Source organism: Bradyrhizobium sp. JR4.1, from assembly GCF_040548605.1.
Lineage (GTDB): Bacteria > Pseudomonadota > Alphaproteobacteria > Rhizobiales > Xanthobacteraceae > Bradyrhizobium > Bradyrhizobium canariense.
Genome location: NZ_JBEPRY010000007.1, coordinates 1 through 229230, shown reverse-complemented (window position 1 = coordinate 229230; position 229230 = coordinate 1). Strand labels below are relative to the sequence as shown.

At 63.8% G+C, this 229230-nt stretch carries 210 protein-coding genes and 1 tRNA gene (1 of these 211 only partly in view); 132 read left to right on the top strand and 79 right to left on the bottom strand.

Going from position 1 to position 229230, the window contains the following annotated elements; genetic code table 11:
- Positions 1-196: the 3' end of a response regulator gene (locus ABIB90_RS17620; protein WP_354161099.1), read on the top strand. 479 nt of this gene lie to the left of the window's left edge; only the last 196 of its 675 coding nucleotides appear in the window; the start codon falls outside the window, past its left edge; it ends in the stop codon at positions 194-196.
- Between the two features lies 1 nt (position 197).
- Positions 198-1607, top strand: coding sequence for a sensor histidine kinase (locus ABIB90_RS17615; RefSeq protein ID WP_007592580.1), 1410 nt, complete (start codon positions 198-200; stop codon positions 1605-1607).
- 165 nt (positions 1608-1772) lie between these two features.
- Here the strand turns inward: ABIB90_RS17615 and ABIB90_RS17610 are convergent, their stop codons facing one another.
- On the bottom strand, positions 1773-3074 hold the full coding sequence (locus tag ABIB90_RS17610) for a M20/M25/M40 family metallo-hydrolase (protein WP_354201169.1): 1302 nt from the start codon (positions 3072-3074) through the stop codon (positions 1773-1775).
- Positions 3075-3353: 279 nt separating this feature from the next.
- Here ABIB90_RS17610 and ABIB90_RS17605 point away from each other — a divergent pair, with 279 nt between their 5' ends.
- Positions 3354-4442, top strand: a complete 1089-nt coding sequence (locus ABIB90_RS17605) for a TRAP transporter substrate-binding protein (protein ID WP_354161106.1) — start codon at positions 3354-3356, stop codon at positions 4440-4442.
- 77 nt (positions 4443-4519) lie between these two features.
- Here the strand turns inward: ABIB90_RS17605 and ABIB90_RS17600 are convergent, their stop codons facing one another.
- The 5 genes from ABIB90_RS17600 to ABIB90_RS17580 all read right to left on the bottom strand — a co-directional run bounded on the left by ABIB90_RS17600 (position 4520) and on the right by ABIB90_RS17580 (position 9423).
- On the bottom strand, positions 4520-6175 hold the full coding sequence (locus ABIB90_RS17600; RefSeq protein ID WP_354161109.1) for a TRAP transporter large permease: 1656 nt from the start codon (positions 6173-6175) through the stop codon (positions 4520-4522).
- 27 nt (positions 6176-6202) lie between these two features.
- On the bottom strand, positions 6203-6784 hold the full coding sequence (locus ABIB90_RS17595) for a TRAP transporter small permease subunit (protein ID WP_354161112.1): 582 nt from the start codon (positions 6782-6784) through the stop codon (positions 6203-6205).
- Positions 6785-6953: 169 nt separating this feature from the next.
- Positions 6954-7988, bottom strand: coding sequence for a GTP 3',8-cyclase MoaA (gene moaA, locus ABIB90_RS17590; protein WP_354161115.1), 1035 nt, complete (start codon positions 7986-7988; stop codon positions 6954-6956).
- A gap of 108 nt (positions 7989-8096) precedes the next feature.
- Positions 8097-8597, bottom strand: coding sequence for a hypothetical protein (locus ABIB90_RS17585; RefSeq protein WP_354161118.1), 501 nt, complete (start codon positions 8595-8597; stop codon positions 8097-8099).
- A gap of 136 nt (positions 8598-8733) precedes the next feature.
- Complete coding sequence (locus ABIB90_RS17580) at positions 8734-9423, bottom strand: HAD-IA family hydrolase (protein WP_354127838.1); 690 nt, start codon at positions 9421-9423, stop codon at positions 8734-8736.
- 175 nt (positions 9424-9598) lie between these two features.
- Here ABIB90_RS17580 and rpiA point away from each other — a divergent pair, with 175 nt between their 5' ends.
- From rpiA to gor, 3 genes are read left to right on the top strand one after another with little or no spacing between them, the layout of a single operon-like run.
- The gene (gene rpiA, locus ABIB90_RS17575) at positions 9599-10312 is read left to right on the top strand and encodes a ribose-5-phosphate isomerase RpiA (protein ID WP_219682536.1); all 714 of its coding nucleotides are present in this window, start codon (positions 9599-9601) and stop codon (positions 10310-10312) included.
- Between the two features lie 2 nt (positions 10313-10314).
- Positions 10315-10833 carry a DUF2059 domain-containing protein gene (locus tag ABIB90_RS17570; protein ID WP_354161122.1) on the top strand — a complete coding sequence of 173 codons (519 nt, stop codon included), beginning with the start codon at positions 10315-10317 and terminating at the stop codon, positions 10831-10833.
- A 55-nt stretch (positions 10834-10888) separates the two neighbouring features.
- A complete protein-coding gene (gene gor / locus ABIB90_RS17565; protein ID WP_354161125.1) occupies positions 10889-12277 on the top strand; it encodes a glutathione-disulfide reductase in 1389 nt (462 codons plus the stop codon).
- Positions 12278-12286: 9 nt separating this feature from the next.
- Here the strand turns inward: gor and ABIB90_RS17560 are convergent, their stop codons facing one another.
- The 7 genes from ABIB90_RS17560 to ABIB90_RS17530 form a co-directional block, all read right to left on the bottom strand.
- Positions 12287-13426, bottom strand: coding sequence for a hypothetical protein (locus tag ABIB90_RS17560; protein WP_354161128.1), 1140 nt, complete (start codon positions 13424-13426; stop codon positions 12287-12289).
- Positions 13427-14013: 587 nt separating this feature from the next.
- Positions 14014-15237, bottom strand: coding sequence for a carboxylate-amine ligase (locus ABIB90_RS17555; protein WP_354161131.1), 1224 nt, complete (start codon positions 15235-15237; stop codon positions 14014-14016).
- A 21-nt stretch (positions 15238-15258) separates the two neighbouring features.
- Entirely contained in the window at positions 15259-16086 is an 828-nt protein-coding gene (locus ABIB90_RS17550; RefSeq protein ID WP_354161134.1) for a class II glutamine amidotransferase, read from the bottom strand.
- 92 nt (positions 16087-16178) lie between these two features.
- Positions 16179-16805 (bottom strand): FMN-binding negative transcriptional regulator, encoded by a 627-nt coding sequence (locus ABIB90_RS17545; protein WP_354161137.1) that lies wholly within the window; start codon positions 16803-16805, stop codon positions 16179-16181.
- Positions 16806-16879: 74 nt separating this feature from the next.
- Entirely contained in the window at positions 16880-18346 is a 1467-nt protein-coding gene (pdxR, locus tag ABIB90_RS17540) for a MocR-like pyridoxine biosynthesis transcription factor PdxR (RefSeq protein ID WP_354161140.1), read from the bottom strand.
- Positions 18347-18396: 50 nt separating this feature from the next.
- Positions 18397-18993: a redoxin domain-containing protein gene (locus ABIB90_RS17535; RefSeq protein WP_354161143.1), complete on the bottom strand. Its 597-nt coding sequence runs from the start codon at positions 18991-18993 to the stop codon at positions 18397-18399.
- A gap of 15 nt (positions 18994-19008) precedes the next feature.
- Complete coding sequence (locus ABIB90_RS17530) at positions 19009-20763, bottom strand: MOSC domain-containing protein (RefSeq protein WP_354201168.1); 1755 nt, start codon at positions 20761-20763, stop codon at positions 19009-19011.
- Between the two features lie 165 nt (positions 20764-20928).
- Between ABIB90_RS17530 and ABIB90_RS17525 the strand changes: the two genes are divergently transcribed.
- The 5 genes from ABIB90_RS17525 to ABIB90_RS17505 all read left to right on the top strand — a co-directional run bounded on the left by ABIB90_RS17525 (position 20929) and on the right by ABIB90_RS17505 (position 23674).
- Positions 20929-21309 (top strand): nuclear transport factor 2 family protein, encoded by a 381-nt coding sequence (locus tag ABIB90_RS17525; protein ID WP_354161149.1) that lies wholly within the window; start codon positions 20929-20931, stop codon positions 21307-21309.
- 276 nt (positions 21310-21585) lie between these two features.
- Positions 21586-22059: a TerB family tellurite resistance protein gene (locus tag ABIB90_RS17520; RefSeq protein WP_354201167.1), complete on the top strand. Its 474-nt coding sequence runs from the start codon at positions 21586-21588 to the stop codon at positions 22057-22059.
- A 2-nt stretch (positions 22060-22061) separates the two neighbouring features.
- Positions 22062-22424, top strand: a complete 363-nt coding sequence (locus ABIB90_RS17515; RefSeq protein ID WP_354161155.1) for a hypothetical protein — start codon at positions 22062-22064, stop codon at positions 22422-22424.
- Complete coding sequence (locus ABIB90_RS17510) at positions 22421-23056, top strand: TerC family protein (RefSeq protein WP_007592545.1); 636 nt, start codon at positions 22421-22423, stop codon at positions 23054-23056. Before ABIB90_RS17515 ends, ABIB90_RS17510 begins: the two co-directional genes overlap by 4 nt.
- 33 nt (positions 23057-23089) lie before the next feature.
- Complete coding sequence (locus ABIB90_RS17505) at positions 23090-23674, top strand: TIGR00645 family protein (protein WP_354161158.1); 585 nt, start codon at positions 23090-23092, stop codon at positions 23672-23674.
- 38 nt (positions 23675-23712) lie between these two features.
- Here the strand turns inward: ABIB90_RS17505 and ABIB90_RS17500 are convergent, their stop codons facing one another.
- Together ABIB90_RS17500 and ABIB90_RS17495 are read right to left on the bottom strand one after the other, a co-directional pair.
- On the bottom strand, positions 23713-24660 hold the full coding sequence (locus ABIB90_RS17500; protein WP_354161161.1) for a helix-turn-helix domain-containing protein: 948 nt from the start codon (positions 24658-24660) through the stop codon (positions 23713-23715).
- A gap of 95 nt (positions 24661-24755) precedes the next feature.
- Positions 24756-25694: a LysR family transcriptional regulator gene (locus ABIB90_RS17495; RefSeq protein ID WP_007592541.1), complete on the bottom strand. Its 939-nt coding sequence runs from the start codon at positions 25692-25694 to the stop codon at positions 24756-24758.
- A 157-nt stretch (positions 25695-25851) separates the two neighbouring features.
- Here ABIB90_RS17495 and ABIB90_RS17490 point away from each other — a divergent pair, with 157 nt between their 5' ends.
- The gene (locus ABIB90_RS17490; RefSeq protein WP_354127846.1) at positions 25852-26427 is read left to right on the top strand and encodes a hypothetical protein; all 576 of its coding nucleotides are present in this window, start codon (positions 25852-25854) and stop codon (positions 26425-26427) included.
- A gap of 33 nt (positions 26428-26460) precedes the next feature.
- On the opposite strand, the gene ABIB90_RS17485 is transcribed toward ABIB90_RS17490, so the two are convergent.
- Positions 26461-27543 (bottom strand): substrate-binding domain-containing protein, encoded by a 1083-nt coding sequence (locus tag ABIB90_RS17485; RefSeq protein WP_354161165.1) that lies wholly within the window; start codon positions 27541-27543, stop codon positions 26461-26463.
- Positions 27544-27656: 113 nt separating this feature from the next.
- Here ABIB90_RS17485 and ABIB90_RS17480 point away from each other — a divergent pair, with 113 nt between their 5' ends.
- Together ABIB90_RS17480 and ABIB90_RS17475 are read left to right on the top strand one after the other, a co-directional pair.
- Positions 27657-29141 carry an aldehyde dehydrogenase family protein gene (locus ABIB90_RS17480; protein WP_354161168.1) on the top strand — a complete coding sequence of 495 codons (1485 nt, stop codon included), beginning with the start codon at positions 27657-27659 and terminating at the stop codon, positions 29139-29141.
- Positions 29142-29329: 188 nt separating this feature from the next.
- A complete protein-coding gene (locus ABIB90_RS17475; RefSeq protein ID WP_354161171.1) occupies positions 29330-29593 on the top strand; it encodes a hypothetical protein in 264 nt (87 codons plus the stop codon).
- Positions 29594-29723: 130 nt separating this feature from the next.
- Here ABIB90_RS17475 and ABIB90_RS17470 read toward each other — a convergent pair whose 3' ends face one another.
- A complete protein-coding gene (locus ABIB90_RS17470) occupies positions 29724-31481 on the bottom strand; it encodes an adenylate/guanylate cyclase domain-containing protein (RefSeq protein ID WP_354161174.1) in 1758 nt (585 codons plus the stop codon).
- Positions 31482-31668: 187 nt separating this feature from the next.
- A complete protein-coding gene (locus ABIB90_RS17465) occupies positions 31669-32565 on the bottom strand; it encodes an alpha/beta hydrolase family protein (RefSeq protein WP_354161177.1) in 897 nt (298 codons plus the stop codon).
- A gap of 181 nt (positions 32566-32746) precedes the next feature.
- On the opposite strand from ABIB90_RS17465, the gene ABIB90_RS17460 reads away from it, so the two are divergent.
- From ABIB90_RS17460 to ABIB90_RS17450, 3 genes are all read left to right on the top strand, one after another.
- Positions 32747-34135 (top strand): class II 3-deoxy-7-phosphoheptulonate synthase, encoded by a 1389-nt coding sequence (locus tag ABIB90_RS17460; protein ID WP_219682552.1) that lies wholly within the window; start codon positions 32747-32749, stop codon positions 34133-34135.
- A gap of 4 nt (positions 34136-34139) precedes the next feature.
- Positions 34140-34493: a diacylglycerol kinase gene (locus ABIB90_RS17455; RefSeq protein ID WP_354127850.1), complete on the top strand. Its 354-nt coding sequence runs from the start codon at positions 34140-34142 to the stop codon at positions 34491-34493.
- 98 nt (positions 34494-34591) lie between these two features.
- Positions 34592-36349 carry an NAD+ synthase gene (locus tag ABIB90_RS17450; protein WP_354161181.1) on the top strand — a complete coding sequence of 586 codons (1758 nt, stop codon included), beginning with the start codon at positions 34592-34594 and terminating at the stop codon, positions 36347-36349.
- Between the two features lie 166 nt (positions 36350-36515).
- On the opposite strand, the gene ABIB90_RS17445 is transcribed toward ABIB90_RS17450, so the two are convergent.
- Both ABIB90_RS17445 and ABIB90_RS17440 read right to left on the bottom strand, forming a co-directional pair.
- Positions 36516-37703, bottom strand: coding sequence for a DUF2865 domain-containing protein (locus tag ABIB90_RS17445; protein ID WP_035992901.1), 1188 nt, complete (start codon positions 37701-37703; stop codon positions 36516-36518).
- Positions 37704-37833: 130 nt separating this feature from the next.
- Complete coding sequence (locus ABIB90_RS17440; protein WP_354161184.1) at positions 37834-38139, bottom strand: hypothetical protein; 306 nt, start codon at positions 38137-38139, stop codon at positions 37834-37836.
- A gap of 293 nt (positions 38140-38432) precedes the next feature.
- Here ABIB90_RS17440 and cysS point away from each other — a divergent pair, with 293 nt between their 5' ends.
- From cysS to ABIB90_RS17420, 4 genes are all read left to right on the top strand, one after another.
- Positions 38433-39815, top strand: a complete 1383-nt coding sequence (gene cysS, locus ABIB90_RS17435; RefSeq protein WP_354161187.1) for a cysteine--tRNA ligase — start codon at positions 38433-38435, stop codon at positions 39813-39815.
- A gap of 115 nt (positions 39816-39930) precedes the next feature.
- Positions 39931-40440, top strand: coding sequence for a GNAT family N-acetyltransferase (locus ABIB90_RS17430; protein WP_354161190.1), 510 nt, complete (start codon positions 39931-39933; stop codon positions 40438-40440).
- The gene (cimA, locus tag ABIB90_RS17425; protein WP_007592513.1) at positions 40437-42035 is read left to right on the top strand and encodes a citramalate synthase; all 1599 of its coding nucleotides are present in this window, start codon (positions 40437-40439) and stop codon (positions 42033-42035) included. The genes ABIB90_RS17430 and cimA overlap by 4 nt, the downstream gene beginning before the upstream one ends.
- Positions 42036-42175: 140 nt before the next feature.
- Positions 42176-42550, top strand: a complete 375-nt coding sequence (locus tag ABIB90_RS17420; RefSeq protein WP_007592511.1) for a VOC family protein — start codon at positions 42176-42178, stop codon at positions 42548-42550.
- Here the strand turns inward: ABIB90_RS17420 and ABIB90_RS17415 are convergent.
- A complete protein-coding gene (locus ABIB90_RS17415; RefSeq protein ID WP_007592508.1) occupies positions 42547-43152 on the bottom strand; it encodes an LOG family protein in 606 nt (201 codons plus the stop codon). The genes ABIB90_RS17420 and ABIB90_RS17415 overlap by 4 nt on opposite strands.
- A 203-nt stretch (positions 43153-43355) precedes the next feature.
- On the opposite strand from ABIB90_RS17415, the gene ABIB90_RS17410 reads away from it, so the two are divergent.
- From ABIB90_RS17410 to ABIB90_RS17350, 13 genes are all read left to right on the top strand, one after another.
- Positions 43356-45311: an ABCB family ABC transporter ATP-binding protein/permease gene (locus ABIB90_RS17410; RefSeq protein WP_354127855.1), complete on the top strand. Its 1956-nt coding sequence runs from the start codon at positions 43356-43358 to the stop codon at positions 45309-45311.
- Positions 45312-45388: 77 nt separating this feature from the next.
- Entirely contained in the window at positions 45389-46093 is a 705-nt protein-coding gene (locus tag ABIB90_RS17405) for a phosphatidylserine decarboxylase (RefSeq protein ID WP_256375820.1), read from the top strand.
- 86 nt (positions 46094-46179) lie between these two features.
- Positions 46180-47061, top strand: a complete 882-nt coding sequence (locus tag ABIB90_RS17400; RefSeq protein ID WP_007592503.1) for a CDP-alcohol phosphatidyltransferase family protein — start codon at positions 46180-46182, stop codon at positions 47059-47061.
- 131 nt (positions 47062-47192) lie between these two features.
- Positions 47193-47912 (top strand): RraA family protein, encoded by a 720-nt coding sequence (locus ABIB90_RS17395; RefSeq protein ID WP_007592501.1) that lies wholly within the window; start codon positions 47193-47195, stop codon positions 47910-47912.
- Positions 47913-48269: 357 nt separating this feature from the next.
- Complete coding sequence (locus ABIB90_RS17390; protein ID WP_007592499.1) at positions 48270-49043, top strand: motility protein A; 774 nt, start codon at positions 48270-48272, stop codon at positions 49041-49043.
- Between the two features lie 23 nt (positions 49044-49066).
- On the top strand, positions 49067-49897 hold the full coding sequence (locus ABIB90_RS17385; RefSeq protein WP_007592497.1) for an OmpA/MotB family protein: 831 nt from the start codon (positions 49067-49069) through the stop codon (positions 49895-49897).
- Between the two features lie 273 nt (positions 49898-50170).
- Positions 50171-52069, top strand: a complete 1899-nt coding sequence (locus tag ABIB90_RS17380; RefSeq protein WP_354161198.1) for a potassium transporter Kup — start codon at positions 50171-50173, stop codon at positions 52067-52069.
- A 140-nt stretch (positions 52070-52209) separates the two neighbouring features.
- The gene (locus ABIB90_RS17375; RefSeq protein ID WP_354161201.1) at positions 52210-54138 is read left to right on the top strand and encodes a potassium transporter Kup; all 1929 of its coding nucleotides are present in this window, start codon (positions 52210-52212) and stop codon (positions 54136-54138) included.
- A 171-nt stretch (positions 54139-54309) separates the two neighbouring features.
- The gene (locus ABIB90_RS17370; protein ID WP_007592491.1) at positions 54310-54636 is read left to right on the top strand and encodes a rhodanese-like domain-containing protein; all 327 of its coding nucleotides are present in this window, start codon (positions 54310-54312) and stop codon (positions 54634-54636) included.
- An 8-nt stretch (positions 54637-54644) separates the two neighbouring features.
- Complete coding sequence (locus ABIB90_RS17365) at positions 54645-55823, top strand: aminotransferase (RefSeq protein WP_007592485.1); 1179 nt, start codon at positions 54645-54647, stop codon at positions 55821-55823.
- Between the two features lie 5 nt (positions 55824-55828).
- Positions 55829-56935, top strand: coding sequence for a polyamine ABC transporter substrate-binding protein (locus tag ABIB90_RS17360; protein WP_354161205.1), 1107 nt, complete (start codon positions 55829-55831; stop codon positions 56933-56935).
- A 717-nt stretch (positions 56936-57652) separates the two neighbouring features.
- Entirely contained in the window at positions 57653-58633 is a 981-nt protein-coding gene (locus ABIB90_RS17355) for a hypothetical protein (RefSeq protein WP_354161208.1), read from the top strand.
- 80 nt (positions 58634-58713) lie between these two features.
- Positions 58714-60846 (top strand): DNA/RNA non-specific endonuclease, encoded by a 2133-nt coding sequence (locus ABIB90_RS17350; protein WP_354127858.1) that lies wholly within the window; start codon positions 58714-58716, stop codon positions 60844-60846.
- Positions 60847-61087: 241 nt separating this feature from the next.
- On the opposite strand, the gene ABIB90_RS17345 is transcribed toward ABIB90_RS17350, so the two are convergent.
- From ABIB90_RS17345 to ABIB90_RS17320, 6 genes are all read right to left on the bottom strand, one after another.
- Positions 61088-62020 (bottom strand): lipid A biosynthesis lauroyl acyltransferase, encoded by a 933-nt coding sequence (locus ABIB90_RS17345; protein WP_219682562.1) that lies wholly within the window; start codon positions 62018-62020, stop codon positions 61088-61090.
- Positions 62021-62028: 8 nt separating this feature from the next.
- On the bottom strand, positions 62029-63306 hold the full coding sequence (locus tag ABIB90_RS17340; protein ID WP_007592479.1) for a beta-ketoacyl-ACP synthase: 1278 nt from the start codon (positions 63304-63306) through the stop codon (positions 62029-62031).
- A gap of 99 nt (positions 63307-63405) precedes the next feature.
- A complete protein-coding gene (locus tag ABIB90_RS17335; RefSeq protein WP_007592478.1) occupies positions 63406-64611 on the bottom strand; it encodes a beta-ketoacyl-ACP synthase in 1206 nt (401 codons plus the stop codon).
- Positions 64608-65078 (bottom strand): 3-hydroxyacyl-ACP dehydratase FabZ family protein, encoded by a 471-nt coding sequence (locus ABIB90_RS17330; protein WP_007592477.1) that lies wholly within the window; start codon positions 65076-65078, stop codon positions 64608-64610. Before ABIB90_RS17330 ends, ABIB90_RS17335 begins: the two co-directional genes overlap by 4 nt.
- A gap of 10 nt (positions 65079-65088) precedes the next feature.
- Positions 65089-65376, bottom strand: a complete 288-nt coding sequence (locus tag ABIB90_RS17325) for an acyl carrier protein (protein ID WP_007592476.1) — start codon at positions 65374-65376, stop codon at positions 65089-65091.
- A 214-nt stretch (positions 65377-65590) separates the two neighbouring features.
- On the bottom strand, positions 65591-65932 hold the full coding sequence (locus ABIB90_RS17320; RefSeq protein ID WP_007592473.1) for a hypothetical protein: 342 nt from the start codon (positions 65930-65932) through the stop codon (positions 65591-65593).
- Positions 65933-66202: 270 nt separating this feature from the next.
- Between ABIB90_RS17320 and ABIB90_RS17315 the strand changes: the two genes are divergently transcribed.
- Both ABIB90_RS17315 and ABIB90_RS17310 read left to right on the top strand, forming a co-directional pair.
- Positions 66203-66826 carry a ParB-like protein gene (locus ABIB90_RS17315; protein ID WP_211399711.1) on the top strand — a complete coding sequence of 208 codons (624 nt, stop codon included), beginning with the start codon at positions 66203-66205 and terminating at the stop codon, positions 66824-66826.
- Positions 66827-66976: 150 nt separating this feature from the next.
- Positions 66977-67120 carry a hypothetical protein gene (locus tag ABIB90_RS17310; RefSeq protein ID WP_354161218.1) on the top strand — a complete coding sequence of 48 codons (144 nt, stop codon included), beginning with the start codon at positions 66977-66979 and terminating at the stop codon, positions 67118-67120.
- 17 nt (positions 67121-67137) lie between these two features.
- Here ABIB90_RS17310 and ABIB90_RS17305 read toward each other — a convergent pair whose 3' ends face one another.
- The 3 genes from ABIB90_RS17305 to ABIB90_RS17295 all read right to left on the bottom strand — a co-directional run bounded on the left by ABIB90_RS17305 (position 67138) and on the right by ABIB90_RS17295 (position 70701).
- Entirely contained in the window at positions 67138-68079 is a 942-nt protein-coding gene (locus ABIB90_RS17305) for a hypothetical protein (protein WP_354161221.1), read from the bottom strand.
- A 200-nt stretch (positions 68080-68279) separates the two neighbouring features.
- Positions 68280-68858 carry a peroxidase-related enzyme gene (locus tag ABIB90_RS17300; protein ID WP_219682566.1) on the bottom strand — a complete coding sequence of 193 codons (579 nt, stop codon included), beginning with the start codon at positions 68856-68858 and terminating at the stop codon, positions 68280-68282.
- 103 nt (positions 68859-68961) lie between these two features.
- The gene (locus tag ABIB90_RS17295) at positions 68962-70701 is read right to left on the bottom strand and encodes an ATP-binding protein (protein ID WP_354127860.1); all 1740 of its coding nucleotides are present in this window, start codon (positions 70699-70701) and stop codon (positions 68962-68964) included.
- 438 nt (positions 70702-71139) lie between these two features.
- Between ABIB90_RS17295 and ABIB90_RS17290 the strand changes: the two genes are divergently transcribed.
- A complete protein-coding gene (locus ABIB90_RS17290; RefSeq protein ID WP_007592461.1) occupies positions 71140-72108 on the top strand; it encodes a catechol 2,3-dioxygenase in 969 nt (322 codons plus the stop codon).
- On the opposite strand, the gene ABIB90_RS17285 is transcribed toward ABIB90_RS17290, so the two are convergent.
- A complete protein-coding gene (locus ABIB90_RS17285) occupies positions 72105-75635 on the bottom strand; it encodes a molybdopterin cofactor-binding domain-containing protein (protein WP_354161226.1) in 3531 nt (1176 codons plus the stop codon). The two genes, ABIB90_RS17290 and ABIB90_RS17285, sit on opposite strands and share 4 nt — an antisense overlap.
- Positions 75635-76117: a (2Fe-2S)-binding protein gene (locus tag ABIB90_RS17280; protein ID WP_354161229.1), complete on the bottom strand. Its 483-nt coding sequence runs from the start codon at positions 76115-76117 to the stop codon at positions 75635-75637. Before ABIB90_RS17280 ends, ABIB90_RS17285 begins: the two co-directional genes overlap by 1 nt.
- Before the next feature lie 278 nt (positions 76118-76395).
- On the opposite strand from ABIB90_RS17280, the gene ABIB90_RS17275 reads away from it, so the two are divergent.
- The 9 genes from ABIB90_RS17275 to ABIB90_RS17235 all read left to right on the top strand — a co-directional run bounded on the left by ABIB90_RS17275 (position 76396) and on the right by ABIB90_RS17235 (position 85028).
- Positions 76396-77853 (top strand): 6-hydroxynicotinate reductase, encoded by a 1458-nt coding sequence (locus ABIB90_RS17275; RefSeq protein WP_354161232.1) that lies wholly within the window; start codon positions 76396-76398, stop codon positions 77851-77853.
- Positions 77850-78749 (top strand): UPF0280 family protein, encoded by a 900-nt coding sequence (locus ABIB90_RS17270; RefSeq protein WP_354161235.1) that lies wholly within the window; start codon positions 77850-77852, stop codon positions 78747-78749. Before ABIB90_RS17275 ends, ABIB90_RS17270 begins: the two co-directional genes overlap by 4 nt.
- 27 nt (positions 78750-78776) lie before the next feature.
- Positions 78777-79361, top strand: coding sequence for an amino acid synthesis family protein (locus tag ABIB90_RS17265; protein WP_354103794.1), 585 nt, complete (start codon positions 78777-78779; stop codon positions 79359-79361).
- Between the two features lie 25 nt (positions 79362-79386).
- Positions 79387-80589: an ABC transporter substrate-binding protein gene (locus ABIB90_RS17260; RefSeq protein WP_354161238.1), complete on the top strand. Its 1203-nt coding sequence runs from the start codon at positions 79387-79389 to the stop codon at positions 80587-80589.
- Positions 80590-80746: 157 nt separating this feature from the next.
- Entirely contained in the window at positions 80747-82636 is a 1890-nt protein-coding gene (locus tag ABIB90_RS17255; RefSeq protein ID WP_354161241.1) for an ABC transporter permease, read from the top strand.
- The gene (locus ABIB90_RS17250; protein WP_354161244.1) at positions 82633-83424 is read left to right on the top strand and encodes an ABC transporter ATP-binding protein; all 792 of its coding nucleotides are present in this window, start codon (positions 82633-82635) and stop codon (positions 83422-83424) included. Before ABIB90_RS17255 ends, ABIB90_RS17250 begins: the two co-directional genes overlap by 4 nt.
- Positions 83421-84125, top strand: a complete 705-nt coding sequence (locus ABIB90_RS17245; protein WP_007592446.1) for an ABC transporter ATP-binding protein — start codon at positions 83421-83423, stop codon at positions 84123-84125. Before ABIB90_RS17250 ends, ABIB90_RS17245 begins: the two co-directional genes overlap by 4 nt.
- A gap of 14 nt (positions 84126-84139) precedes the next feature.
- Positions 84140-84595 carry a MarR family winged helix-turn-helix transcriptional regulator gene (locus ABIB90_RS17240; protein ID WP_354161247.1) on the top strand — a complete coding sequence of 152 codons (456 nt, stop codon included), beginning with the start codon at positions 84140-84142 and terminating at the stop codon, positions 84593-84595.
- 43 nt (positions 84596-84638) lie between these two features.
- Positions 84639-85028: a hypothetical protein gene (locus ABIB90_RS17235; protein WP_354161250.1), complete on the top strand. Its 390-nt coding sequence runs from the start codon at positions 84639-84641 to the stop codon at positions 85026-85028.
- Positions 85029-85086: 58 nt separating this feature from the next.
- Here the strand turns inward: ABIB90_RS17235 and ABIB90_RS17230 are convergent, their stop codons facing one another.
- Positions 85087-86283, bottom strand: coding sequence for an amidohydrolase family protein (locus ABIB90_RS17230; protein WP_354161253.1), 1197 nt, complete (start codon positions 86281-86283; stop codon positions 85087-85089).
- A 156-nt stretch (positions 86284-86439) separates the two neighbouring features.
- Between ABIB90_RS17230 and ABIB90_RS17225 the strand changes: the two genes are divergently transcribed.
- The 8 genes from ABIB90_RS17225 (at position 86440) to ABIB90_RS17190 (ending at position 90305) form a co-directional block, all read left to right on the top strand.
- Positions 86440-87213: a ferredoxin--NADP reductase gene (locus tag ABIB90_RS17225; protein ID WP_354161255.1), complete on the top strand. Its 774-nt coding sequence runs from the start codon at positions 86440-86442 to the stop codon at positions 87211-87213.
- A 106-nt stretch (positions 87214-87319) separates the two neighbouring features.
- The gene (locus ABIB90_RS17220; protein WP_007592438.1) at positions 87320-87646 is read left to right on the top strand and encodes a hypothetical protein; all 327 of its coding nucleotides are present in this window, start codon (positions 87320-87322) and stop codon (positions 87644-87646) included.
- Between the two features lie 89 nt (positions 87647-87735).
- Positions 87736-88992 (top strand): cytochrome P450 family protein, encoded by a 1257-nt coding sequence (locus ABIB90_RS17215; protein ID WP_354161258.1) that lies wholly within the window; start codon positions 87736-87738, stop codon positions 88990-88992.
- A 133-nt stretch (positions 88993-89125) separates the two neighbouring features.
- The gene (locus ABIB90_RS17210) at positions 89126-89308 is read left to right on the top strand and encodes a hypothetical protein (RefSeq protein WP_007592434.1); all 183 of its coding nucleotides are present in this window, start codon (positions 89126-89128) and stop codon (positions 89306-89308) included.
- A gap of 9 nt (positions 89309-89317) precedes the next feature.
- Positions 89318-89518: a hypothetical protein gene (locus ABIB90_RS17205; RefSeq protein ID WP_007592432.1), complete on the top strand. Its 201-nt coding sequence runs from the start codon at positions 89318-89320 to the stop codon at positions 89516-89518.
- A 3-nt stretch (positions 89519-89521) separates the two neighbouring features.
- Positions 89522-89749: a hypothetical protein gene (locus tag ABIB90_RS17200; protein ID WP_219682579.1), complete on the top strand. Its 228-nt coding sequence runs from the start codon at positions 89522-89524 to the stop codon at positions 89747-89749.
- A gap of 15 nt (positions 89750-89764) precedes the next feature.
- Positions 89765-90028, top strand: a complete 264-nt coding sequence (locus ABIB90_RS17195; RefSeq protein ID WP_035992883.1) for a hypothetical protein — start codon at positions 89765-89767, stop codon at positions 90026-90028.
- A 34-nt stretch (positions 90029-90062) separates the two neighbouring features.
- Complete coding sequence (locus ABIB90_RS17190; protein WP_007592431.1) at positions 90063-90305, top strand: hypothetical protein; 243 nt, start codon at positions 90063-90065, stop codon at positions 90303-90305.
- 38 nt (positions 90306-90343) lie between these two features.
- Here ABIB90_RS17190 and ABIB90_RS17185 read toward each other — a convergent pair whose 3' ends face one another.
- Complete coding sequence (locus tag ABIB90_RS17185) at positions 90344-91594, bottom strand: DUF763 domain-containing protein (protein ID WP_354161264.1); 1251 nt, start codon at positions 91592-91594, stop codon at positions 90344-90346.
- 127 nt (positions 91595-91721) lie between these two features.
- Here ABIB90_RS17185 and ABIB90_RS17180 point away from each other — a divergent pair, with 127 nt between their 5' ends.
- Positions 91722-92870, top strand: a complete 1149-nt coding sequence (locus ABIB90_RS17180; protein WP_354161267.1) for a mechanosensitive ion channel family protein — start codon at positions 91722-91724, stop codon at positions 92868-92870.
- Positions 92871-92956: 86 nt separating this feature from the next.
- On the opposite strand, the gene ABIB90_RS17175 is transcribed toward ABIB90_RS17180, so the two are convergent.
- On the bottom strand, positions 92957-93937 hold the full coding sequence (locus tag ABIB90_RS17175; protein WP_354161270.1) for a tripartite tricarboxylate transporter substrate binding protein: 981 nt from the start codon (positions 93935-93937) through the stop codon (positions 92957-92959).
- Positions 93938-94052: 115 nt separating this feature from the next.
- Here ABIB90_RS17175 and ABIB90_RS17170 point away from each other — a divergent pair, with 115 nt between their 5' ends.
- The 7 genes from ABIB90_RS17170 (at position 94053) to ABIB90_RS17140 (ending at position 100284) form a co-directional block, all read left to right on the top strand.
- Positions 94053-94763: a TetR/AcrR family transcriptional regulator gene (locus tag ABIB90_RS17170; protein ID WP_354161273.1), complete on the top strand. Its 711-nt coding sequence runs from the start codon at positions 94053-94055 to the stop codon at positions 94761-94763.
- Between the two features lie 29 nt (positions 94764-94792).
- Positions 94793-95677 (top strand): amidohydrolase family protein, encoded by an 885-nt coding sequence (locus ABIB90_RS17165; RefSeq protein WP_354161276.1) that lies wholly within the window; start codon positions 94793-94795, stop codon positions 95675-95677.
- Complete coding sequence (dctA, locus tag ABIB90_RS17160) at positions 95674-96972, top strand: C4-dicarboxylate transporter DctA (RefSeq protein ID WP_354161279.1); 1299 nt, start codon at positions 95674-95676, stop codon at positions 96970-96972. Before ABIB90_RS17165 ends, dctA begins: the two co-directional genes overlap by 4 nt.
- A gap of 42 nt (positions 96973-97014) precedes the next feature.
- Positions 97015-97728 carry a PIG-L deacetylase family protein gene (locus ABIB90_RS17155; RefSeq protein ID WP_354161282.1) on the top strand — a complete coding sequence of 238 codons (714 nt, stop codon included), beginning with the start codon at positions 97015-97017 and terminating at the stop codon, positions 97726-97728.
- Complete coding sequence (locus ABIB90_RS17150; RefSeq protein ID WP_354161285.1) at positions 97725-98408, top strand: 4-carboxy-4-hydroxy-2-oxoadipate aldolase/oxaloacetate decarboxylase; 684 nt, start codon at positions 97725-97727, stop codon at positions 98406-98408. Before ABIB90_RS17155 ends, ABIB90_RS17150 begins: the two co-directional genes overlap by 4 nt.
- Before the next feature lie 83 nt (positions 98409-98491).
- The gene (locus ABIB90_RS17145) at positions 98492-99361 is read left to right on the top strand and encodes a substrate-binding domain-containing protein (RefSeq protein ID WP_354161288.1); all 870 of its coding nucleotides are present in this window, start codon (positions 98492-98494) and stop codon (positions 99359-99361) included.
- Positions 99361-100284: a DUF1932 domain-containing protein gene (locus ABIB90_RS17140; RefSeq protein ID WP_354161291.1), complete on the top strand. Its 924-nt coding sequence runs from the start codon at positions 99361-99363 to the stop codon at positions 100282-100284. The genes ABIB90_RS17145 and ABIB90_RS17140 overlap by 1 nt, the downstream gene beginning before the upstream one ends.
- Positions 100285-100296: 12 nt before the next feature.
- Here ABIB90_RS17140 and ABIB90_RS17135 read toward each other — a convergent pair whose 3' ends face one another.
- Together ABIB90_RS17135 and ABIB90_RS17130 are read right to left on the bottom strand one after the other, a co-directional pair.
- Positions 100297-100608 carry a hypothetical protein gene (locus ABIB90_RS17135; RefSeq protein ID WP_354161294.1) on the bottom strand — a complete coding sequence of 104 codons (312 nt, stop codon included), beginning with the start codon at positions 100606-100608 and terminating at the stop codon, positions 100297-100299.
- A 214-nt stretch (positions 100609-100822) separates the two neighbouring features.
- Positions 100823-102064, bottom strand: coding sequence for an amidohydrolase family protein (locus tag ABIB90_RS17130; protein ID WP_354161297.1), 1242 nt, complete (start codon positions 102062-102064; stop codon positions 100823-100825).
- 143 nt (positions 102065-102207) lie between these two features.
- Here ABIB90_RS17130 and ABIB90_RS17125 point away from each other — a divergent pair, with 143 nt between their 5' ends.
- Both ABIB90_RS17125 and ABIB90_RS17120 read left to right on the top strand, forming a co-directional pair.
- Positions 102208-102627 (top strand): nuclear transport factor 2 family protein, encoded by a 420-nt coding sequence (locus ABIB90_RS17125; RefSeq protein ID WP_354127875.1) that lies wholly within the window; start codon positions 102208-102210, stop codon positions 102625-102627.
- Between the two features lie 178 nt (positions 102628-102805).
- Positions 102806-103714: an amino acid ABC transporter substrate-binding protein gene (locus ABIB90_RS17120; RefSeq protein ID WP_354127876.1), complete on the top strand. Its 909-nt coding sequence runs from the start codon at positions 102806-102808 to the stop codon at positions 103712-103714.
- A 211-nt stretch (positions 103715-103925) separates the two neighbouring features.
- Here the strand turns inward: ABIB90_RS17120 and ABIB90_RS17115 are convergent, their stop codons facing one another.
- Together ABIB90_RS17115 and ABIB90_RS17110 are read right to left on the bottom strand one after the other, a co-directional pair.
- Positions 103926-105137, bottom strand: coding sequence for an acyl-CoA dehydrogenase family protein (locus ABIB90_RS17115; protein ID WP_354127877.1), 1212 nt, complete (start codon positions 105135-105137; stop codon positions 103926-103928).
- Positions 105138-105180: 43 nt separating this feature from the next.
- Entirely contained in the window at positions 105181-106806 is a 1626-nt protein-coding gene (locus ABIB90_RS17110) for a long-chain fatty acid--CoA ligase (protein WP_354161303.1), read from the bottom strand.
- A gap of 177 nt (positions 106807-106983) precedes the next feature.
- Here ABIB90_RS17110 and ABIB90_RS17105 point away from each other — a divergent pair, with 177 nt between their 5' ends.
- From ABIB90_RS17105 to ABIB90_RS17055, 11 genes are all read left to right on the top strand, one after another.
- A complete protein-coding gene (locus ABIB90_RS17105; protein ID WP_354161306.1) occupies positions 106984-108837 on the top strand; it encodes a flavin-containing monooxygenase in 1854 nt (617 codons plus the stop codon).
- A gap of 38 nt (positions 108838-108875) precedes the next feature.
- Positions 108876-109694 (top strand): lytic murein transglycosylase, encoded by an 819-nt coding sequence (locus ABIB90_RS17100; RefSeq protein WP_354161309.1) that lies wholly within the window; start codon positions 108876-108878, stop codon positions 109692-109694.
- A 196-nt stretch (positions 109695-109890) separates the two neighbouring features.
- Positions 109891-110112 (top strand): hypothetical protein, encoded by a 222-nt coding sequence (locus tag ABIB90_RS17095; RefSeq protein WP_007592399.1) that lies wholly within the window; start codon positions 109891-109893, stop codon positions 110110-110112.
- 12 nt (positions 110113-110124) lie between these two features.
- Complete coding sequence (locus ABIB90_RS17090; RefSeq protein ID WP_007592397.1) at positions 110125-110547, top strand: hypothetical protein; 423 nt, start codon at positions 110125-110127, stop codon at positions 110545-110547.
- A 381-nt stretch (positions 110548-110928) separates the two neighbouring features.
- Positions 110929-111375, top strand: a complete 447-nt coding sequence (locus ABIB90_RS17085; RefSeq protein WP_354161313.1) for a MaoC family dehydratase — start codon at positions 110929-110931, stop codon at positions 111373-111375.
- A gap of 93 nt (positions 111376-111468) precedes the next feature.
- Entirely contained in the window at positions 111469-111981 is a 513-nt protein-coding gene (locus ABIB90_RS17080; protein ID WP_354161316.1) for a hypothetical protein, read from the top strand.
- 320 nt (positions 111982-112301) lie between these two features.
- On the top strand, positions 112302-113459 hold the full coding sequence (locus tag ABIB90_RS17075; RefSeq protein ID WP_354161319.1) for a helix-turn-helix transcriptional regulator: 1158 nt from the start codon (positions 112302-112304) through the stop codon (positions 113457-113459).
- Between the two features lie 231 nt (positions 113460-113690).
- Complete coding sequence (locus tag ABIB90_RS17070) at positions 113691-114662, top strand: helix-turn-helix transcriptional regulator (RefSeq protein WP_007592387.1); 972 nt, start codon at positions 113691-113693, stop codon at positions 114660-114662.
- Positions 114663-114744: 82 nt separating this feature from the next.
- Positions 114745-114993: a DUF6894 family protein gene (locus ABIB90_RS17065; RefSeq protein ID WP_007592384.1), complete on the top strand. Its 249-nt coding sequence runs from the start codon at positions 114745-114747 to the stop codon at positions 114991-114993.
- 151 nt (positions 114994-115144) lie between these two features.
- A complete protein-coding gene (locus ABIB90_RS17060) occupies positions 115145-116263 on the top strand; it encodes a helix-turn-helix transcriptional regulator (protein WP_354161322.1) in 1119 nt (372 codons plus the stop codon).
- Between the two features lie 112 nt (positions 116264-116375).
- On the top strand, positions 116376-117494 hold the full coding sequence (locus ABIB90_RS17055; protein WP_219684631.1) for a helix-turn-helix transcriptional regulator: 1119 nt from the start codon (positions 116376-116378) through the stop codon (positions 117492-117494).
- Between the two features lie 242 nt (positions 117495-117736).
- Here the strand turns inward: ABIB90_RS17055 and ABIB90_RS17050 are convergent, their stop codons facing one another.
- A complete protein-coding gene (locus ABIB90_RS17050; RefSeq protein ID WP_219684632.1) occupies positions 117737-118000 on the bottom strand; it encodes a hypothetical protein in 264 nt (87 codons plus the stop codon).
- Positions 118001-118165: 165 nt separating this feature from the next.
- Here ABIB90_RS17050 and ABIB90_RS17045 point away from each other — a divergent pair, with 165 nt between their 5' ends.
- Positions 118166-118894, top strand: a complete 729-nt coding sequence (locus ABIB90_RS17045; RefSeq protein ID WP_354127889.1) for a sulfite exporter TauE/SafE family protein — start codon at positions 118166-118168, stop codon at positions 118892-118894.
- Here ABIB90_RS17045 and ABIB90_RS17040 read toward each other — a convergent pair.
- Positions 118891-122079, bottom strand: coding sequence for an efflux RND transporter permease subunit (locus tag ABIB90_RS17040; RefSeq protein WP_007592372.1), 3189 nt, complete (start codon positions 122077-122079; stop codon positions 118891-118893). The genes ABIB90_RS17045 and ABIB90_RS17040 overlap by 4 nt on opposite strands.
- 151 nt (positions 122080-122230) lie before the next feature.
- A complete protein-coding gene (locus tag ABIB90_RS17035; protein WP_354161327.1) occupies positions 122231-123472 on the bottom strand; it encodes an efflux RND transporter periplasmic adaptor subunit in 1242 nt (413 codons plus the stop codon).
- Positions 123473-123672: 200 nt separating this feature from the next.
- Here ABIB90_RS17035 and ABIB90_RS17030 point away from each other — a divergent pair, with 200 nt between their 5' ends.
- Entirely contained in the window at positions 123673-124278 is a 606-nt protein-coding gene (locus ABIB90_RS17030) for a TetR/AcrR family transcriptional regulator (protein ID WP_007592368.1), read from the top strand.
- A 21-nt stretch (positions 124279-124299) separates the two neighbouring features.
- Here the strand turns inward: ABIB90_RS17030 and ABIB90_RS17025 are convergent, their stop codons facing one another.
- Positions 124300-125790, bottom strand: a complete 1491-nt coding sequence (locus tag ABIB90_RS17025) for an amidase (RefSeq protein WP_502916971.1) — start codon at positions 125788-125790, stop codon at positions 124300-124302.
- 265 nt (positions 125791-126055) lie between these two features.
- Here ABIB90_RS17025 and rnz point away from each other — a divergent pair, with 265 nt between their 5' ends.
- Positions 126056-126958: a ribonuclease Z gene (gene rnz / locus ABIB90_RS17020; protein ID WP_219684637.1), complete on the top strand. Its 903-nt coding sequence runs from the start codon at positions 126056-126058 to the stop codon at positions 126956-126958.
- Between the two features lie 58 nt (positions 126959-127016).
- On the opposite strand, the gene ABIB90_RS17015 is transcribed toward rnz, so the two are convergent.
- Positions 127017-127090: transfer RNA gene (locus ABIB90_RS17015), tRNA-Gln, on the bottom strand.
- Positions 127091-127389: 299 nt separating this feature from the next.
- On the opposite strand from ABIB90_RS17015, the gene ABIB90_RS17010 reads away from it, so the two are divergent.
- The gene (locus tag ABIB90_RS17010) at positions 127390-127752 is read left to right on the top strand and encodes a DUF1428 domain-containing protein (protein ID WP_007592362.1); all 363 of its coding nucleotides are present in this window, start codon (positions 127390-127392) and stop codon (positions 127750-127752) included.
- 316 nt (positions 127753-128068) lie between these two features.
- Here the strand turns inward: ABIB90_RS17010 and ABIB90_RS17005 are convergent, their stop codons facing one another.
- From ABIB90_RS17005 to ABIB90_RS16995, 3 genes are all read right to left on the bottom strand, one after another.
- Positions 128069-128635, bottom strand: coding sequence for an invasion associated locus B family protein (locus ABIB90_RS17005; protein WP_354161335.1), 567 nt, complete (start codon positions 128633-128635; stop codon positions 128069-128071).
- Between the two features lie 66 nt (positions 128636-128701).
- On the bottom strand, positions 128702-131848 hold the full coding sequence (locus tag ABIB90_RS17000) for a multidrug efflux RND transporter permease subunit (RefSeq protein ID WP_007592357.1): 3147 nt from the start codon (positions 131846-131848) through the stop codon (positions 128702-128704).
- Positions 131845-133017, bottom strand: a complete 1173-nt coding sequence (locus ABIB90_RS16995; protein WP_354161339.1) for an efflux RND transporter periplasmic adaptor subunit — start codon at positions 133015-133017, stop codon at positions 131845-131847. The genes ABIB90_RS17000 and ABIB90_RS16995 overlap by 4 nt, the downstream gene beginning before the upstream one ends.
- A gap of 364 nt (positions 133018-133381) precedes the next feature.
- Between ABIB90_RS16995 and ABIB90_RS16990 the strand changes: the two genes are divergently transcribed.
- The 6 genes from ABIB90_RS16990 to ABIB90_RS16965 all read left to right on the top strand — a co-directional run bounded on the left by ABIB90_RS16990 (position 133382) and on the right by ABIB90_RS16965 (position 139286).
- The gene (locus tag ABIB90_RS16990) at positions 133382-133621 is read left to right on the top strand and encodes a hypothetical protein (RefSeq protein WP_007609012.1); all 240 of its coding nucleotides are present in this window, start codon (positions 133382-133384) and stop codon (positions 133619-133621) included.
- A 228-nt stretch (positions 133622-133849) separates the two neighbouring features.
- Positions 133850-136375 (top strand): TonB-dependent receptor, encoded by a 2526-nt coding sequence (locus tag ABIB90_RS16985; protein ID WP_354161344.1) that lies wholly within the window; start codon positions 133850-133852, stop codon positions 136373-136375.
- Between the two features lie 20 nt (positions 136376-136395).
- Positions 136396-137085, top strand: coding sequence for a Fe2+-dependent dioxygenase (locus ABIB90_RS16980; protein WP_354161347.1), 690 nt, complete (start codon positions 136396-136398; stop codon positions 137083-137085).
- Complete coding sequence (gene exbB / locus ABIB90_RS16975) at positions 137082-138002, top strand: tonB-system energizer ExbB (protein ID WP_354161350.1); 921 nt, start codon at positions 137082-137084, stop codon at positions 138000-138002. The genes ABIB90_RS16980 and exbB overlap by 4 nt, the downstream gene beginning before the upstream one ends.
- 3 nt (positions 138003-138005) lie before the next feature.
- Positions 138006-138461 (top strand): TonB system transport protein ExbD, encoded by a 456-nt coding sequence (gene exbD / locus ABIB90_RS16970; protein WP_354161353.1) that lies wholly within the window; start codon positions 138006-138008, stop codon positions 138459-138461.
- Between the two features lie 9 nt (positions 138462-138470).
- Positions 138471-139286 (top strand): energy transducer TonB, encoded by an 816-nt coding sequence (locus tag ABIB90_RS16965; protein WP_007592345.1) that lies wholly within the window; start codon positions 138471-138473, stop codon positions 139284-139286.
- Here ABIB90_RS16965 and ABIB90_RS16960 read toward each other — a convergent pair.
- The 7 genes from ABIB90_RS16960 to gntR all read right to left on the bottom strand — a co-directional run bounded on the left by ABIB90_RS16960 (position 139274) and on the right by gntR (position 145645).
- Positions 139274-139696, bottom strand: a complete 423-nt coding sequence (locus tag ABIB90_RS16960) for a hypothetical protein (protein ID WP_354161536.1) — start codon at positions 139694-139696, stop codon at positions 139274-139276. The two genes, ABIB90_RS16965 and ABIB90_RS16960, sit on opposite strands and share 13 nt — an antisense overlap.
- A gap of 63 nt (positions 139697-139759) precedes the next feature.
- Positions 139760-140440 (bottom strand): site-2 protease family protein, encoded by a 681-nt coding sequence (locus ABIB90_RS16955; RefSeq protein WP_354161356.1) that lies wholly within the window; start codon positions 140438-140440, stop codon positions 139760-139762.
- Positions 140441-140585: 145 nt separating this feature from the next.
- Entirely contained in the window at positions 140586-140978 is a 393-nt protein-coding gene (locus ABIB90_RS16950; RefSeq protein WP_211396363.1) for a GFA family protein, read from the bottom strand.
- A 7-nt stretch (positions 140979-140985) separates the two neighbouring features.
- On the bottom strand, positions 140986-141732 hold the full coding sequence (locus ABIB90_RS16945) for an SDR family NAD(P)-dependent oxidoreductase (RefSeq protein WP_354161360.1): 747 nt from the start codon (positions 141730-141732) through the stop codon (positions 140986-140988).
- Positions 141733-141748: 16 nt separating this feature from the next.
- Positions 141749-142480 (bottom strand): SDR family oxidoreductase, encoded by a 732-nt coding sequence (locus tag ABIB90_RS16940; protein ID WP_354161363.1) that lies wholly within the window; start codon positions 142478-142480, stop codon positions 141749-141751.
- A gap of 112 nt (positions 142481-142592) precedes the next feature.
- On the bottom strand, positions 142593-144422 hold the full coding sequence (locus tag ABIB90_RS16935; RefSeq protein ID WP_354161366.1) for an IlvD/Edd family dehydratase: 1830 nt from the start codon (positions 144420-144422) through the stop codon (positions 142593-142595).
- 122 nt (positions 144423-144544) lie between these two features.
- On the bottom strand, positions 144545-145645 hold the full coding sequence (gntR, locus tag ABIB90_RS16930; protein WP_007592329.1) for an HTH-type transcriptional regulator GntR: 1101 nt from the start codon (positions 145643-145645) through the stop codon (positions 144545-144547).
- A gap of 202 nt (positions 145646-145847) precedes the next feature.
- On the opposite strand from gntR, the gene ABIB90_RS16925 reads away from it, so the two are divergent.
- The 14 genes from ABIB90_RS16925 (at position 145848) to ABIB90_RS16860 (ending at position 158775) form a co-directional block, all read left to right on the top strand.
- Positions 145848-146909 (top strand): ABC transporter ATP-binding protein, encoded by a 1062-nt coding sequence (locus tag ABIB90_RS16925; protein ID WP_007592328.1) that lies wholly within the window; start codon positions 145848-145850, stop codon positions 146907-146909.
- A gap of 78 nt (positions 146910-146987) precedes the next feature.
- Positions 146988-148301: an ABC transporter substrate-binding protein gene (locus ABIB90_RS16920; RefSeq protein ID WP_354127903.1), complete on the top strand. Its 1314-nt coding sequence runs from the start codon at positions 146988-146990 to the stop codon at positions 148299-148301.
- Positions 148302-148367: 66 nt separating this feature from the next.
- Complete coding sequence (locus ABIB90_RS16915) at positions 148368-149315, top strand: carbohydrate ABC transporter permease (RefSeq protein WP_354161371.1); 948 nt, start codon at positions 148368-148370, stop codon at positions 149313-149315.
- A gap of 2 nt (positions 149316-149317) precedes the next feature.
- Complete coding sequence (locus ABIB90_RS16910) at positions 149318-150193, top strand: carbohydrate ABC transporter permease (protein WP_007592322.1); 876 nt, start codon at positions 149318-149320, stop codon at positions 150191-150193.
- Between the two features lie 79 nt (positions 150194-150272).
- On the top strand, positions 150273-151259 hold the full coding sequence (gene denD, locus ABIB90_RS16905; protein ID WP_354161374.1) for a D-erythronate dehydrogenase: 987 nt from the start codon (positions 150273-150275) through the stop codon (positions 151257-151259).
- Positions 151260-151282: 23 nt separating this feature from the next.
- Positions 151283-152251: a sugar kinase gene (locus tag ABIB90_RS16900; RefSeq protein WP_354161377.1), complete on the top strand. Its 969-nt coding sequence runs from the start codon at positions 151283-151285 to the stop codon at positions 152249-152251.
- Positions 152252-152264: 13 nt separating this feature from the next.
- Positions 152265-152915 (top strand): bifunctional 4-hydroxy-2-oxoglutarate aldolase/2-dehydro-3-deoxy-phosphogluconate aldolase, encoded by a 651-nt coding sequence (gene eda / locus ABIB90_RS16895; protein WP_007592316.1) that lies wholly within the window; start codon positions 152265-152267, stop codon positions 152913-152915.
- Positions 152916-152974: 59 nt separating this feature from the next.
- On the top strand, positions 152975-154144 hold the full coding sequence (locus ABIB90_RS16890) for an acetyl-CoA acetyltransferase (protein WP_027569542.1): 1170 nt from the start codon (positions 152975-152977) through the stop codon (positions 154142-154144).
- A gap of 129 nt (positions 154145-154273) precedes the next feature.
- The gene (locus ABIB90_RS16885) at positions 154274-154480 is read left to right on the top strand and encodes a hypothetical protein (RefSeq protein ID WP_027517389.1); all 207 of its coding nucleotides are present in this window, start codon (positions 154274-154276) and stop codon (positions 154478-154480) included.
- A gap of 121 nt (positions 154481-154601) precedes the next feature.
- On the top strand, positions 154602-155825 hold the full coding sequence (locus tag ABIB90_RS16880) for a CaiB/BaiF CoA transferase family protein (protein WP_354161382.1): 1224 nt from the start codon (positions 154602-154604) through the stop codon (positions 155823-155825).
- Positions 155822-156958 (top strand): thiolase family protein, encoded by a 1137-nt coding sequence (locus ABIB90_RS16875; protein ID WP_354161385.1) that lies wholly within the window; start codon positions 155822-155824, stop codon positions 156956-156958. The genes ABIB90_RS16880 and ABIB90_RS16875 overlap by 4 nt, the downstream gene beginning before the upstream one ends.
- Positions 156955-157314 carry a Zn-ribbon domain-containing OB-fold protein gene (locus ABIB90_RS16870; protein ID WP_354161388.1) on the top strand — a complete coding sequence of 120 codons (360 nt, stop codon included), beginning with the start codon at positions 156955-156957 and terminating at the stop codon, positions 157312-157314. The genes ABIB90_RS16875 and ABIB90_RS16870 overlap by 4 nt, the downstream gene beginning before the upstream one ends.
- 605 nt (positions 157315-157919) lie before the next feature.
- Positions 157920-158447, top strand: coding sequence for a carboxymuconolactone decarboxylase family protein (locus ABIB90_RS16865; RefSeq protein ID WP_007592305.1), 528 nt, complete (start codon positions 157920-157922; stop codon positions 158445-158447).
- 25 nt (positions 158448-158472) lie between these two features.
- On the top strand, positions 158473-158775 hold the full coding sequence (locus tag ABIB90_RS16860) for a nucleoside triphosphate pyrophosphohydrolase family protein (RefSeq protein WP_007592303.1): 303 nt from the start codon (positions 158473-158475) through the stop codon (positions 158773-158775).
- Positions 158776-158780: 5 nt separating this feature from the next.
- Here the strand turns inward: ABIB90_RS16860 and glsA are convergent, their stop codons facing one another.
- From glsA to ABIB90_RS16840, 4 genes are all read right to left on the bottom strand, one after another.
- The gene (gene glsA / locus ABIB90_RS16855; protein ID WP_354127905.1) at positions 158781-160628 is read right to left on the bottom strand and encodes a glutaminase A; all 1848 of its coding nucleotides are present in this window, start codon (positions 160626-160628) and stop codon (positions 158781-158783) included.
- Between the two features lie 22 nt (positions 160629-160650).
- Positions 160651-162726, bottom strand: a complete 2076-nt coding sequence (locus ABIB90_RS16850; RefSeq protein WP_354161393.1) for a TRAP transporter permease — start codon at positions 162724-162726, stop codon at positions 160651-160653.
- A gap of 233 nt (positions 162727-162959) precedes the next feature.
- Positions 162960-164126, bottom strand: coding sequence for a TAXI family TRAP transporter solute-binding subunit (locus ABIB90_RS16845; RefSeq protein ID WP_354127907.1), 1167 nt, complete (start codon positions 164124-164126; stop codon positions 162960-162962).
- Positions 164127-164293: 167 nt separating this feature from the next.
- Positions 164294-164515 carry an acyl-CoA carboxylase biotin carboxyl carrier protein subunit gene (locus tag ABIB90_RS16840; RefSeq protein ID WP_354161396.1) on the bottom strand — a complete coding sequence of 74 codons (222 nt, stop codon included), beginning with the start codon at positions 164513-164515 and terminating at the stop codon, positions 164294-164296.
- Positions 164516-164609: 94 nt separating this feature from the next.
- On the opposite strand from ABIB90_RS16840, the gene ABIB90_RS16835 reads away from it, so the two are divergent.
- The 5 genes from ABIB90_RS16835 (at position 164610) to ABIB90_RS16815 (ending at position 172678) form a co-directional block, all read left to right on the top strand.
- The gene (locus tag ABIB90_RS16835) at positions 164610-165584 is read left to right on the top strand and encodes an IclR family transcriptional regulator (protein WP_354161399.1); all 975 of its coding nucleotides are present in this window, start codon (positions 164610-164612) and stop codon (positions 165582-165584) included.
- A complete protein-coding gene (locus tag ABIB90_RS16830; protein ID WP_354161402.1) occupies positions 165514-167073 on the top strand; it encodes an acyl-CoA carboxylase subunit beta in 1560 nt (519 codons plus the stop codon). The genes ABIB90_RS16835 and ABIB90_RS16830 overlap by 71 nt, the downstream gene beginning before the upstream one ends.
- 422 nt (positions 167074-167495) lie before the next feature.
- Positions 167496-169193 carry a GMC family oxidoreductase gene (locus tag ABIB90_RS16825; protein WP_354161405.1) on the top strand — a complete coding sequence of 566 codons (1698 nt, stop codon included), beginning with the start codon at positions 167496-167498 and terminating at the stop codon, positions 169191-169193.
- Positions 169194-169457: 264 nt separating this feature from the next.
- On the top strand, positions 169458-170972 hold the full coding sequence (locus tag ABIB90_RS16820) for an ATPase domain-containing protein (protein WP_035992861.1): 1515 nt from the start codon (positions 169458-169460) through the stop codon (positions 170970-170972).
- Complete coding sequence (locus tag ABIB90_RS16815; RefSeq protein ID WP_354161408.1) at positions 170969-172678, top strand: response regulator; 1710 nt, start codon at positions 170969-170971, stop codon at positions 172676-172678. The genes ABIB90_RS16820 and ABIB90_RS16815 overlap by 4 nt, the downstream gene beginning before the upstream one ends.
- Before the next feature lie 1583 nt (positions 172679-174261).
- Here ABIB90_RS16815 and ABIB90_RS16810 read toward each other — a convergent pair.
- Complete coding sequence (locus tag ABIB90_RS16810; protein ID WP_354161411.1) at positions 174262-175437, bottom strand: patatin-like phospholipase family protein; 1176 nt, start codon at positions 175435-175437, stop codon at positions 174262-174264.
- Positions 175438-175692: 255 nt separating this feature from the next.
- On the opposite strand from ABIB90_RS16810, the gene ABIB90_RS16805 reads away from it, so the two are divergent.
- The 3 genes from ABIB90_RS16805 to ABIB90_RS16795 all read left to right on the top strand — a co-directional run bounded on the left by ABIB90_RS16805 (position 175693) and on the right by ABIB90_RS16795 (position 179024).
- The gene (locus ABIB90_RS16805) at positions 175693-176472 is read left to right on the top strand and encodes an acetoacetate decarboxylase (RefSeq protein WP_354161414.1); all 780 of its coding nucleotides are present in this window, start codon (positions 175693-175695) and stop codon (positions 176470-176472) included.
- Positions 176473-176581: 109 nt separating this feature from the next.
- Positions 176582-177598, top strand: coding sequence for a transporter (locus ABIB90_RS16800; RefSeq protein ID WP_354161417.1), 1017 nt, complete (start codon positions 176582-176584; stop codon positions 177596-177598).
- 22 nt (positions 177599-177620) lie between these two features.
- Positions 177621-179024, top strand: a complete 1404-nt coding sequence (locus ABIB90_RS16795; protein ID WP_354161420.1) for a carbohydrate porin — start codon at positions 177621-177623, stop codon at positions 179022-179024.
- On the opposite strand, the gene ABIB90_RS16790 is transcribed toward ABIB90_RS16795, so the two are convergent.
- The 3 genes from ABIB90_RS16790 to ABIB90_RS16780 form a co-directional block, all read right to left on the bottom strand.
- Entirely contained in the window at positions 179021-180316 is a 1296-nt protein-coding gene (locus ABIB90_RS16790; protein ID WP_354161423.1) for an MFS transporter, read from the bottom strand. The two genes, ABIB90_RS16795 and ABIB90_RS16790, sit on opposite strands and share 4 nt — an antisense overlap.
- 110 nt (positions 180317-180426) lie before the next feature.
- Positions 180427-181623 (bottom strand): acetyl-CoA C-acyltransferase, encoded by a 1197-nt coding sequence (locus tag ABIB90_RS16785; RefSeq protein ID WP_354127912.1) that lies wholly within the window; start codon positions 181621-181623, stop codon positions 180427-180429.
- Positions 181624-181888: 265 nt separating this feature from the next.
- Positions 181889-182659 carry an enoyl-CoA hydratase gene (locus tag ABIB90_RS16780; protein ID WP_354161426.1) on the bottom strand — a complete coding sequence of 257 codons (771 nt, stop codon included), beginning with the start codon at positions 182657-182659 and terminating at the stop codon, positions 181889-181891.
- Positions 182660-182807: 148 nt separating this feature from the next.
- Between ABIB90_RS16780 and ABIB90_RS16775 the strand changes: the two genes are divergently transcribed.
- Both ABIB90_RS16775 and ABIB90_RS16770 read left to right on the top strand, forming a co-directional pair.
- The gene (locus ABIB90_RS16775; protein ID WP_354161429.1) at positions 182808-183347 is read left to right on the top strand and encodes a PaaI family thioesterase; all 540 of its coding nucleotides are present in this window, start codon (positions 182808-182810) and stop codon (positions 183345-183347) included.
- A gap of 59 nt (positions 183348-183406) precedes the next feature.
- Positions 183407-184030: a TetR/AcrR family transcriptional regulator gene (locus tag ABIB90_RS16770; protein WP_354161432.1), complete on the top strand. Its 624-nt coding sequence runs from the start codon at positions 183407-183409 to the stop codon at positions 184028-184030.
- A 52-nt stretch (positions 184031-184082) separates the two neighbouring features.
- Here the strand turns inward: ABIB90_RS16770 and ABIB90_RS16765 are convergent, their stop codons facing one another.
- Complete coding sequence (locus ABIB90_RS16765) at positions 184083-184997, bottom strand: LysR family transcriptional regulator (protein ID WP_354161435.1); 915 nt, start codon at positions 184995-184997, stop codon at positions 184083-184085.
- 101 nt (positions 184998-185098) lie between these two features.
- Here ABIB90_RS16765 and ABIB90_RS16760 point away from each other — a divergent pair, with 101 nt between their 5' ends.
- The 8 genes from ABIB90_RS16760 (at position 185099) to ABIB90_RS16725 (ending at position 194474) form a co-directional block, all read left to right on the top strand.
- Positions 185099-186595 carry a CoA-acylating methylmalonate-semialdehyde dehydrogenase gene (locus ABIB90_RS16760; RefSeq protein WP_007592262.1) on the top strand — a complete coding sequence of 499 codons (1497 nt, stop codon included), beginning with the start codon at positions 185099-185101 and terminating at the stop codon, positions 186593-186595.
- 119 nt (positions 186596-186714) lie between these two features.
- A complete protein-coding gene (locus ABIB90_RS16755; protein ID WP_354161440.1) occupies positions 186715-187860 on the top strand; it encodes an isobutyryl-CoA dehydrogenase in 1146 nt (381 codons plus the stop codon).
- The gene (locus ABIB90_RS16750) at positions 187857-188924 is read left to right on the top strand and encodes an enoyl-CoA hydratase/isomerase family protein (RefSeq protein WP_219683316.1); all 1068 of its coding nucleotides are present in this window, start codon (positions 187857-187859) and stop codon (positions 188922-188924) included. Before ABIB90_RS16755 ends, ABIB90_RS16750 begins: the two co-directional genes overlap by 4 nt.
- A 30-nt stretch (positions 188925-188954) precedes the next feature.
- Complete coding sequence (gene mmsB, locus ABIB90_RS16745; protein ID WP_354161444.1) at positions 188955-189845, top strand: 3-hydroxyisobutyrate dehydrogenase; 891 nt, start codon at positions 188955-188957, stop codon at positions 189843-189845.
- Positions 189845-191563, top strand: a complete 1719-nt coding sequence (locus ABIB90_RS16740) for an AMP-binding protein (RefSeq protein ID WP_354161447.1) — start codon at positions 189845-189847, stop codon at positions 191561-191563. The genes mmsB and ABIB90_RS16740 overlap by 1 nt, the downstream gene beginning before the upstream one ends.
- Positions 191564-192043: a MaoC family dehydratase gene (locus ABIB90_RS16735; RefSeq protein ID WP_219683313.1), complete on the top strand. Its 480-nt coding sequence runs from the start codon at positions 191564-191566 to the stop codon at positions 192041-192043. It abuts the gene before it with no gap.
- Between the two features lie 290 nt (positions 192044-192333).
- Positions 192334-193251, top strand: coding sequence for an SDR family NAD(P)-dependent oxidoreductase (locus ABIB90_RS16730; protein ID WP_219683312.1), 918 nt, complete (start codon positions 192334-192336; stop codon positions 193249-193251).
- Positions 193248-194474, top strand: a complete 1227-nt coding sequence (locus ABIB90_RS16725; RefSeq protein ID WP_354161539.1) for a BaiN/RdsA family NAD(P)/FAD-dependent oxidoreductase — start codon at positions 193248-193250, stop codon at positions 194472-194474. The genes ABIB90_RS16730 and ABIB90_RS16725 overlap by 4 nt, the downstream gene beginning before the upstream one ends.
- 9 nt (positions 194475-194483) lie before the next feature.
- Here ABIB90_RS16725 and ABIB90_RS16720 read toward each other — a convergent pair whose 3' ends face one another.
- Positions 194484-195701, bottom strand: a complete 1218-nt coding sequence (locus tag ABIB90_RS16720; RefSeq protein WP_354161451.1) for an MFS transporter — start codon at positions 195699-195701, stop codon at positions 194484-194486.
- Positions 195702-195792: 91 nt separating this feature from the next.
- Between ABIB90_RS16720 and ABIB90_RS16715 the strand changes: the two genes are divergently transcribed.
- Positions 195793-196695, top strand: coding sequence for a LysR family transcriptional regulator (locus ABIB90_RS16715; protein ID WP_007592243.1), 903 nt, complete (start codon positions 195793-195795; stop codon positions 196693-196695).
- On the opposite strand, the gene ABIB90_RS16710 is transcribed toward ABIB90_RS16715, so the two are convergent.
- From ABIB90_RS16710 to ABIB90_RS16700, 3 genes are all read right to left on the bottom strand, one after another.
- Positions 196696-197775 (bottom strand): alanine racemase, encoded by a 1080-nt coding sequence (locus tag ABIB90_RS16710; RefSeq protein WP_354161455.1) that lies wholly within the window; start codon positions 197773-197775, stop codon positions 196696-196698.
- A 64-nt stretch (positions 197776-197839) separates the two neighbouring features.
- On the bottom strand, positions 197840-199645 hold the full coding sequence (locus ABIB90_RS16705) for an ABC-F family ATP-binding cassette domain-containing protein (protein ID WP_354161459.1): 1806 nt from the start codon (positions 199643-199645) through the stop codon (positions 197840-197842).
- A gap of 8 nt (positions 199646-199653) precedes the next feature.
- Positions 199654-200151 (bottom strand): YaiI/YqxD family protein, encoded by a 498-nt coding sequence (locus ABIB90_RS16700; RefSeq protein ID WP_007592237.1) that lies wholly within the window; start codon positions 200149-200151, stop codon positions 199654-199656.
- Positions 200152-200292: 141 nt separating this feature from the next.
- Here ABIB90_RS16700 and ABIB90_RS16695 point away from each other — a divergent pair, with 141 nt between their 5' ends.
- Positions 200293-201093: a hypothetical protein gene (locus ABIB90_RS16695; protein ID WP_354161463.1), complete on the top strand. Its 801-nt coding sequence runs from the start codon at positions 200293-200295 to the stop codon at positions 201091-201093.
- A gap of 179 nt (positions 201094-201272) precedes the next feature.
- Here ABIB90_RS16695 and ABIB90_RS16690 read toward each other — a convergent pair whose 3' ends face one another.
- Entirely contained in the window at positions 201273-203645 is a 2373-nt protein-coding gene (locus ABIB90_RS16690; protein ID WP_354161466.1) for a xanthine dehydrogenase family protein molybdopterin-binding subunit, read from the bottom strand.
- A 211-nt stretch (positions 203646-203856) separates the two neighbouring features.
- Here ABIB90_RS16690 and ABIB90_RS16685 point away from each other — a divergent pair, with 211 nt between their 5' ends.
- Both ABIB90_RS16685 and ABIB90_RS16680 read left to right on the top strand, forming a co-directional pair.
- Positions 203857-204924: a Ppx/GppA phosphatase family protein gene (locus tag ABIB90_RS16685; protein ID WP_354161469.1), complete on the top strand. Its 1068-nt coding sequence runs from the start codon at positions 203857-203859 to the stop codon at positions 204922-204924.
- 1 nt (position 204925) lies between these two features.
- Positions 204926-205612 (top strand): RlmE family RNA methyltransferase, encoded by a 687-nt coding sequence (locus ABIB90_RS16680; RefSeq protein WP_007592230.1) that lies wholly within the window; start codon positions 204926-204928, stop codon positions 205610-205612.
- Positions 205613-205716: 104 nt separating this feature from the next.
- Here the strand turns inward: ABIB90_RS16680 and ABIB90_RS16675 are convergent, their stop codons facing one another.
- Positions 205717-207207: an MFS transporter gene (locus ABIB90_RS16675; protein WP_354161472.1), complete on the bottom strand. Its 1491-nt coding sequence runs from the start codon at positions 207205-207207 to the stop codon at positions 205717-205719.
- 390 nt (positions 207208-207597) lie between these two features.
- Here ABIB90_RS16675 and guaB point away from each other — a divergent pair, with 390 nt between their 5' ends.
- From guaB to ABIB90_RS16660, 3 genes are all read left to right on the top strand, one after another.
- Complete coding sequence (guaB, locus tag ABIB90_RS16670) at positions 207598-209088, top strand: IMP dehydrogenase (RefSeq protein ID WP_007609139.1); 1491 nt, start codon at positions 207598-207600, stop codon at positions 209086-209088.
- A 255-nt stretch (positions 209089-209343) separates the two neighbouring features.
- Positions 209344-210366 (top strand): NADPH-dependent curcumin/dihydrocurcumin reductase, encoded by a 1023-nt coding sequence (curA, locus tag ABIB90_RS16665; RefSeq protein WP_354161477.1) that lies wholly within the window; start codon positions 209344-209346, stop codon positions 210364-210366.
- A gap of 151 nt (positions 210367-210517) precedes the next feature.
- The gene (locus ABIB90_RS16660; protein WP_354161479.1) at positions 210518-210808 is read left to right on the top strand and encodes a hypothetical protein; all 291 of its coding nucleotides are present in this window, start codon (positions 210518-210520) and stop codon (positions 210806-210808) included.
- Positions 210809-210824: 16 nt separating this feature from the next.
- Here the strand turns inward: ABIB90_RS16660 and ABIB90_RS16655 are convergent, their stop codons facing one another.
- Together ABIB90_RS16655 and ABIB90_RS16650 are read right to left on the bottom strand one after the other, a co-directional pair.
- Positions 210825-211667 (bottom strand): metallophosphoesterase family protein, encoded by an 843-nt coding sequence (locus ABIB90_RS16655; RefSeq protein ID WP_354161482.1) that lies wholly within the window; start codon positions 211665-211667, stop codon positions 210825-210827.
- A gap of 70 nt (positions 211668-211737) precedes the next feature.
- Positions 211738-212397 (bottom strand): acriflavin resistance protein, encoded by a 660-nt coding sequence (locus tag ABIB90_RS16650; protein WP_354161485.1) that lies wholly within the window; start codon positions 212395-212397, stop codon positions 211738-211740.
- Positions 212398-212565: 168 nt separating this feature from the next.
- Here ABIB90_RS16650 and ABIB90_RS16645 point away from each other — a divergent pair, with 168 nt between their 5' ends.
- Positions 212566-212988 carry an MAPEG family protein gene (locus tag ABIB90_RS16645; RefSeq protein ID WP_354161488.1) on the top strand — a complete coding sequence of 141 codons (423 nt, stop codon included), beginning with the start codon at positions 212566-212568 and terminating at the stop codon, positions 212986-212988.
- Positions 212989-213022: 34 nt separating this feature from the next.
- Positions 213023-214321 carry an RsmB/NOP family class I SAM-dependent RNA methyltransferase gene (locus ABIB90_RS16640; protein WP_354161491.1) on the top strand — a complete coding sequence of 433 codons (1299 nt, stop codon included), beginning with the start codon at positions 213023-213025 and terminating at the stop codon, positions 214319-214321.
- A gap of 125 nt (positions 214322-214446) precedes the next feature.
- Here the strand turns inward: ABIB90_RS16640 and ABIB90_RS16635 are convergent, their stop codons facing one another.
- The 3 genes from ABIB90_RS16635 to ABIB90_RS16625 all read right to left on the bottom strand — a co-directional run bounded on the left by ABIB90_RS16635 (position 214447) and on the right by ABIB90_RS16625 (position 215854).
- Positions 214447-214656 carry a cold-shock protein gene (locus tag ABIB90_RS16635; RefSeq protein ID WP_007592195.1) on the bottom strand — a complete coding sequence of 70 codons (210 nt, stop codon included), beginning with the start codon at positions 214654-214656 and terminating at the stop codon, positions 214447-214449.
- Positions 214657-214914: 258 nt separating this feature from the next.
- The gene (locus ABIB90_RS16630; RefSeq protein ID WP_354161495.1) at positions 214915-215247 is read right to left on the bottom strand and encodes a DHCW motif cupin fold protein; all 333 of its coding nucleotides are present in this window, start codon (positions 215245-215247) and stop codon (positions 214915-214917) included.
- 235 nt (positions 215248-215482) lie between these two features.
- The gene (locus ABIB90_RS16625; protein WP_354161498.1) at positions 215483-215854 is read right to left on the bottom strand and encodes a nuclear transport factor 2 family protein; all 372 of its coding nucleotides are present in this window, start codon (positions 215852-215854) and stop codon (positions 215483-215485) included.
- 146 nt (positions 215855-216000) lie between these two features.
- Here ABIB90_RS16625 and guaA point away from each other — a divergent pair, with 146 nt between their 5' ends.
- Positions 216001-217599, top strand: coding sequence for a glutamine-hydrolyzing GMP synthase (gene guaA, locus ABIB90_RS16620; protein WP_502916972.1), 1599 nt, complete (start codon positions 216001-216003; stop codon positions 217597-217599).
- 561 nt (positions 217600-218160) lie between these two features.
- Here the strand turns inward: guaA and copD are convergent.
- The 5 genes from copD to ABIB90_RS16595 form a co-directional block, all read right to left on the bottom strand.
- Positions 218161-219123, bottom strand: coding sequence for a copper homeostasis membrane protein CopD (gene copD, locus ABIB90_RS16615; protein ID WP_354161543.1), 963 nt, complete (start codon positions 219121-219123; stop codon positions 218161-218163).
- 17 nt (positions 219124-219140) lie between these two features.
- Positions 219141-219497 carry a copper resistance CopC family protein gene (locus ABIB90_RS16610; RefSeq protein WP_354161504.1) on the bottom strand — a complete coding sequence of 119 codons (357 nt, stop codon included), beginning with the start codon at positions 219495-219497 and terminating at the stop codon, positions 219141-219143.
- A 6-nt stretch (positions 219498-219503) separates the two neighbouring features.
- Entirely contained in the window at positions 219504-220502 is a 999-nt protein-coding gene (locus ABIB90_RS16605; protein ID WP_354161507.1) for a hypothetical protein, read from the bottom strand.
- A 52-nt stretch (positions 220503-220554) separates the two neighbouring features.
- Positions 220555-220872, bottom strand: coding sequence for a DUF2946 family protein (locus tag ABIB90_RS16600; RefSeq protein ID WP_502917980.1), 318 nt, complete (start codon positions 220870-220872; stop codon positions 220555-220557).
- 423 nt (positions 220873-221295) lie between these two features.
- On the bottom strand, positions 221296-221625 hold the full coding sequence (locus ABIB90_RS16595; RefSeq protein ID WP_354161513.1) for a hypothetical protein: 330 nt from the start codon (positions 221623-221625) through the stop codon (positions 221296-221298).
- A gap of 491 nt (positions 221626-222116) precedes the next feature.
- Here ABIB90_RS16595 and ABIB90_RS16590 point away from each other — a divergent pair, with 491 nt between their 5' ends.
- The 5 genes from ABIB90_RS16590 to ABIB90_RS16570 all read left to right on the top strand — a co-directional run bounded on the left by ABIB90_RS16590 (position 222117) and on the right by ABIB90_RS16570 (position 228392).
- A complete protein-coding gene (locus ABIB90_RS16590) occupies positions 222117-223247 on the top strand; it encodes an ABC transporter substrate-binding protein (protein ID WP_354161516.1) in 1131 nt (376 codons plus the stop codon).
- Positions 223248-223348: 101 nt separating this feature from the next.
- Positions 223349-224284 (top strand): ABC transporter permease, encoded by a 936-nt coding sequence (locus tag ABIB90_RS16585; RefSeq protein WP_502916973.1) that lies wholly within the window; start codon positions 223349-223351, stop codon positions 224282-224284.
- Complete coding sequence (locus ABIB90_RS16580) at positions 224278-225066, top strand: ABC transporter ATP-binding protein (RefSeq protein ID WP_354161519.1); 789 nt, start codon at positions 224278-224280, stop codon at positions 225064-225066. Before ABIB90_RS16585 ends, ABIB90_RS16580 begins: the two co-directional genes overlap by 7 nt.
- A 149-nt stretch (positions 225067-225215) precedes the next feature.
- Positions 225216-226016 (top strand): class I SAM-dependent methyltransferase, encoded by an 801-nt coding sequence (locus ABIB90_RS16575; RefSeq protein ID WP_354161522.1) that lies wholly within the window; start codon positions 225216-225218, stop codon positions 226014-226016.
- Positions 226017-227930: 1914 nt separating this feature from the next.
- Positions 227931-228392 carry a VanZ family protein gene (locus tag ABIB90_RS16570; RefSeq protein ID WP_354161525.1) on the top strand — a complete coding sequence of 154 codons (462 nt, stop codon included), beginning with the start codon at positions 227931-227933 and terminating at the stop codon, positions 228390-228392.
- Positions 228393-229230: the final 838 nt, after the last annotated feature.

Sequence of the window (229230 nt, the reverse complement as noted above, 5' to 3'; positions counted from 1 at the left end):
CCTGCTGCGCCGGCAGGGCAGGGTGGTGCCGAAGAAGAACGTCGAGGACCACATCTTCGGTCTCGACGGCGAAGTCGCCTCCAATGCGGTCGAGGTCTACGTCTCGCGGTTGCGCAAGCAGCTCGCCGAGCACGGCGCCAAGGTCGTGATCCACACCATCCGTGGCGTCGGCTATCTCATGGCCGAGGAGAAATAGCGTGGCCCGGATCGGATCTCACGCCGGATTCCGGGCCGGAATCCATGCGAGGTCGCCAACGTTCAAATCGCTGATCTGGCGCATCGTGTTCCTGCACATCGTGGCGGTCGCGGTGGTCGCGATCTTCCTGCCGCTGGTGCTGTTCTGGCTGCTCAATTCCGAGATCGACCAGTTGCATCGCGATGCCATGCGCGCGCAGGCCGAGGTGTTGGCCGAGCGCATCGTCGCCCAGCCCGACGGGCTGTTGACGTTCAACCTGCCGGACAGTCTCAAGGGCCTTTATTCGGAAGCCTATGGCCGCTACCAGTACGACATTCGCGATGCCGAGGGGAATCTCCTGTTCTCGTCGCGGCGCAAGACCGGCACTGCCACGGCCGCGCCTCCGCCGCTCTCCGAAACGATTTCCGGCGCCGGCGTCACTCGCATCATCGACGGCAAGGTGATGCGCATTCGCGTCGCGGAGGACCTCGCGCACCGCGACGTCATCATCGATGACATTGTCTCGAACTTCTTCCGGCGGGTCGGGTGGATCACGATTCCAATCCTGCTGGTCCTGCTCGCCATCGACATCATCATCTTTCGCCGCGCCGTCGCGCCGCTGTGGAAGGCCTCCGAGGAGGCAAGCAATATCGGCCCGGCGCGCACCGACATCCGCCTGCCGACGGAGCAGATTCCGCGCGAGATCATGCCGCTCGTCACCGCCGTCAACCAGGCGCTCGACCGCCTCGAGGACGGCTTTCGGGTGCAGCGGCAGTTCACCGCCGACGCCGCGCACCAATTGCGTACGCCGCTCGCGATATTGCGCACGCGCATCGAGACGCTCGGCGACGGCGCCGCAAGGCAGGCGCTGCATGCCGACATCGAGGGCATGAGCCGCATCGTCGCGCAGCTGCTGGAGATCGCCGAGCTCGACACGCTGGTGCTCGATCCCGGCGAGACCGCGGATTTGCGCGCGGTCTGCGCCGAGGTGGTCGGTTCGATCGCGCCGCTCGCGATCGCGCAGCACAAGGATATCGCGCTTAGGGGCAGCGAGGCGCCGGTGCTGATCCACGGCAATTCGGTGATGCTCCAGCGCGCGATCTTCAACCTTGCCGAAAACGCCATCAAGTTCACGGCAAAGGATACGTCGGTCGATGTCGATGTGAGCGAGAACGGTGCGGTGCGCGTGCGCGATTGCGGACCGGGAATTGCGGAAGCCGAGCGTGAATTGATCTTCCACCGCTTCTGGCGCGCCGACCGCCAGCGCAGCGACGGCGCCGGCCTCGGGCTCTCGATCGTGCGCGCGGTGGCGGATGATCACGCGGCGACGGTCGCGGTGGAGAATCTTCCGGGCGGCGGCGCGCAGTTCACGCTGCGGTTCAGGCTGGCGGAGAAGCGGGGCGACGTTGATTTGAACGCAGTGCGGCACTGACGCTGCACCCTCGCCCCTTGTGGGAGAGGGTGGCTCGCCGCGACAGCGGCGAGCCGGGTGAGGGGTCTCTCTCCGCGAGTCCGACTGCGAGTTGAATGCGCGGAGGCAACCCCTCATCCGGCGCTTCGCGCCACCTTCTCCCACAAGGGGAGAAGGAAGAGAGCGCTATTTCAGCTTGCCGGTGGACAGATCCATGATCATGCGCGTGGTCAGATAAAGGCGCGGCACGATGCTGTCGAGTTTGACATATTCGGCGTCGTTGGAATGCGCGCCGAAACCCGACAGGCCCATGCCTTCGACCACGGCTCCGCTGGTCTTCAGCGCGGCAAACGCGGCATCGGTGCCGCCGCCGGTCGCCTTCTCGTCGACCTTGAGGGGCAGTCCGATCTCCCCATAGATGGTCTTGCCGTGGGCCGCGACGCGGCGCGAGGCGTCGTTGGCCTCCAGCGGCGGGCGACGCACCTCGAATTTGAGCGCGACCTTGGAGTCGGGCAGCAGGTGATTTTTGATCTTCTCCTGAAGTGTTTTCTCCAGCTCGCCGAAATCGGCAACCTTGAGTGCGCGCGCATCGGCCTGGGCCGTGGCCTCCGCGGGGATGACGTTGCGGTTGGTACCGGCCTTGGAGACCGTCCAGTTTAGTTTCAGGCCCTGCTCCGGTTTGGACAGGTCCTTCATCTGCAGCAGCTGGTGCGAGAGTTCGTACAGCGCATTGACGCCGCCCTCGGGCCGCGAGCCTGCATGCGACGACTTGCCCTGCACCGTGAGATAGGCCGAGCCGATGCCGCTGGTGGCCAGCCGCAGCGTGCCGTCGGTGCCGCCGCCTTCAAACGAGAACACCACATCCTGATCCGCGGCGAAGCTGGTGATGGTGCTGCGCCAACCGGGCGATGAGATCTCCTCGTCGCCATTGGTGAGCACCGTCAGCGTGCCGTAATCCCGGAAGCTCAGCTTCTGCAGCAACGCTACGGTGTGAAGAATGAGCGCGACGCCCTGCTTGTCGTCGGCAATGCCGAGGCCGTAGGCCTTGTCGCCGTCGATGCGGAACGGTTGATCCTTCAGCATGCCCTTCAGGTACACGGTGTCCATGTGGGCGATCAGCATGATCTTCTTGCTGCCTGTGCCCTTGAATACGGCGTGTACGGCCGGGCCGATCTTCTCGGGTGTGTCGTCGAGGCGATAGACGTCGGTGGGCTGCAGGATCTCCACCGTGCCGCCGAGCTGCTTGAGCTGGCCGGCAACGCGCTCGGCGATCTGATTCAAGCCTTCGACATCCTTGCTGCCGGATTCGATGCTGACGAGATCGCGCAGCGTGTCGAGCAGCGGCTGCTGCTCCTTTTGCGCCAGCGCATGGACGTCGGCCACGACATTCGCACTGGGCTCCGCATGCGCCGGCATTGCCGCACATGCCAGCCAGAGCGACGCGATCAACGGAGCAACGAGCGATGGAGCAGGGTGGGATCGAGACATTCGTGGCGGCCCTAGGTTGGGGGGATGGCGCGGTATGCCCGTGTTTCCGGCGCTTGTCACGCGCCCGGGGCACCCGGCATGCCCGGCCGAGGCGGACGTGATGGGAAGGGCCAGGGCGCCGGCCGCCTAAGCCTAAAGTCGTAGGATCGGATGGCGTGGGAGCTGAGCATTTTTGTCCCTCACATCGTGAGGGATGGAAATCGGACGACACTTGTTCCATGCTGGCCCCCAAGCCTCGGCAAGAAGGCCCACCGTCACAATCCATCAGGGTAGGAAATCATGAAAAGACGAGATTTTATCAAGGTCACCGGGCTTGGTGCGGCGGGTGTCGCCACGCTCGCCGCTCCAGCGATCGCGCAGACGACGCCCGAGATCAAATGGCGCATGCCGACGAGCTGGCCGAAATCACTCGATACGCTCTATGGCGGCGCCGAGATGATGGCCAAGATGGTCGCGGAAGCGACCGACAACAAATTTCAGATTCAGACATTTGCCGGCGGCGAGATCGTGCCGGGCCTTCAGGTGCTCGATGCCGTGCAGAACGGCACCTGCGAAATCGGCCACACCGCGTCCTACTATTATTTCGGTAAGGACCCGACCTTTACTTTCGGCTCGGCTGTGCCGTTCGGACCGAACATGCGCATCAACCAGGCCTGGTACATGCTGGGCGGCGGCAGGGACATCCTCAACGAGTTCTACAAGAAGTACAACGTCGTCTCGCTGCTTGCTGGCAACACCGGCTGTCAGATGGGCGGCTGGTTTCGTAAGGAGGTCAAGACGCCTCAGGACTTCAACGGGTTGAAATTCCGCATCGGCGGCTTCGCCGGAAAAGTGATGGCCAAGCTCGGCGCGGTGCCACAGCAGATCGCCGGTGGCGACATTTATCCTGCGCTGGAGAAGGGCACCATCGACGCCGCCGAATGGGTCGGCCCCTATGACGACGAGAAGCTCGGCTTCGTCAAGGTCGCGCCGCATTATTACTTCCCGGGCTGGTGGGAAGGCGGGCCCATGCTGCTCGCCTTCGTCAACCAGGACAAATGGAACGCGCTGCCGAAGCACTATCAGAGCATCCTCGAGCAGGCGGGACACTACGCCAACAACTGGATGATGGCGAAGTATGACCAGTCCAATCCGCCGGCGTTGCGACGCTTGCTCGCGGCCGGCGCCAAGCTGCATCCGTTCTCGCCGGAGGTCATGCAAGCCTGCTTCAAGGCGGCAAAGGAGCTGCACACCGAAGTCTCGGCCAGCAACGCGGACTTCAAGAAGGTTTACGAATCGCTGACCGCGTTCTCGAACAACGGATATCAGTGGTTCCAGGTTGCCGAAGTCGGCTATGACAACTTCATGGCGCGCAACTCGCAGAGCTGATCGCAGAGCGCACGATCGGCCCAGACAAAAAACCCGGAGCGCAAGCTCCGGGTTCTTTTTTGCGGGTGGGCCGGGCGCTATTGCTTCGGCTGGCCGAAGTCGAGCGGCGGCAGATCGATCTGGGGAATCTCGATCTTGATGCTGTTGGGATCGACGGTGGACTGCACGCCCTTGTAGTGCATCACCATCGACGGGAACATGATCACCAGAAGCACCATGATCATCTGGATGACGACGAACGGCACCGCACCCCAATAGATCTGTCCCGTCGTGACCGGCTCCATGCGCTTGCCGGTCACGCGATCGGTATAACGTTCCTTCGGCGCGACCGAGCGCAAATAGAACAGCGCAAATCCGAACGGCGGATGCATGAACGACGTCTGCATGTTGACGCCGAGGATGACGCCGAACCAGATCAGGTCGATGCCGAGATGCTCGGCCGCGGGCCCGAGCAGCGGGATCACGATGAAGGCAAGCTCGAAGAAATCGAGGAAGAACGCCAGCACGAACACGAAGGCGTTGACGAAGATCAGGAACCCGATCTGGCCGCCGGGCAGGGAGGTCAGCAGGTGCTCGACCCAGACGTGACCGCTGACGCCGTAGAAAGTGAGCGAGAACACGCGCGCGCCGACCAGGATGAAGACGACGAACGCGGACAGCTTCGCCGTCGATTCGGTGGCCTGACGGATCAGGTCCCATGTCAGTCGCCGCTTCGCGGCTCCGAGAATGAGGGCGCCGGCTGCACCCATGGCGCCGCCTTCGGTGGGCGTCGCGACACCGATGAAGATCGTGCCCAGCACCAGGAAGATCAGGAACAGCGGCGGCACCATGACGAAGGTGGTCTGTTGCGCCATCTTCGAGAGGAAACGGAAGCCCGTCAGCTTGTCGATGGCCCAGTTCGCGATGGCGACGAAGAACGCGAAGAGGATGCCGAAGAACATGCTGAGCACGACGAAGTCGGCGCCGTGTGTCTCCGAATTCCGCATCATGAACCAGCCGAACACACAGCTCGCCAGGAACAGCACGCCGAGCGACTTCAGGCCGCGGTCGCCGCTCTCCTCGCGGAAGCCGATCGCTTCTTTGGGAAGACCCGGCGCCGCCTTCGGGAAAATCATGGTGACGAGGAACGCGTAACCCGCATAGAGGCCGGCGAGCACCAGGCCCGGAATGAACGCGCCCTCATACATGTCGCCGACCGACTTGCCGAGCTGGTCGGCCATCACGATCAGGACGAGCGAGGGCGGAATGATCTGCGCCAGCGTGCCGGAGGCCGCGATGATGCCGGTCGCCACGCGGCGGTCGTAGCCGTAACGCAGCATGATCGGCAGCGAGATCAGGCCCATCGAGATCACCGACGCCGCCACGACGCCGGTGGTCGCCGCAAGCAGCGCGCCGACGAACACCACCGCGTAGGCGAGGCCGCCGCGGATGGTGCCGAACAACTGACCGATGGTGTCGAGCAGATCCTCGGCCATGCCGGAGCGCTCGAGCACCAGTCCCATGAAGGTGAAGAAGGGAATGGCGAGCAGCGTGTCGTTGTTCATGACCCCGTAGACGCGCTCCGGCAGCGCCTGGAGAAAGTCCGGGTGGAATTGCCCGAGTTGAACGCCGATGATGGCGAAGAACAGGCCGACGGCGCCGAGCGAAAATGCCGCCGGGTAGCCGAGCAGCAGCACGACGACGAGCGTCGCGAACATGATAGGCGCCAGATTGGCGATAATAAACGCGGTCATGACTTCCCCCTAAACCGTCGCCAACGGCTACTTTTTTTCGATCGCTTCGACGAGGTGCTCGACCTCGGCCTCCAGTGCGGACACCTGCGACTCGTGTGGGTCCGGGATCATGCCGCGCATGATCGCAATTCGCTTGATCAGTTCGGAAATGCCTTGAACGAGCAGGAGGGCGAAGCCGATCATGATCAGCGCTTTTGCCGGCCATTGCGGCAGGCCGCCCGCATTGCCGGATTGCTCGTTGATCTGGAGCGAGCGCAGGAAGAACGGTACCCCGGTGACGATCATGACAATGGTCAGCGGGATCAGGAAGAAGATGTGGCCGATGATGTCGATGATGTTGCGAACCCGCTTCGGCATCATGCTGTTGAAGATGTCGATCCGGATGTGCTCGTTATCGAGCAGCGTCCACGACGAGCACAGCAGGAATACGATGCTGAAAAGCACCCATTGCAGCTCGAGCCACGAGTTGGAGGACGTGTCCAACGTCTTCCGAATGATCGCATTCAGCGCCGAGATGACGACGGCGAGCAGGATCAGCCAAGCCAGACGCTTGCCCGTCCAACGTGTGAACGCGTCAATTCCATTGCTCAGCTTCAGGAGCGCTTGCAAGATTGGTCCTCCCCGATTTGCCCCGGCCGTCTTGACTGCGCCGAGTGGCGCGTTGGCTTGTCTCGCCGCGCAGGCATGAGGCAGCCGCACCAAACCAGCGAGTTTGCCGCCAGTCAATCGGAAGTTTGTTGATAGTTAAGGGGAATAAGCCGCGGCCGGCCCGCCGATGCTAGCCGCCGGTGACGCTCATGTGCCTGGAGACGCTGGGGCGGTCGTGGCGGCGGTCGATGATGAAATCGTGGCCCTTGGGCTTCAGCCCAATGGCGCGGTCGATCGCATCCGCAAGCAGCGAATCGTCGTCCGATGCACGCAGAGGTTTGCGCAAATCGGAGGCATCCTCGTGGCCGAGGCAGGTGTGCAACGTTCCCGTGCAGGTGACGCGCACGCGGTTGCAGGATTCGCAGAAATTATGAGTCATCGGGGTGATGAAGCCGAGCTTGCCGCCGGTCTCGGCGACGCTGACATAGCGCGCCGGCCCGCCGGTGCTCTCGGCCAGATCGGTCAGCGTGAACTGCTGGGCGAGGCGCGCGCGCACCAGCGACAGCGGCAGGTATTGGTCGATTCGTCCGGATCCGATCTCGCCCATCGGCATGACCTCGATCAGCGTCAGCCCCATGCCCTTGCCGTGGGCCCAGCGCATCAGGTCGGGAAGCTCGTCCTCGTTGAGGTTCTTCAGCGCAACGGCATTGATCTTGACCGCGAGGCCCGCAGCGCGTGCCGCCTCGATACCTTCCAGCACTTTGTCGATCTCGCCCCACCGGGTGATCTCGCGAAACTTTTGTGGGTCGAGCGTGTCGAGCGAGACGTTGATGCGGCGGACGCCGCAATCGGCGAGTTCGCTCGCGTATTTCGCAAGCTGGGTGCCGTTGGTGGTCAGCGTCAGCTCGCCCAGCGCACCGCTCTCGAGATGCCGCGACAGCGAGCGCACCAATGTCATCACGTTGCGGCGGACCAGCGGTTCGCCGCCGGTGAGCCGCAGCTTCTTCACGCCCTTGGCAATGAAGGCCGAGCAGAGCCGGTCGAGTTCCTCCAGCGTCAGCAGGTCCGCCTTGGGCAGGAACGTCATGTCTTCCGACATGCAGTAGAAGCAGCGCAGGTCGCAGCGGTCGGTGACGGAGACGCGCAAATACGAAATGGTCCGTCCGAACGGATCGGTCATCGCGCTCGACAGCGCGGCGCGGGGGCTCGCGGAAAGTCCGTTCATACCAAATGCCTTGTCACTTGCGGCAACGCGAGCAGTTTTGCTTCAGCGGTGTCCTGGAAGCAATCTAAGCATCGAACGCGTCAGAGACAATTGGGGCGTTAGCGGAGGTCAGCGCTTGCCCGTGTTCGGATCGGGGAACGGCGAGCCCGCAGCCGGTGCGGCAGCAGCAGCCGGGGCGGTGGCGGGCGCCGCCGGTTTCGGCTTCTTCGGCCGGTGCGGCTTGCGGACCGGTTTCGGCGGAACGGCCGGCTGGAGCTCCGCGAAAACCGGGTTGGGGTCGGTGGTGACCGAGGCGGGCGTCGTGAAGTCGCCGGGGTTCTTGATGACGTTCACCGGCACGCTTACCGGCTGGTATTTCGGCAGCGCGAAAGCGACCGTGAAGGGGACGTCGGGGGCGGGAACCGATACGGAGCAGGGGGTCTTGCAGCCCTGTCCGAGCGAGGTCGTGGCGTCAGCACCCGCAGGATTGGATTCGAGCCGGACCTGGACGGTCGGCGGGGCCGATTTGAACATGTTCCAGGAAGTTGAAGACATCGAGGAGCAGCCGGCAAGGCTCGTTGCCCCGAGGACGCTCACTCCAGCTAATGCAAACGAGATGACACGACGCATGACATTCACCTAGTGCGGCGAACCGCCACACCCCGGACAAACTTAGGAGTGTCGTTCCGAGCGAGCAACCGGCGGGCCTCGCATAGTTAATAGATGGTTAACGCGGGATTTCTGCGGAATAATCAAGCTATCTCAGCTATTTGAGATCTGCCTGCGCAGTCATCAGGCTGCTGGCGGCTGCCGGCAGGTCGCGCATGTGATGGATCAGCCGGTCCGGCTTCAGCTCGGCGATCGGGACGTCCGTATAGCCGAAGCTGACCCCGATCACGGGAACTCCGGCGCGCCGGGCCACGCCGACATCGGGTCCGGCGTCGCCGACCATGATGCTGGCTTTGACCTCGCCGCCGGCCCGCGCCACCGTTTCGCGGAAAATGGTCGGATCGGGCTTTTGGACGCCAAAAGTGTCGGCGCCGCAGATCGCGGCGAAGCGTCGGCTCAGGTCGAGCTGGTCCAGCAGGCGCTTCGACAGCCATTCCAGCTTGTTGGTGCAGACCGCGAGACGATGGCCCTGGGCCGCAAAATGGTCGAGTGCGGCCTCCAGTCCCTCGAAGGGCCGGGATTCGACGGCGATATTGTCAGCGTAATAAGCGATGAAATCGGCCGTCATCCGGTCCATGTCGGCAACCGTGACGCTGCGGCCCTCGGCCTCCAGCCCCCGCTCGATCAGCTTGCGGGCGCCGGCGCCGATCATGTTGCGGGCCGAGGCCATCGGCACGGGCGGCAGCCCTTCGCGGTCGAGCACGTAATTGAGCGCGGTGATCAGGTCGGGCGCCGTATCCACAAGCGTGCCGTCGAGATCGAAGACGATGGTGTGGGGGGAGGTCATGGTCCAGCGCTACCGGCCCGGCCCCGCCCGCGCAAGGGCGGAAGCCATAAGATCACCTTATAAGGTGGGGCGGGAGGCCTGTTCCCCAGACCCTGTTCTCCGAGGGAAAACGAGGCTACACAGGCCGCCGCGAGCCTATAAGGCACGACACTCGTAATTCAGGGACGGCGCAAACGTGAATATGGACCAGTTGAAGCGGCAGGCTGCGGCGCGCGCCCTCGAGGACGTCCGTGACGGCATGCAGCTCGGGCTCGGCACCGGCTCGACCGCAAAACATTTCGTCGAGCTGCTCGGCGAGCGGGTCCGCGCTGGACTCAAAGTGATCGGCGTGCCGACCTCCGAGGCGACGCGCCTCGATGCAATCCGCTGCGGCGTGCCGCTGACCACGCTGGACGAGATCGACCATCTCGACATCACCGTCGACGGCGCCGACGAGATCGATCCCGAACTCAATCTGATCAAGGGCGGCGGCGGCGCGCTGTTGCGCGAGAAAATCGTGGCGGCCGCCTCGGATCGCATGATCGTGATTGCCGACGACACCAAATGGGTCCCGACACTTGGCCGCTTTCCGCTGCCGGTCGAAGTCATCCCGTTCGGGCTCGGCGCAACGCGGCGCGCGATCGAGAAGGCGTTTGCGGAATGCGGCGTTTCCGGGCAGATGGCGGTCCGCAACGGCAAGGACGGCCACGTTTTCGTCACCGATGGCGGCCACTGGATCGTCGATGCCCAGCTCGAAAAGATTGAGGATCCCGCCCGCCTTGCCACGGCGTTGAGCGCGATCCCCGGCGTCGTCGAGCATGGTTTGTTCATCGGCTTGGCCAGCTCGGCTGTTTTGGCGGGTGGCGAAGGAATTCGCGTGATTGAACGGCGAAAGCCGAAAGGAGACTAGGAATGAAGAGCGTTTTGAAATTGTTGCCGGTCGCGACTCTCGCTGTGGGACTGGCCCTCTCGGTCACCCCGGCCGGGGCCCAGCAGGCCGCGGCGCCGAAATCGTCGCCGGCCGCCGTCGCGGCCGCCAAGGAGATCCTGGCGATCAAGAACGCCAGTGCGATGTACGCCAACGCGGTGCCCGGCCTGGTCGAGAAGACCAAGATCGCGCTGATCCAGCAGAACCTGAACTACCAGAAGGACCTCACCGAGGTCGCCCAGATCGTCGCCCAGCAGCTCAAAGGCCGCGAGAGCGAAATCGGCGATGGCATGGCGCAGGTCTATGCCAGCGAGTTCACCGAGCAGGAGTTGAAGGATCTCGTCACCTTCTACAAGTCGCCGCTGGGCAAGAAGCTGATCGAGGCCGAGCCGCGCGCGATCGGGCTGAGCATGGCCTTCATGAACTCCTGGGCCCAGAACTTCTCCGAGACCGTGATGGGCAACTTCCGCGCCGAGATGCGCAAGCGTGGCAAGGAGATCTGACAGTTCCTATCTGATCAGAATCCGGATCATGTTCTGAAAGAGGTCGGAGTGGACAATGGCTGAATTCGACGTCGACCTCTTTGTCATCGGTGGCGGTTCGGGCGGCGTGCGTGCCGCCCGCATCGCGGCCGGCTACGGCGCCCGCGTCATGATCGCGGAAGAGTACCGCATGGGCGGGACCTGCGTGATCCGCGGCTGCGTACCGAAGAAGCTGTTCGTCATCGGCTCGCATTTCCGTCACGAGATCGAGGACGCCGCCGGCTTTGGCTGGACCGTTCCGCCTGCGACCTTCGACTGGCCGACGCTGATTGCCAACAAGGACAAGGAGATCGCGCGTCTGGAGGCGGCTTACACCGCCAATGTCGAGAAGTCAGGCGCGCAGATCGTCAAGAGCCGGGCGGTGATCGAGGACAAACACACGGTCCGCCTGCTCGAGAACGACCGGAAGATCACCGCAAAATACATTTTGATCGCCACCGGCGGCGCGCCCAATCACGGTGCTCCGATTCCCGGCATCGAGCACGTGATCTCCTCCAACGAGGCGTTTCACCTGACCAGGCTGCCGAAGCGGATCGTGATCCAGGGCGGCGGCTACATCGCGCTGGAGTTCGCCGGTATCTTCGCCGGCTTCGGCTCCGACGTCACAGTCATCTATCGCGGCGACAACATTCTTCGCGGGTTTGACGAGGATGTTCGCGCTCACGTCCGCGCCGAGATGGAGAAGCAGGGCATCACCATCCTCACCGGCTGCACGGTGACGAAGGTCGATCGGCACGGCGAGGAATTCACCACGCATCTGTCGAACGGATCGAGCCTTGCCTCCGACCAGGTGATGTTCGCGATCGGCCGCCATCCGGCGGTGGCCAATCTCGGCCTGGAGAAGGCCGGCGTCGCCATCAATCCGCGGAACGGCGGCATCGCCGTCGACCATTTCTCCAAGAGCTCGGTCGACAGCATCTATGCGATCGGCGACGTCACCCATCGCTTCAACCTGACGCCGGTCGCGATCCGCGAGGGCCATGCGTTCGCCGACACCGTGTTCGGCAAGCGCGAGGTGCAGGTGGATCACGCCAACATCCCGACGGCCGTGTTCTCGCAGCCGGAGGTCGGCACCGTCGGCCTCACCGAGACCGAGGCCCGCGCGCAATTCAGCCACGTCGACATTTACAAGACCACGTTCCGGCCCATCAAGGCGACGATGTCGGGCCGCGATACCCGCGTGCTGATGAAGCTCGTCGTCGACGGCGCCTCCGACCGCGTGCTAGGCTGTCACATCGTCGGCGATGCCGCGGCCGAGATCACTCAGGCGGTCGCGATTGCGGTGAAGATGAAGGCGACCAAGGCCGATTTCGATGCGACGATTGCGCTGCATCCGACCGCGGCCGAAGAGCTCGTCACCATGCGCACCCCGACCGCCCGCCACGTCCGCCAGGCGGCGGAGTAACCCCGGCGCTCAGCCGTAGAGGTACCCGACCGGCTTGCCCTCGGTGCGCAGAGGACGGATGTCCTTCTGCGTGATGATCTGACCGGCGAGGCCGTCGATCTCGTGTCTTTGCGTCGGCGTCCAGCTGCGGAGGTCGTTCATGCCTTTGAGAAGGCCGAGCCGAAGGACCTGCGTGTTCTCACCGATACCGACGAGGCTTGTGGCGTTCTTGCCTGCCGTCACCACGTCGCCGGCCGTGAGCTCAAAGGTCTCGCCAGTCTTGTTCCTGAATTCGGCCGTGCCGCGGATCACGCGGTAGATCACGACCTCGCCCTTGGCGAAACAGGTGGTGTCCGCCGCTGCCGACGTGCTCTTGGGCAACAGCGATTGGCCGCGCGGGTCGGTTGCGATGATGTGGCCGGCGACGAGATGACCGCTCGGCACTTCGATGCCGATGTCGCGCACATAGACCGGCATGGATGATTTGACCGGGCTGTCGGTGAGCGGCTTGAACAGCGCATCGAGCGCCAGCGGGTCCTGGAGCCAAAAGCCTGCGTCCGCAGGGCGATCATGCAGAGAGTGGCTCCACGCCACCCGTGGCGTCTCGTCTTCGTTGATCTGATCCGGGCCGACAATGGTCGGGTTTGGAAAGGTCGTCGGATCGGTGATGAAGGCTTCGAGGAATTTGCCGGAATAGCCCATGGAAATTGGATCCGGCGCCACCGTTTGTGGCGTCTTCAAATTCTCTTCGGTCGACAGTCCCGACCAAGTGTAGAACAGCTGGCGGTGCACGATCGCGCTTTGCAGCATCACCGCGCCGGGGCCGACATTGTAGAAGCGCCCGTCATAGTCGAAGGTGAACGCGCCCGAGGTGACCAGTACGAGCTGAAAGCCGCCCGGTGGCAGATGAAGATGGAAATCTGTCGGACCGGTGTCGGGCAGATAGATCGGCAGGTTGGTCGCGACCTCGTGCAGCAGGAAAGTTTCGTTGTTGGCGTGAAAGCCCTCGTTGGCGCGATTGTAGAGGGCCTGCGGCCGGTACGTCGCCTCGAACTTCGCATTCCGGTCGCGGTCGATCGCCACGAAATCCCGGTCGTTGAGGCGAAGGGGGGCGCCGTCCGGGCGGGTCAGGCCGGTGATTTTGAGATCGCCGGCGGCATGCACGTTCATGGCAGTCTCCGATTCTAGGCCGCTCACCCGGTCTCTCTCGGCGCACGCATCTTGCTGCTGCAATCAGGAGAGCAGGGGATCAGGCCTGATGCTGCCTTGCGAATTTTGGGCCAGTCGAGGAGCCAGGCGGCACGAAGGCTTCGCAACGAGCCGCCACGCGAAGAAAAATCGAGGTTGCACCTGAGGTTAGATGACACGCTTGACCAGCCTGCATGGCCGTGTTCGCGAAGTCTGCCAGCCCGGCGATGAGAGGTGTCTTGTCTATTTTGTCGGCATTCTGGCGCGGACGTGCAGCTGCGCCGATCAGGAGAAGTCGGCGGCCCGGTGTCCGAAGCCGTTCATTCGAAAGATCGACGGACGGTCCGCTCGGGCTTGCCGTACGGGCTGTCGGCCCACTTCGCCATGTCCGCCGCACGCGCCTCGATGAGCTCGCACCACAGGCAGCTGAGCTCCGCGCGCCCTTTGGCTGAGAGCATCGGAATGAGTCCATGGCCGCAGCCAGCGCAACATTTGATGCGATTCATGGTTCTCTCCGCCACCTTCCGAATTCAGGAGCGACATTGTTGCTCCCGAAGCTTGCGCGGGCGCTATGAGGGAGCAGCAACGCCTGCGGTCGAGACGCTCGTGCCCGAGATCGTCGCGTTTGCAATCCAGCGCGCCACCGCGGCGATGTCCGCATTGTCGCGGAAGGCGCGAAGCTGAAATTCCGCCGAGCTGCCGCGTTCGACGATGGTGCGACAGTGTTCGACCTCGGTGGCGCAGTTCAGCGCGGCCGCGTCCCCGGCGATGTCCTCGATCACGCGGGAGAGCAGCTCGGAGATCTCGACCGGCCCGTCCTTGGACGCAAAGATGCAATCGGTGCCGTAGCGCTGGGCGCGCCATTTGTTCTCCACCGCAATCGCGCGTTCGACCGCGGTGACCTCTTTCGAGAGATGAGGTCGGAGGTACAGATAGCGGGTGAGGCAGCGATAGAGCGAGGCAATGGCAACGGCGTCGTCGACGAAGGTGCAGGTGTCGGGCGCACGCAGCTCGAGGGTGGGGTGCTTCATCGAGGGGCGCATGGCCCACCAGATGTGGCTTTCATCGGGGATCACGCCGGAGCGCTGCAACGCGCCGACATATTCGTCGTATTCCTGGCGGCTCTCGAATAATTCGGGCAGGCCGGTGCGCGGCAGCTCGGAATAGGCGGCGAGCCGATAGCCCTTCAGCCCGGTCTTGTGTGAATTCCAGAATGGGGAGGAGGCCGACAGGGCGATGAACAAGGGCAGATGCGGCAGCGTCGCTCGCATCACCGCCATGCGCTTCTCGGGATCGGGCAACTGGACGTGCACGTGCATACCGCACATCAGGTTGCGGTGACCGATGCTGCGCAGATCCTCGATCATCTCCTCGTAGCGCGGCTTCGGGCTCGGCTGCGACATGCGCCAGACCGCGGTCGGATGCGTGCCGCAGGCCATGATCACGAAGCCGTATTGTGCTGCGACGTTTGCGACTTCGCGACGCAGGAAGCGAAGTTCTTCGCGCGCGTCGGCGACGTCGACATGAACGTTGGTGGCGACCTCGAGTTGCGACTGCAACATCTCCCGCATCGCCTGGCCGCCTGTCGACCAATTCGCAGATTCGAATAGCTCATTGGGGGTCTGGATCGCGACCTCCAGGCTGCGGCGATCGGCGAGGAAGTATTCCTCCTCAATACCGAACGAATATTCCGCAGCCTTGCCGCGTCCGCCGGCCGAGCGAATGACGAGGTGCTGCTTGCCTTCCGAGGAATCGAGTCGCAGCAGTTTCAAGACGTCTGACGCCAATGTCATCGTGCCACCCGACCAAGGTATTTACCCGCGGGCGATAATCCTTCTGGCAGGAGCGGGTTCCGCGTCGGCCTCACTGGAAATTGCAAGATCGAACGGAACAATTTTCGCGCTTTCGGACGCACGTGCGATCAGTGCGTGATTCGCGGGCACTTCCGTCCAGTCCGTTTCCTTGTCGAAAGGCTCGGACACGACGATGACCTGGCCGCCAGCCTCACGAAAATACAGTGTGTTGGCGGCATCGTTGACCGCAACCCGGAAGGCATAGAGATCCCGGCCGTTGGCGATGGCGCTGGTGAAGCGTAGCCGCTCCCGAAGCTCGCCTTCGTTGACGAGGCCGACAAGGGATCGCAGCACGCGATGCGTTGCGCCGAGCGGATCGGCGTCGAGACCCGCGCCCATCATGGCGAGAAATACGGCTTCCGAATCGGTCGTGCCTGTCCGCGAAGGATAGTAGGCGTCGGGGATCAGCGCCTCGACCTTGCGCCGCAGGCGATTCCAGCTGCCGACGAAACCGTTATGCATGAACATCCAGTGGCCGCAGGCAAAGGGATGACAGTTCTGCCGTGTCACCGCCGTGCCGGTGGCGGCGCGCACGTGGGCGAAGAAGAGGTGCGAGCGCAGATGTCGGCAGAGATAGCGGAGATTCTCGTCCGACCAGGCCGGGCGTGTTTCACGATAAAGCCCAGGCTCCGGATGCTCGCCGTACCAGCCGAGACCAAAACCGTCGCCATTCGAGCCGGCCGTCGACTGGAGCGAGCGGATGCTTTGCGCGATCAGCGAATGCTCGGGCTCGGTGACATAGGGCTCGAAAGACGTGGTCTCGCCACGGTATGCGATCCAGCGACACATGGGAATCCTGTCAGGAGATGCTTGCTGAAATGTATCAACGAACCTGACAGGAGGATGGTTCCCGACAGCGAGTGTCGGGAACCAAGTGGTCACTACACCGGCACCGGAATCAATGGAGCAACCTCGCGATCACCTGCGCTCTCGCTCAATGCGAGACCTTGCGCGACGCCGACCCGGTCGGCCTCGGGACGGTTCTGGCTCATCTTGCGCTTGCCTTCGAACCGCACGACGGGAATGCGCACGCCGACAATTCCACGCAATTGCGCGGCGATGAAATCCGCAGGGGCATCCGTCACGGCCCACGGCTTTGCACGCGATCCTTCGTGCCTGTTCGTGAGCCGCGTCACGACGTCGAGCAGGCGCTCGGGCTCCTGGAAGAATTCGACCGGGCCGTAGGCATGCACCGCGACGTAGTTCCAGGTCGGCACGACCTTTTCGGTCTCCTGCTTGGTCGCGTACCAGGACGGCGTCACATAGGCGTCGGGACCGCTGAAGATCGCCAGCGCATCTCCGATCGGCGGCAGTTTCCATTGCGGATTGGCTTTCGCCACATGTCCGTACAGCACGCCATGCTCGCCTTCGCTCTCATCGAGAAAGAGCGGCAGCGGTGTGGCGACCGGGCCTTCGGTGGTGGCCGTGACCAGACTGGCGAGGCGGGCGCCGCGAATGGTCGCCCGGATGCTCTCGATATCGTCCTTGAAGGCGGGAGGGATGTACATGGTCTATCTCCGGTGTTGGTCTGGAGATAGCCGGAATCTGGCCTATAATAAACTGCCAGTTATCGCCTATTTAATCAGTCCAGTTCGGCGACGGCCTGTGCGAGAAGCCTGCAGCCGCGCTCGATCTGTGACACCTCCAGTGCCGAATAGCCCATGACGAGGCCGACTGTCTTCCGCGGTCGGCGAGGTCCGACGAACAGTGCCGAGACGGGATAGATGCCGACGCCCTTTGCATGGGCCGCCTTGATCAACGCGTCCTCTCGCTTCTGTGGCAGGTTGTCGAACCACGCCACGATGTGCAGGCCGGCGGCCGTGCCCTCGATCCGGACGCGATCCCCGAACCGGCGGCGAAGCGCGTCGAGCAGCGTGCGCTGGCGTTCGGCGTTGCGCCGGCGCACGCGTCTGATGTGGCCGTCATAGGCGCCGCTTTCCAGCATCGACGCGAGTGCGTCCTGTTCGATCAGCGGCGTGTGCCGGTCCATGATCTGCTTGGCGGCGGCGAACAGGGATCGCAGGGCGCTGGGCACCACCAGATATCCAATCCGCAAGGTCGGCGACAGCGTCTTGGAGACGGTGCCGAGATAGATCACGTTGCCGCCGCCTTCCAGCGCATGCAGCGGCGGGATCGGCTTGGTGTCGTAGCGATACTCGCTGTCGTAATCGTCCTCGATCACGTAGGCGTCGTTTGTCCGGGCCCAGGCGAGCAATTGGTGCCGGCGTCCGATCGGCATGACGCCGCCGAGCGGATATTGATGCGACGGCGTGACATAGGCGAGGCGGGCTTCGACGCCATCGAGCCGCGCTGTCTCCAATCCATCCGCGTCGACGGGAATCGGGATCGTCTTGGCGCCCGTCGCCGCAAAAGTATGCCGCGCCATCTGATAGCCGGGATCCTCCATCACGAAGCGGTCGCCGGCATCGAGCAGCAGGCGCGCGCAGATGTCGAGGCCTTGCTGCGAGCCGTTGACGACGACGATCTGATCGACCTCGCAGCGGACGCTGCGCGACCGCCACAGATAGCCTTGGAGCGCGGTCCGCAGCCGCAGCGCGCCGCAGGGGTCATCATAGGCCAGCCGCTCGGGCTTGCGTGCCATCGCAGCAGTCACGGCCTTCTTCCATGCCACTACCGGGAAATCCGACGGCGCAAGCTCGCCATAGCGGAAGTTGGCGACGAGCCCGCGCGGCGGCTCGGTCCAGCGCGGCGGGTCTTGAAGCAACCGGTCCCCGAAAGCCGACAGCCGCACCTTCCGCGCCGACGGTCGCGACACTACGCGCGCGTGTCCTCGCTCGACGACGGCGCGAGCCACACGCGGCCGCGCGCCATGGCGTGTCTCGATGAAGCCTTCGGCGGCGAGCTGTTCGTAGCCGATCGTCACGGTCGAGCGTGCCACGCCCATCTCGCCGGCCAGCGCGCGGGAGGACGGCAGCAAACCGTCGATCCCGTACACCCGCGCCAGGATCTGATCTCTCAAGGCCTCGTAGATCTGGCGCGCGCCCATGCGGTCGGCACGGGGCGCGGGATTGGTCTTCATCTGGGTCATCCACATTCCAAGCCGGCATTCGCCCGAGCGGACGATGTCGGAATGTGGTTCTAATCCCGTTCGCCGAGAGTTTCGACGTAAGCCTTGCCGTAGGGATGAAAATGCTCCTTGCGGCCCTGGTCCCACAGTGCCCTAAGGCCGGGCGTCGTGATGTCCCAATCCGGCCGGCACTTCATGCCGACTGCCCTGAGGTCCTGGCGGAGCTCTTCGACGGTTGGACGGCCGAAGAACCAATAGCCGTTGTAGATCTTGTGAATGACGAGGCCGGGCTCGAGCACGATCACGTGCGGAATCATCGGATTGTGGACGGGGTCGGTGTATTCGGCGATGTCGAGATCCTTCTGAACGAGGCGCCGCGAATCCGAGAGGAAGGGCCAGTGCGCTCCGACGCCGCTGCGATATTCGCTGGTCTGGGTGATGTTGTCGGTCGTGATCGTGACCATCCGGCAATAGCCCACCTCCATCTCGCGATGGAGCTGGAGCAAGCCTTCGGCCTGGCGGCGATCCTTCGGACAGTATCCGCCGCGGCCGAGCACGAGCACCATGGGATCGCCCGCCTGCAGTTCGGAGAGCTTTCGGTGCTTGCCGGTGTGGTCGCTGAGCTCGTAATCCGGGAAGGTTACTCCCGGCATGATGTCAGGTCGCATTACGCTCTCCCAGTTTTACAGATCAATCACGACGTCGTTTCGGGGCCGTGCGCAGCAGATCAGGACATTGCCGTCCGCCGGCGGATCGAGCGGATCCGGCGCATAGTCGACCGTCCCCGCGATCAATCCGCTCTCGCAATTGTGGCACACGCCGGTCCGGCACGACCAGCGCACGGGGACGTCGCAAGCTTCGGCCAATTCCAGCAGGCTGGCATAGGCCGGTCCCCAGCACACGTTGAGGCCGCTGCGGGCGAACGAAACCATCGGGCCGGGGCCAGGAGCGCCGACCGGCGAGTGCGCTCGCTTCTGCGGGGAGGACGCTATGCCAGGCGTCAAGGATGGTCCGGCGCCGAACAATTCGGTGTGGATGCGATCCGGTGCGATGCCCAACGTGGTGAGGCCAGCTTTCAGATCGCTCATGAAAGCTGCCGGTCCGCACAGATAGAAATCGCCGTCGCGCGGCACGCTCAGGCTCTGGAGCAGGCGTGCGTCGAGATGTCCGACCGTATCGAACGCCACATTGAGACGATCGCCCGGGTCAGGCGCGCTGTAGCAGACGTGGCTATGGTGATGAGAGAGCCCACCTAGCAATTCGCGCGTCTCGGCGGCGAACGCATGTTCGCGGCCGTTGCGGGTGCCGTGCAGCCACCATACGTCCCGCGTCGTGCCTTCGGCGGCGAGAGCGTGGAGCATCGCGAGCACCGGGGTGACGCCGATACCGGCGCTCAGCAGGATGACAGGCCGGGCCCCCGGTCGTAGCGTGAAACTGCCGCGTGGTGCACCGAGCTGCACGGCAGCGCCGTCCACCAGCTCGTCGGCGATGTAACGGCTGGCGGCGCCGTGAACTTCGCGCTTGATGCTGATGCGATAGGACGCGGCATCGGCGCCGCTCGAGAGCGAATAGCTGCGCGTCATCGCCTGCGCACCGGAAGGTTCGAGCCTGATGACGACGAATTGACCGGGCAGGGCGGCCGCCACGGGATGCCCGTCGGCGGGTTCGAGGATCAGCGACGTCACGTTGCCGCTTTCGGCGATCTTGCGCGCCACGCGAAAGGAGCGCAATCCGCGCCAGGCCGGAGGAGGGCTCGCCGCCGGCCCAAGCCCGGCGTTTCCCGCGGTCTTGTTGTCCTTCTGCTCGAGCAGCGCCTCGAAGGAACGGTGCCAGCCGCGACTCAGCGCGGGGATCCGCAGCGCGCGCTCGAGGCGTTCGCGCGGATGCGGCGGCAGATAAAGCAGCGCATTGATCTCGGACACGCTCATGCGCTCGGGTCCCACGGCGATCTGCGTGATCTCGTCACCGGCCTCGACGTCGCCTTCCTCGATCACGCGAAAATAGAACCCGGGCCGGCCGTGCCTGACGAGCAGTGCGGCCATGTCCGGCTCGTCCATGCGAATGCCGAGCCGGTAGCAGGTGACGCGCGGCTGGGTCACTTCGAACAGCGCGGAGCCGATCCTGTAGCGGTCTCCGATGCACACGCTGGTGTCGGCGAGGCCCTCGACCGTAAAGTTCTCGCCGAACTGGCCATGAACGAGGTTCGATCGACCCAGATGCTCCTGCCAGTACCGGTAGGATTCCTCCTGATAGACGAATACGGCACGATGTTCGCCGCCATGCCCGGCCGTATCGCCCTGGCCGTCGCCATCGATGTTGAGCCGGCGCACCCTGCGCGGGCCTGCGACCTGCGCCTTCCAGATGCCGGTGTGGACGGTCCGACCCTGCCAGGCGACGTCGCGCGGCAGGCCGACATTGACCGAAAGCAGATTTGCCATTGCGTGTTCCCGATCTGACTGCGCGGTTCTGCCGTCATCCTTGCATTCGGATGGGGTTTTTGGCTCGTTAGTCGTTGTTAGACGTTGCGAGCAAGCCTTGCCACCGGCGGCCTTGAGGCCAATCTCAGATGGCATAACGAGAACACAGTCAAACGGGAGATCACGATGGATGATCAGGGTAAGCTGGCCGCGCTCCAGCGCCATTGGGACGCTTCGGACGCGAACGATTTCGAGGCCGAGCACGACATCTACCGCGAGGACGCGGTGCTCGACTATCCGCAATCCGGCGAGCGGATTCGCGGTCGCAGCAACATCCAGCAGAGCCGGTTCGTACAACCGAACAAGAAGCGCTTCACGGTTCGGCGCATCGTCGGCGGTAACGATCTCTGGGTGAGCGAATTCGTGCTGACCTATGACGGCGTGCCGTCCTACGTCGTGAGCATCATGGAATTCCGCGACGGCCTCGTGGCGCACGAGACGCAGTATTTCGGCGACAGGTTCGAGCCGTCACCCTCGCGGGCGCATCTTGTCGAGCGCGTGGGGTAACACGGGCTCGGTCGCAACACGGAACCCGATGCGGCGGCTGGTCGCAGTCGCGTCGTCTTGATTCCGACAGCCCCATCTTTATGTGTGAAACGAACAAGAATCCGGGCCCCTCTGGCGAGGACGCCGACGCTGTCGGCAAAACCTCGTGATGTCGGATGACCTGTCCCGCGCGAATGCGATGGATCGGCCGATCGTCGGGCCTTCTTGAGAGCCTCTCCGACCCAATCGTCCCCATCGCAGCTCCGTGCGGTCATTTCGCAAGATAAGGGAGCAACGATGTCCGACGCCAAGCATTCCAATCCGATCGAAATCGAAATCACCGAGCCGTCCAGCCTGAACGAGCAGGCTGCGGTGGCGCTTGTGATCGTCGGCGCGCTGGTTGCCGTTGCCGACCGGCAAGTTTCGCCGGTCGAACGCGACGAGGTTGTCCGGTTCATCCGGGATCGCAAGCTGGCACCGCACATATCGGACGACCGGCTCTACGCGATGTTCGACGAGCTTGCCGAACGTCTCGAGGAGCCGGATTTCGCCAATGTGGTGTTCGACAATTTGCGTCCGGTTTCGGACCTGCCGCTGTCGTCTCACCTCATGGAACTGTCGGAGCGCGTCGCGGCCGCGGACGAGGACGTGCATCCCCACGAAGTGCAGGCGATCAAGCTGTTGCGCCTGCTGACGCTGGTGCTGCCTCGTGCAAAGCAGGTGGCGCCCCGTGCAGTGCGCGCCGAACAGCGCATCGCCGCCGAGGAGTAAGCATGAGCGCAGTTTCGGACGAGGATAAGACAGGGACTGCTGGCGCTACCGGCCAGATGGCCGGCGGCGACCGGCGCCTCGACAAGCTCGTCCGTCGCCTGCCGCCGCGCATGGGCGACAGCGTCGCCTATCTGCTCAAGCCGTCCAGCCGCTGGGTGAGAATCCCTTCGGGCGCGCTGCTCATTGTCGGTGGTGTGCTCTCCTTCCTGCCGGTGCTCGGCGTCTGGATGCTCCCGCTCGGCCTCGCTTTGCTCGCGGAAGACGTGCCCGCGCTGCGATCCGCGCGCAGCAAGGTTTTGGATTGGGTCGAGCGGAAGAAGCCGCAATGGCTCGATCCGTCCGCACCGAAAAATGACCAATCATGACTGAATTCATCACCACCGAAGCGCTGACCGCGCTGCTTCAGGTCGTCCTGATCGACCTCGTGCTCGCCGGCGACAACGCCGTCGTCATCGGCCTTGCCGCAGCCGGCCTGCCGGCCGAGCAGCGCCGGCGCGCCATCGTCGTCGGCATCATCGCCGCGACCGCCCTGCGCATCGTCTTTGCCGGCGTCGCGACCCAGCTTCTGCAAGTGATCGGGCTGTTGCTCGCCGGCGGCGTGCTGCTGCTCTGGGTGTGCTGGAAGATGTGGCGGGAGCTGCGCGAGCAGTCCGCGCATGCGAACGAGCTCGCGTTCAGCCATGGTGGCAGCGGCGCTGCTCCTGCCTCCCGAAAGACCTTCAGGCAGGCGGCCGTGCAGATCGTCGCCGCCGACGTCTCGATGTCGCTCGACAACGTGCTCGCGGTCGCGGGCGCCGCGCGCGAGCATCCCTACATCCTCGCCTTCGGCCTGTTATTGTCGGTCGCGCTGATGGGCGTCGCCGCCGATTTGCTCGGCCGCGTGCTCCAGAAGCAGCGCTGGATCGGCTATGTCGGCCTCGCCATCATCGTTTACGTCGCCTTCGAGATGATCTATCGCGGCTCGCTCGAGCTCGCGCCTGTGATCGCGAGTCTCTGAGGCAGCGCGCCTGTCCATCATCCGGAGTGATCAATGACGTCCGAATCCAAAGCACCTTCGGTGGATACCGTGTCGGCGCCGCAAATCGGCCCGTTTGCCCAACTCATCTTTGGCTCGCGCTGGCTGCAGGTCCCGCTTTATGTCGGCCTGATCGTCGCGCAGGCCGTCTATGTGCTGCTGTTCCTGAAGGAGCTCTGGCACCTGGTCGTGCACTCGTTCGACGCCAGCGAGCAGCAGATCATGCTGGTCGTGCTCGGGCTGATCGACGTCGTGATGATTTCGAACCTGCTGGTGATGGTGATCGTCGGCGGTTACGAGACCTTCGTCTCGCGCCTGAACCTCAGCGGTCATCCGGACGAGCCGGAATGGCTGAGCCACGTCAACGCCAGCGTGCTCAAGATCAAGCTTGCGATGGCGATCATCGGCATCTCCTCGATCTCGCTGCTCAGGACCTTTATCGAGGCCGGCAATCTCGGCACGACGCGGAGCAATTTCACCGAGAGCGGCGTGATGTGGCAGGTGCTGATCCACCTGACCTTCATCATCTCCGCCATCGGCATTGCCTGGGTCGACCGCCTCAGCGAGGGCGGCCAGGGCAAGGGGCCCGGCCACGGCTGAGTGTGACAATACGGCCGCTCAAAGCCCGAAGGCTGCGCTCAGGGACGTCGGCTCCGCGCCAGCGTCTCGGAGGGCGTCTCGCCGAACGCCAATCTGTAGCCGCGCGAGAACTCACCAAGATGCCAGAAGCCGTTGCCGAGCGCTGCGGCCTTGACGCTCATGCCGCCGCCTCCGACCATGAGCTGGATGCGGGCGGACCACAGCCGCTTGAGACGCAGATAGTGGTGCAGGCTCACGCCGTGCACCGCGTGCGCGGCGGTCTGGAGCGTACGCACGGATACGCCGAGCGCAGAGGCCAGGTCGTCACTGTAGAGTGCCTTGCTGCCGGACCACATGACCATTTCATCGAGGCGCGCGATCAGCTTGCGGTGCTTGGCGAACGATCCGCGTCGCGCGGTCAGCCCGCCGGCCGGCGCCATGGCATCGTCGAGACAGGCGAGCAGCGTCTCCTGGATGGGTCGGTTGAGCGCCTCGAATTGCCGGGGATCGTTGCACGCCGAGGCGAGTGAGAACATCTCCAGGATAGCGGCGCGCAATCGCGCCATCGGATGGTCCTGCGCGCGAACATATGCGAGGCCCGTGTCGAAATCCGTCCAGCCGCGATGACGCATGTCCGAGTTGAAGCGCAGCATCAGGTAAGTGTTGGGATGATGCTCGATCGCGTCTACGGGGGTTTTGCCGCGCATGATCGCAATCGTTGAATTGTCGACCTCGCGGCCGTTGGAGGTGGAGTGAAACGTGAGGGGGACAACGAGGCCGACACCATTGTCCGTGCCGATCTCGGCCTCAAATCGCCGTGCAAAGGAGCGCTGGAGCACGAACAGCCCATCCTGGAGCGGCAGGATGGCGCGAGACAGCGAGAATTCGCGCGGGCGGAGCGGCGTGCTGATGCCGAGGCCGAGCACCTCGTTGGCGCGAAACTCGGCGAAATCCGAGAAGCGCTCGATGCCGAGGATTCGCGAAGGCTTCAGCCGAGCTAGCGGCATTTCGGGATCCTGGCGCGAGGGATGAGCCGCAAAATACAAACGGTATCAGATGGTCGACCGTCGGCCCTATCCCGGGAAACTACTGCGACGCTTCATCACGCAACCTGCGGATAGGCCGCGTTTTCCCGCCGCTCGCGCTCGCCCAGCTCGCGCACCAGCTCCTGGAGGAAGGATTCCGTGTGGGCGGGCAGGGTGCGCTCGGCGCGAACGTAGATGCCGAGATCTGACCACACCGGACTGCCGGCATTGTCGAGTGGCAGGAAGACGAGCCGGCTGTCGCGCGACAGCCTGTCGATGCCGAGCTGGGTCTGGAAGGCGACGCCGACGCCGCGCGCGGCGAGCTCGCGCATCAGGTCGATCGAGTTGGCCTGGATGGCAGGCTCCGGCGTCTCGGACAGCTGCGCGATCAGCGGCTGGAGCAGATGATAGATCGACAGCTCCGGCAGCGCGTGGATGACGGGAAAGGCGAGACATTGGGTTAGGGTGACCGTCTTGCGGCGCGCCAGTGGATGCTCGCGCGCGACGACGGCGCCGAGGCGAAACCGTTTCAAGGCGACCTGGCGCAGGTCCGGCGGATGGCGCAGCGCCATGGCGATGCCGATGTCGGCCTCGCCGCGGCTCAGGGCCTCCAGCACATCCGACGATCCCTTCACCTCGGTGGTGAAGCTGACGCGCCGGGCGCGGCCGCGATGTGAGGCGATCAGGTCCGGCAGCACCGATTCCGTGAGCGACTCGATGCAGGCAATGCTGACGGTGCCGTGCCAGGTCCCCGACAGGGACGCGACGTCCGAGCGGAAGCGGTCGAGGTCCTGGAGCACGTTCATGACGTGCCGGGCCAACATCTCGCCGACCGTCGTCAGCGTCAGGCCGCGCGCATTGCGCTCGAACAACGGTGACCCAACCTCCTGTTCGAGCTTGAGAATCTGGCGGCTTACGGCCGACGAGGCAACGTTCAGCAGGCGCGCCGCGGCCCGAATCGAACCGGTGCGGCGGACGGCGTGGAAGTACTGGATGGCCGGTGAGTGAAAGCGCATGGGATCCCCGGCCCACTATAGCTGTTGCCGAAACGGCATCAATATGTACGAAATTCTGTGCTTTTCGAGCACGCTCCTCCCACCTAGGTTCGCGCCCGGCTTGGCCGGTCCCGCCGGACCGTCATGCCATGCGCAACGAGGCGCCAGGGGATCCGGGGTGGACGAGAACATTGTTTGCGAGGTCGCGCCGGATACGCGTCTGGTCGATCGCCGTCGCGCGGCGGCCTATGTCGGCGTCACCGCCGGACGCTTCGAGCAGCTGGTGCGCGACAGCGTCGTGCCTGCACCTGTCATGGTGGACAACAAGCGGCGCTGGCCGCTCGCGTTGCTCGACGTCGCGAAGGACGCGGTTGTCAGCAGCAGCATGCCGTGCCTGCCGCAGGTAACGGTCGAGATTGCGCAGGACGCGCGTCCCTGCGAACGGGCCCCGGCACCGGCCTTGCACGAACTGCCGGACCAAAATTGGTTCGAGCAGCGCGCGCGGTTCGTTCAGCGCGTGCGCCGGTCGCTGCTGTCGGGCAACGAGATCCGTCTCTTGCGCGAGTTCAAGCTGCTCAGGCAGAACCAGATCAGCATGTTCGGCTATTACGGCAGCTTCGAAGCCCTGATGGTGCGCGGCTACATCGTCGAGCTCGCGCGAAAGCCGCCGTCGAGCCGTCCGCTGGTGACGTACCGGCTGACCGCGCAGGGCGAGCGGGTCCTGTCGGCGCTGAAGGACGAGCCGGCGATCTGACCGGCGCGGACAAGGCGACGGCATCGCTCGGCATCATCGCACGGCATGCAGCTCCAGAAACGCCTTCACGCCGGTGACGGTGCCGGTGTCCGACGGCACATAACCCGGCAGGGTGGCGACGGCCGCGCGAAAATCGGCGCCGCGGATGATCTCCAGGATGCGCTGCATCGGCCCGGTGTCCAGGAACGCGCGCTTGCAGACGAAGAAATAATCCTCGGTCAGGAGCCGGATGAAATCGAGGCCGAAATGCCGGGCGGCGGCTTCGACGCCGAAGCTCGCATCCGCCATGCCGCTGGCGACATAGGCTGCGACCGCGGCGTGGGTGAACTCGATCTGCTGCGCGCCGTTGATGCGGCTCTCGTCAATTCCGCTTGCCGCGAGCAGTTGGTCGAACAGGAGCCGCGTGCCGGAATCGTGGTCGCGGTTGACGAAGCGGACTTTTGGTCCGGTGAGATCATCAAGTGAAGCGATGCGCAGCGGATTGCCGCGCGCGACCATCAATCCCATTTCGCGTGTGACGAAGCTGATGATTCGATCCTCGCGCGGATCGAGCCATTCGCGCGCAGCCCTGATGCCCTGGGCGCGCAGCGCGCCGTGCGGCAGGTGCAGGCCGGAGAGATCGCAGGCGCCCTGCGCCAGCGAGACCAGCGAATGCTGGTTGCTGACATATCGCAGATCGACGCCGATGCCGGGCTCGCGGTCGAGGAATTCGCGCAGTTTTGCGACCGCAAAACCGTGGCTGGCATGTACGCGGATCACCGACGGGCGCTGCTCGAGGAACGGTTTGATCTCGCTCGCCAGTTCCTGCGCGAGGTTTTCAAGCTGAGGTCCGAGCCGGGCCTGCATGCGCTCGCCCGCCCACACCAGCCGCTCGCCAAACGGTGTGAGCTTTGAGCCCTTGCCGCGCTGGGTCTCGACCAGCGGTGTCCCGAAGAACTCCGACCATTGCTCGATCAGATTCCAGACATGGCGATAGGAGAGGTGCGCGTCCTTGGCCGCGCTGGTGATCTTCCCGGTCCTCCGGATTTCGTTGAGGACGCCGAGCATGATGATGGCTGTGCGCGGATTGCCCTCGCGGCGAAACCGCCATACGGCCTCGATCTCGATCTGAAGCATTGGTCCTCTTTATGAACTGGACTTCATATCAGGAGCGTCCATTTGCAAACCATATCATATTTACTCCGCTCGACAGACATCTAGTCTGGCATACCAGAACTGGAGGAAATATGATGTCTGTTGCATATGACTTTGCACATTTGCCGGCCACCGAGTTCATGTCCCGGCCACAGCATCTGCTGATCGACGGCCGCCGCGTCGCGGCGAGCTCCGGTCGCACCTTCAAGTCGCTCAATCCGGCCACCGGGCAGGTCATCGCCGTCGTCGCCGAAGGCAACGAGGCCGATGTCGAGCATGCGGTCGCCGCCGCGCGCCGGGCTTTCGAAGGCTCCTGGCGCACGATGCGGGCGTCCGAACGCGGCCAGATCCTGCTGCGCTGGGCTGACCTGCTCAAGGCCCACGCCGAGGAGATCATCGAACTCGAATCGATCGACGCCGGCAAGCCGATCTCCGCGACATCGCGGCAGGATTTTCCGGCCGCCGTCGACACGCTGATCTACTACGCCGGTTGGGCCGACAAGATCAGCGGCGACGTCGTGCCCGTGCGCGATGATGCCCTGACCTACACCGTGCGCGAGCCGGTCGGCGTGGTCGCGGCGATCGTGCCCTGGAATTTCCCGCTGATGATCGGGATGTGGAAGCTTGCGCCGGCGCTGGCCTGCGGCTGCACCATCGTGATGAAGCCGGCCGAGCTGACCTCGTTGTCGGCGCTACGCATCGCCGAGCTCGCGCTTGAAGCCGGCCTGCCGGCGGGCGTCTTCAACGTCGTCACTGGCCCCGGCCGCGTCGTCGGCGACGCGCTGGTCAATCACCCCGACGTCGACAAGGTCACCTTCACCGGCTCTCCCGGTGTCGGGCGGGGAATCATGAAGGGCGCCGCAAGCAACTTCAAGCGCGTCTCGCTCGAGCTGGGCGGCAAGTCGGCCAACGTTATTTTCGACGATGCCGATCTCGAAGCCGCATCGAAAGCTGCGGCTTCCGGCATCTTCTTCAATGCCGGCCAGGTCTGCTCGGCCGGCTCCCGCGTGCTGGTGCAGGAGAAGGCCTATGACGAAGTCGTCGAGCGACTGGCAGCGCGCGCAAAGTCGCTCAGGATCGGCGACCCGCTCGACCGCAAGACGACGCTCGGCCCCGTCATATCCGAGAAGCAGATGAAATCGGTCCTCGATTATGTTGATATCGGCCGGAAGGAGGGCGCGACCCTCGTCACCGGTGGCGAGAAGGTAGGCGATCGCGGCTACTTCATCAGCCCCGCGGTGTTCGCGAATGTCGCGCATGAGATGCGGATCTCGCAGGAAGAGATCTTTGGCCCCGTCGTCAGCGTCATCAAGTTCAAGGACGAGGCCGACGCTTTGCGGATTGCCAACGGCACGGCTTACAGCCTCGCCGCCGGCGTCTGGAGCCGCGACATCGGCAAGCTGCAGCGCTTCGCCAAGCGGGCGCGCGCGGGCACGGTCTGGATGAACACCTATGGCTACACCGACGTGCGCCTGCCCTGGGGCGGCGAGCGCGACTCCGGCCTCGGCCGCGAGCACGGCACCGCCGCGCTCGACAATTTCACCGAGCCCAAGGCTGTCTGGATGAATCTGGCCGTTTGATACCTCCCGAGCGGCCAAGCCTTGAGCCCGCCTGATCACCCGGTCCGGCGGGCTCTTTTTTCGAGATCGGTAAAATTGTCTGCATTCCGCTCAGCGGCGGCAAACCCTGCGGACAAGAACTATACGGCCATAAACCCCGGCTTTGGAACCGGCGTGCATCCTGCCTGCAACAGCGTGGGGCATCAGCAATGTCAGTTCTCAGGGAGGTCGTCGTCGCGGTCGCGGGAGTCTACGTACTTCTGTTCGCGTGCGACGCAATGTTCGGGATCGGCGAGGCGCGCTTCGACGATGCTTATTACAGCGCCAGCTTCTACGCGCCGCGGCCAAAGGAGTTTCGTTTCGCCGGCGATACGCCGCCGGCCGTCCGCGTCAGCGACGCCTTTGCGCAATTCGCGCCCGGCGAAGCCAAGCCGAACAAGCGCTATTCGTCGCTGACGACAATCATTCGCTAGGACGCATACTCGTCGTTCCGACTGCAACCGCGGCGGTTCGCGCCCAGGCCGGCGGCTTGCCGCTTGCGTCGGACCCCGCGCTACATCACCGACACGACGGGCCGTGAATGGAAATCGGTCAACTGCCTCTTCAATCCTCCCAACCGGCTTTACGAAGACCGTCCAACATGAGGGCGTGATCTTCTGGCCGAAACCACGGTGGCCGTTGACGGACCTGAAACTCGAAGGATGCCGATGAAATTGCGATTGCTTTCTGCAGCGCATCGTCGGCTTCAGCGGTTCGACCGAGTTGGCCGAGAGCTGCGGCAAGCCAGCGGTAGGGGGAGGGAAAATCGGGAAATGTTCGGATCGCGCGCTCCGCCGCCTCGACTGTGGCCGTGTAGTCCCGGCAAAAATAGTGAGCCAACGCGACCTGGTTCAAGCGATTCACCAGCGATGGGTCACGAGGGTCCAGCCGAATGCACGTCTCGAGGGCGACGAGGCCCTCTTTGGGACAGCCAGAATACGCGAGAATGACGCCCAGCGCTCCGTGAGCCGGTGCGAGATTCGGGCAGAGTGCCAGCGCACGCTCGGCCTGCGCACGTGCTCCGCCGTGATCGCCCCGAGCGTTGAGCGCCAGCCCCAGGCGTGAGTGGGCGTCTGCGTTGCCGCGATCCAGAGCGACCGCGCGTCGCGCCAATTCTTCTTCTTCGACTTGTGTTCCTTTCGACCGACTGAGCACGGTGGAGAGCCCGATATATCCGGACGCGAACATCGGATCGAGATCGATGGCCCGCTGAAAGAATTCTCCGGCAAGCGCATCATCCTCGGTACTCGCTTTGCCGAGATGCCACATCCCACGCTGGTAGGCACCCCAGGCATCAAGACTTGCGGGTGGCTTGCGCATTGCCCGCTGTTGCTCGGCGCCGGCAATGACCGGCGCAATGGCGATGGTCGTGGACTGCGCGATGTCATCCTGTACGGAGAAGATGTCGGCTATATCGCGGTCGTAGCGTTCCGCCCAGACATGATTGCCTGTCTCTGCTTCGACAAGCTGTGCGGTGACTCGGACGCGGTTGCCGGATTTTCGCAGGCCGCCCTCAAGCACATAGCGAACGCCCAGTTCGCGGCCGACTTGTTTTACGTCTACCGCGCGTCCCTTGAAGGAAAATGACGAATTGCGGGCGATGACGAACAGTGAGGAATATCGCGACAATGCCGTGATGACGTCCTCCGCGATTCCGTCCGCGAAGAACTCCTGGTCCGGATCGGGACTCATGTTCTGGAACGGCAGCACCGCGATGGACGGCTTGTCCGGAAGCGCCAGCGGTTGCGCAATTTCGGGCGCTTGTGCTGGCGTTGATGCTGCAGAGGAATTCGCATCGACAAGGAGGCGCCATGCATGCATCGGTTCGGCGATATTCTTGAGTGCTTGCAGACCCATATCGTTATAGACGACGTCTATCTTGCCGCGAATCTGCCGACGAGCATCGTCGGAGATACAGATGCCGCCGGGGTCGGCTATTCCTTCAAGGCGCGCGGCAATGTTGACGCCATCGCCGAAGATGTCGTTGTCATCGATGATGATGTCGCCGATGTGGATGCCGATCCGGAAATCGATCCTCATTGCCGCGGAGACGTCGGCGTTCTGCGCCGCCATTCTGCGCTGGACTTCGACCGCACTGCGCGCGGCGTCCACCGCACTCGCAAACTCGACCAGCATGCCGTCGCCGGTGGTCTTGACGATGCGGCCGCGATGCGCAGCGATCGTGGGGTCGACAACGATCCTTCGAGCCGCCTTCAGCCGGGCCAGCGTGCCTTCCTCGTCAGCGCCCATGAGACGGCTGTAACCGGCGACATCGGCAGCCAATACCGCTGCAAGTCGTCGTTCCACGCGCTCGCCGGTCAAAATGGCCTCTAATAAAATGGCCTCTAAAATAAGATATATGGCCCTGCGCATCAAAGCACGCAGAGCTGCTTTCGGCTAGCACCGACGTTCGTCCGGGGTCACAAGACGAAATGCCGGATCATCGTGCTCAGGTCTGCTTCACTCAGGGAAGGAGCATGTGTCGGTCCACGCCTTTCATGCTGTATTCTCATTCCCCCTGGATCCATTCCGCGACGCCACGCCACAGCGTGTCGCGATGGTCGGGGCGGAAGAAGCCGAAATGGCCGATCGCCTTGGCGCCGACGTCGGACGGCTTCACGTTGAGCACCTCCGGCTTGATCGCGGTGAATCCGCTCGCAAGCAACTCGACCGCGGGCTGCGTTGCCCAGGGATCGTCGGAGAAGCAGAGTGTGCGCAGCTCGCCCTTGAATCTGGCGAAATTCTCCAGCGCCGGCAGCTTTGAATCGAAGAGATAACGGGGGCTCGAAACCCACTCGGCCCATTGCAGGAAGACGCCCTTGGGTAAATCCTCACCGATGCCGGCCCAGCCCGGCGCGTAACCGAGCGCGTGGACGAGCGGCACACCGACAAGATTCATGAAAGCGAAGACGCGGTATTTTTCCGGCGATGTCATCAGCCGCCAGGTCGCCGCCTGCGAGGCCACGAACGCGGCGCGCGAGATGTCCGCGTTGTTGGCGATCAGCCCGAGCGCCTGGCCGCCAAAGGAGTGACCGACATAGGCTAAGGGCAGGGTGTTGTAGCGCTCCCGCATCCAGTGCACTGCGGCGGTGACGTCGAGCGCGGCCCAGTCCGACATCGAGGCCTTGAAGCCGACCAGCGATTTCGGCTGGTTGTAGCCGACCATCGCCGGCAGCCGGGAGTCGCCGATGCCGCGATAGTCGTAGGTCAGGACCGCGCAGCCGCGATGGGCGAGATAGGAGGCAAAGCCGCGATAGATTTTTCGCGGGACGGCAGTCGCCGAATTCACCAGCACGGCATGGCGTTTGGTGCCGCGCGGCAGAAATAGCGTGCCGGCCAGCGCATACCCGTCGGTCGCCGGGAAGCTGATCTCGTCGATGAAAACGTCGTCCAGTGCCACGCCCATGGGCAGAAGGTATCCTGCCGGTTTCCTCGCCGTTTCCCAGCAAATGCGAATTTGGCTTTCCCCGCAAGGCTTTGCAGTGCCAATTGGATTTACAACTGGCGGCCGGTGGCCAGCCTGTGTATAAGGCGACCCTCGCAACCCACAGATCAGGTTGTGCTTTTTGCTTCACGGAGAGATTGCGATGTCCGAGCGGTGGACGCCCGAATCCTGGCGCAGCAAGCCGGTGCTACAGGTGCCCGATTATCCCGACGCCAAGGCCCTGGCCGACGTCGAGGCGCAGCTTGCGACCTTTCCGCCGCTGGTATTCGCGGGCGAGGCGCGCAATCTGAAGAAGGCCTTAGCGCGGGTCGCGGCCGGTGAGGCCTTCCTGCTGCAGGGCGGCGACTGCGCCGAGAGCTTTGCCGAGCACGGTGCCAACAACATCCGCGACTTCTTTCGTGTGCTGCTCCAGATGGCGGTGGTGCTGACCTATGCCGGCGCCGTCCCGGTGGTGAAGGTCGGGCGCGTCGCCGGCCAGTTCGCAAAACCGCGCTCCTCGCCGATGGAGAAGATCGACGGTGTCGAGCTGCCGAGCTATCGCGGCGACATCGTCAACGACATCGCCTTCACCAAGCAAGCGCGCATCCCTGATCCGCAGCGCCAGCTGATGGCCTATCGCCAGTCGGCCGCGACGCTGAACCTGTTGCGCGCGTTCGCGACCGGCGGCTACGCCAATCTCGGCAGCGTGCATCAGTGGATGCTCGGCTTCCTCAAGGACTCGCCGCAGTCCCGCCGCTACAAGGAATTGGCCGACCGCATCTCCGATGCGCTCAACTTCATGCGCGCCTGCGGCCTCGATCTCGAGGCCCACCCCGAGCTGCGCGCCACCGATTTCTACACCAGCCACGAGGCCCTGCTGCTCGGCTACGAGCAGGCCATGACCCGCGTCGATTCCACTACCGGCGACTGGTACGCGACCTCGGGTCACATGATCTGGATCGGCGACCGCACCCGCCAACTCGACCACGGCCATATCGAATATTTCCGCGGCATCAAGAATCCGATCGGGCTCAAATGCGGCCCGTCGCTCAAGCCCGACGAACTGCTGAAGCTGATCGACGTGCTCAATCCCGACAACGAACCGGGCCGACTAACCCTGATCGGGCGGTTCGGCTCCGACAAGATCGGCGAGCACCTCCCGAACATGATCCGCGCCGTGAAGCGCGAGGGCAAAGTGGTGGTGTGGTCGTGCGATCCCATGCACGGCAACACCATCACCTCGACGTCAGGCTACAAGACGCGGCCCTTCGACCGCATTCTTTCCGAGGTGAAGTCGTTCTTCGCGATCCACGCCGCGGAAGGCACCCATGCCGGCGGCGTGCATCTGGAGATGACCGGCCAGGACGTCACCGAGTGCCTCGGCGGCGCCCGCGCGATCACCGACGAGGATCTCAACGACCGCTACCACACGGTCTGCGATCCCCGGCTCAACGCCGAGCAATCCATCGACATGGCTTTCCTGGTCGCAGAACTGCTCAAGCAGGAACGCGCTGGCAAGGTCAGGCCGATCCCGGTCGCAGCGGGGCTCTAAGACCTTGCTGCGGATCTGGAAGGCCACGATCAATTCCCGTAACGGTCTGGCCTTTGCGTTCCGCTCGGAGCAGGCGGTCCGCGAGGAAATCGTTGCGCTCCTCTTGTCGCTGCCGCTCGCGTGGTTCGTCGGCGCGACTGCGATGCGCGCGGTCGAGCTGATCTGCGCGGTCGCGTTCGTGCTGGTGGTCGAGCTGCTCAATACTGCGATCGAGAAGCTTGCCGACCGGCTGACCATGGATCACGACAAGCAGATCGGACGGGTCAAGGACATGGGTTCGGCCGCGGTCGGTCTTGCGCTCCTGATGGCCGGCGCATTCTGGATCATCGCCATCATCGAGCGATTGGGATTCCTCTAAAGCGCTAATCGCGCTTTAGGTTGTTGTTTTGAGCATGATCTTTTCGGAAAACCGCTTCACACTTTTCCGGATCATGCTCTGATCGGAGCGCGGTGGCCATGACCGAACGTCTCAATGCATTCGCGGTCACGCTCGCCCAGCTCAATCCCACCATGGGCGACATCGACGGCAATGCCGCGAAAGCGCGCGCGGCGCGCGTGCGGGCAGCCGCCGACGGCGCCGATCTCGTGCTGTTTCCGGAATTGTTCATCGCCGGTTACCCGCCGGAAGATCTGGTGCAGAAGCCTTCGTTTCAGGCCGCCTGCCGCGCTGCGATCGAAGCGCTGGCGCGCGAGACCGCCGATGGCGGGCCGGCGATGCTGATCGGCACGCCCTGGGTCGAGGAGGGCAGGCTCTACAATGCCTGTGCGCTGCTCGACGGCGGCCGTATCGCTGGCTTGCGCTTCAAATGCAATCTGCCGAACTACGGCGTGTTCGACGAGAAGCGGCTGTTTTCGCGCGGTCCCGCGGCCGGCCCCGTCACCGTGCGCGGCGTGCGCATCGGTGTGCCGATCTGCGAGGACATCTGGCTGGAGGAGTCCGAGAACTACGAGAACGTGGTCGAGACGCTGGCCGAGACCGGCGCGGAGATCATCCTTGTGCCGAACGGCTCGCCTTATGCCCGCGACAAGGCCGACGTGCGCTTGTCGGTCGCGGTCGCGCGCGTCACCGAGAGCGGTCTGCCGCTGGTCTATCTCAACCAGGTTTGCGGCCAGGACGAGCTGGTGTTCGACGGTGCTTCCTTCGCGCTCAACGGCGACCTTTCGCTCGCGGCGCAATTGCCGGCGTTCGCGGAGAGCATCACCACACTGCACTTCACGAGAAGCGGCGACGATTGGCGCTGCACCGGTCCGATCGCCGCGCAGCCCGAGGGCGACCACGCCGACTACGCGGCTTGCGTGCTGGGCTTACGCGACTACGTCGCCAAGAATGGCTTTCCCGGTGTGCTACTCGGCATTTCCGGCGGTATCGACTCTGCCCTCTGCGCGGCGATCGCGGTCGATGCACTCGGTGCCGATCAGGTGCACGGCGTGATGCTGCCTTATCGCTACACCGCGGCACACTCGATCGCGGACGCCGGCGAGCTCGCCGGCCATCTCGGTATCCGCTACGAGGTCCTGCCGATCGCGGAAGCGGTGAATGGGTTCGAGACCATCCTGTCCGGCATCTTCAAGAATCTGCCGCCCGATGTCACCGAGGAGAATCTCCAGGCCCGGACCCGCGGTACGCTGCTGATGGCGATCTCCAACAAGACCGGTCTGATGGTGGTGACCACCGGCAACAAGTCGGAGATGTCGGTCGGCTACGCCACGCTCTACGGCGACATGAATGGCGGCTTCAATCCGATCAAGGACATCTACAAGACGCAGGTGTTTCGGTTGGCAAGCTTGCGCAATTCGTGGAAGCCCGAGGGGGCGCTGGGGCCGGACGGCGAGGTGATCCCGCCCGACATCATCACGCGGCCGCCGACGGCGGAGTTGCGCGAGAACCAGACCGACCAGGATTCGTTGCCGGCTTACGACGTGCTCGACGCAATCCTGGAGCGTCTCATCGAGCGCGAAGAGCCGCTCGACACAATCATCGCCGCCGGCTTCGATCGCGAGACGGTCACCCGCATCGATCATCTCCTCAACGTCGCCGAATACAAGCGCCGCCAAGCCGCGCCCGGCGTCAAGGTCACAGCCAGGAATTTTGGCCGCGACCGCCGTTATCCCATCACCAACCGCTTTCGCGACAAAGGCGAGCAGCTCGCCGCCCCGGACGAGACGCTGGTGTCGCGTGGGAGCAATGCCTCGATCGACGCGTTCGAGGGGTAAGGCTGGCCGAAGGTCGTGGGATGGACGGTGTCGTCACGTACGACGCTGTCATCATCCGCGAAGGCGGATGATCCAGTACGCCGCGGCGGACGTTGTCGAAACCAACTGCCGCCGCGGAGTACTGGATGCCCGCCTTCGCGGGCATGACAGTTGAATTTGTGGCCGCCTACTTCTGCTGTTGCGGCAGGAAGCTTGGCCCGACCGAACGGATCGGCTTGTTCTCGGACGAGGTCGTAGCGGTGCCGGTTTCCGCCGGCGGCGTTGCTGCCGGCGCGCCAGCCGTCGTCGTCGCCGGCGCTGCGCCCTTCTTGGCATTCGCGGGCGTGCCCTTGTTGAGCTGCCGCTGCTGCATCTTCTTGGCGCTCTCCTCGGTGACGATGATGTCACCCTGCTGCTCGGCCGACGCCTTGTCGTCGGCGGATTTGAGCGCGTCCGCCCAGGTCTGGCCCGCGGCCTTGCAGGAGCAGGACGGGTTGAACTCGCTGCGGAATTTGAACGCGGTCGGCAGCGCCGTGTAGGGCTGGCCGCTGGTGGAGACCGCGGAGTTCATGTCCTCGCCGGGATTGCGATGGGTGTAGAGCACGGCTTCGGCGGCCGGGCACAGCGCCTTGCAGGTCTTCTCGTCGTCGGGGAAGCGCGCCGGCACGGTCGCAAACGAGACCGGGAAATACGCGCCGTCGCAGGTGCGCACGCACACGGTGCGATAGGTGCCTGATTGCGGGCCGAGATCGGACGGCGGCACACTTTGCGGATTGTTGGGGTTGTTGCCGCCGAACAGATTGCTCAGGAAGTTGCCGCCGCCTTGCGACTGCGCGGCGTTGGCATATTGCGGGCCGCAATTGTTCTGCGCCAGTGCTGCCAGCACCGAGCGGCGCTGGTTGTCGCGCTCGGGGCTGAAGCCGCCGGCGCCGCCGCGCAGGCGTTCGAGATTGCCGGTGATCTGGTCCAGATTGGCGCGCATCTGCTGGATCTGGGTGTTGACCGGACCGCATTGCGCGGACTGGCCGCTGAACAGCGAGAAGAAGCCGGAGGAATCGCAACCCATGCGCTTGGCCTGCATGGTGACGCGGTCGAGCTCGGCCTGCTGCTTGCTCTGCGATTCCTGATAGCGGCGGATCTGGTCTTCGCGCGCGGGATCACCGCCGTTGCCACGATCGAGACCGGCGAGCTGGCCTTCCAAGCGCGCGCACATCGGGTTGGGTCCGAGCCCGTTCTGGCCGGGCTGAGGCGGCGGTCCCGGCGGGCCGGCCTGTGCGGAGGCACCATTGGCGAGCACGACCGTGCTCAAGAGCACGGCGCAGGCAAGGATCGAGCGAGCACGGGAGAGAGACAAAAATTCAGGCATATCCGCCATTCTAGCGAGGTCACGGCCACGCGTGATGTGGGGGGCCGAAGCGCGCCCTCCCATAGCCGCTTCCTGCGGCATCGTCACGTCGTTTCAGAGGCCAGCGATTGGGCCTAAGGTACGCCAGTTCCGAGCGAATTCAGCGCTGGCAGGTGATTGCGACATATTCATCGCAATGGCCATGGGAGCAGTTTGCGCCGGATTTGGGGACAGAGCCGGTAATTTCGTCGGGATCGACCCGGCGATAGGCCGAAGCCTGGGCAAAATCGCGTGACTGGCAGTAGGTGCTGGCGACCTGCGCGCCGCATTTGTCGCTCTTGGCCAGGCACTGATCGACGCCGTAGCCGTCCGCCTGGTTGGGGATGATGAAGACGCGGGTCTCGGCGAGAGCGCTGGAAACGACAAGCATGGAGGCGCAAGAAATGAGCGCGAGCAATGATCGCATGAAAACACCGGAGGGCAAAAAATAGGAACTGCCAGTTCCAGAATGGGCTCAAATGGTTAAGGATATGAACCATCTATGCGCGGCGGCTGCGCATTGCGGAGATAAAGCGGCATTTTCGCGGCTCTCTTGACGCGGGGCCGCCTCATAGCCCATATGTTCCGTCATGAACGGTCTCCTCGTCATTTGCGCCATTTGCCGCGAGATTACGAGCTAGCGATTCGCTGGCTGGAGCCGTCTTTTCTCAAAACCATTGAGAGCACTGGACGCCCGGCCAACAGCCGACGGGTATCCTTATGGAATTGCGCCTTTACGATACGCTGAGCCGGGAAAAGCGCACCTTCGTGCCGCTCGATGCCAAGGACGTCCGCATGTATGTCTGCGGACCGACCGTCTATGACTTCGCCCATATCGGCAACGCCCGGCCGGTGATCGTGTTCGACGTGCTGTTCCGGCTGCTGCGCCATCTCTACGGTGAGGCGCACGTCAAATATGTCCGCAACATCACCGACGTGGACGACAAGATCAACGACCGCGCGGCGCGGGATTTCCCTGGCCTGCCGCTGAACGAGGCGATCCGGAAAGTCACGGAGCAGACCGGCAAACAGTTTCACGCCGACGTTGACGCGCTCGGCGCGCTGCGGCCGAGCGTCGAGCCGCGCGCGACCGAGCACATCGGCGAGATGCGCGAGATCATCGAGCGGCTGGTTGCCGGCGGCTTTGCCTATGTTGCGGAGGATCACGTCCTGTTCTCGCCGCAGGCGATGAACGCGGCGAATGCCGGGCTGCCGCGCTATGGCGCGCTGTCCAACCGTTCGCTGGACGAGATGGTCGCCGGCGCCCGCGTCGATGTCGCGCCTTACAAGAAGGGCAACACCGACTTCGTGCTGTGGAAGCCGTCCAAGCCCGGCGAGCCGTCATGGCCATCACCGGCCGGCGTCGCCGCGCAGGGGCGGCCGGGCTGGCACGTCGAGTGCTCGGCCATGGCCTGGAAGCATCTCGGCGAGCACTTCGACATCCATGGCGGCGGCATCGATCTCGTGTTTCCGCATCACGAGAACGAGGTCGCGCAGACCTGCTGCGCCTTCCACCGCGAGCGCATGGCTAACTACTGGATGCACAACGGCTTCCTGCAGGTCGAGAGTGAGAAGATGTCGAAGTCGCTCGGCAACTTCGTCACGATTCACGAGCTGCTCGCGGAATGGCCGGGCGAAGTGCTGCGCCTGAATATGCTCAAGACGCATTACCGCTCGCCGATCGACTGGACGACGAAGTCGCTGGAGGAGAGCGCCAGGACGCTCGACGACTGGTATCGGGTTGCGGCTGACGTCGTACCCGGCAAGCCCGCCCCGTCGGTGATCGAGCCGCTGCTCGACGACCTCAACACGCCGCTGGCCATCGCGGCGCTGCATGGCCTGCGCGGCAGCGACGTTGGTGCCCTCGCGGGTTCGTTGCGGCTGCTCGGCTTTCTCTCCGAGAGCGCCGCACAGTGGGAAGGGCGCAAGCAGCAGGCGAGCGGCGTCGATGCCAAGGAAGTCGAGCGGCTGATCTCGGAGCGGACGGCGGCGCGTGCGCGCAAAGACTTTGCGGAATCCGATCGTATCCGCGATCTGCTTGCCGCGATGGGCGTTGCGATCAAGGACTCCAAGGAAGGCACGACGTGGGAGGTCGCACGATGAAGCGGCCCGACACGCCTTTTCCGCGGCACTGGTTCTATTACATCGCGCTGAAAATCCTGCTGCTCGGCGCCGCCGTGGCGCTGGCACTGAAACTCTATGGGATGTGGTAAAGACGATGGCACAAGCACTCCCAAAGCCCGGCTTGCGGCCCTTCCTGCCGGAGGACGTGCCGGTTCTCGCCGCGATCTTCACCGCCAGCATCGAAGAGCTGACCGGCGACGACTATAGCGAAGCGCAGCAGCAAGCATGGATGGCGGCGGCGGAGGACGAAGAGTTCGGCAAGGGGCTCGCCTCCGACCTGACGCTGATCGCAACGCTGGAGGGATCACCGGTGGGCTTTGCCTCGCTGCGCGGCAAGGATCATATTCGCATGCTCTATGTGCATCCGGCGGTGGCCGGGCAGGGCCTGGCGACGATGCTCGTCGATGCGCTGGAAAAGCTTGCGGGCGGCCGCGGCGCCGACAAGCTGACGGTCGACGCCAGCGACAACGCCCAGGGCTTTTTCGCCAAGCGCGGCTATGTCGCCATGCAGCGCAACAGCATCACCGTCAACGACGAGTGGCTGGCCAACACCACCATGCAGAAGACGCTGGGCAGTGGACCCGCGACGGGAGCGCTGCAATGAGCAAGGAGCGTCTCTATCTGTTCGACACCACGCTGCGCGACGGTGCGCAGACCAATGGCGTCGATTTCACGCTGACCGACAAGCAAATCATTGCCCAGATGCTCGATGAACTCGGCATTGACTATGTCGAGGGCGGCTATCCCGGCGCCAATCCGACCGACACCGAGTTCTTCGGCACCAAGCCGAAGTTTTCGCATGCGCGCTTCACTGCGTTCGGCATGACACGTCGGGCGGGGCGCTCGGTCTCCAACGATCCCGGCGTGGCCGGGCTGCTTGAGGCAAAAGCCGACGTGATCTGCTTCGTGGCGAAGTCGTCGGCCTATCAGGTGCGCGTTGCGCTGGAGACGACGAAGGAGGAGAACCTCGCGTCGATCCGCGACAGCGTTGCGGCGGCGAAGGCCGCCGGCCGCGAGGTGATGCTCGACTGCGAGCATTTCTTCGACGGTTACAAGGAGGATTCCGGTTTCGCGCTCGCCTGCGCGAAAGCTGCCTATGACGCCGGCGCGCGCTGGGTGGTGCTGTGCGACACCAACGGCGGCACCATGCCCAACGAGATCGAAGCGATCGTTGCCGAGGTGACGAAGCACATCCCCGGCGATCATCTCGGTATCCACGCCCATAACGACACCGAGCAGGCGGTGGCGAATTCGCTCGCTGCGGTGCGCGCCGGCGCGCGGCAGATCCAGGGCACGCTGAACGGCCTCGGCGAGCGCTGCGGCAACGCCAATCTGTGCTCGCTGATCCCGACCTTGAAGCTGAAGGCCGAGTTTGCCGACGCCTTCGAGATCGGCGTCACGGCGGAGAAGCTCGCAACTCTGGTCAAGGTGTCGCGCACGCTTGACGACATGCTCAACCGCGTGCCGAACCGGCATGCAGCCTATGTCGGCGAGAGCGCGTTCGTCACCAAGACCGGCATCCATGCCTCCGCCGTGCTGAAGGATCCGCAGACCTACGAACACGTCCTGCCGGAACTGGTCGGCAATCACCGCAAGGTGCTGGTGTCCGACCAGGCCGGACGCTCCAATGTCATCGCCGAGCTCGACCGCGCCGGCATCGCCTACGAGAAGAGCGATCCGAAACTATCGCGGCTGGTCGAGGAGTTGAAGGAGCGGGAGGCGCAAGGCTACGCCTATGAATCCGCCAACGCCTCGTTCGAGCTGCTGGCGCGGCGCACGCTCGGCAAGGTGCCGCATTATTTCGAGGTCGAGCAGTTCGACGTCAATGTCGAGCAGCGTTACAATTCGCATGGCGAGCGCGTCACCGTGGCGCTGGCGGTGGTCAAGGTCAACGTCGCCGGCGAGCATCTGATCTCGGCGGCCGAAGGCAACGGTCCCGTCAACGCGCTCGACGTCGCGCTGCGCAAGGATCTCGGCAAGTACCAGAAATATATCGAAGGCCTGACGCTGATCGACTATCGCGTGCGTATCCTCAACGGCGGCACCGGCGCGGTCACGCGCGTCCTGATCGAGAGCGAGGACGAGAACGGCGACAGCTGGACCACGGTCGGCGTGTCCCCCAACATTATCGACGCCTCGTTCCAGGCGCTGATGGATTCGGTGATCTACAAGCTGGTGAAGTCGGGCGCGCCGGCGTAGGACCCACAATGGCTGTCATACCCCGCGAAAGCGGGGTATCCAGTACACCGTGGCTTCTCCGTAGCTCTCTGGTGTCTCGGAATACTGGATCGCTCGGTCAAGCCGGGCAATGACAGCTGGGGGTGAGGAGGGACCAAGGCATGATCGACCACATCTCCGTCGGCGTCAGCGATCTCGAACGTTCGGCGACATTTTACGAAGCAACGCTCGGGGCCCTCGGACTCACGCGCATCGTCACGCGGCCGCGGACGATCGGCTTTGGCAAGGCCTATCCCGAATTCTGGATCAATCTGCGCGAGGGCATGCCGCACGTGCCGCCGGAGAGCGGCGTGCATATCTGCCTGCGGGCCAAGACGACCGCCGAGGTCGATGCATTTCACGCCGCGGCGCTGTCCGCCGGCGTGTCCGACGGCTCGCCGGGTATCCGCCCGCACGATCGCGTGCGTTATTACGCAGCCTTCGTCCTCGACCCCGATGGTAACCGGATCGAGGCGGTGACGTTTCCTGCGGACTAGAGCTTGCGCGCCATTTCCGGGGCGATCTGCTTTTCCGCATCTTCGATCTGCGCTGCCGCCGATTTCAGCTTCGGCAAAATCTCTTCGATCCGATCGGCCTTGAGGATGTCGACCGAAAGCCCGGCGCGGATGAATTCCGTCTGGCGCATGTGCGACAGCAGCGAGAACAGCGGCTCCCAGAAATTATCGATGTTGGCCAGCAGCACCGGCTTGGCGTGACGTCCGAGCTGCTTCCAGGTCAATTGCTCGACCAGTTCCTCCAGCGTGCCGACGCCGCCCGGCAGCGCCACGAAGGCGTCGGAGCGTTCGAACATCAGCCGCTTGCGCTCGTGCATATCGGGGGTGACGATCATCTCCTGCACGCGCGTCAGCGCGTTTTCGCGCATCCGCAGGAAATCGGGGATGATGCCGGTGACAGTGCCGCCGTGATCGAGCACGGAGGTCGCGACCGAGCCCATCAGGCCGAGCGAGCCGCCGCCGTAGACGAGGCGGATGTTGTTCTCGGCGAGCGCCTTGCCGAACGCCTTGGCGCCTTCGGTGAAACGGGGATTGGTTCCTGGGCCGGAGCCGCAATAGACACAGACGGTTTTGATCGTGCTCATTGGTGCCATGATGCATTGCAGCGGAGAGGCGTCAAGCCCAATCGGTGATTCGGGACTTCCGGAAATCTACCGGTAAACGACGGCGAACAATCGAAGATTCGCCATCTGGCGGGGTGCATGGGCATCGGTAAGGCTCTATATGACAATCGAAAATCCTTAATAGCAACGCAGCCCGCATCCCACGGGCTTTTTCAGGCTTCTTGATGGACCAAGCTCAATTGCCCGCCGGCCCCAACGTTCCTGATCCCGCCGGGGGGCCGCTGGAGCGGGCCACGCTGATGGGCACGCTGGCGCATCTGTGGCCCTATATCTGGCCGGGCGACCGCTTCGACCTGAAGATGCGCGTGGTCTGGTCGATGGTGCTGCTGCTCGCCGCCAAGCTGATCACGCTGACGGTTCCTTTCAGCTTCAAATGGGCGACCGACGCGCTGACCGGCGCCAACACCGCGCCGGTTCAGGCCGACAATTGGCACCTCTGGGTGATCGCCTCGCCGCTGCTGCTGACCGCCAGCTATGGCGTGATGCGCATCGTGATGGCGGTGCTCACGCAATGGCGCGACGGTATTTTCGCGCGCGTTGCCATGCATGCGGTGCGCAAGCTCGCCACCATCACCTTTATCCACATGCACGAGCTGTCGCTGCGCTTCCACCTGGAGCGCAAGACCGGCGGCTTGACGCGCGTGCTCGAGCGCGGCCGCGAGGGCATCGAGGTCATCGTGCGCATGGTGATCCTGCAGCTGATCCCGACCATCGTCGAAGTCTCGCTGCTGATGGCCGTGCTGCTGTGGCAGTTCGATTGGCGCTACGTGCTCGCGACCCTCGTCACTGTCGCGGTCTACATGTACTACACCTACATCGCGACCGAGTGGCGGATCGGCATCCGCCGCAAGATGAACGATGCCGACACCGAGGCGAACACCAAGGCGATCGACTCGCTGCTCAACTACGAGACCGTCAAATATTTCAGCGCCGAGACCCGTGAGGCGCAGCGCTACGACCGATCGGTCGCGCGTTACGAGGAGTCGAGCGTCCAGGCTTACACTTCGCTTGCCGTGCTCAACACCGGACAAGCCGTGATCTTCACGCTGGGGCTGACCGCGACCATGCTGATGTGCGCGATCGGCGTGCGCAACGGCACCAACACGGTCGGCGATTTCGTGCTGGTCAACGCCATGATGATCCAGCTCTACCAGCCCTTGAATTTCATGGGCATGGTCTATCGCGAGATCAAGCAGGCGATCATCGACATCGAGAAGATGTTCAACGTGCTTGGACGCGAGGCCGAGATCAAGGACGCGCCGGGCGCGAAGCCGCTGGTGGTCTCCGCGGGCAATGTGCGTTTCGAGGACGTGCGCTTTGCCTATGAGCCGTCCCGTCCGATCCTCAAGGGCATCAGCTTCGAGGTGCCGGCCGGCAAGACGGTCGCGATCGTCGGCCCGTCAGGTGCGGGCAAGTCGACCATCTCGCGGCTTTTGTTTCGCCTCTATGACATTTCCGGCGGCAAGATCCTGATCGACGGCCAGGACATTCGCGAAGTCACGCAGGCGAGCTTGCGCGCGTCCATCGGCATGGTGCCGCAGGACACCGTGCTGTTCAACGACACCATCCGCTACAACATCCGCTACGGCCGTTGGGACGCCAGCGATGCCGAGGTCGAGCAGGCAGCGCAGCTGGCGCAGATCGATCACTTCATCCGCATGGCGCCGAAAGGCTACGAGACCCAGGTCGGCGAGCGCGGCCTGAAACTGTCAGGTGGTGAAAAACAACGGGTCGCGATCGCGCGCACCGTGTTGAAGGCGCCGCCGATCCTGGTGCTGGACGAGGCGACCTCCGCACTGGACACCCACACCGAGCACGAGATCCAGGGCGCACTCGAGCGCGTGGCCAAGAACCGCACCTCGCTGGTGATCGCCCATCGGCTCTCGACCATCGTCGGCGCCGACGAGATCATCGTGCTGGACCAGGGCCGCATCGCCGAGCGCGGCACCCACGCGAAACTGCTCGCGGAGGAGGGGCTTTACGCCAGCATGTGGAACAGGCAGCGCGAGGCCGAGGCGGCGCGCGAGAAACTGGCCAGGATGGCCGACCCTGACGAGGCGCCCAACCGGGAGCCACCGCCGGTCGCCGATGTCCTGACGACGCCTGCGGCGGCGGAGTGACCTTGTCTCAGGTCCCAACTCTGGCCTAAACAACACCACCGCGCGGGACGACCTGCGCCATCAACCCTGAGCGGCAGATAGCGATGTCCATTCTCGATTCGATCCAGCGTCAGATCCCGCCGATCCACAAGGAGGGTTATCCCTTCATCGGCGGCTTTGCGCTGGCAAGCCTCGTCCTGTTCTGGCTGTGGTCGCCTTTGGGGTGGATCGGCACCATCCTGACCGTGTGGTGCGCGCTGTTCTTCCGCGACCCCGTGCGTGTGACTCCTGTGCGCGAGGGGCTCGTGGTGTCGCCGGCCGACGGCCGCGTCTCGATGATCACCATGGCGCTGCCGCCGGCCGAGCTCGGGCTCGGCGACCGGCCACTGCCGCGCATCTCGGTGTTCATGAGCGTGTTCAACTGCCATGTGAACCGCAGCCCGATCACGGGCCGGGTGGACCGTATCGCCTACCGTCCCGGCCTGTTCATCAATGCCGAGCTGGACAAGGCGAGCGAGGACAATGAGCGCAACTCGCTGGCGATCACGACGCCGACGGCGCGGATCGGCGTGGTCCAGATCGCAGGGCTCGTCGCCAAGCGCATCGTCTGCTTCGTCAAAGAGGGGCAGGCAATCGGCGCCGGTGAGCGCTTCGGTCTGATCCGCTTCGGCTCGCGGCTCGACGTCTATCTGCCGCTGGGCACCAGGGCGCTGGTCTCGGAAGGCCAGACCGCGATCGCCGGCGAGACGATTCTGGCCGATCTCGCCGGAGACGACCCGAGCCGCGCCTACCGCTCCAATTAACCATTAAGTCGGCCCGAAGGGTCTTCCGCCGCAATGGCGGAGGGGAACGCGGCTTGCTATATCTCGCCCCAAGGTGAGGACGAGCCATGACGCCCTACGACTTCAAAGATCCTGATGTGCGCCGCCGGCGGTTCCGCCCGATCCCGGTGCGCATGCTGGTGCCCAACGTCATCACGCTGCTGGCGATCTGCGCCGGCCTGACCTCGATCCGGCTCTCGATCGAGGGGCGGATGTCGCTCGCGGTCTACGCCATCGTGTTTGCGGCGGCACTCGACGGCATCGACGGCCGCATCGCGCGCATGATCAAGGGGCAGTCCAAGTTCGGCGCCGAGCTCGACAGCCTCGCCGACTTCGTCAATTTCGGCGTGGCGCCCGGCCTGATGCTGTATTTCTGGCAGCTGCACGAACTCGGCAATGCCGGCTGGATCGCCGCCATGGTGTTCGCGATCTCCGGTGGCCTCCGCCTGGCGCGCTTCAATGCCACCATGGACGATCCCAACAAGCCGGCCTTCGCCGCCAATTTCTTCACCGGCGTGCCGGCGCCGGCGGGCGCGATCACGGTGCTGCTGCCGATCTATGTCGCGTTCCTCGATCTCGGCCGGCTGCCTGCGGCGGTGACGGCTGCCTATACGCTGCTGATCGCCTTCCTGATGGTGTCGCGCCTGCCGGTGTTCTCCGGCAAGACCAAGCGCATGCGCGTGCCGCCCGAACTGGTGCTGCCCGCGTTCGTCGCGGTGATCGTCTTCATCGCAATCCTGATCGCCTATCCCTGGCACGTGCTGTCGATCGGCACGGTGCTGTATCTGCTCGCTTTGCCGCTCGGCTACAAATCCTATCGCGACCAGGCGCGCGCGATGGAAGCCACGGCGCCGGCGGGAGGCGAGGTCTCGTCGCCGCCGTCGGCACCGACGCTGGCAAACCTGTCGGAGCCGCCGCGCGACGACGACCGGCCTGACCGGCTGCACTGAGCCACTTAAGCAGCAAGACTTGGATATCTGCCATGAGGTGCCCTGAGTTGGGTTGAGGCCCGATCTCGGCTATATCGCCTGGTGACGGCGGCACCGCGCCAACAGCGGCCGCCAATCTGGGAGAGAACGCCGTGACGAATATCGCGACCGGGCCGCTGCCCGCTTCCGTCCTCGAAGCGCTGGGCCGCTATGACACGCCGACGATCTGCAATGCCATGGAGATCGTGGCGCCCGAGCGCCGGCTGATCGGCTACACCACCAAGCCGCTGGTCTGCCCATTTCCCGATCTGCCGCCGATCGTCGGCTATGCCCGCACGGTCGCGATCCGCTCGGTGCTGAAAAACTCGCTACCGGCGGAAGAGCAGTCCAAGCGCCGCATCGACTATTACGAATATGTCGGTACCGGCCACGGTCCGCGCATCTCGGTGATCCAGGATATCGACGGTCCCGACGTCGGCTACGGCGCGTTCTGGGGCGAGGTGCAGAGCAACGTGCACAAGGCGCTCGGCTGCCTCGGCGTCATCACCGACGGTTCGATCCGCGACATCCCGCAATGGGCGCCGGGCTTCCAGGCACTGGCCGGCTCGATCGGCCCGTCGCATGCATGGGTGCATGCCGAGAGCTTTGGCGGCGAGGTGCGCGTTGCCGGCATGACCGTGAAGTCGGACGATCTGATCCACGCCGATCTGCACGGCGCCATCGTGATCCCGCACGACATCGCAGCAAAGTTGCCCGAGGCAGCCGAGCTCTGCGGCCGCCGCGAGACGCCGATCCTCGAGATCGCCCGCAGCCCCGACTTCTCGCTGGAGAAGCTGAAGGCCGCACTGAAGCGTTCGGCGGAGATCCACTAGCGGCGGGACCGGAACGATCTAAGGCTGCGACGTCGCTCGCTGGCTGCCCTGTTCCGTCAGGAACAAGGCGGCCTGATCCGGCTCGCCAAACACCGCGGCAGCGCAGCCGAGGACTTCGCGCGCGTCCCGCGTTGGGTGACGGTGCGGGGCCGCCGTATGGTTAGCAAAATATTGAAATCCGTGTCGGCAGTCGGCAAAAGCCGGCGCCTTTCAGCACGCTGCGGCCGCCAGGCGCGCCGGCTCAACTTAACCTTTACGCGTCTTTAATCGCGGCTCACTAGGGTTTCCGATGCGGTTCGGGGTTGGGCCGCGCCATCGGCCAGGACGGCCGTTGTTGCGTTCGCGTTGGAGTCTCCCATGGATATCATGACGAGCATCGGGCTCGTGGCGGGCATTGTCGTCATCGCGACGATGATGCTGCTGGGCGGCGATCTCCACATGTTCATTTCCGAGCATGCGATGATCATCATCTTCGGCGGCTCGACGGCTGCGACCATGATCCGCTTTCCGCTCTCGACGCTGATCCACGGCCTGCCGCTCGGCGCCAAGTTTGCCTTCACGATGAGCCGTCTGTCAGCGCATGATCTGGTCGACGAACTCGCCCGCATCGCCGAGATCGCCCGCAAGCAGGGGCCGGTGGGTTTGGAAAAGGTCGAGACCGACGAGCCGTTCCTCGCCAAGGGCATCCGCTACGTCGCCGACGGCTACGACCTCGATTTCATTCGCGACAATCTCGAGCGCGACCGCGACAATTTCCTGATGCATCTGGACGAAGGCAGCAAGATCTACCGCGCCATCGGCGACTGCGCGCCTGCCTTCGGCATGGTCGGCACGCTGATCGGCATGGTGCAGATGTTCGCCAACATGACCGACCCGTCAAAGCTCGGGCCGTTCATGGCGACCGCGCTGCTCGCGACTCTCTACGGCGCGCTGGTCGCCAACCTGTTCTGTATCCCGATCGCGGACAAGCTGCATGGCAAGCTCCTGGACGAAGAGACCAACCGCACGCTGATCATCGACGGCATCCTGATGATCCGCGACTCCAAGAGCCCGACGCTGGTCCGCGAAATGCTGCTGGCCTATCTGCCCGAGAAGCACCGCCACGCCGAAGGCGAGCCGGTGCCGGCCTGAGGCCGCGCGTCGGGATTTGACACATGGCCAAGAAGAAGCGCGGCGATTCACACGGAGGCGGTCACGGCTGGTTCGTGACCTTCGCCGATCTGATGGGCCTGATGATGAGCTTCTTCGTGATGCTCGTCGCGTTCTCGACCCAGGATGCCAACAAGCTGAAGGTCGTCGCAGGCTCCATGCGCGACGCCTTCGGTGTCCAGACCGAAGCGCGCTATTCCGGCATCGTCGAGTCCGACGGGCTGCCGACCCGCCCTCGGCTGAAGAACGTCGATCACATTCAGCCCGAGGACTCCTCCAACACGCCGACGCCGGACCAGGAGGATCGTGACCGCACCTCGGGCGCGAAGATCAAGGTCGACCGGAATTTTGCACTGGCGGCGGCCTCGCTGCGCCAGGCGTTGCAGGACATGCCGGAACTGACCGAGATGTCCAAGCACATCATGTTCGAGGAGACCAAGCAGGGCCTCAACCTCGAGATCGTGGACCAGGACGGCCGCTCGATGTTCGCCGACGGCTCCAAGGTGCCCTATGACCGCACCCGTCGCCTGATCGAGAAGCTTGCTGTTCCGCTCAAGGCGACGCCGCTGCGCGTCTCCATCGCCGGCCATACCGCGGCTGGATTCGTGCCGACCCGCAGCGACTACGGCGCCTTCGACCTGTCGGCCGATCGCGCCAATGCCGTGCGTCAGATTCTCGAACGCGAGGGCTTGCCGGCCGCCCATGTCTTCGCCGTCGCCGGCAAGGCGGACACCCAGCCGCTGTTTCCGGACGATCCCTCGCTCGCGGCCAACCGGCGGGTGACCATCACCCTGATGCGCGAAGATCCGCCGCTGCCGCCGAATCTGAAGCCGTAGGGCGCATTCGAGCGAAGCGGGCCCTGTTTCGCGCGAAGAAAGCGCGACAAAACAAGGATGTAGAGCCAATTCCCGTTCAATCGGGAACGGAAAGGCTTTGGGCTCTTGTGCCACCATCTTACCTGAGGCATGTCGTCGCGTGGGCGACGACCGTTGCTGCGCCGTCACAGCATCCGTCCCGGCGCCTGCTATGGTGATGTGCCGATTGACAGGGGCGCCGGAACCGTCAAAAGGCGCCGGATCAATTCTCGGGCAGAAGCGTTCCAGTTTCATATGACGGCGAGCATCACATCGACCGAAGCTCAGGACGGGCCGGTCACCTCTGGTTTCTGGGGCCTGACGCTCGGGAGCATCGGCGTTGTCTTCGGCGACATCGGCACGTCGCCGCTCTACGCATTCCACGAGGCCGTCAGGGGTGCCGCCCATGGCCAGCCGGTCTCGCGGGTTATGGTGCTCGGCGTGCTCTCGCTGATCCTCTGGGCGCTGCTGATCGTCGTCACCGCCAAATACGTGCTGCTGCTGCTGCGCGCCGACAACAACGGGGAGGGCGGCACGCTTTCCCTCATGGCGCTCGGCCAGCGCGCGCTCGGGCGGCGGAGCTGGTTCCTGATGGCGCTCGGCGTGGTCGGCGCCTCCATGTTCATCGGCGATTCCATGATCACGCCGGCGATCTCGGTGTTGTCGGCGGTCGAGGGTCTGAAGCTCGCCACGCCCGCCTTCGAGCACTATGTGGTTCCCCTGACCGTGCTCATCCTGGCGCTGCTGTTCGCGGTCCAAAGCAAGGGGACGGCGCTGGTGGCCTCGGCCTTCGGGCCGGTGATGGTCGTCTGGTTCACCGTTCTTGCCGTGTTGGGCGTCGTTCACATCGCCGACGATCCGTCGGTGCTGGCAGCGATCAATCCCTATTACGCGCTGCAATTCCTGCTGTCGCACGGCACGATCGGCCTGGTGACATTGGGCGCGGTGTTCCTCGCGGTGACCGGCGGTGAGGCGCTCTACGCAGATCTGGGCCATTTCGGCCGCAAGCCGATCCAGTCAGCCTGGATGTTCTTCGTGCTGCCCTCGCTCCTGATCAACTATTTCGGGCAGGGCGCGCTGGTGCTGTCCGATCCCAGCGCGATCGAGCACTCTTTCTATCGCATGGTCCCCGAGCACTTCGTGCTGCCGCTGGTCGGGCTTGCGACCGCGGCGACGGTGATCGCGAGCCAAGCGGTGATCACAGGGGCCTATTCGCTGGTCTATCAGGCGGTGCAGCTCGGCCTCCTGCCGCGCTTCGAGGTGCGCTTCACCTCGGAAACCCACGCCGGCCAGATCTATCTGCCGCGTGTCAACCGGCTGCTCCTGATCGGTGTGATGCTGCTGGTGCTGTTGTTCCACACCCCCAGCAATCTGGCTTCGGCCTACGGTATTGCGGTCTCCACCACCATGGTTGCCGACGGCATCATGGGCTTCATCGTGATCTGGAAATTGTGGAACTGGCGCGCCGCGACGGCCGCAGCGGTGATCCTGCCCTTCGTCGTGGTCGACATAAGTTTCTTCAGCGCGAATCTTCTGAAGCTGCTTGAAGGCGCCTGGGTGCCGCTGCTGTTCGGCGCGATCATGGCCGGGACAATCTGGACCTGGCGGCGAGGATCCGCGATCCTGATCCAGAAAACGCGCCGCATCGAGGTGCCGCTGGACGATTTGATCCGGAGCCTGGAGAAGCGGCCGCCGCACATCGTCAAGGGCACCGCGGTGTTCCTGACCAGCGATCCCTCCTTCGTGCCGACCGCGCTGTTGCACAATCTCAAGCACAACAAGGTGCTGCACGAGCATAACGTGGTCCTGACCATCGAGACCGCGCATACGCCGCGGGTCGATCTGTCGGAGCGTTTCCGGATGGAGAAGATCAGCGACAAGTTCTTCAAGGTCCGCCTGCGCTTCGGCTACATGGAGCAGCCGAACGTGCCCAAGGCGCTCGCGATCGCGCGCAAGCAGGGCTGGCAGTTCGACATCATGTCGACCTCGTTCTTCGTGTCGCGGCGCTCGCTGAAGGCGTCGGCGCAGTCCGGCATGCCGCTTTGGCAGGACCATTTGTTCATCGCGCTGAGCCGGTCCGCCAACGACGCCACCGACTATTTCCAGATTCCCACGGGCCGGGTGGTTGAAGTCGGAACCCAGGTCACCATCTAAGCGGCGATTGGCAGAGACATGCCAAATTGCATACCTAAGCCCCAAAATCGGGCTAGGCTATGCCGGTAGCGCAGGCCTATAAGCCCCGCGCTCCCCGCCGTTGTGCAGTGAAGCATTTTTAGAGGCCATCAGGCTCTCCCATGACAAGTGATGTAGCGATTTCCGCCCCGGAAACGGCGGCGGCCAATGGGCATGGCGACGCCCACACCACCGCCGGTTTCGGTGCGCTGACACTCGGCAGCATCGGCGTCGTCTATGGCGATATCGGCACCAGCCCGCTCTACGCGTTCCGCGAGGCGGTGATGGCGGCGTCCGGCGCGGAGGGGGTGCCGACGCCGGCGGCCGTGCTCGGCGTGCTCTCCCTGATCCTGTGGGCGCTCATCATCGTGGTGACGCTCAAATACGTCGTGATCCTGCTCCGTGCCGACAACAACGGCGAGGGCGGCACGTTGGCGCTGATGGCGCTGGCCCAGCGCGCAGTCGGCACCCGCGGAACAACCATCGTCCTGCTCGGCATCATTTCCGGCGCCCTGTTCTATGGCGACGCCGTGATCACGCCGGCGCTCTCGGTGCTGTCGGCGATCGAAGGCATGAAGGACATCACCCTGCACTTCGAGCCCTACATCGTACCGCTGACCGTGATCATCCTGGTCGGTCTGTTTGCTGTGCAATCCCGCGGCACCGCTCGCGTCGCCGCCTTCTTCGGCCCCATCATGTGCGTCTGGTTCGCTGTGATCGCGATCGCGGCGATCCACCCGATCATCCAGCAGCCGCAGGTGCTGTTGGCGCTGAACCCGCTCTACGCGGTGTCGTTCATGCTCCACCACGGCATCATCGGATTCGTGACGCTGGGAGCGGTGTTCCTGGCAGTCACGGGCGCGGAGGCGCTCTATGCCGACCTCGGCCATTTCGGCAAGCGGCCGATCCAGACCGCCTGGCTGTTCATCGTGCTGCCGTCGCTGGCGCTGAACTATCTGGGGCAGGGTGCGCTCGTGCTCGGCGATCCCGGGGCGATCGTCAGCCCGTTCTTCCAGCTCTTTCCGCAAGGTTTTTTCCGCGGCTGCATGGTCGTGCTGGCGACCGCCGCAACTGTCATCGCGAGCCAGGCGGTCATCACCGGTGCCTATTCGCTGACGCGTCAGGCGATCCAGCTCGGTCTGTTGCCGCGCTTTGAAATTCGCCATACGTCTGAAGCCCATTCCGGCCAGATCTTCATCCCGCGCATCAACCAGCTCCTGCTGGTCGCGGTGGTCCTGCTGGTGCTCTTGTTCCGCTCCTCCAGCGCACTGGCCTCGGCCTACGGCATCTCCGTCACCGGGACCATGGTCGTCACGGCGATGATGGGCTTCGTGGTGATCTGGAAGGTATGGCGGTGGTCGCCGTTCACGGCTGCCACCCTGATCGCGCCGTTCCTGTTTCTCGACCTCACCTTCCTGGCCGCCAATCTGCTCAAGGTGTTCGAGGGCGGCTGGGTGCCGCTGGCGCTCGGCGCGCTCATGATCATCCTGATGTACACGTGGCGGCGCGGCAGCCGGCTGCTGTTCGAGAAGTCGCGCAAGCTCGAATTCCCGCTCGCCGACCTCGTGGCGATGCTGGAGAAGCGGCCGCCGCAGCGCGTGCCCGGCACCGCCGTGTTCCTGACCAGCGATCCCCTCAGCGCGCCCACGGCGCTGATGCATAGTCTGAAGCACTACAAGGTGCTGCACGAGAAGAACGTCATTCTCACCATCGAGACCGCGCAGACCCCGCGCATCGATCCGGCCGAGCGGGTGAAGCTGGAGCAGATCTCGCCGACCTTCTCCAAGGTGACGCTGAAGTTCGGCTTCATGGAATCGCCCAATGTGCCGAAGGCGCTGGCGATCGCCCGCAAGCTCGGCTGGCAGTTCGACATCATGTCGACCTCTTTCTTCCTGTCGCGGCGGGCGCTCAAGCCGGCCGCCCATTCCGGCATGCCGCGCTGGCAGGACCGGCTGTTCATCTCGCTCAGCCGTTCCGCCAACGACGCCACCGACTATTTCCAGATCCCCTCCGGCCGCGTTGTCGAGGTCGGCACCCAGGTCACCATCTGAAGCGACGATCTGATCCTCCATTTGAAGGTCGCGCTTCAAGTCGCTGCGATTTAGCTTTAACTTGCGCAAGGCAGCTCAAGCCTTTGTAGCGCTTGATTTTCACCGGCCGAGAGGCGAGGTTGCCGGCCGCCGGGATCGCCCCGGCAGCGGCCCGCGACGTTGGAGGATGATGTGGCAAATCAAGTACAGGATCTGACCCCGGACGAGGTCTCCAAGGGTGTCGCGGAGGGCCGCTATCTCCTCGTCGACGTGCGCGAGCCGAACGAGGTCGAGGCCGAAGCCTATCCTTTCGGCGTGGTCGTGCCGCTCTCGACCTTCGATCCCAAGGCGATCCCCGATCCCGAGGGTAAGGAGGTCGTGTTCGCCTGCCGTTCGGGCAAGCGTTCTGTGACGGCCTCGCTGGCGGCGCAGGCGGCAGGGCTGCCGTACGACAAGCATCTGGCCGGCGGCATGCTCGGCTGGAAGGCGGCGGGTCTTCCCAGCAAGGTCGGCGGCTGACCCCGCCGATGTCCAAGAGCTCGTCCCTCAACAAGGTCTTCGCGGACCTTCCGGTCACCATCTTCGAGGCGATGTCGCAGGCCGCGCGCGACAATGCCGCCATCAATCTCGGCCAGGGCTTTCCTGATGATCCCGGCCCCGAGGACATCCGCCGCGCCGCGGCCGAGGCTTCGCTGAACGGCTACAACCAGTACCCGTCGATGATGGGCCTGCCGGAGCTGCGCCAGGCGATCGCGACCCATTACGGCCACTGGCATGGTCTCGAGCTCGATCCGATGAGCGAGGTGATGGTGACCTCCGGCGGCACCGAGGCCCTGACTTCGGCCATCCTCGCCGTCGTCCAGCCCGGTGACGAGGTGGTGTGCTTCCAGCCGGTGTACGATTCCTACCTGCCGATCATCCGCCAGGCCGGCGGCATTCCGCGCCTGGTCCGGCTCGAGCCGCCGCATTGGCGGCTGAATGAGGACATGCTGAAAAGCGTCTTCAATTCAAAGACCAAAGCGGTGCTCTTCAACAACCCCCTGAATCCGTCCGCAGTGGTGTTTCCGCGCGAGGACCTCGAGCTGCTGGCGCGCTACTGCCAGGAGTTCGACGTCATCGCGATCTGCGACGAGGTCTGGGAGCACGTCACTTTCGACGAGCACAAGCACATCCCGCTGATCACCATCCCCGGCATGCGCGACCGCACCATCAAGGTCGGCTCTGCCGGCAAGATCTTCTCGCTGACGGGCTGGAAGATCGGCTTCGTCTGCGCCGCGCCGCCGCTGCTGCGCGTTGCCGCCAAGGTGCACCAGTTCCTGACCTTCACCACCGCGCCGAACCTCCAGGCCGCCGTCGCTTACGGGCTCGGCAAGCCGGACGAGTATTTCCTGTCGATGCGCAAGGACCTGGCGCGGAGCAGGGACCGTCTCGCCAAGGGGCTGGAGAGCCTCGGCTTCCCGGTGCTGAAGTCGCAGGGCACCTACTTCCTCACCGTCGACCTGTCCCCGCTCGGGCTGAACGAGAGCGACACCGAGTTCTGCTGGCGGATCGTGAAGGACTACAAGGTCGCGGCAATTCCGGTGTCGGCCTTCTACGAGCAGGACCCTGTGACCTCGGTGGTGCGCTTCTGCTTTGCCAAGAAGGACGAGACGCTCGACACCGCGCTGGAGCGGCTGTCGGACGCGGTGCGCGGGCGCAAGAGGTAGGAGAGATGACGAACGTCAGCCGCTTTGGTTTTGGCCTCGCGATCGCCGCCGCGCTGACGTTGCTCTCCGCCCCCGCAGGGGCCGAGGAGCGGGTCGTCAACTTCTACAATTGGTCGAACTACGTGGCGCCCGACGTCCTCGAGGCCTTCACCAAGGAGACCGGCATCAAGGTCGTCTACGACACTTTTGATGCCAACGAGACCCTGGAGACGCGCCTGATGGCCGGCAAATCCGGCTATGACGTCGTGGTGCCCACCGCCTATTTCCTCCAGCGCCAGATCAAGGCCAACATCTTCCAAAAGCTCGACAAGTCGAAGCTGCCGAACTTGGCCAATGCCTGGCCGGTGGTGACCGAACGTCTCGCGATCTACGACCCCGGCAATGTCTACGCCGCCAATTACATGTGGGGCACGACGGGCATCGGCTACAACGTCGCCAAGCTGAAGCAGATTCTCGGAGCGGATGCGAAGATCGACAGTTGGGACATCGTGTTCAAACCTGAGAACCTTGCCAAGTTCAAGGATTGCGGCGTGCACATGTTAGACTCCGCCGACGACATCTTTCCAGCGGCGTTGAACTATCTCGGGCTCGATCCGAACTCGACCAAGCAGGCCGACCTCGAAAAGGCCGCCGATGTCGTCGCCAAGGTGCGGCCCTCCGTGCGCAAGTTTCATTCGTCCGAATATTTAAGCGCGCTCGCCACCGGCGAGATCTGCTTCGTGGTCGGCTGGTCCGGCGACATCATGCAGGCCCGCGCCCGCGCTGCCGAAGCCAAAAGCGGCATCGAGATCGGCTACGCCATCCCGAAGGAGGGCGCGCAGATGTTCTTCGACAATCTCGCGATCCCCGCGGACGCCAGGAACGTTAGGGAGGCCTACGAGCTGATCAACTATCTCTACCGTCCGGACGTGGCCGCCAAGAATACGGACTTCCTGTCCTACGCCAACGGCAACCTCGCCAGCCAGAAGCTGGTCGACCCGAAGGTCCTGAACGACAGGAACATCTATCCGGACGAGGCGACGCTCGCAAAGCTGTTCGTGATCACGGCGCGTGATCCGGCGACCCAGCGGGTTATCAATCGGCTCTGGACCAGGGTGAAGACGGGAAGGTGAGACGCCGCGGTCGTGCTGGGATTAACCCGGCAAGTCATTTTCTGCAAAACAACCCCATCACAGTAGAATCGCGACTGGCGCGCCGCTGGCAGTGCCCAAGCCGTAGTGCGGCTTGGCTTAATCGACGCGCCGGCGCAATGACCCGAAGCAGCGCGCGTGCGGGCGCGAAATGAAGCGCGATGGAGGCCGAACGCGCGTGACGTCACAGGCTCCGGTCATTTGCCTCGTCGGCAAAACAGCGGCAAATTGCATCGTGGCCATCGGGCTTAGATAAGTGACGCGCTGGACGCGTAGCCGTCAGGTCGATCAATCGTTCGCAGCAACTTCTTGAATTTCTTGCCACTGGAACACAAGCACGGATCATAAACCTTCGTGTTCGCGGCAAGCTCGACCGCACTGCTGTCTCGGCGAAGCCCAGGGGTCATGCGCCGCTGTTTGCGCATACGCAAACCCCCGTCCAACGAAGGAGAAGTTTGTGCAAAGGAGCTTGCGTGCTCCGACGTCAATACCGAATTACCGTCTCATGGCCCCCACCGGATCGTTGAAAAAGCTCAACCTAGGCTAGACGGCACCTAGCCGAGGTGAAACAGTACGAGCTTTCAATCGTGGGGTGAATTTAACGTCGGGAGTTTGGGGGCTGCTTTGTTTAAGTGTGCATTTGTGCTGTCATCCGTTTTCTTGTCCGTGTTGTGTGGGGCTTGTACCCGAGCCGAGCTCGTGAACAAGGCCGATGCTTACGACGCGGCCATCTGGGACTCCAACAATAGGCAAATCCTGTTGAATGCCGTTCGTGCGAGCCAGCGCGCGCCTATGTCGTTCGTGGGGCTCGGCGATGTCTCCGCCAGTCCGGTGTTCTCAGGCAGCACCAACGGTACTTTCAATTTAAGCCCGAGTGCCCTCACAGGCTACTCTTTGAATCCTACCGTGTCCTATGGAGGAGGGTTCACGTCGTTCCAGATGAACAATCTGAACCATGTGCAGTTTGCGAGCACGATGCATCAGCCATTGAGCCGCAAGATCGTTGATTACTTCAATTCAGAGAAGTGGCCCGAAGAAGTCGTTCAGCGCATCCTTTTTCAGCGGGTTGAATTGACACCTGCAGAATATGCCAAGGCTCGCAGCATGAAGGACCTCAAATGCCGCGAGTCCGATCCGCGCACCATGGAAATATGCCGTCAAATTGCGGAAGATGAATATCTACAGGACCATTCCGAATTCAATTGTCCGCCGCCCCGCCTCTCGAAGGGACGCTACGAATTTGTCAACTCGGCACGTGAATTCTGCTCGATGAACCAGTTTCAGATTTTGCTGAGAACATACCGACTGTTGGGTTATGAATTCAAATCCACCTACATGCGGTCGGCAGAAGGCATTCTATATTTCTTGGGCGAACTCATCGCTGCGCAGAACTACTCGGCACAAGGTTATGAGCCGAAGGTCCTTCTCGGAGGCCCGGACGGACACCATCATCTGGTGAACTTGTTTGTCGTCAGGCGCGGCAACCCCGGACCACCGGTCGCGGCCGTACAAGTCAATTTCAACGGTGAAGACTTTTTCATACCGCGACCGCAGCTCGGCGCTCTTGATGAAGACCGATCGCTTCAGGTGCTTGATCTCGCCGCGACGGCGATCGTCTTGGCCACCCTCAAGGAAGACTTGCCGAAATCGAGCAATATCAACTTGGTCTCGGCACGGTAATCCAGCGCGCACTACGGTTCATTCGCTCTGATTGTCGCATAAATGAAACTTGCGACATCTAACCTGTCTTCGGAGGCGACATGTCTGAAATCGATAGAGCCCGCGACCGCAGATTAGAAGTCGTGCGCACTGCCGCCAAACGCTGGCAAGCCCGCACACAGAGCCGAACGTCCGATGCCGCTACGATCGCGCGTTCGGGGCCGGGCACGGCGGACAGTCCGATGCGGCAGGCGAGGTTTGCCGTACGGCAAGACCTTCTGGCGCATGCCGCCAATCTCCGCGAACGAGGCCGACTTCCAATCTTCATCGAGCGAAAAATTGGTCCGACACTCGACTTGATTTCGATGGCACCGAGCGAGGCGGCCCGCAAGGTTGGGCGACCCGTCGCTCGCATCGTCAGCTCTGTCGATCCAAGGGTCCAACCGGAGGGGTTTGCGTCGGGGTTCCTGGTCTCGCCGAGGCTGCTTTTGACGAACTGTCACGTGTTTCCAGATGCAGCCTCGTCTCACGGTACTGGCGCCAATTTCTTGCACGAGTTCGACGAGCATGGTCTCAAGGTGGGTGTGACGTTTGCGATCGATGCCAGCAGCTTCTTTGTCTGTGACAATCATCTTGATTTTGCCTTGGTCGGGGTTAGCCCCATCGCGAATACGGGTGAGCCGATCGAGAGCCTCGGAGCAATCCCGCTCTCGGAGGCAACGTCCAAAGTCCTCAAGGGCTACCCCATTGAGGTGATCCAGTATCCTGACGGCGGTGGCAAGCAATATGCCATCATGAACAACCGGCTGCTCGACGTTCTCGATGAAGGCTTCCTACATTACGAGACCGATACTTTGGAGGGATCATCAGGATCGCCGGCCTTCAGTGAGGCGTGGGAACTAGTTGCCCTTCACCACGCCGGGATACCTGAAATGCGGGGCGATGACATCGTCGCAACCGATGGCTCCGTCTGGACCGAAGATATGGGTGAAGACAAGGTTCATTGGGTCGCCAACGAGGGTATCCGCATCAGCTCAATCGTCCAGGCGTTGGGCAAGGTCAAATTGACCGATGCCAAACAGGCGAAAATCCTAAGCGATCTGCTCGCGGGCACGACGGACCCCGCCGATGATGTCAGTCAAATGCTGAGGGGAGCCGCTCCTACCAGTCTCTTTGCGGCAAGCTCTGGCGGCTCGGAAAACAACCAATTACTAACCCAAAGAGTGGCATTTGAGGAGAGAAGCATGTCCGGTACAAACATGAATTTTAGTGGCCCTGTCACCATCCATGTTTATGCGGAGCAAACGGCTCCGCCACAGCCGGGTGCGGAGTCCGCTGTCGCCGCCCTCGAAAAGACGTTGCGGTTCGATCCGAACTATGAGGATCGCGAGGGTTATCAAGAAGCATTCTTGGGTACTGACGTGGTCGTACCCGTTCCAGGAATCGTGGCCGCGCGGTCTGGCGAGATGTACAAGGAAAATGGTGAAATCCTAATTCTCAAATATCACCACTATAGCCTTGCGATGAATAAAGCTCGTCGGCTCCAGATGTGGTCGGCCGCAAACGTGGACTACAATCCCGATCTTCGAAAACAAAATGGTCGGGCATTTTTCGGAACCGACCGCTGGGTCGCCGATCCGCGGATACCCAACAAATTCCAAATTGCCGATCCAGATTTCTATAAGCCTGCCGGGCAGATCGATCGTGGACATATCGTTCGCCGCGAGGATAGCGCCTGGGGCGAAACCGCAAAAGAACTCGAGTTCTCGAACTCGGACACCTTTCATTGGACGAATTGCACGCCACAGCACCAGGCTTTCAATCGTGAGTCCCCCGGGTCGGCGTACGGCGGCATCAAGGGCCTGTGGGGCGGCTTCGAGGCCTATATTCAAAAGAGCCTGCAGCACGATGATACGAGGGCTTGCATCATCGCTGGGCCGATCCTCGCCGCCGATGATCCAACGGCGGACTTCGGCTCAGGACCGATCGCTTACCCTGTTCTGTTCTGGAAGGTTGTGGCGGTGGCCGCCAAGGACGCTGGAAGCCGATCGCGGCTCTTAACCTACGGCTTCCTTCTTAGTCAGAAGAACGTGGTCGACGATTTCGGCATCGAGTTTGCCCCCGGTCAGTATGCTCGGTATCAGCGGCCACTTGCCGAAATTGCCGAGCTTGCAGGTGTCACTTTTGATGAAAGACTTCTGGCCGCCGATGCCAAGGCACAAGCCGGAGCCTGATTGCGACCGACTGCGCGGCTGCGGCCCGGCACGACCTGGCTCAACGTCTCGCCGCCGATGAAGAACGCGCAAGTCCGATCTGTATCGCAGCCTGGGATCGCGTCGTTCAGGCCGAAGTCGGCGCGGAACTGCCGGAGCGGTGAGTTCTCCGTCATCCGGGATGGTGCGTCAGCACCAGACCCGGAATCTCGAGATTCCGGGTTCGATGCTTTCGCATCGTCCCGGAAAGACGATCGAGCGCCTACCGCCACCTTCGGTGCAGCCACAGCCACTGCTCGGGATGCTCGCGCACCCAGCCTTCCACCACGCTCGTGATCGCCTGGGTCGTGCCCTGGATGTCGATCTTGCCGTCGGCGTCGCGCACCGGCTGGACCTCTTCGGTGATCTCGGCGGTGAAGCGGCCGCCGGGCAGGCGGATGACGCGGACGCCGTGGATCGGGCATTCGACCTGGCGCAACAGGCGCGCCAGCATTGGATTGGCGCGGGTCTTGCGGCCGAAGAAGGTGACCTCGACGCCGCCAGTCAGATATTGGTCGATCAGCATCGCGACGTGCTTGCCGTCTTTGAGCGCCTGCGCGAGCCGCAGCGGCGCGTCGCGCCCCGCGGGGATCAGTGTGCCCATGTTGACCTGGCGCATCTCCTGGATGATGCGGTCGGCGGAGGCGATGTTCGGGCGGCGGTAGAGGATCGCCGCATCGAGCCCGTGTGCGACGGCGGCGAGCGCCGGCAATTCCCAATTGGCCAGATGCGCGGCGAAGATCAGCGCCGGCTTGCCGTCGTCGCGGATGCGGTCGAACAGCTCGATGCTGCGGTCGGGCAGTTCGATCCGGCTGTTGTCGGGATGATCGCGGTCATAATCCCAGACGTGGTCCATGTGGGCGAATTCGGCGCCGACGCGGCCGAGATTGTCCCAGACGCCCATCAGGATGGATTCGATTTCCTCGGGCGACTTGTCCGGAAAGGCGGCGGTGAGATTGGCGCGGCCGATGCGGTGCTCGCGAAGGCGCGGCCCGATCAGCCTGGTGGCGCGTGCGAAAAAGTCCGAGGTCTTGGCCGGATCGAAGTAACGCGTGGTGCGCAACATGCCGACGGTGGCAGCCCCGATCAGGCCTCCACCGATCGATTTGGCCGTCTGCCGCGCGCGCGCCTTCGTCCTCGCAGGAAGCAGCGCCATGCGTCCGGTCAGGCCGGTTCGCGGGTCAGGATCAGCGAGGCGTTCTGGCCGCCGAAGCCGAACGAGTTCGACATCACCGCGGTGACGCGGGCATCGCGTGCCTTGTTGCCGACGACGTCGAACAGGATCGTGGGATCCGGATTGTCGTAGTTGATCGTCGGCGGGATGCGCTGATGCTCCAGCGTGAGCAGCGAGAAGATCGCCTCGACCGCGCCGGCGGCCGAGATGGTGTGGCCGACCATCGACTTGTTGGAGGTAACCGGAATCTTCGACACGAGTTCGCCGAACACGGCCGATGTCGTATTGTATTCCATCTTGTCGTTCTCGGGCGTCGCGGTGCCGTGCGCGTTGATGTGGTCGATCTGGTCCGGCGTCATGCCGGCATCGGCCAGCGTCTTGTTCATGCAGCCGATGATCGGCTTGCCGTCGGGCGAGGAGCGGGTGCGATGGAAGGAGTCGGTGAGCTCGCCGCAGCCGGCGATCACGCCGAGGATTTTTGCGCCGCGCGCGGTGGCGGCTTCATAGCTTTCGAGCACCAGCGCACCTGCGCCTTCGGCCATGACAAAACCGTCGCGGTTCTTGGAGAAGGGACGGGAGGCCGCCTGCGGCGGGTCGTTCTGGGTCGACAGCGCCGAGAGCAGCGAGAAGCGCACGAGCGCCTCCGGATTCACGGTGCCGTCGGTCGCCACGCACAGCGCGGCATCGGTTTCGCCGCGGCGGATCGCCTCGACGCCGAGTTGGATCGAGGTCGCGCCCGAGGCGCAGGCCGTCGACAACGAGATCGGCGAGCCCTTAGTGCCGAAGGTCTCGGCGAGGTAGGCCGCGACCGAACCGAACATGAAGCGGTGGTGATAGGCGCTGTACTTGCCGCCGCCGGAGATGCGCAGCAGATCGTCGTAGTTGAAGTCGAGCTTACCGACGGCGCGGCCGAGCTCGCGGCGCTGCGGCCATTCGACTTCGACAGGTGCGACCGCAAGGAAGAGAGGACCCGGGAAATCCGCCTTGGCGCCGATGCCGGCCTGGTCCAGCGCCTCCTGCGTCACCAGTTCGGCCATCCGCTCGGACAGGGCGGTGGAGGAGAACGGATCGACGCTGACGAAATCCACCGTGCCGGCCATCGTGGTTTTCAGGCCGTCGACCGGAAAGCGCGTGATGGTGCGGATGCCCGATTCGCCGGCGACGAGCTTCGCCCAATTGTCGGTCTTGCCGTTGCCGAGCGAGGTCATGATGCCCATGCCGGTGACGACGACGACGGGACGCCCGAGTTTGTCGCGTGGTGCAGTCATGTCGATCCCCGCTTGAGCTGGAGCAAGATCCGAAAAAGCGTGAAGCGGTTTTTCGAGAAGATCATGCCCAAACAATAACCTGCCAAAGCGCAACGCGCTTCAGCTTACTGCCTCGACCAGCGCCATGCCTTCGCCGCGCCAGTGTCCGGCCCCCACCACCACAATCTGGGTGGGCGCTCCCTGCATTTCAATCTCGGTGCCCGTGGAATCGTTCGGCGGAAACAGGGCGCCGCGCGAGATCGACAGCGCGGCGAGCGCGATGCCGAGCGGGAATTGCGTCTCCATGGTGTGGCCGAACATCGTGCCGGTCGAGCGCACCGGGAACTCGGCGTGGCCCTTCAGGAAGCCGCGCTCTTCCGATGTCGCCGGCTCAGCGCCGGTCGCACCCGATATGATCGCGCCCTTGCCGTCGCGCTTCGGCAACTTTGCCCAAAGCTTCTCCAGCGTCGCGGCCATGTCGCCGGGGGTCTTGCGCCGGGCAAGGTCGGCAACGACGCTCGACAGCTTCGCGAATGGCTTTGCGCCGCGCGCTTCCGCATGCGCCTTCGACTCCAGCACCAGGAACGCGCCAGCGGAGCCGAGCGCGAAGCCGGCGTGGTCCTTGCGCGCCCACACGGGGGCGAACTTGTCCTTCAGATTGAAGTCGCCGAATTCGTAGAGGACCATCAGGTCCTTGCGCTCGCCATTGTGCGAGCCGCCGATCAACGCGATGTCGCTCTCGCCGGAGGCGATGCGCGACAATGCAATGCGGGCGGCATCGGCGCCGGCAACCTCTTCACCCATGAAGGTGCGCGAGGTGCCGCCAATGCCATGCACGATGGCGATATTGCCGGCGAGCAGGTTGGAGAGCTGGGCCAGGAACAGCGTCGGCCTGAGATCGCTCATCAGCCGCTCGTTGAGGAAGCCGGGCGCGTTGGCGCCCTTGGCCTCGGCCGTGAGCACGCCGGTGTCGACGTTGAGATCGCGCTCGCCGCCGCCGGCGGCGACCACCATGTCGATCTTCGACAGGATGTCCTTGTTGCCCTTGATCCCGGCGGAGTCGAGCGCAAGCCCGGCCGCATAGGTGCCGATGCGCTGCCAGGCTTCCATCTGGCGCTGGTCGCCCTTCTTCGGAATCTGGCTGTCGAAGGTAACAGGCATCAGGGGGTGCACGATGTAGGGCGCAAAGCCCTTCTCGTCGACATTGATGCGCTTCTCCTGAAGCGCGGCCCAGTTGGCGTCCAGGCCCTCGCCGAGCGAGGTGGCGAGGCCAATGCCGGTGATCCAGACTTCCGTCTGGGCGGGCTTCGAAGCAGTCTCGGTCATGGCGATACGGCCTGTTGCGGAAAGCCGACGCGTTTGGCGACCGCGTCCATGTGGGCGCGCATATCCGCATGGGGGAAGGGAATCTGCGTGAAGGTCAGCGTCGAATTCGCGCGCAGCTTGCCGCCGACCTTGATCTTGGCTTCGGTCACGGCGTAGCCCGAGCCCTGATGGGTCAGGCTCGCCTCGATGCTCATGAGATCGCCGGGGAAGACCGAGCCGCGGACCTTGGCCTCCTTGACGGCAGCCAGGATCGGCATGCGCTCGAATTTGAGCACGCCAAGCTGAAGCCAGCCCGAGGCCTGCGCCATCGATTCGATCAGGAGCACGCCGGGCATCAGGGGATAGCCCGGGAAGTGCCCCTCGAAGATGGTGCTTTCCATCGGGACCTGAGCCTCGACGACAATCGTCTTCGCGTCGACGTTGAGGTCGACGACGCGATCTATCATGTGAAAGTATTCGAGTTGCATGACCGCGCGCTTAGGCGCTCGCGCCCTTGGCCGCAACCAGTTCGTCGATGCGGGCACACAGGTTTTTCAGCACGAAGTACTGCTCGGTGGTCGCTTTGCCGTCGTTGACCTCCTGGGTCCACTTCTCCAGCGGCAGCTTGATACCGAACTGCTTGTCGATCGCGAACGCGATGTCCAGGAAATCGAGGCTGTCGATGCCGAGGTCATCGATGGCATGGCTATCCGGCGTGATCGTGTCGCGCGGGATGTCGCAGGTTTCAGCGATGATCGTAGCGACCTGATCGAATGTGGAGGACATCACTAAGCCTTTGATATTTTGCAGATATTTGTCAGATTGTCCAGAGTGGAACGGTGGGTGGGCATCGCGCCCCGATGACGCCCTCAACCCCCCTCTGGCCGGGTCGAAAGCCCGTATATCGGAGCGCCGCCCTGAGTTCAATGGAGCCGGCGGGTGTGGGGACAGGGCAGGGATGCCCGGCTGAGCCGTTTGTCTTGCTCGCCAGACGCCTTGCCTAGATGTGCGGCGTCGTGATCTTCACGCAGTCGCGGCGGCCCATCAGCACGCAATCCTGGGTCCGACGCAGGTCGGCGATGCTCACCGCGAGCCATATCCCGATCGCGGTCAGTGCGATGGTGAAGGCCAGCGCCGCGATGTTGGCGAGCATGCGATGGCGGAAATCGTCCGGTTCAGTGCGGGGCTGCTCGTAGCGCGACAGGTCGAGCGGCTCGGGCGCGACGCGCAATTGCTGCACGCTACCGTTGCCGCGGTAGCCCGTCGGGGAAGGCGAGGTGCGCGGCCTGAACTGGAGCACCCGGTGCTCGTCATCCGAGCTTATGGGCCGCTGGGTTGTCATGGTGCAGGGATCACTCCGAAGCAGCGATTTTTAGATAGCATACGTGGTGAACGCGTTGCAGAAAATCTTCTCAACGCGCACGTGCATTGCGCGTCCGCACTATCCTGCAGGGCTGCGAACGAAGGATCGTGGAACCGTGGTCGTTCCGGCATGCAGAGGGTGCGATGCAATAATACCCACCGAACCGAATGCATTTGCCGGCGCGATGCCCATGGCATAGTCCAGGGAACCTGACCACGCAGTTGCAACCATGTTAAAGGCCTTTCGACCATGACCAATACGCGCGAACCGAGAGTGCATCCGGTGTCGATCCTGTCGCTGCGGCCGACGCAGATGACCGTCGGAATGCGCGAGGTCAAGGAGAAGCGCAAGCGCTGGCGCGAGCACGACAAGAAGAAGCAGGCCGATCTGCTCGGCAAGCATATGATCCCCGTCGTGCACGGCCCCGACGAGCGCTATTACGTGATCGACCATCATCATCTCGGTCGCGCGCTGCACGACGAGGGCGTCAAGGAGGTGCTGGTCACCATCGTCGGCGACCTCAGGATGGTCGAGCGCGAAGCTTTCTGGGGCGTCATGGACAACAAGCGCTGGGTTTACCCCTACGACGCCAAGGGTGAACGGCGACCGTTCCGCGATTTGCCCAAATCCGTCGTCGATCTCAAGGATGATCCCTTCCGGAGCCTTGCCGGCGAGCTGCGCCGCATGGGCGGCTTCGCCAAGGACACCACGCCGTTCTCCGAATTCCTGTGGGCCGATTATCTGCGCCGAAAGCTGTCGCGCAAGGCTGTGGATGCCAATTTCGACAAGGCACTCGAGAAGGCGATGTCCTCAGCCAAGAGCAAGGATGCGATCTATCTGCCCGGCTGGTGTGGGCCAGCGGAGGATGATTAGACGCAACGCTCGCAGCAGTACGGCATGCAGCTGCGCAAACCTGATCTGATCACAGCCTCTTGAGCGAAACCATCTTCCGTCCGCGCGAAGCCGTGCTGAAACAAAACCGTGCCATCTGTTGGGGTTGTCGAGCTCTCATAGGAGGCCGAAATGCGCCGTCTGATTTTCGCCGTTGCCCTGCTCGTGGTCGCTTCAGCCGGGATATCGGCATCGTTCGCGGCAGTTCACCATGCCAAGACATTGACGTTTTCAGAGCGCTTTGCCCCGGCGCTCGAGTTGATGGCGAACCGCTAGGACAGATTCACGCCGGTTCAACCAGCAGCGTCGCGATCGATTTTGCGCAGCCGCACAAAGGCGGCCCAGGCCCGCGGATAATCCTTGTCCGTGGGATCGATCGTAAGAAGCGCGCGGCATGCTTCCTTGATCTCCTCAGGCGAAGGACGCTTGGCCGGAACGCCGGATGATTTGGCGTCCTCCCATCGACCCTCGATATCTTTCGCGAAAGCCAGGGCCTCGGCGCTCGTCCGCTTCTGGGTCGATTTCGCCAGCGGATGGTCCGACGGGAAATTCGGCCATGCGTTCGGCGGCTGGTCGACACGCCACGTCAGTTCATCTGCTTGTCGTGCCTCCACGCCCGAACTCGAATGCTGGGCTGCTGGCGCCCATCCTGCCCCTGCGGAGCCTGCCGAACCCGATGAGCCGGCCGATCTCCGCGCGACCGCCGAACCTGGCGCGACCGCCGCTGTCTGTCCGGCCAGCTGGCCAAGCTGTTGTTCCATCGTTCCGCCGCTGGACTTGGGGATGATTTTTTCGACGGTCTTGATCATCGACAGCGCTCCTGGCGATATCAGCGTGTTCTGGTCGGCAATTTTGTCGTCGGCCGCGTCTGGGCAGGGCCTGTAAGCAGAGCGCTGCGACGTCATCCGGCCGTCGTCGTCGATACGGGCAAAATCGATCGCGACAGTGTAAACGAACGCGGCCTCGACATACTGCCTCTCCTTATCCATCGCCTTTACGGAGCCGCATACGTATCTTGCCTTGTCTGCATCGATCGTTCGCAGGCCGTTGAAGTTAGCTGAATTCGGCGCAATGAGGACGCGTAAGACGGCAGCCCGCGCCTTGCCATGCTCCGATTCGAACATGCTCCATATCTCGTTCGCGTTGATGATCTCCGGCTGATAGTTCCAGGCGTATCCGGCCGCGAAGAATGCCGTGCCGATACAGGTCGCGACAACAAATGCCCGCACGTTCATGAGAAGCCCCCAACAGGCACGACTCATCCACGTCTCCGGTGACGGAAACTACGTAAGTTGTGCCAAAGCGTTTGTGCTAGTTGAGGGTGAGATTCTTAATAAAACGTATGCGATTGCGAAAACACAGAGTTCCCGTCAAACGGGAACTCATCCGCTGCATTTGTCGGCGACCCGGTCCTTACCGCGTTCGCTGCAGTCGGTCATTTCTTCGGCAGCCGTCCCATCAGATAGAATTCGTCATTCGGCCGCATGCCGGTGAAATTCGCCAGCCGGTTCGACAGTGCGAAGAAGGCTGAGATTGCGGCGATGTCCCAGATGTCGTCGTCGCTGAAGCCATGCGGCGCGAGCGCGGTGAAATCGTCCTCCGAAATCCGCTGCGCATCGGCCGAGACCTTCATCGCGAAGTCGAGCATCGCCTTTTGCCGCGGCGTGATGTCGGCCTTGCGGTAGTTCGTGGCGATCTGGTCCGCGATCAGCGGGTTCTTGGCGCGGATACGCAGGATCGCGCCATGCGCGATCACGCAATACTGGCACTGATTGGCCGCCGAGGTCGCGACCACGATCATCTCGCGTTCGGCTTTGGTGAGGCCGCCGTCCTTCTCCATCAGCGCGTCATGGTAGGCGAAGAAGGCGCGGAACTCGTCCGGGCGGTAGGCCAGCGTCAAGAACACGTTCGGCACGAAGCCGCTCTTCTCCTGCACGCCGAGGAGACGCGTGCGGATGTCGTCAGGGAGCGCATCGAGGGCGGGAGCGGGGAAGCGTTGCGCGGGCTTTGTCATGGGCATGGATTCCGGCTTGGGGCCGGCAACCATAGTCGATGCCGGTGCCATGCTCAACGTGACGCCGGGCTGGCAATGCCGGAGCTGGAAAACGAGCGTTGCTTTACCGCAGCGGCTTCTTCAGCAGCGAGAAGCGGTCCGGATCCAACCCCATCGACGGTTGCAGCATCGGGGCTTCGACGTTGGAGAGCGTCTTCGCGGGCGGCGCCGAGAACAACGGATCGTTCGGCACGTCGCGCTGCGAGGTGGCACCGCGCCAGCGCTCGAGCACGGCGCCGACGAAATGCATGTCGTGACCGGAGGTGACGGACGGCACGCTGCTGATGGTGGCTTCGCCGCGCGGCAATTGATGCGGCGGTACCTCCTTGAAGCGCAGCCGCGTCGGCAGTGCGACACCTTCGCCGAACGCCAGCACTTCGCGGGTACCGAGCGAGGGCACGAACGAGAGCAGGTTCGCGGCCGCATCCGACACCGCGGCGCGCAGCAGCGCCTGGTCGCGCTCGTTGGCAAGACGCATCGTGAACAGCGTGTTGCACTGGGAGATGATGGTGGCGTCGAGCTCGGCCGGACGCTGGGTGATGAGCCCGAGATAGACGCCGTATTTGCGGCCTTCCTTGGCGATGCGCGACACCGCCTTGCGGGTCGGCCCGAAGCCGACATTGCGATCGGCGGAGGCGTAGCGGTGAGCCTCTTCGCAGACGAACAGCATCGGCGAAACGCCGTCGCTCCACAGGCCGAAGTCGAAGGCCATGCGGCAGAGCACCGAGACGACGGAATCGATGACCTCGGCCGGGAAGCCGGCGAGCTGCATCACCGTCATCGGCTTGCCATTGGCCGGCAGGCGGAACAGATGGCTGATCACCTCGGCCATGGTGTCACCGCCGACATTGGCGTTGTCGAACATGAAGGCGTAGCGCGGGTCGTTGCGGACCGCCTCGATGCGGGAGATCAGCTTGTGATAGATGATGCGCGAGGAGCGGTTCTCGAGCTTGCCCATGCGCTCATCGATCAGCGACATCAGATCGACCAGGCGATAGGGCACCGGCGTATCGACGGTGTAGCCGATCTGTTTGGGATCGATGCGCTTCAGGCCGATGCGGTCGGCGTTCTGGTATTGGGTGTAGACGCCCTTGGCGAGCGGAATGACTTCTGCGAGGACGTCGAGCTCCTCAGGCACGCCGGCGCGGCCACCGAACAGCACGTCGACGATTTCCTCGAAATTGAACAGCCAGAACGGCAGTTTCAGATTGCGCGGGTTGAGCACCAGCGCGCGGTCGCCGAAGCAGCGGCCATATTCGTTGTGCACATCGAGCAGGAAGATGCGCAGGTTCGGGCGTGCCTTGAGAATCTCGTTGAGCAACAGCGACACGCCGGTCGATTTGCCGACACCGGTCGATCCCAGCACCGCAAAGTGCTTGGAGAGCATTTCCTCGATGTCGACATAGGCGACGACGGAGCTGTCCTGCTGGAGGAAGCCGACATTGATCTGGTCGGAACCGGTGGGCGCGTAGATCGTGCGCAGCTCCTGGCTCGTGATCAGATCGACCGAATCGCCGATGGTCGGATAGTTGGTGACGCCGCGCTGGAATTTGGCCTTGCCGGTCGCGTTGAGGATTTCGCCCAGCAGGTCGACCGAGGCGATGGCGATCAAATTGTCGTTGCTCGAGAGGTTCTCGCAGGACACCTCGGTGATCATGGCGACGATGACCGAGCTGGCGCAGCGGATGCTGACGAAGCGGCCGACAGTGGCCCGAACTTCCGAGACCGGCATCCGGCTTTCAGCCAGCAGCCCGACCCGGGCGAGCGACCCGCGAACCGAAATCACGCGTCCAAAGGATGTCACAATGAATGAACCTGGCAAGAGCAACGGGTTGCCCCGGACTATGCACGGCCGCCGCTGGACAAACGGTTAAACGGCAGGCGCCGGCGCTTCGTTAAATCCGCGACAATTCGGGTGCGAGGTTTGTTCCCAATGCAAACTTTCTGGCAGAAGCGGCCGTAAAATGCTGCTTTTTCCCGGCCGGCGGGCCTGGGAGTGCTTAAGGAAGATTTTACCATTCAGGCAGTCGGTCCGCCGGTCGGGGGACGAGTTGCCATCCTGGATGGCCCGTCATTCGCTCGGGGGCGATGTTTGATTTGTTGACGGGACCTAATCATTTGTACATTAGTACAAATGAACCGGCGACCCCGGTGCCGCCCGCCGGCGCGTGAGCGGATTACAGCCGGCGCCAGATCGCGGGATCCGGTCCAGCGGATCGGAAGCCACGCCTCGGAGGACACCATGCAGCCCGAACCGATCCTCGATCTCGCTCATCTCGGCCACATGGAGCTGTTGACGCCGAAGCCGGACGAGAGCCTGAAATTCTTCGTCGACGTCATGGGCATGACCGTCAGCGGACAAAAGGGCGAGTCGGTCTATTTGCGCGGCTGGGACGATTACGAGCGCTATTCGCTCAAACTGACGGCGTCGAAGACGTCAGGCATGGAGCACATGGCGTTGCGTGCGCGCAGCCAGCAGGCGCTGGAGCGCCGCGTTGCGGCGCTGAAAGGGTCCGGCTTCGACATCGGCTGGATCGACGGCGATATGGGGCAGGGGCCGACCTTCCGCTGCCGCGATCCCGATGGACACATCGTCGAGCTCTATTACGAGACCGAATGGTATCAGGCGCCACCCGAGCTGAAGCCCGCACTGAAGAACCAGGCGCAGCGCTTTCCCGCGCGTGGCGTCAACGTCCGGCGCCTCGACCACCTCAATTGCCTCGCCGTGGACATCAAGGCGAACCGCGAGTTCTTCGAGAATTATCTCGGCTGTCGGCTCACCGAGCAGATCGTGCTCAACGACGGCCGCGAAGCGGCGATGTGGCTGACGATGTCGAACAAGAGCTACGATTTCGCCTATTCGCTCGACCATTCCGGCACGCCCGGCCGCTTCCACCACGTCACCTACGCGCTCGACAGCCGCGAGGAGATCTTGCGCGCCGCCGACATCTTCCTGGAGAACGGCATCCACATCGAGACCGGGCCGCACAAGCACGCGATCCAGCAGACTTTCTTCCTCTATGTCTATGAGCCCGGCGGCAATCGCGTCGAAGTCGCCAATGCCGGCGCGCGCCTCATCCTCGCGCCCGACTGGAAGCCGATCGTGTGGACGGAAGAGGAGCGCAAGAAGGGGCAGGCCTGGGGCCTGAAGACGATTGAGTCGTTCCATACGCACGGCACGCCGCCGGTGGACGTGAAGAAGCACGCTTAATGTGCTGAGGTCCGGAGGCGCGTGACTGTCTCGCGCACGCCGGTCCATGCTGGCCTGTCCGGTGCGAACTGCTTGCGCAGGAACGTGACGAGTTCCTCGACCTGTGCGTCGCTCATGCTGTTCTTGAATGCCGGCATGTAGCCGAGATCGCTCGACACCGGCTCGGCGATGCCGTGCAGGATGATTTGAACGAGATTGTCCGATGTCGCGCTGTGCAGATTGCTGTTGAGCGCGAGCGAGGGGCGGCTGCCGAACAGCGGCAGGCCGCCGACCTCGTGGCAGACGGCGCAGGCGCCCTGATAGAGTCGCGCGCCGGCTGAGGACGGCATCGTGACTTGCGTTGAAGCTTCGAGCTTCAGAGCAATCGCATCCTGGGCTTTCCCGTCGGTCGCGGCGTCATTGAACGAGTTGAGATAGACGGCCATGGCGCGGATGTCCTGGTCGGGCAGGGCCGCGAGATCCCTGACGATCGGCGCCATCGGTCCGGCGGCGACGCCATGATATCGCGAGTGGCCGGTGCGCAAATAGGCGAAGAGCTCGTCCTCGCTCCATGGGATCGGCGCATGCGAGAGCGAGGTCAGCGGCGGCGCCTCCCAGCCTTCGGCAAAGCCGCCGGCGAGATAAGCGCCACGCTGCTCGGCGCCGAGTGCGTTGCGCGGCGAATGGCAGCCGCTGCAATGGCCGAGGCCCTCGACGAGATAAGCGCCGCGATTCCAGACCTCGGATTTGGCGGGATCAGGCTTGAACTCCCGCGTCTGGTGGAACAGCGCATTCCATCCGGCAAGTAGCGGGCGGAGGTTGAACGGGAAGGCGAGCGTATTCGCAGGCTGCGTCGCTCGCACCACTGGCTGTGCCATCAGATAGGCATAAAGCGCCTGCATGTCGGCATCGCCAGTCTTCGAAAAGTGCGTGTAGGGGAAGGCGGGATAGAGTTGCCGTCCGTCGCGATGCAGCCCGTCGCGCATCGCGCGCTCGAAGGCGGGATAGGACCAGGCGCCGATGCCGGTCTCGACGTCGGGCGTGATGTTGGTTGCGTAGATCGTGCCGAACGGCGTCTCCAGGGCGCGGCCACCGGCGTTGAGCGCACCGCCGATCATGGTGTGGCACTCCGCGCAATTGCCGAGTGCGGCCAGTTGTTGCCCGCGCGCGATCGTTGCGGCGGAATAGACAGATGCATCGGGTCGGGTGATCGGCGCGATGGCCCGGCCCGGCAAAAGAGCCGCACCGATGCCGATTGCCGCGGTGCAGACTGCCGCGATCGTCGCGAAGACGCCGGCGCGTTTCGCGAAGGGATTTTCCCAGAGACGGGCTGGCTGTGGCGTAGCGGGAGCGGGCAACGCCTGCGGCGTGGCTGGGGCGCCGCCGTGCAGCCCCTTGAGGATACGCTCGGGCGTGAACGGCGGCTCGCGAAAGCGCACGCCGGTGGCATCGAAGATCGCGTTCGCAATCGCAGCCGCACTTGGGACCGAGGCGGACTCGCCGACGCCGAGCGGCGGCTGGTCCGGCCGCGGCAGCAACAACACGTCGATCTTGGGCACGTCAGGGAAGGGGATGATCGGATAGGCACCCCATTCGCGCGCCGAGACTGCGCCGCGCTCGAACGAGACCTCCTCCATCAGCGCGCGGCTGGTGGACTGGATGACGTTGCCATGGATCTGGTGGCGCACGCCGTCCGGGTTGATCATCAATCCGGAGTCCTGCCCGGCGACCACGCGCGTCACGCTGACGTCGCCGGTGGCCTTGTTCACGGCAACGTCGGTGACCCAGGCCGACCACGCCGCGCCGTAGCCGGGGAATTTGCTGTGGACGTAGAGCGCATAGGCAAAGCCGCGCCCATGCACGATCTCGCCGTCTTTCTCTTCGCGCACCGGCCGCGGCGTCCAGCCCGCCCGCTCGGCGACCGCATGGACGAGATCGACGGCGCGCTGGTCCTTCAGGTAACGCAGGCGATATTCGATCGGATCGACGCCGGCCTCGGTCGCAGCTTCGTCGATATAGGATTCATGCGCAAAGGTGTTCGGCAGGGCCGAGACGCCGCGAAACCAGGACGCGCGCACGATCGGCGCCATGTCGTGTGCGACGACGCGCATGTGGCCGTAATCGTAAGGCGGGATCGCGGTCCGGTCGCCCATCTGGAGGACGTCCGGCTTCGGCGATATCCGCCCCGTCAGCAACAGCGCCAACGTCGGGGCGGCATTCGAGGGATAGCGCGTGGCGAGATCGTAGGCGGCGACGTCGCCCGCCGCGTCCAGGCCGCCATTGACGTCGATGAGCTGCGCGGCGCCCTTGGGCTCCCAGGCGTGCTCCTGCTCGCGCGTCAGCTGCACGCGCACGGGTCGGCCGACAGCGCGCGAAAGCAACAACGCGTCCGCGGTGACATCGTCGGCGCAGTTGCGGCCGTAGCAGCCGGCGGCCTCCAATCTGATGACCTCGATCTCGCTCTCGGGACGCTCGATCAGCAGCGACAGGTCTGCGCGCAGCACGTGCGGGTTCTGCGTGCCCGACCAGACGCGGATGTTGCCGTCCTGGAAGTCGGCGACCGCGCAGGACGGGCCGATCGAGGCATGCATCTGATAGGGCCAGAGGTAGGTGCGCCGCATCGGCTTGGCTGCGCCGGCAATGGCAGCGTCGACGTCGCCCTTGTCGATCAGCGTCCGCGGCGTCGATGGATTGGCGCGCAGCGCGTTCTCGACGTCGGCGAGATCGGTCAGTTCAGGCGTCGGTCGCCAGCTCACCGCAAGCTGCTCCGCCGCGCGGATCGCGTTCTCCTCGCGCTCCGCGACGACGCCGACGAAATCGCCAATCCGTACGACGGCCATGATGCCGGGAATGTCGCGCACCGAGGATTCGTCGACCGAAATCAGGCTGGTGCCGACGAACGGGCCGGCGTCGACCCCGGCATAGGGCGGGCGCACCACGCGGCCGTGCAGCATGCCGGATACGCGGATGTCGTGCACGAAGGTCAGCTCGCCCGTGGCTTTGGCCGGGAGGTCGATGCGGGGCATCGACTGGCCGACAATGGCGTAATCGTCGACCGGCTTGACAGCGACGTCGTCGGCAAGCTCGAGACGAATGGTCTCCCCGCTGATCAACTCGCCATAGCTGATGCTGCGATTGTCGTGCCCGCGCACGAGGCCGTCTTCGATCCTGAGATCGGCTGCCGGCAGCTCCAGGTGCTCGGCCGCACGTGCGATCAGGAAGTGTCGCGCCTGCGCGGCGGCTTTGCGCAGGGGAACGGCGGTAATCTGGATGGTCTCGCTCGCGATCGTCGCGCCCTGGTTCGGCACCGTTGCGGTGTCGCCGAGCACGACGACGACGCGGGCAAAGGACACATCCAACTCCTCGGCCACGATCTGGCCAAGCGCCGTGCGGATGCCGGTGCCGAGATCGACATGACCATTGTAGGCGCTGACCAAACCCTCCGCGGTAATGCGGACGAAGGTCTCGGAGGTGCACTCGTCCACCGTGCGGACGACGACGAGCGAGCCGGATTGCAGCTCAGCCCCGTTCGGATGCGGGGAGGCCATCAATCACCGGCCTCGGCGAGCTGGCCAGACGCACGCATCACGGCGCGAAGAATTTCGATATGCGTGCCGCAGCGACAGAGATTGTAGCGCAGCGCCGCCAGCGCCTCCTGCTCGGTGGGCCGCGGGTTGATCGCAAGCAGCGCCTTGGTGGTCATGATCATGCCATTGAGGCAATAGCCGCATTGCGCGGCCTGCTCGTCGATGAAGGCTTGCTGCACCAGATCCGGCTTGTCGCGGGTACCGAGCCCTTCGAGCGTCACGACGTCGCGACCGGCGCAGCCACTGATCGGAATGACGCAAGAGCGCGCCGCGGCGCCATCGATCAGGACAGTGCAGGTGCCGCATTCACCGAGGCCGCAACCGTATTTCGGACCGTTGAGCGCGAGATCGTTGCGCAGCACGTAGAGCAGCGGCGTGTCTCGCGCCGCAGTGATCTCGTGGATCCTGCCGTTCACGGTGATGCGGATCGGTGTCTGCGTCATCCTCGTTCCCAAGTCGACTTGTTGAGCGCCGCCAAAGCTTCGCGAATTCCAAGTCCGCTCAAAATCTACGTTGCGACGATACCGTTTGTACACAAACGTGCAAGCCGTGCATGCCGCAGTGCAGCGCGAATGCCTTCTTTGTGGACAGGGCGAGTAGGCAAATGAGGTTTTATGCGGCAGGCGTATGTTTTGCGCCGCACCGCCGCTTGACAGCCATCGGGAGGGCGCGCAACATCGTTCGTGTACAAATGATAACTGCACTGTCGGCTGGCTTTGACATGGTGACTGAACCTACGAGCGCCGCCATCGACAAGATCCGCTGCGATGCGTGTCCGGTGATGTGCTACATCAAGCCGGGCGCGGCGGGCGCCTGCGACCGCTATGCCAATCACGAGGGCAAGCTCGTCCGCGTCGATCCGCATGTGATCCTGGAGCGCACCGTGTCGCATGGCGGCAAGCTCGTTCCGTTCAGCCGCACCGAAGATTGGGACGGCAAGATCGTCCACGAGCCTTCCACCTTTGTAACGGCGATCGGCGCGGGGACGACCTATCCCGACTACAAGCCGGCGCCGTTCATCGTCTCGGCGGAGGTCGACGGCGTCGACATGGTGACTGTCGTCACCGAGGGCATCTTCTCCTATTGCGGCATCAAGGTGAAGATCGACACCGACCGCTATCTCGGGCCGGAGACGGCAACCGTCCGTGCACAAGGCGAGGCGGTCGGTCATGTCACCACCAGCGAATACGGTTCGCAGATGCTGTCGCTCGGCGGCGTGCATCATCTGACCGGCGGCTCCAAGAAGGAGGGCCGCGTCACCTGCGACACGCTGATGGATCTCGCAAATTGCAAGGCGGTCGAACTCACCATCGACGGTGGCGCGAGCGTGGTGGTGCAGGCCGGCCAGCCGCCGATCGTCAACGGCATGAAAGAAGAGCGCATGCGCGTCGGCTGCGGCTCGGCGACGATCGGCATGTTCGCCAAGCAATGGCACGGCAAGGTCGACGAGGTCGTCGTGGTCGACGACCATATCACCGGCGTGCTCTCGGAGCACCAGGCCGGCAAGCTGCTCGACATCGCCGATACCGGCATCAAGATGAAGGGGCGCCGCTCGACGCCCGGCCGCTATTTCCAGGTCGCCGATCCCGGCACGGGTTGGGGCGGCACCAATATCTCCGATCCGCTCGCAATCCTGGGACCGTTCGACGCGAAGGAGGCCAACCCTGGCCTCACCATGCTGATGGTCTCCACGACGGGCGAGCATTCGTCCTATTACGTGCTCGACGAAGCCTTGAAGCCGGTCGAGACCGAGATGCCGGATGACCTCAAGTTTTCGGTCGAGCGCATTCAGGAGAATTGCGAACCGGCGCTGTGTACGGTGCTGTTCATGGCGGGCGCCGGTGGTTCCTTGCGGGCGGGCGTGACGGACAATCCGGTGCGGCTGACGCGCTCGGTGAAGGACGCCCTGACGCGCGTCACCAGTGGCGGCGCGCCTGTTTATGTCTGGCCGGGCGGCGGCATTACCTACATGGTCGACGTGACGCAGATGCCGGCGGGGGCATTCGGTTACGTGCCGACGCCGGCGCTGGTCGCGCCGATCGAATTCACGATGAAGCTGTCGGACTATGCGGCGCTCGGCGGGCACATGGATTATGTGAAACCGCTCTCCGAAGTTCAGGGCGGCGAGGATGTCCGCCAATTGCCCTGGCAGAACCCGATTCCGGGGCCTCGGGCATGACAAGGCTCCCGCAAATCGCGTTGCTGTCTGATGGCCGGCGGCTGCATTTGCAGGATGGACCGATTGATTTGGTCGTCGAGGCGAGGGGGGCCGCCGACGCAGTGCGTGCGGCCTATGAGGCTGCGGCCCGGCGCTTCACGGGGTTGCTCGACGAGCTCTGCGCGGAACTGCCCGAACTGCGGGCGGCGGCTGAGCCGAAGCGGACATTGCTGGTTGGCGTCGTGGCGCGCCGCATGCACGCCGCGGTGGCGCCTTATGCCGCTGATGATTTCATTACGCCGATGGCGGCGGTTGCCGGCGGCGTGGCGGAGGAGATTCTCGGCGCAATGCTGAACGCTGCGGCGCTCGATCGGGCCTATGTCAACAATGGCGGCGACCTTGCTCTACATCTCGGCCAGGGCCGGCATTTTTCGGTCGGCCTGATGGACCGGCCCGATCGCGACGGCGTGATGCGGACGATCAGGGTGGACGCCGATGATTCCGTGCGCGGCATTGCGACCAGTGGACGGCACGGCCGCAGCTTTTCGCTTGGGATTGCCGATGCGGTGACCGTGTTGGCCGGAACGGCCTCGCAAGCCGATGCCGCCGCGACGATCATTGCGAATGCCGTCGATTTGCCGGGGCATCCGGCGATCATCCGAAAGCCAGCGTGCGAGCTTCAGCCCGACAGCGATCTCGGCGCGCGGCTCGTGACCCGCAACGTTGGTGGATTGTCGCAGAACGAGATCGCCACCGCGCTCGAATCTGGCGCGGAATGTGCACGGCAATTATTCGATCGCGGATTGATCGAGGGTGCCGTGTTGCAGCTTTGTGGTGATATGCTTGTCATCGGGACCAAGGATATTGAACGGCAACGATCGCGCCCGCTTGTACAAGAGAACGCGGTTCATGCCTGAACAGGGAAGCGGCTCGAGGAAAAAATCATGAGCGCGATCATCCGCAAGATCGTCACCGTTGTCGAAGAGACGCAGATGGAGATGGGCCGCCAGGTCTCGCCGCCGACGCGGCGTGCGGCGGCAATCGCCGTGATCGAGAACCCGTTTGCCGGAAAATATGTCGAGGATCTCTCGCCGCTGATCGCGATCGGCGAGGAGCTCGGCGAGCTGCTGTCGAAGCGCGCGGTGGCGGCGCTTGGCATCGACGGGTCCAAGGCGCAGAGCTATGGCAAGGCCGCGGCCGTCGGCGAGAACGGCGAGCTGGAGCATGCAGCCGCCATCCTTCACCCGAAAATGGGTGCGCCGGTGCGCAAAGTGCTAGGCAAGGGCGCTGCGCTGATCCCGTCGTCGAAGAAGCGCAGTGGACCCGGCACGACGCTGGACATTCCGTTGGGCCACAAGGATGCAGCCTTCGTGCGCAGTCATTTCGACGGCATGGAAGTGCAGATCAACGACGCGCCGCGCGCCAACGAGATCATGGTCGCGGTCGCCGTCACCGACAGCGGCCGTCCTTTGCCGCGCGTCGGCGGGCTGACCGTTGCGGAGATCAAGGGCGAAGACGGACTGCGTTAATCTTTTCAGAAAAGTGGAGGTTGGGATGCGAGCAAAGAACTATTTTGTCGGCGCGGCGTTCGCGCTGTTGGCAAGCGGCATGGCTCATTCGGCCCTGGCGGAAGACATCAAGATCGGCGAGATCAACAGCTACTCGCTGCTGCCGGCATTCACCGAGCCCTATCGCAAGGGCTGGCAGCTTGCGGTCGAAGAGATCAACGCAGCCGGCGGCATCAACGGCAAGAAGCTCATCGTCGTGTCCAAGGACGACGGCGGCAAGCCGGCGGATGCGCAGACCGCGGCCAACGAGCTGGTGTCGAGCGAGGGCGTGGCGATGCTGACGGGTACGTTCCTGTCGAACATCGGTCTTGCGGTCAGCGACTTCGCCAACCAGAAGAAGGTGTTCTTCCTGGCGGCCGAGCCGCTGACGGACGCCATCACCTGGTCGAAGGGCAACAAGTACACGTTCCGACTGCGCCCCTCCAATTACATGCAGGCGGCGATGCTGGTGGAAGCAGCCAGCAAGCTGCCGGCAAAGCGCTGGGCGACGATTGCGCCGAACTATGAATACGGCCAGTCCGCGGTCGCGGTGTTCAAGAAGCTGATGTCGGAGAAGCGGCCCGACATCCAGTGGGTCGACGAGCAGTGGCCGCCGCAGGGCAAGATCGACGCCGGCCCGGTGGTGCAGGCGGTTGCCGCGGCCAATCCCGAAGCGATCCTCAACGTCACCTTCGGCGCGGACCTCGTGAAGCTCGTGCGTGAAGGCAACACCCGCGGCCTGTTCAAGGGACGCGAGGTCGTCTCGTTCCTCACCGGCGAGCCCGAATATCTCGACCCGCTCAAGGAGGAGACGCCAGAGGGCTGGATCGTCACCGGCTATCCCTGGTACTCGATCAAGACGCCCGAGCATGATGCGTTCCTGAAGGCCTATCAGGCCAAGTACAACGACTATCCGCGCCTCGGCTCGATCGTCGGCTACCAGACCATCAAGTCGGCGGCGGCGATCCTGGCGAAGGCCAATTCGACCGATCCGGAGAAGCTGATCACTGCGGCGGAAGGGCTGTCGATGCCGTCGCCGCTGGGCGAGATCACCTTCCGCAAGATCGATCACCAGTCGACGCTCGGTGCCTATGTCGGCAAGACCGCGCTGAAGGACGGCAAGGGCGTGATGGTGGACTCGTCTTACAAGAAGGGCGCGGATTATCTGCCAAGTGATGCCGAAGTCGAGAAGCTGCGTCCGAAGGATTGATCTCCGCTGCCGTAGGGTGGGTTAGCCGGAGGCGTAACCCACCACGGTCTGTACCCGCAGAACCAGAAGAGGTGGGTTACGCTGCGCTAACCCACCCTACGAAGCTCTCTCTCCCCGCAAGCGGGGAGAGGTGATGCAACACTAACCCGGACCGCCGATGGCCTTTTATGTCGTACAGTTTCTGACCGGTCTCGCCAGCGCAGCGTCGCTGTTCCTGGTGGCGTCGGGCCTGTCGATCATCTTTGGCGTGACGCGGATCGTGAATTTCGCGCACGGCGCCTTCTACATGATCGGCGCCTATATCGCCTTCACGCTCACCGAGCGCCTATCGGGGACGTTCGGCTTCTGGGGCGGGATCGTCATCGCAGCGCTTGCCGTGGCAGTGATCGGTGTCATTGTCGAGATGGTGCTGCTCCGGCGCATCTATCACGCGCCCGAGCTGTTCCAGCTGCTCGCGACCTTCGGCCTGACCTTGATGGTCGAGGACCTCGTCGTCCTGATCTGGGGCCCAGACGATCTCGTCGGGCGCCGTGCACCCGGCTTCAAGGGGGCGATCGACTTCTTCGGCCAGAACATCCCGAGCTATGATTTGTTCCTGATCGTGCTCAGTCCGGTCGTGCTCGGCATCCTCTGGCTCCTGTTCCAGCGCACGCGCTGGGGCGTGCTGGTGCGCGCAGCGACGCAGGACCGCGACATGGTCGCAGCGCTCGGCGTCAATCAGAAATGGCTGTTCACGAGCGTGTTTGCGGTCGGCGTTTTCCTCGCCGCTCTCGGCGGTGCGCTCCAGATCCCACGCGATGCCGTGCATCATGCGATGGATTTGCGCATCATCGTCGAGGTCTTCGTTGTCGTGGTGATCGGAGGCCTCGGCAGCATCATCGGTGCTTTCGTCGCGGCGGTGCTGGTCTCCGAGCTCAACGCCTTCGGCATCCTGATCTTTCCCAAAATCTCCATCATCCTGGTGTTCCTGGTGATGGCGGCGGTGCTGATCGTGCGGCCCTGGGGCCTGTTCGGCAAACCAGAGGCCCCCGCGCGCAAGACGCCGGGTCTCACCGTCAATCCCTGGCGGCCGCTGACGTCGAATGAGCGGCTGGCTGCGCTTGCAGCGCTCGTCATCGCAGCGACGCTGCCGCTGTTCGCCGGCAACTATGCACTGACCGTCGGCTCGGAGATCGCGATCTCCGTGATCTTCGCCGTCAGCCTGCACTTCCTGATGTCGGTCGGCGGGCTCGCGTCCTTTGGCCACGCCGCCTATTTCGGCCTCGGCGCTTACGGCGTCGCTTTCCTCGCCAAGATGGCGGGGCTGCCGATGATCGTCTGCCTGTTGCTCGGGCCGCTGCTCGGCTGCATGGGCGCTGCCGTGTTCGGCTTCTTCGCGGTACAGCTCTCCGGCGTCTATTTTGCGATGCTGACGCTCGCGTTCGCGCAGATCGTCTGGTCGATCGCGTTCCAGTGGGTGAGTGTCACCGGTGGTGACAACGGCATCCTGGGCGTCTGGCCCTCGAGTTGGGCGGCGAGCCCATCGCATTTCTATTGGCTGTCGCTCGGCGTTGCCGCGCTCGTGACGATCGCGCTGCGGGCCATGGTGTTCTCGCCATTCGGCTATGCGCTGAGGGCGACGCGCGACTCGCTGCTGCGCAGCGAAGCGGTCGGCATCAACGCCAAGCGGATCCAGTGGACCGCCTTCGTGATCGCGGGCACGACCGCGGGCATCGGCGGCGCGCTGTTCGCCTACCTCAAGGGCAGCGTCTTCCCGGACAATCTCGGCATCTCGCTGTCGGTCGATGCGCTCGTCATGGTGCTGCTCGGCGGCGTCGAGACGGTGTCGGGCGCGGTGATCGGCGCCATCGTCTACAAGGCCTTGAACATCTGGCTGGTCAGCCAGACCGATCTGTCAAAACTCGTGCTCGGCGGTTTCATCGTTCTGATCGTCGTCGTCTTCCCCAAGGGCATCGTCGGCATGCTGGAGATGCTGGCGCAGCGCCGCAGGAAGACATCGCCTCCCGGGTCGCCCTTGCTTGCCAAGCCGATCGAGTCCGCCGAATGAGCGTCGCCCCACCACTTCTCGCGGTCGAAGGACTGACCAAATCCTATGGTGGCGTGCACGCCGTGCGCGGCGTCTCGTTCTCGCTGCGATCAGGCGAGATCCTGGCGCTGATCGGACCGAACGGCGCGGGCAAGAGCACTTGTTTCGATATGCTCAACGGACAGAACAAGCCTGACACCGGCCACGTCCGCCTGCTCGGCGAGGACACAACCGGCAGGAAGCCGCGCGAGATCTGGCGGATGGGCGTGGGCCGCACCTTCCAGATCACCGCGACCTTCGCGACCATGACGGTGCGCGAGAATGTGCAGGTCGCGCTGATCTCGCATGGCAAGCAGCTGTTCAATCTCTGGGGCTCGGCGCCGAACTTCGACTGTGGCGAGGCCGGGCGACTGCTCGAGCTGGTCGGCATGGGCGGCTATGCGGATCGCCCTTGCGGCGAGCTTGCCTATGGCGATCTCAAGCGGCTCGAGCTTGCCGTCGCGCTCGCCAACCAGCCAAAGCTGCTGCTGATGGACGAGCCGACCGCCGGCATGGCGCCGCGCGAGCGCGTCGATTTGATGCGGCTGACCGCGCAGATCGCCCGGGAAAAATCGATCGGCGTTCTCTTCACCGAGCACGACATGGACGTGGTGTTCGAGCACGCCGATCGCATCATCGTGCTCAACCGCGGCACGCTGATCGCCGAGGGCTCGCCGGCCGAGGTCCGCGGCAATCCGCAGGTGCAGGCGGTCTACCTTGGCGAAGGCCTGCTTTACGATGCCGGGCATCGCGAGGGAGCATCGGCATGAAGCTCACGGTGCAAGACCTCAATAGTCATTATGGCCCGGCCCATATCCTGTTCGACATCGGCTTCGAGGTCGGCGAGGGGGAAGTCGTGGCATTGCTCGGCCGCAATGGCGCCGGCAAGTCGACGACGTTCCGCTCGATCGTCGGGCTCGTCGCGCAGCGCTCAGGACGGATCATGTTCGAAGGCAAGGATGTCTCGGCGCGTCCAACGCATGAGATCGTGCGCGATGGGCTTGGTTACGTGCCGGAGGAGCGGCGTATCTTCACCGATCTGACGGTGGAAGAGAATCTGGAAGTCGGCCGCCAGCCGAAGCGCCCGAACGCGCCGCACTGGACCCGCGACAAGCTGTTTTCGCTGTTCCCCAACCTCGGCGAGATGAAAAATCGCCCGGGTGGCCGCATGAGCGGCGGCGAGCAGCAAATGCTCACCATCGCACGCACGCTGATGGGCAATCCGTCGCTGGTGCTGCTCGACGAGCCCTCGGAAGGCCTGTCGCCGAAGATCGTGGAGCAGATGGTTGAGGCCATCCTGACCATGAAGAAGGAGGGCGTCAGCATCGTCGTCTCCGAGCAGAATCTGCACTTTGCGCGGCTGATCTCCGATCGCGCCTATATCATCGAGCGCGGCCGCATCTGTTTCGGCGGCACCATGGCCGAGCTCGATGCGCGTCCGGATATCCGCGACGCACATTTGTCGTTGTAGGGGGCGGGGAGCGGATGGCGAGAAGCGTCGCGGCGAAGAAAAGCGTCAAACCGGCAAAGCCGGCTTACGTGCTCGACGAGCAGATTGGCTTCATCCTCCGCCAGGTCTGGCAGCGCCACAGCGCGATCTTCTCTCGCGAGATCGGCACCAATATCACGCCGACGCAATGGGCGGCGCTATCGAAGCTCGCCGAGGCCGGGCCATGCTCGCAGAACCAGCTTGGACGCCTGACGGCGATGGATGTGGCGACCATCAAGGGCGTGATCGATCGCTTGACGGCGCGCGGCCTCACCGAGACCAGCCAGGATCCCGAGGACGGGCGACGGCTTCTGGTCAGCCTGACGCGCGCGGGCCAGCAGCTGGCGGAAAAGGTCGCGCCGAATGCGCTCGCGATCACCCGGGAGACGCTGGCGCCGCTCGAGGCAAAGGAGCGCGAGATGCTGATGGCGCTGTTGAACAAGCTGCGGTGAGGCGCGACTAACCTCGATGAAGGTCTTGTCGAGGTTTTTCGGTATGAGAGCGGCGACCCGCTTTGCGATGGTTCTGAGTATGAGTGCGGTGCTGGCAGGCCAGTGTGCTCACGCCCTTGCGGCGCAAGCCTATGAGGGGTTCTGGGCGTCAACCAAAAAGGATTGCCGCGACCAGGACAGCGCCAACCGGATGAGCATCGAGGGCGGCAACCGTCTCTATTGGTACGAGACCAGGTGCCGCGCCAGCGAGATCACCGCTGACGGGAAGCTCAGCTGGAAAATGAAGCTCGCCTGCGAAGGCGAGGGCGAGAAATATCGCTCCAGTCCCAAAATTTCAGTCGCGGCGGATGGGCGGCTGATGATCGAGAACGGTCCGGTCGGGCAGGCCAAGCGGCAATTCTACGTTCGTTGCGAAATCCCAAAACAGCGCTGATCGCGTGATCAGCTTTTTCCCGAGGAGTTATGCGGAGCGGCGAGCCGCTCCGGCTGCGTCACTTCGCCACCACCTCCGGGACCCTGCCGGCCGGCGGGGTGTTGCGGCTGCGCTGGGTGCGCACGATACCGTCGATGATGGTCATGCCGATGCCGGGGAGGTCGCCGAGCTGGACGCTGTCCAAAATGTTCTTGCCGGCCGAATGCTGCGCCTTGTCCATAATGACGAAGTCGGCGGAACGGCCGACTTCGATCAGGCCGCAATCCAATTCGCGCATCCGCGCCGTGTTGCCGGTGGCCAGGCAAAACGCGACCTCTGCCGGCAGGTCGCCAAGCGAGGACAGCATCGACACCATGCGGAGAATGCCGAGCGGCTGCACGCCGGAGCCGGCCGGCGCGTCGGTGCCGAGGATGACGCGGTGCAGATCGCCCATCTCGCGCGCGATGCGCAACGTGAACAGCGCCGAGCGCTCATTGCCATTGTGCACCAACTCGAGGCCGCGCTTGCAGCCCTCGCAAATGCAGCGGATCTGGTCGTCGGGAAGCGCGGTGTGGCCGCCATTGATGTGGCCAACCACGTCCGTGTCGGCCTCCAGCACCACGTCCTTGTCGATCAATCCGGAGCCGGGGATCGAGGGACCGCCGGTGTGGATCGTGCTCTGGATGCCGTATTTGCGGGCCCAGCCGACCATTTTTCGCGCTGTGGGGCCGTCCTTGACGCCGCCCAGGCCCACTTCGCCGAGCAGCTTGACGCCGGCTGCGGCCAACTCCTTGAAGTCCTCCTCCACCATCTCGCACTCGATCACAGGCGCGCCGGCGTGAACCTTCACGCCGCCAGGCCGCAGATTCCAGAATGCGCGCTGGGCGAAGATTGCCATCGCCTTCAACCCGACGACGTCGCGCGGGCGGCCGGGCATGTGCACCTCGCCGGCGGAAATCATCGTGGTGACGCCGCCATGCAAATTGCTGTCGATCCAGCCGATCTGGTTCTGGCGCGGCGTCCAGTCGCCCGCAACTGGGTGGACATGGCTGTCGATCAGGCCGGGCGCCACCGTGGTGCCGTTGGCCTCGACGATGGTGGTCGCGCCTTCGGTGTTGAGGTCCTTGAAGCGGCCGATCGCGGTGATCTTGCCGTTCTCGGCGACGATGGTGTCGCCGTCCAGGATCGGCTTTTCCAGCGCGCCGGACAGGATCAGGCCGATATTGCGGATCACGAGCTTCGAGGGTCCGGGGGCCTGGGGTGCGTCATGCGCCATGGAATGGGTCCTTATCCTTAACTGCAACGCTTCCGATCTTGGGCAGCCTTGACCCCGGGATCAAGCCGGATTATTCATTAGTATACAAATGATCGTGTACAAACGACGCATAGCTGCCGCCTTGAAAACCGCCACGACGCGCCACGGAAGGGTGAGATGAGCAATTTCAATCAGGAAGCCGTTTTGAGCGTCCACCACTGGACCGACACGCTGTTCTCCTTCAAGACCACCCGCAGCCCGACCTTCCGCTTCCGCAACGGCGAATTCACCATGATCGGGCTCAAGGTCGGCGAGAAGCCGCTGCTGCGGGCCTATAGCGTCGCCAGCGCCAATTACGAGGACACGCTGGAGTTCTTCTCGATCAAGGTGCCGGACGGCCCGCTCACCTCACGGCTCCAGCATCTGAAGGAAGGCGACGAGATCATCGTCAGCCGCAAGGCCACCGGCACGCTGGTGATCGACAATCTGGAGGACGGCCGCAACCTCTACCTCATCGGTACCGGTACGGGCCTTGCGCCGTTCCTGAGCGTGATCAAGGACCCCGAGACCTACGAGCGGTTCGAGAAGGTCGTGCTGCTGCACGGTTGCCGGCACGTGAAGGAGCTCGCCTATGGCGAGATGATCACCGAGACGCTGCCCAAGGACGAGCTGATCGGCGAGTACATCCGCAACCAGTTGATCTACTATCCGACCGTGACGCGCGATCCCTTCCGCAATCGCGGCCGCATCACCGACCTCATCACCTCGGGCAAGCTGTTTTCCGATATCGGCCTGCCGGCCTTGGAAGCCGCCCACGATCGCGTCATGATCTGCGGCAGCCCGGCGCTGGTGGCGGATACCCGCGTACTCCTCGGCGAGCGGGGTCTTGTCGAGGGCAATCACGGCGACCCGGCCCAATTCGTGGTCGAAAAGGCCTTCGCCGAACGCTAGGCCCGGAATTTTCGCGCAATAAGACCGTATTTTCGCCGCCGGACGCCCGTTGCGGCGCCGATTCGGCGCGCGATACACTGTGGGAACGAATCAGCGGAGTTCCCACATGGTTGCGGACAGCGACAGCAACATCGCCTGGCACCGGGTTCAGTTGAAGAAGAACCGCGCCGAGCTGAAGGCGCTCGAGACCGCGCGCTTCACAATGGGCGAGATCGCGTCTTCGAAACGGAACGGCCAAACCCAGAAGGCGGTCGGGGAACTCAGGCGCAAGATCGCGCAATCCGAGCGCGCCATCGCCGATCACGACAAGCGCACGCGCCGTCCGCTCACCACCGACCTGCAAAGCCTCAGCAAGGGCAGCTGGAGCAATTGGGACGCCTACACCAACCAGCAGCAGCGCAAGATCAGCCCGCGTTCGCCGGGGCGGGGGTAGGCACCCAGCTCATCGCGCCGCTTCCGGCCCTTGCGGGCCGCCCTGTGCGCACCATCTGGTTGAGGTGGCACCAGCCACTCGGTGATCACATGGCACCACGCCTCGATTTCACTAGCGAGGCCTTCTTTCGCGATCCACCCAGGGCGATCGCGACGTTGCGCATGTCCGGTGCTGTTGTCGCGGTGCGATTTCCTCTCGTCGGCGATGTCTGGATCACCACGACCTATGAGGCCGCGGCGCAAGTCCTGAAGGAGGGCAGCAATTTCACGCTGCGCAAGGAGGATGGCGACGTCGCAGGTTTGCGCTGGTGGATGCCGAACTACGTTAGAACCATCGCCAACAACATGCTGACGATGGACGAGCCTGACCACACAAGGCTGCGCAGCATCGTGGACGAGGCGTTCCGCCGCCGCGCGATCGTCGCGATGGAGCCGCGGATCCGCGCCATCGCGGACGGTCTCGCCGACGAGCTGTTCCTGGCAGGAAGCCCGGCCGATCTCGTCCAGCGCTATGCCCGCATCCTGCCGCTCGCGGTGATCTCCGAGCTGCTTGGGTTGCCGTTGGCCGATCGCCCTCGCTTCATCGCCTGGGCCAATACGATGTCCTCGCTCACGAACGTCGCCAGCTTCTTCCGGCTGCTGTTCGCGTTCCGCAAGATGCGAGCCTACCTCGAACGGCAGCTTCAGATTGCGCGCGCGCGGGGCGGCGAGGGCCTGATCTCGGAGCTGGTCCAGGTCGAGCGCGAGGGCGGCCAGATCACGCCGGACGAAATGGTGTCGATGGTGTTCCTGCTGCTCGCGGCGGGCTCCGAGACCACCACGCATCTCATCAGCGGTTCCGTCTACGAGCTCCTCAGAAATCCTGGCGTCCGCGACTGGCTGGCACAGGACTGGAGCCGCGTCGGGCTTGCGGTGGAGGAATTCCTGCGCTTCGTGTCGCCGGTGCAGTTCTCCAAGCCGCGCTATGTGAGGCGGGATATCGAGCTCGCGGGCGTGCGTCTCAAGAAGGGCGATCGCGTCATGGTGATGCTCGCCGCGGCGAACATGGACCCGGCGGCGCATGATCGTCCCGACAGCCTCGATCTCGCGCGCAAGCCGAACCGTCACATGTCCTTCGGAACGGGAATCCATTTCTGCCTCGGTCATCAACTTGCCCGGATCGAGGCGGCGTCCGCCCTGGAGGCGTTGTTCGTGCGATGGCCGAAACTTGGCCTTGCTGTGGACGTGTCTCAGATCCACTGGCGCAAGCGACCGGGCATGCGCGCGATCGCGAACCTCCCTGTCGTGCCCGACGGCCACGGAGCAGCTGGATCGATGATGGTTCGTTCCCAGCCAGCGGCCTGCTGAGACTTACACGCTTGCGGAATTTCTCTGGACTCGTCGGTAGGAACGGCATGCCGTTGCTCTAGTTGTTTTTGCGACATCGAAAGCCGGATGAGTTCCTCCGGTCGATGTCGTGTCAACAACAGGAGACAGCATCATGACCGGCAAGATGCCACCTGTTCCGGCCGAGAACCAAAGCCCGAAGGGAACCGGCGACAGCAAGCAAGTGTCCTCGACTGCCCCGCACGGCCAGCAGCGTGCGCAAAATCCAGACCAGCAAGGGCAGCAGGGCAACATCAAGCAGAACACCACCAACCAAGGCTATCAGCAGGATCGCTGAGGAGGTGACATGTCGACATCCACCAAGACACCGAACAGCATCCGTCAGGGCGGACCTGGCGCTTCGCATGAGAATGCGAAGGCACCGCTCGAAGTGAAGAAGCCACCGGCGGACGACCCGCAGCGCAACCACAGCCGCGTCTCCGGCGGAGGTGGCGAGCACGATTCACACCACAGGCATGACGAGGCCGGAAAGGGCGGAGGCAGGTGAGGCATGACCAATAAGCAACCCAAACTCTACGCACCGACCGAAAAGGATCTGCACGAAAATCCCCTGATCGGCGGATCGAAGGGCGCAACGATGGCCGGTATCTCGCCTGAGGACCTCGAGGACGCCCTGGGCGAGAACACGATCGAAGGCGACGTCGAGAACGACGTGAACGCCACTGGCGGCATCGACAAGGACGTCGCGCGCAGTGGCACGCACCGACGAGACCGATAGCTCCGGAGGACGAGCATGCAAGGCAAGAAGACCCACGAGCAACAGGTTCGCATCCTCGAGCGCAAGCCGGATGTTCCAGACGCGCGAGAGCTTGACCAAGCCATCGGCCACAATCCGGAGGACACGGCCGTCCATCGCGCGCGACCCGAGGCGCGGCAGAGTGAATTTCCGGTGAGCCGGGGCGGCCTCAACCAGGAGAGCGACCACAACAAGCACAACGACACCGGCCAGAGCGGCCACAAGCCCCCGAAACCGACGCCGGCCCAGCAGAAGCACTGAGCCTCACGGGCGATCAAAGCAAGAGGAGAAAAAGATGCCAGGTGGTCATGGCAGCAAGACGCATTTCAGATCGGGCATGCACGGCAAGGGCGACGGCACCGGCGCCATGACGGACGTGTCCAAGGACAAGATCGGCGACAACATGGTCCTTTCGAACCGCGACAAGAAGCAGCATTCGGACATTCGCGGCATGGACGGCAAGTCGATCCAGACGGATCAATATCAGGATCACTCGGCCAACCGACTCGATGAGGAGCCGGGCAGCGACGAGACCTGAGAGCGGCGCTGCTTTCCGCTGAACTCGCGGACCGGTTTTCAGCCGGTCCGCTTTTTTGCCGGCCCGAGATCGCGCTCCCAGCCGAACACGGAGCGGCCGTCGAGATCGGGCGAGGCGGCACGCTCTCCGGCGATGAACGTATCGACGGATGGCCCGTGCGCGGTGCGCTCCAGCCGCCGCGCCTGGTCGTCGAGGCGCTTGATCGCCTGCATCTCTTCCTCGCGCCCGAGCTTTGCGTTCTGAATCGCTCCCTTCAGCACGCGAATGGTTTCGTCATAGACCTTGATTGGAACAGGGTAGGGATGCCGGTCCTTGCCGCCGTGGGCAAGCGAGAAGCGGGCGGGATCGTTGAAGCGGTAGGGCGCGCCGTGCACGACTTCGGCGACCATCGCCAGCGAACGCACCGTGCGCGCGCCAACGCCGGGCGTCAGCAGCAGCTCCGGAAAGTCGACCGGGCCGCGCTCGGCCGCGGCCGCGAGTGTGCCGTGCAGGCGGCGCGCGAACACATCTTTTGGCCGGACGTCGTGATGCGCGGGCATGATCAGGTGCGGCAGCATCGCCTGCGCGGGCTCTGGCGCAGTCCCGCTGAGCCGCTCGAATTCGGAAAGAATGCGATCGGGGCCGAGATCACTCAACAGTTCGAGCTGCGCGGAGCGCGAGATATCAGCGCGATGGTCGGTGAGGTTGACGATCTCGCCTTGCAGCGGCCCGTCGATCGCGCTGTGCGGTGAGTCGACAAAACTCTTCAGTGCCTCGGAATGCCAATGATAGCGGCGGGCCTGCCGCTTGTCGCCGTTCATGCCCTGCTGCACCACGGTCCATTTGGCGTCGGCGGTGACGAAGAATCCGTGCAGGTAGAGGTCAAAGCCGTCCTGGACCGCGGCGCTGTCAACCTTCGCAACGAGGCGACTCGCACGCGTGAGCATTGCGCCGTCGAAGCCGACGCGGTCGCCGAGCTGCATCAGTTCGTCCGGGGTCTTGCGCGAGTGCTGGCCGCGCCCGCCGCAGACGTAGATTCCGAGCTCATCCTGCAGCGGGCCCAAACCCCGCTTCAGCGCGCCAATCACCGACGTCGTGATGCCGGAGGAGTGCCAGTCCATTCCCATTACGGCGCCGAACGACTGGAACCAGAACGGGTGCGAGAGCCGCTGAAGGAATGCATCTCGTCCGTAGTGATGCACGATCGCCTGGGTGACGATCGCGCCGAGCGAAGACATGCGGGTGGCCAGCCAGGGTGGAACCCGGCCTGTGTGAAGGGGAAGATCGGCGCTGCCGGTCCGTCGAGTCATGATTGACCACAAATAGCGCAGTTCGGCGATGATTGCACCAGAGGGATGCTGCGTTGCACAGAGCGGGGGAGCGAACCACGCTGCGACGCGTTGAACGGCAAGCGCGAATGCAAATGCGGGGACTTTAATGAATCGGCAGACCCTTTTGGCCGACATCGACAGGATGTTCGGGTGGATACCGTCGTGGTTCATCGGCCTGTGTCTGGTCGTTGGCGCGATCCTGATGGCCCTGTCGATCTACCGTCTCGCGGTTTGGCTGTTCAACCGCGCGTTCGGAACCCGTCTCCCGCTCGTGACCGTGTTCATCGAGCGCACGGCGGGCCCTGCTCAGCTGGCCGTCTGTCTTGCCGCCGTGGCGTTGGTGCTGCCGCTCGCGCCGCTGGACGACGCCTTCCGCACGCCGCTGACGCGCCTGTTCGTCGTTGCTTTCATCGCGCTGATCGGCTGGATCTCGATCCGGATCGTGGATATGAGCGCGGCACGGTATCTCCTGAACTTTCGCGACGTCACCGAGAATTTCGTCGCGCGCAAGCACGTCACCCAGGTCCGCGTCTTCAAGCGCGTCACCGATATCATCATCGTCATCATCACGGTCTCGACGGCGCTGATGACATTCGACTCGGTCAGGCAATACGGCGTCAGCCTGTTCGCCTCCGCCGGAGCGGCCGGTATCATCGTCGGTCTTGCCGCCCGGCCGCTGCTGAGCAATCTGATCGCGGGCATGCAGATCGCGATCACACAGCCGATCCGCATCGAGGATGCCGTGATCATCGAGAACGAGTGGGGCTGGGTCGAGGACATCGCCTCGACCTATGTCGTGATCCGTCTGTGGGACTGGCGCCGCATGGTGGTGCCGCTGTCCTATTTCATCGAAAAACCATTCCAGAACTGGACCCGCGACACCGCGTCCCTGATCGGCGTGATCGCGCTCCACGTCGACTACCGCGCGGACGTTCCGCGGATCCGGCGCTGGCTGGAAGAAGCAGTGAAGGAGTCCAAGCTCTGGGACGGCGAGGTGGTCAATCTCCAGGTGATCGACGCGGATTCTCGCACCATCGAACTTCGCGCCCTCGTCAGCGCCAGGAACGCGCCGCAGTCCTGGGATTTGCGCTGCGAGATGAGGGAGAAGCTCATCGCCTTCATCCGCGACGAGATGCCGGAAGCGCTGCCGCGCGAGCGCGCGATCCTGATCCCGTCGGGGCGAGGCGACGATGACGCCGATTTCGTGCGGCGTCCCGCGCCGCCGGAGAAGAGGCGGGCGAGCGCACGCAATTGACCTACTCGCGCGCCGCCTTCGTCGCGCCGCGCAAGCCCGCTCGCTGCTGGATCGTGTCGAGCGCGTCGGTCCTCATGCGAAGCACCTCATTGCGCGCGGATGTCGGCGGCCTTCAGCACCGGCTCCCATTTGGTCGCCTCGGCATGCATGTAGGCGTCGAAATCCTTGGAGGAAGAGCCGACCGGGGCCGCGCCGATCTTGCCGAGCGTCGACAGTACGTTCGAGTCCTGCAACGCCGCCTTCAGATCGGTTTCGAGCTTCGCCACGATCTCCGGCGGCATTTTCGCGGGGCCAAGAACGCCCCACCAGACGGAGACGTCGTAACCCGGCACGCCCGACTCGGCGACAGTCGGAACATTGGGCAGCGCCTTCGAGCGTTCGGCCGAAGTCACCGCGAGCGCGCGCACCGGGCCGCCTTCGATCTGGCTGATGGCCTCCGCAAGTGGATTGATGCTGAGCGGGATGTCACCGGCGATTACGGCGGTCAGCGCGGGGGCGCCGCCCTTGTAGGGGATCGCAACGATCTTGGTGCCGGACATGTATTTCAATAGCTCACCGGCGAGATGCGCCGAGGTGCCGTTGCCCGACATGCCGTAGGAGAGCTTGTCAGGGTCCTTCTTCGCCGCAGCGAGGAGATCGCCGAGCGTCTTGTAGGGGCTGTCCTTGGCGACAACGATCGCGAGCGGTGAGGAGGCGACCTCGGCGATCGCGGTAAAATCCCTAAACGTGTCGTAGGGCACGCTCGGATAGATGAACTGATTGAGGGGATGACCGCTCGCGACCAGGATCAGCGTGTATCCGTCGGGGGCGGCTTGCGTCAGGGCCTGCGAGGCGACGATGCCGCCGGCGCCGGGACGGTTGTCGATCACCGGCTGCTGGCCCCAGGTTTTCGCCAATGCCTGTGCGAGCGTGCGCGCGAGCACGTCGACCGCGCCACCGGCGGCATAAGGGACAAGGATGTGAACCGGCTTGCTCGGATAGTTGTCGGCGGCCTCGGCGCCGCCGCCTCCCAGCAGCAGACCGGCACCCAGCATCAAGCTGCCGATCTTCTTGTTCAAACCCAGCATTTCCAGCACTCCTTGCGGGCGTCTGCGCGCGGACCGTCGGTCTTTCGAGCCGTCCGGACGCTGCCCACGGTTTTTGTTGACGAGACCTGATCTTTTGTACGATAGTACAAATCACATGATACGCAACCCCACCAGCAGGGAAACGGCCCGCAAGCCGAACATGCGCGAGGCTATCCTCGCCGCGGCCGAGGAGCTGTTCGCCACCAACGGCTTCAACGCCGTGTCGGTCCGCGATATCGCACAGGCCGCCGGCGCCAATCCCGGCAGCGTCACCTATCATTTCAAGACCAAGGACGGCCTGCTGCTGGAGATCTATCGGCGCCATTGCGGGCCAATGAATTTGCGCCGTTCCGAGCTGCTCGCGGCCGCCAAACGCGTGCGCGATCTCCAGGACCGGCTCGAAGCGGTGGTGCGGGCCTATGTCGTGCCGGCCTTCACCTCGGGCAGCGATCTTGCCGGGGGCGGAGCGCGGTTCACGCGGCTGCGCGCGGTGATGTCTGCGGAGGGCAATGAGGTCGCGCGGAAAATCATCGCGCAGACTTTTGACGACACCAGCCACGCCTTCATCGACGCGATCCACGAAAGCCTGCCGCACGTTCCGCGCACCGACATCGTCTGGCGCAGCCACTTCCTGCTCGGCGCGCTCTATTATTCGCTGGTGACGCCGGATCGCGTCTCGCGCCTGTCGCGCGGCGAGGCCGACGGCAGCGATGCCGCAAGCGCCATCGAGCAATTGGTGCAAGCCACCGTGGCCGCGTTCCAGGCGCCGGCGCTCGATCAGGCTGCACCGGCACGGCGACGACCGGTCGTCAGCAGCAAGACTTGAACACTCGGTCTCGTTCGGCGGTTTATCCGATGGCAATGATGTACACACCGACCATCCCGCCGCCCGATCCGAACACGCGCACGCCGAAGTTCAAGCTGCCGAAGCTGGCTTGCGATGCGCATTGCCACATCTTCGGGCCCGGCGCGACATACCCTTACGCGCCGGACCGTTCCTACACGCCGCCCGATGCGCCGCTCGCCGATTTCCGCGCGCTACATGCCAAGCTTGGCGTCGGACGTGCCGTCATCGTCAATGCCAGTGTGCACGGCACCGACAACACGGTGGCGCTCGACGCCATCGCGCAGAGCAACGGCGCCTATCGCGCGGTTGCCAATATCGATGACACCATCACGGAGCGCGGGCTCCGCGTGCTGCACGAGGGCGGCTTCCGCGGCTGCCGCTTCAATTTCGTCCGCCATCTCGGCGGCGTTCCCGACAAGCGTGTGTTCGACCGCATCGTCGCGATGGTCGCGCCGCTCGGCTGGCACATCGACCTGCATTTCGACGCGATCGATCTGCCTGAATATGCGGACATGCTGACAAGGCTGCCGCTGAGCTACACGATCGACCATATGGGACGGGTGAAGGCGTCCGAAGGGCTCGATCAGCTTCCGTTCAAGATCCTGATCGAGCTGATGCAGCGCGACGAGAAGTGTTGGGTCAAGATCTGCGGATCGGAGCGGGTGTCATCGGCCGGTCCGCCGTTCACCGACGCCGTGCCATTCGCGCGAAAGATCGTCGAGACCGCGCCCGACCGCGTCATCTGGGGCACCGATTGGCCACATCCCAACGTCAAGGCGATGCCGAACGACGGCGACCTCGTCGACCTGATCCCGCTGTTCGCGCTGGAGCCGGAGTATCAGCAGAAGATCCTCGTCGATAATCCAGCGCGCCTGTTCGAGTTCGACCAATGACGGCGCTGGCGATCGACAAGCCGCGCGGCCGCGCCTGGTGGAAGGAGCTCTGGATCCAGGTGCTCATCGCCATGGCCGCCGGCGTCGCGCTTGGGATCGTCAATCCCGAGGCGGGCGCCAGGATGCAGCCTTTGGGCGACGCCTTCATCAAGGCGATCCGGATGCTGATCGCACCGATCATCTTCTGCACGGTCGTCCATGGCATTGCCCATATGGCCGACATGGCGCGGGTGGGCCGCGTCGCGGTCAAGGCGATCGTCTATTTCGAGATCATGACCACGATTGCGCTGATCATTGGCCTTGTTGCGGTGAACTTGCTCAAGCCCGGCGTCGGCATGAACATCGATCCAGCCACCATCAATGCCAGCGCGATCGAACCCTATGTCAAGCAGACCGGCGTGATCGGCTTCGTGCCGTTCCTGATGAACATCGTGCCCGCGACGTTCATTGGCGCCTTTGCTGAGGGCAACATCCTCCAGGTGCTCTTCATCGCCGTACTGTGCGGATTTGCGCTGGTGCAGCTCGGCGAGCGCGCCGCGCCGCTGGTCTATCTCATCGACATCGCCGCCAAAATGGTATTCACCGTCGTCGGCTTCGTGATGTGGGCGGCGCCGATCGGCGCCTTTGGCGCCATCGCCTTCACGGTCGGCAAGTTCGGCGTCGGATCGCTGGCCTCCCTCGGCAAACTCCTCGGCGGCTTTTATCTCACCTGCGTGATCTTCATCGTCGTGGCGCTCGGTCCAGTCGCGCGGCTGTGCGGCTTCTCGCTGCTCAAGCTGATCCGCTACGTCTGGGAAGAGCTCTTGATCTGCATTGCCACGACATCGTCTGAGACGGTGCTGCCACGCATGCTGACCAAGCTGGAGAAGGCCGGCTGCGAGAAGAGCGTCGTTGGCCTGGTGATCCCGACCGGCTATTCCTTCAATCTCGACGGCACCTGCCTGTACCTGGCCGCCGCCTCGGTTTTCCTGGCGCAGGCGACCAACACGCCGCTCGGGCTCGCCGAGCAGATCGAGTTGCTTTTGATCCTGCTCGTGACCTCCAAGGGCGCGGCGGGAATCGCGGGCGCCGCCTTTGTCGTGCTGGCGGCAACGCTGTCCGCCACCGGCAGCATTCCGGTGACGAGCGTGGCGCTGGTGCTCGGCATCCATCGCTTAATGTCGCAGGGGTTGACGCCGACCAATCTGATCGGGAACGCGGTTGCGACGATCGCGATTGCCAAATGGGAAGGCGCGCTCGATGGCGACCGCCTCAGACGCGTGCTCGACGGCGAGGAACCCGCTGTCGCGGCTTGATGAACTTATGACGTTGACGAACAAAAGAGGGGAGTTTGTCCCATGAAAACAGGTCTCGTGATCACGGCCCATCCGGGCGATTTCGTCTGGCGCGCTGGAGGTGCCGTCGCGCTGCATGCGAAGAAGGGCTATCGCATGAAGATCGTCTGCTTGTCCTTCGGCGAGCGCGGCGAGAGCCAGTTCGCCTGGAAGGAGAAGGGCGCGACGCTGGAATCGGTCAAGGCCGGCCGCAAGGACGAGGCGGAGCGTGCTGCAAAACTGCTCGGCGCCGAGATCGAGTTCTTCGACTGCGGCGACTATCCGCTGAAGCTGACCGAGGCGCATTTCGACCGCATGGTCGACATCTACCGCGAGCTCAATCCGAGCTTCGTGCTGACGCATGCGCTGGAGGACCCCTATAATTTCGACCATCCGAACGCGGCGCATTTCGCGCAGGAAACCCGCGTGGTCGCGCAGGCCATGGGTCACAAGCCCGGAGCGCAGTACAAATATTCGGCGCCGCCGGTGTTCCTGTTCGAGCCGCACCAGCCGGAGCAATGCAATTACAAGCCGGACCTGCTTCTCAAGATCGACGAGGTCTGGAAGGAGAAGTACGAGGCGTTCCAGATCCTCGCTGCGCAGAAGCATCTCTGGGGCTATTACGAGCGCGTCGCGCTCAATCGTGGCATCCAGGGCAGCCGTAACACCGGCGTGCCGATGACCTATGGCGAGGCCTATCAGCGGCTGTTCCCGACGGTAGCGGAGGAGCTGGCATGAAGCCAGTCGTCGTTCGTAACATCAAGCGCGCCGATCCCGCCGCCGTGGCGGAGTACGGCGTCTCGACCGTGCACGAGGCCTATGGCCGGCTCGGCCTGATGAAGCCGTATCTGCGGCCAGTCTGGCCGGGCGCGGCGATCGCCGGTCCCGCCGTCACTGTGCTGGCGCAACCCGGCGACAACTGGATGATTCATGTCGCGGTCGAGCAGTGCAGGAAGGGCGACATTCTCGTCGTCGGCTGCACCACCGACAACACCGACGGCATGTTCGGCGAGCTGCTCGCAACCTCGCTGCAGGCGCGCGGCGTGCACGGGCTGATTATCGATGCCGGCTGCCGCGACGTCAAAGCGCTGCACGAGATGAAGTTTCCGGTGTGGTCGCGCGCGGTTTCGGCCAAGGGCACCGTGAAGGCCACGCTTGGCTCGGTCAATGTCCCCGTGGTCTGCGCCGGCGTCAACGTCGATCCCGGCGACATCGTCGTGGCCGATGACGACGGCGTCGTGGTCGTGCCGAAGCGCTACGCCGCCGAGGTCGCCGAGAAGGCGAAGAAGCGCAACGCCGACGAAGGCGGCAAGCGCAAGCGGCTGGCTTCGGGCGAGCTGGGCCTCGACATGTACAGCATGCGTGAGGCCTTGGCGAAAGCGGGGCTCGTTTACGTCGACGATCCCGAGGATGTCTGAGCGTAGTATTTTTTGAGCATGATCTATTCGGAAAACCGCTTCACACTTTTCCGGATCATGCTCTCGAGAAGCGGAGTGGGCCGATGGATCGTCTCAAGCTGAAGGCCGTGCTCGGCAGTCACCGCCATGTCGAGGCGGTGAAGAGCGGCGAGCTCCGCTCCGACCGCTTCGACCTCGACTTTATCGAATACACGCCGACCAACACTGCGTTCAAACCGATGGTGCGCGAGCAGGCCTTCGACGTCTGCGAGATGGCAATCGTCACCTATCTGATGGCGAAGGCGCATGGCAAGCCGCTGGTGCTGCTGCCTGCAGCCATGCTCGGCCGCTTTCAGCACTCCTACGCGCTCTATAATCCTGCGCGTGGAACGCTTGGGCCGTCCGATCTGGAAGGCAAGCGCATCGGCATCCGCTCCTTCACGACCACGACCGGAGCCTGGATCAGGGGCATCCTCGCCAACGACTACGGCGTCAACCTCGGCAAGATCCGCTGGGTCACCTTCGAGGATCCGCACGTCGCCGAATATGTCGACACCACCGAGCGCGCGCCGAAGGGCAAGAAGATCTTGCAGATGCTGCTCGACGGCGAGCTCGACGCCGTCCTCGGTGAGGCCTCGAGCGATCCGAAACTGAGGCCGCTGTTCCCCGATCCGGCCGCGGAAGCCGCCATATGGTACGCGCGCCGCGGCGTGGTCCCGGTCAACCATCTCGTGGTCGTGACCGAGCAGCTGGCGAAATCGCGTCCTGACGTGGTTTCGGGCGTCTATGATCTGCTCAAGCAAAACAAGGCGCAGGCGGGGCCTGCGGCAACGCCGGACCTTGTTCCGTTCGGAATCGAAGCGAACAGAAGGTCGCTGGAGCTGATCGTCGACTACGCGTTCCAGCAGGCGCTGATCCCGCGCCGCTATGCTGTCGAGGAGCTGTTCGACGCAACAACACGAGGACTGAACTGATGGCGGGCGATCCCAGGCGATGGCAGATCGGACTGGTCGGTTACGGCGAGGTCGGCAGGATCCTGGCCGAGGATTTGCGCCAGCAGGACATCACGGTCACAGCCTTTGACATCAAGCTCGGGGGCGAGCAGGGCGCACCGCTGATGGAGCATGCGGCGAAATTCGGTGTGGCGCTGGCGGCGTCTCACGCCGAGCTGGCCGCGAAGTCCGATTTCATCATCTCCGCGGTCACGGCGAGCCAGGCCGTCCCGGTGGCAGAGGCCTGCGCGGCCGCGATCAATCAAGGCACCTGGTTCCTGGATTTCAATTCGGCGTCTCCCGGCGCCAAGCAGTGCGCTGCCGCGCTGATCGATGGGGCCGCCGGACGTTATGTCGAGGGCGCGGTGATGACGTCGGTGCCGCCTTATCGCATCAAGGTGCCGTTGCTGCTCGGTGGTCCCGACGCCAGGGAACTCGAGCCGCTCTTGAACGCGATCGGTTTTGCGGCAAAGGTTGCGAGCGACAAGCTCGGGGTTTCCTCGGCGGTGAAGATGTGTCGCAGCATCATGATCAAGGGCCTGGAGGCCATGGTGATCGAGAGCTTCACCACCGCGCGCGCCTATGGCGTCGAGGATGCGGTACTGGCTTCGCTGGCGGAAACCTTTCCCACGATCGATTGGGAGAAGCAGGGCGCTTATTGCTTCCAGCGCGTGATCGAGCATGGCCGCCGCCGCGCCGAGGAAGTACGCGAGGTCGCCGAGACCGTGCGTGAAGCGGGGCTGACGCCGTGGTCCGCGCAGGGCACCGCCGAGCGGCAGGCCTGGGTGGCGGACCTCGCCGATGAGGGCCTGTTCGGAACGAAAGGCACCAAGGAGTTCGCCTGCAGCGCTGATTGGCGCACCGAGGCGGACCGAATCCTGGCGAAGATCAATCGCGAGAGCTAGGGTGGCTCCTGCTCAGGACTTTGCCGTGCGAGAGCCAGTGAGCTCGTCGCGGGCGCGTTCGATCAACGCCATCAGGTCTTCCGTCTTGCGGGCCAGCCGATCGTTCGCGGCTTCGGTCCGGAATTCTGCGCGGATCGATCGAATACACTTGTCGGCGGTATCGAGCGTCAGGAGCATGCGCGTCAGGTCATCCTGTGTCCGGACGCCCGCCAGATCGAGGTCCGACAGGACGTGCCCGATGCCGTCGAGCCGCTTCAGGGCGGCCTCGCTTGGCGTTCTCGTTCGAATGGAGTGAGTGTCGATGCTGCTGAATGCGCTGAACATGTCGATGCTTCCCCGTTGAATGCAGACTTCAGTGCAGGCCCTACTATTGGCCGGTACCGCGGGACTTGCAATGCGCGCAGCTATCGAGAATCAGCAAGAATCTACTATCCGGGAATCTACCGGATTTGGAATTGCGGAACGATCAGCGGTAACATCGAACGGAAGCTGCTCGGTAATAAGCTGCCCTTCAATGCAGATATGCATTGAGAGCGGATCAGGAACCAGGGCGAAATAGAGTGGGCCGTTGCCATGCAAAAGTCTGTCGGCCGCTCTTGAAGCCCATCACGATATCCGGCAGCTCGGCGATGGCGAAGCGGCTGTCTTGCGTGTCGAGCACAACGAGATCGGCCGGATTCCCAACCTCGATGCCGTAATCCCCGAGGTTCATCAGCCGCGCCGGCAGCTCGGTCACGAGATCAAGGCAGGTATCGAAGTCGTTGACCGAGGCATGCGCGACGTTGGCGTAGAAATTCGCCATTCGCAGCAGTGAGGCATCACCGAACGGCGTGAAGGGATTGAGCACGTTGTTGGTCGCGATCGAGCACAGCACGCCGTCGCCGGCGAGCTTGTGGACGAGCGTCAGCCCGCGTGGCACGTTGTGGGTCGCCTCGCGCCCCATCAAATAGAGATCGGTTGCCGGCAGCACGGTGACGGCTACGCCGGCCTTCTCCAGTTGCGCAGTGGCGGCCCTCAGCCGCTCCGGTGGCAGTGCGGAGAGCTTCGTCGCATGGCCGATTGCCACGCGGCCCCCGTAGTTGCGCCGCTCGGTCTGCCGGCAGACCTCGTCGAGGTGCCACCAGGAGGGATTGAGATCAAAATCGAGATGGAGATCGACGTCCACGTCGAACGCCTCGGCGAGGTCGAAGATGCGTGCGAGATGGGCGTTCGGATCGGTGTCCGTGTAAGGACAGCCGCCGATCACCGCGCCCCCATCGCGCAGCGCCTTGATCAGAAGCTCCTCGCTGCCGGGATCGTTGGTGAGGCCTTCCTGCGGAAAGACACAGAGCGACAGGTCGATCGCCCAGGCATAGTCACGCTTCAGCGCCTTCACCGCCTCGAATCCGCGCAAGCCGATGCGCGGATCGATCTCGACGTGGGTTCGCATGCGCGTGGTGCCGTGGACGATGGCACGTTCGAGCACCCGGGCGCCGCGCGCGTAGACGTCCTCGACCGAGAAATCCTTCTTCATCCCGGAGACGGCGCGGATCGCTTCGGAGACGCTGCCGTGATCATGCCCGCAGCGGCCGAGCAGGCAGGCCTTATCGAGGTGGATGTGGCTGTCGACGAAGCCGGGCAGGGCGAGACGCCCTCCGACATCGACCTCAACGGCCTCGCAGGCGAGCGTCGGTTCGATGGCGGTGATCCGGCCGCGCGTGACGCCGATGTCCATCGGGTCGGCGGCACCACGCAGCAAGGCGTTGCGAAAGATTAGGTCAAAGGCGGGTTGCGTTGTCATGGCTCTTGGGGAAGGAATTTAGTGCATTCGGCCGCGTTTGGCGGCTCCAGATTGTCGGCAGTGTAGCGACGGAAATGTTCAAAATATATGCACGTATTCCCCGAGAGCGGCGGTAGTATTCCGCAACCCCGGGAGAATGAGCCATGTCCGCTACCGCAAAAGCCGAAGCCGGTCCGTCGTCCGACGCCGAGATCGTTGAAGCCTATCTCACGGCGTCGATGATCCCCGATCCGGACGCCGCGGCGGCCTATATGGCGCCGGGCACGGTGATCACCTTTACCGGCGGGCGCGAGTTCGATCATCCGCGGGGCCCGACCGGGTTCAACGCCAAGCGCTACCGCTGGGTCAAGAAGAAGATGGATCGGTTCGACGTCTGCCCCGGCGACGGCGAGACCGTGGTCTATAGCGTCGGCACGCTCTACGGCGAATGGATGGATGGGACCGCGTTCGAGGGCAACCGCTACGTCGACCGCTTCGTGGTCCGGAATGGCCAGATCACCAAGATGGATGTCTGGAACGACAGCGCCGAGCGGATCCTGGTCCAGCGCGGTATCGATGCGTAAGCGCCATCCTGGCGCTTGAGCTGCCCTGACTCCACAGAGACAAACGGCCGGTCACCATATCGCAAGCCGCGATAGCTGATAGATGCAAGCTCGTGTGGCGGCTGTCGCGGGCCTGCGCTATCAAGGGAGCGATTGCTGCGCCCGGCATGGAGGCGCGAGCCTCCTCGAGGAGTTCCCAATGCGTTTACCCACTGTTGTCCTGGCCTTCACATGCCTTGCAACTGCCGCCTCCGCCGAAGACCTGTCGGGTACGCTTCAGAAAGTCAAAGAGACCAAGAAGATCACGCTGGGCTATCAGGAGGCCTCGGTCCCGTTCAGCTATCTCGATGGCAACCAGAAGCCGGTCGGCTTTGCCATGGATATCTGCCTCAGGATCGTGGATGCCGTGAAGAAACAGCTTGGTATGCCCGACATCGCCGTCGACACCATCGCCGTGACGTCGTCGAACCGGATTCCGCTGATGGTCAACGGGACGCTCGACCTGCATTGCTCGGCGACCACCAACAATGCCGATCGCCAGAAGCAGGTCGCCTTCACCAACACGCACTTTCTCAGCGCGACGCGATTTGCGGCCAAGAAAGCCGCGAAGATCAACACCATCGACGATCTCAAGGGCAAAGCGGTGACGGCGGTGGCTGGCTCGGTCAATTTGACGCAGCTCGCCAAGGTCAACACCGAGCGCAATCTCGGCATCAACGTGATGCCGGCCAAGGACCAGGCCGAGGCCTTCCTGTTGCTGGAAACCGACCGCGCCCAGGCCTACGCGCTCGACGACGTGCAGCTCGCGGTCGCGATCGCGCGCTCGAAGGAGCCGCAGCTGTTCATGATCAGCGAGGAGACGTTCTCGAAGCCCGAGCCTTACGGGATCATGCTGCGGCGGGAGGACGCGCCGTTCAAGGCGCTCGCCGACCGCGCCACCGCGGAGCTATACGCCAGCCAGGAGATCGAGGTCCTCTACAAGAAGTGGCTGGAATCGCCGACGCCGCCGAACGGCCTCAACTACAACGTCCCGATGTCGGGCGCCTTGCGCAACGCCTTCAAGAAGCCGAGCTCCAGCTTCGATCCGGATGTGTACGTGGTGAACTGAGGCGAGGGCGCCAAGGCGCTGGTTGCAATCGGCTGCTTGTCATTGTGCCCTCGCCCCTTGCGGGAGAGGGCATCTCCGCTGGTTGATGCACGCTCACTCGGGTGAGGGGTCTGTCTCCGCGGATAGATACCCCTCATCCGGCGCTTCGCGCCACCTTCTCCCGCAAGGGGAGAAGGGAAGATGGCACTGTGCTTCCGGCGAGTGCAGTGTTTTACGCGTTCGAATATTTCTTCAGCTCGAACCGCGCGATCTGGTTCCTGTGGACCTCGTCCGGGCCGTCGGCGAGACGCAGCAAGCGCGCGGTCGCGTAGGCCTGCGTCAATCCGAAATCGTTCGACGTGCCGCCGCCGCCATGGGCCTGGATCGCCCAGTCGATGATCTGGCAGGCCATGTTGGGCACAGCGACCTTGATCATCGCGATCTCGGCTTTCGCCACCTTGTTGCCGACGGTATCCATCGCGTGGGCGGCGTTGAGCGTCAGCAACCGGGCCTGCTCGATCATGATGCGGGCTTCAGCGATTCGCTCCTGCGTCACCGTCTGCTCGGAAACCGGCCTGCCGAAGGCGACGCGGCTGCGCACCCGGCGGCACATCTTCTCCAGTGTGCGCTCGGAGAGCCCGATCAGCCGCATGCAATGGTGGATGCGGCCGGGGCCGAGGCGTCCCTGCGCGATTTCGAAACCGCGGCCCTCGCCGAGCAGCATGTTCTCCTTGGGCACGCGCACATCGGTGAAGACGACCTCGGAGGCACGGTCGGGCACGCCGTAGAAGCCGAACACGGGCAGGGGACGCTTGACCTCGACGCCCGCTGTGTCCATCGGCACCAGGATCATGGATTGCTGCTTGTGGCGGTCCGCATTGTCAGGATCGGTCTTGCCCATGAAGATGCAGATCTTGCAGCGCGGGTCGGTCGCGTTGGTGGTGTACCATTTGCGGCCGTTGATGACGTAATGGTCGCCGTCGCGGACGATCGAGCTTTCGATGTTGGTCGCATCGGACGATGCGACGGCGGGCTCGGTCATGGCGAAGCAGGAGCGGATTTCGCCAGCGAGCAGCGGCTTCAGCCAGCGCTCCTTGTCGTTCTCCGTGCCATAGCGCTCCAGCACCTCCATGTTGCCGGTATCGGGCGCCGAACAGTTGAAGACTTCGGGCGCGAGATGCGAGCGGCCCATGACTTCGCAGAGCGGGGCATATTCGAGGTTGGTGAGGCCCGCACCGTAGCCGGAGTCCGGCAGGAACAGATTCCAGAGGCCTTCAGCGCGCGCCAGCGGCTTCAGCTCCTCGACGACCGGATAGACCTTCCAGGGGCCCAGCTCCTCCGCCTCGCGATAAAAACGTTCCTCGTTCGGATAGATGTGCCGGTCCATGAAACTTTCGAGCCTGCGCTTGAGCTCAACGATTTTGGGGGACATCGAGTAGAGCATCTTTGGTCTCCTCAATCGATGGACAGGCCGGTGCGCAATCGGCTCAGGCGACGCGATACTCTTTGAATTTCTCGCGCAGCGCGGATTTGAGCACCTTGCCGGTGCCGGTCATCGGGAACTCGTCCATGAACTCGACGGCGTCGGGCATCCACCAGCTCGCGATCTTGGGGCGCATGTGGTCGAGTAGCGTCTTGCCGTCGACGGTCGTGCCCTTCTTGCGGACGACGAGGAGCAGAGGCCGCTCCTGCCATTTCTCATGGTTGATCGCGACCACGGCGGCTTGCAGCACATCGGGGTGAGACAAGGCGACGTCCTCGAGCTGGATCGAGGAGATCCATTCGCCTCCGGACTTGATTACATCCTTGGAGCGGTCGGTCAGCGTGACGTGGCCCTGTGGGTCGATCACGGCCATGTCGCCGGTGATCAGCCAGCTGTCGCGGTCGAGGCCTTCGTCGAGTTTCATGTAGCCGGACGCAACCCACGGTCCCCGCGCGCGCAGATGGCCGACGCTCTTGCCGTCGCGCGGCAGCTCGTTGCCGCCGTCGTCGACGATGCGCAAGGCGGTGCCGAAACAGGCGCGGCCGGACACCTGGCGGCGGTCGAACCTCTCCTTGTCGTCGAGATGCTCGGAGCCCGGCCGCAGGCCAGGCATCGAGCAGCCCAAGGCTTCGGTCATGCCCCAGGCCTGGACGTAGTCGACGTCGTACTCGCGCTTGAGCTTCTCGACCATTGCGCGCGGCGGTGCCGAGCCTGACGACAATGTTGCACGAAGTGTCGAGAACCTGTTGCCGGTGCGCCCTAACCAGTCGAGCAGGATCAGCCAGAAGCTCGGCACGCCCGCGGACAGCGTCACCCTCTCGCCTTCGAGCAATTCGTAGAGCTTGTCCGGCTCGTAATTGCGGCCGGGCAGCACCAGCTTCGAGCCGGTATAGGGCGCGGTGAACGGCATGTTCCAACCGTTGCCGTGGAACAGCGGCGCCATCGGCATCATCACCTCGCGCACGCCTTCCAGGTGCCCGGGCAGGAAGTCGAAATTGCAGGAGACCATGGTCTGCAGGATCGCGGCGCGGTGCGAATAGATTACGCCCTTCGGATTGCCGGTGGTGCCGGAGGTGTAGCAGATCGTGGACGCCGACTTTTCGTCGAACTCCGGCCAGACGAAGCCGGCGTCGTGCTCGTTCTCCAGCAGGTCCTCGTAGCAATGGACGTTGGCAAGCCTGGTCTCCGGCATCCGCTCGCGCGAGGACATCACGACATAGGCTTCGATCGATGTGAGCTGCGGCGCGATTGCCTCCACGATCGGCAGCGTGGCGCGGTCGATGAACAGCAGGCGGTCCTCGGCGTGATTGACGATGTAGACGAGTTGTTCGGGAAACAGCCGCGGGTTGACGGTGTGCAACACGTAGCCCATGCCCGGCGCGGCATAGAACATCTCGAAGTGACGGTGCGTATTCCAGGCCAGCGTGCCGACCCTGTCGCCGGGCATCATGCCGAGCCTCTTGAGGGCCAATGCCATGCGCTTGATGCGCGGATGGGCGTCGGCATAGGTGTAGCGATGGATGTCGCCCTCGATCTCGCGGGCGACGACCTCGGCCTCGCCGTGATAATCGGCCGCATACTGGATCAGGCCGCTGATCAGGAGCGGCATGTCCATCATCAATCCCTGCATCGTCTCCTCCGGACCGCCATGTCGTTGCATGGCGTGCGCTTGTGATGTGCGCTTGAGGTTAGCGGAACGCCACGCGACGTTCACGTAAAAAGCGAGGGACGTGATTGCATGCGTCTCTTTTTCAGGGCTAAGTGATGCGAGCTGCCGGCGAAGCAGTTTCCGCCCCGGAGGAAATGAATGTCAGCGGAAAGACACAAGACCGGTGCAGCCGGCGAATCTACACTCGACATTGACGCACTCCGTGCGCGCTATCGCGACGAGCGCGATCGGCGCCTGCGCGCCGAAGGCAAGGCGCAATATGTCGAGATGACCGGCGAGTTCGGGCGCTATCTCGACGATCCCTGGGCCAATTCCGGATTCGCGCGCGAGGCCGTCAGCGAACAGAACGAGGTGCTCATCGTCGGCGGCGGCTTCGGCGGCCTTCTGTGTGGCGCGCGACTGCGCGAAGCCGGCATCGATGATTTCCGGGTCGTGGAAAAGGCCGCCGATTTCGGCGGCACCTGGTACTGGAATCGCTACCCTGGTGCGGCCTGCGATACCGAGAGCTACATTTACCTGCCGTTGCTGGAAGAGACCGGCTACATGCCGGTGCGCAAATATGCGCGAGCACCCGAGATCTACGAACATTCGCGCCGCATCGGCCGTCACTTCGGCCTCTATGAGCGCGCTCTGTTTCAGACCGTCATCACGCGCATGGAATGGCAGGAGTACGAGGCACGCTGGCTGGTCGAGACCGATCGCGGTGATTGCATCGGCGCGCGCTTCGTCATCCTCGCTGGCGGCCCGTTGAGCCGTCCGAAGCTGCCGGGTATTCCCGGCATCGAAAGCTTCAGAGGACACAGCTTCCACACCAGCCGCTGGGATTACGCCTACACCGGAGGCACGGCCGAAGGTGGTCTGACCGGTCTTGGCGACAAGCGCGTCGGGATCATTGGCACCGGCGCCACCGCCGTGCAATGCGTGCCGCATCTCGGCCGCTCGGCCAAGGAGCTCTACGTCTTCCAACGTACGCCGTCGGCGATCGGCGTGCGCGACGACCGCCCGACGGATCAGAGCTGGGCGCAGGGGCTCAGGCCTGGCTGGCAGCGCGAACGCATGGACAATTTCACCGCCGTGATCTCGGGCGAGCCATTCGAACAGGATCTGGTGCAGGACGGCTGGACCGGCCTGCTCGGCGAGATCCTGCTGGCGCCGCGCCGCCAGCCCCAGCCGGTGACCTCGATCGAGGAGGCGCTCAAGGTCATCGAGCAGGCTGATTATCGCAAGATGGAAGAGATCCGGGCGCGCGTCGATGCGATCGTCAAGGATGAGATGACTGCTTCGGCGTTAAAGCCCTGGTACAAGGCCTTCTGCAAGCGGCCGTGTTTCCACGACGAATATCTCGACACGTTCAATCGTCCCAATGTGCATCTCGTCGATACCAGGGGACAGGGCGTCGATCGCATCACCGAGAATGCCGTCGTGGTCGACGGCCACGCCTACGAACTCGACTGCCTGATCTATGCCAGCGGTTTCGAAGTCGGTACCGATTACGCCCGTCGTATGGGCTTCGAGATTTATGGACGCGATGGCACGCGCCTGTCCGAGCGCTGGCGCGACGGCATCAAGACGATGCATGGCTTCTACAGCCGCGGCTTCCCGAACTGCTTCCTGATCGTCATGGTGCAGGCCGGCCAGAGCGCCAACTTTCCGCACATCATCGACGAGCAGTCGCAGCACATCGCCTATGTGATCGCCGAGGCGCGCAAGCGCAAAGCGCGGACGCTGGAGCCGACGCTCGATGCCGAGAACGCCTGGGTCGAGGAGGTGGTCAAAGCCGCGCTCGGCCGCCAGACCTATCTCGCTGAATGCACGCCCGGCTACTACAACAATGAAGGCGTGTTCGATCCGATCGCGGCGAGAAACAGCCAGTATTGGCGCGGGCCGGTGGCATTCCTGCGGCTGCTCGACAAGTGGCGTAAGGAGGGCAATTTGGACGGACTGGAACTGTCGTATGATCACGCCATGGAGTCGGCGCCTTCGTCCGGGTAAGCTCGGGCATTGGATCGCGCCAGAGAGAGGACATCGAGATGATCAGGGGCAGAACTGTGGCGGGGGCGGTTTTTGGGGCGATGACGCTGCTCGGCTGCCTGGCGCCCGCCGCCCACGCCGCGCAATGCGGCAGCTCGTCGGCAGGCTTCGAGACCTGGAAGCGCGAGTTCAGTGCGGAAGCGCAGGGCAAGGGCATCGGCCAGACCGCGCTCGCGGCGCTGATGCAGACCAATTACGCGAGTGCCACCATCGCGGCCGACCGCGGCCAGCGCAGCTTCTCGCTGTCGCTCGACCAGTTCCTCGCCAAGCGCGGCGCCACCACCATCGTCGCCAAGGGGCGTCAGCTCAAGAACTCGCAGGCCGCCTTGTTCGCCTCGATCCAGCAGCGCTATGGCGTCCCGCCGGGGCCGCTGATCGCGATCTGGGGCATGGAGACCGGATTCGGCAGCCAGCGCGGCAACCAGAACATGCTCTCCTCGATTGCGACGCTCGCCTATGACTGCCGCCGTCCCGAATTCTTCACCGAGCAGCTCTATGCGGCGCTGAAGCTGATCGATCGCGGCACGCTGTCGGGGGCAACCCGCGGCTCGATGCACGGCGAAGTCGGTCAGACCCAGTTCATGCCCAAGAACATCCTGGCCTACGGCACCGGCAATCTCGAAGTTGCCGCCAATGCGCTGAACTCGACAGCGAATTTCCTGAAAGCCCATGGCTGGCGTGCCGGAGCGGGTTACCAGCCGGGCGAGCCGAATTTCGCCGCCATCGAAGCCTGGAATGCCGCCGGCGTTTATCAGAAGGCGATCGCCCTGATGGGACGGCAGATCGATGAGGGCGGAGGTACGGCCGCCTCGCGCTGACCAGAGCCCCGTTTCGAACGGGGCTCTGGCTCCTTGTTTTGGCGCGTTTTCCTTAGGCGAACCGGCATCCACTTCGCTTGGACACGCTCCTGCTCAGCAAGGCGTGATGCGCGGGCAAGAGAAAGTTGTTGCCAACTGGAACCGACGGCACGAGGTTTGCTTTGATCGAACAGGGCTGGGCATGAGGAGACTCAACATGGCAACCCAGATCGTGATGGACCAGACTGGCGACACGCGCCACGAGTTTGATCCTGGCAATGCCGAAGCGCTGGCTCGGGCCGAGCGGCGCTTTCGGGAGCTGACCGGAGCGGGCTTCACCGCCGCGCTGCGAACCGGACCTGGCGAAGTCACCCGGATCCGATCGTTTGACCCGACCGCGCAGGAAACGCTGTTCTATCCCCGCCTGGTCGGCGGTTGATCTGAGCTGCTCATGATCGCGGCAGTCTGGCTCCGCGCGCCGGCGCGTGCGCGTTTGCATGCGCTACGCGAACTCTATCGGCGCTTCTTCGGCGAGAACACGCCGGATGCCCGGGGTCGCCGGCTCCTGGCCGAATGGCTGTCACCGGCGCAGCGCGCGCAATTCGAGCAGTACCGGCATTTCGATGTCGTCGGCTGCGATACCGGCAAGACGTATCGCATCCATTATGGCACCGCCGCAAATGTCCATGAGATCGACGCGGCCGGAAATGCGACGATGGGGTGGTGCTTCGTCCCGTCAGGCTTTCTCGTCCCCGGCGACGTCATGCTCGCACAGAAGATCGCGCTCGAGACCGACGAAAGGGGAGCTCTCGCGCTCGCCAACAGGTTTCCGCCGGCAACACATTCGGAGCACTTCTACCGGCGGCCGTTCTAGGGTGGGCCTATCAGTGCCTATCAGTAATGTGTGGTGCGATAGGCATCTACCGCGTGCGCTGCAAAAACGCCGACGCTGCAAAGCGCAAGCAAGGCCGAGATCAGTTCGATCATAGCTCGTCCTCCTGCAGCGGTAGGGCGACGAGGTGCTGACAGCAGGAGTAATCCCAGATCAGGTCGAGGAAGAATTGCATGATGGCCGTCCCTGTATGATTTTGACAACTAGATAACCGGCCATCTGTTTCAGGCGTGTTTCGTCGCATCTGGAAACGGGTTTCTTGGGGGAGCCCCAGGCTGGTTTGTGCGCTGCGGAGCCGCTACATCCCGCTCTTGCTCAACCCTGTTAGCCGCGAGGCGGCGCATCACATTGCGAGGCGAAATCATGGCGCAGGTCGAGTGGTTCGACGATCTCACCATTGGAATGCAGTTCAAATCCCCCGAAGTTCACGTCACCGAGGCCGACATCAAGCGGTTCGCGGCCGAGTTCGATCCGCAGCCGATGCATCTCGACCATGAAGCCGCCAAGCGGACCCTGTTCAGGGGTCTCGCTGCCTCGGGATGGCACACCGCCGCGATTGCCATGAGCCTCGCGATCCAGACCCGCCCCTTCGGCCCGCATCCGCTGATCGGCGCCGGCGTCGACGGGCTGCGCTGGACCATCCCGGTACGGCCCGATGACCGCCTGCATCTGGTCGGGGAGGTCATCAGCCTCACGCCGTCGAAGTCGAAGCCGCAGGGCATCGCGCTGGTGAAATGGACCATGTTCAACCAGAACGGCGAGGAGGTTTACACCTTCACCCCGATCGCGATCGTGCCGCGGCGGGAGTAGGGCAGGGTCGGCGCCCTACGCAGCCGCCCGAAGCCCTTGCGGGTCACCGGCAGAGGTGGTCATCTCGGTCCGGGGAACACGCTGGAGGCTGACATGAAACGATCTCTTCTCGCCGCCGGGTTGCTGGCCGGCGCCTTGAGCGCAGTCGCTTTGACCGCAAGACCGGTGCAGGCGCAACAATCCAAAGTCGGCGACTGGACCATCGAGAAGCGCACGCAGGACGCACATTGCAATGCGAGCCGCGGCTACAAGGACAAGGAAGACGAGAACCGGGACTACGTCATCGTCATCACCTATTCCGAGAAGGCGATCGTCATCGTCATGATCTATGACGGCTGGGAGTGGGACAAGGCGGGCGAGATCCTCCGAGCCGATGTCGGAACCGATGACGCCGATATCATGAAGAAGGCCAAGTGGGAGGTCATGGACAAGACCACCGTGCGCGGCATTTTCGAATACGATCAGTCCATGATGGACCGGCTGTCCAGGGCCAAGCGTCTCTCGCTCGATTTCGAGGACGATGACGACGACAGCATCGAGATACAGGTGCCGCGTGCCGGTGAAGCGCTGGCGGCGCTGAAATTCTGCGAGGAGAATCGCAAGTAGGTTGCCGGGGCCGGATGCGAGGCCGGCGGGATCGGTGGCGAAAGGGTTCTGCAGCGCGACCGGCGCCTGACGCATCGCACACGTGACTCATCGCACACAGTCCGCGCGCTGTTCGCATTTATCCTAGTCTTTGGCGAAAACGTCCAAGCCGCATCCTGCGGTTGACGTTACGCAAGGACGATGTTCGATATTCCAGCATTTCGTTGCAACGTTTTCTCCGCGTCGAAGGCGGCGATTGACCGGCCCGTCTCCTCCGCCTGGCCCCGGATCGCGATCTCTCTCTCGCGCGCGAGCCATACGCAGATTGCATCGTCCGGCCGATGACAATCCTCCACGCAAATCGATTTTCGTCCCTCGTCGGCGAGATCTACGACGCGGCGGTCGATCCCGCGTTGCGCAGCGGGGTGCTGGAACAGGTTTCGCATTTCGTCGGCGGATGTGCCGCGACCATCCTGTCCAGGGACAGAGCCCGGCTCTCGATCGAGATCCACGAGCATTTTGGCACCGAATCCCGCTTCCGCCAGCTTTATCGCGACCGATATGTGGAGCTGGACCCTCTGCTGGATCGTCATCTCACGCTCGCGGCGGAGCAGACGATCGGCGTCGCCGACATCATGACTCAGGCGGATTTCCTGGCAACGAGCTTCTATCGCGAGTGGGTGGAACCACAAGGAGCGATTGACCTTGCAACCGTCGCGCTCGAGAAGTCGGAGACACGCACCACGATCCTGCAGGTGTTGCGCCACCGCTCGCGCGGACTCGTTGACGAGCCGATGCGCGAGCGCATGCGGCTGCTCGCTCCGCACCTCCAGCGTTCCAGAATCATGGGCCGGCAGATCAGGGCACGCTCGCATACCGTGGACGACCTTGCCGATGTCCTCGATGGGCTGAGCACGGCGATCTGCCTGCTCGACGCAGATGGCCGGGTCGTGCATGCCAACGCAGCATCCCGCGGGCTGTTCGCCGATGCCAGCCTGCTCGCAATGGTCGGTGACCGGATCGTGGCCCGCAACACCCAGACGGACAAAATATTCCGCGGCCTGTGCGAAATCGATGCGGGCAACGAAACTCGTTCCGCTGCCCGCCGTCAGATCGAGCTTGCGACATCAGTTGATGGGCAGCACTATCTGCTCCACGCTTTTCCCTTGAAGCGCGATCGCACTCCATCGCGAGATGCTGCAGCCACGGTGCTGTTCGTTCAGAAGGCATCGGCGGCGACATGGCTCGCAGCCGATGCGATCGCTGCGGCCTTCAGGCTGACACCGTCCGAATTGCGCGTATTGATGGCAATTATCGAGATTGGCGGCGTTCCCGACATTGCGGCAAAGCTCGGCATCGCCGAAACGACCGTGAAGACGCATCTCGGCCGCCTGTTCGAGAAGACTGGCGCCGGCAGGCAGGCCGACTTGGTCAAGATTGCCACCGGCTTTGCCGTTCCATTCGCGCATCGCACGAACGACGGTGACGATGCCTTGTGATTTATTTCACATGGTTCGCCGGCTATGTGCCGCAATCTCAATCCATTGTGATGAGCCAAGCTCCGGTGTCCTCCGAATGCAGGACGCGAGTCATTTGAGACTTTCGTATATCGCGTTCTAGAAAAGTGAAGAGCAGCGAGCGCCGGCGAAGAGATGCCGCGACAGCGTCGAACGCGAGTGTGAGGAAACGACAGCGCGCGGCCGGACCTGCTCGTCGGTTGGAGGATTGCAGTGACCCAGTTTGATTTTTCCGTTATCAATGTTTCAACGAACGAAATTCCCGAAAACGAGCGTATCCCGCTGCTTCGCGATTTCTACTGTCGCGGGGTGTTGAAGGCGGAGGTCGAGGTGAGGGAAGGAAAGCCGTTCGCGGCGAGCTTCACGTCCCACGTCTTGCCGGAAGCCCAATTGCTGATCGGAGGATTGTGCGGAGCGCGGATCATTCGCACCAAGCACCTGATTGCCGATGGCGATGATAGTCTGGCCCTGATCGTGAATCGATCCGGCGTGCTTGGGATATCCGAGCGAGGGCACGATCTGAGCCTCCGTGCCGGAGAGGCTGTCCTGACGAGCGCGGAGGACGTCACGACGTTCGAGCGATTGTCGCTGGGTAGCTGTTTCTCGCTGCGTGTGCCGAGACGCGTGCTGGCGCCGATGATCGTGGATGTCGATGACGCCGTGATGCGGGTCATGCCGGAGAGTTCAACGGGACTTCGGCTGCTGGTCGATTACGCGGTGACGCTGGTACGGGAGAAGGCATTCGCGATGCCCAATTTGCGCAAGCTCGGGGTCGGGCATCTGCACGATCTTCTGGCAATCGTCCTCGGTGCCACCAACGAGCCGCGGGAGCTGGCCGGGCGGCGCGGCGTCAAGGCGGCACGGCTGCAGAAGGCCAAAGTCTCCATCGCCAACAATTGCTGGCGGCAGGACTTGTCGGTGGCCACGGTTGCCCAGGAACTCGGCGTGACGCCGCGTTATCTCCAGCGCCTGTTCGAGGCCGACGGCAAGACGTTCTCGTCCTTCCTGATCGAACAACGCGTCAAGCGTGCGCATCGCATGTTGCGCGAACCCGGACACGCCGAGCGGACGGTCAGCTCGATCGCCTACGATGTCGGTTTCGGCGATCTCTCCTATTTCAACCGCTGCTTCCGGCGGACTTATGGCGCCACGCCCAGTGACGTCAGGAGCCGCGAGATGTCGTGAACGCGCGCGATTGAATGTCAGGTCAAATGCCGATTGGAGACGGCACGGGCGTGCGCCGCCCGCAGTTGGAGTGTTGTGTTGCATGCGCCGTTTTTTCTTTGATCTTATGCTCGGCAATATCGTGAAGATCGATCCGGGTGGCATGGTGTTCGAATGCCCCGAAGCGACATTCGTGGTAGCCAACGAGATGGCAAGCCACCTGTTCGTCTGGCGCGACGATTTGCGCGGCCGCGATGCCTGCATCCGGGTCAGAGACACCGACGGGCGCGAGATCTATCGCGCCGCCGTCTGGTCGGAGAATCTGGAGAAGGTCGGCTGGGACGAGGTGTGAGCGGCCCGGTGCGCTATCGCGACTCTGCATCAGTAGCACCCGAAACGGATATCCGTTCGTTGCCCGGCCGGCGCCTCCTCCGATCGGAGGATGCCGCATGCTGTGGTTGTGGTATGCTTGGTGATATTGATCACATAGGCCATTTATAGCTATGCACGGACCGCGGAAGCTGCCCGACCTCGTCGAGGCCATCTACGATGCCGGACTCGATCCTTCGCTGTGGAACAACGTCGTCACCGGCATCCGCGACTTCGTGGGCGGCCAGGCCTGCGGACTGTTTTCCAAGGATTCCATCAGCAAATTCGGCGTCACGCACTATTATTGCGGGGCGGACCCGCACTACATCAAGCTCTATTCCGAGACGCATTCGAAGTTCGATCCGCTGACGGTCCTGCCGCCGCACGGCCAGATCGTCAGCATTCCCGATCTCGTCAATTTCGATGAATACCGGGGCGGACGCTTTTACCAGGAATGGATGCAGCCGCAGGGTTGCAGCGATGCGGCCAACGTCGTGCTCGAGAATTCGAATGCGAGCTGCCCCGTGATGATGACGGTGCTGTCGGGCCGCCGGATGGTGGATCCGGTGATGAAGCACCGCCTCTCGCTGGTCGTGCCGCACGCCAGCCGTGCGTTGCTGATCAACCGCGCCATGACCTCGCAACTGACGTTGGCGACGGCGTTGGCGGAGGTCCTGGACAATCTTGCCTGCGGCATCTTCCTCCTCGATGGCTTCTGCCGGCTGGTACACGCGAATTCCGCGGGGCACGCCTTGCTTGCGGCCGACGATCTGGTTCGGTCCGTTGCCGGGCAACTGGTGACCAGCAGTGCGGAGGCCAATCAGACGCTGCGGGAAGCGTTCGCGGCCCGCAATGAAATTGCCCTGCTTGCCGCGAAGGGGCAGGCGTTTTCGCTGCTTTCGCCCTCGGGCGAGCGCTACGTCGCGCACATCCTGCCGCTCTCCTCGGTCCTGCGGCACGGCAGCGAGCGGGTGGTCGATGCCGTCGGTGCGCTGCTCCTGCGCAAGGTATCGCTCGGCGGACAGTCCTACGGCGAATTGATCGCGCGGACTTTCGACCTTACACCGGCCGAGCTGCGCGTCTTCCTGTCGATCGTCGAGGTTGGCGGCGTCCCGGAGACGGCAGTCGCGCTCGGTATCGCAGAAACGACGGCGAAGACGCATCTGCATCGCGTGTTCGCCAAGACGGGCGTTTCGCGTCAGGCCGATCTCGTCAAGCTCGCGGCAGGATTCTCCAATCCGCTGGTCAACTAGGCGGCTCATTGCGCCCTCAGGATTGAACCTTTCCCTCCCTCGCCAGACTCACAGGAGCCGCCGGGCATGAAGAACATGTCGCCATCTCCATGTGTCACTACTGGCTCTTCCGATGCCCCGACTTCCAAAACCGTCCGAGTTGATTGAGACTATCTATGACGCAGGTCTCCACCCGGAGTTGTGGAGCGAGGTCGTTGTCAAGCTCAATGCCTTCATCGGCAGCCAGGCCTGTGGTCTGATTTCGAAGGACCCGGTCAGCAAATCAGGCGCGACGCATTATTATTGCGGGGTCGATCCGCACTACATTCAGCTCTATGCGGAGACCTACTCCCGGTACGACCCGCTTGCTCGGCTTCCGCGCTATGGCGAGGTGCGCAACATCCCCGATCTCGTGGATTTCGACGAATATCGCCGCGGCCGCTTCTACCAGGAATGGCTGCGCCCCCAGGGCTGCGTCGACGTCGCCAACGTGGTGCTGGAGCAGTCGAAGTCGCCGTCTCCGATGCTGATGACCGTGATCCCGGGCAGGGAGATGCTCGATGCCGAGCAACGGGCGCGGATGCAGTTCCTGGCTCCGCATGCGAGCCGGGCGCTGTTGATCAACCGGGCGATCGAGCGGAAGCAGCAGCGCGCGATCGCGCTCGCCGACGTCGTGGACCAACTGAATGCCGGTGTCATCCTGCTCGATTCGACCTGTCATATCGTCCACAGCAATCCGGCCGCGGCGACGATCCTGGCCGTCGACGATGTCCTGCGGTCTGTCTCGGGCCGGCTGGTGGCAAGATCCTCCGCTGCTAATTCGGCCCTGCGCGATATTTTCCGTGACACAAGCGAGGTCGCGTTGGCGGCATCTTCGGGACGGAAAATTCCGCTGATGTCGCATGACGGTTCTTACTACGTCGCGCAAATCATCGCGCTGCCATCACTGCTGCGCGAGGGTAGGGCCGAGCGCAGTTCGGCCGTCGGAGCCTTGTTCATCTGGAAAGCGGAGCTCGACGGCCGCTCGTGTGCCGGTCTCATTGACCGCACCTTCGAACTCACGCCTGCGGAACTGAGGGTCTTGCAGTCGATCGTCGATGTCGGCGGCGTGCCGGAGACGGCGGTTGCGCTCGGTATCGCGGAGACGACGGTGAAGACGCATCTGCATCGCGTGTTCGCCAAGACCGGCGTTTCTCGTCAGGCCGATCTCGTCAAGCTCGCAGCTGGATTTTCCAATCTGCTCGTGCACTGAGACGCCTTCAAAAACACACGCGAGTCGCTGCAGCTCGCAATAGGTTCAATCAGAAGCATCATTAGAAAGTTATCGCACGTCGTTCGATCGAATGACGCGATTTTCCACGCGCTATTCTACTGAACATCACACGGTCTGTTGTTCGACGCGTCAGGCATTTGTGTGAAGCAACTCACTGTAGGCGGAAGTGGATCCCGTCAATCTCTCGAACAGGTTGAGAGGAGATTGTCATGCGAACGACGTCACCGGTTCTGACAGGCAGGTTCCGCGATATCGTCGCCCGCATAGGCGCGATACTCCGCGCGCAGCGGGAAATCGACGCGCAGCGCGTGTTGCAACGCTATCGCCACCTGCTGGACCAGCCGCACGAAGCGCCGTGTTTGAATGAAATTATTCCCGTCTCCCGTGAAGAGGATGCTTTTGAAAATGCCAACGGAGTTGATCCGCGCGAGCGCACGACCGGCCACCCCAAATTCGAACGTGCGTAACGTCAGCATCGTCGCCATTGCGCTGACCGCGGCGCTCGTTGCTCTCCAACTGGTCGGCCTCGCGATGCTGGAGCGATCTCATGCTTACGCGCATCCGTCGGCTCCACTCGAGCCGGCCGCTTGCACGGAGAGCGCCGATATCTCTGTCTCGCAAATTCCCTACGACTGACCGGAGGGCGGATTGTGCCTGATGTCACGACTCTGATGCTGCTCAGCGTTGCCGTGTTCGCCGGTGCCTTCGTCTCCGGGCTCTCGGGATTTGCCTTTTCCGCAGTGGCGGGCGCCATCCTGCTCCGGGTGTTTCAGCCGCTCGAAGCCGTGCCGCTGATGATGGCGTGCAGCATCGGCGTGCAGGCGACCAATCTGTGGGCGCTTCGGCGCAATATTCGCTGGGAAGGCAGTCTGCTGCTGATCGTCGGTGGCTTGATCGGCGTTCCCATCGCGGTATCGCTGCTCCAGAGCACTGATACGCATCTGCTCCGGCGCGGCTTCGGCATTATCGTTGCACTCTATGCGGCCTACATGCTGCTGCGGCCGACTCTGGTGACGGCCGGCGAGGCGGTCGGGCGGCACTGGGTCGCGTTGATCGGGTTCGGGGGAGGGCTGGTCGGCGGGCTGACCGCGATGCCCGGCGCGATCCCGACGATTTGGTGCGACATGCGCGGCATGCCCAAGAGCGAGCAGCGCGGCCTGGTGCAGCCGTTCATCGCCGCGATGCAGGTGTTCGCGATCGCGCTGCTGGTCGGACATCAGGACCTGTCGTCGAAAGTCTTCGTCGATCTCGCGGTCAGCCTGCCGGCGCTGTTCGCAGGCTCCGCGCTCGGCGTGATCGCCTTTCACCGAGTCAACGAGACGGTCTTTCGGAAGACCGTGCTCGTTCTGTTGTTGCTGTCGGGGATTTCCCTGATCTAGTGCCCGGCGCCCTGAACCGGTGCCGCGCTGATGTCGCTGCCGTGATGGACCAGCGGCTTCATGCCGGTAACGGTCCGCAGCAGCACATAGAACACCGGCGTCAGGAACAGGCCGAACACGGTGACGCCGATCATGCCGGAGAACACGGCAACGCCCATGGCGCGCCGCATCTCCGAGCCTGCACCGGTCGAGAGCACCAGCGGCAGCACGCCCATGATGAACGCCATCGACGTCATCAGGATTGGACGAAGCCGTAAGCGGCTCGCCTCGATCGCAGCCCGGATCGGCGTGCGTCCCGCAAATTCGAGCTCGCGCGCGAATTCGACGATCAGGATCGCGTTCTTGGCCGAGAGGCCCACCAGCACGATCAAGCCGATCTGGGTGAAGACGTTGTTGTCGCCCTTGGAGATCCAGACGCCGAACATCGCAGCCAGCAGGCCCATCGGCACGATCATGATGATCGAGAGCGGCAGGGTCAGGCTCTCATAGAGCGCGGCCAGCACCAAGAACACCAGGAGGATCGCCAGCGGGAACACCCACAGTCCGGAATTGCCGGCGATGAACTCCTGATAGGTCAAGTCGGTCCATTCGAAGGCAAAGCCGGGCGGCAGCGTCTCCGCCGCGATCCGCGTCGCGACCTCCTGCGCCTGACCGGAGGAGAAGCCGGGCGCAGCCGCCGCGTTGATGTCGGAGGACAGGAAGCCGTTGTAGCGGATCGCGCGCTCGGGACCTGCGCTCTGGCGAACGCTCAACAGCGCCGAGAGCGGCACCATGTCGCCCGAGGACGAGCGCACCTTCAACTGCCGGATGTCGTCGGCGCGGGCGCGGAACGGCGCGTCGGCCTGCACCCGGACCGAATAGGTGCGGCCAAACTTGTTGAAGTCGTTGACGTAGTAGGAGCCCAGGTAAATCTGCAGCGTGTTGAACACCTCCGTCACGGGCACGCCCAATTGGAGCGCCTTGGTGCGGTCGATGTCGGCGAACAGCTGGGGCACGTTGACCTGGAAGCTCGAGAACACGCCGGCGATCTCCGGCGCCTTCTGCATCGCCGCCATGAACGCCTTGGTCGCCTCGTTCAGCGCCTCATAGCCGAGACCGGCACGGTCCTCGATCTGCAGCTTGAAGCCGCCGATGGTGCCGAGGCCGTTGACCGGCGGCGGCGGGAACATGGCGATGAAGGCTTCCTGGATGCCGGCATATTTCTTGTTCAGCTCGGCCGCGAGCGCGGGGCCGCTGAGCGAAGGATCTTTGCGCTCGTCGAACGGCTTGAGCGTGGAGAACACGATGCCAGCATTGGAGGAGTTGGTGAAGCCGGCGATCGACAGGCCCGGAAAGGCGACCGAACTCTCGACACCGGGCTGGGTCAGCGCGATGTCGCTCATCTTGCGGATCACCTCTTCAGTGCGATCGAGCGCTGCACCGTCAGGCAGCCGCGAGAAGCCGACCAGATATTGCTTGTCCTGGCCCGGCACGAAGCCACTCGGCACCTGCTGGAACAGGAGCGCGGTCACGCCGACCAACACCACATAGAGCCCCATCACCGCAGCCTTGCCCGAGATCACCTTGGTGACGGTGCCGCTGTAATTCTCTGACGAGCGTGTGAACACCTTGTTGAATCCGCGGAAGAACCAGCCGAGGCCCTTTTCCATGATGATCGTCAGCCGGTCCTTAGGCTCATTGTGTCCCTTGAGCAGCAGCGCCGACAGCGCCGGCGACAGCGTCAGCGAATTGATGGCGGAGATCACGGTTGAGATCGCGATCGTCAGCGCGAACTGCTTGTAGAACTGCCCGGTGAGGCCGGAGATGAAGGCGAGGGGCACGAAGACCGCGATCAGCACCATCGCGATCGCGATGATCGGGCCGGAAACTTCACGCATCGCCTGATAGGTCGCATCGCGCGGCGACAGCCCGCCCTCGATATTGCGCTCGACGTTCTCGACCACGACGATGGCGTCGTCGACCACGATACCGATCGCGAGCACGAGCCCGAACAGGCTGAGCGCGTTGATCGAGAAGCCGAACACGTGCATCACCGCGAAAGTGCCGACGATCGATACCGGCACCGCGAGCAGGGGAATGATCGAAGCGCGCCAGGTCTGCAGGAACAGGATCACCACCAGCACCACCAGCGCGATCGCCTCCAGCAGCGTGTGGATGACGGCCTCGATCGAGGAGCGCACGAACTGGGTGGGATCGTAGACGATCTGGTAGGACACGCCTTCCGGCATGTTCTTCTTGATCTCGGCCATGGTGGCACGGACGTGATCGGAGATCTCCAGCGCGTTGGAACCGGGCGCCTGGAAGATCGGGATCGCCACCGCCTGCTTGTTGTCGAGCAGCGAGCGCAGGCCGTATTCGGACGCGCCGAGCTCGATGCGGGCGACGTCGCGCAAGCGCACGACTTCGCCACGCGTACCGGTCTTGACCACGATGTCGCCGAATTGCTCTTCGTTCGCGAGCCGCCCTTCCGCATTGACGGACAGCTGCAGGTCGATGCCCTTGACGTTCGGGGAGGAGCCGACCACGCCGGCAGCCGCCTCGACGTTCTGCGCCTGGATTGCCTTGACGATGTCGCTCGCAGTCAGTCCGTGTTCGGCGGCCTTCTGCGGATCGACCCAGACCCGCATCGAATAGTCGCCGGCGCCATAGAGCTGGACATCGCCGACGCCGTCGATCCGTGCAAGGCGGTCCTTGACGTTGAGCACGGCGTAATTGCGCAAATAGGTCATGTCGTAGCGCCCGTTGGGCGACAACAGATGCACGACCATGGTGAGGTCGGGCGACGACTTCTTGGTGATGATGCCGAGCTGGCGCACCACAGCGGGCAGGCGCGGCTCGGCCTGCTGCACGCGGTTCTGCACCAGCTGCGTCGCCTTATCGGGGTCGGTGCCGAGCCGGAACGTCACCGTCAGCGTCATCGCGCCGTCGGTGGTGGCCTGGCTCGACATGTAGAGCATGCCTTCGACGCCGTTGATCTGCTCCTCGATGGGAGTCGCCACCGTCTCGGCGATCACCTTGGGATTGGCGCCGGGATAGGTCGCGCGCACGAGGACGGAGGGCGGCACGACGTCGGGATATTCCGAGATCGGCATCGCGAACAGCGAGATCAGGCCGGCGAGGAAGATCAGGACCGACAAGACGCCGGCAAAAATCGGACGATCAATGAAGAACTTCGAGAGATTCATGGCTTTGCCCCTGCGCGAGAGACAGCTCTCCCGTCATTCCCGGGCGCGGGCAAAGCCCGCAAACCTGGAAATCCAGAAGTGATGTCTTGGTAGTTCAACCAATTCGACAATCCGGCTCGCGCTGGCCGCGCGTTCCGGCATGGCGGAGACGCTAACGCTGCACGACGTCCTGATTACTGTGGTTGGAGGCCTGCTGCGGCCCGCGCGCGCCCATTGCCGCGATCTCCGTCTTAAGCAGGGCGCCCGGGCGCACGCGCTGGAGGCCGTTAACGACGATGCGGTCGCCGGACTTCAGGCCCGCGGTGACGATGCGCAAGCCATCGACCGCGCCCCCGAGCGTGATCGGCCGATAGACCGCGCGGCTGTCGTCGCCGACCGCCATCACGAACTTCTTGTCCTGGTCGGTGCCGATCGCGCGCTCGTCGATCATGACCAGCGCCTGCTGCTTTGGCTGGCCCATGCGCACGCGGGCGAACTGACCGGGGATGAGACGCCCGTCCTCGTTTCTGAACACCGCGCGGACACGGATGGTGCCGCTCTGGCCGTTGACCTGGTTGTCGATGAGCTGGATGTGGCCCTTGGCCGAGAGGCCGCCTGAGGTCGTCATCTCCACCGGGATCTGGTCTAAATTGCCGCGCTTGCCGGAGGCATCTGCGATCGAGTTCAGCGCCCGCAGCACCACCTCCTCATCCGCATCGAACGACGCGTAGATCGGATTGACCGAGACCAGCGAGGTCAGCACGGGGGAGGCGGTGCCGGCGGCGACGAGATTGCCGACGGTGATCTCGATCTTGCCGACGCGGCCGTCCACGGGCGCGCGCACCTCGGTGTAGTCGAGATTGAGCTTTGCGGTCTGGAGCGTCGCCTCGGCCGCCTTCACGTTGGCGATGGCCTCGCGGTAGGCATTGTCGCGCTGGTCGTAGTCGCGCCGCGTCACCACGGCGTTGCCGACCAGCTGCGCGCCGCGCTCGAGCTCGCTCTGCGTGAACACCACGCGCGCTTTCGCCGCTTCGACCTGGGCGGCGGCCTTGTCGACCTCGGCCGCGTAAGGCGCCGGATCGATCTTGAACAGAACGTCACCGGCCTTCACCAGCGCGCCTTCGGTGAAGTTGGCCGACAGGATCGCGCCAGCCACGCGCGGGCGAAGCTCGACGCGTTGGATCGCCTCGAGCCGGCCGGAGAAATCGTCCCAGAGCACCGTCTGCTTTGGTTCGATCAGCGCGACAGTGACGGGGACGGCTTGCTCGGCCGCGGCGGTCGCGGTCGCCTGCGCGGCACGAAAGTAATGGCCGGTCGCGATCGAGCCGGCTACGACGAGAGCGCCCACGATGGCGACACCGCCGAGAAGGCGGCGGACACGGTCAGGGCGAGAGGTATTTTGGGAGGGGGGCATTTGCGCGCTCCAGATATGTAGTGTTCACTACAGATGTGGAGCTGGATACCGCAGCGCAAGATACTTATGTACCGTCCGCTAAGAAAATTGTAGCCGCTTACCGCAAGAGTTGGCAAGTGGAAGAGAAAATAAAGCGAGAACAAATAGATAGGATCAGGCGTTAGGTCAGGGACGACGCCGATTTCGAGGAGAACAGGCACATGGGCATGGGACGCCCCCGCGAATTCGACGCCGAGACGGCGTTGGATCAGGCGATGGAAGTGTTTTGGCGCCATGGCTATGAGGGTGCCACGATCGCTCAGTTGACCGAGGCTATGGGCATCAATCCGCCCAGCCTCTATGCCTGTTTCGGCAACAAGGAAGGGCTGCTGAAGGCCGCGCTCGACCGCTATACAAAACTGCGCAACGTCTGGATGGACGAGGTGGTGGCTGCGCCCACCGCCCGCGACGTCGCCGAACGGATGCTGATGGGCATCGCCGACAAGCAGACCGATCCGGCCAACCCGCCCGGCTGCCTGCTCGTGCAGGGCGGCATTGCGTGCGGCACCGGATCAGAGAGCGTCCCCTTCGAGCTCGCCGCCCGCCGCGCGGAGAACGAGGACCAGCTTCGCGACCGTTTCATCCGCGCCAAGGCCGAAGGCGATCTCAAGCCGACCTCGGATCCCGCGGCACTCGCGCGCTACGTCTCGGCCGTCTCGGTCGGCATGGGCGTGATGGCGTCCTCAGGCTCCGATCGCGAGGCATTGCAGCAGGTCGCGAGCGTGGCCGTGCAGGCGGTCGAGGCACAGTCGGCCGACAGAACTTAATCGCCCTCGATCAGCTCGCCATTACTTTGCAGCCAACAACGGCGGCGGGACGAAGCCGCCGAACGCGCGTTCGATCAGTCCGGCGAGCGCAATCGTCGTGCGATCCTCGAGATAAGGCCCGATGATCTGGACGCCGATTGGCAGGCCCGATGGCGTGCGCTCGATCGGAACGGCCGTTGCAGGCAGTCCGCAGGTCGAAGCGGGGTCTGCCCAGATGAAGCACGCATCGGCATAGGGATAGAGCTGTCCATCGATATCGAGTTGCCGCGCGTCGAACGGCTCGGACTGGTCCTGTGGAAAGGCCGGCACGGCGGCGGCCGGGTAGATCACTGCGTCGAAATCGCGGAACAGCTCCTGCCACCGTTGTTGCAGCCGCAAGCGCGTCGCATCGGTCGCGAGCCATTCGCGATGGATCATGCCCCAGCCGCGCGCGCGCTCGGCCTGCAGGCTGCGGTCGTCGGGCGAGAGTGCCGCGGCAACGCCTTGCGCCTCTGCGAAGGCGGCCGGTGTCAGGCGTGGACTTCGCGCCGCGTTCAACAGCTTCATGTAGAGCCGCGCGGATTCGGCGAGATCGGGCAGTGACGCACTCGAGCGCGCGACCCGTGCGCCTGATCGTTCGAGCCGTTCCGACAGCCGCCCGATGGCGGAACGCACGGCATCGCCCGTCGGCATCAACGGATGCGTATCGATCACGAGGATCCTGAAATCCCTGAGCTGGTCGTGTCGCGGGGCCGGCAGCGCAAGACGATAGCCGATCCCGTCGCGCGTCTCATCCGGCCCCGCGATCACGTCGAGCGCGAGTGCGAGATCCGAGGCGGTGCGCGTCATCGGCCCGACGACAGCCAGATCGCCCTGGCCAGGCACGGGCGGCGCCGGCGGCAGGTTGTATCCGCGCAGCGGGACCAGGCCGTGGCTCGGCTTGTGTCCGAACACACCGCAGAAATGTGCCGGCACCCGGATCGAGCCGCCGATATCCGAGCCGATTGAGAGCGGACCGAACCCTGCGGCCAGCGCCGCGCCCGATCCGCCTGAGGAGCCGCCGGGCGATCGGCCGAGATCCCACGGATTGTTCGTCGTCCCGTAGATCTCATTGTAGCTCTGAAAATCCCGCAGACCGATCGGGATATTGGTCTTGCCGATGATGACAGCACCCGCCGCCTTCAACCGCGAGACGACAAGGGCGTCCTCCGCCGGTTGGAAATCTTTGAAATGCGGAAAGCCCCATGTCGTCGGCAGGCCGGCGACGTTGAACGGTTCTTTCAACGTCACGGGGATGCCGAGCAATGGCTGCCGCTCGCCGCGGCCAAGCGCGGCATCGGCGGCGCGCGCGGCGTCTCGTGCGTGATCGAAATCGCGAACGATGACGGCATTGATCCGCCCGTCCAGCGCCTCGATGCGCGCGATCGTATGCTCGATCAACTCCGACGCAGAAATGTTGCGCGCGTGTAGGGCGCTCAGCAATGTGCTGATCGAACCATAGTCCCAGTCAGTGGCGGTCGATCCGGGCGGCATCACGATCTCCATTGTCTTGCATCGCCGCGTCGATGTCGCTCGGCTGCAAATCGATCCGAGTATCGAGCATGCAATTTGGCAGATGGGATGAGGAGGCCGCGCAACGGGAACCAGATCTGTCCGCCGGTCGGGGGCCGAAGGCGGCGCCCGGCCATCAGATCGCGGGATACGCACTTCTTGCCCCGCTCTATGCGCGATCGATGGGCTCTGTACGCGCTGCTACTCACGTGGCATTGGGGGCGGTGAAGCCTGGATACTGACGAGCATGTTCGCCCTGACATTCCTTGGGACCTCCGCCAGCGTTCCGTCGGCGGAGCGCAACCATCCGGCTCTCCTGGTGGGGGCGGCGGGCAAGCGCGTCCTCATCGATTGCGGCGAGGGTACGCAGCGCCAGTTGCTGCGCAGCGGCGCGGGCTTTCGACGGCTTGACCGCATCCTGCTGACGCATGCCCATCTCGATCACGTGCTCGGCATCCCCGGTCTCTTCTCGACGCTGGGGTTGCGCCAGCAATCGGACGTGATGACCGTCCATGGAGGGCAGGGCACGCTCGACATCGTCACCCGCATGCTTGCCGGCCTGTGGGGCGCGGGCAGGGCGCCGATCCCCGTGGAGTTCGCACCGCTAGCCGAAGGACAGGTTATCGACGCCGGCGACTTCACCATCGACTGCTTTCCGGTTCGCCACCGCGACACCGACAGCTTTGGTTTTTGCTTCCAGAGTCCCGCACGTCGCCATCTTGAGCGGGAGCGCCTCGCCGAACTCGGTGTTCCCGATGGGCCGCTACGTGGAGAACTGGCCGCGGGACGACCAGTCGTGATCGCCGGCCGTACGATCGATTCGGAAGACGTTCTGGGGCCGCCGAGCGGCGGCAGGAAGCTCGTGGTCATCGGCGACACCGAAACTACCGACGGGCTGTCCGAACATGTCGCCAACGCCGATCTGCTGGTGATCGAGGCGACCTTCCTCGATCGCGACGCCGCGACCGCACGGGACTATGGCCATCTCACCGCACGCGAGGCGGCTTCATTTGCTGCCGCGAACAACGTCGGGCAACTCGTGCTGAATCACATGTCGGGGCGTTATCGGGACGAAGAGATTTTGGCCGAAGCGACCATGATTTTTCCGAACACGCGGATCGCCGCCGACTTCGATCGCATCGTGATTTAGCGGCCGCTCAAATAGAGCGCAACCTCTGACGATCTGATTGTGAGCTGCCTATCTGGAGTGGCTGGGGAACTAGGATTCGAACCTAGACAAACAGAGTCAGAGTCTGTTGTGCTACCGTTACACCATTCCCCAACGGAATAGCCGAACAAATTCAATGACTTGTTGATTTGTCCGGCTGTGGCCGATGGCACTTATCGCGCAAATCACGGCTCAGGCGTGGGAGGGTTTCTACCCGCTCGGCTGTGGGCTGGCAAGCGCTGCGACGCAGGGTGTTTTGCGGTCCACTTGGGGCGTGCGGGCCGTGGGATCGCGGACTCCGGCGGCGCGCCCCGGCGGCGCGCGACCGTTTGCCTCATCCGAAAATCACGCTTCCTGGTCGGATCGTCAGGCGCCGCATCGTCCTTCGGACACACACACCAAGGAGATCCGTGATGCCCTATGTCGATGGTTTCGTGCTGGCCGTGCCGAAGGACAAGATCGAGGCTTACAAGGCGCTGGCGAAAACGGCCTGCGCGATCTGGATGGAGCACGGTGCGCTCGATTACGTCGAATGCATCGGCGACGACGTGCCCTATGGCGAGCTCACCTCGTTTCCGCGTGCCGTGATGGCGAAGGAGAACGAGATCGTGGTGTTTTCCTGGATCGTCTATCGCGACCGGGAGACTCGCGACGCCGTCAACAAGAAGGTGATGGCGGACCCGCGGCTGAAGTTGGACGGCATGCCGTTCGACGGCAAACGCATGATCTATGGCGGCTTCACGACGCTGCTGAGGGCGAGCGACCCCGTGTGGTGAGGGGGCTGACCAGGCCCACACGTCGGTGCTTGTCAATGCAGCCTCGTGGCAAGCCGTCACTTGCCGATATAGCCTTTACGTCAAGGCCGGCCATCTCGTGCACGACCTCAACATCGGCGGCAGTCATCAGATCGTCCGCTCGGAGCGCAAGATGCCGTCGGCCGCGACCGAGGCAGCCCGGTGTCGCATTGCGTGACGCCGTTCGAATTCGAAGGACGGCTCTCGCGCGTCACCGTCACCATGCACGACGACCAGAAGCTCGACGGCGACGCCGTCGGCAACGCGCAGATGGCGCGGCAGTGAACGCGCGAAAGAGCTACTTGATCTTGTCGTAGGCCGCCGCGAAATCGCCGAGCGGCATCGGGATCGCGATCGTTTCCTTGGCCATGTTCTGGAAGGAGACCTTGAGCTGTTTGCCCGACCGCAAGGTCGCAAGCAGGTCCGGTGCGATCGGCGTCGAGGCGTAGCAGCCGCGGTTCTCGCAGGTCTGGATTGGGAGATCGACCGTCTTGCCGTCGTCGACCTGGAGCTTGGCGCCGATGGGAAGGTTGAGGCCGAGCGGCAATTGCAGCAGCGCCACCGGTGTGCGGGTGTCGGGCGCGATGCGGATGTTGATCAGGACGATGGTCTGGCCGGTCTTGGTCAGGACCGCGTTCTGCTCCATCGCGCATTCGAGCGGTGCGTCGCGGCTGACGCTGGTGCAGCGCACGACCCAGCCGGGCTGCTGCGCCGGAGCGCCGTCAGCCTGCGGTTGCGCCGGAGCCGGCTGTGCCGCCGGGGCAGAGGGAGCCGCGTTCTTCTTGGCGCCTTGCTGGGCATGCGCGGCACCCGCCGACAACAGGACAGCGGCGATAAGGGCGACAAGTCTGGATTGCATGGGCATGGCAAAACCGCGTTGACGTGAAGCGAGAGCCTCGCTGTAACGTCGTGAGGCGCGCGGTGCAAGCTGCTACTCGGCAGCTTCCTTAACGGTGCCGTGCTCGACTGTCTCGTCGCCTTCGCCGTCACCCTTACGGCCCCAGCCCGAGAACCAGTTGTTGAGCTCGTCGAGATAGAGATAGACGACCGGGGTGGTGAACAGCGTCAGCGCCTGGCTGACGATCAGACCGCCGACCATGGCGTAGCCGAGCGGCTGGCGAATCTCGGCGCCGGTGCCGTGGCCGAGCATCAGTGGCACGCCGCCGAGCAGGGCAGCCATCGTTGTCATCATGATCGGACGGAAGCGCAACAGCGCCGCCTGCCGGATCGATTCCGCCGGTGTCTTGTGCTCGTCGCGCTCCGCAGCGATGGCGAAGTCCACCATCATGATGCCGTTCTTCTTCACGATGCCGATCAGCAGAATGACTCCGATCAAAGCAATGAGGCTGAACTCGAAGCCCGCCGCCATCAGGATCGCGAGCGCGCCGACACCGGCCGAGGGCAGGGTCGACAGAATCGTGATCGGATGGATGTAGCTCTCGTAGAGGATGCCGAGGATCAGATAGACCACGACCAGCGCAGCGAGGATGAGGAGCGGCACGGTGCCCAGCGACTGCTGGAACGCCTGTGCCGTGCCCTGGAAGCTCGAATTGAGCGTCGGCGGCGCGCCGAGATCGGCCATCGCCTTCTGCACGGCCTCCGTGGCCTGACCGAGCGCGACGCCCTGGGCGAGGTTGAAGCTGATCGTGATCGCCGGGAACTGGCCCTGGTGGCTGATCGAGAGCGGGCGGACCGGATCGGTGCTCCAGGTCGCAAATGTCGACAGCGGCACCTGGTCGCCGGTCAGCGGAGATTTCAGGTAGAGCTTGTTCAGGCTCTCGAGGCTGCCCTGCATCTCCGGCAGGATCTCGAGGATCACCTTGTAGGTGTTGAGCTGGGTAAAATACTGCGTGACCTGACGCTGTCCGAAGGCGTCGTACAGCGTGTCGTCGATCAGCTGCGGCTGGATTCCATAACGCGCTGCGGTATCACGATTGATCTTGAGCTGAACCGTGGTGCCCTGGGTTTGCTGGTCTGTCGCGACGTCGCGCAGTTGCGGCAAGGTCTGCATCTTGGCGAGGATCTTCGGCGCCCAGTCGTTGAGCTCGGTGAGATCGGCGTCCTGTAGAGTGAACTCGAACTGCGTACGCGTCGGGCGGCCGCCGAGCCGGACGTCCTGAGCCGCCTGCATGTAGAGGCGGGCGCCGGACACCTTCTCGAGCTTGGGACGCAGCCGGGCGATGATCTGCTGCGCGGAGGCTTCGCGCTCGTTGCGCGGCTTCAGCGTGATGAACATGTTGCCGTTGTTGCCGGCGCGGCCGCTGCCGCCGATGTTCATCGCGATGGATGCGATGTCGGGATCGTCCATCACGATCTTGCCGAGCTCGACCTGGCGGCGCTGCATCTCCGCGAACGAGATGTCCTGGGAGGCTTCCGAGGTCGCGGTGATCAGGCCGACGTCCTGTTGCGGGAAGAACCCTTTCGGGATCAGCACGAACAGATAGACCGACAGGGCGAGAGTCGCGAAGAAGATCGTGAGCGTGGTGCGGCGCCAGGCCAGGGCATGGTCGAGCACCCATTCGTAGCCGCGCAACATCGCATCGAAGCCGCGCTCGCTCCACTGGTAGAATTTGCCGTGGGTGACCTCGCCATGGGCGCGTAGGAAGCGTGAGGCCATCATCGGCGTCAGGGTCAGCGACACGAACATCGAGACGAAGATCGTCATCGCCAGCACGACGGCGAATTCGCGGAACAGGCGTCCGATGATCCCGCCCATCAGCAGCAGCGGAATCAGCACCGCAACCAGCGAGATGCTGATCGACACGATGGTGAAGCCGATTTCCTTCGAGCCCTTGAAGGCCGCCGCCATCGGCGATTCGCCTTCCTCGATGTAGCGCGTGATGTTCTCCAGCATCACGATGGCGTCGTCGACGACGAATCCGACCGCGATGGTGAGCGCCATCAGCGACAGATTGTCGAGCGAATAGCCGAACACCCACATCAGCGCGCAGGCGCCCAGCAGCGCTAGCGGCACCGTGATGGTGGGAATGACGGTCGCCCAGAAGCTGCGCAGGAAGATGAAGATGACCATGACCACCAGCGCAATGGTCAGCAGCAGCGTGAACTGGACGTCTTCGACCGCGGCGCGGATTGTCGTGGTGCGGTCGCTGATGACCTCGATCTTGATCGCGGGAGGGATCGCTGCGACGAGGCGAGGCAATGTCGCCTTGATCCGGTCGACGGTCTCGATGACGTTGGCGCCGGGCTGCTTGAACACCACCAGGAACACGCCGCGTTTGCCGTTGGCCCAGGCCGCCTGCTTGGCGTCCTCGGGGCCGCTGACCGCCTGGCCGATGTCGCGGATCCGCAACGGACCGCCGTTGCGATAGGCGATGATGACGTCGTTCCAGTCCTTGGACTGGGTCAGCTGGTCGTTGGCGTAGATCGTGTAGGCGCGTTTGTCGCCGTCGATGTTGCCCTTCGGACTGTCGACCGTGGTGATCGCGATCTGGCTGCGCACGTCCTCCATCGACAGGCCCTTGGCGACGAGTTTCGCCGGGTCGATCTGGATGCGGATAGACGGCTTCTGCTGGCCGCCGATGAAGACCTGCGCCACGCCGGAAAGCTGGCTGATCTGCTGGGCGAGCTGGGCATCGACCGCGTCGCTGACGCTGGTCAGCGGCATTGTCTCGGAGGTTGCCGACAACAGCAGGATCGGCGCGTCGGCCGGGTTGACCTTGCGGTAGGTCGGCGGCGAGGGCAGGTTCTTCGGCAGCTGACCGCTCGCGGCGTTGATGGCGCCCTGCACGTCGTTGGCGGCGCCGTCGATGCTGCGGTTGAGGTCGAACTGGATGGTGATCGACGCGGTGCCCAGATAGCTCGTCGAGGTCATCTGGGCGATGCCGGGAATCTGGGCGAATTGCCGTTCGAGCGGCTGGGCCACCGACGAGGCCATGGTCTCCGGGCTGCCGCCCGGCAGATTGGCGGTGATCTGGATGGTCGGGAAGTCCACCTGCGGCAGGGGCGCGACGGGCAGCAGGGGATAGGCGACGAGACCGACGAAGAGAATGCCGGCCATCAGCAGCGAGGTGCCGATGGGATAACGGATGAAAGGTGCCGAAATCCCGCCCGCGTTCATTCCCGTCGAACCTTGTTCTGGGCCGGATCCGTACTCGCCACGGCCGTGGAGACGAGGCTTCCCGGCTGGACCTTGAATTGGCCGCCGGTGATCACCTGCTGTCCGGGCGTGAGCCCTTCGTCGACGACCGAACGTCCGTCGATGGCGTAGCTGACCTTGATCTTGTGCACCTCAGCCTTGTTGTCCTGATTGACAGTATAAGCGTAGAGGCCGTTGGTGGAGTGCTGGACCGCGTCATCCGGGACAACGGTCGCATCCTTCAGGGTGCGCACCAGCAGGCGCGTCGACACCGATTGACCGGGCCAAAGCGCGTGGTCCTTGTTCTCGAACACCGCCTTGAGCCGGATCGTGCCGCTGCTCGTGTCGACCTGGTTGTTGATGACCGCGAGCTTGCCCTCGGCCAGCGTCTTCTTGCCGTCGGTGGTGAAGGCGATCACCCTGAGCGCGCCAGTTTTCTGGCCCTCGCTGATATAGGGCAACTGATCTTCCGGCGCGGTGAAGATCACCGAGATCGGCTCGACCTGCGAGATCGTGACGATGCCGGTCTGCGTCGAGGAATTGACGATGTTGCCGACGTCGACCTGGCGCAGGCCCGCGACGCCGGTGATCGGCGCCTTGACCTGGGTGTAGTCGAGCTGCGTCTGCGCGTTGGAGATCGAAGCTTCGTCGGCGGCGATCTGCGCGGTGAGCTGGGCGACCGTGGAGCGCTGGGTGTCGACCCGCTGTGCGGTGGCGAATTCGCCGAGTTTCATGGCGCGCTGGAGCTCGAGATTGGCGTTGGCCAGATTTGCCTCGTCCTGGGCCTTCTTGGCCTTGGCCTGGTCGAGCGTGGCCTGATAGGGGCGGGGATCGATCGAGGCGAGGAGCTCGCCCTCCTTGACGATCTGGCCTTCGGTGAAGGCGATCTTGTCGATCTGGCCGTCCACCCTGGTCCGGACTTGGACGGTGTTGAAGCCCGCAACCGTGCCGAGACCGGTCAGGTAAACCGGAAAGTCCACCTTCTGGACCGGCGAAACGCTCACGGGGACGGCGGGCGGGCGCTGCGGCCCCTTCTGTGCGGTCTGGGTTTTTCCGGCGTCGGGCGAGCCGAATTTCTGCCAAGCATAGTAACCCGCGGAGGCCACGGCCGCGACGATCAGAATCCAGAGGATCGGCCGGGACTTTTTCATTTCGTCTCGTGTCGGCTGGTATGCCCTTAGTTACGAATTTTGGGGCAATCATAGGGTTCCAGCGCGCTTGTATAATACACGCCAAGTTCCAGTGTAAACAGCACTATCGGCTGAGAATCCTAAACAATTGGAAAGCTTTGCACTGCTTAGGCAGCTCCGTGTCACTACGGTGTGCAGTGCTGCATTCCCCCGCGGCGAACGATCCGCGAGTAAATCTTGTGCAATGCTCGGAAGCGGTGTGCGCGGGATAGGGATGCGCTGCGCGGGGCGGCTCGCAAGAACGGTTCTAAGTCGCGCGGAGGCCGTTTCGGTTGTCAGGCAAACCGGCATCAGTCATATCGGCGCGCCACAACGGGAGCGCAGCATGGACGAACTGAACGGCAAGCTGATCGCGTGTCAGATCCTGATCACGGGACTGATCGCACGCGTCGCCAACGAGCAGCGTGATCCCTTGCGCTTTCTCACCGACTTCCGCGACGAGATCAGAGCCGTCGTCAACGGCGTCAACATCGCGGGCATGGACGACAGCGATCGCGTGCGCGCGGTGGCGCGGAAGACCGTCGACGAATTGTTCTCGCTGATGAAGCCGCCGAGCAGCGATTGAGGATGCGCGCGCGACCGCCGATCTCGCGGCATTTTCGTGCGCTCTTTAGAACCACTCCAATCGTGCTTTAGAACGATTTCAAACTGCAGTTTAGAATCGCTTTGATCTGGACTTATTCAAGCGTTCTCGCGGCTTGCTCGCATTGACCCGCAATTTTGCGGCCGATACCAACACTCCAATCGCTCATCGAAGTGAATGGGCGAACAGGAATATGGGGCGTGTTTGGTAATGGGGCAGGTGGTCGCACCGAAGTCGTTGCGTTCGGTCGCAGCATTCGATGAAAAGTTCACGAGCGTTTCCGGCAAAAAGGTCTCCGCTGTCGCGGGCCTGATCGCAGCAGCATCGGTGTCGAGCGGCGCGGAGGCGCAGCAGTCGAACCTGCCGCCGGTAACGGTCGATGCGCCGGTCGCGCGTCCGCGCCCGGTGGCTTCGAAGCCGACGGCGGACCAGGTCCGCGCGCGTAATGCGCTTCGCCGCGCCGCGCAGCGCCAGCAGGCGGCGCAGCAGACCGCTCCCACCACGCCGTCCGGCCCCGCCGACGCCAATCCGTATGCGGATCCGGCCGCGCCCTACAAGGTCGATCACGTGCAGGCCAGCGGCAAATTCCCGGAGAAGCTGGTCGATACGCCGAAATCCATCACGGTTCTCAGCAAGGAAGTGCTCGCGGACAAGAACGCCACGTCGCTGAAGCAGGCGATTCTGAGCACGGCCGGCGTGACGCTCGGTTCAGGCGAGGGCGGCAATGCGTTCGGAGACCGTTTTTTCATTCGCGGCTTCGATGCCCGCAACGACATCTTCATCGACGGCGTACGCGATTCCGGCGTGAGCGTTCGCGAGAACTTCTTCACCGAGCAGGTCGAGATCCTGCGTGGTCCCGGCTCGACCTTTTCCGGCCGCGGTATCGCTGGCGGTGCGATCAACATCGTCACTAAGCAGGCAAATTCGGACAAGAGCTTCTACAACATGGACACGACGTTTGGCACCGACCAGACCAAGCGTGTCACGCTCGACGTCAACCAGGTGATCAACCCGACGCTCGCCGTTCGCGCCGGCGGTCTGTTTCAGGACGCCAATGTTGCCGGTCGTGACTACGTTACCGACAACCGTAATGGCGCTTTCGTCGCAACGACGTGGAAGCCGACCGAGGCGATCAAGATCACCGGCAACTACATCCATACCGAGCTGACCGGGCGCCCAGATTTCGGCGTGCCCTATTACCGGCCGAGCACGACGTCGACCGCCGGCGGTCCGTTTCCGGACTTCGGCGTCAACCGCAACAATTGGTACGGCTTCGTCAATCGCGACTTCTTCCGGACCGGTCAGGACATCGGCACCCTCAACGCGGAAGTGCAGATCACCCCCGATCTGGTGGTCAGCAACAAATTGCGCGCTTCGCGGTCGAGCCAGAACTACATCGGGACGCTTGCTGAAGCGCCGAAGCTCGTCGGTCCGCCCTCGGCCTGGACACTGAGTGCAAATCCGCAGAGTCGCTTCCAGGTCACGGATGTGTTTGCCAACCAGACCGAGGCCACATACAAGTTCAACGACGATGCGGGCTTCAGGCACACATTGCTTGGCGGTGTCGAGTACGACCGCGAGAGATCGTCGATCGACAGCTATACCGGCCTCAGCTCGGAACTGACCACCGGTGTGCCGTTTAGCGGTAGCGGCTCGAAGACCGATGTCAGCGCATTCGCTCCGCAATATGCGAATCTTCCCTTCGGAATTCCGAGCCTCACCGGAACCCCTACCAAGATCGGCATCGACACCGTCAGCGGCTACGTCATGGATAGCGCGAACTATCGTGACTTCGTGATCCTCAATGGCGGCTTTCGCTATGATGACTACAGCGTCAAGACGTCGAAGGTCGGCACCGGTGGCCAGCAATCGGCGGAATTCCTGATCCCCAACTTCAATCTTGGCCTTACGCTCAAGCCTGCACCGAACGGCAGCGTCTATGTGGCGTACGCGACCTCGGCGAACCCTGTCGGCGCCGAGTTCGACGGCACCAGCACGGCCTATGGCGGCCTTAATCCAACCCTCGCCGGCGGCAACACGCAGATATTCGGTCCCGAGAAAAATAAGGCCATCGAACTCGGCACCAAATGGGAGCTGTTCGATCGTCATCTGCTTCTGACCGCGGCGCTGTTCCAGACCACGAAGGAGAATGCGCGCGAGTCGCAGAACGTCGGCAGTGCGGCCGCGGCTGCGCCCTTGGGATGCGTTTATCCGACTGGAACGACTGGCAACATATCGTGTATCACGGCGGGGGCAGCCTACCGCATCCGCGGGATTGATCTCGGCGTTGGCGGCAAGATCACCGACAAATGGAGCGTGTTCGGCGGCCTGGTGCTGATGCAGTCGGAAGTGACGAAGTCGCAAGCGCCGTCGGCTAACACGACGCTGTATCCGACCAATGTCGGGCTGCCGCTCGCCAACATTGCGCATCAGTCGTTCAGCATGCTGTCCAAATACCAGCTCACCGATGTCTGGGAGCTTGGCGGACAGGCAGTCTACCGCTCCGGGATCCGCGGCGGCACGTTGCTTGCGGCGAACCAGGGAACATCCATCCCGGGCTATTGGCGGTTTGACGCTTTTGCGGAAGCCAAGATCAACAAGAACTGGCAGGTCAAGCTGTTCGTCAACAACATCTTCGACAAACGCTACTACGACGCACTGTACCAGAGCGCTGCGCCCTTCGTGCTGGAAGCACCGGGTCGCGCCGCCTATCTGGTGATCTCGGCGCGCTACTGATGAAGCCATAACGAGGGGCCATGCTGACGTGCATAGACGGTGTCCTGAGCAAGGATGATGTGGCGGATTTCCGCCGCATCATGGACGCCAGCAATTGGGAAGACGGGCGCTCCACCGCGGGCTCGCAGTCGGCGATGGTCAAGCGCAACGAGCAATTGCCGCCGGACAGCGAGGTCGCGCGCAAGCTCGGCAACCGCATCATCTCGGCATTGACGTCGAACCCGCGCTTCATCGCGGCCGCGATCCCGCTCCAGATCTTCCCGCCGCTGTTCAACCGCTATGCAGCCAGCAGCGGCCACCATTTCGGCCTGCATGTCGACAATGCCATCCGCGGCGACCGCCTGACCGGCCTTCGCATCCGCACAGACCTCTCGGTGACGCTGTTCCTGGCCGAGCCGGAGGAGTACGACGGTGGCGAACTTGTGATCGAGGACAGCTACGGTTCGCACGAAGTCAAGTTGCAAGCCGGGGACTGCGTGCTCTATCCCTCGACCAGCCTCCATCTCGTGACCCCGGTGACCAGGGGAACGCGGGTTGCATCTTTCTTCTGGCTTCAGAGCATGATACGGGACGATCAAGCCCGGAGCATGATCTTTGACCTCGACACCGCGATACAGGCGCTGGTGGAACGGCTCGGGCGTGACGATCCCGAAACGGTCAAATTGACGGGTATCTATCACAACCTCATTCGCTACTGGGCCGAAGTATGAAGATCATGTCCTTCCAAGCAAGCCTTGCCGCAGCTCTGGTGCTGGCGGCCGCCTGGCTTGCATCCCCTGTTTCTGCCCAGACGCAAGCCGCGCCCGCGGCACCGGTCCAGTCGACGGCTCAGCCGTCCGCGCTCGGCCCGGCCCCGGTTGTTGCTCCGCCTGCGGCGCCCCAAGCTGCCGCGCCCGCGGCTGCAAAGTCTGATACCGCAGCCGGCATTGCGCCCGCCATGAAGGAATTGTCGCCCTGGGTGATGTTCATGTCGGCGGACATCATCGTGAAGGCGGTGATGATCGGGCTCGCTTTTGCATCGCTGATGACCTGGACGGTGCTGATCGCCAAGTCGATCGAATTGTCGATCGCCGCGACCAGGCTTCGTTCGGCGCTGAAGAGGATCGCAGAGGCGCGCTCGCTCGCGGAAGCGCAGATGGCGCTCGGCGCCAAGGGGGGCATCCTGCCGGCCTTCCTGGCTGCGGCGTTGCGCGAGGCGCGGATGTCGGCCGGCCTCTCCAGCGATACCGGTATCAAGGAGCGCGCGGCTTCGAGCTTCTCCGAGATCATGCGCGCGGAGGCGCGGCGCATCCGCGTCGGCATGGGCGTGCTCGCAACCATCGGCTCGACCTCGCCGTTCGTCGGTCTGTTCGGCACGGTGTGGGGCATCATGAACAGCTTCATCGGCATCTCGAAGTCGCAGACCACGAACCTCGCCGTCGTCGCGCCCGGTATCGCCGAGGCGCTGCTCGCCACCGCGATCGGTCTGGTCGCCGCCATTCCCGCCGTCATCATCTACAATTACTTCTCGCGCGTGACGAAGAGCTATCTCGAACTCGTCAGCCGTGCGTCGGGCGCGGCGGGGCGGTTGCTCTCGCGTGATCTCGACCGCAGCCACGGCAGCGTGCATTCGCGCGCGGCGGAGTGAACCATGGGCGTTTCGCTCGCAGACAATGATGACGACGACGATTTCGGCGAAACGCATGAGATCAACGTCACGCCGTTCATCGACGTCATCCTGGTGCTGCTGATCATTTTCATGGTCGCAGCGCCGCTCTCGACCGTCGACCTGCCGATCGATTTGCCGACGTCGAGTGCGACGCCGCAGAAGAAGCCGGATAAGCCAACCTATCTCAGCATCAAGCCCGATTTGACGCTTGCCATCGGGGAGAACCCGGTGCAGCGCGCCGAGTTGATCGGTACCCTCGACGGCCTGTCCGACATGAGCAAGGACAAGTATGTCTTCCTGCGCGCCGACCGCTCGGTGCCGTATGGCGAGTTGATGGGCGTCATGGAGCTGTTGCGCTCAGGCGGCTATTCGCGGGTGAAGCTGGTTGCGCTGGAAGGCGCTCCGGGGGCGCCTGCGGCAGGCGCCGCTCAGCCTTAGAGGCCCGCTATGTCGGACGAGTCCAGACCAGCCCGGACGCTTTGGATTTTGGCAGCTCTGGCGGCGCTCGCGCTGCATCTGGGCGGTGCCGCGCTTGCGCTGGCGCACCTGCGGGCCGATGACGGCGACGATGGCCTCGGCGCGGCCGGCGCGGAGTTCGCAGTCGAGATGGCCTCGCCGAAGGCGCCTGACACCGACCTTCCGCCGGGACCGGATAGCGAAGCGATGCAGGAGCAGCAGGCGCTTCCCGAGCAAAAGGCCGAGACCAAGGAAACCGAGCTTCCAAAGGATCAGTCGCAACAGGTCGACGATCCCGATCGGGTCGTCACCGAAAACATCTCGAAAAAGCCGCAGGACGAGGATCCGAAGATTGCGGCGGTCGAAACGCCCGCTGCGGAAGCTTCGCCGAAGTCCGTTGCGACGGCGCGGCAGACACTCGACGAGGACGCGCGCGAGGCCGAGAAGGCGCTGGCGCCTGTGCTCGGCATCGGCAAGGATATTTTGAAGCTGACAGCCGACTGGAATCGCAAGATCAGCGCGCATCTCACGGCCCACAAGGTCAACCCGGAGGGCAAGGAGCCCAACAATCAGAAGGTCAAGGTCAGCTTCGCGATCAATCGGCGGGGCAACGTGCTTTCAGTCGACGTTGTCGAGTCGTCCGGGGATGCAGCTTACGATGCGGCCGCGATCTCGATCGTCCGCAAGTCCGATCCGATCCCGCAGCCGCCTGCCAGCCTGACCGACGACCGGTTCGAGCGCACCGTCGACATCATCTTCACGCCGCCGGACGCAAAGAAAAAGAAGAAGACGGCTCAGCGCCAGTAGAGCCTGATCCCGACATAGACCACGACCAGGCAGGCGAAGATCAGGGCCACCGGGAGCGGCCGTTGCTGGTTTGTGCCCGCGGTCGCTGCCCCGAAGAAACCGGTCTTCTTCGGCTTCGGTTCTGGGCGGCGGAAAGCGGTAACATTGTCCGCAGCCGGTTCGGCCGCCCGAGGGCGGACGTCAGGCGGGGTTCCCGCGCCGCCCATCTCGGCATAGTAGGCCTTGTAGATGGCGCCGATGGTGGCCTCGGTAGCCTCACCCTCGTTCATTTGCGCCTGCAGGTTCTTGTAGCTCGCGAGGAACTCCTGCGCGCCCGGAGGCAGCGCGGACGACCCGTTGAGCTTGGCCATCATCTTCCAGGTGGCGAAATCGGCGCGGGCGCGGGTATCGGCGCGTCGCGCGATCAGCATATCGGCAGCTTTGACCAAGTCGGCCTCTGGCCCTTCGGCTTGTGTTCGGGTGTGGCTGTTCAACTAAGCATTGCCGGTCAGAAAGAGAACAGCCTGAATCACATAACCGGTCAACGTTCGCAGTATTGCTGAAATAACATCAAGATTTAGACCGAACTGCGAGCCCGCCAGCGGTAGCAGGATCAGCAAGCCGATCAGGATCAGCATCCCGAACGGCTCGAGCCGGGCCAGCGGCAGGGCGAGCGGCCGGGGCAGCAGCCCGACCGCGACGCGCCCGCCGTCGAGCGGCGGGATCGGCATCATGTTGAACACCGCTAGCACCGCGTTGATCAGCAGTGCGTTCTCGAGATTGTCGACGATCCATTGCGCCGAGTTGGCCGGAGCCAAGGGCAGGGCGTGCAGGGCAAGAGCTGCCGCCAGCGCCAGCAGGATGTTGGTGGCGGGCCCGGCCAGCGCCACCCACACCATGCCGAGCCTGGGGTTGTTGAGCTTGCGGAAATTCACGGGCACGGGCTTGGCATAGCCGAACAGGAACGGCGAATGCGCGAACAGCAGCATCGCCGGCAATATCAGCGTGCCGAACGGGTCGATGTGGCGGAGCGGGTTAAAGCTGACACGGCCGAGCTGCCATGCGGTATCGTCACCGAGACGATATGCGACGAAGGCGTGCGCAGCCTCGTGGAAGGTGATGGCGAGCACCAGCGGCAGCACCCACACCGAGAGGTCATACAAAGAAATGTTCACGGCTCGTCCGTCCCGGTTTGCCTGCGGTCTTGCAGCCGACCAGCCAACCGGTGCAGCAACGCTTCACCTCAACATAGGGTGGCCGGTTCCGAAATGCCACGCCGCAAATGATCGGCGCCCCGAACCTGCCGTGCACTTGTGCAATTCATGCAGGAATCGTCCCCGGATACTGCGTCAGCCCGTCGTCAAGCTTCAGCCAGGCGAGCTTCTCAGAGACCCAGATGTGCTCGGTCGGCGCGAAGGCGTTGCGATCGTCGAACGTCGTCAGTGCGACGCCCGCCAGCGTGCCGTTGCGTCGCCAGGAGAACAGCCGCGTGCCGCAGCGTTTGCAGAACACGCGGTCGATGTTCTCGGACGACGCATAGCGGGCGGTATCGCCCTCGACCGTCAGTGCGCGCTGGTCGAACTGCGCGCGGACGAAGTAGGGCGAGCCCATTGCCTTCTGGCACATGCGGCAATGGCAGATGCGAACGTTGAGCGGCTCACCTTCCGCCTTGAACCGCACCGCGCCGCACAGACATCCGCCCTCTCTGATCATGGCTGCCTCAATAGGTTGCCCGTCCACCCGAGATGTCGAACACGGCGCCGGTCGAGAACGCGCAGTCCTCGGATGCGAGCCAGCTCACCATGGCGGCCAGCTCTTCCACCAGCACAAAGCGGGCCTTCGGGATTTTCGACAGCATGAAGTCGATATGCTGCTGCGTCATCTGGTCGAAGATCGCGGTCTTCGCAGCCGCGGGCGTCACCGCATTGACGAGGATGTCGTGCGTGGCCAATTCCTTGCCGAGCGACTTCGTCAGCGCGATCAGACCGGCCTTGGACGCCGAATAGTGCGAGGCGTTCGGATTGCCTTCCTTGCCGGCGATCGAGGCGATGTTGATGATACGTCCGTATTTCTGCTTCAGCATCGCGGGCACGACCGCCTTGCAGCAGATGAAGGGGCCATCCAGGTTGATGCGTAGAACTTTGCGCCATTCCTCGAGATCGGTCTCCCAGACCGGCTTGTTGACCCCGGCAATGCCGGCATTGTTGACGAGGATGTCGATCTTGCCGAAGGCGGCAAGCGTCGCGTCGCGGGCCTGCTCGACGGCCGCGGTATCGGTGACGTCGACCTTGAAGACGCGGGCGTTGTCGCCGATTTCCTTTGCCGTCTTATCGGCCAGCGTGGCGTCGAAATCCCAGATCGCGACCTTGGCGCCGGAGGCGACGAAGCGCTGAACGATGGCGCGGCCGAAGCCTTGCGCACCGCCGGTGACGACGGCGACACGGTCGTTGAGATCGATCTTGTTCATGCCGGATGCCTTGGCGTCAGAGCATGTAGCCGCCGTCGACGACAAGGTCGACGCCGGTGGTGAAGGCGCTCTCGTCACTGCCGAGATAGACCGCCATGGACGCGATCTCGTCGGCGGTGCCGAGCCGACCCATCTTCTGGCGGGAGACGAACATCTCCTTGCCCTGCGGTCCTTGCGCCGCGGCGCGGTCGAGCATCGAAGGCGTCTCGACGGTGCCGGGGCAGATGCTGTTGCAGCGGATGCCCTTGGTGATGAAGTCGAGCGCGACCGCGCGCGTCAGCAGCGACACGGCCGCCTTCGAGGCGCTGTAGACGTAGCGGTTGGCCGGCGGCCGCAGCGCCGCGCAGGAGGAGATGTTGACGATGCTGCCGCCGCCGCCGGCGAGCATGTCCGGCAGGAAGGCCCTGATGGTCCGGTGCATCGACTTGACGTTGAGGTCGAACGAGAAATCAAAATCCTCTTCCGAGCATTCGAGGATGGTGCCGTGGTGCACGAAGCCGGCCGCGTTGAGCAGGATGTCGACCTTGCCGACACGCTTGGCGAAGGCGTTGACGTCGGCGGTGTTGCGGACGTCGAGCTTGGCGACCTCGGCGATGCCTTCCTTGGTCAGGCCCGCGATGCCGCTCTCGTTGATGTCGGTGGCGACGACGGTTGCGCCTTCACGCGCGAATGCGATGGCGCATGCGCGTCCGATGCCTGCCGCTGCAGCCGTGATGACGGCGCGCTTTCCCTTGAGGCGGTCTGCCATTTGTTGTTCTCCTCGATGCTCAGTGCCGTAGCCCGGATGAGCGCGCGAGCGCGATATCCGGGAGCGGATGTCCCGGGTGTCGCTTCGCTCACCCGAGCTACGTGTTCCTAACTCAGTGATTATCCCGCGCTACACCAAAGCTGCCGGCGACGTTCTGGTAGCGCGTGGCGAGCTCCATGCAGGCGCCGGTCGCGTGCTGGCCGACGGTGTTGCGATAAAGCTCCTGCCACGGCGTCTGGTTCGGCGGATGCTTGAAGCCGCCATTGGCCTTGAGCTCGGCGTGGCGCTTCTTCACCTCGTCGTCCGAGATGAGAATGTTGGCGCTGCCCTTGTTCAGATCGACGCGCACCTTGTCGCCGTTCCTGAGGATCGCGAGCCCGCCATTGGCGGCGGCTTCCGGCGAAGCATTGAGAATCGAAGGTGAGCCCGAGGTGCCTGACTGCCGGCCGTCGCCGATGCAGGGCAGGGACATGATGCCGCGCTTGATCAGCGCCGCAGGCGGCTGCATGTTCACGACCTCGGCGCCGCCGGGATAGCCGATCGGGCCGGTGCCGCGGATGAACAGCACGCAGCGCTCGTCGATCTCGAGCGAGGGATCGTCGATCCGCTCGTGATAGTCCTCAGGCCCCTCGAACACGACGGCGCGGCCCTCGAAGGCATTGAGATCGGTCGGATTGCTGAGGTAGCGATCGCGGAATTCCTTGGAGATCACGCTGGTCTTCATGATCGCGGAATCGAACAGATTGCCCTTCAGCACCAGGAAGCCGGCGTCCTTCACCAGCGGCTTGTCGTAAGCCCAGATCACGTCGTTGTCGGGCTTTGGTGCATTGGCGCAATTCTCGCCGATGCCGCGTCCGTTGACCGTGACCGCGTCCTCGTGGATGCGCTTGTGCTTCATCAACTCGCGCACCACGGCCGGCACGCCGCCGGCGCGGTGGAATTCCTCGCCGAGATAGAAGCCGGCCGGCTGCATGTTGACCAGCAGCGGCACGTCGTGGCCGACCTTCTGCCAGTCGTCGATGGAGAGCTCGACGCCGATGTGGCGCGCCAGCGCGTTGATGTGGATCGGCGCGTTGGTCGAGCCGCCGATCGCTGAATTGATCACGATGCAGTTTTCGAACGCCTTGCGGGTCAGGATGTCCGAGGGCTTGAGGTCTTCCCAGACCATGTCGACGATGCGTTTTCCCGTCTCGTAGGCGATCTGGCCGCGCTCGCGATAGGGGGCGGGGATCGCCGCACAGCCCGGAAGCGAGAAGCCGAGCGCTTCGGCAAGCCCGTTCATGGTGGAGGCGGTGCCCATGGTGTTGCAATGGCCGACCGAGGGCGCCGATGACGCCACGATTTCCATGAATTCTTCATAGTCGATCTCGCCAGCGGCGAGGCGCTCGCGCGATTTCCAGACGATGGTGCCGGAGCCGGTGCGCTCGCCATTGTGCCAGCCGTTCAGCATCGGCCCGCCCGACAGCACGATCGCGGGCAGGTTGACGGTGGCCGCCGCCATCATGCAGGCCGGCGTGGTCTTGTCGCAGCCGGTGGTCAGCACCACGCCGTCGAGCGGATAACCGTAGAGGATTTCGACGAGGCCGAGATAAGCGAGGTTGCGGTCGAGCGCCGCGGTCGGGCGCTTGCCGGTCTCCTGGATCGGATGCGTCGGGAATTCCATCGCGATGCCGCCGGCCTCGCGGATGCCTTCGCGAACGCGATGGGCAAGCTCGATATGGTGGCGGTTGCAAGGGGAGAGGTCGTTGCCGGTCTGCGCGATGCCGATGATCGGTTTGCCGGACTGGAGCTCGGTGCGGGTGAGACCATAGTTCAGATAGCGCTCCATATAGAGCGCGGTCATGCCCGGATTATGCGGATTGTTGAACCATTCCTGCGAGCGGAGGTGGCGGCGAGCGCCGTTGCCGGCGGGGGCATGCCCATTGGTTGGTTTTTTTGTCATTGGTTTCTCCTGCAATGCAAACGCACTGGCGTCCGTTTTATGGTATCGGCTTGTGCGATGCCCAACGGCGCGAGCGACGATTTGCCTGCCCGCTGGCGGGTCGTTTCCTCACAAATCCGATACTAGTCATGGCCGCTTGGTAACGCTACCATTTTGTTCGCAGCGCCTGTGCCTGAAGCGGCTGGCCGGTTGTCCGACCGCCGGGCCGACGAGCTTTGCCGCTCGATCACCTTGAAGCCGAGATCGAGCACCGGATGCTCCGGACGCCGTCCGTCGATCGCGTCGATCAGCATGCTGGCTGCCGTGTTCCCCATCTCGTAGCGGTTGGTGCGTACGCTCGTGAGAGTCGGAACGGCGGAGGCCATGAATTCGAGATCGTTGAAGCCGACGATCGCGATCTGTTCGGGGATGGCGATCTCGCGGCGCCTGCATTCGAACAGCACACCCAGCGCGAGGTCGTCATTGGCGCAGAACACCGCGTCCATGCCTGGCTCCCGCGCCAGGAGATCGGTGAACAGGGCGCCTCCGAGCGTCACCGAGGTCGGAGTCGCTGTCGTGACGACGAGGCGTTGCTCGAATAGTCCTGCGTCCTTCATGGCCGAGACGTATCCGTCGAGTCGCCGCTGTACCCGCGGATCCATCCGCGCGCCGACGAAGCCGATCTTGCGGTGACCTTGCGCGAACAGATGTGCAACCGCCGCACGGGCTGCGTCATAGTGCGAAAAGCCGATCATCATGTCGACCGGATGGGGCCCGATCTCCATGATTTGCACGATCGGGCAGTCGGCGGCATCGAGCATCGCGCGCGATTCCGTGGTCTGGTCGATGCCGGTGACGATCAGCCCGGCCGGCTTCTGCGCGAGAAACAGGCGCAGCAGCTTCTCCTCCTGGAGAATACTGTAGCGTGTGTTGGACAACTGGATCGAGTAACGGCTGTTTTCGGAGGCGTCGTAGATGCCGCGCAGCACGTCGGAGAACACATTATTGGTCAGTGACGGAATCAAGACACCGATCACCTCGGTGCGCTGCGAAGCCAACGCGCGCGCCGCCAGGTTCGGCACATAGCCGAGCTCCCTGGCCGCGCTCTCGACCCGTGTCCGTTTGGCGAGCGACAGCGCCTCGGGATTGCGGAAGAAGCGGGACGCTGTGATCGGGCTTACGCCGGCGAGCTCGGCGACTTCCGCCAGCCGGATTTTGCCTGACTTGGTGCGGTTTCGACCCATTTGCTGCTCTTAACACACTCACTGTGGCAAACAAAGGAACGTTGACAGCGCTACCAGCACGGACTAACCAAAGACAAATTGCCAAAACCGCACAAACTGCCGACAATGTCGCCCGCTAAGGTCGGGCTTCGTTCGGTGAAGTCTGAAAAAACAAGACGGTCGCGGCGCGAGATGCGTCGTGGACTTTCGAGGAGGGAGCTAGATGTCGTCTGTGCAAATCCGCGACGTGCGGAAATCGTTCGGCAATTTTGAAGTCCTGCACGGCGTTTCGATTCCGATCGAGGACGGCCAGTTCGTTGTCCTGGTTGGTCCCTCCGGCTGCGGCAAGTCGACGCTTCTGCGCATGCTTGCCGGTCTCGAGAACATCACCTCTGGCACGATCTCGATCGGCGACCGCGTCGTCAACAATGTCCAGCCCAAGGAGCGGGACATTGCGATGGTGTTCCAGAACTACGCGCTCTATCCGCACATGACGGTCGGCGAGAACATGGGCTTCTCGATGAAGCTGCGGGGCGAAAGCACCGAAGAGATCAACAAGCGCGTCAAGCGCGCCGCCGAGATCCTGGCACTGTCGCCGCTGCTCGAACGCTATCCGCGCCAGCTCTCCGGCGGCCAGCGCCAGCGCGTCGCCATGGGCCGCGCCATCGTGCGCGACCCGCAGGTCTTCCTGTTCGACGAGCCCTTGTCGAACCTCGACGCCAAGCTGCGCGTCGCGATGCGCACCGAGATCAAGGAGCTGCACCAGCGGCTGAAGACCACGACGGTCTACGTCACCCACGATCAGATCGAGGCCATGACCATGGCCGACAAGATCGTCGTCATGCATGACGGCATCGTCGAGCAGATGGGTACGCCGCTCGAGCTCTACGACAAGCCCGAGAACCAGTTCGTCGCCGGCTTTATCGGCTCGCCGTCCATGAACTTCCTGAAGGGGCATGTGCGCGTCAACGGCGTTGCGACCTTCGAGGGGCCGAATGGCGTGAAGCTGCCGCTCAGGAACGCGCCGGCGGCGTCCGACGGGCGTCCTGTCGTTTACGGCGTACGCCCAGAGCATTTCACCATCGCTGACGACGGCGCCGATGCCGAGATCGTCGTGGTCGAGCCGACCGGCTCGGAAACGCAGGTGTTTGCGAAGCTCGGTGGTGAGCAGGTCGTCGCGGTCTTCCGCGAACGTCACCAGTTCAACCCGGGTGACAAGGTCAAGCTGAAGCCCGATCCTTCCGTAATTCATCTGTTCGACGAGGCGACGGGCAAACGCGTGTAGCGACGCCGAAGAACTGCCCAAGCAGAACTGCCCAATAAAAGACGACCCAATACAAATATAAAATTTAGGGAGAGAACGATGAGCGATTTCGACAGGCGAAGTGTGCTTAAAGTCGGTCTGGGCGGCGCGGCGCTGCTGGCCGGCCCGGGCATCGTCCCGGTGCGCGCGGCGGAGTGGACCAACACGCCCGAGGCGAACGCCTCCATCCGCGTGCTGCGCTGGAAGCAGTTCATTCAGGCCGAGTTCGACAAATTCGCCGAGCAGACCAAGGCGTTTTCCGAGAAGACCGGCGTCAAGGTCAAGCTCGAGGCCGAGAGCTGGGAGGACATCCGCCCGAAAGCCGCGGTCGCCGCCAATGTCGGCGCCGGTCCCGACCTGATCATCGGCACGCTCGATGATCCCCACAAGTTCCCGGAAAAGCTGATCGACATGACTGACGTCGCCGACTATCTCGGCGCGCAATATGGCGGCTGGTATCCGGTTGCTGAACGCTACGGCAAGAAGGGCAACAGCTGGATCGCCATTCCGCAGGGCGCGACCGGCGGCTGCCTCAACTACCGCGTCAGTCACGTGAAGGCCGCCGGCTTCGATGAATTTCCCAAGGACACCGCCGGCTTCCTCAAGCTCTGCCAGGCGCTGAAGAAGAACAACACGCCGGCCGGCTTCGCGCTCGGCCACGCCACGGGTGACGCCAACGGTTGGTGCCAGTGGGCGCTGTGGGCCTTCGGCGGCAAGGTCGTCAACGAGAAGAACGAGGTCGTGATCGACTCGCCGGAGACGATCGCCGCGCTCGAATACGTCAAGCAGCTCTATGAGACCTTCATCCCCGGCGTGCTGTCGTGGAACGACTCGAACAACAACAAGGCGTTCCTCAACGGCGAGCTTAGCCTGACGCTGAACGGCATCTCGATCTGGACCGTCGGAAAGAACTCGACCGACCCGAAGCAGCAGGAGATCGCCAAGGACATGAACCACGCGCCGATGCCGATCGGGCCCGTGGGCGTGTCGACCGAGCAGCAGAACGTACTCGTCTATTACGGCTACAAGCACTCGAAGTATCCGAAGGCGGTCAAGGAATACATCAAGTTCATGATGGACAAGGCGAACTACGACGCCTGGGAGGTCTCTTCCAACGGCTACGTGTCGCCGCCGCTTCCGGCCTACAACGACAACCCGGTGTGGACGTCGGATCCGAAGATCACGCCGTATCGCGACTGCCTGAAGCGCTGCCGCGATAACGGCTATGCCGGCGATCTCGGCTATGCCTCAGCCGCCGTGATGGGCGACTTCGTCGTCGTCGACATGTTCGCCGAGGCGGCGTCGGGCTCCGTGACGCCGAAGGCGGCAGCCGCACGCGCAGCCGAGCGCGCCAAGCGCTACTACCAGGTCTGATCAGCTCCAATCTGCACGGCGTCCGGTTCGCCGGACGCCGCGACTTTTCGTCGAGGGGAATCCGACATGGCAGTTATGGCCGAGTCCACTGTCGCGCAGGCCAAGCGCAGCAGCCTGTGGACCAGAGCATTCGAGAGCCGGCATTTCCTCGGCGCGATGTTCATGGTGCCGGCGATCGCCATCCTCATTCTGTTTCTGGCTTACCCGCTGGCGCTCGGCTTCTGGCTCGGCATGACCGACACCAAGATCGGCGGTGCCGGGCGCTACATCGGCTTCCAGAATTTCGTCTCGCTCTCGAAGGACTCGGTGTTCTGGCTGTCGGTGTTCAACACCATCTTCTACACGGTCGCTGCCAGCGCGGTGAAATTCGCCATCGGTCTCTATTTGGCGCTGCTGCTGAACGAGCGGCTGCCGATGAAGTCGATGATCCGGGCAATCGTGCTGTTGCCCTTCGTCGTGCCCACGGTGCTCTCTGCGATCGCGTTCTGGTGGATCTATGACAGCCAGTTCTCGATCATCTCCTGGGTGTTGATCAAGGCCGGCCTGATCACACGCTATATCGATTTCCTTGGCGATCCCTGGAATGCGCGCTGGTCGGTGGTCGCCGCCAATATCTGGCGCGGCGTTCCTTTCGTGGCGATCACGCTGCTGGCGGGACTTCAGACCATCTCGCCCTCGCTCTATGAGGCCGCCAATCTCGACGGCGCCACCAATCTGCAGCGCTTCCGCCACATCACGCTGCCGATGCTGTCGCCGATCATCGCGGTCGTGATGACGTTCTCGGTGCTGATGACCTTCACGGACTTCCAGCTCATCTACACCATCACGCGGGGCGGGCCGATCAACTCCACCCATCTGATGGCGACGCTGTCGTTCCAGCGCGCCATCACCGGCGGCAATCTGGGCGAGGGCGCGGCGATCTCGAACGCGATGATTCCGTTCCTGGTCGCGGCGATCCTGCTCAGCTTTTTCGGGCTTCAGCGTTCCCGCTGGCAGCAGGGCGGGAGGGACTGACCATGACCACAGCGGACGACCAAAGCGTCGGAATGGACTATCTGGAAAGTTTTCCGCGGAAGTTTTTTCGCGTCTACCTTCCGCTCGGCCTGATCATCTTCTTCCTGCTATTCCCGTTCTACTGGATGGCGGTCGCGACGTTCAAGCCGGACGCGGAGATGTACGACTACGAAAAGTACAATCCGTTCTGGATCGTGCATCCGACGCTGGAGCACATCAAGAAGCTGTTCTTCGACACCGACTATCCGCTCTGGATGTGGAACACCGTGATCGTCTCGGTGTCCTCGACCTTCATCTCGCTGTTCGCCAGCGTCTGCGCCGCGTACGCGATCGAACGCCTGCGCTACAAGGGCTCGCGCTATGTCGGCCTTGCGATCTTCCTCGGCTATCTCGTGCCGCCCTCGATCCTGTTCATTCCGCTGGCGGCGATCGTGTTTCAGCTCGGGCTGTTCGACGGCAACCTGGCGCTGATCCTGACCTATCCGACCTTCCTGATCCCGTTCTGCACCTGGCTCCTGATGGGTTATTTCCGCACCATTCCCTATGAGCTGGAGGAGTGTGCGCTGATCGACGGGGCGACGCGGCTGCAGATTCTGATGAAGATCACGCTGCCGCTTTCGCTGCCGGGCGTGATCTCGGCGGGCATCTTCGCCTTCACGCTATCCTGGAACGAGTTCATCTACGCGCTGACCTTCATCTCGTCGTCCGAGAACAAGACGATCCCCGTCGGCGCGATCACCGAGCTCGTCAATGGCGACGTCTACCATTGGGGCGCGCTGATGGCGGCGGCCCTGACCGGCTCGGTTCCCGTAGTTATCCTTTATTCCTTCTTCGTGGAGTATTATGTGTCGGCGATGACCGGCGCCGTGAAGGAATGATCGCGGGGCCTGCCTTGAGAGCGCGCCAGGACGAATCGCCGAAATCGGCGCGTTCCGGCCAATAAAAAGGAGTAGGCTCTTGCACATTCTGGTTCTGGGCGCCGCCGGCATGGTCGGCCGCAAATTGTGCGAACGGTTGTTGCGCGACGGCCGGCTTGGCAAGAGCGACATCACCAAGCTGACCATGCATGACGTGGTCGAGCCGAAGGCGCCGGAAAAAGCCGGTTTTGCCATCGAGACGGTGTCGAGCGATTTCGCCATGCCGGGTGCGGCCGAAAAGCTGATCGCCGGCCGTCCGGACGTGATCTTTCATCTCGCCGCGATCGTCTCGGGCGAAGCCGAGCTCGATTTCGACAAGGGCTACCGCATCAATCTCGACGGCACGCGGATGCTGCTCGATGCCGTCAGGCTCGCAGGCGGCGGCTACAAGCCGCGCGTGGTCTTCACGTCCTCGATCGCGGTGTTCGGCGCGCCGTTCCCGGATGCGATCGGCGACGAGTTCTTCCACACGCCGCTTCTGAGCTACGGTACGCAGAAGGCGATTGGCGAACTGCTGCTGGCCGACTATTCCCGCCGCGGCTTCCTCGACGGCATCGGCATCCGCCTGCCGACCATCTGCATCAGGCCCGGCCTGCCCAACAAGGCGGCATCGGGCTTCTTCTCCAACATCCTGCGCGAGCCGCTGGCCGGCAAGGAAGCGGTCCTTCCCGTGTCCGAAGACGTCCGCCATTGGCATGCCACGCCGCGCTCAGCCGTCGGCTTCCTGCTGCATGCCGGCACCATGGACCTCGCCGCGGTGGGGCCGCGCCGCAATTTGACCATGCCGGGCCTGTCGGCGACGGTTGGCGAGCAGATCGCTGCGCTGAAACGCGTCGCCGGCGACAAGGTCGCCGCCCGCATCAAGCGGGAGCCAGATCCTTTCATCGTCGGCATCGTCGGCGGCTGGCCGCGCAACTTCAATGCAAAGCGGTCGCTCGAGCTCGGCTTCACCACCGCTGAGAAGACTTTCGACGACATCATCCGCATTCACATCGAAGACGAGCTCGGCGGCAATTTCGTCGCGTGATCTCTGACTGAGCGGGTAAAGTGATGGCGAGCGTTGCTTGCATCGGCGAATGCATGGTCGAGCTCCGGCAGGCCCAGGGTGGACAATCCGGCGGGCAGGGTGGCGGCCTCTACTCGCGTGGATTCGGCGGCGATACTCTCAACACGGCCGTGTACCTCGCGCGGCTCGAGGTCAAGGTCGACTATCTCACCGCGCTCGGCGACGATGCCCTGAGCGATGAGATGATCGCGGCCTGGACTGCGGAGGGCGTCGGCACGAGGCGCGTCGCGCGGCTGCCGGGCAAGCTGCCCGGCCTCTACATGATCCAGCTGGATGCGAAGGGCGAGCGCCAGTTCTTCCACTGGCGCGACAGTGCGGCGGCGCGCCAGCTGATGAATCTGCCGGAGACGGACGATCTCCTCAACTCCCTGATGAGCTACGACATCGTCTATCTCTCTGCGATCACGCTCTCGATCTACGACGCGGCCGGGCGCGAGCGCCTGTTCGCGGCGATCAAGCGTGCGCGCCTGCTCGGCACCCGCTTCGTGTTCGACACCAATTTCCGCGCGCGCGGATGGCCGGATCGCGATGTCGCGCGCGAGGTGTTTTCGGCTGCTTTCGCGGCTGCCGACATCGTGCTGACCTCGACCGAGGATCTGCTCGCTCTCTATCCCGGCGAGAGCCACGAGCAGTTGATGGCGCGCATCCCGAGCCCTGAGCTGGTGTTCCGGCTCGCCGAGCCGGTCAGCCTGCTGCGTTTTCCCGGGGGCCCCTACGAGGTCCGCGCCGAGCCCATGACCAAGCCCGTGGTCGACACCACCGCGGCCGGCGACAGCTTTGCGGCGGCCTATATCGCGGCACGGCTCGCCGGTTCCGACCCGGTCGAGGCCGCCCAGGCCGGGCACCGCCTCGCCAGCCTCGTGATCTGCTATTCCGGCGCCATCATTCCGGGTTATGCCATGCCACCGAAGAAACGGCACCGGCCGGCGACCACGCGTCAAGCGACCAAGTGAAACGAAAGCCAAGATGACCACGACTGCCCAACAGAACCACCTCGCCGCGCTGTTCAAGGCCGCGACCGTCATTCCCGTCCTCACCATCGAGCGTATCCAGGATGCTGTGCCGCTGGCGCGTGCGCTGGTCGCCGGCGGCGTCCGCACGCTGGAGGTGACCATGCGTACCCCCGTTGCGATCGAGGCGGCGAGGGCGATGATGGCCGAGGTGCCCGAGGCGATCGTCGGCATCGGCACGATTCTCAATCCGGCCGACTTCACGCGTGTCGAGAAGCTCGGTGTTGCGTTCGGCATCAGCCCCGGCTTGACCCCGGACCTGTTGAAGGCCGCCACCCATAGCTCCTTGCCGTTTGCGCCCGGTATCGCCACGGCGTCCGAGCTGATGATGGCGCTGTCCTACGGCTTCGACATCGCAAAATTTTTCCCGGCCGAGCAGGCTGGCGGCATCAAGGGGCTGCGCTCTCTGGGTGGGCCGTTCCCGAACGTGCGGTTCTGCCCGACCGGCGGGGTCGGCGAGGCCAATGCGGCAACCTGGCTCGCGGAGCCCAATGTGGTCGCGGTCGGCGGTTCCTGGCTGTGCCCGACGGCGGAGATCAGGGCCGGGAACTGGGCCGGCATAACTGCCATCTGCCAGCGCACCCTCCAGGCGCTTAAACCCGCGTGAAGTCTTGCCATCCCTGAGCTAAGACTTAGGTCAGCAAGAGACCGCCAGGGAGAAAGACCATGACCGCCAGCATCGTCGGATGGGCGCATACGCCGTTCGGCAAGTTCGACACCGAGACCGTGGAAAGCCTTGTGGTGAAGGTCGCCAATGAGGCGCTGGCGGATGCCGGCATTTCGGCTGGCGATGTCGACGAGATCGTGCTCGGCCATTTCAACGCCGGCTTCTCGCCGCAGGATTTTACCGCCTCGCTGGTGCTCCAGGCCGACCCGAAGCTGCGCTTCAAGCCGGCGACCCGGGTCGAGAACGCCTGCGCCACCGGCTCCGCCGCCGTCCATCAGGGCGTGCGCGCGATCGCGGCCGGCGCGGCCAGGATTGTTCTCGTTGTCGGCGTCGAACAGATGACGCGCACGCCGGGGCCGGAGATCGGCAAGAACCTGCTCAAGGCGTCCTATCTGCCCGAGGACGGCGACACCGTCGGCGGCTTCGCCGGCGTGTTCGGCAAGATCGCCAGCTCCTATTTCCAGAAATACGGCGACCAGTCCGACGCACTGGCGCTGATCGCGGCCAAGAACCACAAGAACGGTGTCGCCAATCCCTTCGCCCAGATGCGCAAGGACTTTGGCTTCGAGTTCTGCCGCGCCGAGAGCGAGAAGAACCCCTACGTTGCCGGGCCCCTGAAGCGCACCGATTGCTCGCTGGTCTCGGACGGTGCCGCTGCCCTGGTGCTGGCCGACGCGGAAACCGCCAAGGGCATGAGCAAGTCGATCGGCTTCCGCGCCACCGCGCACGCCCAGGATTTCCTGCCGATGTCCAAGCGCGACATCCTCCAGTTCGAGGGCTGCACGGTCGCCTGGCAGCGCGCGCTGGAGAAGGCGGGCGTTACACTGTCGGATCTCTCCTTCGTCGAGACCCATGACTGCTTCACCGTCGCCGAGCTGATCGAGTACGAAGCGATGGGGCTGACGCCGAGGGGGCAGGGCGCCCGCGCCATCAAGGAAGGCTGGACGCTCAAGGACGGCAAGCTCCCGGTCAATCCGTCCGGCGGCCTGAAGGCCAAGGGCCATCCGATCGGCGCCACCGGCGTCTCCATGCACGTGATGACCGCGATGCAGCTCGCCGGCCAAGCGCCCGAGGGCATGCAGCTCAAGAATGCAAAACTCGGCGGCATCTTCAACATGGGCGGTGCGGCGGTTGCCAACTACGTCTCCGTGCTGGAGCCGCTGAAGTAAGCTCCGACCTTGTAGGGTGGGCAAAGGCGCAGCCAGCGCCGTGCCCACCATCTTGTTTGCGCTAGATCATGGTGGGCACGCTTCGCTTTGCCCACCCTACGGCACTGATTGATTCGCGGGACATGCATCATGAGCAATGACTACGAAGATTCGCTGTCGATGGACGCACTCAACGATCGCATCGCGATTCTCGAGGACAATATCCGCCAGCTCATCGAGCAGGCCGCGGCGGCCTCGGGTGAGCAGAACGAGTCGCGGATCGCGGATCGCATCAACCAGCAGAATGAGGAGCTCGACCGTCTCCTCAAGATTCGCGAATCCCGCCAGAAGAAATAGCCACCTTTCGCCGGCGGCGCATGCGGCCATACGCCGGCTGCCCTTGCGTACGCGCCGCCGCTGCCGTTAGCTGGACCGAAATCGCAGGGCTCACTTGAGCCCGCGCAATCGGGAGTGAACGATGGGGCCGCTGAAGGGCATCAAGGTCGTCGACATGACCACCGTGCTGATGGGTCCCTATGCGACCCAGATGCTCGGTGACTACGGCGCAGACGTCATCAAGGTGGAATCTCTGGACGGCGACGTCACGCGCCTGATCGGTCCGATGCGGCACGCCGGCATGGGCCCGGTGTTCCTCAACACCAACCGCAGCAAGCGCTCGATCTGCCTCGACCTGAAGAAGCCCGCCGGCCGCGAGGCGGTGCTGCGCTTGCTGAAAGACGCCGACGTTCTCGTCTACAACGTCCGCCCGCAGGCAATGGCGCGGCTTCAACTCGGCTATGACGTTGTTGCCAAGATCAATCCGCGTCTGGTCTATGCCGGCGTGTTCGGCTTCGGCCAGGACGGGCCGTATGCGGCAAAACCCGCCTATGACGATCTGATCCAGGGCGCCACCGCGCTGCCGGCCTTGATGGCGCAGACCGGTGACGGCGTGCCGCGCTACGTGCCGAACGCACTGGTCGATCGCATCGTAGGCTTGACCGCCGTGGGCGCGATCTGTGCCAGCCTCGTGCACCGCGACCGCACCGGACGCGGCCAGCGCGTCGACATCCCGATGTTCGAGACCATGGCCGGATTCGTCATGGGCGACCACATGGGCGGGCTCACCTACGAGCCCCCGCTCGATAAGGGCGGTTACGCCCGCCACCTCTCGCGCGACCGCCGGCCCTACAAGACCTCGGACGGTTATCTCAGCGTCATCGTCTACAACGACAAGCAGTGGGAGAACTTCTTCAAGGCGACGGGACGCGACGACCTGCGGGCCGACGCGATGTTCGCGACATTCGCCGGCCGCGCCGCCAATATCGACGTCGTCTATGCCGAGCTCGCGCGCATCTTCGAGACGCGCAGCACCGAGGAATGGATCGACCTGCTGACCAAGGCCGATGTGCCCGTGATGCCGATGCACGACCTCGCGTCGATGCTGCATGATGAGCATCTGGAGGCGACCAACTTTTTCCCGGTGGTGAACCATCCAACAGAAGGGCCGATCCGGAGCATGAGGGTGACGGCGACCTGGTCCGAGACCGAGGCCGAACCGGTGCGGCTCGCGCCGCAGCTCAACGAGCACGGCGCGGAAATCCTGCGTGAGACCGGCTATTCCGCCGACGAGATCGACGCCATGGTCCGCGATGGCGTCACCCGTTCGCCGCCCCGGAATGACGATGCACTGGTGCGCCCATGAGCTTTATCACCGGCGTCGGCCTCACGCCTTTCGGCAAGCACGAAGGCTCGTCCTCGCTGGACCTGATGAGTAAGGCCGCGCAGGCCGCGCTCGACGATGCCGGGCTCGAGCGCGCCGAGATCGACGGCATCCTCTGCGGCTACTCCACCGTTTCGCCGCACATCATGCTGGCGACCGTCTTTGCCGAGCATTTTGGCATCCGCCCCAGTTACGCCCATGCCGTCCAGGTCGGCGGCGCGACCGGGCTCGCGATGACCATGCTCGCCCATCATCTCGTCGAAGCAGGCGTCGCCCGCAATGTGCTCGTCGTCGCAGGCGAGAACCGTCTCACCGGGCAGAGCCGCGATGCTTCGATCCAGGCGCTGGCGCAGGTCGGCCATCCCGATTACGAAGTGCCGCTCGGACCGACGATTCCCGCCTATTACGGCTTGGTCGCGAACAGGTACATGCACGAATACGGCGTGACGGAAGAAGACCTTGCCGAATTCGCGGTGCTGATGCGCACCCACGCCTGCACTCATCCCGGTGCGCAATTCCAAGATCGCATCGAGGTCGCCGACGTCATGGCCTCGAAGCCGGTGGCGATGCCGCTGAAGCTGCTCGATTGCTGCCCGGTGTCCGACGGCGGCGCAGCCTTCGTCGTTAGCCGCGAGCGGACCGGAGAGGCCGGCGTGCGCATTCGCGGCTGTGCCCAGGCCCATACCCATCAGCACGTCACTGCAGCGCCCGCCCTGAGCGAGCTCGGCGCCGAGATCTCCGTCGCCCACGCCAAGGAGGCCACCGGCCTCGCGATTTCGGACGTGCGCTACGCCGCGATCTATGACAGCTTTACGATCACGCTCGCGATGCTGCTGGAAGACCTTGGCCTTGCTGGCCGGGGCGAGGCAGCCGCGCGCGTGCGCGCAGGCCATTTCAGCCGCGACGGCGCGATGCCGCTGAACACCCATGGCGGCCTGCTCAGCTACGGTCATTGCGGCGTCGGTGGCGCGATGGCGCATCTTGTCGAAACGCATCTGCAGATGACGGGGCGGGCGACGAATCGTCAAGTGCGTGACGCCTCGATCGCGCTCCTGCACGGCGACGGCGGCGTGCTGTCGTCTCACGTCAGCATGTTCCTGGAGCGGGTGCGATGAGCGAGCGAATCGCGGATTGGACCCAAGGTGTGCAAGTCATCACCTTTCAGACCTGCACCTCCTGCAGCCATGTGCAGTATTTCCATCGCGCCTTCTGCGCCGCCTGCGGTGCGCCCGATCCGCACGAGCAGCGTGCCAGCGGCAAGGGCAGGGTCTACGCGACGTCGCTGGTCTGCCGCGCCGCGACGCCTGAGACGCGGTCGCACGTGCCCTTCAACATCCTGCTGGTCGATTGCGCCGAGGGTTTTCGCATGATGGCGCATGGTGAGAATGATCTCGCCATCGGCGATGAGGTCAGTGCGAGCTTCAAACCGTTCGCTGGCAGGCTGGTGCCGTTCTTCGCCAAAGATGGATAGTGAAATTTGGATGCTCGAATGTAGCCCGGATGGAGCGCAGCGAAATCCGGAATTTTCACCTCACCGATAGACTTTCCCGATTGCGCTTCGCTCCATCCGGGCTACTGCAAAGCCAGCGGTGGGATTCGTCATTCGGGGGCGGTCCTGAGAGACCGAGCCTGGAACGGGAATTCTGGGCCTGGCCTGTGCGAGGGCCACCCCGGAATGACGAAAGCTCTCACCCGACTCTTAACTAGCGCCCGTAGAACAGGATGCTGGCGATGACGAGCATCGCCATCACCGCCAGCATATGCGCGAGCGCCTCCGAGGCCGCCCCCTTGGTGGCTTCCTTCATGCCATTTTCTCCCTAGACTTGGGCGTGACTCATCGATGCGCGGTTAGCGCCCAACGGCCAATTGTTTTTACTCGGAACACCCCTTGCGAGTATCCGCCGCGATCAAGTCCCCACGCGGCGAATATCGACTGTACCAAGGTCGTTCAGCAATGCGGCGGCATTTTGACTCGATGTTGTTGCTCCTGCGGACGCGCAAGAATACAGTTTCGTGGAACTTTCGCCGCTAACGACAAAAAGCATTAAAGGCTTAGGGAAAAACTTCAGGAAAATCATGGCCCGCATCAACTACAGCGACCCGTCCAAGGCATCCGACCGCACCCGCGAGATCCTCGACAAGAACCGCAACGCCAACATCTTCCGGATGATGTCGCATTCGCCGAGCTATTTCGAGCAGTACTGCCGGCTCGGCGGCGCCATCCGTCACAAGGGCGAGCTCGATCCTATCGTGCGCGAACTCGCGATCACCCGCACCGGAATTTTGTGCGAGGCGCCGTACGAGATCGTCGCGCACAAACGCATCGGCAAGAATGTCGGCGTCACCGACGAGCAGAACGAAGCGCTCGAGAACTGGCAGGACGCCAAGTGCTTCGACGAGGTGCAGCGTGCCGCGCTCGCCTTCACCGACGAGATCGTGAAATTGAACAAGCCGACCGCGGCGATCTTCAACGCGATCGCATCGAAGCTGACACCCGCCGCACTCGTCGAGTTGCAGCTTTCGGTCGGCTTCTACATCATGACGTCAAAGTTTTTGGAGACGTTTGAGATCGATCTTCAGCCGGTCACGGAAGTGGTTGGCTGATCCAAAGCCGCGGCGAGGGATGCCGATGACGATCGATGAATATGCGGCCTGGGCCGCCACCGTTGCAAAAGTCGATGAGCATCCGTCCAACGAACGGCTGTCCTATCTGGGCCTCGGTCTCGCCGGCGAATCCGGCGAGGTCGCCGAGCACATCAAGAAGCTGCTGCGCGATGACTGGCTCGACCAGGCAGGCCTCGTCGAAGAGCTCGGCGATGTCATCTATTACTGGGCCTGCCTATGCGCAGCGACCGGCCAGCAGCCGTCCGAATTGCTCAAGGCGAGTGCGGCCAAGATCAATCGGCGGATCAGTGAGGCGGCGGGCCGCTAGGCCGCTCAGGTCGAGGTCAAGATATCCACCCTGGCGTTGGCGACGATCAGACGGTCGGCGAGAAGCTGCGCAAGATTGCGCATGATGCGTTCGCTGGCGTGCGGGTGCTGCTTGCGGAAGCGCTCGAACGCTTTCAGGGGCGCTTCGAACGCGGTCGCCGCCATGTCCACGAACACGTCGGCGGAGCGAGTGGTCTCGATCAGGGCCATTTCGCCGAAGGCCATGCCGGCGGTGAGCGTCGCCAGCCGCACGCCGTCGGGCAGCGTGACATGCACGGCGCCGCTGCGCAGGAAGAACAGAGCATCGGCGGGATCGCCCGTGGTGAGGATCTTTGTCCCGGATTGATAGGTCCGGATCGTGCAGATCGAGGCGAGGTCGGTCAGCTCTTCCTCGCTCATGCCGGCCAGCAGCGGCTGTTCGGCAAGCTCGGTGGTCTCGTGGAAATCGATCGAGCCTCCGTACCGATAGATGATCTGGTCTTCGGCCCATTCGATCGCGGTGTCGAGCAAATAGAAGTCGCGGACGTTCTTGAGCTCGGCGGTCCATTCCCGCAGGCTGTCCCATTCCTTGGAGGCGCGCCTGACGCCGGACAGTACGACGGTCACATTCAGCGCCGCCAGCTCCTCGAACGCTTCGGCTACCAGCCGCGCCCCGGCGCGGGTGGTGGAGGTGACGCGGTGGAGATCGAAGATCACGAATTGCGGCCGCGGCCGGCCCGCAAGGCGGCGCGAGACATAGTCGACCGCCGACAGCGACAGTGTGCCGACCAGCTCGATGATCCGCACCTCCTGCTCATGCGCCGCGAGAATATCGCGCTCCTGTGGGCGGCGCACGCGCCGCGACGGGCTCTTGCCGATGTCGTAATCGGCGATGACGGCATTGCGCGCATCGTCACTGCGGTTGAGCATGTGCAAATCGTAGTGCGAGGACAGCGCCTCGCAGACCTTGATGCCGCGCACGCTGTTGCCATGCTTGTCGAGCCTTGGCGAATAGCTGCCGAGCCCGAGGCGCGCGGGGAGGGCTGCGAGAATTCCGCCGCCGACGCCGCTCTTGGCGGGGATGCCGATCCGGTAGATCCATTCGCCGGCATAGTCGTACATGCCCGACGACGTCATCACCGACAGCGTGCGCGAGATTGCGTAAGGCGTCAGCACCTGCTCGCCTGTGACCGGGTTGACGCCGCGGTTGGCGAGCGTTGCCGCCATCACCGCGATGTCGCGCGCGGTGACCAGCACCGCGCATTGCCGGAAATAGACGTCGAGCACGGCAGCGACATTGTCCGAGATCACCGCGTTGGTCTTGAGGAGATAGCCGATGGCGCGGTTGCGGTCGCCGGTCTGGCTTTCGGAAGCGTAGACGGCCTCGTCGACGGCGAGGTCGCGGCCGGCAAAACGACTGAGCGCGAGGCGAATTTGCTCGAAGGCGTCCGTACCCTTGCTGTCGTGGATCAGCCCCGTGCAGGCGATCGCGCCGGCATTGACCATCGGGTTGAACGGATGGTTCTCCGAGTTGAGCCGGATCGAGTTGAAGGGATCGCCTGAAGGCTCGACGCCGATCGCGCTCTCGACCCTGTTTGCGCCGAGCAGGTCCAGCGCGAGTGCGAACACGAACGGCTTTGACATCGACTGGATGGTGAAGGGCGCCCTGGAGTCGCCGACCTCGTAGACATGACCGTCCAGGGTCGCGAGGCTGATGCCGAAACAGGCAGGATCGGCCTTGCCGAGCTCGGGAATGTAGTCGGCGACCGCGCCCGAGGTCTCCGCCGAGAATTCGCTGAGGCAATTGTCCAGAAACCGCAGCAAAGGCGGCTTGGAGCGGGTCCAGGCGGTGGCGAGAGGCGAAAGCTGTTTCATCGCCTCTCTTTGTGCAACGCAATCAGGGCACGCGCAACCCGTCCGGCACCATGGTCTGCCGCCGGACCAGCAGCAGGGCGAGCAAAACCGTGGGGACGAGGATGGCGAGGCCGAGCAGCGTCACCTGCATCTGCGACAGCGGCATGATGCCGCCGCCGGGGGTGGCCACCACGAACCCGCCGATCACCAGCAGTACGCGGATCGGCCATTCCAGCGCACCGGCGCCGCGGAGATCGCCAACGAAGGGCTGGTAGCCCTGAATGCCGCCGCAGATGAACAGCGTGCCGAACGCCGCGAGCGCCATCAGCCCGAGACCGGCGAGATAGGGGCTCGGCCCCTGCAGCACCAGCGCGGGATTGAGCACGAAGAAGAACGGGATGAAATAGATGATGCTGCCGACCCACATCGATTCCCAGCCCGTCTTCATCGCCGGCGAACCGGCAATGCCTGCGGCCGCGAACGAGGCGATCGCGACCGGCGGGGTGATCGACGACAGCATGCCCCAGTAGAAGATGAACATGTGCACGGCCATCTTGTTCAGCCCGAGTTTCTCCAGCGCCGGTGCGACCAGGATGGCGAGGAAGATGTAGCAGGCCGTCGTGGTCAACCCGAGGCCGAGGATCAGGCTGGTGAGGGCGCACATGCCGAGCAGCAGGAACGGATTGTCACCGGCAATGCGCAGCAGGTCGTTGGCAAGGCTCGACACCACGCCTGTCATCGAGAAGGCGCCGATCAGCAGGCCGCAGCCGGCGAGGATGCCGACAAGCTCGACGAAGGTGCGGCCGTTGACCTCGAGGAATTTGCCGATGGTCGCGACAGTCCAGCGCGTGTCCTTCGAGAACAGCTGGTTGAGGACCAGAAGCAGGGCGGTAGCGTAGAACGGCGCATGGCTCTCGCGCTTGAAGTAGAGCAGCATCACGATCAGCAGCGCGATGACGAAGACGTAGTACCAGCCGTCCTTGATTGTATCCATGACCCGCGGCAGCTCCGCGCGCGGAATGCCCTTCAGCCCGTGTCGTGCGGCGTAGGAGTCGACCTGCATGAACAAGCCGACGTAATAGAGCGCGGCGGGAATGATGGCCGCGATCGCGACATCGGCGTAGCTGACATTGAGGAACTGCGCGATCACGAAGGCGGTCGCACCCATCACCGGCGGAGCCAGCACCGCGCCGGTCGAGGCACACGCCTCGATCGCGCCGGCGTAGGAGGCGCGGAAGCCGCTCTTCTTCATCACCGGAATGGTCATGGTGCCGGCGGTGAGCACGTTGGAGATGATCGAGCCCGACATCATGCCGAGCAGGCCGCTGGCGAAGATGCAGACCTTCGCCGCGCCGCCGCGGAAGGTGCCGCACAGCGCGAAGGCGAGATTGATGAAGAACTTTCCGGCGCCGGTCATCATCAGCGCCGTGCCGAATACCAGGAAGCCGATCACGGTGTCGGCAAACGCCTGGATGGGAATGCCGAGCAGGCTCTCGCCCGACAGCACGTGATAGGCGGTCGCCTGCTCCAGCGTCGATTGTGTGCCGCGGAACGGCCCGAGCCAGCTGGATTCCGCGAACAGCGGATAGACGGTGAAGGGGAGCACGCTCAGTAGCAGGCTCCAGCCCCCGGTCCGCCGCAGCGCCTCCATCAGCATCACCCACATCACGAGACCCGCCGCGGTCACGCTGTTCGGCGCGCCGCCGAATTCCCAGCCGGCCTCCGCGGCTTTGCGCACGTTCAACATCAGCAGCAGCGCCGCGGCAAAAGTTACGACGAAGCAGAGAAGGTCGTACCAGGGAATGCGGTCGAGCGGCGCGCGCGGGGTTCCCGGGAAGATCAGGAACGTGAACGGCAGCATCAGGGCGATCAGGAGATAGAAATACTCCGTGTTGAGCTGGGTGTAGCCGACGAAGAAGCGCAGCGAGAATTGCTGGTTGATGCAGAGCAGGATGGTCGCGGCGGTCGCGACGACGAGCGTCCAGCGCCACGCGCCGCGCAAGCTTCGCACGCGCGTGACCTCCGCTTCCTGCATGTTGGCGGCGGCGCCATGCGGATCGTCGAACACGATCCGCTTGGCCTCGTCCTGCGGAGCGGTGGACTCTGAAGCAGACGACATGATCGACCCCGCGCGTGGGTTGCTAAGTGCTGACGAATGCGAATGGGTTGAAGCGGTCGGGCCGTGGGCTCCTCAACCTCTCCCGCTTGCGGGAGAGGTTGCGCCGAAGGCGCGGGTGAGGGCTCTCTCCTCTGGGGGAATCCCAACGTTGAGGCACCCTCTCCCCAACCCTCTCCCGCAAGCGGGAGAGGGAGCGCAGCTCGCGCGTGGCAACCATCAGGCCCATCGCGAAATTATTCCTCGAACCCGTTCGGCATGTCGGCCTTCGCAAGCGCTGCGGCACGCGCTTTCATCCAGCCGTCGAGAAACGCCTTGTCATCCGCAGGCGGGTTGGACTTTCCGTAGTCGGTCCACGCTGCGCCAAGCACCTCCTGGCGCTTGATCAGTCTGTTGTTGTGCGTGTCCTGCGCGTCGCTCCATTGCCCGGCTTCCTTCAGCGCCTTTACCGCGCCGGGATGCACCGGCACCACCCAGTTCTTGGTCTGGCGATCGGCCGCAAGCCCGCCGGCGCCGGGTGCGGCGTCCTTGTAGGAATCGTAGTTCACGATCATCGCTTTGGTGATCGCATAGACCTGGTCGGGGGCTTGCGAGGCGTAGGCGACGAAAATCGGGTAGGGGTAGTTGCCGAGCTCGATCGGTTTGTCCGGCGAGATGCCGGCGCCGCAGGTCGCGGTCTGCGGGAAGAAGAACGAGCCGACCTTCTGCATCCGCGCCCAGCCTTCCTTGTCCTTGGCGGGCAGCGGCGGCCAGATCAGGCCGCGCGGCGAGGTCTCGGCTTCCTTGGCGGGGCCGGTGATGGTGGTGCCGAAGGCTGCGTCGGTGTCGTTGTTGATCAGGCCCTTCCACATCGCGCCGTAGCTTGCGAACTCGACGACCTTGACGTCCTTCTGCGTCAGGCCGGCGAAGGCGAGCACCGCGAGCGAGTTCTGGTTCAGAGCCGGCGAGCCGACGACGAAGCCGACGCGCTTTCCCTTGAGGTCCTTGAGCTCCTTCACGCCTGTGTCCGCGGCCACGCCGAGCGTGCCGCAATTGCAGTCGACGGATGAGAGCATGATCTGGAGCGGTTGCGGGCCCCATTCCCTGGAGCCGAACTCGAACACGCCTTCCTGCGCGAAATAGGTACCCGATCCCATCGCGGAAGAAACCGCGCGCTTGGCGCGCAACGGCGCGAGACGCGCGACGTCGTTGCCTGCGGGGAGCACGCGCACGTCGGTTGAGTATTTGTCCTTCATCATTTTGCCGACGCCGACCGCGATGTTGAAGCCGGCGGTGCCGGTGTCATAGGCCGTGAACGTCAATGTCGCCGGCAGCTTGATGTCTTCGGCGGCTGCATAGCGTGTAGACGCAAAAGAAAGGCCCGCGACCAAGGCAGGCGCGAGCATGACCAGCCCACGACGCATGTTTCCCTCCAATGATCCTCGCGTTTGCCGCGACGATTTTCTTTCTTTGTTTGAAACAGGTTTTTGTTTGAAACGGATCATGTCATCGCGATCAGGCGATGGCAACGGCGTACCGCGAACGCAGCAATGAGGCTGACAGAATGTCGCGGAAACGACGGGTAATGCAGTCAGTTCGCGACGATCGCGATCGTCTGTCCCTCGGCAACGACGTCGTCGAGCTTCACCAGAAGCGATGTGATCTCGCCGCTCGCAGGAGAAAGCACAGGGATCTCCATCTTCATCGCTTCGACCACCACAATCTCATCACCATCCGCAACGGTTCCTCCAACTTGCACGGGAGTTGAGCAGATGCGACCCGCGATCTCCGTGACGATCTTAATCTCTGGCATGCCATCGCCTTCTTCTTGTGGTCGCAAAATGCCTGAGGTAGTTTCTTCTGCAAGCGGAATTTAATTCCGCACAGCGGAACAAGCGGTAGGGATCATGGGACGACGTTCAGAGCGGTTGAGTAGGCAAGGTGCGCTCGCTGGCGAAGCCGGTGAGGGTGATGTCATCCAGGTGGTGTCGCGCGCGTTCGACGTGTTGCGATGCTTCGAGGGCCACGATAGCAGGCTCGGCAATCTCGAAATTTCAAACCGCTGCGGCCTGCCGCGCTCGACCGTGTCGCGGCTCACGCACACGCTAACGCGGATGGGTCAGCTCGTGTACCTGCCGCGCGATCAGAAATACCGCATCGGTCCAAGCGCTGTGGCGATGAGCGCCTCGATGATGAAGGGCGCGCAGCTGCGCAGCATGATCCGTCAGCGGCTCCAGGAAGTCGCTGAGCAATTGCCCGGCACGGTCGGCTTCGTCGTCCCCGATCGCTTCCATCTGGTCTATCTCCAGTTCGCGCGTTCGGCGACTGCACTGGGCCTGCACGAGGGCACCGGCAGCCGAATCTCGATGGCCTCCACTGCTGCGGGCGCAGCCTACACCGCGGCATTGGCGCCCGAGGTCGGCGATGCCTTCATCGCGGACATGGAGCGGGAAGCTCCCGAGGCTGCAAAGATCCTCAAGCCCCGCATCGAGGCCAACCGGCAGTCGCTGCATGAGCGCGGCTATGTCGTGGCCTGCGGCTTGTGGAGCCCGCACATCAACGGGCTCGCGGTGCCGATCTGGTCGCCGCAGTACCAGACCTTCGTTGTCATCACGATCGGTCTGCTCTCGGCGATGTATGACGAGCAGCGTCTGCATGCCGAAGTCGCCCCGTTGATGGTCGCGCTCGGCCGTTCGCTCGGCAGCCTGATGGATGGCGCAGAGGGCGACGTCTTCAACGCCCGCATCCCGCGCAAACCGGTCGCCATGGCCATGCACAACAATAACAAGCCGATCAATTCGGAGGGAGTGAATGAACTGGAAGCCGGAACTCGACGAGCTCGCCCGGCGCGAAGCCTTCGCGCGGGAGATGGGCGGCGTTGACAAGGTCAAGCGTCAGCATGACCAGGGCCGACTGACTGTTCGGGAACGTATCGACAGACTGACCGACAAAGGCAGCTTTCACGAGATCGGCGCCGTCTCCGGCGTCGGCGAATACGATTCCAGCGGCGAGTTGCAGAAATTGACGCCGGCGAACTGCGTGTTCGGCCGCGCGCGCGTCGAAGGCCGCACCGTCATTGTGGTCGGCGACGATTTCACCGTGCGCGGCGGCTCGGCGGACGCGTCCATCTCCGCAAAACCGCTGATGGCGGAGGAGATGGCGCATGATCTCCGGCTGCCCATCGTCCGCATCATCGAAGGCTCCGGCGGCGGCGGCTCGGTCAAGACCATCGAGACCAAGGGCGCGGCGAACTTGCCGGGTGGCATCGGCGGCACACGCTGGTATCGCTTCACAACGGAGAATTTGTCGCGCGTGCCCGTGGTCGCGCTCGGCCTCGGCTCGGTCGCAGGGCTCGGTGCCGCGCGTCTTGCCGCCAGCCACTATTCCATCATGACCCGGAAGTCCGCGATGTTCGTCGCAGGCCCGCCGGTGGTGAAGGCGCTGGGGCAGGACCTCTCGAAGGAAGAGCTCGGCGGCGCCGACATCCAGACCCGCGCCGGCGCGGTCGATCATGCCGTCGAAACCGAGGAGGAGGCCTTTGCCTGCGCGCGGCGGTTCCTGTCCTATCTGCCGTCGTCGGTTGACGGGCTGCCGCCGACCTTGCCCTGCACCGACAATCCGGAGCGCACCGAAGAGGCGCTGATGAGCGCAGTGCCACGTAATCGCAAGCAGGTCTACAAGATACGGCCGATCGTCGAACAGGTCGTGGACAAGGGCTCGTTTTTCGAGGTCGGCAAGAATTTCGGCAAGCCGATCATTGTCGGCCTCGCGCGGCTCGAGGGCAGGGCGGTGATGGTGCTTGCCAGTGACAGCTTTCACTATGGCGGCTCCTGGACGGCGGACGCCTGCCAGAAGGTGGTCCGCTGGGTCGACTTCGCCGAGACCTTCCATTTGCCGATCGTCTATCTCATGGACTGCCCCGGCTTCATGATCGGGCTCGATGCGGAGAAGGCGGGCACCATCCGCCATGGCGTTCGCGCCATGGCCGCGGTCAACCAGACCACGGTGCCCTGGTGCACGGTGATCCTGCGCAATGCCTTCGGCGTCGCCGGCGTGGTGCATCAGCCGGCCGACCGCTTCTCGATCCGCTACGCCTGGCCGTCGGCCTATTGGGGCTCGCTCCCACTGGAAGGCGGCATCGAAGCCGCCTACCGCGCGGACATCGACGCGGCCGAAGACAAGGCGGAGAAACTGAAAGAGATCGAGGACCGCCTTAACAAGCTGCGCTCGCCGTTCCGCTCCGCCGAAAAATTCTGGGTCGAAGAGATCATCGATCCCAGGAAGACGCGGTCGCTGCTGTGCGAGTTCGCGCGGCTGGCGGAGCCATTGCGAAAGCCAGGGCCGCCGGGGAATTTTTCGATCAGGCCGTAGCTTCAGCGGCCCCTGCGAGCCGCGGATGCCGACCTCAGCCCAATTGCGATTGGGCAAAATTGATCTAGCGCAACGCCACGCGTCCCATTGTCTGCAAGCGTCTCGTTTGGAACGAGGGAGAGACGTCATGACAAATGCGGGTAACGCGCTGCTTTGGACGGCTATATTTTTCTGTCTGTCGTTCGCTGCAATTTTTGTAGTCTGGTTTGCCGAGCGGTTGCGCGCGGGCTTCGTGAGGAAGCCGTAAAGCGCCCTGGGTTCGCGCCCTCGTCACCTGCTGACCGGACGGCGGATGCCTGCCGCCGGGCGGTGCCTTCGGCGTCGCCGGCATCTGTGCTCGCGCTTTGCCGTGGCAGCGATGACGTGACCTCAAAACAATAACGCGCTACGCTTCCCGGGCAAGAACAAGGGAAGCGCCAATCGTGTACGACTTCATTATCGTGGGCGGCGGCTCGGCGGGGTCCGTGCTGGCCCACCGGCTCTCGGCGAGGAGCGCCAACAAGGTCCTGCTCTGCGAGGCGGGACAGGACACACCGCCCGGAGACGAGCCGGCCGAGATCAGGGACAGCTATCCGGGGACGGCCTATTTCGATCCGCGCTTCCACTGGACCGAGCTCAAGGTCACGACCCAGATCGTCAGCCACAACAATCCGAACGAAGGACGTCCGCCCTTACGCAAATACGAGCAGGCACGCGTGCTTGGCGGCGGCTCCTCGATCAACGGCCAGATGGCCAACCGCGGCGCGCCGACCGACTACGACGAATGGGACGCGCGCGGCGCTGCGGGGTGGAGCTGGAACGATGTGCTGCCCTTCTTCAAGAAGGTCGAGCGCGACCTCGATTTCGACGGTCCCTACCACGGCAAGGACGGCCGGATCCCGGTCCGCCGAATCCCCAGGGAGCACTGGACGCGGCATTCGCAGGCGTTCGCGCAAGCCTTCCAGCAGGCCGGACATCAGTTCCTGCCCGACCAGAATGGCGAATTCGTCGACGGGTTTTTCCCGGTGACGCACTCGAACCAGGCCGAGCAACGCGTCTCGGCTGCCATGGGCTATCTCGATCGCGACACGCGCAAGCGCGCCAACCTCACGATCTCCACCAACACGCAAGTCAGGGAATTGCTGTTCGAAGGCACGCAATGCGTCGGCGTGAAGGCTGTGGTCGACGGGCGGGAGCAGGAATTCCGCGCCCGCGAGATCATTCTCTCCAGCGGCGCCATCCATTCGCCGGCGCATCTGTTGCGCGCTGGCATCGGTCCGGTCGGTCACCTCAAGGACATGGGCGTTCCCGTGCTGATGGGGCTGCAGGGCGTCGGCCAGCGCCTGATGGATCATCCCTCGATCTCGCTGTCGTCCTTTGTCCGCCGCGGCGCGCGGATGAACGAGCACACCAGGCGCCACATGCAGCTTGGCTTGCGTTACTCGTCCGGGCTCCAAGGCGTACCGAAAGGCGATATGTTCGTCGTCCTGCTCAGCAAATCGGCCTGGCACGCCGTCGGTGAGCAGATCGGATCGCTGCTGACATTCGTCAACAAGACCTATTCCGAGACCGGACAGGTCAAGCTTGCCTCGCGCGATCCGGTCGTCGAGCCGATCGTCGAGTTCAACCTGTTGTCCGACCGGCGCGACCTCGATCGGCTGATGAGCGGTTTCCGCAAGATGGCGGCCGTGCAGATGAGCGACGTTGTCAGGGCCGTGACGGACAAGCCGTTCCCGGCCTCCTATACCGACCGCGTGCGCAAGATCGGCGTGGTCAACACCAAAAACAGGATTCTCACCAGGATCGCCGCGGCCCTGATGGACGGACCGGCAGTGCTGCGCCACTACATGATCGACAATTTCGTGGTCGAGGGCTTCACCTTCGACGACGTCATCAACGACGACGAGGCGCTGGAAGCCTTCGTGCGCAAGGCGACCATCGGCGTGTGGCACGCCTCCTGCTCGTGCCGCATGGGCCGGGTTGACGATCCGATGGCGGTGGTCGATCCAGAGGGGCGCGTCAAAGGCGTGCAGGGCCTGCGCGTCGTCGATGCCTCGATCTTCCCGGTGGTGCCGTGCGCCAACACCAATTTTCCGGTCCTGATGTCGGCGGAGAAGATCGCAGCCGCGATCATGCAGTGAGCTGGCATGGCTTTTCGCGCCGGCGACTGCCTTGTCGATGCTGACCCTCCAGGACCGCTAGTCGGACCGCAATAGCTGAAATGGTGGGCGAGAAGGGTTCCGCGGCCGACGGTCTGGCGGACATGCGCCCGGGAGGCGGAACTTGGAACCCGGCTTGGGCGTTCTTTGCCAGATTTCGCCTTACGGCTGAGACAGGGCCGCTGATCGCGCGTCCCATCTCGGGGCCGGAGCGCATTTTCGGCGACGGAGCTTCACGGGGGTTCAATGATCAATTCATCGAGCCGGGCGCAAACCAGCGAGCCCGGAGAGTTGCCCAGGATTTCGACCGGCAGTGACGGTCTCGACGATATCCTCTACGGCGGGCTCGATCCCAATCGCATGTACCTCTACGAGGGCCGGCCCGGCTCGGGCAAGACCACAATGGCGCTGCAATTCCTTCTCGAGGGCGCCCGCTGCGGTGAACGCGTGCTCTATATCTCCTTGTCGGAAACCAAGCGTGAGTTGACGCTGGTTGCACAGCGGCACGGCTGGTCGCTGCAAGGCGTCGACATCTTCGAACTGGTGCCGCCGGAGACGACGCTCGATCCGGAGCGCGAGCTTACCGTCTTCCACCCCGCCGAAATGGAGCTGAGCGAAACCACGGGCCTGATATTCAAGGAGGTCGAACGGATCAATCCCGCGCGCGTGGTGCTGGACAGCCTGTCAGAGCTGCGCCTCCTTGCGCAGAATCCGCTGAGGTACCGGCGCCAGGTTCTGGCCCTGAAGCACTTTTTCACCAACCGCAATTGCACGGTCATTCTCCTCGACGATCTCTCGTCCTCCCAGGACGATCTGCAGCTCCATTCCATCGCGCATGGCGTGGTGATGCTCGAACAGCTCGCCATTGATTATGGCGCAGAGCGCCGGCGGCTTCGGGTGATCAAGATGCGCGGCATTCGATTTCGCGGCGGCTTCCACGATTTCACGATCGAAGCGGGAGGGGTGCGGATATTCCCCCGCCTGGTGGCAGCGGAACATCACACCTCGTTTATTGGTGAGTTGACGCCCAGCGGCAATGCGCAACTCGATCAACTCCTTGGAGGAGGGCTCGAGCGCGGCACCAGTGCGCTGCTCTTGGGCGCCGCCGGTGTCGGCAAGTCTTCTCTCGCGCTGACCTATGCGATCGCAGCGGCAGATCGCGGTGAGCATGCGGTGTTCTTTGCCTTCGATGAAGGTCGCGGTACGGTGGAGGCCCGGGCTCGAACGCTGGGCCTGCCCCTTGAAAGCCATCTGCAATCGGGACTCATCCGATTTAAGCAAATCGATCCCGCCGAGATGTCGCCCGGCGAATTCGCCGCCAATGTGCGCAACAGCGTCGAAAAGGATAACGCCCGAATTGTTATCATCGACAGTCTGAACGGCTACCTCAACGCAATGCCGGATGAGCGATTTCTCATCCTCCAGATGCACGAGCTGCTGAGCTATCTCGGGCAGAAAGGCGTGCTGACCGTCCTGATCCTCGCTCAGCATGGGCTGGTCGGTCCGATGGAGACGGCTCTCGATATCAGCTATTTGAGCGATGCCGTGCTCATGCTGCGCTATTTCGAAGTCGGCGGAGCGGTGCGGCGGGCCCTCTCGGTCGTGAAGAAGCGCAGCGGCAATCATGAAAATTCCATCCGCGAGTTTCGTCTTGGCAGTGCCGGCATCACGGTAGGTCCTCCGCTGAGCGGGTTCAGCGGCATCTTTTCCGGGAATCCACGTTACTCGGGCACGGAGATGCCGGAAGGGCTGTCGGAATGAGCGCCGACCGCGATCATTGCGTCCTCGTGTTTGCTCCGATCGGCCGCGATGGACCGGCATCGGTCGAGCTTTTCCGTAATTCGAATCTCCTGGCAATCAATTGTCGTGGTCTGCCTGAACTGGTCAGCGAGATGTCGGCGGGCGTGGGCGCGGTGCTTCTCGCCGAGGAGGGCCTGTTCGGAAAGGATACCCAGCCGCTGGCACATTGGATCGAGCGGCAGCCGCCCTGGTCCGACCTGCCCTTTGTCATTCTCACCAGCCACCGCGAGCAGCCGGCGGTGGTTGCCTGGCGCCGCAGCATCGTCGAGACGCTCCGCAACGTGTCGCTGCTCGAGCGCCCGGTTCAGCCGATCACGCTGACGAGCGCAATTCAATCCGCAATGCGGGCCCGCCGGCGGCAATATGAAATTCGAACCTTGCTGCAGGCGCGCGAGCGGACGGCCCAGGAGCTCGAGAAGCTCGTGGTCGAGCGCACCCGTGCCCTCGAGGAGGCCAACAAGCATCTGCGGGCCGAAATGGAAGAGCGCGCCCGCGTCGAGGAGACCCTCCGTCAGGCCCAGAAGATCGAAGCCATCGGACAATTGACCGGCGGAGTAGCTCACGACTTCAATAATCTGCTGATGGTGATCTCCGGCGGATTGGACATGCTCGACCGGCAGACAGATCCTGATCGGCGGCGTCGTCTGTTGGAAGGAATGGTTCAGGCGGCGCAGCGTGGTGCGGGCCTGACCAGGCAGCTTCTGGCTTTTTCACGGCGGCAGAAGCTCCGGCCCGAGGCCGTCGACATCCCAGCGCAGATCGGCGGCATGCGCGAATTGCTCGATCGGAGCCTGAGAGGCGACGTTCACGTCGAGTTCGATTTTCCAGAGGGGCTTTGGCCGGTTGAGGTCGATCCGGGGGAGCTCGAACTGGTCATTCTCAATCTGGCGGTCAACGCCCGCGATGCGATGCCGAACGGTGGCACGATCGTTGTCCGCGGCGAGAACTTGGCCGGCCTGGCCGAGGACGAGATCGCGGGCGATTACGTTCGCCTGTCCGTGGTCGACAGGGGCGTTGGAATGAGCCCCGAGATCCTGGCGCGGGTCTTCGAACCGTTCTTCACGACCAAGGACGTCGGTAAAGGCTCAGGCCTGGGGCTTGCTCAGGTCCACGGATTTGCGACGCAGTCACGCGGAATGGTTCGAATAAAATCGATCGTCGACGAGGGCACCAGCATTGAGCTCTATTTGCCGCGATCCAGGAATGTCCCCTCGGGTGAACGGCATCTCATCGACCTGAACAGGGCGCGTCCCAAGAGGGCTAATCATGGCCGGGTTCTTCTCGTCGAAGACGACGACGAGGTCGCCGCGCTGGTCAGCGAGATGCTTGCGCAGCTCGGTTACCAGGTCACGCGCGCGGCCAGTGCCGCGGCGGCTCTCGGTGCCCTAGCGGACGGCCGCTCCGTCGATCTGGTGTTTTCCGATATCATGATGCCGGGCGGCATGAACGGTGTCGAACTCGCGTCCGAGATCAAGAGAAGGCGAAGCGACATCCCGGTCCTGCTGACGAGCGGATACGCCGAAGCCGCGGTTCACGACGCCGAAATGGCCGGCATCCGGATCCTGTCGAAGCCCTACCACATCGACGAGCTCGCCGCAGCGCTCAGCGCTGCAAAGTTGGACTTTGCGACAACCGCAGGATCTGCCTTAGCGAAGACTCGGGGCTGACCATTCGCGCGACAATCAACGGCGGGGCTAAGGCTTGCGGGCGCCCCTCCGCAATTGTGCGCTCGGCCATCGTGCCGCGGCGTACAACAATGCGACGCACGAATGCAACGCGGTCGCCTCTCGGTTGCGAAGACACGCATTCGTTCTCTGCGAGTTAGACATTTCCGCCGCTACGCTTGGGCTGTGATGATTGCCAAAATCGGCCCGCAAATGCAGCCACTTTCAGTCGCTATTTGAGACCATTTCAGCCAAACTGTTATTGGTTTCTTTGCAGGGGCAGGGACCTTCAGCTAGGAGCCCTGCAATGTTCAAGTCGGTTCTTTCCGCGTGTCTCGTCGTTGCCTTTAGTTTCGTCGCTTCTGAAGCACGGCCCTATCGCATTCATCAAGCAGCCGAATGCAACGTCACGATGCCCTGCGACTTCTCGTATTCGCAAACGCGCCGTGAGAGGACTTCCAGGTCGTTCCTAACTCCCAGGTCCTCACTCCAATCCTATCGCGCGACGCAACTGACAGCGGCCGACGCAGGCGGCGCCGCGACGGCGAGCCTCTCGGGCGGTCGCATCGTCGGTAGTCGTCCCGCAGGTTGCCCTTCCTCCTTCTGCGGCTGCGGGGCTGCTCTGCGCGTGTTCGGCCGTATCGTGCCGGAATTGAATCTTGCACGAACTGGCTGCGCTTCCCGCGGACATCACCCGCACCGGGAATGGTCGCAGCCCGACACGGACATGTGTTCGTCCTCGAGCAACACCTAAGCGGGGATACCTGGCTGGCTTACGACGCCAACTCGGGCGGACACGCGACGCGAATGCATGCGCGTTCATTGCGTGGCTACACGATCGTCAACCCGCGCGGCGGTTCGGTCGCTTGAGACGCCGGGCGACAGGTGCGTCACGAGACCTGGTGCGCCATCGCGCGAAACACCTTGTCAACCCCGCACTGAAGTAATATTCGTATTTACAGAAGTTCGGATAAGGCGTAGTTTGCGCGCATCCCAGCCTGCTACAAGGGCGTTTCGCGATCGTCACGAGACGTGGGCCGGGAGGCGGTGGCCGCGACTGCGTCGACGCGCTGGGCAGGCTGCAGGGCGGGTTTTCCCGTGAGCAGCTGCACACGCGGTACGACACGGCGCTGACAGCCTCCTCGTTCGGTCTCGATGGCGAGCGCACGCCAGGCATCGAGGACAGGGGCGGGGAGGTGCGCGGACGGCAAAATCGTGTGGTCCTGACGCCCGGGGTCTGTGCGTCAAGTCTTGTGGTGATGCTCTGCCCAACCGGGTCAGCACATCAGCCATCCGCAAGGCGACGGGGGCAATAGTGCATCGCTCCCCGGGGAGAGCGCGTCATAAGCCGTAAAACCATTCGCGCAGGGAAGGCCGGTTGCCGGCGTCACCTGTCGTCCACCCCGTGCGCGTCTTGCTCGCACACGGGACTACGGGTGCCAGCCGGCGCCCGGCCTTCCCTGCGCCCTTTCTTTCGAGAGGGTGCTAAGACTAGAGCAAAGCTCGGGCAAAATGAGCCGCGAGAATGCGAAAGTGTGCCTGCAAGCCGGGAACGGGAATTGGGTGATCGCGACGGGACGATAGAGCTACGCGCTCTCCGTCTCCCGGTGCACGTCGTGCACCACGAGGCCCATGCCTTCGTCGGGCATCTTGATCCAGTCGCGGCGCTTGAGGGTGCGCTTGGTGTCTTCGTAGCCGGAGGTCCAGTGCTCGCGCATCGAGGTGCCCGAGAATTCGTGGTCCTTGGCGTCGCCCTCATAGGCCTTCTGCTGGTAGATCAGATGCAGGATCGCGATCTCAGGCATGTGGCGCAGGCTCGACTTGAGTTTGCGCTCCTCCTCGGAGAGCTGCTCGTCGGGCAGCTTGGCCAAGGCCTTGTAGAGCAGGACCTTGAGGTTGTGGGTGCGGCGGTAGACGTCGGTGTTGTGGCGGGTGCGCGAGGAATACATGATGTCCTTGTGGCGGGCCATCACGTCCTGGATCGAGCGCGGCAGCACGCCGCGTGCGCTGAACAGGTCGACCTGGAACACCAGCGAATTGAGCGCGTCTTCCTGGTCGAGCAGGTGCTGAAGCGGCGTGTTGGAGACGATGCCGCCGTCCCAGAAATGATCGGTGCCGATCCGCACCATCGGCAGTGCCGGCGGCAGGGCGCCGGAAGCCATGATGTGCTCCGGCTCGATCTCGTCGTGGGAATTGTCGAAATAGATGAAATTGCCGGAGAGCACGTTCACGGCGCCCACCGCGAAGCGAACCTTCTTCTCGTTGATGAGGTCGAAGTCGACGAGCTCGAGCAGGCTCTCTTTCAGCGGCATCGTGTCGTAATAGCTGGTGGCGGTCCGGGCGCCGACCGGGCTCAGCCAGGGATTGACCTGATGCGGGCTGAAGAAGCCCGGTTGGCCCATCGCCGACGTCATCCACGCGCTGGTGAGATTGCGCCACTGGCGGAAGATGTCTCCGTCAGGCGTGTAGTGCCAGATCTTGCGGTTGGTGATGCGCTCCCAGAAGATGCGCAGCGCCTCGAGCCGCTTCTCCGGCTTGTTGCCCGCGATGATGGCGGAGTTGATCGCGCCGATCGAGACGCCACAGACCCAGTCGGGCTCGATGCCGGCCTCGTGCAGCGCCTGGTAGACGCCGGCCTGGTACGCGCCGAGCGCGCCGCCACCTTGCAGCACCAGCGCAACGCGGTCGCAGCGCTCGGGCCGCCAGCCTCGTGCGGGAGGCTGATGCGTCTGATGAGCCGGTTGCGACGTTCGGGCGTCCATGGTGTGCCTCCTGGCAAGCATGGAGATCATGCTTCAATGACAGAGGCCAAACGATTGCGTCGGGCGGTGACGGCGTGATGACATTCTGGCGCCGATGCATCGCTTGCATGCACCATGACCGCCTTGGGAATGGCTGCGGTCGTGCGGCTGACGGAAATCCTTCACATCGAAGTCAATGACGGCGGCTAGCAATCTGCATCGCCGCCTGACGCTGCCGGGCGGGCATCACGTGAGCGCCACTAGAGGAGACCAGCGATGCGCAGGGAAGAGCTGCTGAGACTTCCGTCCATGCCGGCGGCCGGGCCGAGCTATCCGGCCGGGCCCTATCGCTTTGTTGACCGCGAATTCCTCGTCATCACCTACGAGACCGATCCGAACCTGATCCGCGCCGGCTTGCCGGAGCCGCTGGAGCCGATTGACCAGCCGGTCGTGCACTACGAATGGATCAGAATGCCGGACTCCTCCGGCTTCGGCAGCTACACCGAGTCCGGCCTCGTCATCCCCGCGCGCTTGCACGGCGAGGAGGTCAACTTCGTCTCGCAGATGTATCTGGACGATGATCCGCCGATCGCCGCCGGCCGCGAGATATGGGGCTTTCCCAAGAAATACGCTCATCCCAAACTCGAGATCGTCAAAGACACGCTGACGGGCACGCTGGAATATGCCGGCCAACTCGTCGCCATGGGCACGATGGGCTACAAGCACGAGAGCATGGCCGGCAACGGCGATCTGACCCGGGCGACGCTGTCGAAAACGCAGATCAATCTGAAGATGATCCCCGGCGTCGACGGCCGCCTCGAGATCTGCCAACTGGTCGCGATCAACCTCATCGACATCGTGCCGAAGGGCTCCTGGATGGGGCCCGGCCGGCTGCATCTGGTGCCGCATGTCAATGCGCCCGTCGCCGATTTCCCGGTCCGCCGCTGCCTCGGCGCGCATCATTACATCGCCGACCTGACGCTGCCGTTCGGCCGCGTCGTGCACGACTACATCAGGGAAGCCGAGTTGGCCACTACCGGGCTGGCCGCCGAGTAGGGCGTCATCATCAAACTGTAACAATGCCGTAATTGAGTACCCGCGAAGGTCCGGAAGATGCCGTCAGCCATCTTCCGGAGCGGGGCATTCGTTGACGGTGGGAGTTGGTATGGCCGAGCCGGCTAAGCTTGTCAGCGCGATATCGGATTCCGTGCCTTGCATTCCCGGCCTGGTGTGGGCATTCCGCCTCCACAGCGACGGCGGCGCCGAGGCGCTGCCGATCGACCAGCCGATCGAGTTCAGTCATGACGGCCGGCTCTGGCTGCATTTCAACCTCACGGACACGCGCGCACGGCCGTGGATCGCCGCGTCACAGCTGCCGCCGCTCGCGCGCGAGCTCTTGCTGTCCAACGACACCTTCCAGCAGCTTCACGTCATCGACCACTGCGTCTACGGCGTGTTCTCCGACCTCGTGCGCGACATCGGCAGCGCGACGGAGGAGACCGCGTTCCTGCGCTTCGCCATGACCGAGCGGCTCCTGATCAGCGGCCGCCATCAGGCGCTGTGCTCGGCGGATGCGACACGCCGGGTGCTCGAAGGCGGCTACCGCGTCGACAACGTCGCCCATCTCCTCGAAAAGATCGTCGATGAGGTCGCCGACACGCTTGATAGGATGGCCGATAAGCTCGGTCAGGAGATCGACGAGATCGAGGAGCGGATTCTGGCCGACGAGGCCAAGCCGGAGATGCGCCGCAATCTTGGCCGGCTGCGCCGGACCTGCGTCAGGCTGCATCGCCAGCTCACCGGCCTGCGTACGCTGTTCCATCGCCTCGACCAGAAGAACACCGACCACCTTTCGCCGGACCTGCGTATCCAGGCCGGCAAGCTGGCGCAGCGGCTGGACGGCCTCGACCACGACATCGTGGAGCTGCGCGAACGCAGCCGCCTGCTCGAGGAGGAGCTGCGCTTCAAGAACGAGGAGCAAAGCAACAACCACCTCCACACGCTCTCGATCGTGACCTCGCTGCTGCTTCCGCCGACGCTGATCACCGGCATTTTCGGCATGAACACCAAGGGCCTGCCTCTGACCGAGGTCGAGAGTGGATTTTTCTGGGCGGCTCTCCTGATGGCCTCGTCAGTCGGCGCGGCCTATCTCTTCATGCGGCGTACCGGTATCTTCAAGTAAAGCACGCCGGTCGGTATCAGCCGTGATCGGGACCGCACATCTATTTCCGCTGCGAAATGCGGCCGCGATTGTGCTGGCCTGGACGATCGCGAGCACCAGCGCGCTGGCCGGCGCCAAGGACGAGAACGCGGCGGAGTGGCTAGCTCCAAAATGGTTCAACGAGTGGCATGACGGCCTCGCCAACAAGGGCCTGAATTTCGGCGCCGCCTACATCGCCGACAACATTGGCAATTTGTCCGGCGGCGTTAGGCGCGGCGCTATCCATTTCGGCCGGCTCGATCTTTCGGTCGATGCCGATCTCGACAAGCTGGTCGGCTGGAGCGGCGGCCGCTTCTACGCCAACGCGTTCGTGATCTACGGGCGAGGCCTCAGTCGCAACTGCATCATGAATCTCGCGACCATCAGCGAGATCGAGGCGTTGCCGGACCAGCGGCTCTACAATGCCTATTTCGAGCAGAGCTTCTTCAACGACCGCTTGAACATCAGGGCCGGCCAGCAGGCCGCCGATGTCGAGTTTTTCGACAGCCAGACCGACGATCTCTTCATCAACGGCACCTTCGGCTGGCCCGCGATCAAGGCCTCGAACCTCCCGGCCGGCGGCCCGGCGCCGCCGATCGCGGTCCCCGGCATTCGCATCAAGGCCGCGCTGTCGGACCAGGTCACCCTGTTCGGCGCAGTGTTCAATGGCGATCCGTCAGGCCCGGGCAATCAGGATCCGCAGCTGCGCGACCATCATGGTCTTGCCTTCCGCGTCAACGACCCGCCTTGGGTGATCGGGCAGGTCCGCTTCAACTACGACCTCGATATCGGCGGCCGTTCGCTCGCCGGCAATTTTACGCCGGGCGCCTGGAAGCATTATGGCTCGTTCGACAGTCAGCGCTTCGCCACGGATGGGCGGTCGATCGCCGATCCCGACGGCAGCGGCATTCCGGCAAAGCTTCGCGGCAATTACGGTATCTTCGCGGTGATCGAGCAGGTGCTGTACCGGCCGCCGGAGGTCAGGGAGAGCACCACTTCGGCCTCGATCCCGGGTGTCACCGCGTTCGGCCGCATCGCCTACAGCCCGCCGGACCGCAACCTGATCGATCTCTATCTCGACGGCGGCATCGGCTTTGTCGGCTTCGTATCCGGTCGTCCGCTCGATCGCGTCGGCGTGGCGGCGGCCTACATGCGCATCTCGAACTCCGCGCGCAACCTCGACGTCGATACCCAATTCTTCACGGGCATCCAGAGCCCAGTGCGCAGCAACGAGACCCTGATCGAGATGATCTATGAGGCGCACATCAAGCCGGGCTGGCTGATCGCGCCGTACTTCCAATATGTGTTCCGTCCCTCGGGCGGCATCCCGAATCCGGACGACCCGAGCGGTGTTGCGCGGATTGGTGACGCCGCGGTCTTCGGCGTCACCACCACGATCAGGTACTAAGCCATCGCGGCTTGCGGCTTTGGCTTCGGTTGTCGCGAGAGCGTCAGCACGATCAGCGAGGCGAACACGCAGAGCGCGCCGGCGATGAAGAAGGCGGGCAGGTAGCTCTGATAGACCGTCCGCGAGAAACCGGCCCCGAAGGCGGCGGTGCCTGCACCGAGCTGGTGGCCGGCAAAGATCCAGCCGAACACCAGATTGGCGCGCTCGGGCCCAAATTTCTGCGCGGTGAGGCGCACCGTGGGCGGTACGGTTGCGATCCAGTCGAGCCCATAGAACATCGCGAAGATCGAGAGCCCATAGAACGAGAAATCGCTGAAGGGGAGGAAGATCAGCGAGAGCCCGCGCAGGCCGTAATACCAGAACAGCAAATAGCGGTTGTCGTAGCGGTCCGACAGCCAGCCCGACATGATGGTGCCGAAGAAGTCGAAGATGCCCATCGCGGCCAGCAAGCCCGCGGCCTGCACCTGCGGGATGCCGAAATCGAGGCACATCGGAATCAGATGCACCTGCACCAGGCCATTGGTGGATGCACCGCAGACGAAGAACGTCGCAAACAGGACCCAGAACGCGCTGCTCTTCGAGGCGTCGCGCAGCGTGCCGAGTGCAACGCCGGTGATCGAGCCATGGCTGACGGGCGGCGCGGGCAGGGGTGTGGTGCCTTCGTCGCCAAACGGGCGCAGGCCCAGATCGCTCGGACGGTCGCGCATCGCGAGCAGGACCGCCAGGGCAGAAACACCGAGCGCGATGCAAACAAAACCGAGCGCAAGCCGCCAGCCGAAACGTTCGGTCAGGCTTGCCAGCAGCGGCAGGAACACGAGCTGACCGGTGGCGACGCTCGCGGTCATGATGCCGACGACGAGGCCGCGCCGCGCCGCGAACCAGCGCGTCGCGATGGTGGCGCCCAGCACCAGCGCAGTCATGCCGGTGCCGATCCCGATCACGACGCCCCACAGCGCGACGAGCTGCCAGACCTCTGTCATGCCGAGCGAGAGCACCAGCGCCGAGACCACGATGAGCTGTGCGGTCAGGGTGACGTTGCGCAGGCCGTAGCGGTTGAGCAGGGCAGCCGCGAACGGCGCCATCAGTCCGAACAGGATGAAGCGGATCGACAGCGCCGAGGAGATCTCCGCCGTGCTCCAGCCGAACTCTTTCTGAAGCGGAACGATGAACACGCCGGGCGCGCCGACCGTGCCGGCGCTGATCAGCGCGGTGAGGAAGGTCACGCCGACCATCACCCAGCCGTAGTGGATATTGCGGCGGCCGAGCGTTGCCGCGAGCCAGTTCGAGATCATTGGGCCTCAATCTTGATGGGCAGGATTTGAAACACCTGCGCGAGTTTGCAGGATGGCACGGGACCCGTCTGTCTGAAATGACGGAGTTCCCTCATTTCCGGACTTTCACGTCAGTGCGTCAGGCGCTCCACCGCGATCGCGGTGGCTTCGCCGCCGCCGATGCAGAGCGCCGCCACGCCGCGCTTGAGGTTTCGCGCCTCGAGCGCATGCAGCAGCGTCACGATCAGCCGTGCGCCGGTGGCGCCGATGGGATGGCCGAGCGCGCAGGCGCCGCCGTTGATGTTGAGCTTGTCGCGGGGAATGCCGAGATCGCGCTGGGCCGCCATCGCCACCACGGCGAAGGCTTCGTTGATCTCGAACAGATCGACATCGCCGGCGCTCCAGCCGATCTTGTCGAGCAGCTTGCGGATCGCCGGGATCGGCGCCGTGGTGAACCATTGCGGCTCCTGGCTGTGGGTGGCGTGGCCCTTGATCTCGGCGAGAGCCGGCAGGCCGCTGCGATCGGCGAGCGAGCGCTTCGTCAGCACCAGCGCGGCGGCGCCGTCGGCGTTGGCGGAGGAGGCCGCCGGCGTGATGGTGCCGTTGGCGCGGAACGCCGGCTTTAGCCCCGGGATCTTTGCGGGATCGACCTTCAGCGGATGCTCGTCATTGGCAACGATGCGGGGACCTGCCTTCTCGCTCAGCGTGATCGGCGCAATCTCGGCCTTGAACGCGCCGCCCTCGACCGCCTTGCGCGCGCGGCCCAATGTTTCCATCGCATAGGCGTCCTGGTCCTTGCGGGTGAACTGATAGGCTTCGGCGGTAGCCTCGCCGAAATCGCCCATGGAGCGGCCGGTCTCGTAGGCGTCTTCGAGGCCGTCCATCATCATGTGGTCGATGATGCGGTCGTGGCCGGCGCGGTAGCCGCCGCGCGCCTTGGCGAGCAGATACGGCGCATTGCTCATGCTTTCCATGCCGCCGGAGACGACGATCTCGGCCGAGCCGGCGCGAATGATGTCGTGCGCCAGCATGGTCGCTTTCATGCCGGAGCCGCAGACCTTGTTGACGGTGGTGGCCCCGGTGGCGTCGGGCAAGCCGGCGGCACGCGCAGCCTGGCGCGCCGGGGCCTGGCCTTGGCCCGCGGGAAGGACGCAGCCCATGAAGACCTCGTCGACCTTCTCCGGCGCAAGCTTGGCACGCTCGAGTGCCGCGCCGATCACGTGCGATCCGAGCTTGTGCGCGGGGAGCGGCGACAGCTCGCCCATGAAGCGGCCGAGCGGGCTACGGACGGCGGAGACGATGACGACGGGATCGGCGGCTTCGGCCATGGTGGAGACTCCCTATGATGTCGGGTATGTAAGATTATGATCATCATATGATGCGGCGCAAAAAATGCAACCGCGTCCGGCATGAGAAATTGTCGTGGCTCAGATGAGATTTGCTCGTTCGATCGGACGAGGTTGTCCCACAACTTGCTGTCATGCCCCGCGCAGGCGGGCGATCCAGTACGCCGAGGCAGTTGTGACTGAACCGATGGCGCGCGGCGTACTGGATGCCCCGCCTTCGCGGGGCATGACATCGTTGCTGATGGCCCTACCGCTTCCGATTCACGAACGCGCCCATCAGTCGCGTCGGCTCGTCCGTCAGGAACGACTCGCCGAACACCTTGACGCTCAAATTCACCGATTCCGTCAGCGGCAGCTCCTCCCATTGTCGCAGTAGTGCTTTCTGCGAGCGCAGCGCCTCGGGGCCGCATTCGAGAAGGGCCTTCACGAGGTGCTCGACCTCGGCATCGAGCCCGCCCTCCGGCGCGACCTTGTCGACCAGTCCCCACGCCAGAGCCGTCGCCGCGTCGATGTTCTCAGCGGTCATCACCAGCCAGCGCGCGCGGGCCCAGCCGATCAGACGCGGCAGCAGCGCGGCATGGATCACTGAGGGAATGCCGACGCGCACCTCCGGCATGCCGAAATGCGCATCATGGGCTGCGATCCGGAAATCGCAGGCGGCAGCGACTTCGAGCCCGCCGCCGAGGCACCAGCCGGGCATGCGCGCGATCATGGGAGCCGGGAAGGCGCGCACGGCCTCGCAGAGGTCGCGCAGGCGGCTGATGAAGGCTTCGGCGGACTTCTGGTCGAGCCTGGCCATCTCCTTGATGTCGGCGCCGCCGATCATGCTCTTCTCGCTCTGGCCGCGCAGCACCGCAACCCGGATGCTGCGGTCGGACGAGAGCTGCTGCAAGCCTTCGCGCACCGCATCGGTGACGGGCGAGCCCAAGATGTTCAGCGAGCCGGCGTTGCAGATCGTGACATGAACCACGCCGCGCGCATCGCGCGTCGCGCCGCAGTGGTGGTTGAGCATTTCCATGAGGGGATCTCTGGGTTTCGTGGACGTGCGAATACGCCGGTCGGATCACACTTCCGGGCCGAAACGCATGCTTGTCAAGCGGGCGGGAGGGAGTTGCCAGCGCGAAGTCCGCAGCATAGTATGATGAAAATCATACAAAGAGGCCGCGATGACCAACGTCGATCAACTCGACCTGTTTTCGCCCGCGCAGCGGCGCGAGCGTGTGGTGGAGTGGCAGGTGCCTGCGCCGGTTGCGAAAGTGGCGATGGGCCTGTCAGGCATGGATGCGATGCTGGGCATCCGCGACGGAAGGCTGCCGCCGCCACCCTTTGCCAAGTTGATCGGCTTCGTCATGGCCGTGGTCGAGCCGGGCCGGATCGTCATGGAACTCGAGCCGCGCGAGGATCTCGAAAACACCATCGGGCTCCTGCACGGAGCCACAGCCGCCGCGCTGATCGACACCGCCATGGGGTGTGCGATCTCGACCCGGCTGGAGCCCGGGCAGGGCTCCGTCACCCTCGATCTAAAAATGACCTTCCTGCGTCCGCTTTCGGTTCGGTCGGGGCTGATCGCCGCCGAAGGCAAGGTGATCAAGCTGGGACGCCAGACCAGCTACGCCGAGGGCTTCGTCCGCGACGGTAAGGGGGCGCTTGCGGTGCACGCAACGGCGACCTTTTCCATGATCGGCAACAATTTTACCGGGAATTAATGCGCCGTCCGACCGATATCCGTGTTATTAGATGACCTCCGACATTCAATGAGATCCGCATGCGCTATTCCCGGGAACACAAGCAGGAAACCCACGACCGCATCGTGAAGAAGGCTTCCGTGCGGCTGCGCGAAAAGGGTGCCCACGGCATCGGTGTCGCCGACCTCATGAAGGAGGCGGGCCTGACCCATGGCGGCTTCTATGCCCATTTCAATTCCCGCGAGGCGCTGGTGATCGAGGCGTTCGACTACGCCATGGATCGCTCGATGGAGCACTGGCGCAAGCAGTCCGATCAGGTCGCGCCGGAGAAGCAGCTCAATCAGATCGTCGAGACCTATCTCTCCACGGTGCATCGCGACAACCCCGGTCACGGCTGCTCGATCCCCGCGCTCGGCGCCGAGATCGCCCGGGAGAGCCCGAAGACGCGAAAGGCCTTTGCCGGCAAGCTCGACGAAATGATCGAGATGATCACGGACTTCATCCCGAATCTGCCGCGCAAGGCTGCGCGCAAGCAGGCGATCGCGACCCTGGCGACCATGGCCGGCACCATGTTGCTGGCGCGCATCGCCGGGTCGAGCGAGCTGTCGGACGAGGTGCTGAAGACTGGCAAGGACAGTGCGCTGGACGGCGCGCGGCGTGAGCCGAAGGCTGCTGCGGTTGCGAAGAAGCCGAAGCAGAGTTAGGCCGAGGTGCCGTTGAATGTGTAGGGTGGGTTAGCCGAAGGCGTAACCCACCCTACGAAGTCCGCCCCGCAAACAACGTCCGCTCGCGCTCCACAATCTCGGAAATATAATCCGCCACCGCGCGGATCCGCGCCAGGTCCTTGCTGTCGGCGTGCATCAGCATCCAAAAGGTGCGGGTGATCGAGACCTCTTCCGCCAGCACCGCAATCAGCTTCGGATAGTCGGCCGCCATGAAGTGCGGCAGCACCGCAATACCGAAACCGGCGAGCGTGGCGTTGAGTTGCGCGATCAGATTGGCGCTACGCAAGCGTGCGGAGATCTTGGTCGACACCTGCGGCAGATAGTCGAGCTCGGGCGTGAACAACAGCTCCTCGATATAGCCGACGAAGCGATGCTGCGGCAGGACCTCGCGCGAGGTGATTTTCGGGAAGCGGTCGAGATAGGCGGGCGCGGCATAGAGTCCGAGGCGGTAGTCGAGCAGCTTGCGGCCGACGATGCGGCCTTCCTTCGGCATGGTCAGGCTGATGGCGATATCGGCCTCGCGCTTGGAGAGGCTGAACAGCCGTGCGGTCGCGACCAGCTGCAAATCGAGGTCGGGATACCGGTCGGCGAACTGAGCGAGCCGCGGCGCCAGGAAGGCGGTCCCGAAGCCGTCGGGGGCGCCGATCCGCACCGTGCCGGTCAGCCGCGCCACCGAGCCACCGACCTGCTCCTGGTTGGCGACGATGGTCGATTCCATGGCTTCCGCGCTGTCGGCGACGCGCTGGCCCGACTCTGTCAGCAAGTAGCCGGTCTTGCGCCGGTCAAACAGCTTGGCCGAGAGGTGCTTTTCTAGCCGGTCCACGCGGCGGATCACGGTAGCATGGTCCACGCCGAGCTGCTTTGCCGCAGCCGAAACCGAGCCGCCCCGCACGATGGCCAGCACGAAGCGGAAGTCATCCCAGTCGATAGCGCCTTGATCCAGCATTTTCGCACATCTATGGTGCATTATCTCAGACTTGAATCCTATAAAATGCAGGTCGATAGGATTTGTCAAAGCGTTCAAGCTCGCCTTAAGGAGACCGTTCCATGCGTTCAGTCGGACATTTCATTGGTGGCAAGGAGGTCAAGGGCACCTCGGGCCGCACCGCCGACGTTTTCGAGCCGATGACCGGTGACGTCCAGGCCAAGGTGGCGCTGGCGTCCAAGGCCGAGGTCCGCGCCGCCGTGGAAAACGCCCGCGCTGCTCAGCCGGAATGGGCTGCGACCAACCCGCAGCGCCGCGCCCGCGTCATGATGAAGTTCGTTGAGCTGGTGCAGCGCGACTACGACAAACTGGCCGAACTGCTCGCCCGCGAGCATGGCAAGACCGTTCCTGACGCCAAGGGCGACATCCAGCGCGGCCTCGAAGTGGCGGAATTCGCCTGCGGCATCCCGCATCTGATGAAGGGCGAATACACCGAAGGCGCCGGCCCCGGCATCGACATCTACTCGATGCGCCAGGCGCTCGGTGTCGTCGCCGGCATCACGCCATTCAATTTTCCGGCGATGATCCCGATGTGGAAGTTCGCGCCTGCGATTGCCTGCGGCAACGCCTTCATCCTGAAGCCGTCGGAGCGCGATCCCGGCGTGCCGATGATGCTCGCGGAACTGATGATCGAGGCGGGCCTGCCGGCCGGCATCCTCAATGTCGTCAACGGCGACAAGGAAGCGGTCGACGCCATCCTCGACGATCCCGATATCAAGGCCGTCGGCTTCGTCGGCTCCACGCCGATCGCGCAATACATCTACGAACGCGCCGCCCAGACCGGGAAGCGCTGCCAGTGTTTTGGCGGGGCCAAGAACCACGCCATCATCATGCCCGACGCCGACATGGACCAGGCGGTCGACGCACTGATCGGCGCCGGTTACGGTTCGGCCGGCGAACGCTGCATGGCCGTGTCCGTCGCGGTCCCCGTCGGCAAGTCCACTGCCGACCGCTTGATGGAAAAGCTGGTCCCGCGCGTCGAGTCGCTCAAGATCGGCACCTCGATCGATCCTTCCGCCGATTACGGTCCGCTGGTGACGCGCGAGGCGGTCGAGAAGGTCAAGGGCTATATCGACATCGGCATCAAGGAAGGCGCGACGCTCGCGGTCGACGGCCGCGGCTTCAAGATGCAGGGCTACGAGAATGGCTTCTATCTCGGCGGTTCGCTGTTCGACAACGTCACCAAGGACATGCGGATCTACAAGGAAGAGATTTTTGGCCCCGTGCTCTCCGTCGTGCGCGCGCATGACTACAAGGAAGCGCTGGCGCTGCCGTCGGAGCATGATTACGGCAACGGCGTTGCGATCTTCACCCGCGACGGCGATGCCGCGCGCGACTTCGCGGCCAAGGTCAATGTCGGCATGGTCGGCATCAACGTGCCGATCCCGGTGCCGATCGCCTATTACACCTTCGGCGGCTGGAAGAAGTCCGGCTTCGGCGATCTCAACCAGCACGGTCCGGATTCGGTCCGCTTCTACACCAAGACCAAGACGGTGACCTCGCGCTGGCCGTCCGGTGTCAAGGAAGGCGCGGAGTTCTCGATCCCGCTGATGAAGTAAGGCTGTAGCCCAGCCCGTCATTGCGAGCGTAGCGAAGCAATCCAGACTTTCTCCTCGGACACATTGGATTGCTTCGTCGCTTCGCTCCTCGCAATGACGAGAACAGTGAGCAGCCCATCATGCAGTTCGCTCTGAACGAGGATCAGATCGCGGTTCGCGACATGGCATTGGCGTTTGCGGCGGAAAAGATCGCGCCGTTCGCGCTGCGCTGGGACGAGGAGAAGCATTTTCCCGTCGAAGTGATGCGCGAGGCAGCAGCGCTTGGCATGGGCGGCATCTATATCCGCGACGATGTCGGCGGCTCCGCGATGTCGCGGTTCGAGGCGGCGCTGATCTTCGAGGCGCTGGCGACGGGCTGTCCGACCACCTCGGCCTTCATCTCCATCCATAACATGGCGTCCTGGATGATCGATGCCTACGGCAGCGACACCCAGCGCCACAAATGGTTGCCCAAGCTCTGCACCATGGAGCTGATCGCGAGCTACTGCCTGACCGAGCCGGGCGCCGGCTCGGACGCGGCAGCGCTCCGCACCCGTGCCGTGCGCGACGGCGATCATTACGTCCTCAACGGCCAGAAACAGTTCATCTCCGGCGCTGGCGGCACCGATCTGCTGGTCGCGATGGTGCGCACCGGCGGCGATGGCCCCGGCGGCATCTCGACGCTGGTGATCGACGGCAAGACGCCGGGCGTCTCGTTCGGCGCCAACGAGCGCAAGATGGGCTGGAACGCGCAGCCGACCCGCGCCGTGATCTTCGAGAACGCCCGCGTGCCGGTCGCCAATCGCTTGAGCGAGGAGGGTGTCGGCTTCAAGATCGCGATGGCCGGCCTCGACGGCGGCCGTCTGAACATCACGGCCTGCTCGCTCGGCGGCGCGCAGACCGCGCTGGACAAGGCGCGCGCCTACATGAAAGAGCGCAAAGCGTTCGGCAAGCGTCTCGACGAATTCCAGGCGCTGCAATTCAAGCTCGCCGACATGGCGATCGAACTCGAGGCCGCACGCACGTTCCTGTGGCGTGCCGCCGCCGCGCTGGATCGCAAGGACCCCGACGCCACCATGCTCTGCGCGATGGCCAAACGCTTCGGCACCGATGTCGGCTTTGAGGTCGCCAACCAGGCGCTCCAGCTTCATGGCGGATACGGCTATCTCAGCGAATACGGCATCGAGAAGATCGTGCGCGATTTGCGCGTGCACCAGATCCTCGAAGGCACCAATGAAATCATGCGGCTGATCGTGGCGCGCAAATTGATCGAGGGCGCACGATGAGTGGAGTGGAGGAGGGCGATCTGGTCGCACGGGTCGAGGGCTCGGCCGGCATTGTCAGGCTCAACCGCCCCAAGGCGATCAACGCCGTGACGCTGGAGATGTTTCGCGACATCGATAAGGCGCTCGACCGTTTTGAGGCCGATCCAGCCGTTGCCGTGATCGTGCTGGAAGGTGCCGGCGAGCGCGGCCTGTGTGCCGGCGGCGACATTCGCGCGCTCTGGGAGAGCTCGAAGGTCGACGGCGATCTCGGCAAGATTCTGTGGCGAGAAGAGTACATCCTCAACGCCCGGATCAAGAAATTCCCGAAACCCTATGTCGCCTTCATGGACGGCATTGTGATGGGCGGCGGCGTCGGACTCTCGGCGCATGCGAGCCATCGCATCGTCACCGACCGCACCAGGCTTGCGATGCCCGAGGTCGGGCTCGGTTTCTTTCCCGACGTCGGCGGCACCTGGCTGTTGTCACGCTCGCCGGGCGAGATCGGCACTTATTTTGGCCTGACCGGCCAGACCATGAACGGCCCCGATGCGATCCACGCCAGGTTTGCCGATGCGGAGGTACCGGCGGCCAAATGGCCCGAGTTGCGCGACGCGCTGACCAAGGTTCGCCAGGGCGTCACCGCGGCCGATGTCAGCAAGCTCATCAACGGTTTTGCGACGGGGGAGACCGCGGGGCCGGTCGCCGCAAAGGAGCCGGCGATCGACGCACTGTTCGGCTTCGACCGCATGGAAGACATTTTTGCCGCGCTGAAGCGCGACGGTTCCGAGTTCGCGCTGGCGACATTGAAGAGGCTCAACGAAAAATCGCCGCGCGGCATGGTGGTGACGCTCAAGCTGCTGCGGCTCGGGCGCACCGCGTCGAGCCTGGAAGAATGCCTGGTGCGCGAATATCGCGCTGCGCTGGAAGTTTTCCGCAGCGACGACTTTCGCGAAGGCGTGCGCGCCGCCGTGATCGACAAGGATCGCAATCCGACCTGGTCGCCGCCCCGCATCGAGGATGTCACTCCGGACCTGCTTGCGCCGTATCTCGCCGAGATTGGCGCCGACGAATTGAAGTTCAACTAACCAACGAAACGTTCAGCGGAGGAAACCAAGATGGCCACGATCGCATTCATCGGTCTCGGCAACATGGGCGGGCCCATGGCCGCCAATCTGGTCAAGGCCGGCCACAAGGTCGTCGCTTTCGACCTCGCCGAGGCCTCCCGGAACCAGGCCAAGGCCGACGGTGCCGGCATCGCCGACAGCGCGGCGGGCGCCGTGAAGGGCGCCGATGTGGTCGTCACCATGCTGCCGGCCGGCAAGCATGTGCTCGGCGTGTGGGGCGAGGTCGTGCCCGCCATGACCAAGGGCACGCTGATCATCGACTCCTCCACTATCGACGTCGAGAGCGCGCGCCAGGCGCATGCGCTGGCGGCCAAGTACGGGGTGCTTTCGGTCGACGCGCCGGTCTCCGGCGGCACCGGCGGCGCCAAGGGTGCGACGCTCACCTTCATGTGCGGCGGCGAGGACAACGCGTTTGCAGCGGCAAAGCCCGTGCTGGAGAACATGGGCAAGAAGATCGTGCATTGCGGCGGGGCCGGCGCAGGCCAGGCGGCAAAAATCTGCAACAACATGATCCTTGGCATTTCCATGATCGCCGTGAGCGAGGCGTTCGCGCTGGCCGAGAAGGTCGGGCTCTCGCACCAGGCGCTGTTCGATGTGGCCTCGACCTCGTCGGGCCAGTGCTGGTCGCTGACGACCTATTGCCCGGTGCCCGGTCCAGTGCCGACCTCGCCCGCCAACAACGGCTACAAGCCGGGCTTTGCCTCGGCGCTGATGGTGAAGGATCTGACGCTGGCGCAGGACGCGGCGAAGGCCGCGGGCGCCGCAACCCCGCTCGGCAAGCATGCGCAGGAGATCTATCAGTCATTCGACGCAGCCGGCCACGGCGGGGTGGATTTTTCCGGAATTATCGAGCACGTTAGGAGTCTAGCCGGGAAAGCTTGATGACGACATTTCAGGAAGCGCGCGCGCTTCTGCTTCACAACCGCACGGACTATGAGACAGCGGTCAAGGACTTCCGCTGGCCTGATCCGGTCCCCTTCAACTGGGCACTCGACTGGTTCGACGCCGAGCTGGCGGCGAATGCGGACAGCAAGGATCGTCCTGCGCTTTGGATCGTCGATGCCGCGCAGGACCGGCAGACCAAGCTCTCGTTCGGGGCGTTGTCACGCCGCTCCAACCAGGTCGCGAATTTCCTCCGAGCACAGGGCTTGAAGCGCGGCGATCATCTCCTGCTGCTGCTCGGCAATGTCGTTCCGCTGTGGGAGACGATGCTAGCCGCGATCAAGCTCGGCGTCGTCGTGATTCCCGCGACGACCCTGCTCACCGCCGACGAGCTGCGCGACCGGCTCGATCGCGGCAAGGCGAAGGCGGTGGTGGCAGCGCAGGACCAGGTTGCGAAGTTCGCAAGCCTTGGCGCCGACGAAATCGTCCGCATCGTCGTGGGCGAGGCCTCCGATGGCTGGCTTTCCTATGATGAGGCGGCAAAGGCGTCGGAGAGCTTTGCAGCCGACGGCCCGACCAACGCTGACGACCCGATGCTGCTCTATTTCACCTCGGGCACCACCGCAAAGCCAAAACTGGTGCGGCACAGCCAGCGCAGTTATCCCGTCGGCCATCTCTCGACCATGTACTGGATCGGACTGAAGCCCGGCGACGTCCATCTCAACATCTCCTCGCCCGGCTGGGCCAAGCACGCCTGGAGCTGTTTCTTTGCGCCTTGGAATGCGGGCGCGACCGTGTTCGTGGTCAACCAGCCGCGCTTCGACGCCAAGGGGCTGCTTGCCACCATCGGCCGCTGCGGCGTCACCACGCTGTGCGCGCCGCCGACGGTGTGGCGGCTGTTCATCCAGGAGAACCTTGCGTCGTTCAAGGTGGCCTTGCGCGAGGTCTGCGGCGCCGGCGAGCCGCTCAATCCTGAGGTGATCGACCAGGTGCAGGCCGCCTGGGGCCTCACCATTCGCGACGGTTATGGCCAGACCGAAACGACGGCGCTCGCCGGCAACTCGCCGGGGCAAAAGATCAAGATCGGCTCGATGGGCCGGCCGCTGCCGGGCTATCGCGTGCGGGTCAGCGACGCCGATGGTCATCCGGCCAAGGAGGGCGAGGTGGCTCTGGTGCTCGGCGAAAACCGTCCCGCCGGCCTGATGCAGGGCTATCAGGGCGACAACGGCGGGCTGTCCGGCGCCGAAGGCGAGCTCTATCGCAGCGGCGACGTCGTGTTCGAGGACGATGACGGCTATCTCACTTTCGTCGGCCGGTCCGACGACGTGTTCAAATCCTCCGACTATCGCATCAGCCCGTTCGAACTTGAGAGCGTGTTGCTCGAGCACGAGCTCGTCGCGGAAGCCGCAGTCGTGCCGAGCCCGGATCCGATCCGGCTCGCGATTCCCAAGGCCTTTGTGCTGCTGACATCCGGCGCGGAGCGCTCGCCGGAAACCGCGCTCTCCATCTTCAAGCATCTGCACACGCGCCTGGCGCCGTTCAAGCGCATCCGCCGCCTCGAGATCGTCACGGAGCTGCCGAAGACGATCTCGGGTAAGATCCGCCGCGTCCAGCTCAGACGTCTCGAGCGTGACGACGATCGCAACGATCCCCTGCGCGGCCGGGAATTCCGCGAAGAGGATTTTCCGGAGCTGCCGAAAACACGGAGTGAGACCTAAGTGAACGAAGTCTGGAAGAAGCCGCCGATTACGCTTCAGGCCTACCAAGCCATGGTCGGCAAGGAGATCGGCGTGTCGTCATGGCACCTGGTCGATCAGCCACGCATCGACACCTATGCCGACGTGATCGAGGATCATCAGTTCATTCACGTCGACCCGGAGCGTGCGAAGAAGGAGACGGCGTTCGGCACCACCATTGCGCACGGTTTCCTGACGATGTCGCTGCTGTCGATCATGTCCTACGAGGTGATGCCCGTCATCGCGGGCACCACGATGGGCGTCAACTACGGTTTCGACAAGCTGCGTTTCATCTCGCCGGTGCGTTCAGGAAAACGCGTTCGCGGCCGTTTCGTGTTGGCGGAAGCCAAGCTGCGCAAGCCGAATGAATTGCAGTCGCGCACCAACGTCACCGTGGAGATCGAAGACGAGGACAAGCCCGCGCTTGTCGCGGAGTGGCTGGGATTGATCTATTTCGCCTGACGCCGCCTGTCGTTGCCAGGCTTGACCCGGCAAGCCATGGCTGCTCAAAAGCTGTTCAAATCGCTCGCGAAGCCTTCTCACCCTCTCCCCCTGCGGGAGAGGGTGGCTTCGCGGAACGCGAAGCCGGGTGAGGGGTATCCCTCCACGAGCTCCGCTGTCGATGGAGACCCCTCATCCGGCGCCGTAGCCAACGCTACGCGTTGGCGTTTTAACTGGGAACGGCGGCCGTTGGCCGCCTATGCCACCTTCTCCCACGAGGGGAGAAGGAAGAAGAAGCAGGAACTGCACTCATGGCAATCAGGTTCGACGGACGCGTCGCCATCGTCACCGGCGCGGGCAATGGTCTCGGCAAGGCGCATGCGCTGGGATTGGCGAGCCGCGGCGCCAAAGTCGTGGTCAACGATTTCGGCGGCGCGCGCGATGGCAGCGGCGGCTCGCTGTCGCCGGCGGAAGCCGTGGTCGAGGAGATCCGTAAAGCGGGCGGCATCGCCATGGCCGACGGCGCCGACGTCTCCAATTTCGAGCAGGTCACCGCGATGGTTGAGCGCGCCACCAAGGAGTGGGGCAGCGTCGACCTCTTGTGTGCCAATGCCGGCATTTTGCGCGACAAGTCGTTCGGCAAGATGGAAGCGGCCGATTTCCAGAAGGTGCTCGACGTGCACCTCGTCGGCACCTTTTATTGCTGCAAGGCGGCCTGGGCCGGCATGCGCGATCGCAACTATGGCCGCATCGTCCTGACGACGTCGTCCTCCGGCCTCTACGGCAATTTCGGCCAGGCCAATTACGGTGCGGCCAAGTCCGGCATGGTCGGCCTGATGAACGTGCTGGCGGAAGAGGGCCGCAAGACCGACATCCGTGTCAACATCATCTCGCCGACGGCGGCAACCCGCATGACGGAAGAGCTGCTGCCGCCGCAGGCGCTGCAGTTGATGAAGCCGAACGCGATCACGCCCGCGGTCGAGTACATGCTGAGCGAGGACGCGCCGACCCGCACCATCATGGGCGCCGGCGCCGGCTCGTTCGCGGTAATCAAGATCGTCGAGAGCGAAGGCATCAACCTGCCGGAATCCGAGTGGACCCCGGACGCGGTCGCGGCGCATTTCGCCGAGATCAGCGACATGTCGAAGGCGAAGGCGCTGCAGGGGGCTTTCGAGCAGACGCAGAAATATGTGGCGCAAGCCGCTGCGCGTGCCGGGGTAAAACTCTGACAGCCGTCGCCGTCATCGGCGCCGGCCCTGCCGGGCTGATAGCGGCCGAAGTGCTCGTGCAGGGTGGTGCTCGCGTCACCGTCTACGATTCGATGCCGTCCGCTGGCCGGAAATTCCTGATGGCCGGCCGCGGCGGGCTCAATCTCACCCACAGCGAACCGCTGCCGCAGTTCATCACGCGCTACCGCGAGGCGGCGCAGAGGTTGCAGGCTGCGATCGACGCGTTTCCGCCGGACGCGCTGCGCGCGTGGAGCGAGGCGCTGGGCGAGCCGACTTTTGTCGGCTCCAGCGGGCGTGTGTTTCCGAAAGCGTTCAAGGCGTCGCCCTTGCTGCGCGCCTGGCTGCGACGCCTCGATGCGGCCGGCGTCCGCTTTGCCTTTCGCCAGCGCTGGATGGGGTGGGATAGAGACGGACAACTGGTCTTTGACACACCCTGCGGCGGCGCCGCCATCGCCGCGGATGCCACGGTGCTGGCACTCGGCGGCGCAAGCTGGCCGCGACTAGGCTCCGATGGCGGCTGGACGACGATCCTCGCCGACAAAGGCGTTGCGATCTCGCCGCTGCGGCCGGCGAACTGCGGCTTCACCGTCGCCTGGTCCGAAATCTTCAGCACGCGCTTCGAAGGCCAACCGCTCAAGGCCATCGCGCTGTCCTTCGGCCCACAGCGCGCGCGCGGCGAGGCCATGATCACAACCGGCGGGATCGAAGGCGGGGCGATCTATGCGTTGTCGGCCGAACTGCGCGAGGCGATTGCGGCGAACGGCGAAGCGGTCCTGCACGTCGCGTTGCGGCCGGATGTCCATCATGGCGAACTCGTCCAGCGCCTGTCCGCCGCGCGCGGCAAGCAATCGTTCTCCAATTTCCTGCGCAAGGCTGCACAGCTGTCTCCGGTCGCGGTCGGGCTGTTGCAGGAAGCTGCCATCAGTGCTGGCCAGTCGTTGTCGGCGATGTCGGCTGAGCGATTGGTGGAGCTCATCAACGCCGTGCCGGTCAAGCTCACGGGCGTCGCGCCAATCGCGCGCGCGATCTCCAGCGCCGGCGGGATTTCCTTCGGTGAACTCGACTCGGAATTCATGATCCGCAAGCTGCCGGGCGTGTTCGCGGCCGGAGAGATGCTGGACTGGGAGGCGCCGACGGGTGGCTATTTGCTCCAGGCCTCGTTCGCGACGGGGGCTGCGGCGGGTAGGGGTGTGTTGCGACGGCTCGCCCAACTGTCGTCCTGACCATCCGCATCATGACGTCCCGGTCCGGGTTGCGAGATCCGTGAGGAGGCCGAGCACGCCGAAGCTTGCCGCCACTGCGCAGACCATCGTCCAGCCGCCAAAACTCCAGGCCAGCGATGCCGCCGCCGCGCCGACGCCACCGCCAATGAAGAACAGCGCGACGAACAGGCCGTTCATGCGACCGCGGGCCTCGGGGCGCAACAGGTTGATGGCGCGACGGCCCAACGTCTGGTCGGTGGTGATGCCGACGTCGAGCAGGATCGTGCCGAGGCTCAGGACCAGCAGACCGGTGATCTGGGATTCAAGCACGCTCGCCCAGGTACAGAGCGCAAGCGACCCGATGATGAGCAGATGGGCGGCAAAGAACATCGGCCGCGCCCGGCCCCTGTCGCCCCAGCGGCCGGCCATCGGTGTCGCCGCGGCGCCCGCCACGCCGATCAGTGCGAAGGCGGCAACTCCCTTGGCGTCGAGGTCGAACGGCGCCTCCGGCAGCCGCAGCGCGACCGCCGACCAGAACGCCGTGAAGGAAGCCATGACCAGCGATGCGGTCCAGGCCCGCACGCGGAGCACGGGCTCTTCGCGGAGCAGTCTTGGAAAGGACAGGAGCAAGTCGGCGTAGCTCGCGCGTCCCGTCGGTTGAAGGGTTGGAAGGTAGCGGGCGAGCGCGCAGGCAAGCAGGGTCATCAGAATGGCCGAGACGACATAGTAGGCGCGCCAGCTCCAGAGATCGGCGATCAGGCTCGCCGCAGGTCGCGACAACAGGATGCCGATCATCAATCCGCCCATCACCTCGCCGATGGCCTGGCCGCGGCGATCCGGCGCCACCATCGATGCGACAAGCGGAACCATCATCTGGATCGCCGCGCAGCAGGCGCCCAGGATGAAGGTGGCGAGCAGCAGGAGCGCGGGCGTCGGCGCGAGCGCCGTCGCAAGAGCGGCAAGGATGGCGCAGCCAAGCGTGCGGAGGATGACAAGCCGGTTCTCGACCAGATCGACCAGAGGCACGAGCAGCAGCAGGCCGAGTGCGTAGCCGAGCAAGGTCAGCGTGCTGATCAGGCCCGCCTGCCACGCGGGCATGGACATTGACCGGCCGATCAGGCCGAGCAGGATCTGCGGCGCGAACAGATTGGTGACGACGACACCGGCGGTGATTGCGCCGAGCCAGATCAGGGGCCGCTCGGCGAGTTGGTTTCGGGAGGCAGGCCTGGTGGCTTCGGAGGTAGTCATGGGACCTCGCAGCTGTGGCGCGAGACCCTTTAAGCGGAGTGGTCAATATGCTACAATTCAAATAAGCCGATAAAGAATATGCGGGTTTGTTATGAATACCCATGACCTCGTCGCTTTCGTCGCCGTCGTCGAGACCGGATCGATTGTCGCAGCTTCGGCGCGTCTCAATCTCACCCAGCCTGGCGTGACCCGACGTATCCAGAATCTCGAGGAGATGCTGGGGGCGCAGCTTCTGGATCGGCTCTCGAAGCCCCTGAAGCCGACGGCGGCGGGCCATGAAGCCTACGAGCAGGGCAGGCGCCTGCTCAGGATGCTGGACGACCTCAAGTCGGGCGTGGCCAACGACGGAATGGTTCGCGGCGAGTTCAGGCTCGGTCTGACGCCGTTTCTCTCGGAGGCGGGCCTGACCGCACCACTCGATGCGGTGCGCGCCGAATTTCCCGCGCTGGCGGTGCGGGTGGTCTCCGGTTGGTCGCCGAACCAGCTCGAGCGTGTCTGCCGCAACGAGCTCGATGCAGCCGCGATTTGTCTCCCCGACGGTGCAGTGCCGCCCGCCGATCTCGCGGCCGACGATCTCGGCGCGCAGCCCGTCGTCTTCGTCGTCGCACGAGAGATGAAGATCCCGCGCACCGTCGACCTGGAACGGCTGTCCCAACTGTCGTGGGTAATCAACCAGGATGGCTGTGGATTTCGCGATACGCTGAAGCGAAAATTCGATGCCTCGCATCTGCCGTTCAACATCGCGGTCGAGGCGCTGGATAGTGAGCTTCGCCTGTCGCTGGTGTCGCGTGGTCTCGGCGTCGGGCTGGTCACCCCGATCGCCCTGAAACGCAGCGCATTTCGCGACAAGCTCAAGCCGGTCGCTGCGCGCGACTTCAAACCCGCGGTGCGCGCATGGGTGGTGCATCGCGCCCCCGCCGGTCGGCTGGAGCGGCCGATCAAACTCTTCCGCGATGGATTGGTCCGGGAACTCCAGGCACTGATCGGGGGCTAGCTACCTCAGCTTCCCCCGTGCCGCCACCGGCAGCGTGCCGATGATCTCCTCGCCGCGCACCATCACCACTTCGTCCATCATGTTGACGACGACGCAGACATGATTTGGCACGACCCGCACGATGTCGCCGACATTCGGCCGGGTGTTGCTGCGGGAGAGGTCGAGGAAGCCGTGCTCCTCGGCGAAGCGTGCGATCTTGGCTTCGGGGTGCTCCAGGATGAGGCCGTGGCCGTCGAGGCCGCCGGTGTCCGTCGTCAGAGTCTTCGAGCCGGCGTCGAGGATGCCGCGCTCAGGCGCGGCGCGGCTGACCACGGTCGAATAGATGTGCAGCGCGCAGTCGTCCCAGGTGGCGACGCCGGCCGCGACCTGCATGCGGTCGTTGTAGATGTAGGTGCCGAAGCGATGCTCGGTGCCGCCCTTGAGCTTGCCGAGGTTCTTCAGGTTCGGCGTCCCGCCGGTCGAGACGATTTTTGCATCCAGCCCGTGTGCGCGCACGCCGGCCAGAGCTTCGTCATAGAATTTTTGTGCGTCGGCCCAGCCGGTCTCGGTCGGATACATCATGAAGCCGGCGAATTGCAGTCCCTTGGATGCGGCAATCTCCTGCGCCAGGGCAATCGCCTCGGCGGGCGTCTCGACGCCGGCGCGCTTGCGGCCGGTATCGCATTCGACCACGACCGACAGCGGTCGGCCTGAGGCCGCAGCGGCCTTGGGCAGGCCGGCAACGACGGTCGAATTGTCCGCGGCGACCGTCATGTTGGCCTTCGCCTGCAGCGCCCCTAACCGCGCCATCTTTTCTTCGCCGAGCAAATTGTAGCTGATCAGGATGTCGTCGATCCCGGCATTGACCATGATCTCGGCTTCACCGAGCTTCTGGCAGGTGATGCCCTTCGCGCCGGCCGCGATCTGCATCCTCGCGATCGTGGGGTTCTTGTGCGTCTTGATGTGGGGACGGTTGGCAACTCCGGCGTCGTCGCAGGCCTTCTGGATCCGCGCGATGTTGCGCTCGACCTTGTCCATGTCGATGACGGCGCAGGGCGTGCCGTATTCGCGGGCGATCTTGGCGGCAAGGGTCGTTGTCATGGAAGTCTCTGAGTTGGCGCGCATCCCGTTTGCAAAAGCGGTGCCCACTTTTGCGAAATGCACGCTAGGCCTGTTCAATCTCTTCGCGCCGCACTTCGAGCTCCAGCCATTTGTCCTCGGCCTCGGCCAGTTCCTTTTGCGCCTTCGTCAGAGCGTCGGAGGCCTGATCGAAGCGCTTGCGATCCTTCCGGAACAGATCGGGGTCGTCAAGGAAGCGCTGCTGTTTGGCGATCTCGGCCTGCAGCTTGGCGATGGTCTTGGGCAACGTCTCCAGCGCGTGTTGCTCGTTGAAGGTCAACCGTCGCTTCGCGACGCCGGAAGGCGCGACGGTTCGCTGCTCTCTCGTCTCTTCGACGGCCTTCGCTGTCGCGCGCTTCACGTCAGCGCCGCGCTGGGCGAGCATGTCGGTATAGCCGCCGGCATATTCGAGCCAGCGTCCGTTGCCCTCGGGCACGATCACAGACGTCACCACGCGGTCGAGAAAATCGCGATCATGGCTGATCAGAATCACGGTGCCCTCGTAGTCGCTGAGCATTTCCTCGAGAACGTCGAGGGTCTCCAGGTCGAGGTCGTTGGTCGGCTCGTCCAGCACCAGGAGGTTCGAGGGCTTCGCCAGGGCGCGCGCCAGCATCAGCCGGCCGCGTTCACCGCCCGACAGCACCTCCAGCGGCGTGCGCATCTGTTCCTGGGCGAACAGGAAGTCCTTCATGTAGCTGACGACATGCTTCGGCTTGCCGCCGACCATGACATGGTCGCCGCGGCCGCCGGTGAGCGCCTCGGCCAGCGTCGTCTTCGGATCGAGACTTTCCCGATGCTGGTCGAGCGTGGCCATCTCGATGTTGGCACCGAGCCGTATGCTGCCGCTGTCCGGTACGCTGCCGCCGGTCAGCATCTCGATCAGCGTGGTCTTGCCGGCGCCGTTCGGGCCGACGATGCCGATGCGATCGCCGCGCTGGACGCGGATCGAGAAGCCGTCGACGATCTTTCGCTCGCCATAGGACCGGCTGATATTCTTGGCCTCGATGACGAGCTTGCCGGATTTGTCGGCTTCGGCAGCCGCGAGGTTGGCGTTGCCCGTCGCGCCGCGATGGGTGCGGCGCTGGTCGCGCAGCGCGTGCAGGTTCCCCAGCCGCTTGACGTTGCGCTTGCGACGGCCCGAGACGCCGTACCGCAACCAGTGCTCCTCGTTGACGATCTTGCGGTCGAGCTTGTGCTGGTCGCGCTCTTCCTCCGCGAGCACCTCGTCGCGCCAGGCCTCGAAGGCGCTGAAGCCGCGGTCGATCTGCCGGATTTGGCCGCGGTCGAGCCAGGCGGTGCTGCGCGAGAGATTGCCCAGGAAGCGCCGATCATGGCTGATGATCACCAGCGCGCAGCGGCGGCTCTCCAGTTCGCTCTCCAGCCATTCGATGGTCGGAAGATCCAGATGGTTGGTCGGCTCGTCCAGCAGCAGGATATCGGGCGAGGGCGCCAGCACGCGCGCCAGCGCGGCGCGGCGCGCTTCGCCGCCGGAGACATGCGCCGGATCTTCTTCACCGCTGAGACCGAGCTGCTCGACCAGATAGCGCGCCTGATAATGGTCGTCGCCGGCATTGAGGCCTGCCTCGACATAGGCCAGCGTGGTGGAGAAACCGGAAAAATCCGGCTCCTGCGGCAGGTAGCGAATGGTGGCGCCGGGTTGCACGAAACGGCTGCCGCCATCCGGTTCGACCAGGCCGGCGGCGATCTTGAGCAGCGTCGATTTGCCGGAACCGTTGCGGCCGATCAGGCAGACGCGCTCGCCGGTCGAAACCGACAGTTCGACGCCCGCCAGGAGCGGCGTGCCGCCGAAGGTCAGCTTGATATCGCGCAGTTGAATCAGCGGTGGCGCCATGCGGTGTCTCAGTCCTGTCTTGTTGCGGCCTGGTCGGCGCGGCGGCGCTGAATGCGGCGGATGGTCTGGTCGAGCGTCGACAGAAACGTCGAGCGGTCGCGCGGTGAATACGACTTCGGACCGCCGGTAACTTCGCCGGCCGAGCGCAAATCGGTCATCAGGTTGCGGACGGCGAGCGTCATCCCGATCGACTCCTCGGTGAACGCCTTGCCGTTGGATGCGATCACATCGGCGCCGGCCTTCACGCAGCGGCTCGCGAGCGGAATATCCGAGGTGATGACGATATCGCCGGGCCCGGCGCGTTCGGCGATCCAGTCATCGGCTGCGTCCATGCCGGACCCCGCGGCGACCCGCTCGATCAGCGGATCCTGGGGCACGCGGATGAAATTGCCCGCGACCACGCTCACGGGCAGGCCGTGTCTGCCGGCGACGCGATAGATCTCGTCCTTCACCGGACAGGCGTCGGCGTCGACATAGATGCGGGTGGTGTTTTGAGGGTTCGTCATTGTCCGTAGATGAGGCTTGCGAAGCGGTTCCGCAGCAGCCGCGTGGTACCCCATTCGGCCCGCAAAGGCGAGGGGATTGACCCCGGTTCCTCAGGGCCTACGATCGGCCCGAAACGACAAGAAATTGGGGAAAGCCAAGCCATGCCGAACCGGCTCGAGACCTATCGTGTCGAGGCCTACAACACGGCCAAACAGTCCGAAAACAAGATGCATGACGACAATGTGGCGCGCCGCTTCGGGTTTTCCGGCGGGCTGGTCCCCGGCGTCGACGTCTTCGCCTACATGATGCATGTGCCGGTGGCGCGCTGGGGCCGCGATTTCCTCTCGCGCGGGCTGATCGAGGCGCGTTTCATCAAGCCGATCTATGACGGCGAGACCGCCGAAATCGATGCGACTGAGCACAACGGCCTGCTCACCATCGAGGTGTTCAGCCGCACCGAGCTCTGCGCGACGGGGACGGCGTCGCTGCCGGCGATTGCGACTGCGGTGTCGTTGAGTGACTATGTCGCAGTCCCAGCAGTCGCGGAGCGCAAGCCGGTCAGCCCGGCAACATTCGAGACCGGCAAATGGCTCGGTACGACGCCGCGCCGCTGGGCCGGGCAGGATGCCGCCGACTATCTCGCCGACATCCGTGAGGCCGATCCGATCTTCGCGCGCGAGGGGCTCGGCCACCCCGGCCTGATCCAGCGCGTCATGAACCGCGTGCTGGTGGACAACACGATCCTTGGCCCGTGGATCCATGTCGGCAGCCGCATGCAATTGCTGTCAGCCGCACGCGCCGGTGATGAGATCACCGCGCGGGCCAAAGTCACCGGGAACTACGAGAAGAAAGGCCATCGCTTCGTAGAGCTCGACGCGCTGGTGGTCGCCAACGGCACGACGCCGCTGGCGCACTGCCAGCACACCGCGATCTACCAGCCGCGCGAGCAGGCGGCGGCGTAGGCACGGGGTAAGGGCACAGCGCGTCCTCACGCGCGCTGTCATTCCACGCGAAGGCGGGGAATCCAGTACGCTGAGGCATCTCCGTATCCCACGACCGTCTCTGGAATACTGGATCGTCCGCCCCAGTGCGCAAGTGCGCACAAGGCGGACGATGACAGCGGTGTTTCTGGCGACGCCCGCTACGCCGCTTTCCCCTTCGCGTCCTGGATCGCGCGCCACACACGCTCCGGCGTCAGCGGCATGTCGATGTGCTTGATGCCGTAGTCGGAGAGCGCGTCGATCACTGCGTTCACGACCGTGGACAGGCTGCCGGCGCAGCCGGCTTCGCCGCAGCCCTTGCTGCCGAGCGGATTGGTCGTGGCCGGCACCGGGTGGTCGCCGACCGTCATGTTCGGAGCGTCCTCGGCGCGCGGCAGTGCGTAGTCCATCAGCGAGCCCGTGATCGGCTGGCCGTTCTCGTCGTAGCGGACGTGCTCCATCAGCGCCTGGCCGATGCCCTGGACCACGCCGCCATGGAGCTGGCCCGCGACCAGCAGCGGGTTGATCACCGTTCCGAAATCGTTGACCGCGCTGTAGCGCACGATCTGCACCACGCCGGTCTCGGGGTCGATCTCGACCTCGGCGACATGGCAGCCGTTCGGGAAGGCCGACGGCACCGGTTCGCTGGTGTGATCGACGTCGAGGCTGTCGGGCACCCCCTCAGGCATCTTGCTGTCATGCAGGCGTTTGGCGAGCTCCATGATGTCGATGCTGCGATCCGTGCCGGCGATCGTGAAACTGCCGCCTTCGAATTCGATGTCGGCTTCGGATGCCTCCAGCATGTGCGCGGCGGCGCGCTTGCCCTTTTCAATCACGAGCTTGGCGGCGCCCACGATCGCCATGCCGGTCGCGGTGATCGAGCGCGAGCCGCCGGTGCCATTGCCGGTGTGCACGATGTCGCTGTCGCCCTGCACCAGCTTGACGCTGTCGAAGGGGACGCCGAGCTGCTCGCACAGCACCTGCGCGAACGGCGTGGCGTGGCCCTGACCGTAATCGAGCGTACCGGTGATGAGCTGCACCGAGCCATCGGGATCGAACACGATCTTGCCGAGCTCGACGCCGGGAGGTGCGGTCACCTCCAGATAGGAACCGACAGCGATGCCACGCAGCTTGCCGGACTTCTTGCTCTCCTTCTTGCGCTTGGCAAAGTTCTCGTGGTCGGAGATTTCGAGCGCCTTGTTGAAGACAGCCTGGAAGTCGCCGCTGTCATAGGTGACACCGGAGGACGCGGCGAAGGGCATCTGGTTCTGCTTGATGAAGTTGCGCTTGCGCATCGTCAGGCGGTTGATGCCCATCTCGTCGGCGGCGCGGTCGATCAACCGTTCCATGTAGTAGTTGGCCTCGGGCCGTCCGGCGCCGCGATAGGCGCCCATCAGCGTGGTGTTCGTCAGCACCGTCTTGATATCGACGGCCATCAGCGGCGTGCGATAAACGCTGGAAAAGTTCTTGCTGGTGTTGAGCGAGAGCGGACTGGGAGCAACGCCAGTGATGTAGGCTCCGAGATTGCCGTAGCCCGAGAGCTTGGCGGCGAGGAAATGCCCCTCGGCGTCCAGCGCGAGCTCGGCGTGAATCTTCTGCGCACGGCCGTGGCTGTCGGACAAGAAGCTGGACGAGCGTTCGTCCAGCCATTTCACCGGCCGCCCCAATTCCTTGGCCGCGTAAAGGATGCACATGTACTCGGGATAGTTGACGTTCTTCATGCCGAAGGACCCGCCGACATTGGCGGTGAGGATGCGCACCTTTTCGTTCGGCACCTTCAGGTTCTTGGCGAGGTTGGCGCGGTTGCCGGCGACGCCCTGCGTCGGCATCTGGATGGTGTAACGCTCGGTCTTCTTGTCGTAGGAGGCAAGGCCGACGCGCGGCTCCATCGAGACCACGGCGACACGGGTGTTTTCGATGTCGACCTTGGTCACGTGAGCGGCGCTGGCGAAGGCCGCATTGACCTTCTCGATGTCGCCATAGTGGTAGTCGAGCGCGACATTGTTCGGGATGTGGTCGTAGAGTTGCGGCGCGCCGGGTTTTGCGGCTTGCTCGGGATCGGTCACCGCCGGCAACGGCTCGATGTCGAGCTCGACCGCCTCGGCCGCGTCGCGCGCCTGGGCCAGCGTCTCCGCCACCACGAAGGCGACGGGATCGCCGACGAAACGGACCTTGTCGGTTGCGAGCGGCTGCCGGTTGGTCTGGAGCAGGGGCGAGCCGTCGCGGCTCTTCAGCGGCAGGCCGCAGGTGAAGGGGCCGTAGCCGGCCGCATCGAGGTCTTTGCCGGTCCAGACCCCCAGCACGCCCGGTATCGCCCTGGCTGCGTCGACGTTGATGCCGCGAATGACGCCGTGGGCATGGGTCGAGCGGACGATCACGGCATAGGCCTGGCCGGGCAGGTTGAAATCGTCGGTGTAGCGGCCCTTGCCGCGCACCAGCGTATCGTCCTCCTTGCGGCGGACCGGCTGCCCGACACCATATTTTTGCAGTGCAATAGCGTTTTCGAGCGTGGAGGATTTGGTGTGTTCTTGCATGGAATTGACCTGAAAAGCCGGCAATTGCGCGGTTTTGGGGGGCGCCTGGGGGCCGGACCCCTCAAAAATAACCCACCGGCCCGTTCACGACAACGCACGAATGGGCATGGTCCCATGTGATGCGTTGTTGCGCAGGATTGGCGCGCTGCTAATGTTTCAGGCGAAAAAGCAATTCCAGCTCGGCCTAACCGGCCGCGGAAAGACAGTTTGTATGAATGACCACACGCGGCTCCGCGACGGCCTTGCGCCGCACGGTGAGCTGGGGTCGATGGCGGCGGCGTTCGCCACTGAACCGGCCGTCGGCGCGCAAGCGCCGGGAACCGGCGTCTACGCGGCGCTCGACCTCGGCACCAACAATTGCAGGCTCCTGATCGCCTGTCCGACCCACGACGGCTTTCGCGTGGTCGATTCCTTCTCGCGCATCATCCGGCTCGGCGAGGGCGTCTCGGCAACCGGGTGCATCAGCGAGGCCGCGATCGAGCGCGCCATCGTGGCGCTCGGCATCTGCCGCGACAAGATCAACCTGCGCAAGGCGCGGCGGCTGCGGCTGATCGCCACCGAAGCCTGCCGCGCCGCCTCGAATGCCGAAGGCTTTCGCAGCCGCGTCGCGGCCGAGACCGGGATCGAGCTCGAGGTGATCGACCGCGAGACCGAGGCGGCGCTCGCCGTGCTGGGCTGCTCGCCGCTGGTCGATCCCAGGGGGCGCGGCGCGATCCTGTTCGACATCGGCGGCGGTTCGACCGAGCTGGTGCGGATCGAGCGCGACGCCGCAAATCCGGAGCCGCGCATCAAAGCCTGGATGTCGATCCCATTCGGCGTGGTCACGCTTGCCGAGCAGTTCGGCGGACGCGACGTGACGCCGGAGATCTACGCCGCGATGGAGCGCGAGGTCGCCCATCACATCAGGCCGTTCGCCGAACAGCATGGCGGCGATCTCGCCGACATGCATCTGCTCGGCACCTCAGGCACGGTGACGACGCTCGCCGGCATCCATCTCAACCTCGCGCGCTACGACCGCCGCCGCATCGACAGCGTCTGGATGAACGATACCGACGTCACCGCGACCATCAACAAGCTGCTCGGCATGAGTTACGAGGAGCGCGCCGCGAACAGCTGCATCAGCGTCGAGCGTGCTGATCTCGTGCTGGCCGGCTGCGCCATCCTCGACGCGATCCGCCGCGCCTTTCCGCTGCCGCGCCTGCGCGTCGCCGACCGGGGCCTCCGCGAAGGCATGCTGGTCGAGATGATGCGCGAAGACGGCGCGCTCAGGAGCTGGTGAGATGGCCAAGGACACCACCGGCCGCTTGCACGTCCAGGTCAAGACCCACGGCAAGCGAAAATTGTCGTCGAAGCTCTGGCTGGAGCGGCAGCTCAACGACCCCTATGTGGTGAAGGCGAAGGCGCTGGGCTATCGCTCGCGCGCCGCTTTCAAGCTTCTGGAGATCGATGACAAATACCGGCTGCTGAAGCACGGCATGGCGGTGGTCGATCTCGGTGCCGCGCCGGGCGGCTGGAGCCAGATCGCCGCCAAGCGCGTCGGCTCGGTCGACGGCAAGGGCAAGGTCATTGCGATCGACCTGCTGGAAATCCCCGAGATTGCCGGGGTCGAGTTCGCGCAGCTCGACTTCATGGACAATGACGCGCCGGACAAGCTCAAGGCGATGCTCGACGGTGGCGCCGACATCGTGATGTCCGACATGGCTGCCAACACCACCGGTCACCGCAAGACCGACCAGCTTCGCATCGTCGGCCTGATCGAGACCGCCGCCGCGTTTGCCTGCGATGTGCTGAAGCCGGGCGGGACCTTTCTGGCGAAGGCGTTCCAGAGCGGCGCCGACGCCGAGCTGCTCGCCCAGCTCAAGCGCGATTTCGCAACAGTGCGTCATGTGAAGCCCGCCGCGAGCCGTGCGGATTCCTCGGAGCGCTACGTGCTGGCGACGGGATTTCGGGGCGGGGCGACGGAATAGCAACAAACTCCGTCATTGCGAGGAGCTCTTGCGACGAAGCAATCCAGACTGTCTCCGCGGAGGGATTCTGGATTGCTTCGCTTCGCTCGCAATGACGAGATAGGCTACCCCAGCCGCTGATCCCGCACGTCCTGCGTATCCTCGGTCGCCGCCTTGACGGCCGCCTTGGCCGCGCCCTTGCCGGCACCCTTGCGGCTCGCGATCTCCACGGCCTTGCGGCCGGAGACTTCGTGACCGGCATCGGCGGGCATCTGCCAGAAGAACCAGCTCGACGCCGCCGAGGTGAGCGCGACCACGACGAAGGCCGGCGCAAACACGGTGGCATTGAGCTCGCTGGCGTGGCTGAGCCACATCGTCGTCTCGACGGACGCAGCGCCGACGGCGACGCCGGCCGAGACCGCGAGCTGCTGATTGACGCTGACGAGCGTGGTGGCGCGGCTCATCTGCGCCTGCTCGACCTCGGCATAGGCAACCGTGTTGATCGCGGTGAACTCGAGCGAACGGAAGAAGCCGCCGACCACCAGGATGATCATGATGATCAGCAGCGGCGTCGTCACGGTGAAGAGGGCGCAGGCGGCGAGAAAGACGGCACTGATGATCGCGTTCACCGTCATCAGGTTGCGGAAGCCGAAGGCGCGGATGATGCGTGCGGCCAGCGCCTTCATGCCCATGGCGCCGAGCGAGGAGCCAAACGTGACGAGGCCGGACTTGAACGGCGAGAGGCCGAAGCCGATCTGCATCAGCAGCGGCAACAGGAACGGCAGCGCGCCGATGCCGAGCCGGAACATGAATCCGCCGAGAACGGCGGCGCGTAGCGTCGGCAGCCTCAGCAGCGTGAAGTCCAGCACCGGCGACCCCGTTCGCCGCGCGTGAAGGACATACAGTGTCATCGAGATTGATCCGCCGACGACCAGGGCGGCAACTGTGCTCCATGGCAGCAGATTGAGTCCGGCAACCGACAGCCCGAAGGCGATGCCGGCGAGCCCGAGGCCCGCGAGCACCATGCCGTAGAGGTCGAACGGCTCTCGTTCCTCGCTTTTGATGGGATCGATGAAGCGCAAGGCCATGAAGATGCCGAGCAACCCGATCGGGATGTTGATCAGGAAGATCCAGTGCCAGGACGCATAGGTCGTGATGAAGCCGCCGAGCGGCGGCCCGATCACGGGGCCGATCAGGGCAGGAACCGTCACCCACGCCATGGCATTGACCAGCGCGCTCTTATCGACCGACCGCAACAGCACGAGGCGCCCGACCGGCGTCATCATCGCCCCGCCCATGCCTTGCAGGATGCGCGCGAACACGAAATCGGTGACCGATGTCGAGAGCGCGCAGCCGACCGAGCCGACCATGAATACGCCGACGGCAATCGCAAACACCATGCGCGCGCCGAACCGGTCGGCGGTCCAGCCGCTCGCCGGGATGAACACCGCAAGCGACAGCAGATAGGAGGTGATCGCGAGCTTGAGCGTCAATGGGCTGGTGCCGATGTCGGCTGCGATCGCGGGCAGCGACGTGGCGATCACCGTCGAGTCCATGTTCTCCATGAAGAGAGCAGTGGCCACGATCAGCGGAATGACGCGTTGCTTGTCGACCATAACGGATTGGTAATGGAAATCGGAAGGAAGGGCGAGAATTGCGGCTTATCACCGGCACTGGGCCGCGACCATTGCGGATCGACGCATAGCACCTAAATCCTGCGTGACCCGAGGTGAGTGCGCCCGCGCCGGAGACCGTGATGATCGGCCGGCACGGGGACGCCGTTCGCCAGTACGAGGCGCCGCGAGGCTATCCCCCGCTGAATTTGCCTAAAAAGCCTGTGCATGGCTGGCCGGCGGTCCGATTTGCTTTGATTCGTCGTCCACCCGTGCTATCGACCCGCGTCAACCCCACCGATGGGCTCCGATTCTCCGGCGTTGCCGCAAGGTACGCCGAGGGCGGCGCTCATCCATAGCTATTTGCGGCAGGGCCGCGGAAGGAGTTGGCACATGGCCACCGTGCAACAAGGCATTCGCGAAGCCCTCACGTTCGACGACGTGCTGCTGAAGCCGGGCCTGTCGGACGTCATGCCGGGGGAGGTCGACATCCGCTCTCGCGTCACCCGCGCCATTCCGCTCAACATCCCGATCATGGCCTCCGCCATGGACACGGTCACCGAAGCCCGCATGGCGATCGCCATGGCGCAGGCCGGCGGCATCGGCGTCATCCACCGCAATTTCGATCCCGAAGGGCAGGCCGCCCAGGTGCGGCAGGTCAAGCGCTACGAGTCGGGCATGGTGGTGAACCCGCTCACCATCAGCCCCGACGCCACGCTGGACGACGCGCTCAAGCTGATGAGCGATCACGGTATCTCCGGCATTCCCGTCGTCACCGGTGCCGGCAAGTCCACGCCGGGCAAGCTGGTCGGCATCCTCACCAACCGCGACGTCCGCTTCGCCACCGACCGCCAGCAAAAAATCTCCGAGCTGATGACGCATGAAGGACTCGTCACGGTGCGCGAGAATGTCAGCCAGGACGAGGCACGGCGGATGCTGCATCAGCACCGCATCGAGAAGCTGCTCGTGGTCGACGAGCAGTATCGCTGCGTCGGTCTGGTCACCGTGAAGGACATGGAGAAGGCGGTCGCCCATCCGCTGGCCTGCAAGGACGCGCAGGGCCGCCTGCGCGTCGCCGCCGCCACCACGGTCGGTGATAGCGGCTTCGAGCGCACCGAGCGGCTGATCGATGCGGGCGTCGATCTCGTCGTGGTCGACACCGCGCACGGTCATTCCCGTCACGTGCTCCATGCGGTCAACCGCATCAAGCGCCTGTCCAATTCCGTGCAGGTCGTTGCCGGCAACGTCGCGACCTCGGAGGGTGCGCAGGCGCTGATCGATGCTGGCGCGGACTGCATCAAGGTCGGCATCGGCCCGGGCTCGATCTGCACCACGCGCATCGTCGCCGGCGTCGGTGTGCCCCAGCTCACCGCGATCATGGATGCGGTGGAAGCGGCGAAGAAGTCCGACATCCCCGTGATCGCCGACGGCGGCATCAAGTTCTCCGGCGACCTTGCCAAGGCGCTTGCTGCCGGTGCCGACATCGCGATGGTCGGCTCGTTGCTCGCCGGCACCGATGAGACGCCCGGTGAGGTGTTCTTGTGGCAGGGCCGCTCCTATAAGGCCTATCGCGGCATGGGTTCGGTCGGCGCGATGGCGCGCGGCTCGGCCGACCGCTACTTCCAGCAGGACATCAAGGACACGCTCAAGCTCGTGCCCGAAGGCATAGAAGGCCAGGTGCCTTACAAGGGCCCGGTCGGCAACGTCATGCACCAGCTCGCCGGCGGCCTGCGCGCCGCGATGGGCTATGTCGGTGCAAAGGACATGAAGGATCTGCACGACAAGGCCCAGTTCGTCCGCATCACCGGCGCGGGCCTGCGCGAAAGCCACGTCCACGACGTCACCATTACGCGCGAGGCGCCGAACTATCCGGGCGGGGGTTAGGCGCTCCACATTCCGCTGTCATGCCCCGGCTTGACCGGGGCATCCAGTACGCCGCGGCCTCTCGGCTCAACCACGACCGCCTCTGGAATACTGGATTGCCCGATCAAGTCGGGCGATGACAGCGAGGGCGCGGTTGGTGTGTACCAATCTCCATTTGCGGCGCTGTCCTGCAACTACGCTCCGTCGCTTTTGTATTGACGTGCTCCGCTCCCTCCGCTTCCGTTCGCGCCGAAGCATAATCAGGAGGAAGCCAACATGTCCCAAGGCAAACGCATCGTTCTCGCGGCACGTCCGGTCGGCGAGCCAAAGCCGTCCGATTTCCGCATCGAGGAATTCGCTGTACCGACGCCCGCCGCAGGCGAAGTCCTGCTGCGCACGATCTGGCTCTCGCTCGATCCCTATATGCGCGGGCGCATGAGCGACGGTCCGTCCTACGCGACCCCGGTGCCGGTCGGCGGCGTGATGGAAGCCGGTACGGTCTGCGAGGTCGCAGCCTCCAACAATCCGAACTTCGCCAAGGGCGACATCGTACTCTCGCGCGCGGGCTGGCAGACGCACGCGATCTCCGACGGCAAGGGGCTGAACAAGATCGACCCGAAGCTCGCGCCGATCTCGACGGCCGTCGGCGTGCTCGGCATGCCCGGCATGACCGCCTACACGGGCCTGCTCGATATCGGCAAGCCGCAAGCAGGCGAGACCGTCGTCGTCGCCGGTGCCTCCGGTGCGGTCGGTTCGGCCGTGGGACAGATCGCGAAGATCAAGGGCGCACGCGCGGTTGGAATCGCCGGCGGCAAGGACAAATGTGATTTCGTCGTGAAGGAGCTCGGCTTCGACGCCTGCATCGATCACCGCGATCCCGATCTCGCGGCGAAGCTGAAGGACGCCTGCCCGAAAGGCATCGACGTCTATTTCGAGAATGTCGGCGGCGCCGTGTTCGAGGCGGTCTTCCCGCTGCTCAATGCGTTTGCGCGCGTACCCGTCTGCGGCCTCATCGCCCACTACAACGACACTGAAGCGAAGCCGCCGAAATGGGCCGCCAGCATGATGCGCGCGACGCTGACCAAGCGGCTGACCTTCCGCGGCTTCATCGTCTCCGACTTCGCCTCCCGCCATGGCGACTTCCTGCGCGACATGTCCGGCTGGGTCCGCGAGGGCAAGGTCAAGTACAAGGAGTTCGTCACCGAGGGCCTGGAGAGCGCGCCTGAGGCCTTCATGGGCCTTCTGAAGGGGGCCAATTTCGGCAAGCAGCTGGTGCGGGTCGGGCCGGATAGGGCTTGATCTGCCGCTCTCGGCCCCCTCTGGGGCCGGGTATGGTTAACAAAGAGTGACCGATCGGCCACACCCGCCCGTAAAAGCCGCAGGTGTGACCGTCGGTTCATTGACGGGCAGGCGAAGGCATTGAATCATTGCGCATATTTCAGGTGCGATGATGTTAGAGCTTGTTGTTTTCTGCGTAATCCTTGTGGCCGCCGGTTATTGGGCGACGATGTTTGTGATGGGGCGTCGCGACGACGTCATCCATGGCAAGTTCGTTCATACCGAGGACGTGTTCGCGCAATCCGCGATGCCCACACCCACGCCGCCATTCCCCAAGCGCCCGGTCAAAGCTGCGCGGCCTGCCAATGTTCAGCCCGCCAATACCGGGGCCAAACCGGTGAACAGCGACGCGCTGCAGTCCTTGCTTGCCGCGATCCAGCAGGATCTCAAGAGCGTCGCTTGAGCAGCCATGGGAAGCGCTAATGCGCACCGCCCATCTGGGCGAGCAGCTCCTCGATATCGATATCGACCTGGCCGGCGGCCCTGACGTGGCGAACCTCGAAGCCGTCGGGCTGGAAGCGGTACTCCACGAGCCCGACCTCCTTGATCGCGATCCGGTCCTGGCACGCATCGTTGATCTTGAAGCCGGCTGACGGCGCCCAGACGTGGCGGGTGTGGCGCCAGGTGAAGTCGCGCCGCTGGTGCACGTGACCGCTGGCGATGAGGCGCAGGTCGACATGTGCAAACATCTCGATCAGCCGCGCGCGGGCCGGCTGCGGCACGTAGCGGATCGACGTCTCCGGCGTCTCGGGGTCGTCGGGCCCGTTGAGAAATACCGGCTTGTGTACGAACAGCGCCACCGGCTTGCCGTTCGTGCGCGAAACTTCCGAGGCAAGCCAATCGAACTGCTCGGCCTCGAAGGCGAGCCCTGAATTCATCACCAGCGAGTTCAGGCCGATGAAGCACCAGCCCGCGGCCTCGAACGACCAATGGTCCTCGCCGATGATCTCGCGGAATTGCTGACGATGCGCTTCCGCGACGGGCGGCTTCGGCGCAGGGCCGATCGCGGTCGGATTGTCGCCGATGTCGTGATTGCCGGGGATGTAGCGGCATGCGACGGGCAGGGCATCGTGCAGGGCCTTGGCGAATTCGACATCGTCGCGGCTGGTCGGCCCGTCGAACGAGACGTCGCCGGTGTTGACAACGAGATCGGGCCTGTCGGTGTCGATATGCTCGCTGAGCGCCTGGAAGTTGGCGATCAGGCCAGGGAAGCGCCGGCCAAGATGGGTGTCGGAGATCTGCGTCAGGCGAAATTCGGACATGGATCGATCATAGGCCATGCCCGACGTCGGAACGATGACGGCGCACCCACACTCAGCGATCGAACAATGTTTAAAGCACGCGATAGCGGATCGTGTAGGCGTCCTGCGGCGCAACCCAGCCTGCCAGCGGCGTGGCGATGCGGTCGGCGAGGTGCCAAGGACCGAACTGAGGACCGAACTGAGCGCCAGACTGTTCGGAGCGATGCGGCTCGGCCGGCAGGCGAAGGCGGAATTCGAAGGTGCCCTTGCCGGGCAGGTTCACGACCAGCACGCGGTCCGCGGTGCGGTGGTTGAGCGGCGCCGCGCCGCGCAGCACGGAGCGGCCATCACCGAGCTCCTGCACGCCCTCGACCAGTGCCAGCGTCTGGTTGCGGTCGGTATGCAGCTCGATCTGGGTGTCGGTCGCCGCCGCCAAGGTCTCCCTGGGCATGCGGATCTCGAACTCGACCGCGGGTTTCGAGGGATTGAGGCCGAGATAGGCCAACGCGGCATGGCGCATGTCGTAGGCGGCAAAGGCGAACAGGGCGAGGGCGGCGAGCGCAGCGAGACCATGCCTGAGGACATCTCGCCAGGTCCGATAGCTCGTTCGGAAGTAGACCGTCATCGCCAGCGCCACCGCAAGCGCCGTCGCGATGCCGGCCAGCGCCGATATCAGGATGCCGAACTGGCCGTCGGCGGACTCGGTCAAAGCGCCGGTCAGGCTGGCGATCAGGCTGAAGAGGGTGTTCATGGCGGTCTCTCGCCTTGCGCGCCCCGAGGGGCAAAATCGCTTTAACTGTCGACGGTTGGTCGCCTCATCGGGAACGCCGGTTCAACTCGTTGATTGTCAGGACCAGCGGTGACGGCTAATGGACGCTAGCTGTGGCTTCCGCCCGATGGGAATTCCCGGGAAATTCCGATGTCCGTTCAAATGGTTTTGCTGCCGGTCTTCGTGCAGGTCGGTCTCACCTTCGCGCTCCTGATCGCCATGGCGATGGGACGCCGGCGCGCGCTCGTCTCCGGCGAGACCAAGAGCCGCGACATTGCGCTCGGCGAGCCCAACTGGCCCAAGGGCGCCACACAAATCGCCAATTGCTACCGCAACCAGTTCGAGCTGCCGGTGCTGTTCTACGCCCTGATCGCGCTGGCGCTCCCGTTGCGCCATGCCGATCTGTTCATCGTGCTGATGTCCTGGGTGTTCGTGGTGACGCGCTTCGCCCATGCCGGAATTTTCGTCTCCTCCAACAATCTCGGCCGCCGCTCCACGATCTGGCTCGCCGGCGTGCTTGTCCTGCTCGCGATGTGGATCTACTTCGCGTTGAAAATGCTGTTGCTGATCTAGGCGCTACTCGCCGATCCTGATCTGAAAGATTCCAATGACTCCCGCTGCCCGGCTGTCCGCAGCCATCGAACTGATCGACACCATCGAGAAAGACCGCGTGCCTGCGGCCAAGGCGCTGAAGGAGTGGGGCACCGCGCACCGCTTCGCCGGCTCCGGCGACCGCGCCGCCATTGCCGGCCTCGTCTGGGACGTGCTGCGCCGCTACGCCTCGAGCGCCTACCTGATGGATTCGGACACCGCGCGGTCGCGGCTGATCGGCATGCTTCGCCTCGAGCGCAACATGGATACGGCCACGATGGCTGCGCTGTTCGACGGCAACCGCTTTGCCCCGGCGCCGTTGACCGAGGCCGAGCAGGCCGCGCTCGCCTCGCGGTCGCTGGAAGGTGCCCCGGCCGCGATCGCCGGCGACTATCCGGAATGGCTGGATCCGTACTTGGCAAAAGCCTTCGGCGACGAGCGTGTCGCGGAGGCGGCCGCGATGGCGAGCCGGGCGCCGCTCGACCTGCGCGTCAACACGCTAAAATCCAATCGCGACAAGGTGCTGGGGGCGCTTGCTCATCTTCATGCGAAACCGACGCAGTGGTCCGCAACCGGCCTGCGCATCGAGCTTTCGGCCGATGCGCGCAACCCCGGTATCCAGGCCGAAGAGGATTTCATCAAGGGCGCCATCGAAGTGCAGGATGAGGGGTCGCAGCTTGCGGCTGCCTTGACCGCGGCAAAACCCGGCGAGCAGGTGATTGATCTCTGTGCGGGGGCCGGCGGCAAGACGTTGGCGCTCGCCGCGATGATGCAGGGCAAGGGCCGGCTGATCGCGACCGACAGCGACAAGCGGCAGCTTGCGCCGATCCACGACCGCCTGTCCCGCGCCGGCGTCCACAATGCCGATGTGCGCACGCCCAAGGGCGACGCCGATCCGCTGGCCGAGATCAGCGCCACCGCCGACCTCGTCGTGATCGACGCGCCCTGCACGGGAACCGGAACCTGGCGCCGCAACCCCGATGCCAAATGGCGCATGCGCCCGGGCGCGCTGGAGATTCGCTTGCGGGACCAGACCGAGGTGCTCGAGCGCGCGGTTCCGCTGGTCAAGGTCGGCGGCCGCATCGCCTACATCACCTGCTCGGTGCTTTCGGAGGAGAACGGCGAGCAGGTGAGGGCGTTCACTGGCCGCCATCCTGAGTTCGCGGTGGTGCCGCCGGAGCAGACCGCGAGCGTGCTCTGGGACAAGGCGGAGGAGTTTGCGCAAGCCGCGCTGCAATCGCCGGAAGGCTGGCTGATGACGCCGCGGCGGACCGGGACGGACGGGTTCTTCGTCTCGGTCTTGAAGAAGGCATAGCCCACCCCGTCACCGCGGGTTGCGGCGGCCCCCAAAACAAAAACCCCGCAAACCGGAACCCGGTCGCGGGGTTTTCTAACTTGGCGTTCTGCCGGTACGTCCGTGGTCAGAACGGTGCGCTGGCGTTAGCCGACGCGGAGATTGTCAGCCGAGGACTTGCCGCTGCGACGATCGGCGACGATGTCGAACGAGACCTTCTGGCCCTCATTGAGGGTCGACAGGCCGGCGCGCTCGACGGCGCTGATGTGCACGAACACGTCCTTGTCGCCGTCATCCGGCTGAATGAAACCAAAACCCTTTTGATTGTTGAACCACTTCACGGTGCCCATAGCCATGGGAATTTCCTTTGCTTAAGAAGTTAACACGCGGACCGGTACGCACTATTGCGCCCATAGTCCTGATCAGTCGATGTTGGAGAAATCATCTGAAGCGTGCGCGCCCGTCAGCAACGAAGCGAAGCGGCCCAGTCGTTCGGCCAAGTATCGATGATCACAATATAGCGAGATTTTGGGGCCACTTCAAGGCACCACCCGTCGCTCGGAATGTCGCCGCATTTTGCTATTTTGCGGTGCAAATTAACCCTTCCTGGGCGCTCAATCGACGATAAACAGCGTCGCCCCCGTCGCCGTCGAGGACCGGTGCGCGGCGTCGCCGAAATCCGAGACCTGGTAGCTCATCCCCGCCGTGAGCTTGAATTTGCGGCCGTCGCGCAGCTCGCTGTCGAGCTCGCCCTGCAGCACGTAGAGCACGTGGCCGCGGTCGCACCAATGGTCGGCGAGATAGCCCGGCGAATATTCGACCATCCGCACCCGGAGATCGCCGATATTGAGGGTGCGCCATTGCGCTTGCCCGGTTTCGCCGGGATGGACGGTCGGCTCGACCTTGCTCCAGTCGGTGACGGTGAAGTGGGCGGTGGGGAGCTTCATGGGGGGAATCCTGCGTCAGAGCCGGCAGCGCTGTTGTTAGCGTACGTTCGTCTAGCAGTCTCCGTCATTGCTGCGCCCGCACTACCGCGCTTGGGGCGTGCTCGCGCCTGACACGTGCTGTCATCGTCCGCGAAGGCGGGCGATCCAGTATTCCAGAGGCCGCACTAATTGAATCGACAGGCCGCAGCGTACTGGATTCCCCGCCTTCGCGGGGAATGACAGCGGTGGGTGAGCGTCAGCCCACCAAATGATTCGCCGCTCCCTGCACGATCTTTCCGGCCGCATTCACCCGCAGATATTCGCAGATCCGCTTTCCCCGCTCGTTGTCGTAGAGCACCACCACGCTGTCGGGGCTGACGAACAATTCGATCAGCGAGAAATGCAGGTCCGGCAACAGGGCGAGCGCCTTGCCCCAATAGGCGCGCAACGAATCCTTGCCGCGCACGGTGCCGCTTTCGTCGAATCCCATCGCGGGGATGCGGTCCGAGGTCATCACGACGTCCTCGGCATAGAGCGTGAGCACGCGCTCGAGATCGCGCGCGTTCCAGGCCTCGACCCAGGTGCGGCCGAGCGCGGCGAGATTCGACGGCTGATGATGGTGTGGCATGACGTTCTCCCTGATCGGCCCTTGGTGAGTGGCGGGCCATTAGGTCAATAATACTTACCTATATCGATTTGTCCATGCCCAAAGAAGAATGTGGGCGCGCGGCCCGCCCGGTTGCGGGAAAAGCTCCCGTCGCGTATCTGCTTGCCATGACAGCAGCACAGACCGACCGCTCCGCGTCGACGCCCTCCGTGGCCTCGGCGCATGACAAGATTCTCATCGTCGACTTCGGCAGCCAGGTGACGCAGCTGATCGCGCGTCGCGTGCGCGAGGACGGCGTCTATTGCGAAATCGTCCCGTTCAACAAGGCCGAACAAGCCTTCAACGAGATGACGCCGAAGGCGGTGATTCTCTCCGGCGGCCCTGAATCGGTGCATGAGGCGGGCTCGCCCCGGGCCCCGCAAGCGATCTTCGATTCCGGCGTGCCGGTGATGGGCATCTGCTACGGCCAGATGGCCATGGCGGAGCAGCTCGGGGGCACGGTCGAGGGCGGCCATCACCGCGAATTCGGCCGCGCCGACGTCGAGGTGAAGGCGCCGAGCAAGCTGTTCGAGGACGTCTGGTCGGCAGGCGGCAAGAACCAGGTCTGGATGAGCCATGGCGACCGCATCACCAAGATGCCGCCGGGCTTCTCGGTGGCCGGCACCTCGCCGAACGCGCCGTTCGCGATCATCCAGGACGAGACGCGCAAATATTACGGCCTGATGTTCCACCCCGAAGTGGTGCACACGCCCGACGGCGCAAAACTGATCCGCAATTTCGTCCGCAAGATCGCGGGTCTCTCCGGCGACTGGACCATGCGCGCCTTCCGCGAGGAGGAGATCGCCAAGATCCGCGCCCAGGTCGGCAAGGGCAGGGTGCTCTGCGGCCTGTCCGGCGGAGTCGATTCCGCGGTCGCGGCCGTGCTGATCCACGAAGCGATCGGCGAGCAGCTCACTTGCGTGTTCGTCGATCACGGCATGCTGCGCCTCGACGAGGCCAAGACGGTGGTCGATTTGTTCCGCCACCACTACAACATCCCGCTCGTGCACGTGGATGCCTCGAAGCAGTTTTTGGGCGAGCTCGAAGGCGTCACCGACCCCGAGACCAAGCGCAAGACCATCGGCCGCCTCTTCATCGAGGTGTTCGAGGCGGAGGCCAAGAAAATCGGCGGCGCCGACTTCCTCGCGCAAGGCACGCTCTACCCTGATGTGATCGAGAGCGTCTCCTTCACCGGCGGTCCCTCGGTGACGATCAAGTCGCACCACAATGTCGGCGGTCTCCCCGAGCGCATGAACATGAAGCTCGTCGAGCCGCTGCGCGAGCTGTTCAAGGACGAGGTGCGCAAGCTCGGCCGCGAGCTCGGCCTGCCCGAAATCTTCGTCGGCCGCCACCCGTTCCCGGGCCCCGGCCTCGCCATCCGCTGCCCTGGCGAGATCACCCGCGACAAGCTCGAGATCCTGCGCAAGGCGGACGCGGTCTACATCGACCAGATCAGGAAGCACGGTCTCTACGACGACATCTGGCAGGCCTTTGCCGTGCTGCTTCCTGTGAAGACCGTGGGCGTCATGGGCGACGGCCGCACCTACGACTTCGTCGTCGGCCTGCGCGCCGTCACCTCCACCGACGGCATGACCGCGGACTTCTACCAGTTCGACATGAAGTTCCTCGGCGAGACCGCCACGCGCATCATCAACGAGGTGAAGGGCGTGAATAGGGTGGTGTACGACGTGACGAGCAAGCCGCCTGGGACGATCGAGTGGGAGTAGGGCGGCCGGGTGCAATCGCTCATCCTGGCGTAGGTTTGGTGGGCTGTTCTCATTTCCTTTCATATTCAGTGACTGACCGAAGTTGTGGCCGAGTTTAGTCCGGCCGAAGTCGGCTTTCTAATTCCCGTCCACTGACAGAGTATTCGGGCGCACTCTGGCGTGCAAAATGGCTCAGACGTCGTAAGTCGAGGGACCTGCAACAACTGGTTCAGTGGAGCTAGAGGCATCGCGACCAATGGCCGTAATCGCTCAACGGGGCTCCTCCACACCGAGAGAGCTAGACAATTGAATTGAATTAACTCTTGAGCCAGCGGTGAGAAATAGATGTGCGCATCTACGGTGGCAAGCTACGAATCGCGAGTCGAGACGGAGGAGAGCACTACAGCGTAGACCACCTCAATAATCTCCTATCTTGTGCCGGTAAGCCTGGGGCTAGGACGCGTTTCATTGGAGCGGCAGCTTGTCGCGCAAAGCGGACATTGGTGCCCTGCCGAGGTCGGTTAAGGGCCACGAAGGAACTTTTGGGGTTAGAGACCGACACTCCATTGCGCCCGTCATGCTTCATTGCACCAGATGAATGGCGGGATGCAGCATGCCGAGCACCCCGACCATTGCGAAGATCGCGAGTCCGAGCGCGATCTCGATCAGCGTGTTGCGCCTCAGCGCGGAACGCGCGGAAGAATCGGTCGCTTCTTTTGGGGTCACAACGAGCCGGGGCGTCAGCCAGAACCGATTGACTGCCGCAAAGGCGACCATGATGGCAAAGGCGGCGATCTTGAGCAGCAACAGCCGCCCATAGTCGGTCACAAGAGACGCGCGGATTGAACCAACGAGTATCCACGTATTCAAGAGCCCAGACACGATCAGGGCGGCAACGCTAATCATCCCGAGGATCGAAAACCTGCTGATAGCGTCCAGCTCCAGTGGTCTCCATTCAAGTGCCGGACGGTGCCGACCCACCTCGAACAGAATCGCAAGGCCTGCCAGACCTCCGATCCAGGCCGACGCAGCGCAGAGATGCAGAACGTCGGCGGCGAGGTGTAGATTTCCCAATTCCCCTAACGTTGATCCGGCATGGCCGGTCCAGGCAATCGCCGCAACCAGAGCTGAAGCAGCCAACAGCACCAGCCAGCGCGACAAAACCATTTGGTCGAGCAGCAGACACGCGGCCAGCAAAACGGCCAAGGCAGCGCGAACTTCCGCGACCAAGCCGAATTGCGTCTCGTTGACCACAGTCCAGATCGCGCCGGATGTCACCGCGTCGCCCCAACCGAGATCCGCAATCGACATGGTCTGCAGCACAAGCCAAATCAGCCCGGTTGCCGTAGTGAGGGCGAGCGCTATCCAGGCAAGCCCAGCCAGGCGCAATCGGACAACGGAGTATCCCTCCGGCGAAGGCCGCAGGGCTGGCTCAGCGACGAAGCCGCGAAACATCAGGATACCGGCGATCCCCGCCGACGCCGCAAAATGGATCGCGCGCGTCAGAGCAAGAGGTCCGTCGATCTCCGACCCGAACCAGCTCATGGGCTTTCCCAATGGCGTTACTGGCCGACCTGGAAAGTAAAGCTGCCATCGGTCGTGTGTGTGTCCACCGATAGCACGTGCCAATTCACATGATAGGTGCCGCTGCCTCCCAAACGCAACGAAACCGACATCTGATTGCCGCTGACGCGGGCCTTGCCGCTGTCAACGCGTGCGCCTGCGGCATTGGTCACGGTGACCCTGGAGAAGGCGGGCTCCAGCTTTTGGGTGAACCACAAGGTCACCTCGCGCGGAGGGCTTCCGACCTTGTTGCCGACGCGCGGCTCGGCATGGTCGAGGAACGCGTGCGCCTGCGCCGCGCCGGTTGCGAGCACCAGCAAGAGCGGAGCGAGTCCAATCAGAGATAAACGTCGCATGGTCAACTACCTCGGAAAGGGGCTTGCGGGCTGGACCGGGCCGCCGAATAGCGGTTTGCCGATCCCGCGCGGGTCGATGTCATCGAGGTAGAGGTGCAGCTGCGCGATCACGCCGACGTTTCTGCCACTTTGCCGGTTGATCGGGATCAGCGCCTCGACCCCGACCTGGAAGGTGTTGCCGACCCAGAGCACGCCGGGTTGAATCGTTCCGGTCGTCAACGTTCCCGAGGTCAGGGTGTTCGACACCGGCGTTTGCAGATTGGCCTCGACCAACGGGATCAGGTGATTGATGAAATCCGGCAGGCCCAGATCGACCACGGACGATTTCAGATAGGGCATGCTGTATTGGATAGTCCCACCCCAGTTCAGCACACGCGGGTTGAACTCGGTGTCGGCGGTGAGCGCGCCGGTGTCGGGATCAACCCCGAGGGTCGTCGTGAAATTCCGTCCCGGGATCGCATAGCCGACCTGGCCGGTGATCGCGAACGGCCTGAGCCACGACAGCGTCTCCGGCAGATCGCCCAGCCCTTTGCCGAAAAAAACCGTCGGCGTGTAGGTGTTGAAGGATTCGGCCCCTATGGTGGAGGAGCCGGTGCCGCCCCATTCCACGCCTAAGCCTACCGACATCACGAACTCATGCTCGGTGCTTTTGAAGACCCGATATTTGAACAAGGTCTCCAAGTTCTGGAAGCCATTGGCCCCCGCCGCTGTAGTATCGATCGGCCCGAGGAAGGTGTAGGTCGTGCCAAACGATATCGCAAAATCCTCGGTGATCCGCTTCGAGAACTCCGCGGAGATATCGCCCTGGCGCACTGGCGGAACGTCGCCGGTCTTGAAACTGTCGACGGTGGGGAGCGACATCTCGTCGTTGACGCCGGGGTCGTCGATGGAGAGCGTGGCCGGGAAAAAGCGATTGCCAACGATTTCGTGGGCACTGCTTCCGGAGAGAGGAATAAACGTGATAGCGGCGCCCCAAAAGCCCGCACGTGCGTAAGAGATCGACATGGAAGGTCTCCACAAGTTGACGTGCAAGTGCAACGGCCGTTGGCCGCCATTCTCACGTCGACCGTGGAGGGGCACGCGCGTGGGTATTCGAGCCGGCGCGGGACGGTCCGTGGATCAGTTTCGCATCGGTCCAAAGAATTGGTCGGAACTGACGGGCAAGTTCAAAGAGGGTAACGGGCCTTGGCGCGTCAACGGCCGTGCCCGCGTGGGATACGCAGATCGCGCAAAGGGCGTCATGGGCGTAATGCCCACGATCTTGATCGTCTGATCCAGTGGTCGCATCACTGTGGCAAATGCTCGGTGATTGCAGCGGATCGGCAACCGCGATTGCCGTGGCCCAGCAGTCTGCGACCGGCGCCAGGATTTGCATCACCAGCGCGAGCAGGACGATCGGAAAAAATTCCTGTAGCCGTCGCCGCATTTGGCCCACCCGCCACGAAGCCTAGCACCGCGTGGCGTCGGGGTCGAGCCATCCGCACGTGCGTACGGTACAGTTCGTCTTAGCGAACGCACGATCTGTGCGGACCAAAGCACCATTTAACGATGGCCAGTCATGGCCGACTCACCAAGGAGGCTGACGTCGGCCTTGTCAAACTGCGACTTGGCGGGGAGGGCAGCTCTTGGGCGAAACGCGGACATTCGGCCTGATCGGCAAGTCTCCGAAGAGCCAAGATCAGAATGATCGTTGCATTCGGTCGCGACGTGGACTTGCTACCTACGATGACGCGAGGGTTCCGCGGCCATCCTCTCATACAACCGCCACCTCTATGCGCTAGTGTGGCAGATGAGAGGGTCATTTCGAGGCAACGGCCTCCTCGAACAGCTCAACCTTGCCGCGCGTGTTGTCCGTCACCGCAAAAACCTCGTAAAAATCGATCTGCGGCTTCATGCCGTAGCGCTGGATGATGCCCTCCAGCCACGGCCCGGTGTAGAACGCCGTAGCATCCTCGATACGCTCCCACTGGTACACGCCGCCCGCCCAGCCGCTTTCGGACCAGATGAAGTGCTTGCTGATCAGCCCCGTCACCCCGCGGAAGTTGGGGGCGATCTTGTGAAAGTGCTCGCGACACGCGGCGTAGTCGATCGTCGGCGGCAGTGTGTATCGTACAACGGCGGTAATCATGCGACCTCCTTGTAAGTATGGCCCGGCGCAACATTGATGGCATTCCCGGGATCAAGCTAGCGAAGCGGGGAGCCGATGGGTGAAAGGCGCAAAACCTAACCATTAGCTTCCGTTCGCTGCGACAAGCCGACCATTCCAGATCATGGCTAGCTTAGCGTCGAAGTTCAGCCTATCCCGCATGATCTCGGTACAGGCGTTGCTCAATTCGCGCAACGCAGGCTCCATGCATGCTGGTGCGTGTGCCCGACTGAGATACTGATCATCTACTCGCGCCAATCGCGATCAAATGCGACAGACGCCGCCGTGAGTAGGTCAACACGATTGACAAGAGCCTTAATCGCCGCGCAGCTATCTCCTTCCAATTTTTTGCGTTAATGTGAACCTCTTCACACCTGTGTAGCAGACGGGCTCGGATGATGCTCAAAGAGAGCTAAGGCCCCGCAAAGCGCCCCCAGTTCTATTCCATTCACACGCGAGTTTGGGAGTGACACATGGAAAAGCGCGAAATTGGCACCAGCTTAACGAAAGGTCTGTCCGAAGCGAAGGGAGGCGTTTTCTCCCGCCGCTCGGTGCTGACGTTGGTTTGCACCCTCGGCGCTGCGGCGCCATTTGGAATGTTCGGAGCGGCTCGCGCGCTGACGGCATCCGGGACTGGATCGCTGTCTTATCTTCCTGGCGAGTCCTTTATTTGCCGCGCCGCAGCGAACAGTGAAGAGCTACAAGGCCCGCGCCGCCAACTAAGAATCGCCTGGAACGCGAACGCGGCGTGCACGGTCGCTGCGGCAGTCGCAAAAGAACGGGGTATCTTCGCCAAGCATAACCTCGATGTCGACTTCGTCAATTTCGGTGGTCCCACCGACCAATTGTTGGAGGCAATTGCAACTGGCAAGGCCGATGCCGGTTTGGGATTGGCGCTGCGCTGGCTTAAACCGCTGGAGCAAGGTTTCGACGTTCGGATCACCGCCGGAGTGCACGGCGGTTGCATCCGGCTCCTCGGCTCCAAGGCCGCGAATATCGATAGCCTGGAGTCCCTGCGCGGCAGGGCTATCGCGATTAGCGATCAAGCGAGCCCAGCGAAGAACTTTTTTTCGATCTACCTCGCCAAGAAGGGCATCGATCCGGCCCAAGAGGTAGAGTGGCGCCAGTACCCGGCCAATCTGCTTGCGCTTGCCGTCGATAAGGGCGAAGTGCAGGCACTGGCCGAGATAGATCCGCTGCCCTATCTTTGGCTCAAGGAAGGCAAACTTAACGAGATCGCGACGAACTTAACGGGTGAATTCGCCGACCGCACTTGCTGCGTACTCGCGATACGTGGCAGCCTCACCCGAAGCGAAATGCCGGTGGCAGCCGCTCTGACCCGATCGATACTGGAAGCGGCAGATCGAGTTGCCAGCGATCCCGCCGATGCCGCAGCAATCTATTCGGGCTACGGCGGGAGAGGATCCCTAGAGGATCTCGCCACTATGTATCGCAGCCATACTCATCACAGGCATCCCGTCGGGGCGGAGCTCAAGAAACAACTTCTACTCTACACCGATGAACTCAAGGCAGTGAACGTCATCAAGCGAAGCACTGACCCGGCCAAGTTCGCCGACCGGATTTATCTTGACGTTCTAAGCTGAGCCGATTGGGAAGATCCGCAGTGAGCTCGGTCATCAATGAAGTGCCGAGGCCATCAGAGAAATCGGGGTTCGGCTTTTTTGAAAGTTCGACCACTCGGTCGTTGATCGGCGGACTGTCTGTTGCCGCGGCATGGTCTATGGTTGCCGCGCTCGCTGCGTTCTGGCCGGACAGGCCCGAGAGCGATTGGGCCTACACGGGCAGCTTCGCCATTGCCTGCGGCGCGTTGGCCATTGCTCTTGCCTTGGCCGCCTTTGCCGGCGTTCGTTTTGCTCTTCAGCGTCTCCAGCGGCTTTATCCGTGGCTGTTCGCGCTCGCGCTGTTTTTGGCCGCTTGGGAGGCCGTCACAGCAAAGCTCGGATTGCTGCCGTTGCCGTTTTTCCCGCCGCCGCAGGCCATTGTCGAAGTTGCTATCGACGATTGGAGGCGGCTGGCTGAAGGCATTTTCGCCTCAGCCCGTCTGCTCGCGACCGGCTATTTTCTCGGCGCGGCGGCAGGGTTCGTAACCGGCGTGGCGATCGGCTGGTCGCGGCGCGCCGGTTATTGGATCCACCCAGTGTTGCGGTTCATCGGGCCGTTGCCCGCAACAGCTTGGCTGCCGCTCGCATTTTTCGTTTTCCCGTCGAGTTTCAGCGCCAGCATTTTCCTGATTGCGCTCGCAACCGGGTTTCCGGTCACCGTGCTCACCTGGTCGGGCGTGGCCAGCGTGAAGAGCGCCTATTACGATATTGCGCGGACATTGGGAGCAACCCAGCGCTTCCTCGTGCTCAAGGTTGCGATTCCGGCGGCAATGCCACATGTCTTTGTTGGCCTGTTCATGGGTCTCGGCAACTCGTTTGCGGTTCTTGTCGTAGCCGAAATGCTGGGTGTGAAGGCGGGGCTCGGCTGGTATCTGCAATGGGCGCAGGGTTGGGCGGCCTATGCCAATATGTACGCCGCGCTGCTGCTCATGGCGTTCTTCTGCTCCAGTCTGATCACGCTGCTCTTCCGATTGCGGGACCGCCTGCTATCCTGGCAGAAAGGTTTAGTGCGATGGTAGCGCCGATCGCAAGCGATCACGCGGTCCGTGGATCTACGCTAACGCTCCGCGAAGTGAGCCATCGCTTCGATCTTGAAGGGCAGCCCCTGCCGGTATTGGACCGCATCAGCTTGCAGGTCGGCCGCGGCGAATTTGTTGCTCTCCTGGGACCGAGTGGGTGCGGAAAATCGACCTTGCTGCGGCTGGTCGCGGGGCTCGACACTCCAACGGCCGGCTCGCTGCTAGCGGAGGGAAGGGAGATCGAAGCACCCGATCCGTCGCGCGTCGTCGTTTTTCAAGACCCCACGCTCTATCCATGGCGGACGGTATGGAGCAACGTTGCGCTCGGTCTGGAAGCCCGCGGGTTGCTCCGCACCCATCGCGGACGTGTCGAAGACGCGCTGCGCCTAGTGGGACTCACGGGCTTCGCCAATGCCTACCCGCACCAGCTTTCCGGCGGTATGGCGCAACGAGCGGCTCTGGCGCGTGCGCTTGTCAACGACCCGAAGCTGCTCATTCTCGACGAACCTTTGGGCCAGCTCGACTCGCTGACTCGTATCGCGATGCAGGCGGAACTTGTCGCACTTTGGCAGCGCTCGAGTTTCACGGCGCTGCTCGTCACGCACGATGTCGAGGAGGCGCTCTTGCTCGCCGGCCGCGTCATCGTGCTGAGCGACCGACCTGCACGGATCAAGGCCGAAGTCGTCAACCGCCAGCCCTATCCTCGCCACCGGGGCGATCCGCACTTCGTTGAGCTTCGTCGCGAGGTGTTCGAGCGTCTCGGCCTCGATGACGCATGGTAACTGTCAAAAGGAGCTCGCCGTGACAGATATTCTCATACGCATCATGAAGCAGCCGCACGGCGTGCTCGCCGCGATTGCAATGCGGTTGCTTTAGCGGCTTGGTAGCGACCCCGTTGAAGTCTAACAATTTGGAGCGCACGGAGCATTCTATGACCTCGGAATTCAACGTCCACAACGCCGCGGGCTATGAGCAGCTCATGGGCCGCTGGAGCCGAAGACTCGCGCGGCTATTCATCGACTTCGCAGGGGTTGCCGACGGCGAAAGGATTCTCGACGTCGGTTGCGGTACCGGGAGCTTGACCTTCGCGCTCGCTGAAGCCGCCGACCTCGCCGAGATTGCCGCGGTCGACTATTCACCAGTCTTCGTCGAGGAAGTGGTCCGGCGCAACACAAACCCGCGAATAGAAGTCCGACAGGCGGACGCCTGCGCGCTGCCCTTCGAGGGCGGCACGTTCGACCGCGCTTTGGCGCTTCTCGTGCTCCACTTCGTTCCCGAAGCCGGCAAGGCAGTAGCCGAGATGTGCCGCGTCGTTCGGTCGGGCGGCGTGGTCGCGGCAGCGGTGTGGGATCATCTCGGCGGAATGCCCGGCATGCGCATGATGGTCGACACGGTGGCGGCACTTGGTGAAAGCGGGCGCCAGCTGCGCAGCCGCTATTGCTTTCAACCGATGATGCAGCCGGGCGAACTGCGACGGACTTTTGCCGAACAGGGTCTCGCGGACATTGCGGAAATGGAACTGATGATCCGCATGGACTACCAAAGCTTTGCCGACTATTGGGCGCCGATTGCCGCTGGCGAGGGGCCGCTCGGCAAGTATGTGGCATCGCTCGACGCTGTGGAGCGAGCACGCACCGACGCCGCCGTCCGCGATGCCTACGAGGCTGGCCGGCCCGATGGCCCGAGGTCCTTTGCAAACGTCGCGTGGGCGTGCCGAGGCATCGTTCCCTAACTCGACGGCCAGAGCCGTCTCTTCCGAGGTCCTGAACCCGAAATCGTTCACCCAACCGCGCGGCCTTCGGAATTGTCACCGACGGGCGAGCTCATCTCAGGGGCAAGAATGCGACCTAGCGGGGAGGGCAGCTCTTGGCTGAAAGCGGCATCCGTCGACGGATCACCGCTCCTCCGTACCAGGACCCGCAACTTGTTGAAGTTGCAAAAAGGTTCGACGTTGGACTTCACGCTAGAGCGAAAGCTACGGCGACAAGCTACGAATGGATCCGCTCGGATCCCGAGCTGATGGGGCAGGGCAGCTCAGGACCGGCTCCAGCACTTGCAAAGACGGCTGATTCGGGTGTCTGGTCCGCTCTCCACTCGAAGCAGAACTTTTCTTCATGGCCGAAGTCTCCGAAGAGCCACAAGCTGCCGTCGATGGCAGGTTCGGCTCGGCGTCCGGTTTACCCGGCCGAGAGCGGACATCACGGCGGCTGAGGCGCTCTTCCGCTTGGGGGCCAGAAACAGACCTTTGCTGATCGGCAACATCGGAACGATGAATAGCCTCTCTCGCCATCTAGCTCACGGCAGGACGCACAAAGAGAGCCCTTGTTCATCTCGATTGACGGCCAGTTGGCGGCCCCTTGTCTCCCCCCTGATGGCAGCCAAGGGCTCAGTCCAGCGCACCTCAGCGCGTTGGAGCTTGTCGCCGCGTTCTTAGCCGAGGGCCGCAAAGGTCGACAAGCTCGGAACCGAGAGCGTAGCCCGAGATAGCTCCAAAAGACGCACGCCAGACGGTGTTTGGATAGCTGCCGGCGCAAACCAGATGTGTCGTATCGGATGCATAGTTGACGCAGCGCTTTAGACACTGCCTCGCCAGCGCAGCTTGGCGATCGGGGCAGTTCAGGCCGGTTCTTTCGTCTTCGACCCTCCCGGCGTCGTCCTCAAAAAAGCAATCCCGCAACTGCGCATTTCGAGTCAACACGTTCATGCATTGAGCGGTCGCGTCGCCGACCTGCGCCTTGGTCGGTTTCACCAATGGGCACTCTGGGGGAATCTGAGCTGGGACCACGTAGGTACGCGCTGGCCGGCGGGCGAGCACGGCGGCTCTGTGCTTGCTCGCGGCGGGCCCACGTGACGGCCCTCGAGAATCTTCGGCGCAGGCGATAGGAAGGCATCTGGTCCACAGCGGACCGCTGCTCACGCATCGATTGGCGTCTGGCGCGCAGCCGGTGGGGCAACAGGTTTGCGCAGACGCGGGCGATATCACCGCATATGCCAAAACCAAGATTGTCACCTTGAGATGGCGCATGTTCCCCCACCAGACAGACAGCAGCTAAGCGGCGCTCGACTTGTCCTTTTCAATCGCGCTCATTCCTTTTTCTTCTTGTCATCTCCATCCTGGCCGCCAAAGCCCGAGGAGCCCTTGTTAGCGCCGCCACCTCCAGATCGGGAGCCTTCCTCTCCGGAATGCGCGACCCTGGACCCCTTTGCGCCACCCGAGTTCTCGCCGCCACCTCCGCCAGAGCCCCCACCACCGCCGCCGGCTGATGAGTGCTCCTTGGTCGAGTGATCCTCGGTCGCGCTGTGTGGATCATTGTCGAAGACTGAATGACTGCTGCCGCCGCTGCTATATCCTGCTCCGTCACGGGCGCCGGAACGTGCGATGGCTGTTGACGTCAACGACGTCGACAGGAGTAGAGTCATCGATGGCGGGTTACGGCAGCAAACCTGCCACACATCTTCAAGAACTCCCGGCGGTCTTCGTCTTCTTTTGCGGGCATCAGGTATTCCCCTGGGCTCCAAACTCGACTATTTAACTTAAATCAAATTAAATAAATTAATCCTTTTAATTGGTTCAATCACGAAAAGTTGCGTTCTAGTGCGCCTACCATTGGCCGTACTGCCCTGCCGCGGGCGGCAGAAGTTCTGGATGAGGGTGAAGAACCGCAGCCACCACGCTGGCAAATGCGAGCCGCTGGATCCGGTTGGCGCTGAAGTATATTGCGGCAACAACTCGGGGTCAGTCGCTACTATGCTGTATAGAATTTCAGTTGCCGTGGCGTGGGCTTCTCTTGCCTTTATCACCTACGCGAGTTTGTCTCCAATCCACGACAGGCCTCAACTGAGCAGTTCGGCCAACATCGAACACGTCGCGGCCTTTACGTTCCTAGGTTTCGCATTTTGTGCCGCGTACCGGGACCGGATGACGCTGGTGTGCAGCCTCGTGCTTGGTAGCGCAGTGGTGCTGGAATTGTTGCAAAAGCTGACGCCAGATCGCCATGCTAGATTGCTGGATGCGTCCGAAAAGGTGGTTGGCGGGTTGCTCGGGATTTTGCTCGCCAGCATCGCTTTACGCCTGATTGAGCGCTGGACGGCTGCATCTGATGTTTAACGGTTATTGCGGGTTGGGTTCATGCCCAATCGTGGCATAAGCCAGTGACGTCCGTTGACATAGCTCACGTCGCAATGTCGATATCGACTTGGCGAGCTGGTTGGGGCCCTGGTTGGCCTGCTCGGACCCTTCAACCAGGACAGGAGCCGACTGGTTCGTAAGGTTTGCGTCTGAACTCTTCCGCACCGTGATTACTGTGATTGGATTGCCAATTGCCTTTCCGCCGCGCGGATGGTGTCGATGAACAGCTTCGCAGCCGGGTTCAAACCAATCGGACCACCATGTCCTCTAGCTCCAACGCCAGTATCGCCACGAGAGCGCGCACGAAGGCTGAGGCCACGCGACAGGCGGAACAGGCAGCGAAATTGTAAACATAGCCTGCCTCCGCTCGGAACTTCTCAAGTTGAGCAATGAGTTCTATTCGCGCCGTTCTATAAGCGACCCGTCTATGGGTCGGCTTATCTCCTGAAGCAGACATAGCGGCCCTGTCGGCGAAGGGCGGCAACGCTCCAATAGGCGCCGATCGGCGCGGGGCTGCAAACTTCCAGTCTAGTTTGAAAGAGCGTCCTCGGCTTCGGGCGACGAATCCATTCAGACGGACAAAGCCTAGACAAACGTGGAAAGTAACGGCTAGTCATTCGCATGGGGTGGATTCCGAATTGTATTCCTCCGGGGTGGGCCGCCTTGTTGAGTTGCAGGTATCCGACGAGGATCTAGCTTTAAGGCTAGCCTTAAGGTCGGTAGATGCGGGTAGAGGTCCTGGGCGGGGTTGAGCGTCGTCGTCGCTGGTCTCGCGACGATAAGATGCGGATCATCGAAGAGACGCTGGCGCCCGGCG

Coding starts and splice junctions, on each gene's coding strand:
- ABIB90_RS17030 (WP_007592368.1), top strand. CDS start 123,673: ATGGGCATGGGACGCCCCCGCGAATTCGACGCCGAGACGGCGTTGGAT.
- ABIB90_RS17225 (WP_354161255.1), top strand. CDS start 86,440: ATGAGCAATTTCAATCAGGAAGCCGTTTTGAGCGTCCACCACTGGACC.
- ABIB90_RS16790 (WP_354161423.1), bottom strand. CDS start 180,316: ATGATCTCGAACTGGCTCGCGGCAACGCTCGGCCGCCGCAATATCCAC.
- ABIB90_RS16940 (WP_354161363.1), bottom strand. CDS start 142,480: ATGGCAGACCGCCTCAAGGGAAAGCGCGCCGTCATCACGGCTGCAGCG.
- ABIB90_RS17350 (WP_354127858.1), top strand. CDS start 58,714: ATGTCTGAAATCGATAGAGCCCGCGACCGCAGATTAGAAGTCGTGCGC.
- ABIB90_RS17580 (WP_354127838.1), bottom strand. CDS start 9,423: ATGACCTCCCCCCACACCATCGTCTTCGATCTCGACGGCACGCTTGTG.
- ABIB90_RS16755 (WP_354161440.1), top strand. CDS start 186,715: ATGCAGTTCGCTCTGAACGAGGATCAGATCGCGGTTCGCGACATGGCA.
- ABIB90_RS17235 (WP_354161250.1), top strand. CDS start 84,639: ATGAGAGCGGCGACCCGCTTTGCGATGGTTCTGAGTATGAGTGCGGTG.
- exbD (WP_354161353.1), top strand. CDS start 138,006: ATGGGCGTTTCGCTCGCAGACAATGATGACGACGACGATTTCGGCGAA.
- gntR (WP_007592329.1), bottom strand. CDS start 145,645: ATGGGTCGAAACCGCACCAAGTCAGGCAAAATCCGGCTGGCGGAAGTC.
- ABIB90_RS17510 (WP_007592545.1), top strand. CDS start 22,421: ATGACTGAATTCATCACCACCGAAGCGCTGACCGCGCTGCTTCAGGTC.
- ABIB90_RS17055 (WP_219684631.1), top strand. CDS start 116,376: ATGCCCCGACTTCCAAAACCGTCCGAGTTGATTGAGACTATCTATGAC.
- ABIB90_RS16885 (WP_027517389.1), top strand. CDS start 154,274: ATGAGCAATGACTACGAAGATTCGCTGTCGATGGACGCACTCAACGAT.
- ABIB90_RS17110 (WP_354161303.1), bottom strand. CDS start 106,806: ATGCAGGGATTGATGATGGACATGCCGCTCCTGATCAGCGGCCTGATC.
- ABIB90_RS16965 (WP_007592345.1), top strand. CDS start 138,471: ATGTCGGACGAGTCCAGACCAGCCCGGACGCTTTGGATTTTGGCAGCT.
- ABIB90_RS16695 (WP_354161463.1), top strand. CDS start 200,293: ATGCCGAACCGGCTCGAGACCTATCGTGTCGAGGCCTACAACACGGCC.
- curA (WP_354161477.1), top strand. CDS start 209,344: ATGTCCCAAGGCAAACGCATCGTTCTCGCGGCACGTCCGGTCGGCGAG.
- ABIB90_RS16985 (WP_354161344.1), top strand. CDS start 133,850: ATGGGGCAGGTGGTCGCACCGAAGTCGTTGCGTTCGGTCGCAGCATTC.
- ABIB90_RS17025 (WP_502916971.1), bottom strand. CDS start 125,790: ATGCCGCCCGGATCGACCGCCACTGACTGGGACTATGGTTCGATCAGC.
- cysS (WP_354161187.1), top strand. CDS start 38,433: ATGGAATTGCGCCTTTACGATACGCTGAGCCGGGAAAAGCGCACCTTC.
- ABIB90_RS17080 (WP_354161316.1), top strand. CDS start 111,469: ATGAAACGATCTCTTCTCGCCGCCGGGTTGCTGGCCGGCGCCTTGAGC.
- ABIB90_RS17180 (WP_354161267.1), top strand. CDS start 91,722: ATGAATCGGCAGACCCTTTTGGCCGACATCGACAGGATGTTCGGGTGG.
- ABIB90_RS16890 (WP_027569542.1), top strand. CDS start 152,975: ATGACCGCCAGCATCGTCGGATGGGCGCATACGCCGTTCGGCAAGTTC.
- ABIB90_RS16650 (WP_354161485.1), bottom strand. CDS start 212,397: ATGAACACCCTCTTCAGCCTGATCGCCAGCCTGACCGGCGCTTTGACC.
- ABIB90_RS17560 (WP_354161128.1), bottom strand. CDS start 13,426: ATGAACGTGCATGCCGCCGGCGATCTCAAAATCACCGGCCTGACCCGC.
- ABIB90_RS17290 (WP_007592461.1), top strand. CDS start 71,140: ATGCAGCCCGAACCGATCCTCGATCTCGCTCATCTCGGCCACATGGAG.
- ABIB90_RS16800 (WP_354161417.1), top strand. CDS start 176,582: ATGGCCGAGCCGGCTAAGCTTGTCAGCGCGATATCGGATTCCGTGCCT.
- ABIB90_RS16605 (WP_354161507.1), bottom strand. CDS start 220,502: ATGTCGATCTCTTACGCACGTGCGGGCTTTTGGGGCGCCGCTATCACG.
- ABIB90_RS16760 (WP_007592262.1), top strand. CDS start 185,099: ATGCGTTCAGTCGGACATTTCATTGGTGGCAAGGAGGTCAAGGGCACC.
- ABIB90_RS17340 (WP_007592479.1), bottom strand. CDS start 63,306: ATGACTGCACCACGCGACAAACTCGGGCGTCCCGTCGTCGTCGTCACC.
- ABIB90_RS17345 (WP_219682562.1), bottom strand. CDS start 62,020: ATGGCGCTGCTTCCTGCGAGGACGAAGGCGCGCGCGCGGCAGACGGCC.
- ABIB90_RS16630 (WP_354161495.1), bottom strand. CDS start 215,247: ATGAAGCTCCCCACCGCCCACTTCACCGTCACCGACTGGAGCAAGGTC.
- ABIB90_RS16660 (WP_354161479.1), top strand. CDS start 210,518: ATGTTAGAGCTTGTTGTTTTCTGCGTAATCCTTGTGGCCGCCGGTTAT.
- ABIB90_RS17285 (WP_354161226.1), bottom strand. CDS start 75,635: ATGGCCTCCCCGCATCCGAACGGGGCTGAGCTGCAATCCGGCTCGCTC.
- ABIB90_RS17280 (WP_354161229.1), bottom strand. CDS start 76,117: ATGACGCAGACACCGATCCGCATCACCGTGAACGGCAGGATCCACGAG.
- ABIB90_RS17485 (WP_354161165.1), bottom strand. CDS start 27,543: ATGCTTCAGATCGAGATCGAGGCCGTATGGCGGTTTCGCCGCGAGGGC.
- ABIB90_RS17505 (WP_354161158.1), top strand. CDS start 23,090: ATGACGTCCGAATCCAAAGCACCTTCGGTGGATACCGTGTCGGCGCCG.
- ABIB90_RS17400 (WP_007592503.1), top strand. CDS start 46,180: ATGACGCCCTACGACTTCAAAGATCCTGATGTGCGCCGCCGGCGGTTC.
- ABIB90_RS17200 (WP_219682579.1), top strand. CDS start 89,522: ATGACCAATAAGCAACCCAAACTCTACGCACCGACCGAAAAGGATCTG.
- ABIB90_RS17095 (WP_007592399.1), top strand. CDS start 109,891: ATGGCAACCCAGATCGTGATGGACCAGACTGGCGACACGCGCCACGAG.
- mmsB (WP_354161444.1), top strand. CDS start 188,955: ATGGCCACGATCGCATTCATCGGTCTCGGCAACATGGGCGGGCCCATG.
- ABIB90_RS17600 (WP_354161109.1), bottom strand. CDS start 6,175: ATGACCGCGTTTATTATCGCCAATCTGGCGCCTATCATGTTCGCGACG.
- ABIB90_RS16715 (WP_007592243.1), top strand. CDS start 195,793: ATGAATACCCATGACCTCGTCGCTTTCGTCGCCGTCGTCGAGACCGGA.
- ABIB90_RS16590 (WP_354161516.1), top strand. CDS start 222,117: ATGGAAAAGCGCGAAATTGGCACCAGCTTAACGAAAGGTCTGTCCGAA.
- ABIB90_RS17190 (WP_007592431.1), top strand. CDS start 90,063: ATGCCAGGTGGTCATGGCAGCAAGACGCATTTCAGATCGGGCATGCAC.
- ABIB90_RS16785 (WP_354127912.1), bottom strand. CDS start 181,623: ATGGCCGAAGCCGCCGATCCCGTCGTCATCGTCTCCGCCGTCCGTAGC.
- ABIB90_RS17310 (WP_354161218.1), top strand. CDS start 66,977: ATGCGCCGTCTGATTTTCGCCGTTGCCCTGCTCGTGGTCGCTTCAGCC.
- ABIB90_RS16960 (WP_354161536.1), bottom strand. CDS start 139,696: ATGCTGATCGCGCGACGCGCCGATACCCGCGCCCGCGCCGATTTCGCC.
- ABIB90_RS17035 (WP_354161327.1), bottom strand. CDS start 123,472: ATGCCCCCCTCCCAAAATACCTCTCGCCCTGACCGTGTCCGCCGCCTT.
- ABIB90_RS16900 (WP_354161377.1), top strand. CDS start 151,283: ATGGCGAGCGTTGCTTGCATCGGCGAATGCATGGTCGAGCTCCGGCAG.
- ABIB90_RS16740 (WP_354161447.1), top strand. CDS start 189,845: ATGACGACATTTCAGGAAGCGCGCGCGCTTCTGCTTCACAACCGCACG.
- ABIB90_RS17220 (WP_007592438.1), top strand. CDS start 87,320: ATGGTTGCGGACAGCGACAGCAACATCGCCTGGCACCGGGTTCAGTTG.
- ABIB90_RS17420 (WP_007592511.1), top strand. CDS start 42,176: ATGATCGACCACATCTCCGTCGGCGTCAGCGATCTCGAACGTTCGGCG.
- ABIB90_RS16690 (WP_354161466.1), bottom strand. CDS start 203,645: ATGCAAGAACACACCAAATCCTCCACGCTCGAAAACGCTATTGCACTG.
- ABIB90_RS17390 (WP_007592499.1), top strand. CDS start 48,270: ATGGATATCATGACGAGCATCGGGCTCGTGGCGGGCATTGTCGTCATC.
- ABIB90_RS17475 (WP_354161171.1), top strand. CDS start 29,330: ATGTCAGTTCTCAGGGAGGTCGTCGTCGCGGTCGCGGGAGTCTACGTA.
- ABIB90_RS17500 (WP_354161161.1), bottom strand. CDS start 24,660: ATGCCGCTAGCTCGGCTGAAGCCTTCGCGAATCCTCGGCATCGAGCGC.
- ABIB90_RS17325 (WP_007592476.1), bottom strand. CDS start 65,376: ATGTCCTCCACATTCGATCAGGTCGCTACGATCATCGCTGAAACCTGC.
- ABIB90_RS17465 (WP_354161177.1), bottom strand. CDS start 32,565: ATGGGCGTGGCACTGGACGACGTTTTCATCGACGAGATCAGCTTCCCG.
- ABIB90_RS16875 (WP_354161385.1), top strand. CDS start 155,822: ATGAGCTTTATCACCGGCGTCGGCCTCACGCCTTTCGGCAAGCACGAA.
- ABIB90_RS17115 (WP_354127877.1), bottom strand. CDS start 105,137: ATGCTCTACTCGATGTCCCCCAAAATCGTTGAGCTCAAGCGCAGGCTC.
- ABIB90_RS16730 (WP_219683312.1), top strand. CDS start 192,334: ATGGCAATCAGGTTCGACGGACGCGTCGCCATCGTCACCGGCGCGGGC.
- ABIB90_RS16710 (WP_354161455.1), bottom strand. CDS start 197,775: ATGACAACGACCCTTGCCGCCAAGATCGCCCGCGAATACGGCACGCCC.
- ABIB90_RS17135 (WP_354161294.1), bottom strand. CDS start 100,608: ATGTTCAGCGCATTCAGCAGCATCGACACTCACTCCATTCGAACGAGA.
- ABIB90_RS17275 (WP_354161232.1), top strand. CDS start 76,396: ATGGTGACTGAACCTACGAGCGCCGCCATCGACAAGATCCGCTGCGAT.
- ABIB90_RS16860 (WP_007592303.1), top strand. CDS start 158,473: ATGACGATCGATGAATATGCGGCCTGGGCCGCCACCGTTGCAAAAGTC.
- moaA (WP_354161115.1), bottom strand. CDS start 7,988: ATGAACGGACTTTCCGCGAGCCCCCGCGCCGCGCTGTCGAGCGCGATG.
- ABIB90_RS16775 (WP_354161429.1), top strand. CDS start 182,808: ATGACCAACGTCGATCAACTCGACCTGTTTTCGCCCGCGCAGCGGCGC.
- copD (WP_354161543.1), bottom strand. CDS start 219,123: ATGAGCTGGTTCGGGTCGGAGATCGACGGACCTCTTGCTCTGACGCGC.
- ABIB90_RS17230 (WP_354161253.1), bottom strand. CDS start 86,283: ATGGCGCATGACGCACCCCAGGCCCCCGGACCCTCGAAGCTCGTGATC.
- ABIB90_RS17215 (WP_354161258.1), top strand. CDS start 87,736: ATGGCACCACGCCTCGATTTCACTAGCGAGGCCTTCTTTCGCGATCCA.
- ABIB90_RS17255 (WP_354161241.1), top strand. CDS start 80,747: ATGGCCTTTTATGTCGTACAGTTTCTGACCGGTCTCGCCAGCGCAGCG.
- ABIB90_RS17090 (WP_007592397.1), top strand. CDS start 110,125: ATGATCGCGGCAGTCTGGCTCCGCGCGCCGGCGCGTGCGCGTTTGCAT.
- ABIB90_RS16765 (WP_354161435.1), bottom strand. CDS start 184,997: ATGCTGGATCAAGGCGCTATCGACTGGGATGACTTCCGCTTCGTGCTG.
- ABIB90_RS16610 (WP_354161504.1), bottom strand. CDS start 219,497: ATGCGACGTTTATCTCTGATTGGACTCGCTCCGCTCTTGCTGGTGCTC.
- guaA (WP_502916972.1), top strand. CDS start 216,001: ATGACAGCAGCACAGACCGACCGCTCCGCGTCGACGCCCTCCGTGGCC.
- ABIB90_RS16870 (WP_354161388.1), top strand. CDS start 156,955: ATGAGCGAGCGAATCGCGGATTGGACCCAAGGTGTGCAAGTCATCACC.
- ABIB90_RS16645 (WP_354161488.1), top strand. CDS start 212,566: ATGTCCGTTCAAATGGTTTTGCTGCCGGTCTTCGTGCAGGTCGGTCTC.
- ABIB90_RS16820 (WP_035992861.1), top strand. CDS start 169,458: ATGATCAATTCATCGAGCCGGGCGCAAACCAGCGAGCCCGGAGAGTTG.
- ABIB90_RS16750 (WP_219683316.1), top strand. CDS start 187,857: ATGAGTGGAGTGGAGGAGGGCGATCTGGTCGCACGGGTCGAGGGCTCG.
- ABIB90_RS17415 (WP_007592508.1), bottom strand. CDS start 43,152: ATGAGCACGATCAAAACCGTCTGTGTCTATTGCGGCTCCGGCCCAGGA.
- ABIB90_RS16935 (WP_354161366.1), bottom strand. CDS start 144,422: ATGACAAAAAAACCAACCAATGGGCATGCCCCCGCCGGCAACGGCGCT.
- ABIB90_RS16840 (WP_354161396.1), bottom strand. CDS start 164,515: ATGCCAGAGATTAAGATCGTCACGGAGATCGCGGGTCGCATCTGCTCA.
- ABIB90_RS16680 (WP_007592230.1), top strand. CDS start 204,926: ATGGCCAAGGACACCACCGGCCGCTTGCACGTCCAGGTCAAGACCCAC.
- ABIB90_RS16570 (WP_354161525.1), top strand. CDS start 227,931: ATGAGGGTGAAGAACCGCAGCCACCACGCTGGCAAATGCGAGCCGCTG.
- ABIB90_RS17535 (WP_354161143.1), bottom strand. CDS start 18,993: ATGCGACCTGACATCATGCCGGGAGTAACCTTCCCGGATTACGAGCTC.
- ABIB90_RS17175 (WP_354161270.1), bottom strand. CDS start 93,937: ATGCTGGGTTTGAACAAGAAGATCGGCAGCTTGATGCTGGGTGCCGGT.
- ABIB90_RS17005 (WP_354161335.1), bottom strand. CDS start 128,635: ATGCCCATGCAATCCAGACTTGTCGCCCTTATCGCCGCTGTCCTGTTG.
- ABIB90_RS17205 (WP_007592432.1), top strand. CDS start 89,318: ATGTCGACATCCACCAAGACACCGAACAGCATCCGTCAGGGCGGACCT.
- ABIB90_RS16700 (WP_007592237.1), bottom strand. CDS start 200,151: ATGACGAACCCTCAAAACACCACCCGCATCTATGTCGACGCCGACGCC.
- ABIB90_RS16880 (WP_354161382.1), top strand. CDS start 154,602: ATGGGGCCGCTGAAGGGCATCAAGGTCGTCGACATGACCACCGTGCTG.
- ABIB90_RS17140 (WP_354161291.1), top strand. CDS start 99,361: ATGGCGGGCGATCCCAGGCGATGGCAGATCGGACTGGTCGGTTACGGC.
- ABIB90_RS16720 (WP_354161451.1), bottom strand. CDS start 195,701: ATGACTACCTCCGAAGCCACCAGGCCTGCCTCCCGAAACCAACTCGCC.
- ABIB90_RS17450 (WP_354161181.1), top strand. CDS start 34,592: ATGACCGAACGTCTCAATGCATTCGCGGTCACGCTCGCCCAGCTCAAT.
- ABIB90_RS17075 (WP_354161319.1), top strand. CDS start 112,302: ATGACAATCCTCCACGCAAATCGATTTTCGTCCCTCGTCGGCGAGATC.
- ABIB90_RS16920 (WP_354127903.1), top strand. CDS start 146,988: ATGAGCGATTTCGACAGGCGAAGTGTGCTTAAAGTCGGTCTGGGCGGC.
- ABIB90_RS17260 (WP_354161238.1), top strand. CDS start 79,387: ATGCGAGCAAAGAACTATTTTGTCGGCGCGGCGTTCGCGCTGTTGGCA.
- ABIB90_RS17105 (WP_354161306.1), top strand. CDS start 106,984: ATGTCAGCGGAAAGACACAAGACCGGTGCAGCCGGCGAATCTACACTC.
- ABIB90_RS17100 (WP_354161309.1), top strand. CDS start 108,876: ATGATCAGGGGCAGAACTGTGGCGGGGGCGGTTTTTGGGGCGATGACG.
- ABIB90_RS16950 (WP_211396363.1), bottom strand. CDS start 140,978: ATGATCAGAGAGGGCGGATGTCTGTGCGGCGCGGTGCGGTTCAAGGCG.
- ABIB90_RS16575 (WP_354161522.1), top strand. CDS start 225,216: ATGACCTCGGAATTCAACGTCCACAACGCCGCGGGCTATGAGCAGCTC.
- ABIB90_RS17065 (WP_007592384.1), top strand. CDS start 114,745: ATGCGCCGTTTTTTCTTTGATCTTATGCTCGGCAATATCGTGAAGATC.
- ABIB90_RS17250 (WP_354161244.1), top strand. CDS start 82,633: ATGAGCGTCGCCCCACCACTTCTCGCGGTCGAAGGACTGACCAAATCC.
- ABIB90_RS17515 (WP_354161155.1), top strand. CDS start 22,062: ATGAGCGCAGTTTCGGACGAGGATAAGACAGGGACTGCTGGCGCTACC.
- ABIB90_RS16845 (WP_354127907.1), bottom strand. CDS start 164,126: ATGCGTCGTGGGCTGGTCATGCTCGCGCCTGCCTTGGTCGCGGGCCTT.
- ABIB90_RS17365 (WP_007592485.1), top strand. CDS start 54,645: ATGTCCAAGAGCTCGTCCCTCAACAAGGTCTTCGCGGACCTTCCGGTC.
- ABIB90_RS17385 (WP_007592497.1), top strand. CDS start 49,067: ATGGCCAAGAAGAAGCGCGGCGATTCACACGGAGGCGGTCACGGCTGG.
- ABIB90_RS17360 (WP_354161205.1), top strand. CDS start 55,829: ATGACGAACGTCAGCCGCTTTGGTTTTGGCCTCGCGATCGCCGCCGCG.
- ABIB90_RS16595 (WP_354161513.1), bottom strand. CDS start 221,625: ATGATTACCGCCGTTGTACGATACACACTGCCGCCGACGATCGACTAC.
- ABIB90_RS17315 (WP_211399711.1), top strand. CDS start 66,203: ATGACCAATACGCGCGAACCGAGAGTGCATCCGGTGTCGATCCTGTCG.
- ABIB90_RS16770 (WP_354161432.1), top strand. CDS start 183,407: ATGCGCTATTCCCGGGAACACAAGCAGGAAACCCACGACCGCATCGTG.
- ABIB90_RS17010 (WP_007592362.1), top strand. CDS start 127,390: ATGCCCTATGTCGATGGTTTCGTGCTGGCCGTGCCGAAGGACAAGATC.
- ABIB90_RS17305 (WP_354161221.1), bottom strand. CDS start 68,079: ATGAACGTGCGGGCATTTGTTGTCGCGACCTGTATCGGCACGGCATTC.
- ABIB90_RS17550 (WP_354161134.1), bottom strand. CDS start 16,086: ATGTGTCGCTGGATCGCATACCGTGGCGAGACCACGTCTTTCGAGCCC.
- ABIB90_RS16640 (WP_354161491.1), top strand. CDS start 213,023: ATGACTCCCGCTGCCCGGCTGTCCGCAGCCATCGAACTGATCGACACC.
- ABIB90_RS17170 (WP_354161273.1), top strand. CDS start 94,053: ATGATACGCAACCCCACCAGCAGGGAAACGGCCCGCAAGCCGAACATG.
- ABIB90_RS17210 (WP_007592434.1), top strand. CDS start 89,126: ATGACCGGCAAGATGCCACCTGTTCCGGCCGAGAACCAAAGCCCGAAG.
- ABIB90_RS17165 (WP_354161276.1), top strand. CDS start 94,793: ATGGCAATGATGTACACACCGACCATCCCGCCGCCCGATCCGAACACG.
- ABIB90_RS17050 (WP_219684632.1), bottom strand. CDS start 118,000: ATGGCGACGATGCTGACGTTACGCACGTTCGAATTTGGGGTGGCCGGT.
- ABIB90_RS17060 (WP_354161322.1), top strand. CDS start 115,145: ATGCACGGACCGCGGAAGCTGCCCGACCTCGTCGAGGCCATCTACGAT.
- ABIB90_RS17440 (WP_354161184.1), bottom strand. CDS start 38,139: ATGCGATCATTGCTCGCGCTCATTTCTTGCGCCTCCATGCTTGTCGTT.
- ABIB90_RS17610 (WP_354201169.1), bottom strand. CDS start 3,074: ATGTCTCGATCCCACCCTGCTCCATCGCTCGTTGCTCCGTTGATCGCG.
- ABIB90_RS16865 (WP_007592305.1), top strand. CDS start 157,920: ATGGCCCGCATCAACTACAGCGACCCGTCCAAGGCATCCGACCGCACC.
- ABIB90_RS17125 (WP_354127875.1), top strand. CDS start 102,208: ATGTCCGCTACCGCAAAAGCCGAAGCCGGTCCGTCGTCCGACGCCGAG.
- ABIB90_RS16995 (WP_354161339.1), bottom strand. CDS start 133,017: ATGAAAAAGTCCCGGCCGATCCTCTGGATTCTGATCGTCGCGGCCGTG.
- ABIB90_RS16805 (WP_354161414.1), top strand. CDS start 175,693: ATGCGCAGGGAAGAGCTGCTGAGACTTCCGTCCATGCCGGCGGCCGGG.
- exbB (WP_354161350.1), top strand. CDS start 137,082: ATGAAGATCATGTCCTTCCAAGCAAGCCTTGCCGCAGCTCTGGTGCTG.
- cimA (WP_007592513.1), top strand. CDS start 40,437: ATGAGCAAGGAGCGTCTCTATCTGTTCGACACCACGCTGCGCGACGGT.
- ABIB90_RS17120 (WP_354127876.1), top strand. CDS start 102,806: ATGCGTTTACCCACTGTTGTCCTGGCCTTCACATGCCTTGCAACTGCC.
- ABIB90_RS17155 (WP_354161282.1), top strand. CDS start 97,015: ATGAAAACAGGTCTCGTGATCACGGCCCATCCGGGCGATTTCGTCTGG.
- ABIB90_RS17185 (WP_354161264.1), bottom strand. CDS start 91,594: ATGACTCGACGGACCGGCAGCGCCGATCTTCCCCTTCACACAGGCCGG.
- ABIB90_RS16830 (WP_354161402.1), top strand. CDS start 165,514: ATGAACTGGAAGCCGGAACTCGACGAGCTCGCCCGGCGCGAAGCCTTC.
- ABIB90_RS17585 (WP_354161118.1), bottom strand. CDS start 8,597: ATGCGTCGTGTCATCTCGTTTGCATTAGCTGGAGTGAGCGTCCTCGGG.
- ABIB90_RS17330 (WP_007592477.1), bottom strand. CDS start 65,078: ATGCAACTCGAATACTTTCACATGATAGATCGCGTCGTCGACCTCAAC.
- ABIB90_RS17555 (WP_354161131.1), bottom strand. CDS start 15,237: ATGACATTGGCGTCAGACGTCTTGAAACTGCTGCGACTCGATTCCTCG.
- gor (WP_354161125.1), top strand. CDS start 10,889: ATGGCTGAATTCGACGTCGACCTCTTTGTCATCGGTGGCGGTTCGGGC.
- ABIB90_RS16945 (WP_354161360.1), bottom strand. CDS start 141,732: ATGAACAAGATCGATCTCAACGACCGTGTCGCCGTCGTCACCGGCGGT.
- ABIB90_RS17570 (WP_354161122.1), top strand. CDS start 10,315: ATGAAGAGCGTTTTGAAATTGTTGCCGGTCGCGACTCTCGCTGTGGGA.
- ABIB90_RS16925 (WP_007592328.1), top strand. CDS start 145,848: ATGTCGTCTGTGCAAATCCGCGACGTGCGGAAATCGTTCGGCAATTTT.
- pdxR (WP_354161140.1), bottom strand. CDS start 18,346: ATGACCCAGATGAAGACCAATCCCGCGCCCCGTGCCGACCGCATGGGC.
- ABIB90_RS16655 (WP_354161482.1), bottom strand. CDS start 211,667: ATGTCCGAATTTCGCCTGACGCAGATCTCCGACACCCATCTTGGCCGG.
- ABIB90_RS17300 (WP_219682566.1), bottom strand. CDS start 68,858: ATGACAAAGCCCGCGCAACGCTTCCCCGCTCCCGCCCTCGATGCGCTC.
- ABIB90_RS17195 (WP_035992883.1), top strand. CDS start 89,765: ATGCAAGGCAAGAAGACCCACGAGCAACAGGTTCGCATCCTCGAGCGC.
- ABIB90_RS17375 (WP_354161201.1), top strand. CDS start 52,210: ATGACAAGTGATGTAGCGATTTCCGCCCCGGAAACGGCGGCGGCCAAT.
- ABIB90_RS16685 (WP_354161469.1), top strand. CDS start 203,857: ATGAATGACCACACGCGGCTCCGCGACGGCCTTGCGCCGCACGGTGAG.
- ABIB90_RS17605 (WP_354161106.1), top strand. CDS start 3,354: ATGAAAAGACGAGATTTTATCAAGGTCACCGGGCTTGGTGCGGCGGGT.
- ABIB90_RS16675 (WP_354161472.1), bottom strand. CDS start 207,207: ATGGTCGACAAGCAACGCGTCATTCCGCTGATCGTGGCCACTGCTCTC.
- ABIB90_RS17000 (WP_007592357.1), bottom strand. CDS start 131,848: ATGAACGCGGGCGGGATTTCGGCACCTTTCATCCGTTATCCCATCGGC.
- ABIB90_RS17430 (WP_354161190.1), top strand. CDS start 39,931: ATGGCACAAGCACTCCCAAAGCCCGGCTTGCGGCCCTTCCTGCCGGAG.
- ABIB90_RS17520 (WP_354201167.1), top strand. CDS start 21,586: ATGTCCGACGCCAAGCATTCCAATCCGATCGAAATCGAAATCACCGAG.
- ABIB90_RS17265 (WP_354103794.1), top strand. CDS start 78,777: ATGAGCGCGATCATCCGCAAGATCGTCACCGTTGTCGAAGAGACGCAG.
- ABIB90_RS17545 (WP_354161137.1), bottom strand. CDS start 16,805: ATGTACATCCCTCCCGCCTTCAAGGACGATATCGAGAGCATCCGGGCG.
- dctA (WP_354161279.1), top strand. CDS start 95,674: ATGACGGCGCTGGCGATCGACAAGCCGCGCGGCCGCGCCTGGTGGAAG.
- glsA (WP_354127905.1), bottom strand. CDS start 160,628: ATGAAACAGCTTTCGCCTCTCGCCACCGCCTGGACCCGCTCCAAGCCG.
- ABIB90_RS17270 (WP_354161235.1), top strand. CDS start 77,850: ATGACAAGGCTCCCGCAAATCGCGTTGCTGTCTGATGGCCGGCGGCTG.
- guaB (WP_007609139.1), top strand. CDS start 207,598: ATGGCCACCGTGCAACAAGGCATTCGCGAAGCCCTCACGTTCGACGAC.
- ABIB90_RS17040 (WP_007592372.1), bottom strand. CDS start 122,079: ATGAATCTCTCGAAGTTCTTCATTGATCGTCCGATTTTTGCCGGCGTC.
- ABIB90_RS17495 (WP_007592541.1), bottom strand. CDS start 25,694: ATGCGCTTTCACTCACCGGCCATCCAGTACTTCCACGCCGTCCGCCGC.
- ABIB90_RS16990 (WP_007609012.1), top strand. CDS start 133,382: ATGGACGAACTGAACGGCAAGCTGATCGCGTGTCAGATCCTGATCACG.
- ABIB90_RS16835 (WP_354161399.1), top strand. CDS start 164,610: ATGGGACGACGTTCAGAGCGGTTGAGTAGGCAAGGTGCGCTCGCTGGC.
- ABIB90_RS16850 (WP_354161393.1), bottom strand. CDS start 162,726: ATGTCGTCTGCTTCAGAGTCCACCGCTCCGCAGGACGAGGCCAAGCGG.
- ABIB90_RS17335 (WP_007592478.1), bottom strand. CDS start 64,611: ATGACCGAGACTGCTTCGAAGCCCGCCCAGACGGAAGTCTGGATCACC.
- ABIB90_RS17320 (WP_007592473.1), bottom strand. CDS start 65,932: ATGACAACCCAGCGGCCCATAAGCTCGGATGACGAGCACCGGGTGCTC.
- rnz (WP_219684637.1), top strand. CDS start 126,056: ATGTTCGCCCTGACATTCCTTGGGACCTCCGCCAGCGTTCCGTCGGCG.
- ABIB90_RS16910 (WP_007592322.1), top strand. CDS start 149,318: ATGACCACAGCGGACGACCAAAGCGTCGGAATGGACTATCTGGAAAGT.
- ABIB90_RS16815 (WP_354161408.1), top strand. CDS start 170,969: ATGAGCGCCGACCGCGATCATTGCGTCCTCGTGTTTGCTCCGATCGGC.
- ABIB90_RS16580 (WP_354161519.1), top strand. CDS start 224,278: ATGGTAGCGCCGATCGCAAGCGATCACGCGGTCCGTGGATCTACGCTA.
- ABIB90_RS17525 (WP_354161149.1), top strand. CDS start 20,929: ATGGATGATCAGGGTAAGCTGGCCGCGCTCCAGCGCCATTGGGACGCT.
- ABIB90_RS17085 (WP_354161313.1), top strand. CDS start 110,929: ATGGCGCAGGTCGAGTGGTTCGACGATCTCACCATTGGAATGCAGTTC.
- ABIB90_RS17480 (WP_354161168.1), top strand. CDS start 27,657: ATGTCTGTTGCATATGACTTTGCACATTTGCCGGCCACCGAGTTCATG.
- ABIB90_RS16915 (WP_354161371.1), top strand. CDS start 148,368: ATGGCAGTTATGGCCGAGTCCACTGTCGCGCAGGCCAAGCGCAGCAGC.
- ABIB90_RS17530 (WP_354201168.1), bottom strand. CDS start 20,763: ATGGCAAATCTGCTTTCGGTCAATGTCGGCCTGCCGCGCGACGTCGCC.
- ABIB90_RS17460 (WP_219682552.1), top strand. CDS start 32,747: ATGTCCGAGCGGTGGACGCCCGAATCCTGGCGCAGCAAGCCGGTGCTA.
- ABIB90_RS17380 (WP_354161198.1), top strand. CDS start 50,171: ATGACGGCGAGCATCACATCGACCGAAGCTCAGGACGGGCCGGTCACC.
- eda (WP_007592316.1), top strand. CDS start 152,265: ATGACCACGACTGCCCAACAGAACCACCTCGCCGCGCTGTTCAAGGCC.
- ABIB90_RS16635 (WP_007592195.1), bottom strand. CDS start 214,656: ATGGCTATGGGCACCGTGAAGTGGTTCAACAATCAAAAGGGTTTTGGT.
- ABIB90_RS17150 (WP_354161285.1), top strand. CDS start 97,725: ATGAAGCCAGTCGTCGTTCGTAACATCAAGCGCGCCGATCCCGCCGCC.
- ABIB90_RS17445 (WP_035992901.1), bottom strand. CDS start 37,703: ATGGCGGATATGCCTGAATTTTTGTCTCTCTCCCGTGCTCGCTCGATC.
- ABIB90_RS16810 (WP_354161411.1), bottom strand. CDS start 175,437: ATGGACGCCCGAACGTCGCAACCGGCTCATCAGACGCATCAGCCTCCC.
- ABIB90_RS17245 (WP_007592446.1), top strand. CDS start 83,421: ATGAAGCTCACGGTGCAAGACCTCAATAGTCATTATGGCCCGGCCCAT.
- ABIB90_RS17410 (WP_354127855.1), top strand. CDS start 43,356: ATGGACCAAGCTCAATTGCCCGCCGGCCCCAACGTTCCTGATCCCGCC.
- ABIB90_RS16600 (WP_502917980.1), bottom strand. CDS start 220,872: ATGCAAATCCTGGCGCCGGTCGCAGACTGCTGGGCCACGGCAATCGCG.
- ABIB90_RS16625 (WP_354161498.1), bottom strand. CDS start 215,854: ATGCCACACCATCATCAGCCGTCGAATCTCGCCGCGCTCGGCCGCACC.
- ABIB90_RS17240 (WP_354161247.1), top strand. CDS start 84,140: ATGGCGAGAAGCGTCGCGGCGAAGAAAAGCGTCAAACCGGCAAAGCCG.
- ABIB90_RS16780 (WP_354161426.1), bottom strand. CDS start 182,659: ATGGAAATGCTCAACCACCACTGCGGCGCGACGCGCGATGCGCGCGGC.
- ABIB90_RS17130 (WP_354161297.1), bottom strand. CDS start 102,064: ATGACAACGCAACCCGCCTTTGACCTAATCTTTCGCAACGCCTTGCTG.
- ABIB90_RS16980 (WP_354161347.1), top strand. CDS start 136,396: ATGCTGACGTGCATAGACGGTGTCCTGAGCAAGGATGATGTGGCGGAT.
- ABIB90_RS17145 (WP_354161288.1), top strand. CDS start 98,492: ATGGATCGTCTCAAGCTGAAGGCCGTGCTCGGCAGTCACCGCCATGTC.
- ABIB90_RS16705 (WP_354161459.1), bottom strand. CDS start 199,645: ATGGCGCCACCGCTGATTCAACTGCGCGATATCAAGCTGACCTTCGGC.